The sequence below is a fragment of the Sporolactobacillus nakayamae genome, assembly GCF_900113325.1.
Taxonomy (GTDB): domain Bacteria; phylum Bacillota; class Bacilli; order Bacillales; family Sporolactobacillaceae; genus Sporolactobacillus; species Sporolactobacillus nakayamae.
In genome coordinates this window covers 1-230,686 of sequence record NZ_FOOY01000003.1, presented here as the reverse complement: position 1 = coordinate 230,686, position 230,686 = coordinate 1, and the positions used below count along the sequence as shown (strand labels likewise).

General features: G+C 42.9%; 228 protein-coding genes, 2 rRNA genes, 1 other RNA gene and 3 riboswitches (1 of these 234 cut by a window edge). Of the genes, 62 read left to right on the top strand and 169 right to left on the bottom strand.

Going from position 1 to position 230,686, the window contains the following annotated elements; all coding sequences use genetic code 11:
- From BM003_RS01180 to parC, 7 genes are all read left to right on the top strand, one after another.
- Window positions 1–369, top strand: partial view of an SLOG family protein gene (locus BM003_RS01180; protein ID WP_093669237.1) — the 3' portion only. It extends 222 nt beyond the left edge of the window; 369 of the gene's 591 nt are visible here — the last part of the coding sequence; its start codon lies beyond the left edge, outside the window; its stop codon occupies window positions 367–369.
- Between the two features lie 147 nt (window positions 370–516).
- Complete coding sequence (gpsB, locus tag BM003_RS01175; RefSeq protein ID WP_093669235.1) at window positions 517–828, top strand: cell division regulator GpsB; 312 nt, start codon at window positions 517–519, stop codon at window positions 826–828.
- A gap of 72 nt (window positions 829–900) precedes the next feature.
- An RNA gene (gene rnpB / locus BM003_RS01170) (RNase P RNA component class B) lies at window positions 901–1,289 on the top strand.
- 474 nt (window positions 1,290–1,763) lie between these two features.
- The gene (locus tag BM003_RS01165; RefSeq protein WP_093669233.1) at window positions 1,764–2,900 is read left to right on the top strand and encodes a THUMP domain-containing class I SAM-dependent RNA methyltransferase; all 1,137 of its coding nucleotides are present in this window, start codon (window positions 1,764–1,766) and stop codon (window positions 2,898–2,900) included.
- 328 nt (window positions 2,901–3,228) lie between these two features.
- Entirely contained in the window at window positions 3,229–4,740 is a 1,512-nt protein-coding gene (locus BM003_RS01160; protein ID WP_093669684.1) for a carboxypeptidase M32, read from the top strand.
- Window positions 4,741–4,845: 105 nt separating this feature from the next.
- A complete protein-coding gene (gene parE / locus BM003_RS01155) occupies window positions 4,846–6,804 on the top strand; it encodes a DNA topoisomerase IV subunit B (protein WP_093669231.1) in 1,959 nt (652 codons plus the stop codon).
- A 2-nt stretch (window positions 6,805–6,806) separates the two neighbouring features.
- On the top strand, window positions 6,807–9,251 hold the full coding sequence (gene parC / locus BM003_RS01150; protein ID WP_093669229.1) for a DNA topoisomerase IV subunit A: 2,445 nt from the start codon (window positions 6,807–6,809) through the stop codon (window positions 9,249–9,251).
- Window positions 9,252–9,254: 3 nt separating this feature from the next.
- Here the strand turns inward: parC and BM003_RS01145 are convergent, their stop codons facing one another.
- Window positions 9,255–9,740, bottom strand: a complete 486-nt coding sequence (locus tag BM003_RS01145) for a hypothetical protein (protein WP_093669227.1) — start codon at window positions 9,738–9,740, stop codon at window positions 9,255–9,257.
- Between the two features lie 19 nt (window positions 9,741–9,759).
- Window positions 9,760–10,233: a hypothetical protein gene (locus BM003_RS01140; RefSeq protein WP_093669225.1), complete on the bottom strand. Its 474-nt coding sequence runs from the start codon at window positions 10,231–10,233 to the stop codon at window positions 9,760–9,762.
- Between the two features lie 255 nt (window positions 10,234–10,488).
- On the opposite strand from BM003_RS01140, the gene BM003_RS01135 reads away from it, so the two are divergent.
- The 3 genes from BM003_RS01135 (at window position 10,489) to BM003_RS01125 (ending at window position 13,680) form a co-directional block, all read left to right on the top strand.
- A complete protein-coding gene (locus BM003_RS01135; protein WP_093669223.1) occupies window positions 10,489–11,496 on the top strand; it encodes an NAD(P)/FAD-dependent oxidoreductase in 1,008 nt (335 codons plus the stop codon).
- Window positions 11,497–11,582: 86 nt separating this feature from the next.
- A complete protein-coding gene (locus BM003_RS01130; protein WP_093669221.1) occupies window positions 11,583–12,449 on the top strand; it encodes a GNAT family N-acetyltransferase in 867 nt (288 codons plus the stop codon).
- A gap of 10 nt (window positions 12,450–12,459) precedes the next feature.
- A complete protein-coding gene (locus BM003_RS01125; protein ID WP_245733975.1) occupies window positions 12,460–13,680 on the top strand; it encodes a class I SAM-dependent methyltransferase in 1,221 nt (406 codons plus the stop codon).
- A gap of 79 nt (window positions 13,681–13,759) precedes the next feature.
- Here the strand turns inward: BM003_RS01125 and BM003_RS01120 are convergent, their stop codons facing one another.
- Window positions 13,760–15,226, bottom strand: a complete 1,467-nt coding sequence (locus BM003_RS01120) for a sugar porter family MFS transporter (protein WP_093669219.1) — start codon at window positions 15,224–15,226, stop codon at window positions 13,760–13,762.
- A 264-nt stretch (window positions 15,227–15,490) separates the two neighbouring features.
- Between BM003_RS01120 and BM003_RS01115 the strand changes: the two genes are divergently transcribed.
- The 5 genes from BM003_RS01115 (at window position 15,491) to BM003_RS01095 (ending at window position 19,658) form a co-directional block, all read left to right on the top strand.
- Window positions 15,491–15,958 (top strand): MarR family winged helix-turn-helix transcriptional regulator, encoded by a 468-nt coding sequence (locus tag BM003_RS01115; protein WP_093669217.1) that lies wholly within the window; start codon window positions 15,491–15,493, stop codon window positions 15,956–15,958.
- A gap of 816 nt (window positions 15,959–16,774) precedes the next feature.
- Complete coding sequence (locus BM003_RS01110) at window positions 16,775–17,317, top strand: EXLDI protein (RefSeq protein WP_093669215.1); 543 nt, start codon at window positions 16,775–16,777, stop codon at window positions 17,315–17,317.
- Between the two features lie 47 nt (window positions 17,318–17,364).
- Window positions 17,365–18,321 carry a magnesium/cobalt transporter CorA gene (gene corA / locus BM003_RS01105; protein WP_093669213.1) on the top strand — a complete coding sequence of 319 codons (957 nt, stop codon included), beginning with the start codon at window positions 17,365–17,367 and terminating at the stop codon, window positions 18,319–18,321.
- 41 nt (window positions 18,322–18,362) lie between these two features.
- Window positions 18,363–18,938, top strand: coding sequence for a xanthine phosphoribosyltransferase (locus BM003_RS01100; protein WP_093669211.1), 576 nt, complete (start codon window positions 18,363–18,365; stop codon window positions 18,936–18,938).
- 24 nt (window positions 18,939–18,962) lie between these two features.
- Window positions 18,963–19,658, top strand: a complete 696-nt coding sequence (locus tag BM003_RS01095) for a YjjG family noncanonical pyrimidine nucleotidase (protein ID WP_093669209.1) — start codon at window positions 18,963–18,965, stop codon at window positions 19,656–19,658.
- Between the two features lie 99 nt (window positions 19,659–19,757).
- Here the strand turns inward: BM003_RS01095 and xerS are convergent, their stop codons facing one another.
- Entirely contained in the window at window positions 19,758–20,852 is a 1,095-nt protein-coding gene (gene xerS / locus BM003_RS01090; RefSeq protein WP_093669207.1) for a tyrosine recombinase XerS, read from the bottom strand.
- A 231-nt stretch (window positions 20,853–21,083) separates the two neighbouring features.
- Window positions 21,084–21,167, top strand: a riboswitch (ZMP/ZTP riboswitch).
- A gap of 56 nt (window positions 21,168–21,223) precedes the next feature.
- On the opposite strand from xerS, the gene BM003_RS01085 reads away from it, so the two are divergent.
- The 4 genes from BM003_RS01085 to BM003_RS01070 all read left to right on the top strand — a co-directional run bounded on the left by BM003_RS01085 (window position 21,224) and on the right by BM003_RS01070 (window position 26,365).
- A complete protein-coding gene (locus BM003_RS01085; RefSeq protein ID WP_093669205.1) occupies window positions 21,224–22,102 on the top strand; it encodes a bifunctional 5,10-methylenetetrahydrofolate dehydrogenase/5,10-methenyltetrahydrofolate cyclohydrolase in 879 nt (292 codons plus the stop codon).
- On the top strand, window positions 22,089–22,715 hold the full coding sequence (locus BM003_RS01080; RefSeq protein WP_177184568.1) for a cyclodeaminase/cyclohydrolase family protein: 627 nt from the start codon (window positions 22,089–22,091) through the stop codon (window positions 22,713–22,715). The genes BM003_RS01085 and BM003_RS01080 overlap by 14 nt, the downstream gene beginning before the upstream one ends.
- Before the next feature lie 592 nt (window positions 22,716–23,307).
- A complete protein-coding gene (locus BM003_RS01075) occupies window positions 23,308–23,694 on the top strand; it encodes an ArsR/SmtB family transcription factor (protein WP_093669201.1) in 387 nt (128 codons plus the stop codon).
- A 28-nt stretch (window positions 23,695–23,722) separates the two neighbouring features.
- Window positions 23,723–26,365, top strand: coding sequence for a heavy metal translocating P-type ATPase (locus tag BM003_RS01070; protein WP_093669199.1), 2,643 nt, complete (start codon window positions 23,723–23,725; stop codon window positions 26,363–26,365).
- A 181-nt stretch (window positions 26,366–26,546) separates the two neighbouring features.
- On the opposite strand, the gene BM003_RS01065 is transcribed toward BM003_RS01070, so the two are convergent.
- A complete protein-coding gene (locus BM003_RS01065) occupies window positions 26,547–27,827 on the bottom strand; it encodes an aspartate aminotransferase type Ic (RefSeq protein ID WP_093669197.1) in 1,281 nt (426 codons plus the stop codon).
- A gap of 261 nt (window positions 27,828–28,088) precedes the next feature.
- Between BM003_RS01065 and BM003_RS01060 the strand changes: the two genes are divergently transcribed.
- Window positions 28,089–28,850 (top strand): DUF975 family protein, encoded by a 762-nt coding sequence (locus BM003_RS01060; protein ID WP_093669195.1) that lies wholly within the window; start codon window positions 28,089–28,091, stop codon window positions 28,848–28,850.
- A 40-nt stretch (window positions 28,851–28,890) separates the two neighbouring features.
- On the opposite strand, the gene BM003_RS01055 is transcribed toward BM003_RS01060, so the two are convergent.
- Complete coding sequence (locus tag BM003_RS01055; RefSeq protein WP_093669193.1) at window positions 28,891–29,739, bottom strand: VOC family protein; 849 nt, start codon at window positions 29,737–29,739, stop codon at window positions 28,891–28,893.
- Between the two features lie 189 nt (window positions 29,740–29,928).
- Here BM003_RS01055 and pepF point away from each other — a divergent pair, with 189 nt between their 5' ends.
- Window positions 29,929–31,731: an oligoendopeptidase F gene (gene pepF / locus BM003_RS01050; RefSeq protein ID WP_093669191.1), complete on the top strand. Its 1,803-nt coding sequence runs from the start codon at window positions 29,929–29,931 to the stop codon at window positions 31,729–31,731.
- 65 nt (window positions 31,732–31,796) lie between these two features.
- On the opposite strand, the gene BM003_RS01045 is transcribed toward pepF, so the two are convergent.
- The gene (locus BM003_RS01045; RefSeq protein ID WP_177184567.1) at window positions 31,797–33,518 is read right to left on the bottom strand and encodes a methyl-accepting chemotaxis protein; all 1,722 of its coding nucleotides are present in this window, start codon (window positions 33,516–33,518) and stop codon (window positions 31,797–31,799) included.
- Window positions 33,519–33,740: 222 nt separating this feature from the next.
- Here BM003_RS01045 and spoIIP point away from each other — a divergent pair, with 222 nt between their 5' ends.
- Both spoIIP and mbcS read left to right on the top strand, forming a co-directional pair.
- On the top strand, window positions 33,741–34,832 hold the full coding sequence (gene spoIIP / locus BM003_RS01040; RefSeq protein WP_177184566.1) for a stage II sporulation protein P: 1,092 nt from the start codon (window positions 33,741–33,743) through the stop codon (window positions 34,830–34,832).
- A gap of 102 nt (window positions 34,833–34,934) precedes the next feature.
- Complete coding sequence (gene mbcS / locus BM003_RS01035; RefSeq protein ID WP_093669185.1) at window positions 34,935–36,524, top strand: acyl-CoA synthetase MbcS; 1,590 nt, start codon at window positions 34,935–34,937, stop codon at window positions 36,522–36,524.
- A 63-nt stretch (window positions 36,525–36,587) separates the two neighbouring features.
- Here mbcS and BM003_RS01030 read toward each other — a convergent pair whose 3' ends face one another.
- The 4 genes from BM003_RS01030 to BM003_RS01015 are packed head-to-tail and all read right to left on the bottom strand — an operon-like array spanning window position 36,588 to window position 40,229.
- The gene (locus BM003_RS01030; protein ID WP_093669183.1) at window positions 36,588–37,358 is read right to left on the bottom strand and encodes an SDR family NAD(P)-dependent oxidoreductase; all 771 of its coding nucleotides are present in this window, start codon (window positions 37,356–37,358) and stop codon (window positions 36,588–36,590) included.
- 49 nt (window positions 37,359–37,407) lie between these two features.
- Window positions 37,408–38,208, bottom strand: a complete 801-nt coding sequence (locus BM003_RS01025; protein WP_093669181.1) for an energy-coupling factor transporter transmembrane component T family protein — start codon at window positions 38,206–38,208, stop codon at window positions 37,408–37,410.
- A complete protein-coding gene (locus BM003_RS01020; RefSeq protein WP_093669179.1) occupies window positions 38,168–39,646 on the bottom strand; it encodes an ABC transporter ATP-binding protein in 1,479 nt (492 codons plus the stop codon). The genes BM003_RS01025 and BM003_RS01020 overlap by 41 nt, the downstream gene beginning before the upstream one ends.
- Window positions 39,633–40,229 (bottom strand): ECF transporter S component, encoded by a 597-nt coding sequence (locus BM003_RS01015; RefSeq protein ID WP_177184565.1) that lies wholly within the window; start codon window positions 40,227–40,229, stop codon window positions 39,633–39,635. Before BM003_RS01015 ends, BM003_RS01020 begins: the two co-directional genes overlap by 14 nt.
- Before the next feature lie 112 nt (window positions 40,230–40,341).
- Window positions 40,342–40,437, bottom strand: a riboswitch (TPP riboswitch).
- Window positions 40,438–40,610: 173 nt separating this feature from the next.
- On the opposite strand from BM003_RS01015, the gene BM003_RS01010 reads away from it, so the two are divergent.
- Window positions 40,611–41,147 carry a hypothetical protein gene (locus BM003_RS01010; RefSeq protein WP_093669175.1) on the top strand — a complete coding sequence of 179 codons (537 nt, stop codon included), beginning with the start codon at window positions 40,611–40,613 and terminating at the stop codon, window positions 41,145–41,147.
- Between the two features lie 92 nt (window positions 41,148–41,239).
- The gene (locus BM003_RS01005; protein ID WP_093669173.1) at window positions 41,240–41,443 is read left to right on the top strand and encodes a hypothetical protein; all 204 of its coding nucleotides are present in this window, start codon (window positions 41,240–41,242) and stop codon (window positions 41,441–41,443) included.
- On the opposite strand, the gene BM003_RS01000 is transcribed toward BM003_RS01005, so the two are convergent.
- Both BM003_RS01000 and BM003_RS00995 read right to left on the bottom strand, forming a co-directional pair.
- Window positions 41,440–41,826, bottom strand: a complete 387-nt coding sequence (locus tag BM003_RS01000) for a YppE family protein (protein WP_177184564.1) — start codon at window positions 41,824–41,826, stop codon at window positions 41,440–41,442. The genes BM003_RS01005 and BM003_RS01000 overlap by 4 nt on opposite strands.
- Window positions 41,827–41,929: 103 nt before the next feature.
- Window positions 41,930–42,265, bottom strand: a complete 336-nt coding sequence (locus BM003_RS00995; RefSeq protein WP_093669169.1) for a hypothetical protein — start codon at window positions 42,263–42,265, stop codon at window positions 41,930–41,932.
- A gap of 248 nt (window positions 42,266–42,513) precedes the next feature.
- Here BM003_RS00995 and recU point away from each other — a divergent pair, with 248 nt between their 5' ends.
- Together recU and BM003_RS00985 are read left to right on the top strand one after the other, a co-directional pair.
- Window positions 42,514–43,116: a Holliday junction resolvase RecU gene (recU, locus tag BM003_RS00990; protein ID WP_093669167.1), complete on the top strand. Its 603-nt coding sequence runs from the start codon at window positions 42,514–42,516 to the stop codon at window positions 43,114–43,116.
- Window positions 43,117–43,198: 82 nt separating this feature from the next.
- Window positions 43,199–45,553, top strand: a complete 2,355-nt coding sequence (locus tag BM003_RS00985) for a transglycosylase domain-containing protein (RefSeq protein WP_093669165.1) — start codon at window positions 43,199–43,201, stop codon at window positions 45,551–45,553.
- A gap of 58 nt (window positions 45,554–45,611) precedes the next feature.
- Here the strand turns inward: BM003_RS00985 and BM003_RS00980 are convergent, their stop codons facing one another.
- The 13 genes from BM003_RS00980 to BM003_RS00920 form a co-directional block, all read right to left on the bottom strand.
- Complete coding sequence (locus tag BM003_RS00980) at window positions 45,612–46,142, bottom strand: YpoC family protein (protein WP_143128419.1); 531 nt, start codon at window positions 46,140–46,142, stop codon at window positions 45,612–45,614.
- Window positions 46,117–46,854, bottom strand: a complete 738-nt coding sequence (gene nth, locus BM003_RS00975) for an endonuclease III (RefSeq protein WP_281242854.1) — start codon at window positions 46,852–46,854, stop codon at window positions 46,117–46,119. Before nth ends, BM003_RS00980 begins: the two co-directional genes overlap by 26 nt.
- Entirely contained in the window at window positions 46,808–47,506 is a 699-nt protein-coding gene (locus BM003_RS00970; protein ID WP_093669161.1) for a DnaD domain-containing protein, read from the bottom strand. The genes nth and BM003_RS00970 overlap by 47 nt, the downstream gene beginning before the upstream one ends.
- Window positions 47,507–47,637: 131 nt before the next feature.
- Window positions 47,638–48,930, bottom strand: a complete 1,293-nt coding sequence (gene asnS, locus BM003_RS00965; protein ID WP_093669159.1) for an asparagine--tRNA ligase — start codon at window positions 48,928–48,930, stop codon at window positions 47,638–47,640.
- 33 nt (window positions 48,931–48,963) lie between these two features.
- On the bottom strand, window positions 48,964–50,148 hold the full coding sequence (locus tag BM003_RS00960; RefSeq protein WP_093669157.1) for a pyridoxal phosphate-dependent aminotransferase: 1,185 nt from the start codon (window positions 50,146–50,148) through the stop codon (window positions 48,964–48,966).
- A 50-nt stretch (window positions 50,149–50,198) separates the two neighbouring features.
- On the bottom strand, window positions 50,199–50,687 hold the full coding sequence (locus BM003_RS00955) for a cell wall elongation regulator TseB-like domain-containing protein (protein ID WP_093669155.1): 489 nt from the start codon (window positions 50,685–50,687) through the stop codon (window positions 50,199–50,201).
- A gap of 270 nt (window positions 50,688–50,957) precedes the next feature.
- Window positions 50,958–51,341, bottom strand: a complete 384-nt coding sequence (gene panD / locus BM003_RS00950) for an aspartate 1-decarboxylase (RefSeq protein ID WP_093669153.1) — start codon at window positions 51,339–51,341, stop codon at window positions 50,958–50,960.
- Window positions 51,341–52,219: a pantoate--beta-alanine ligase gene (gene panC, locus BM003_RS00945; protein ID WP_093669678.1), complete on the bottom strand. Its 879-nt coding sequence runs from the start codon at window positions 52,217–52,219 to the stop codon at window positions 51,341–51,343. The genes panD and panC overlap by 1 nt, the downstream gene beginning before the upstream one ends.
- A gap of 268 nt (window positions 52,220–52,487) precedes the next feature.
- Entirely contained in the window at window positions 52,488–53,471 is a 984-nt protein-coding gene (locus BM003_RS00940) for a biotin--[acetyl-CoA-carboxylase] ligase (protein WP_093669676.1), read from the bottom strand.
- A complete protein-coding gene (locus BM003_RS00935; protein ID WP_425441029.1) occupies window positions 53,441–54,667 on the bottom strand; it encodes a CCA tRNA nucleotidyltransferase in 1,227 nt (408 codons plus the stop codon). The genes BM003_RS00940 and BM003_RS00935 overlap by 31 nt, the downstream gene beginning before the upstream one ends.
- 16 nt (window positions 54,668–54,683) lie before the next feature.
- Window positions 54,684–55,097 carry a methylglyoxal synthase gene (gene mgsA, locus BM003_RS00930; protein WP_093669149.1) on the bottom strand — a complete coding sequence of 138 codons (414 nt, stop codon included), beginning with the start codon at window positions 55,095–55,097 and terminating at the stop codon, window positions 54,684–54,686.
- A gap of 33 nt (window positions 55,098–55,130) precedes the next feature.
- Window positions 55,131–55,940 carry a 4-hydroxy-tetrahydrodipicolinate reductase gene (dapB, locus tag BM003_RS00925; RefSeq protein ID WP_093669147.1) on the bottom strand — a complete coding sequence of 270 codons (810 nt, stop codon included), beginning with the start codon at window positions 55,938–55,940 and terminating at the stop codon, window positions 55,131–55,133.
- Window positions 55,937–56,287 carry a nucleotide pyrophosphohydrolase gene (locus tag BM003_RS00920; RefSeq protein ID WP_093669145.1) on the bottom strand — a complete coding sequence of 117 codons (351 nt, stop codon included), beginning with the start codon at window positions 56,285–56,287 and terminating at the stop codon, window positions 55,937–55,939. The genes dapB and BM003_RS00920 overlap by 4 nt, the downstream gene beginning before the upstream one ends.
- 218 nt (window positions 56,288–56,505) lie before the next feature.
- Here BM003_RS00920 and BM003_RS00915 point away from each other — a divergent pair, with 218 nt between their 5' ends.
- A complete protein-coding gene (locus BM003_RS00915; protein WP_093669143.1) occupies window positions 56,506–57,486 on the top strand; it encodes a YitT family protein in 981 nt (326 codons plus the stop codon).
- A gap of 104 nt (window positions 57,487–57,590) precedes the next feature.
- Window positions 57,591–58,520, top strand: a complete 930-nt coding sequence (gene rarD, locus BM003_RS00910) for an EamA family transporter RarD (RefSeq protein WP_093669141.1) — start codon at window positions 57,591–57,593, stop codon at window positions 58,518–58,520.
- 96 nt (window positions 58,521–58,616) lie between these two features.
- Here the strand turns inward: rarD and BM003_RS00905 are convergent, their stop codons facing one another.
- The 3 genes from BM003_RS00905 to BM003_RS00890 form a co-directional block, all read right to left on the bottom strand.
- Entirely contained in the window at window positions 58,617–59,042 is a 426-nt protein-coding gene (locus BM003_RS00905; RefSeq protein WP_093669139.1) for a hypothetical protein, read from the bottom strand.
- A gap of 103 nt (window positions 59,043–59,145) precedes the next feature.
- On the bottom strand, window positions 59,146–60,693 hold the full coding sequence (locus BM003_RS00900) for an amidase family protein (RefSeq protein ID WP_093669137.1): 1,548 nt from the start codon (window positions 60,691–60,693) through the stop codon (window positions 59,146–59,148).
- A 600-nt stretch (window positions 60,694–61,293) separates the two neighbouring features.
- Window positions 61,294–64,155 (bottom strand): cation-translocating P-type ATPase, encoded by a 2,862-nt coding sequence (locus BM003_RS00890; RefSeq protein WP_093669133.1) that lies wholly within the window; start codon window positions 64,153–64,155, stop codon window positions 61,294–61,296.
- 177 nt (window positions 64,156–64,332) lie between these two features.
- On the opposite strand from BM003_RS00890, the gene BM003_RS00885 reads away from it, so the two are divergent.
- Window positions 64,333–64,611: a GNAT family N-acetyltransferase gene (locus BM003_RS00885; protein ID WP_093669131.1), complete on the top strand. Its 279-nt coding sequence runs from the start codon at window positions 64,333–64,335 to the stop codon at window positions 64,609–64,611.
- A gap of 44 nt (window positions 64,612–64,655) precedes the next feature.
- On the opposite strand, the gene BM003_RS00880 is transcribed toward BM003_RS00885, so the two are convergent.
- From BM003_RS00880 to BM003_RS00870, 3 genes are all read right to left on the bottom strand, one after another.
- Window positions 64,656–65,171 (bottom strand): hypothetical protein, encoded by a 516-nt coding sequence (locus BM003_RS00880; RefSeq protein ID WP_093669129.1) that lies wholly within the window; start codon window positions 65,169–65,171, stop codon window positions 64,656–64,658.
- A 113-nt stretch (window positions 65,172–65,284) separates the two neighbouring features.
- Window positions 65,285–66,268, bottom strand: coding sequence for a YeiH family protein (locus BM003_RS00875; protein ID WP_093669127.1), 984 nt, complete (start codon window positions 66,266–66,268; stop codon window positions 65,285–65,287).
- Window positions 66,269–66,474: 206 nt separating this feature from the next.
- Window positions 66,475–66,771 carry a hypothetical protein gene (locus BM003_RS00870; protein ID WP_093669125.1) on the bottom strand — a complete coding sequence of 99 codons (297 nt, stop codon included), beginning with the start codon at window positions 66,769–66,771 and terminating at the stop codon, window positions 66,475–66,477.
- 307 nt (window positions 66,772–67,078) lie between these two features.
- Between BM003_RS00870 and BM003_RS00865 the strand changes: the two genes are divergently transcribed.
- On the top strand, window positions 67,079–67,969 hold the full coding sequence (locus tag BM003_RS00865; RefSeq protein WP_093669123.1) for an SDR family oxidoreductase: 891 nt from the start codon (window positions 67,079–67,081) through the stop codon (window positions 67,967–67,969).
- Window positions 67,970–68,043: 74 nt separating this feature from the next.
- On the opposite strand, the gene BM003_RS00860 is transcribed toward BM003_RS00865, so the two are convergent.
- The 3 genes from BM003_RS00860 to BM003_RS00850 form a co-directional block, all read right to left on the bottom strand.
- On the bottom strand, window positions 68,044–68,634 hold the full coding sequence (locus tag BM003_RS00860; RefSeq protein ID WP_093669121.1) for a GNAT family N-acetyltransferase: 591 nt from the start codon (window positions 68,632–68,634) through the stop codon (window positions 68,044–68,046).
- A 79-nt stretch (window positions 68,635–68,713) separates the two neighbouring features.
- On the bottom strand, window positions 68,714–68,905 hold the full coding sequence (locus tag BM003_RS00855) for a YwbE family protein (protein WP_093669119.1): 192 nt from the start codon (window positions 68,903–68,905) through the stop codon (window positions 68,714–68,716).
- A 182-nt stretch (window positions 68,906–69,087) separates the two neighbouring features.
- Window positions 69,088–70,191 (bottom strand): DmpA family aminopeptidase, encoded by a 1,104-nt coding sequence (locus tag BM003_RS00850; RefSeq protein ID WP_093669117.1) that lies wholly within the window; start codon window positions 70,189–70,191, stop codon window positions 69,088–69,090.
- 282 nt (window positions 70,192–70,473) lie between these two features.
- Between BM003_RS00850 and BM003_RS00845 the strand changes: the two genes are divergently transcribed.
- Window positions 70,474–70,947: a glutathione peroxidase gene (locus tag BM003_RS00845; protein ID WP_093669115.1), complete on the top strand. Its 474-nt coding sequence runs from the start codon at window positions 70,474–70,476 to the stop codon at window positions 70,945–70,947.
- 110 nt (window positions 70,948–71,057) lie between these two features.
- Here the strand turns inward: BM003_RS00845 and htpG are convergent, their stop codons facing one another.
- The 4 genes from htpG to BM003_RS00825 all read right to left on the bottom strand — a co-directional run bounded on the left by htpG (window position 71,058) and on the right by BM003_RS00825 (window position 74,520).
- Entirely contained in the window at window positions 71,058–72,941 is a 1,884-nt protein-coding gene (gene htpG, locus BM003_RS00840) for a molecular chaperone HtpG (RefSeq protein ID WP_093669113.1), read from the bottom strand.
- A gap of 179 nt (window positions 72,942–73,120) precedes the next feature.
- Window positions 73,121–73,498, bottom strand: coding sequence for an IS66 family insertion sequence element accessory protein TnpA (tnpA, locus tag BM003_RS00835; protein WP_093669111.1), 378 nt, complete (start codon window positions 73,496–73,498; stop codon window positions 73,121–73,123).
- A 78-nt stretch (window positions 73,499–73,576) separates the two neighbouring features.
- Window positions 73,577–74,197, bottom strand: coding sequence for a VanZ family protein (locus BM003_RS00830; protein ID WP_177184563.1), 621 nt, complete (start codon window positions 74,195–74,197; stop codon window positions 73,577–73,579).
- A complete protein-coding gene (locus tag BM003_RS00825; RefSeq protein WP_093669107.1) occupies window positions 74,158–74,520 on the bottom strand; it encodes a PadR family transcriptional regulator in 363 nt (120 codons plus the stop codon). The genes BM003_RS00830 and BM003_RS00825 overlap by 40 nt, the downstream gene beginning before the upstream one ends.
- Before the next feature lie 149 nt (window positions 74,521–74,669).
- On the opposite strand from BM003_RS00825, the gene BM003_RS00820 reads away from it, so the two are divergent.
- Complete coding sequence (locus BM003_RS00820; protein WP_093669105.1) at window positions 74,670–75,320, top strand: histidine phosphatase family protein; 651 nt, start codon at window positions 74,670–74,672, stop codon at window positions 75,318–75,320.
- A 39-nt stretch (window positions 75,321–75,359) separates the two neighbouring features.
- Here the strand turns inward: BM003_RS00820 and BM003_RS00815 are convergent, their stop codons facing one another.
- From BM003_RS00815 to BM003_RS00805, 3 genes are all read right to left on the bottom strand, one after another.
- A complete protein-coding gene (locus tag BM003_RS00815) occupies window positions 75,360–75,890 on the bottom strand; it encodes a GNAT family N-acetyltransferase (protein ID WP_093669103.1) in 531 nt (176 codons plus the stop codon).
- A 91-nt stretch (window positions 75,891–75,981) separates the two neighbouring features.
- On the bottom strand, window positions 75,982–77,148 hold the full coding sequence (locus tag BM003_RS00810; protein WP_093669101.1) for an aminotransferase: 1,167 nt from the start codon (window positions 77,146–77,148) through the stop codon (window positions 75,982–75,984).
- Complete coding sequence (locus tag BM003_RS00805; protein WP_093669099.1) at window positions 77,148–77,648, bottom strand: Lrp/AsnC family transcriptional regulator; 501 nt, start codon at window positions 77,646–77,648, stop codon at window positions 77,148–77,150. Before BM003_RS00805 ends, BM003_RS00810 begins: the two co-directional genes overlap by 1 nt.
- Window positions 77,649–77,896: 248 nt before the next feature.
- Between BM003_RS00805 and gpmA (BM003_RS00800) the strand changes: the two genes are divergently transcribed.
- The 3 genes from gpmA (BM003_RS00800) to BM003_RS00790 all read left to right on the top strand — a co-directional run bounded on the left by gpmA (BM003_RS00800) (window position 77,897) and on the right by BM003_RS00790 (window position 80,445).
- Window positions 77,897–78,598: a 2,3-diphosphoglycerate-dependent phosphoglycerate mutase gene (gene gpmA / locus BM003_RS00800; protein WP_093669097.1), complete on the top strand. Its 702-nt coding sequence runs from the start codon at window positions 77,897–77,899 to the stop codon at window positions 78,596–78,598.
- A 39-nt stretch (window positions 78,599–78,637) separates the two neighbouring features.
- Window positions 78,638–79,993 carry an MATE family efflux transporter gene (locus tag BM003_RS00795; protein WP_093669095.1) on the top strand — a complete coding sequence of 452 codons (1,356 nt, stop codon included), beginning with the start codon at window positions 78,638–78,640 and terminating at the stop codon, window positions 79,991–79,993.
- Window positions 79,994–80,151: 158 nt separating this feature from the next.
- On the top strand, window positions 80,152–80,445 hold the full coding sequence (locus BM003_RS00790; RefSeq protein ID WP_093669093.1) for a hypothetical protein: 294 nt from the start codon (window positions 80,152–80,154) through the stop codon (window positions 80,443–80,445).
- Between the two features lie 35 nt (window positions 80,446–80,480).
- On the opposite strand, the gene BM003_RS00785 is transcribed toward BM003_RS00790, so the two are convergent.
- The 7 genes from BM003_RS00785 to BM003_RS00755 all read right to left on the bottom strand — a co-directional run bounded on the left by BM003_RS00785 (window position 80,481) and on the right by BM003_RS00755 (window position 89,827).
- On the bottom strand, window positions 80,481–81,752 hold the full coding sequence (locus BM003_RS00785) for a hypothetical protein (RefSeq protein WP_093669091.1): 1,272 nt from the start codon (window positions 81,750–81,752) through the stop codon (window positions 80,481–80,483).
- A gap of 390 nt (window positions 81,753–82,142) precedes the next feature.
- Window positions 82,143–82,868, bottom strand: coding sequence for an ABC transporter ATP-binding protein (locus BM003_RS00780; RefSeq protein ID WP_093669089.1), 726 nt, complete (start codon window positions 82,866–82,868; stop codon window positions 82,143–82,145).
- Window positions 82,861–83,637 (bottom strand): ABC transporter ATP-binding protein, encoded by a 777-nt coding sequence (locus BM003_RS00775; protein ID WP_093669087.1) that lies wholly within the window; start codon window positions 83,635–83,637, stop codon window positions 82,861–82,863. Before BM003_RS00775 ends, BM003_RS00780 begins: the two co-directional genes overlap by 8 nt.
- Complete coding sequence (locus tag BM003_RS00770; protein ID WP_093669674.1) at window positions 83,634–84,896, bottom strand: branched-chain amino acid ABC transporter permease; 1,263 nt, start codon at window positions 84,894–84,896, stop codon at window positions 83,634–83,636. The genes BM003_RS00775 and BM003_RS00770 overlap by 4 nt, the downstream gene beginning before the upstream one ends.
- A gap of 33 nt (window positions 84,897–84,929) precedes the next feature.
- Window positions 84,930–85,922: a branched-chain amino acid ABC transporter permease gene (locus BM003_RS00765; protein WP_093669085.1), complete on the bottom strand. Its 993-nt coding sequence runs from the start codon at window positions 85,920–85,922 to the stop codon at window positions 84,930–84,932.
- Between the two features lie 196 nt (window positions 85,923–86,118).
- On the bottom strand, window positions 86,119–87,300 hold the full coding sequence (locus BM003_RS00760; RefSeq protein WP_093669083.1) for a branched-chain amino acid ABC transporter substrate-binding protein: 1,182 nt from the start codon (window positions 87,298–87,300) through the stop codon (window positions 86,119–86,121).
- A gap of 352 nt (window positions 87,301–87,652) precedes the next feature.
- Window positions 87,653–89,827: a methyl-accepting chemotaxis protein gene (locus BM003_RS00755; RefSeq protein ID WP_245733970.1), complete on the bottom strand. Its 2,175-nt coding sequence runs from the start codon at window positions 89,825–89,827 to the stop codon at window positions 87,653–87,655.
- Between the two features lie 282 nt (window positions 89,828–90,109).
- On the opposite strand from BM003_RS00755, the gene metA reads away from it, so the two are divergent.
- A complete protein-coding gene (metA, locus tag BM003_RS00750) occupies window positions 90,110–91,018 on the top strand; it encodes a homoserine O-acetyltransferase MetA (protein ID WP_093669081.1) in 909 nt (302 codons plus the stop codon).
- Between the two features lie 66 nt (window positions 91,019–91,084).
- Here metA and plsX read toward each other — a convergent pair whose 3' ends face one another.
- The 6 genes from plsX to BM003_RS00720 form a co-directional block, all read right to left on the bottom strand.
- Window positions 91,085–92,098 carry a phosphate acyltransferase PlsX gene (plsX, locus tag BM003_RS00745; RefSeq protein ID WP_093669670.1) on the bottom strand — a complete coding sequence of 338 codons (1,014 nt, stop codon included), beginning with the start codon at window positions 92,096–92,098 and terminating at the stop codon, window positions 91,085–91,087.
- Window positions 92,099–92,253: 155 nt separating this feature from the next.
- The gene (locus BM003_RS00740) at window positions 92,254–93,021 is read right to left on the bottom strand and encodes a hypothetical protein (protein ID WP_093669079.1); all 768 of its coding nucleotides are present in this window, start codon (window positions 93,019–93,021) and stop codon (window positions 92,254–92,256) included.
- Window positions 93,018–93,440: a permease prefix domain 1-containing protein gene (locus tag BM003_RS00735; RefSeq protein ID WP_093669077.1), complete on the bottom strand. Its 423-nt coding sequence runs from the start codon at window positions 93,438–93,440 to the stop codon at window positions 93,018–93,020. The genes BM003_RS00740 and BM003_RS00735 overlap by 4 nt, the downstream gene beginning before the upstream one ends.
- Window positions 93,437–93,784, bottom strand: coding sequence for a PadR family transcriptional regulator (locus BM003_RS00730; RefSeq protein WP_245733969.1), 348 nt, complete (start codon window positions 93,782–93,784; stop codon window positions 93,437–93,439). Before BM003_RS00730 ends, BM003_RS00735 begins: the two co-directional genes overlap by 4 nt.
- Window positions 93,785–93,894: 110 nt before the next feature.
- Window positions 93,895–95,139 carry an ABC transporter permease gene (locus tag BM003_RS00725; RefSeq protein WP_093669075.1) on the bottom strand — a complete coding sequence of 415 codons (1,245 nt, stop codon included), beginning with the start codon at window positions 95,137–95,139 and terminating at the stop codon, window positions 93,895–93,897.
- Entirely contained in the window at window positions 95,132–96,031 is a 900-nt protein-coding gene (locus BM003_RS00720; RefSeq protein WP_093669073.1) for an ABC transporter ATP-binding protein, read from the bottom strand. The genes BM003_RS00725 and BM003_RS00720 overlap by 8 nt, the downstream gene beginning before the upstream one ends.
- A 154-nt stretch (window positions 96,032–96,185) precedes the next feature.
- Here BM003_RS00720 and BM003_RS00715 point away from each other — a divergent pair, with 154 nt between their 5' ends.
- Window positions 96,186–96,596 (top strand): DUF2871 domain-containing protein, encoded by a 411-nt coding sequence (locus BM003_RS00715; protein WP_093669071.1) that lies wholly within the window; start codon window positions 96,186–96,188, stop codon window positions 96,594–96,596.
- A 55-nt stretch (window positions 96,597–96,651) separates the two neighbouring features.
- Here BM003_RS00715 and BM003_RS00710 read toward each other — a convergent pair whose 3' ends face one another.
- From BM003_RS00710 to BM003_RS00675, 8 genes are all read right to left on the bottom strand, one after another.
- On the bottom strand, window positions 96,652–97,572 hold the full coding sequence (locus BM003_RS00710) for a branched-chain amino acid transaminase (protein ID WP_093669069.1): 921 nt from the start codon (window positions 97,570–97,572) through the stop codon (window positions 96,652–96,654).
- A 258-nt stretch (window positions 97,573–97,830) separates the two neighbouring features.
- Window positions 97,831–99,684 carry a glycoside hydrolase family 13 protein gene (locus tag BM003_RS00705; RefSeq protein WP_093669067.1) on the bottom strand — a complete coding sequence of 618 codons (1,854 nt, stop codon included), beginning with the start codon at window positions 99,682–99,684 and terminating at the stop codon, window positions 97,831–97,833.
- Window positions 99,685–99,717: 33 nt separating this feature from the next.
- On the bottom strand, window positions 99,718–102,129 hold the full coding sequence (locus BM003_RS00700; protein WP_093669065.1) for a glycogen/starch/alpha-glucan phosphorylase: 2,412 nt from the start codon (window positions 102,127–102,129) through the stop codon (window positions 99,718–99,720).
- 251 nt (window positions 102,130–102,380) lie between these two features.
- Window positions 102,381–103,604 (bottom strand): glucose-1-phosphate adenylyltransferase subunit GlgD, encoded by a 1,224-nt coding sequence (gene glgD / locus BM003_RS00695; RefSeq protein ID WP_093669063.1) that lies wholly within the window; start codon window positions 103,602–103,604, stop codon window positions 102,381–102,383.
- The gene (locus BM003_RS00690; protein ID WP_093669061.1) at window positions 103,591–104,736 is read right to left on the bottom strand and encodes a glucose-1-phosphate adenylyltransferase; all 1,146 of its coding nucleotides are present in this window, start codon (window positions 104,734–104,736) and stop codon (window positions 103,591–103,593) included. The genes glgD and BM003_RS00690 overlap by 14 nt, the downstream gene beginning before the upstream one ends.
- 360 nt (window positions 104,737–105,096) lie before the next feature.
- Entirely contained in the window at window positions 105,097–106,524 is a 1,428-nt protein-coding gene (gene glgA / locus BM003_RS00685) for a glycogen synthase GlgA (protein ID WP_093669059.1), read from the bottom strand.
- 41 nt (window positions 106,525–106,565) lie between these two features.
- A complete protein-coding gene (gene glgB / locus BM003_RS00680; protein ID WP_093669057.1) occupies window positions 106,566–108,512 on the bottom strand; it encodes a 1,4-alpha-glucan branching protein GlgB in 1,947 nt (648 codons plus the stop codon).
- A gap of 284 nt (window positions 108,513–108,796) precedes the next feature.
- Complete coding sequence (locus BM003_RS00675; protein WP_093669055.1) at window positions 108,797–109,714, bottom strand: 5'-3' exonuclease; 918 nt, start codon at window positions 109,712–109,714, stop codon at window positions 108,797–108,799.
- A 149-nt stretch (window positions 109,715–109,863) separates the two neighbouring features.
- Here BM003_RS00675 and BM003_RS00670 point away from each other — a divergent pair, with 149 nt between their 5' ends.
- Window positions 109,864–110,733, top strand: coding sequence for an alpha/beta hydrolase (locus BM003_RS00670; protein WP_093669053.1), 870 nt, complete (start codon window positions 109,864–109,866; stop codon window positions 110,731–110,733).
- A gap of 497 nt (window positions 110,734–111,230) precedes the next feature.
- On the opposite strand, the gene BM003_RS00665 is transcribed toward BM003_RS00670, so the two are convergent.
- The 23 genes from BM003_RS00665 to der form a co-directional block, all read right to left on the bottom strand.
- Complete coding sequence (locus tag BM003_RS00665; protein WP_093669051.1) at window positions 111,231–111,719, bottom strand: QueT transporter family protein; 489 nt, start codon at window positions 111,717–111,719, stop codon at window positions 111,231–111,233.
- Window positions 111,720–111,728: 9 nt separating this feature from the next.
- Window positions 111,729–111,777, bottom strand: a riboswitch (PreQ1 riboswitch).
- Between the two features lie 205 nt (window positions 111,778–111,982).
- Window positions 111,983–112,663 (bottom strand): zinc metallopeptidase, encoded by a 681-nt coding sequence (locus BM003_RS00660; RefSeq protein ID WP_093669667.1) that lies wholly within the window; start codon window positions 112,661–112,663, stop codon window positions 111,983–111,985.
- Window positions 112,664–112,851: 188 nt separating this feature from the next.
- A complete protein-coding gene (locus BM003_RS00655; protein ID WP_093669049.1) occupies window positions 112,852–113,637 on the bottom strand; it encodes a sporulation protein YpjB in 786 nt (261 codons plus the stop codon).
- A gap of 90 nt (window positions 113,638–113,727) precedes the next feature.
- Entirely contained in the window at window positions 113,728–114,285 is a 558-nt protein-coding gene (locus tag BM003_RS00650) for a YpiB family protein (protein ID WP_177184562.1), read from the bottom strand.
- A gap of 69 nt (window positions 114,286–114,354) precedes the next feature.
- Complete coding sequence (locus BM003_RS00645) at window positions 114,355–115,605, bottom strand: tetratricopeptide repeat protein (RefSeq protein ID WP_093669045.1); 1,251 nt, start codon at window positions 115,603–115,605, stop codon at window positions 114,355–114,357.
- Between the two features lie 189 nt (window positions 115,606–115,794).
- Complete coding sequence (gene trpA / locus BM003_RS00640) at window positions 115,795–116,610, bottom strand: tryptophan synthase subunit alpha (RefSeq protein ID WP_093669043.1); 816 nt, start codon at window positions 116,608–116,610, stop codon at window positions 115,795–115,797.
- Complete coding sequence (gene trpB, locus BM003_RS00635; protein WP_177184561.1) at window positions 116,591–117,838, bottom strand: tryptophan synthase subunit beta; 1,248 nt, start codon at window positions 117,836–117,838, stop codon at window positions 116,591–116,593. The genes trpA and trpB overlap by 20 nt, the downstream gene beginning before the upstream one ends.
- Window positions 117,828–118,478: a phosphoribosylanthranilate isomerase gene (locus tag BM003_RS00630; RefSeq protein ID WP_093669041.1), complete on the bottom strand. Its 651-nt coding sequence runs from the start codon at window positions 118,476–118,478 to the stop codon at window positions 117,828–117,830. Before BM003_RS00630 ends, trpB begins: the two co-directional genes overlap by 11 nt.
- Entirely contained in the window at window positions 118,462–119,259 is a 798-nt protein-coding gene (gene trpC, locus BM003_RS00625) for an indole-3-glycerol phosphate synthase TrpC (protein ID WP_093669039.1), read from the bottom strand. The genes BM003_RS00630 and trpC overlap by 17 nt, the downstream gene beginning before the upstream one ends.
- Window positions 119,252–120,277 carry an anthranilate phosphoribosyltransferase gene (trpD, locus tag BM003_RS00620; RefSeq protein ID WP_093669037.1) on the bottom strand — a complete coding sequence of 342 codons (1,026 nt, stop codon included), beginning with the start codon at window positions 120,275–120,277 and terminating at the stop codon, window positions 119,252–119,254. The genes trpC and trpD overlap by 8 nt, the downstream gene beginning before the upstream one ends.
- 309 nt (window positions 120,278–120,586) lie before the next feature.
- A complete protein-coding gene (locus tag BM003_RS00615) occupies window positions 120,587–121,378 on the bottom strand; it encodes a CheR family methyltransferase (protein ID WP_093669035.1) in 792 nt (263 codons plus the stop codon).
- Window positions 121,379–121,410: 32 nt separating this feature from the next.
- Window positions 121,411–121,833: a nucleoside-diphosphate kinase gene (ndk, locus tag BM003_RS00610; protein ID WP_093669033.1), complete on the bottom strand. Its 423-nt coding sequence runs from the start codon at window positions 121,831–121,833 to the stop codon at window positions 121,411–121,413.
- 41 nt (window positions 121,834–121,874) lie between these two features.
- Complete coding sequence (locus BM003_RS00605; protein ID WP_093669031.1) at window positions 121,875–122,843, bottom strand: polyprenyl synthetase family protein; 969 nt, start codon at window positions 122,841–122,843, stop codon at window positions 121,875–121,877.
- A gap of 31 nt (window positions 122,844–122,874) precedes the next feature.
- A complete protein-coding gene (locus tag BM003_RS00600) occupies window positions 122,875–123,615 on the bottom strand; it encodes a demethylmenaquinone methyltransferase (protein WP_093669663.1) in 741 nt (246 codons plus the stop codon).
- A 5-nt stretch (window positions 123,616–123,620) separates the two neighbouring features.
- On the bottom strand, window positions 123,621–124,400 hold the full coding sequence (locus BM003_RS00595; protein WP_177184560.1) for a heptaprenyl diphosphate synthase component 1: 780 nt from the start codon (window positions 124,398–124,400) through the stop codon (window positions 123,621–123,623).
- Between the two features lie 61 nt (window positions 124,401–124,461).
- Window positions 124,462–124,692: a trp RNA-binding attenuation protein MtrB gene (gene mtrB / locus BM003_RS00590; protein WP_093669027.1), complete on the bottom strand. Its 231-nt coding sequence runs from the start codon at window positions 124,690–124,692 to the stop codon at window positions 124,462–124,464.
- A 27-nt stretch (window positions 124,693–124,719) separates the two neighbouring features.
- Window positions 124,720–125,283, bottom strand: a complete 564-nt coding sequence (gene folE, locus BM003_RS00585; RefSeq protein ID WP_093669025.1) for a GTP cyclohydrolase I FolE — start codon at window positions 125,281–125,283, stop codon at window positions 124,720–124,722.
- A gap of 264 nt (window positions 125,284–125,547) precedes the next feature.
- On the bottom strand, window positions 125,548–125,820 hold the full coding sequence (locus BM003_RS00580; RefSeq protein ID WP_093669023.1) for an HU family DNA-binding protein: 273 nt from the start codon (window positions 125,818–125,820) through the stop codon (window positions 125,548–125,550).
- Window positions 125,821–126,130: 310 nt separating this feature from the next.
- Window positions 126,131–127,618: a stage IV sporulation protein A gene (spoIVA, locus tag BM003_RS00575; RefSeq protein ID WP_093669661.1), complete on the bottom strand. Its 1,488-nt coding sequence runs from the start codon at window positions 127,616–127,618 to the stop codon at window positions 126,131–126,133.
- Window positions 127,619–127,955: 337 nt separating this feature from the next.
- The gene (locus tag BM003_RS00565) at window positions 127,956–128,219 is read right to left on the bottom strand and encodes a stage VI sporulation protein F (protein WP_093669019.1); all 264 of its coding nucleotides are present in this window, start codon (window positions 128,217–128,219) and stop codon (window positions 127,956–127,958) included.
- A gap of 68 nt (window positions 128,220–128,287) precedes the next feature.
- Window positions 128,288–129,334, bottom strand: a complete 1,047-nt coding sequence (locus BM003_RS00560; RefSeq protein WP_093669017.1) for an NAD(P)H-dependent glycerol-3-phosphate dehydrogenase — start codon at window positions 129,332–129,334, stop codon at window positions 128,288–128,290.
- Window positions 129,335–129,381: 47 nt separating this feature from the next.
- Window positions 129,382–129,984 (bottom strand): glycerol-3-phosphate 1-O-acyltransferase PlsY, encoded by a 603-nt coding sequence (gene plsY, locus BM003_RS00555; RefSeq protein WP_093669015.1) that lies wholly within the window; start codon window positions 129,982–129,984, stop codon window positions 129,382–129,384.
- A 16-nt stretch (window positions 129,985–130,000) separates the two neighbouring features.
- Window positions 130,001–131,317, bottom strand: coding sequence for a ribosome biogenesis GTPase Der (gene der, locus BM003_RS00550; protein ID WP_093669013.1), 1,317 nt, complete (start codon window positions 131,315–131,317; stop codon window positions 130,001–130,003).
- A 123-nt stretch (window positions 131,318–131,440) separates the two neighbouring features.
- Between der and BM003_RS00545 the strand changes: the two genes are divergently transcribed.
- The gene (locus tag BM003_RS00545) at window positions 131,441–131,620 is read left to right on the top strand and encodes a hypothetical protein (protein WP_093669011.1); all 180 of its coding nucleotides are present in this window, start codon (window positions 131,441–131,443) and stop codon (window positions 131,618–131,620) included.
- Here the strand turns inward: BM003_RS00545 and rpsA are convergent.
- From rpsA to BM003_RS00500, 9 genes are all read right to left on the bottom strand, one after another.
- Window positions 131,603–132,757 (bottom strand): 30S ribosomal protein S1, encoded by a 1,155-nt coding sequence (rpsA, locus tag BM003_RS00540; RefSeq protein WP_093669009.1) that lies wholly within the window; start codon window positions 132,755–132,757, stop codon window positions 131,603–131,605. The two genes, BM003_RS00545 and rpsA, sit on opposite strands and share 18 nt — an antisense overlap.
- Before the next feature lie 73 nt (window positions 132,758–132,830).
- Window positions 132,831–133,427, bottom strand: a complete 597-nt coding sequence (locus BM003_RS00535; protein WP_093669007.1) for a lysophospholipid acyltransferase family protein — start codon at window positions 133,425–133,427, stop codon at window positions 132,831–132,833.
- Window positions 133,424–134,101 carry a (d)CMP kinase gene (cmk, locus tag BM003_RS00530; protein ID WP_093669005.1) on the bottom strand — a complete coding sequence of 226 codons (678 nt, stop codon included), beginning with the start codon at window positions 134,099–134,101 and terminating at the stop codon, window positions 133,424–133,426. The genes BM003_RS00535 and cmk overlap by 4 nt, the downstream gene beginning before the upstream one ends.
- A gap of 55 nt (window positions 134,102–134,156) precedes the next feature.
- Window positions 134,157–134,840, bottom strand: coding sequence for a flagellar brake protein (locus BM003_RS00525; RefSeq protein WP_093669003.1), 684 nt, complete (start codon window positions 134,838–134,840; stop codon window positions 134,157–134,159).
- 150 nt (window positions 134,841–134,990) lie between these two features.
- Window positions 134,991–136,313 carry a germination protein YpeB gene (gene ypeB / locus BM003_RS00520; RefSeq protein WP_093669001.1) on the bottom strand — a complete coding sequence of 441 codons (1,323 nt, stop codon included), beginning with the start codon at window positions 136,311–136,313 and terminating at the stop codon, window positions 134,991–134,993.
- Between the two features lie 11 nt (window positions 136,314–136,324).
- Window positions 136,325–137,170 carry a spore cortex-lytic enzyme gene (gene sleB / locus BM003_RS00515; RefSeq protein ID WP_093668999.1) on the bottom strand — a complete coding sequence of 282 codons (846 nt, stop codon included), beginning with the start codon at window positions 137,168–137,170 and terminating at the stop codon, window positions 136,325–136,327.
- Between the two features lie 183 nt (window positions 137,171–137,353).
- On the bottom strand, window positions 137,354–138,559 hold the full coding sequence (locus BM003_RS00510; RefSeq protein ID WP_093669659.1) for a Glu/Leu/Phe/Val family dehydrogenase: 1,206 nt from the start codon (window positions 138,557–138,559) through the stop codon (window positions 137,354–137,356).
- Window positions 138,560–138,783: 224 nt separating this feature from the next.
- Window positions 138,784–139,404, bottom strand: a complete 621-nt coding sequence (locus tag BM003_RS00505) for a genetic competence negative regulator (RefSeq protein WP_093669657.1) — start codon at window positions 139,402–139,404, stop codon at window positions 138,784–138,786.
- A 219-nt stretch (window positions 139,405–139,623) separates the two neighbouring features.
- Window positions 139,624–140,394, bottom strand: a complete 771-nt coding sequence (locus BM003_RS00500) for a metallophosphoesterase (RefSeq protein WP_093668997.1) — start codon at window positions 140,392–140,394, stop codon at window positions 139,624–139,626.
- 180 nt (window positions 140,395–140,574) lie between these two features.
- Between BM003_RS00500 and BM003_RS00495 the strand changes: the two genes are divergently transcribed.
- The 3 genes from BM003_RS00495 to BM003_RS00485 are packed head-to-tail and all read left to right on the top strand — an operon-like array spanning window position 140,575 to window position 141,668.
- Window positions 140,575–140,811, top strand: a complete 237-nt coding sequence (locus tag BM003_RS00495; protein ID WP_093668995.1) for a spore coat associated protein CotJA — start codon at window positions 140,575–140,577, stop codon at window positions 140,809–140,811.
- Entirely contained in the window at window positions 140,804–141,073 is a 270-nt protein-coding gene (locus BM003_RS00490) for a spore coat protein CotJB (protein WP_093668993.1), read from the top strand. Before BM003_RS00495 ends, BM003_RS00490 begins: the two co-directional genes overlap by 8 nt.
- A gap of 28 nt (window positions 141,074–141,101) precedes the next feature.
- Window positions 141,102–141,668, top strand: coding sequence for a manganese catalase family protein (locus BM003_RS00485; RefSeq protein WP_093668991.1), 567 nt, complete (start codon window positions 141,102–141,104; stop codon window positions 141,666–141,668).
- A 105-nt stretch (window positions 141,669–141,773) separates the two neighbouring features.
- Here the strand turns inward: BM003_RS00485 and BM003_RS00480 are convergent, their stop codons facing one another.
- From BM003_RS00480 to BM003_RS00470, 3 genes are all read right to left on the bottom strand, one after another.
- Window positions 141,774–142,232, bottom strand: coding sequence for a DUF2663 family protein (locus tag BM003_RS00480; protein ID WP_093668989.1), 459 nt, complete (start codon window positions 142,230–142,232; stop codon window positions 141,774–141,776).
- A 145-nt stretch (window positions 142,233–142,377) separates the two neighbouring features.
- Window positions 142,378–143,949 (bottom strand): RecQ family ATP-dependent DNA helicase, encoded by a 1,572-nt coding sequence (locus BM003_RS00475; RefSeq protein ID WP_093669655.1) that lies wholly within the window; start codon window positions 143,947–143,949, stop codon window positions 142,378–142,380.
- A complete protein-coding gene (locus BM003_RS00470) occupies window positions 143,927–145,021 on the bottom strand; it encodes a YpbB family protein (protein ID WP_093668987.1) in 1,095 nt (364 codons plus the stop codon). The genes BM003_RS00475 and BM003_RS00470 overlap by 23 nt, the downstream gene beginning before the upstream one ends.
- A gap of 186 nt (window positions 145,022–145,207) precedes the next feature.
- Between BM003_RS00470 and BM003_RS00465 the strand changes: the two genes are divergently transcribed.
- Complete coding sequence (locus tag BM003_RS00465; RefSeq protein WP_093668986.1) at window positions 145,208–145,465, top strand: ferredoxin; 258 nt, start codon at window positions 145,208–145,210, stop codon at window positions 145,463–145,465.
- Window positions 145,466–145,533: 68 nt separating this feature from the next.
- On the opposite strand, the gene BM003_RS00460 is transcribed toward BM003_RS00465, so the two are convergent.
- The 20 genes from BM003_RS00460 to BM003_RS00365 all read right to left on the bottom strand — a co-directional run bounded on the left by BM003_RS00460 (window position 145,534) and on the right by BM003_RS00365 (window position 162,732).
- The gene (locus BM003_RS00460; protein WP_093668984.1) at window positions 145,534–147,330 is read right to left on the bottom strand and encodes an ATP-binding protein; all 1,797 of its coding nucleotides are present in this window, start codon (window positions 147,328–147,330) and stop codon (window positions 145,534–145,536) included.
- Window positions 147,327–148,049, bottom strand: a complete 723-nt coding sequence (locus BM003_RS00455) for a response regulator transcription factor (RefSeq protein ID WP_093668982.1) — start codon at window positions 148,047–148,049, stop codon at window positions 147,327–147,329. The genes BM003_RS00460 and BM003_RS00455 overlap by 4 nt, the downstream gene beginning before the upstream one ends.
- 238 nt (window positions 148,050–148,287) lie before the next feature.
- Window positions 148,288–149,010 carry a pseudouridine synthase gene (locus tag BM003_RS00450; protein WP_093668980.1) on the bottom strand — a complete coding sequence of 241 codons (723 nt, stop codon included), beginning with the start codon at window positions 149,008–149,010 and terminating at the stop codon, window positions 148,288–148,290.
- 134 nt (window positions 149,011–149,144) lie between these two features.
- Complete coding sequence (locus BM003_RS00445; protein ID WP_093668978.1) at window positions 149,145–149,675, bottom strand: spore maturation protein; 531 nt, start codon at window positions 149,673–149,675, stop codon at window positions 149,145–149,147.
- Window positions 149,675–150,268 carry a nucleoside recognition domain-containing protein gene (locus BM003_RS00440; protein ID WP_093668976.1) on the bottom strand — a complete coding sequence of 198 codons (594 nt, stop codon included), beginning with the start codon at window positions 150,266–150,268 and terminating at the stop codon, window positions 149,675–149,677. The genes BM003_RS00445 and BM003_RS00440 overlap by 1 nt, the downstream gene beginning before the upstream one ends.
- Window positions 150,265–151,395 (bottom strand): D-alanyl-D-alanine carboxypeptidase family protein, encoded by a 1,131-nt coding sequence (locus BM003_RS00435; protein ID WP_093669653.1) that lies wholly within the window; start codon window positions 151,393–151,395, stop codon window positions 150,265–150,267. The genes BM003_RS00440 and BM003_RS00435 overlap by 4 nt, the downstream gene beginning before the upstream one ends.
- 349 nt (window positions 151,396–151,744) lie before the next feature.
- Window positions 151,745–152,068: a hypothetical protein gene (locus tag BM003_RS00430; protein WP_093668974.1), complete on the bottom strand. Its 324-nt coding sequence runs from the start codon at window positions 152,066–152,068 to the stop codon at window positions 151,745–151,747.
- Between the two features lie 67 nt (window positions 152,069–152,135).
- Entirely contained in the window at window positions 152,136–152,738 is a 603-nt protein-coding gene (scpB, locus tag BM003_RS00425; RefSeq protein WP_177184559.1) for an SMC-Scp complex subunit ScpB, read from the bottom strand.
- Window positions 152,701–153,489, bottom strand: coding sequence for a segregation/condensation protein A (locus tag BM003_RS00420; protein ID WP_093668972.1), 789 nt, complete (start codon window positions 153,487–153,489; stop codon window positions 152,701–152,703). Before BM003_RS00420 ends, scpB begins: the two co-directional genes overlap by 38 nt.
- Before the next feature lie 162 nt (window positions 153,490–153,651).
- Window positions 153,652–154,029: a GNAT family N-acetyltransferase gene (locus tag BM003_RS00415; protein ID WP_093668970.1), complete on the bottom strand. Its 378-nt coding sequence runs from the start codon at window positions 154,027–154,029 to the stop codon at window positions 153,652–153,654.
- A gap of 140 nt (window positions 154,030–154,169) precedes the next feature.
- Window positions 154,170–155,582 (bottom strand): diaminopimelate decarboxylase, encoded by a 1,413-nt coding sequence (gene lysA, locus BM003_RS00410; protein ID WP_093668968.1) that lies wholly within the window; start codon window positions 155,580–155,582, stop codon window positions 154,170–154,172.
- 133 nt (window positions 155,583–155,715) lie between these two features.
- On the bottom strand, window positions 155,716–157,206 hold the full coding sequence (locus BM003_RS00405; RefSeq protein ID WP_093668966.1) for a spore germination protein: 1,491 nt from the start codon (window positions 157,204–157,206) through the stop codon (window positions 155,716–155,718).
- Window positions 157,207–157,236: 30 nt separating this feature from the next.
- A complete protein-coding gene (spoVAE, locus tag BM003_RS00400; protein ID WP_093668964.1) occupies window positions 157,237–157,587 on the bottom strand; it encodes a stage V sporulation protein AE in 351 nt (116 codons plus the stop codon).
- Window positions 157,584–158,603 carry a stage V sporulation protein AD gene (spoVAD, locus tag BM003_RS00395; RefSeq protein WP_093668962.1) on the bottom strand — a complete coding sequence of 340 codons (1,020 nt, stop codon included), beginning with the start codon at window positions 158,601–158,603 and terminating at the stop codon, window positions 157,584–157,586. Before spoVAD ends, spoVAE begins: the two co-directional genes overlap by 4 nt.
- A gap of 14 nt (window positions 158,604–158,617) precedes the next feature.
- Window positions 158,618–159,067 (bottom strand): stage V sporulation protein AC, encoded by a 450-nt coding sequence (gene spoVAC / locus BM003_RS00390; RefSeq protein WP_093668960.1) that lies wholly within the window; start codon window positions 159,065–159,067, stop codon window positions 158,618–158,620.
- The gene (locus BM003_RS00385; RefSeq protein ID WP_093668958.1) at window positions 159,060–159,425 is read right to left on the bottom strand and encodes a hypothetical protein; all 366 of its coding nucleotides are present in this window, start codon (window positions 159,423–159,425) and stop codon (window positions 159,060–159,062) included. Before BM003_RS00385 ends, spoVAC begins: the two co-directional genes overlap by 8 nt.
- Window positions 159,426–159,804: 379 nt before the next feature.
- Window positions 159,805–160,563 (bottom strand): RNA polymerase sporulation sigma factor SigF, encoded by a 759-nt coding sequence (sigF, locus tag BM003_RS00380; RefSeq protein ID WP_093668956.1) that lies wholly within the window; start codon window positions 160,561–160,563, stop codon window positions 159,805–159,807.
- Between the two features lie 12 nt (window positions 160,564–160,575).
- On the bottom strand, window positions 160,576–161,016 hold the full coding sequence (gene spoIIAB, locus BM003_RS00375; RefSeq protein WP_093668954.1) for an anti-sigma F factor: 441 nt from the start codon (window positions 161,014–161,016) through the stop codon (window positions 160,576–160,578).
- Entirely contained in the window at window positions 161,017–161,367 is a 351-nt protein-coding gene (gene spoIIAA, locus BM003_RS00370) for an anti-sigma F factor antagonist (protein WP_093668952.1), read from the bottom strand.
- 192 nt (window positions 161,368–161,559) lie between these two features.
- A complete protein-coding gene (locus tag BM003_RS00365; RefSeq protein ID WP_093668950.1) occupies window positions 161,560–162,732 on the bottom strand; it encodes a D-alanyl-D-alanine carboxypeptidase family protein in 1,173 nt (390 codons plus the stop codon).
- 219 nt (window positions 162,733–162,951) lie between these two features.
- Here BM003_RS00365 and BM003_RS00360 point away from each other — a divergent pair, with 219 nt between their 5' ends.
- From BM003_RS00360 to BM003_RS00345, 4 genes are read left to right on the top strand one after another with little or no spacing between them, the layout of a single operon-like run.
- Window positions 162,952–163,965 (top strand): ArsR/SmtB family transcription factor, encoded by a 1,014-nt coding sequence (locus BM003_RS00360; protein WP_177184558.1) that lies wholly within the window; start codon window positions 162,952–162,954, stop codon window positions 163,963–163,965.
- A gap of 14 nt (window positions 163,966–163,979) precedes the next feature.
- Window positions 163,980–164,789 carry an ABC transporter permease gene (locus BM003_RS00355; protein WP_093668946.1) on the top strand — a complete coding sequence of 270 codons (810 nt, stop codon included), beginning with the start codon at window positions 163,980–163,982 and terminating at the stop codon, window positions 164,787–164,789.
- Between the two features lie 13 nt (window positions 164,790–164,802).
- A complete protein-coding gene (locus BM003_RS00350) occupies window positions 164,803–165,783 on the top strand; it encodes an ABC transporter ATP-binding protein (protein ID WP_093668944.1) in 981 nt (326 codons plus the stop codon).
- Window positions 165,783–166,598, top strand: a complete 816-nt coding sequence (locus tag BM003_RS00345) for an ABC transporter permease (RefSeq protein WP_093668942.1) — start codon at window positions 165,783–165,785, stop codon at window positions 166,596–166,598. Before BM003_RS00350 ends, BM003_RS00345 begins: the two co-directional genes overlap by 1 nt.
- 115 nt (window positions 166,599–166,713) lie before the next feature.
- Here BM003_RS00345 and BM003_RS00340 read toward each other — a convergent pair whose 3' ends face one another.
- The 6 genes from BM003_RS00340 to BM003_RS00315 all read right to left on the bottom strand — a co-directional run bounded on the left by BM003_RS00340 (window position 166,714) and on the right by BM003_RS00315 (window position 170,916).
- On the bottom strand, window positions 166,714–167,529 hold the full coding sequence (locus BM003_RS00340) for a purine-nucleoside phosphorylase (protein WP_093668940.1): 816 nt from the start codon (window positions 167,527–167,529) through the stop codon (window positions 166,714–166,716).
- Window positions 167,530–167,560: 31 nt separating this feature from the next.
- Window positions 167,561–168,463, bottom strand: a complete 903-nt coding sequence (locus tag BM003_RS00335) for a tyrosine-type recombinase/integrase (protein WP_093668938.1) — start codon at window positions 168,461–168,463, stop codon at window positions 167,561–167,563.
- A gap of 4 nt (window positions 168,464–168,467) precedes the next feature.
- Window positions 168,468–168,719: a DUF4227 family protein gene (locus tag BM003_RS00330; protein WP_093668936.1), complete on the bottom strand. Its 252-nt coding sequence runs from the start codon at window positions 168,717–168,719 to the stop codon at window positions 168,468–168,470.
- 184 nt (window positions 168,720–168,903) lie between these two features.
- The gene (gene fur / locus BM003_RS00325) at window positions 168,904–169,404 is read right to left on the bottom strand and encodes a ferric iron uptake transcriptional regulator (protein WP_093668934.1); all 501 of its coding nucleotides are present in this window, start codon (window positions 169,402–169,404) and stop codon (window positions 168,904–168,906) included.
- 230 nt (window positions 169,405–169,634) lie between these two features.
- Entirely contained in the window at window positions 169,635–170,267 is a 633-nt protein-coding gene (spoIIM, locus tag BM003_RS00320; RefSeq protein WP_093668932.1) for a stage II sporulation protein M, read from the bottom strand.
- 100 nt (window positions 170,268–170,367) lie between these two features.
- Window positions 170,368–170,916, bottom strand: coding sequence for an NUDIX hydrolase (locus BM003_RS00315; RefSeq protein WP_093668930.1), 549 nt, complete (start codon window positions 170,914–170,916; stop codon window positions 170,368–170,370).
- Window positions 170,917–171,162: 246 nt separating this feature from the next.
- On the opposite strand from BM003_RS00315, the gene BM003_RS00310 reads away from it, so the two are divergent.
- A complete protein-coding gene (locus BM003_RS00310; RefSeq protein WP_093668928.1) occupies window positions 171,163–172,425 on the top strand; it encodes an MFS transporter in 1,263 nt (420 codons plus the stop codon).
- A gap of 2 nt (window positions 172,426–172,427) precedes the next feature.
- Here the strand turns inward: BM003_RS00310 and BM003_RS00305 are convergent, their stop codons facing one another.
- The 3 genes from BM003_RS00305 to BM003_RS00295 form a co-directional block, all read right to left on the bottom strand.
- Window positions 172,428–173,039: a DNA-3-methyladenine glycosylase I gene (locus tag BM003_RS00305; protein ID WP_245733964.1), complete on the bottom strand. Its 612-nt coding sequence runs from the start codon at window positions 173,037–173,039 to the stop codon at window positions 172,428–172,430.
- Between the two features lie 19 nt (window positions 173,040–173,058).
- Window positions 173,059–173,601 carry a cysteine hydrolase family protein gene (locus BM003_RS00300; protein WP_093668924.1) on the bottom strand — a complete coding sequence of 181 codons (543 nt, stop codon included), beginning with the start codon at window positions 173,599–173,601 and terminating at the stop codon, window positions 173,059–173,061.
- 242 nt (window positions 173,602–173,843) lie between these two features.
- Window positions 173,844–174,785 carry a cation diffusion facilitator family transporter gene (locus BM003_RS00295; RefSeq protein ID WP_093668922.1) on the bottom strand — a complete coding sequence of 314 codons (942 nt, stop codon included), beginning with the start codon at window positions 174,783–174,785 and terminating at the stop codon, window positions 173,844–173,846.
- Window positions 174,786–174,970: 185 nt separating this feature from the next.
- Between BM003_RS00295 and gloA2 the strand changes: the two genes are divergently transcribed.
- Both gloA2 and deoD read left to right on the top strand, forming a co-directional pair.
- Window positions 174,971–175,363, top strand: a complete 393-nt coding sequence (gene gloA2 / locus BM003_RS00290) for an SMU1112c/YaeR family gloxylase I-like metalloprotein (RefSeq protein WP_093669649.1) — start codon at window positions 174,971–174,973, stop codon at window positions 175,361–175,363.
- A 71-nt stretch (window positions 175,364–175,434) separates the two neighbouring features.
- Window positions 175,435–176,145 carry a purine-nucleoside phosphorylase gene (gene deoD, locus BM003_RS00285; protein WP_093668920.1) on the top strand — a complete coding sequence of 237 codons (711 nt, stop codon included), beginning with the start codon at window positions 175,435–175,437 and terminating at the stop codon, window positions 176,143–176,145.
- A gap of 118 nt (window positions 176,146–176,263) precedes the next feature.
- Here deoD and BM003_RS00280 read toward each other — a convergent pair whose 3' ends face one another.
- The 6 genes from BM003_RS00280 to BM003_RS00255 all read right to left on the bottom strand — a co-directional run bounded on the left by BM003_RS00280 (window position 176,264) and on the right by BM003_RS00255 (window position 182,316).
- The gene (locus BM003_RS00280) at window positions 176,264–176,725 is read right to left on the bottom strand and encodes an NUDIX hydrolase (protein WP_093668918.1); all 462 of its coding nucleotides are present in this window, start codon (window positions 176,723–176,725) and stop codon (window positions 176,264–176,266) included.
- Window positions 176,726–176,750: 25 nt separating this feature from the next.
- On the bottom strand, window positions 176,751–177,827 hold the full coding sequence (locus BM003_RS00275) for an AI-2E family transporter (protein ID WP_093668916.1): 1,077 nt from the start codon (window positions 177,825–177,827) through the stop codon (window positions 176,751–176,753).
- Between the two features lie 182 nt (window positions 177,828–178,009).
- The gene (locus BM003_RS00270) at window positions 178,010–179,260 is read right to left on the bottom strand and encodes a dihydrolipoamide acetyltransferase family protein (protein ID WP_093668914.1); all 1,251 of its coding nucleotides are present in this window, start codon (window positions 179,258–179,260) and stop codon (window positions 178,010–178,012) included.
- Between the two features lie 88 nt (window positions 179,261–179,348).
- Window positions 179,349–180,383, bottom strand: coding sequence for an alpha-ketoacid dehydrogenase subunit beta (locus tag BM003_RS00265; RefSeq protein WP_093668912.1), 1,035 nt, complete (start codon window positions 180,381–180,383; stop codon window positions 179,349–179,351).
- Window positions 180,384–180,413: 30 nt separating this feature from the next.
- Window positions 180,414–181,409, bottom strand: coding sequence for a thiamine pyrophosphate-dependent dehydrogenase E1 component subunit alpha (locus BM003_RS00260; protein ID WP_093668910.1), 996 nt, complete (start codon window positions 181,407–181,409; stop codon window positions 180,414–180,416).
- A gap of 121 nt (window positions 181,410–181,530) precedes the next feature.
- Window positions 181,531–182,316 (bottom strand): SDR family NAD(P)-dependent oxidoreductase, encoded by a 786-nt coding sequence (locus BM003_RS00255; RefSeq protein WP_093668908.1) that lies wholly within the window; start codon window positions 182,314–182,316, stop codon window positions 181,531–181,533.
- A gap of 311 nt (window positions 182,317–182,627) precedes the next feature.
- On the opposite strand from BM003_RS00255, the gene BM003_RS00250 reads away from it, so the two are divergent.
- Window positions 182,628–183,863: an ammonium transporter gene (locus BM003_RS00250; protein ID WP_093668906.1), complete on the top strand. Its 1,236-nt coding sequence runs from the start codon at window positions 182,628–182,630 to the stop codon at window positions 183,861–183,863.
- Window positions 183,864–184,585: 722 nt separating this feature from the next.
- On the opposite strand, the gene rnz is transcribed toward BM003_RS00250, so the two are convergent.
- Genes rnz through BM003_RS00235 form a run of 3 tightly spaced genes read right to left on the bottom strand, consistent with a single transcriptional unit; the run spans window position 184,586 to window position 187,942 of the window.
- Window positions 184,586–185,521 carry a ribonuclease Z gene (rnz, locus tag BM003_RS00245; RefSeq protein WP_093668904.1) on the bottom strand — a complete coding sequence of 312 codons (936 nt, stop codon included), beginning with the start codon at window positions 185,519–185,521 and terminating at the stop codon, window positions 184,586–184,588.
- Window positions 185,522–185,548: 27 nt separating this feature from the next.
- Window positions 185,549–186,781 (bottom strand): DNA polymerase IV, encoded by a 1,233-nt coding sequence (locus BM003_RS00240; RefSeq protein ID WP_093668902.1) that lies wholly within the window; start codon window positions 186,779–186,781, stop codon window positions 185,549–185,551.
- Between the two features lie 39 nt (window positions 186,782–186,820).
- Window positions 186,821–187,942 carry a M20/M25/M40 family metallo-hydrolase gene (locus BM003_RS00235; RefSeq protein WP_093668900.1) on the bottom strand — a complete coding sequence of 374 codons (1,122 nt, stop codon included), beginning with the start codon at window positions 187,940–187,942 and terminating at the stop codon, window positions 186,821–186,823.
- Between the two features lie 179 nt (window positions 187,943–188,121).
- Between BM003_RS00235 and prli42 the strand changes: the two genes are divergently transcribed.
- Window positions 188,122–188,229 carry a stressosome-associated protein Prli42 gene (prli42, locus tag BM003_RS17475; RefSeq protein WP_177184557.1) on the top strand — a complete coding sequence of 36 codons (108 nt, stop codon included), beginning with the start codon at window positions 188,122–188,124 and terminating at the stop codon, window positions 188,227–188,229.
- On the opposite strand, the gene BM003_RS00230 is transcribed toward prli42, so the two are convergent.
- From BM003_RS00230 to BM003_RS00220, 3 genes are all read right to left on the bottom strand, one after another.
- Entirely contained in the window at window positions 188,222–189,301 is a 1,080-nt protein-coding gene (locus BM003_RS00230) for a HAMP domain-containing sensor histidine kinase (protein WP_093669647.1), read from the bottom strand. The two genes, prli42 and BM003_RS00230, sit on opposite strands and share 8 nt — an antisense overlap.
- 14 nt (window positions 189,302–189,315) lie before the next feature.
- Window positions 189,316–189,987 (bottom strand): response regulator transcription factor, encoded by a 672-nt coding sequence (locus BM003_RS00225; protein WP_093668898.1) that lies wholly within the window; start codon window positions 189,985–189,987, stop codon window positions 189,316–189,318.
- Between the two features lie 332 nt (window positions 189,988–190,319).
- The gene (locus BM003_RS00220) at window positions 190,320–191,255 is read right to left on the bottom strand and encodes a DMT family transporter (RefSeq protein ID WP_093668896.1); all 936 of its coding nucleotides are present in this window, start codon (window positions 191,253–191,255) and stop codon (window positions 190,320–190,322) included.
- A gap of 121 nt (window positions 191,256–191,376) precedes the next feature.
- On the opposite strand from BM003_RS00220, the gene BM003_RS00215 reads away from it, so the two are divergent.
- Together BM003_RS00215 and BM003_RS00210 are read left to right on the top strand one after the other, a co-directional pair.
- Window positions 191,377–192,246, top strand: a complete 870-nt coding sequence (locus tag BM003_RS00215) for a LysR family transcriptional regulator (RefSeq protein ID WP_093668894.1) — start codon at window positions 191,377–191,379, stop codon at window positions 192,244–192,246.
- A 184-nt stretch (window positions 192,247–192,430) separates the two neighbouring features.
- Entirely contained in the window at window positions 192,431–192,706 is a 276-nt protein-coding gene (locus BM003_RS00210) for a chorismate mutase (RefSeq protein ID WP_093668892.1), read from the top strand.
- 59 nt (window positions 192,707–192,765) lie between these two features.
- Here BM003_RS00210 and BM003_RS00205 read toward each other — a convergent pair whose 3' ends face one another.
- From BM003_RS00205 to BM003_RS00165, 8 genes are all read right to left on the bottom strand, one after another.
- Window positions 192,766–194,055, bottom strand: a complete 1,290-nt coding sequence (locus BM003_RS00205; RefSeq protein WP_093668890.1) for a dihydrolipoamide acetyltransferase family protein — start codon at window positions 194,053–194,055, stop codon at window positions 192,766–192,768.
- 18 nt (window positions 194,056–194,073) lie between these two features.
- Entirely contained in the window at window positions 194,074–195,057 is a 984-nt protein-coding gene (locus tag BM003_RS00200) for an alpha-ketoacid dehydrogenase subunit beta (protein WP_093668888.1), read from the bottom strand.
- 12 nt (window positions 195,058–195,069) lie between these two features.
- Window positions 195,070–196,095, bottom strand: a complete 1,026-nt coding sequence (locus BM003_RS00195) for a thiamine pyrophosphate-dependent dehydrogenase E1 component subunit alpha (protein WP_093668886.1) — start codon at window positions 196,093–196,095, stop codon at window positions 195,070–195,072.
- Window positions 196,092–197,510 carry a dihydrolipoyl dehydrogenase gene (lpdA, locus tag BM003_RS00190; protein WP_093668884.1) on the bottom strand — a complete coding sequence of 473 codons (1,419 nt, stop codon included), beginning with the start codon at window positions 197,508–197,510 and terminating at the stop codon, window positions 196,092–196,094. The genes BM003_RS00195 and lpdA overlap by 4 nt, the downstream gene beginning before the upstream one ends.
- Before the next feature lie 778 nt (window positions 197,511–198,288).
- On the bottom strand, window positions 198,289–198,933 hold the full coding sequence (locus tag BM003_RS00180) for an ABC-2 transporter permease (RefSeq protein ID WP_093668880.1): 645 nt from the start codon (window positions 198,931–198,933) through the stop codon (window positions 198,289–198,291).
- Between the two features lie 30 nt (window positions 198,934–198,963).
- Window positions 198,964–199,587 carry an ABC-2 transporter permease gene (locus BM003_RS00175; protein ID WP_093668878.1) on the bottom strand — a complete coding sequence of 208 codons (624 nt, stop codon included), beginning with the start codon at window positions 199,585–199,587 and terminating at the stop codon, window positions 198,964–198,966.
- 27 nt (window positions 199,588–199,614) lie between these two features.
- Window positions 199,615–200,490, bottom strand: coding sequence for an ABC transporter ATP-binding protein (locus tag BM003_RS00170; protein WP_093668876.1), 876 nt, complete (start codon window positions 200,488–200,490; stop codon window positions 199,615–199,617).
- A gap of 2 nt (window positions 200,491–200,492) precedes the next feature.
- A complete protein-coding gene (locus BM003_RS00165) occupies window positions 200,493–200,870 on the bottom strand; it encodes a GntR family transcriptional regulator (protein WP_093668874.1) in 378 nt (125 codons plus the stop codon).
- Window positions 200,871–201,026: 156 nt separating this feature from the next.
- On the opposite strand from BM003_RS00165, the gene BM003_RS00160 reads away from it, so the two are divergent.
- A complete protein-coding gene (locus BM003_RS00160; protein ID WP_093669645.1) occupies window positions 201,027–202,151 on the top strand; it encodes a mechanosensitive ion channel family protein in 1,125 nt (374 codons plus the stop codon).
- 54 nt (window positions 202,152–202,205) lie between these two features.
- Here the strand turns inward: BM003_RS00160 and BM003_RS00155 are convergent, their stop codons facing one another.
- Window positions 202,206–202,649: a hypothetical protein gene (locus BM003_RS00155; protein WP_093668872.1), complete on the bottom strand. Its 444-nt coding sequence runs from the start codon at window positions 202,647–202,649 to the stop codon at window positions 202,206–202,208.
- A 172-nt stretch (window positions 202,650–202,821) separates the two neighbouring features.
- Window positions 202,822–203,133, bottom strand: coding sequence for a hypothetical protein (locus tag BM003_RS00150; RefSeq protein ID WP_093668870.1), 312 nt, complete (start codon window positions 203,131–203,133; stop codon window positions 202,822–202,824).
- A gap of 519 nt (window positions 203,134–203,652) precedes the next feature.
- Here BM003_RS00150 and BM003_RS00145 point away from each other — a divergent pair.
- Window positions 203,653–204,414 carry an alpha/beta hydrolase gene (locus tag BM003_RS00145; protein WP_177184556.1) on the top strand — a complete coding sequence of 254 codons (762 nt, stop codon included), beginning with the start codon at window positions 203,653–203,655 and terminating at the stop codon, window positions 204,412–204,414.
- A 328-nt stretch (window positions 204,415–204,742) separates the two neighbouring features.
- On the opposite strand, the gene BM003_RS00135 is transcribed toward BM003_RS00145, so the two are convergent.
- The 3 genes from BM003_RS00135 to BM003_RS00125 form a co-directional block, all read right to left on the bottom strand.
- Complete coding sequence (locus BM003_RS00135) at window positions 204,743–206,536, bottom strand: ABC transporter ATP-binding protein (protein ID WP_425441028.1); 1,794 nt, start codon at window positions 206,534–206,536, stop codon at window positions 204,743–204,745.
- On the bottom strand, window positions 206,533–208,290 hold the full coding sequence (locus BM003_RS00130) for an ABC transporter transmembrane domain-containing protein (protein ID WP_093668864.1): 1,758 nt from the start codon (window positions 208,288–208,290) through the stop codon (window positions 206,533–206,535). The genes BM003_RS00135 and BM003_RS00130 overlap by 4 nt, the downstream gene beginning before the upstream one ends.
- 379 nt (window positions 208,291–208,669) lie before the next feature.
- Complete coding sequence (locus tag BM003_RS00125; protein WP_093668862.1) at window positions 208,670–209,104, bottom strand: Hsp20/alpha crystallin family protein; 435 nt, start codon at window positions 209,102–209,104, stop codon at window positions 208,670–208,672.
- A 311-nt stretch (window positions 209,105–209,415) separates the two neighbouring features.
- On the opposite strand from BM003_RS00125, the gene BM003_RS00120 reads away from it, so the two are divergent.
- Window positions 209,416–211,518 carry a DNA topoisomerase III gene (locus BM003_RS00120; protein WP_093668860.1) on the top strand — a complete coding sequence of 701 codons (2,103 nt, stop codon included), beginning with the start codon at window positions 209,416–209,418 and terminating at the stop codon, window positions 211,516–211,518.
- A gap of 52 nt (window positions 211,519–211,570) precedes the next feature.
- On the opposite strand, the gene BM003_RS00115 is transcribed toward BM003_RS00120, so the two are convergent.
- From BM003_RS00115 to BM003_RS00105, 3 genes are all read right to left on the bottom strand, one after another.
- Window positions 211,571–212,272 (bottom strand): SGNH/GDSL hydrolase family protein, encoded by a 702-nt coding sequence (locus tag BM003_RS00115; RefSeq protein WP_245733951.1) that lies wholly within the window; start codon window positions 212,270–212,272, stop codon window positions 211,571–211,573.
- Between the two features lie 110 nt (window positions 212,273–212,382).
- Window positions 212,383–212,871, bottom strand: coding sequence for a threonine/serine exporter family protein (locus BM003_RS00110; RefSeq protein WP_093668858.1), 489 nt, complete (start codon window positions 212,869–212,871; stop codon window positions 212,383–212,385).
- Between the two features lie 10 nt (window positions 212,872–212,881).
- Window positions 212,882–213,667: a threonine/serine exporter family protein gene (locus BM003_RS00105; RefSeq protein ID WP_093669639.1), complete on the bottom strand. Its 786-nt coding sequence runs from the start codon at window positions 213,665–213,667 to the stop codon at window positions 212,882–212,884.
- A gap of 322 nt (window positions 213,668–213,989) precedes the next feature.
- On the opposite strand from BM003_RS00105, the gene gpmA (BM003_RS00100) reads away from it, so the two are divergent.
- Window positions 213,990–214,733, top strand: a complete 744-nt coding sequence (gpmA, locus tag BM003_RS00100; RefSeq protein ID WP_093668856.1) for a 2,3-diphosphoglycerate-dependent phosphoglycerate mutase — start codon at window positions 213,990–213,992, stop codon at window positions 214,731–214,733.
- A 917-nt stretch (window positions 214,734–215,650) separates the two neighbouring features.
- On the opposite strand, the gene BM003_RS00095 is transcribed toward gpmA (BM003_RS00100), so the two are convergent.
- The 5 genes from BM003_RS00095 to BM003_RS00075 form a co-directional block, all read right to left on the bottom strand.
- Window positions 215,651–216,019: a cation transporter gene (locus tag BM003_RS00095; protein ID WP_093668854.1), complete on the bottom strand. Its 369-nt coding sequence runs from the start codon at window positions 216,017–216,019 to the stop codon at window positions 215,651–215,653.
- Between the two features lie 22 nt (window positions 216,020–216,041).
- Window positions 216,042–216,266 carry a hypothetical protein gene (locus BM003_RS00090; RefSeq protein ID WP_093668852.1) on the bottom strand — a complete coding sequence of 75 codons (225 nt, stop codon included), beginning with the start codon at window positions 216,264–216,266 and terminating at the stop codon, window positions 216,042–216,044.
- A gap of 46 nt (window positions 216,267–216,312) precedes the next feature.
- Window positions 216,313–218,448 carry a ferrous iron transport protein B gene (feoB, locus tag BM003_RS00085; protein WP_218143186.1) on the bottom strand — a complete coding sequence of 712 codons (2,136 nt, stop codon included), beginning with the start codon at window positions 218,446–218,448 and terminating at the stop codon, window positions 216,313–216,315.
- A 67-nt stretch (window positions 218,449–218,515) separates the two neighbouring features.
- Window positions 218,516–218,737, bottom strand: a complete 222-nt coding sequence (locus BM003_RS00080; RefSeq protein ID WP_093668848.1) for a FeoA family protein — start codon at window positions 218,735–218,737, stop codon at window positions 218,516–218,518.
- A 21-nt stretch (window positions 218,738–218,758) separates the two neighbouring features.
- Window positions 218,759–219,046: a FeoA family protein gene (locus tag BM003_RS00075; RefSeq protein WP_218143170.1), complete on the bottom strand. Its 288-nt coding sequence runs from the start codon at window positions 219,044–219,046 to the stop codon at window positions 218,759–218,761.
- A 431-nt stretch (window positions 219,047–219,477) separates the two neighbouring features.
- Here BM003_RS00075 and BM003_RS00070 point away from each other — a divergent pair, with 431 nt between their 5' ends.
- The gene (locus tag BM003_RS00070; protein WP_177184555.1) at window positions 219,478–220,533 is read left to right on the top strand and encodes an ATP-binding protein; all 1,056 of its coding nucleotides are present in this window, start codon (window positions 219,478–219,480) and stop codon (window positions 220,531–220,533) included.
- A gap of 70 nt (window positions 220,534–220,603) precedes the next feature.
- On the opposite strand, the gene BM003_RS00065 is transcribed toward BM003_RS00070, so the two are convergent.
- From BM003_RS00065 to BM003_RS00050, 4 genes are all read right to left on the bottom strand, one after another.
- Window positions 220,604–220,894, bottom strand: coding sequence for a YxcD family protein (locus BM003_RS00065; protein WP_093668844.1), 291 nt, complete (start codon window positions 220,892–220,894; stop codon window positions 220,604–220,606).
- Window positions 220,882–221,319, bottom strand: coding sequence for a hypothetical protein (locus BM003_RS00060; RefSeq protein WP_177184554.1), 438 nt, complete (start codon window positions 221,317–221,319; stop codon window positions 220,882–220,884). The genes BM003_RS00065 and BM003_RS00060 overlap by 13 nt, the downstream gene beginning before the upstream one ends.
- A gap of 93 nt (window positions 221,320–221,412) precedes the next feature.
- On the bottom strand, window positions 221,413–222,591 hold the full coding sequence (locus tag BM003_RS00055; protein ID WP_093668840.1) for a MalY/PatB family protein: 1,179 nt from the start codon (window positions 222,589–222,591) through the stop codon (window positions 221,413–221,415).
- Window positions 222,592–222,613: 22 nt separating this feature from the next.
- Window positions 222,614–222,976, bottom strand: coding sequence for a MerR family transcriptional regulator (locus BM003_RS00050; protein ID WP_177184553.1), 363 nt, complete (start codon window positions 222,974–222,976; stop codon window positions 222,614–222,616).
- A gap of 868 nt (window positions 222,977–223,844) precedes the next feature.
- On the opposite strand from BM003_RS00050, the gene proB reads away from it, so the two are divergent.
- On the top strand, window positions 223,845–224,996 hold the full coding sequence (proB, locus tag BM003_RS00045) for a glutamate 5-kinase (protein WP_093668836.1): 1,152 nt from the start codon (window positions 223,845–223,847) through the stop codon (window positions 224,994–224,996).
- Window positions 224,996–226,252 carry a glutamate-5-semialdehyde dehydrogenase gene (locus BM003_RS00040; RefSeq protein ID WP_093668834.1) on the top strand — a complete coding sequence of 419 codons (1,257 nt, stop codon included), beginning with the start codon at window positions 224,996–224,998 and terminating at the stop codon, window positions 226,250–226,252. Before proB ends, BM003_RS00040 begins: the two co-directional genes overlap by 1 nt.
- A 907-nt stretch (window positions 226,253–227,159) precedes the next feature.
- Here the strand turns inward: BM003_RS00040 and BM003_RS00035 are convergent.
- From BM003_RS00035 to BM003_RS00015, 5 genes are all read right to left on the bottom strand, one after another.
- Window positions 227,160–227,858, bottom strand: a complete 699-nt coding sequence (locus tag BM003_RS00035; protein WP_093668832.1) for a LutC/YkgG family protein — start codon at window positions 227,856–227,858, stop codon at window positions 227,160–227,162.
- A complete protein-coding gene (locus BM003_RS00030; RefSeq protein WP_093668830.1) occupies window positions 227,855–229,315 on the bottom strand; it encodes a LutB/LldF family L-lactate oxidation iron-sulfur protein in 1,461 nt (486 codons plus the stop codon). The genes BM003_RS00035 and BM003_RS00030 overlap by 4 nt, the downstream gene beginning before the upstream one ends.
- Window positions 229,281–230,051: a (Fe-S)-binding protein gene (locus BM003_RS00025; RefSeq protein ID WP_093668827.1), complete on the bottom strand. Its 771-nt coding sequence runs from the start codon at window positions 230,049–230,051 to the stop codon at window positions 229,281–229,283. The genes BM003_RS00030 and BM003_RS00025 overlap by 35 nt, the downstream gene beginning before the upstream one ends.
- Before the next feature lie 312 nt (window positions 230,052–230,363).
- Window positions 230,364–230,480 (bottom strand): 5S ribosomal RNA (gene rrf / locus BM003_RS00020).
- Between the two features lie 69 nt (window positions 230,481–230,549).
- Window positions 230,550–230,686: ribosomal RNA gene (locus tag BM003_RS00015) — 23S ribosomal RNA — on the bottom strand; the annotation flags it as partial.

Genomic DNA, 230,686 nt, shown 5'->3' with positions numbered 1-230,686 from the left:
ATAAACGTCAAGCTTGCGGTACTCATGCCTTTTCTTAATCAAGAGGAGCATTATAAGGATTGGCAGAAGGAACTTTACGTACACGTTATTGAACAGGCTGATTACACGGGTGTTATCAGTAATCGTCCCTACGAAAATCCATCACAGCTTCGTCAAAAGAATGACTTTCTTGTCGCGAAAACAGATGCCATGCTGATCGTTTATGATGAGGAGTCTCCGGGTTCACCCAATTTTTACTTAGGAGCGGCAAAACGGAAGGCTCATGAATCCGCTTACCCCATCCAAACAATCGACCGTTATGACATGGAGCTTGCCTCTGAAGAGCTCCAGCAGCAAAATCCCGAGTACTGGACGGGTGGAGATGATTGACCTCACCTCAGGGAACGGTTGGTTCGTTTTTCAACGGACTTTATTACCTGTCGGATTGAGTGAAAAAAATCGTCATGAATGAACCATTGACACAATAGACTAAATTTGAAAAAATAAGATGAGATCATTAGTTTGGAGTGGGTCGACTTGACAGAACAGAAAACGATTAGATTAACTAAAAATGATATTCTTCATAAAGAGTTTAAATCCGGGTTTCATGGTTACCAACAAGATGAGGTTGATCAATTTCTGGATCTAGTGATCAGCGACTATGATGTTTTTCATGCGGAGATAGTGCGCCTGCGCGAAGAAAACAAACGGTTAAAAAGCCAATTGTTGGATGAAGATGGGCAACGATCCGTGCAGCCTGTTGAAAATCAAGGCTTAACCAATTACGATATTCTAAAACGTCTATCTAATCTTGAGAAACATGTATTCGGCAGCAAATTAGGTGAATAAGATCAATTAATTAAAAATATGGGTTGCTTCTTTTATTAAAGTGCTCTATAATATGTAGCTGTGACATTGTTTGTGTTCGGGTGATCGCTGTATTCCTTGTGAATATAGAGGAAAGTCCATGCTCGCACGGTCTGTGATGACCGTAGTGTTCGTGCCTGGCGAAGTCATAAGCCAGGGTAGCTTGGAGTAATCTGGGCTAACGGCGGGATAGAGGCCTGTGTTCCTACGGGAATATGGCTTGCCATCCTGTAAAGTGCCATAGTGACGATGTCTTTTGGAAACAAAAGAAGTGGAACGCGGTAAACCCCTCGAGCGGGAAACTCAAACTTGGTAGAGGAACCCTTTGGAAGGAACCAAACGGAAAAAGGGACAGATGATTCTGTAGATAGATGATTGCCGCTTTCGTACGAGGAGCATGCAGCTCCGCTTGAGTGCGAAAGTACAGAACATGGCTTACAGAACATAAATAATGCATATTATTAATGAAGAAAAAGCCCTGTATGGGCTTTTTTTGTTACACTGATAAGAAAGTATAAGATCTTGAGCATGCTGAGCCAGAAAATATATCTAGACACGAAAGCGCGAGACGCCTGCGGAACCAGCGAGCCAGGGGAGACCCCGCAGATAAGAGCATGTATGAGGAGGCTCCCGGATCGCCCGTGGCAAGCGAGCAGCTGAAGTGTCGTTCAAGTTCAAGGTTGATGGATCAAAGCCGCGTGCAGAATGACAGCCAAGGATCGGGCTGTGCCAGGTTTTTCTAACACGGATAAGAAAGTAAAGTATAGAAAAAATTTAAAGGAAACGAGTGTAAGTTCAACTAGGCCTCTGTCTGCGCCAGAGGCTTGCCAATCGGCAAGTTTTCTAATAAAAAATTGTTAGCTTCCGCTAATCTTAGTGTATATAAAAGCAGGGAATACCAAGAAGGGAACAAATAGATGACAGATAAATGGACGCTGATCGCGACGACAGCGATGGGCCTTGAAGCGATTGCTGCAAGGGAACTGAAAAATTTAGGCTATGATGACTTGAAAGTGGAAAACGGTAGGATTTTGTTTTCAGGGGGGGCGAGGGATATCTGCCGCTGTAATCTTTGGCTGCGGACAGCGGATCGCTTAAGACTCCAAATCGGCTGCTTTAAGGCCACTACCTTCGATGAACTTTTTGAACAAACGAAGGCCTTGCCATGGGCGGATTTTCTGCCGGAGAACGCCTTGTTCCCTGTGACAGGTAAATCACATAAATCATTACTGCACAGTGTTCCAGATTGCCAAGCTATTGTAAAAAAAGCGATTGTTGAGTCGTTAAAGACGCATTATCACCAAGAATGGTTTCAGGAAGACGGACCGATGTTTAAGATTCAGGTCGCTATTGAAAAGGACTGGGCCACTCTGTCCATCGATACATCGGGCGAAGGCTTGCATAAACGCGGGTACAGGCGGCTTCATAATTTGGCGCCGCTCAAAGAGACCTTGGCGAGTGCGATGATTTTATTAAGCCGCTGGACTCCTGATCGTCCCTTTGTCGATCCATTCTGCGGATCCGGAACCCTGCCCATTGAAGCCGCAATGATCGGACAAAATATTGCTCCTGGGTTTAACAGGGGATTTGTCTCCGAATCATGGCCGGTGATTGGTAAAGAAAATTGGGCGAATGCACGCGATGAGGCGGAAAATAAGGCAAACTATGATCAACCGTTAATGATTCTGGGCAGCGATATAGATCATAAAATGGTTGAATTATCCGAACATAATGCACTCGAGGCTGGATTTGGCGGCCTGATTACATTCAAACAGATGCAGGTTGCTGATTTTACAACAAAAGATGAAAACGGATGTATGATTGGAAATCCACCGTATGGGGAACGTATGGGTGACGAGCAGCAAATCCAAGCAATTTGTAAGGATTTAGGCAACTTGTACAAAACATACAAATCGTGGTCTTTGTACTTCATTTCATCCTTTGAACAATTTGAGACCTATTTTGGACGACCGGCAAGTAAGAAAAGAAAGTTGTATAATGGTCGGATTCGCACTGATTATTTCCAGTACTTTGGAAAGAAACACATTGATTAGTTCTAGAAAACTTGGCTTCGCCAAGCCTTTTTTATGCGAAGCCGCCGTAGCGAAGGCCATGGGCAGCCTAGTGTCCGGTGATCCGCAGGAGGACGCACTGCCGCAGGATGTGGTGGCTTCGAAGTTTGCCGGGCCATTTATACTATAATCCTTAAAACTATATATTTTCTTATTGTATAAAATAACGACACTTCGATTTTAGAAGGCAAAAAAGATGCTTTTTAAGTTAACGTTCTTCACAAAGAAAGAAGGACATTATGATTGATAAAGAGAAAGAAGAATGAGACAAGGACATCCGGCATTTACTATCGTAGAAGGAGCGTTTTCAATGGCTATTTCTGATATCGTGGATTCATATAATCATTATGTAAAGAAAATCATGGATTTTAACGAATCGATCGCACTTGCAGAGTGGGATATGAGGACTGGCGCACCTAAAAAAGGGATCAAGCAACGTTCGGAGGTTGTCGGCACACTCTCTGATGAGGTTTTTAAGCGTTCGACATCCAAAGAAATGAAAGGATACATAGACGCGCTTACCGATACTTCAGTGCAAGACCAACTAAGCCTTATTACGAAAAAAATGATTGAGATATCTAAAAAAATGTATGATCAATACGTGACTATTCCTCCCGAAGAGAATAAAGCGTATGTTATTCTTCAATCAGAAGCGCAAAGTGTATGGCAGGAAGCAAAGGCAAAGAGCGACTTTGAACTGCTTAGGCCATACCTTGAGAAAATAGTGGCATTCAAACGCAATTTTATTGACTATTGGGGCGTCAAAACAAATAAATATGACGCTTTACTTGATCAGTACGAACCAGGATTAACCGCTGAAACCATTGACCATGTCTTTGGAAAACTTCGCAAGGGGTTAATTCCTCTTGTTGAATCGGTCACATCTTCACATGCTCAGCCGGATCGGTCATTTCTTTCAATCCCATTTCCAGTGGAGAAACAAAAAGAACTTTGTCTCAATCTGCTTAAGGAAATCGGCTATGATTTTGAAGCGGGACGCCTTGATGAAACCGAACACCCATTTGAAATTACACTTAATCCAGGCGATGTGCGTGTAACAACTAATTATCAGGAACTAGATTTTATCTCCACTGTTTTGGGGACAATTCACGAAGGCGGTCATGCTCTCTACGAACAGCATATTTCACGGGAGCTTGTTGGTACACCGCTCTGTGAAGGCACATCCATGGGCATCCATGAATCACAATCGCTATTTTTCGAGAACTTCATCGGGCGAAGCAAATCGTTTTGGACGTGTCATTACGATAAATTAAAGCATTATGCTAACGGTCAGTTTGACGATGTAGCACTCGATGATTTTTATCGAGCAATCAATGTTTCTCATCCATCTTTCATCCGAACCTTAGCCGACGAATTAACCTATCCGCTCCATATTATGGTACGCTATGATATTGAGAAGGCACTATTCAATGGTGATCTGCAGGTAAAAGATCTGCCGGGCGTCTGGAATGAAAAAATGAATGAGTATCTCGGCATTACCCCGGCAAATGATCGCGAAGGCGTGCTTCAGGATATTCATTGGCCGGGCGGAGACTTTGGCTATTTTCCATCTTATGCGCTCGGGTATGTTTACGCGGCTCAATTCAGGCAGACAATGACAAAGGATATTCCAGATTTTGATGAGCATGTACGCTCTGGCAATCTAAAAATTGTCACAAATTGGCTCAGTAAACATATACACCAGTTCGGAAGTTTGAAAAAACCACTTGAACTACTTAAAGATACGACTGGAGAAGGACCGAATCCTGATTATCTGCTGAACTATTTGTCTGAAAAATATAGTGACATTTATCGGTTGTAATTTGTAAAATTCAAAGAAACAGCAAAGAAAAGGCCTGACCTTAACTGTTGGATCGGGATAAATCCCGTTTGTTCTATGAACGGGATGAAGAAAGGGGTTCTTTATTTGGCAAGACAAGTATCGTCTTATGATGATGACACCATACAAATACTCGAAGGATTGGAAGCCGTACGCAAACGTCCGGGCATGTATATTGGTTCAACGGATTCAAGAGGACTTCATCATCTCGTCTATGAAATCGTTGATAATGCTGTTGACGAAGCACTGGCCGGATATGGCAATGAAATTCTTGTACGCATTCATAAAGACGGCAGCATCAGCGTTCGCGACTTCGGACGCGGGATGCCTACAGGAATGCACCGTACCGGAAAACCGACCGTTGAAGTAATCTTCACTGTCCTTCATGCAGGCGGTAAGTTCGGTCAGAGCGGCGGCTACAAAACGAGCGGCGGACTGCACGGCGTTGGTTCTTCTGTTGTGAATGCACTTTCCGAATGGCTTGAAGTGACTATTTTTCGTGATGGGAAGGTATTCCAACAGCGCTTTGAAAACGGAGGACATCCGGCCACAACCTTAGAACAGATCGGTACAACACGTGGAAAAGGATCCTTGATTCATTTTAAACCGGATCCGACCATTTTCAGTACAACGACTTATCAATTTGACATTCTCAGTGAACGACTTCGCGAATCTGCATTTCTGCAAAAAGGAATGAAAATTGTGCTGACAGATGAACGAAGTGATCGTGAAGAAGTCTTTCATTATGAGGAAGGAATTAAAGAATTCGTCGCTTATCTGAATGAGGACAAAGATGTTCTGCATCCGGTTGTGGCTTTTGAAGGCACGGCGAACGAGATGGAAGTAGATGTTGCTTTTCAATTTAACGATGCCTACTCAGAAAGTCTGATTTCTTTCGTGAATAATGTGCGCACCAAGGACGGAGGCACTCATGAATCAGGCTTTAGGACCGCTTTGACTCGTGTGTTTAATGATTACGCGCGCAAATCAGGAATTCTGAAGGAAAAAGAGAAGAATTTAGACGGCAGCGATATACGTGAAGGATTCATGGGTATTGTTTCCATTCGAGTGCCGGAGCATTTACTTCAGTTCGAAGGTCAAACCAAGGAAAAATTGGGGACCAATGAAGCACGTTCCGCAGTGGACACGGTTGTATCCGAACAACTGGCCTATTTTCTTGAGGAAAATCCACAAACAAGCGAAATGTTGATTCGAAAAGCAATGCGTGCACGCCAAGCTCGTCTCGCAGCACGCAAAGCAAGAGAAGATGCCAGAAACGGTAAAAAATCAAAGCGAAAAGAATCAGTACTCAGCGGTAAATTGACCCCTGCATCTTCAAAAAATGCGGATCGAAACGAGCTGTATTTGGTCGAGGGTGATTCGGCGGGCGGTTCGGCAAAACAAGGTCGTGACCGTAAGTTTCAAGCGGTTTTGCCACTCCGAGGCAAGGTCATTAACACGCAGAAAGCTCGTCTCGAAGAAATTATGAAAAATGAAGAAATCAATACCATTATTTATGCGATCGGTGCCGGTGTTGGCGCGGATTTTTCCATTAAAGACAGCAATTACGATAAAATCATCATTATGACCGATGCTGATAACGACGGTGCACATATTCAAGTACTATTACTTACGTTCTTCTATCGTTACATGCGACCACTTATTGACGCTGGAAAAGTGTACATCGCTCTTCCTCCACTCTATAAAGTAAGCAAAGGCGTCGGCAAAAAGGAAACGCTTGAATACGCATGGGACGATAACGGACTTAAAGAAGCGATTCAGAAGATTGGTAGGGGCTATACCATTCAGCGTTACAAAGGCTTAGGCGAAATGAACGCTGATCAGCTGTGGGAGACAACAATGAACCCAGAATCGAGAACCTTGATTCAAGTACGTATTGAGGATCAAGCCTATGCTGAGCGCAGGGTGACCACACTTATGGGTGACAAAGTGGAACCAAGGCGTAAATGGATTGAATCGCATGTAGCTTTCGGCCTTGATGAAGACGAAAGCGAAGGATTGACCGCTGTGAAAGGTGTGAAATAACTGTGGCAAATAGAGAAAAATTACTGAATCGGACGCTCGAAGAAGTTATGGGCGACCGATTCGGCATTTATAGCAAATACATTATTCAAGAGCGTGCGCTTCCTGATGTTCGTGATGGTTTGAAACCGGTACAGCGCCGTATTCTATATGCAATGCTCCGCGATGGCAATACAAATGATAAACCATTTCGCAAGTCAGCAAAAACAGTCGGTAATGTAATTGGTAATTACCATCCGCATGGGGACTCATCCGTTTATGAAGCAATGGTTCGTATGAGTCAAGATTGGAAAGTACGCATGCCGCTGATTGAAATGCACGGAAACAACGGCAGCCTTGATGGAGATCCACCTGCAGCAATGCGTTACACAGAAGCGAGACTTTCTAAAATATCCGCCGAACTGCTTCGCGATATTGACGCTAAGACAGTTGATTATGTGCTTAATTTTGATGATACAACTGAAGAACCAACAGTTTTTCCATCAAAGTTTCCGAATTTGCTCGTAAATGGGTCAACCGGAATATCTGCTGGTTACGCAACTGAAATTCCGCCGCATTGCCTATCTGAAATTATTGACGCAACGATCATGCTGATGGAGAATCCTGATGCAACGGTCGACGACTTGATGACATTCGTCAAAGGGCCGGATTTCCCAACGGGCGGGATCCTGCAAGGTCTAGATGGCATTAAGAAGGCGTACAGGACAGGAAAGGGTAAAATCGTTCTTCGCGCGCGTACAAAAATTGATACCCTTCGCACCGGACGAAAACAAATCATCATTATGGAATTACCTTATGAAGTTAATAAGGCAATGCTAGTGAAAAAGATGGATGAGCTTCGACTTGACCACAAGGTTGAAGGAGTGGCGGAGGTTAGAGATGAAACAGATCGAAGCGGTATGCGTGTTGTTATCGAACTGAAAAAAGACGCTGATCCAAATGGCATTCTTAACTATTACTTTAAAAATACCGATCTGCAAATTTCTTATAACTTCAATATGGTCGCAATTGATCACAAAGCACCGCGTCAACTCGGACTCAAAGAAATTCTTGAAGCATACATCAAGCACCAAAAAGAGGTAATCACCAGGCGCTCTCAGTTCGAGTTACAGAAAAGCATTGATCGTCAGCACATCGTACGCGGTCTGATTAAGGCAATCTCTATTCTTGATGAAGTTATTCGTGTCATTCGCAGTTCAAAGGACAAAAAGAACGCAAAGCAGAACCTGTCAGACTCATTTGGATTTACCGAAGCACAGGCAGAAGCTATTGTGAATTTACAATTGTATCGCTTAACTAACACGGACATCGTGACACTTCAAGAAGAGGAACATCAACTTGATCAGCTGATCGCCAAACTGCAGGGCATCCTCAATTCCGGTAAAAAATTAATTGCTGTAATCAAAAAAGAACTGGTTGAAGTACGAAAAAAGTATGCAGATGCAAGAAGGACAACGATCGAAGCGGAAATTGAAGAAATTAAAATTGATCTTGAGGTCATGGTTGCTTCCGAAGAAGTCATGGTGTCTCTGACAAAACATGGCTATATAAAGCGATCCAGTTTGCGTTCTTATTCTGCGAGCGGTGATGATGCTGTGGCGATGAAAGATACGGATCACGCGTTCTTCCAACAACAGATGAATACAACAGACACCTTGCTCGTGTTTACAGATAAAGGTCGGTATGTTTACCTTCCTGTCCATGAGATCCTAGATCGACGTTGGAAGGAGCTTGGACAACACATTGCGAGCTTAGTTCCAATTGACTCTGATGAAGGAATTATATCCGCAGTTCCAGTCAAAGACTTTGATCACACGAATTTGTATATGACATTTTTCACCAAGCTTGGTATGGTAAAACGAACGAAATTGAGTGAATATAAAGCACAAAGACGTTCAAAACCGTTGACCGCCTTGAAGTTGAAAAAAGATGATTCCTGCCTTGCCGCTATGGCGACAAATGGTTCTTATGATCTAGTACTGGCAACACATATGGGTTATGGATTACGATTTTCTGAGGAAGAAGCGGGCGAGGTCGGTATGAGAGCAGCCGGTGTTAAAGCAGTGCAATTAAAGGATGGCGATACTTTAGCCGGTGCTGTCGCATACGACCACACTTCCAAACGTCATTTGCTGATTGTGACTGATCGAGGAGCTGTTAAAAAAATGGCTGTGGACGGTCAGATTGACAGGACCGGGCGACCAAGACGCGGCGTTCAAATAGTGCGCGAACTAAAGGCGCGACCACATCATATTGCTGGATTTACACTGGTTGATCCAAATGACCGGATATCAATCAGCACTGATAAGGGCAAGATCGTAGTCGTACAAGCTTCAGACATTCGTGCATCCGATCGCTACAATAACGGTTCGTTTGTTTTAGATCAAGACGATGACGGCACCGTAACGGACATTTGGATCGATGTAAAACAAGAAAATGAACGTGCATGACACTCATCTTTTTTGAATGAAGAATTGATAATAGATCATTGTCACGGTAAGAACAATGATGTAAATCGGCAACGAGAAAAAAAGCTGATAACCATTTTTATAATGATAAACACCAACACGCCAAGCTAAAGCTTCGGCAACTACAGCGATCAGCGACCACATCGAGATATAGAAAAAATAAGTTGTTCGATTTTTTTTAATGATCGCGTATAAATAAACGAAAAAATACCCGAAGGGACTGAACATGACACAAGAAAGCAGATCCCAGAAATCAGTGTATGGCGTATCATTGATATTATAATAGTTGAACGGATTAATGCACACGGTGTTGTCAAAAAAAGTACTGATATAATTGCCGATCAGAAGCATCGTGATGGTCTGCTGCTTGGAAAAATACTTTGGTAAAAGAAACATAACCAAATAGGCCAGCGCCCCGATAATGAGAATGAAAATTTCATTTGAATCAAATACTGTGCCTTTAGGTATCATGTTAAACTCCTTTTATCGTTTACTTATCAGGTAATTGCTGCTTTTCGCCCAGATTTCGAAAAGCTTTGGATAATGCAAACATAAACGCGAAGTAACAAATAAAGTAAATACTTAGCTTAACAGAACTGATTGTCGAGACGATCGTGTGCTTTTCATCGAGCCGGCAGAACAGCAGAAACGTGCAGAGACTAACCAGAAATATGAGCAGTCGTTTCCAGAAACTTTTATAGTGAACTAAATTAATGGAGATTAACGTGAGCAGAGGGAAAATAATGTTTCGATTGATTAGAAAAGCGACGGTTCCTTCAATACTGTAATTAAAACCAGGATCACCAAAATACATGCGCTTTGCCGGAATCAAAAGTGATAGCATAATGGTTATTGAACTGGAGAGAAAGAGAAAGAGATTTTCTTCACGTGACAGTTGCTTGGGTATCATAATGAATAAATTTATGACAATCCAACTCAGGCATAAGGTTGTTGCAAGAATCATTCATTAACCTCTCCTTTGATCCAGAGATTGTTAAAAACAAGAAGCCATGCAAGTTAATTGATTTACTAAGGATACTAACTGTTATCTTGAACGTTTTGAGTGAATTTCATTCTTTATCCTTCCAACTAAATAAACTGTTTATTTTATTACTCATGTGACGCTAACGAGCTTTCTAATAGCAATGAGAATAAAAATCATTTAGAATAATACATGACTTAAAAAGAACCGGTTTTGAAGGTATTTGGAGGGATTGTTTTGATGAAAGATCAGGAACTCTTTGATATAACGATTATTGGTGGCGGTCCGACGGGGCTTTTTGCCGCTTTTTATGCTGGAATGCGGCAAATGAAGGTGAAAATTATTGAAAGTCTTCCTCAACTTGGGGGGCAGCTCAGCACACTCTATCCGGAAAAGGAGATCTTCGATGTAGCGGGATTTTCAAGAATTAAAGCTAAGGATTTAGTCAAGAATCTAATCGAACAAGCCCAGCAATTTCATCCGAGAATTGTTCTAGATGAGAAGATTGAAACAATGAACAGATTGGAGAATGGCGTAATTGAGCTTGGCAGTGCTTCCGGTGAACTTCACCGTACGAAAACCGTTGTGATTACAGCGGGTGTCGGCGCATTTTCCCCGAGACCTCTTAAGGTGGAACAGGATGTTACTGCGGTCACTAACATTCATTATTACGTTCAAGATGTGACTGTTTTTAAGAATAAACGGGTTGTAATTCTTGGCGGAGGCGACTCGGCAGTCGATTGGGCGAACACATTAGGACCGATCGCTAAAGAGGTTACGATCGTTCATCGCCGTGAGCAGTTCCGCGCCCATGAGACAAGTGTTGAGGAAATGAAAAAAGCTTCGGTTCAAGTGAAAACACCATTTGTTGCAAAAGCTGTCACAAGCAAACAAAACAAAATTGATCAATTAATTATCCAAATGGTTAAAGGTGACGATGAGGAAGCGTTACCGCTTGACGATCTGATTGTGAATTATGGTTTTGTTTCTGCGCTTGGTCCGATTAAAGATTGGGGCCTTGATCTTGAAAAGAATTCAATTCTGGTGAACAGTAAAATGGAAACCAACATCCCCGGTGTCTATGCTGCCGGTGATATCGCCGCATATCCTGGCAAAGTGAAGCTGATCGCAACCGGACTAGGAGAGGCACCCACTGCGGTGAATAATGCCAAGCACTATATTGATCCAGATTCAAGAGCGCAACCAATGCATAGCTCTAGTGCCGGCGAACTATTTATAAAATAAGGCGATGCGTCTCAGAAGCCTGAACTTTTTCAGGCTTCTTTGCGTGTCTGGAAAGTATAAACCCCATAAATGACTGGAGCTAACCGATGATTATCAAATCTGTATCTCGACTAGAAACAGAAATGAAAAAGCAAATAAATAAATTGGAACACATTTGTTCAAAAGCAGACGGCGTCAAGTACCTGACTGATTTAGATGATTCGCTTAATGCGCATAAAGAAATGAATCATACCTTTCTGTGCTACGAGGACCAGAACCTTATTGCTTTTTTACATCTATTCGCCCCAATGAGTTCAGAAGCTGAACTATCGGCACTAACACTTCCGGATTATCGCAAAAAGGGTTATTTTACCGCACTGCTGCTTCGGGCCACAGAGGAGTTGAACGCTTTTCAAGTGTCTGACTTGCTTTTTGTATTACAAGCATCATTTCCGGATAAGACTATTGCCGAACATCTCGGTGCGACTTATGAATTTTCAGAGCATCTGATGTCACTTAATCGATCTACATATAAAAGACAACCAATAGATTCGAAAATAGTAATAAAACAACAAAAAATGGAACACATGGAACAATTGATTGATATTAGTGTAAACTGTTTCCATGACAGCAGGGAAGACGCGCGAAATTTAATTGAAATGGCCCTGCTTTCAGCGAATCGGCGAGGGTTTATGGCTGTGCTTGATGATCAGATTATTGGAATTTGTTATGTACGCTTTGACGAAACCGAAGCTTTTCTATTTGGATTTGGTGTGAAGGCTGAATATCAAGGAAGAGGGATTGGCGGAGCGTTTCTTAAATTGATCTTGAATGAGCTGTTCTCCGGCGTAATCTCGGTAGTGAAATTAGAGGTCGAATCGAGGAATGCATCCGCGTTTCATGTTTACAAAAAAACGGGATTTACTGCAGATGAGACGATTGACTATTATCGTGTGCATGTAAAAGATCTTTGAGGAGCTTACTATGAATAAAGCACAACACAATCAAGAACTTTGGAGAGCCACAGTTCTTGATGCTTGGCACATGTTAGAGAAAGAGGAAATTTCCGCAACATTAGAGGGTACTGCTGCGTTAAACTTGCAGGGCTGTGCAATACAAAATGACGAATCCATTCAGTTTTCCATCCAGTGGGACGCCGTAGAGAAGCTTCACCGGAAGTTGACTAGATATAATGCGGGAAAACTAGAAAAAGACACGAGAATATGCTCTTTTTCATTTCAATTAAATGACTATTATGTCAAAATTATTGGGTATTTGGGTACAGTGGTTCGTACCGACCCGGATCGAATGCTGATCTTCATTGGAACGGATCAAATAGCGGTCAAATCATTCAGTTATTTTTTACATACTTTGGAAAAAAATGATACAATTCGAATGACGGTCAAGGATCACTTGCGGCAATTGCAGAAATCGGACACGAGTCAGAATGGCCAGGCATGGAATAATGAGGCATACCAAGCTTGGGTTAATCGGTTTGGCACACCTGAACAGGCTGCTAATAAAATCAAACGAGATCCTATTGGCAGGATCGGAGCGCTCGCAAACTATTTAACTGATGTTCGGGGAACAAACGTGATCAATCTTCTTGGTTCGCATGCGGGAAAAGCCCTTGCACTCGCATTAATGGGCGCAAGGGTAACGGTCGTTGACATATCTGCCGAAAATGCCGCTTATGCCGAGAAGGTTGCCCATGCGCTCCATATACCATTAAACTATATTGTTTCGGATGTTTTGCAGTTACCCATTGATCAACACCATACAAAGTATGATACAGTATTCATGGAGTTAGGTATCCTGCATTATTTTGTTGATCTTGAACCACTTGCCAAACTCATTTTCCAAATACTTAAACCAGGTGGAACGTTTGTCATTCAAGAATTCCATCCAATCTCAACGAAACTGGTCACAACCCGTGGCAAACGACAGATTGTTTTTGGAAATTACTTCGACCAGACACTTCGAACACGTGATGTCGCCTACTCGAAGCATCTTGATACTGGTAAAGGTGCTGCAAGTAACTCCACACACACTGTTTACTTAAGAGAATGGACACTTGGTGAAATCGTAACGGTATTCGCGCAGGCCGGACTAATGGTGCAACGACTGGATGAAACGCCAAACATGAAAGTTAATGACATCGGATTGCCTAAACTATTTACCCTTGTTTGTTCAAAACCTGAATAAGTCCTATTGCACATTCTTACTTGAACAAAAAAAGAGCAACCTTAGTTGCTCTTGAATCATTTAGTGATATTAGCTCGATTCAGTCACCTTCACTAATCTTAACCGTTTTCTGTTTACTGTGCTCCTTATTACGAAAATAGAGTTCAAGCTCTTCAAGTGATTTCCCTTTTGTTTCAGGCAAAAGGAATTTGACAAAAATGAGTCCAGCTATACCGAAAACAAAAAAGACAAAGAAGGTTCTGGAAAGTCCGATCCAGTCGAGCATTACAGGAAACAAGAGACTAATTAGGAAATTGGTGATCCACAAACAGAACACGGTAACACCCATGCCAAACCCGCGTAAACGCTGTGGGAAAATTTCGGAAAGCATCAGCCAGGTAACCGGTGCAATCGCGCCTTGCTGAAAGGCAAGAAACATAACAGTCATACTGAGGACCAAAAAAGGTAAAACTGGCGATCCTTGCAAGGTCTGTGAAAAAATACTGATCAAGAGTAATGCACTTGAAGTTCCTATCAGTCCAACCATTAGTAAAGGACGATGGTTGACCTTGCCGAGCAGCCAAATGCCAAAGATGACGGCGATGACTGAAATGAGACCGTTAGCAATGTTTCCGACCAGAGCGACATCCATCTGAAAACCGGCATTCTGCAAAATATGGGTACCATAATACATGATTGAATTAACACCAGTGGCTTGCTGAAGAACAGCAATTCCAATACCAAGGAAGACAATTCTCCTGACCCATGGTGTACCAAGATCACGAAATGAGGCTTTGTTAATTTTCTGTTCGGTGTGAATAGATTTCTTAATTGAAACAAGTTCTAGTTTAGCATGATTTATATGACGGATCTTTTGAAGAACTTTCAAAGCGCTTTTCAATTTACCTTTAGAAGCATAACATCTTGGGCTTTCGGGTACGAAGAACATGCCAATCCAAAGTACGATTGCAGGTAACGTGGCCATCACAAGCATATAACGCCATATATGTGTTGATCCACCGGAAAGATTAGCAATGAGTGCATTTGACGTGTAGGCGAGCAGTTGGCCGGTTACGATCATTAATTCGTTTTGTGTTACCATCCGCCCCCGAAGTTCAACGGGCGAAACCTCTGCTAGAAAGGTGGGTACAGTTACCGACGCTCCGCCGACAGCAAGACCAAGTAAGAAACGGAAAAAGATCATCAATTCTGCGTTCGGTGCAAATGTACAGCCCAACGTTGTTATGAGGAAAACAAATGCAAGATATAGGATTACTTTTTTTCTTCCTTTATGATCAGAAAGCCGGCCGCTGAACACGGCACCAAACGCTGCCCCCAAGAGCAAGGAGCTTGCAACTAAACCTTCAGTGAACGCATTCAGATTTAGTTGATCCGGTCTTGCCATGTAAGGGAGTGCGCCATTGATTACTCCAGTATCATAACCAAAGAGCAACCCGCCAAAAGTGGAAACAATGGTGATTAATTTTAAGTATTTTTTCGGATTGTTCTTCTGAGGGGGGACATCGGGTCTGGCAACATTCTGAACGGATTCGAACTGTTTGTTCATACTAATAGTGAATCTCCTCCTTATACAGCGAAAAGAAACAACAAATCAAGCACTAAACCATAAGGAATAAAGCGTTTGCGCATAACCGTGAGTATACGTAAAAGAATCATGGTGAAAACGGGGATAAACTAAGGTTATAGATATATAGATAAGAGCCGATCCCCATCGGTTAAAGACTAAACCAACACGGTCAAACCTGATGTTCTTTCGGCTTGCCGTTAGTTTAACATTAAACTGATGTAATGTCAAAAAAGGTGAAACTAATTGAAAATAAACACAACGGAATATTCATCAGAAAAGCCTGCAAAAACAGGGCTTCAACTTTGGTCTCAACTGTCAAGAACGTATCATCGTCAATTAAAATACTACAGTCATTTCTTAAAAAACTGGGACTTAACTATTTCCCAATATGAAGTATTCGTGAAAATTGGTGAACATGGAAGGATGTCTCAAAAAGAACTGGCAGAAAAAATGTTCTTTACGAAAGGAAATATTACTCAACTAATTATTAAAATGGAAAAAGAAGGTTATATTTGTCGCGAACAAGAGTGGAAAACAAAGTACATATTATTGACGGATAAAGGAAAAGAAATGTATAAACGTGTTGTTCCGGAGCAGAAACAGTTTTTCTTGCAACAGTTTAAGGTTCTGACAAAAAAAGAACAGAAGCACCTTATCAAATTATTAAAAAAATTAAATGACGCTGAGATTAACTCTGATTGTAATGAATGAGATCACCATGGGGAACATAAAACTTAAGTAAACATTTGTTTAATCGATGCGTTCGTTATTTTGATAGAGATACATAACAAGATCAGTACCTTCTAAACGGATGACGAGATTAATCAGGATCTATTTTATTTGCAAATACTTCCTTTTGGTTGTTATCCAATGATTGTGCACAATACATTCATCGGTTAACTAATCATTAGGTGTTGTTAGTATACTGCACTTTATTTTCTAGAAGCGGGAGTTAATAAGTCCAGCGCCATTTTTGCTGTATCCGCTTTTAGCCTTATTTCTTCGTGTCCATACGTTTCCGCACCTTGACGATAAACGAAAAGATTAACTTAATTTGACCGGCCAATTACATAAATCAGGGAAGCCATGTTCTAATTGATGGCAGAGTTCGTTCATCATTCATTGTGCTTTGATCGCGCATCTCTTTTCAGATGATTTCAGTCTTGAATGGGGACTTTAAGTTTTGTTCTATATATTTGCATTCCTCAAGAAGTCGAGAGAGGATGTGGCAACACGCCGAATGGAACCTGAATCATTTGCTTCATCACTCAAAACTGCTGCGCGTATTTGGAAGATCACGACATATCGGTTCTTCTCTATAAGCTGATGATGCGAATAGAGTGCACAGCGAACGTCTCGCTTACTAAAAAGTCAGATTCCAGCTTTTTGAAAGGCCCATATATTATACGTATAGTTATGTGCGTTATATATGTATAATAAGTGTACATATCACTTTCATTCTACGTATAAAGCGAGTATATTTATATGTATAAAGTAAATAGACCATTAAAAGTAAAGGAGATCATCATGCCGAATAAGACCATTTATGTTCCCGATGCTGATTTGGAGGTATTTGATCAGGCTCAAGATGTTTCCGGAAAGAATCTGTCCGCTACAATCGTACAGGCGCTTCGTTTTTTTACAAAGATCGGTGAGGGAAAGGGCTTTGAGCATATTGAGGTTTCTGAGGGTGAAGATGGTTTTTATAAAAGGAAGCGATTTATCGGCCGGGAACTCGCTTCCGCCAGTGTACATGATGAAAACCATTCACTTTTGACGACCTATATCGTTTATGAAACAACACATGGCCGCTACGCCGTTTTGATTCGAGAGCAAAAGAAAATTCCTCTTGAACAGTCAATCGAGAATGAACTGAAAAAAAGAATTATGGAAAAAATCTCAGGCGAAAACATGAGCAGTATTCCTTTTCCAAAAGAAATTGAGGATTTGGCTCCGGATAAGCGTAAATTGGAAGTCTACAATTCCATTGACGCACTCACTGGTCATATACCGGCTGACTTGTATCGAGCTCTTCACGAAATTAAAGATGGAGAATTTCTCGATATTTAATTTGTTCATTCGAAACGTTTGCTTTGTTAAAAGGAGCTTTGAAGTCAATGATACGTATCCTCGTACAAGATAAAGAAGAGCATCCGGTAACTGATCTGTCCTTTACAGATTTAGAGGCGATGAACGCTCCCTATTATTGGGTTGATTTAAGCGCTCCCGGTGAGGAAGAAATGAAACGGCTGAAACAATTCAATCCGTTATTCTACCGTCAAATCAAAGATAGTCAGCATCGTTCCAATCGACCGCAGCTTAAACTATTTAACGACTGCTATTTTGTGTCAATGCAAGTGATTAGTCCGGATACGCTTAAGAAACATGAACTAATTTTGTACGTGGGAAAACAATCGATTATCACATTTCATAAAAATAATTTAAAAGGAGTAAATGATATCTGGCATGAATGTCGTTCCGATGAACAGTTCACCAAGGACAATATTCCAGATGATTTACTTCGCAGACTCATGAGTCGTTTCATTGATCAATACATTATGGCAGCAAACGATCTTGAGGATAAAATCGATGATCTTGATTTGAACGCGAAGAGAGAGCCAATGCATAGATTGAATCGACGCGTTTTCCAACTACGCAGTGAGTTGCTCAGTTTTCGTCGTGTGATTACACCGCTCATGGACATCATAAATCGAATGATCAGCTCGTCGTATATTCAAACCAGCGAGGAACATGAGCTCTTTTTACGTAATGTGAACGAAAATTTAAGCCGATTAACACATATGATTGAATCAAATTTGGAAATTACGTCTGACATCCGCGACAGCTATCTGTCGCTGACTACATACCGAACGAACAGTATAATGCAAACGTTGACGGTAATTACAACTATTTTTATGCCTCTGACCTTTATTGTTGGTATTTATGGCATGAACTTTGCAAATATGCCAGAACTCAACTGGAAATATGGCTATTTTATTGTGCTCGGATTGATGTTTTTGATTGCTCTGATTATGTACTATTTTTTTCGAAAAAAGGGTTGGTTTGACAAATGAAACGCACATGCTAAATGAATTAAGGGGAGAGCTTAAAATCAATGGATGAATTAAAAAAACGTATTCAAGAGGAAGGAACGGTGATCCAATCAGATATTTTGAAGGTCGACCGTTTTTTGAATCACCAGATTGACCCTGTTTTAATGAAGCAAGTGGGTAAAAAACTCGCTGAAGCTTTTGCTGATGCCGGTATCACTAAGGTTCTGACTATTGAGTCTTCAGGGATTGCACCGGCGTTAATGACCGGTCTAGAATTAAGTGTACCCGTTTTATTCGCGCGCAAGAAAAAACCACTGACACTTAACGAAGGGGCATTAACAACTAAAATCTACTCCTATACAAAGAAAATACATAATTCGGTCTATATTGAAGAAGGTATGATTCAAGAAAAGGACCGTATCTTAATCATTGACGATTTTCTTGCAAATGGCGAGGCTTCGCTTGGTTTGACACGCTTGATTGAAATGGCAGGTGCCGTTGTCGCCGGAATTGGTATTGTCATTGAAAAATCTTTTCAAGATGGACGCTCAAAGCTTGATGAGGCAGGGTATTCCGTATACTCTTTAGCGCGTATTGCTTCATTAGAAAACAATCAGATAACATTTATAGATGAATAAAGAGACAGGTTTGAGAGGGGAACAATGAGTCACTATACAACTTTGTTTTTTGATGTCGATGACACTTTGCTTGATTTTGGTGCGGCCGAAGACTTAGCGCTGCATCTTCTCTTTGAGAGTCAAGAGATACCCCTGACTCCAGAAATAGAAAGCTATTATAAAAAAATGAATAAAAGCATGTGGAAAGATTTTGAAAATGGAAAAATTGAACGCGATAATTTGGTGAATACCCGCTTCACCAAATTATTCAGTGCTTTTGGAAAAACAGTTGATGGAATCGCAATGGAACGAAATTATCGTCAATTCCTGCGCGAGGGACATCAGCTTGTCAACGGTGCACAACAACTAATTGAAAACTTGAAAAACAAGTTCGACTTGTACATCGTGACAAACGGAGTCGCAGAAACTCAGTATAAGCGTTTACAGGATGCGGGCCTGTCTCATTGTTTCAAACAAATATTTGTTTCAGAAGATACCGGCTACCATAAACCGGATCATCAATTTTTTGATTACGTGTTTGAGAGAATCACGAACTTTTCGGCAGATGAAGGACTCATAATTGGTGATTCGCTCATCTCTGATATTCATGGCGGCAGTCAGGCGGGATTGGATACCTGCTGGTTCAACGCCAAGAACCTGACAAATGAGCTGAATGAACAGCCTACCTATGAAATTCATAAGTTGGAGCAGCTCTACCCAATTGTCCATGTTACGAAATAACAATAATAATGCAAAAGCCTTGTTGACGGTAAAGTGTAACAAGGCTTTTTATAACAAAATATATATTATGTTAACTAGAATGACAGCTCGCTTTACTCACTACTGATCCTGTGATTCATCAAAGTGATCATCCATATGATCCACCGCACGTTTCAGCTCATCGTTCGACAGATGCGTATAGATCATCGTTGTCTGAATGGCTGAGTGGCCAAGCTGCCGACGCAGCTTGGGAATGTCATTGTTCTCTGCCTGATAGCGCGTCGCAAACGAATGGCGTAATTTATGAACGGAGAGTGAGGGCTTTCCAAATGCGATCGCGTATTTTTTCACTAGATTTTCTATCGCGCGAGCGCTCAGTCGGCGGTTCGTTCCTTTAGGTCCCATCGAAGCAGCAACAAAAAGAGCCTGATTCGTAGTGGGCAAATCATACTTTTTCTTACGAATGGCGAGATAGTCCTCAAGATCAAGCCCAGCCTGCTCACTAAAAAAAACATATTGTTCTTTATTTCCTTTTCGAATCACCCGCACCATACGTTTTTGAAAATCAACATCATGAAGATCGAGTCCGACGACTTCTGATAGACGGAGACCGGAACCAAGAATCAACGAGACAATGGCAGTGTCTCGTTCAGCATTGCGCGTATGAAAATTAAGTAATTTTTGATTATCCTTTATTACGTCTCGATAATTATGTGCAACAAATTGGCGGAAGGCTTCATATTCATCATTCCAGAGAATCTTTCCTGCCATTTTCTGAGCAACTGTTTCCTGGTCTTCTTTGATTTTATTAAAAGCGATCTTCGCCATCACATTCCGGACGAGATAAGGCTTAAGATCGTTTGTTTCCGCAACATTTTGCAAATAATTAAACAGTGATTTCAAAGATGAAAGCTTGCGATTAATCGTGAATTTATCATTTTGCAGACGGAATTGTAAATAGGAAAGAAAATTTTCAATCGACTGTGGTGTTAATTTCTCAAGACAGTCCAATGGGATGTCCACACGCGCATCCTGAGATAAGCCTTCCGCAACTAGCCAATCAAAAAAAATCAGATAGTCATGGCAGTAATTCAGTAACGAACGCGGAGACATGATACGCATTTTTTTGTCTACATATTCACGTACATACCAGGGCAGTTGTGCTGTTTTTTCGTCGATTCGATCATAAAGATGCATCGCTCGTTCATCAGCCATAAGGAAGGCTCCAATCTATTGGGATTATATGGTAATTTAAGTGTAACACAAAAGAACAAGCAAAACAATATTTTACGAAGTAATCAAGATAAATTTGAATACTTGTAGACGTTCATAATAAATATATTTATTTTTGTCTATGACATTTATCATTTATCTTTGAAATATATTTTATTTTCAACACTATTCGTGTTATATTGTTAGAGATGAGTTGTCCGTTACTGAATTTAACAGATCATGTGTGACTGGCGTAGCATGGGAGAACCATGAGGGAGCATATGAGTATTTGATTAGCCGTACGCCTGGGCAAAGTATTTGGAAACTATTTGTTATCCAGATGCTTTTTTTATTTGCTTATGGAGGCATAACCAATGGGAAAACTGTTACAAACAAAAGCTCTAGCAAAACAGATCTCTGAAAACCTGGTCATGGAAGTAAAAGGTATGAAAGAAAAGGGGATTGATCCGACAATTGCCGTAATCATCATTCAAGGAGACCCTGCATCTGAATGCTACGCCAAAGTAAAACAAAACATCGCTCGGAAACTGGGCGTTCGCTATTTGCTCACATCGGTACATCCACAAGTTACTGAGACTGAGCTGCTTGCAAAAATTAAATGGTTGAATCGTTGTCCATCCATTCATGGAATTATTCTTGAATTACCGCTTCCGAAACATCTTGATACGAAAAAGTTAGCTGCGGCCATCGCTCCTGAGAAGGATGTTGACGGTCTGTCTCCGGCAAATAAACTGGCGTGCTTTACTGGTGAAGAAGGACTGTATCCAGCTACACCTCAATCATGTATTCGTATTCTTAATTACTTTGGTTATCCATTAAAAGGGAAAAATGTTGTATTGATTGGTTGTGGTGAAACAGTTGGTAAACCGCTTGTTCAGCTCTTGCTGCGCGCAAATGCAACACTGACCGTCTGTCACGTGTATACAAATAATTTACAGGAGCAGATTGAGAAGGCTGACATATTAATTTCTGCTGTGGGAAAAGCTAACTTAGTTACAACAAACATGGTTCACCGAGACCTGGTTGTCGTTGACGCAGGTATTAATGAGATACAAGGCGGTATTGTTGGCGACGTCCAACCTGAAGTTTCAGAGATTGTCCAAGCGGCTACTCCGGTACCAGGCGGAGTAGGGAAAGTAACGACAATGATTTTATTTGAGAATCTATTAAAAGCCGTGCGCCTTCAAGCAAATGAAAACAAAAGAGAGGTGCAACTCAGTGAAAGTCTTTGATCAGCAAATCGGCCAGTTCATTGAAGCGGCAAGTTCTTCTGCACCGACACCCGGTGGAGGCAGTATTGCTGCATTAGGTGCTGCTTTAGGCGCATCTATGGGCGCTATGGTTGCAAATCTGTCAACAGGGCCAAAATTTACACAGGTACAAACAAAGATGAATGAAATTGCTGCAAATCTTCAGAAACAAATTCATGATTTTGAATGCTTTGCTCAACAAGATATGGATTCGTTTAGCCGTTTTATGGCAGCACTGAAATTGCCAAAACAAACTGCTGAAGAGCGCACTGAACGTACGGCACAGTTGCAGAGCGCGGCAATTCAGGCTGCAGAAGTTCCGCTTCATTTAATGAGAAGCTGCCATGATGCGATGAGTATTTTAGAAGATGCTTCTAATCAATTCAATAAGAATGTGATCTCAGATCTCGGTGTTGCAGTAATTTCATTGGATGCGGCAATTCAATCTGCTTGGTTGACTGTGAATATAAATTTATCGACCATTAAAGATAAAACAATTACAAAGAGTTATCAGGAACAAGGGACAAAATTAATAAGTGATGCGCAAAAGATCAAACAGCATGTCATGGAAACAGTGATGTCAAAAATAGGTTAATAAAGACGCTCTTCAAAACACATCGCTACATTACTTCGTCAAAATTATATTTTACGTAGTAATGTGAAGGCGTATTACACATCTCTTTTTTATATAAATTCATAGCATGAAGCAAAAATTTTCTACTTGCATATCATTGCCTTTTCTTGAATCCAAAATAATACAACGGTTACTCTTCAAGTGATTTACTGACATATTGTCATTCATGTAGTTTCGTAATACAATCAAATACTTTGAACTACATTTATTTATGGATTCATCTAAGTATAAGTTCGTTAAGACAAATTAAAATTAACACGTCCAGATTCCCGCTTTGAAACATGCAATCCTATGTCATTCCCCCATGTCACCATATTTTATCTTAACCAAAACACCCCATTTTTTTGGAATAAATCAACGCGTCCTCTCCTCTGCTTTTTCATCGCTGCCGATTTGGCTGCTTTTTTTTTCGGGATTTTTAAACAATCTAATTCAACGCATGAACCCACTCACCTATGCTTTCTGCATCCACAAACAGTCAAACAATCATTTGAATATTTGTTTATCATTTTGTATGCTATAGTCAAACGATCATTTGATTGGAGAACTTAAAATGAATAAACCACAGGATGTTTGTGAGGTTACTTGTATTCATAAAGACAGAGTGATGCGTGTCAGAAAAGATCTGGAAAAGAATAACCCCAATGAGATTGCGGATCTGTTTAAAATTTTAGCTGATCAAACCAGAATAACGATTGTCCACGCATTGGCTCTTGAGAAAGAACTGTGTGTTTGTGATGTATGTGCTATTGTTGGCTGTTCTAAAGCAACCGCATCCCACCATTTGCGTTTACTAAAGAAAATCGGATTTGCCCAATCACGTAAAGATGGGAAATTCGTTTATTATTCCCTTGTTGATGATTATGTCCGTCAGCTTGTACACCTAGCATTCAGGCATCAAGCATCAAAAGAAATTCCTAATAGCGAGGCTATGGCATAAAAAATAGAAAAGAGATGTCTGATTTAAAATGAAACTGATACAATTAACCCCTATTCGTGATTTCAATAAGCAATGTAACTGCTCAACATGTGAGCATCAAGAAGTGCGGGAATGTGTTGAAGCAAAATGCAACTGCTGTAAATGCTATGAGACGAGTGGAAATCTTGCGATAAAACCGGATAACTGTCATTGCTGTACAGACAGCCATGATGACTGCTGTCATGATGAAGAAAATGATAGTCACTGTGATGATGATTGTTGCAAAAATGAAAACTACAAGGATTGCTGCGATGGCAAGGATGAGCCCATTCTAAAAGAGGCTCCCCCTCTTGATCGAAACCTTTCTTCAGCAGTTTATCAAATAAGTGGAATGGATTGCCCGGCTTGTGCACGAACGATTGAAAAAAGCGTGTCACAGATTCCCGGAATAACAGGCGTTCAAGTGCACTACAGCACAGGAAAAATGCGTGTTGCTTATTCAGATGCAAGCAGGCTTTCCCCTATTCCGAAACAGTTAAGCAGACTTGGCTATCGTGTGAAGCCTGAAGATAGTTTGAATTCTCAAACTAAGACAAATGTCAGGGATATTTATAGAATCGAAGGAATGGATTGCGGCACTTGTGCAAAATCCATTGAGAAACATTTGAATCGGTTCCCTGAGGTACAGAGCCTCGAAGTGAATTTTTCATCGGGTAAAATGTCGATCAGCCATACCCTCTCTGCTGAACGCATTCAGCAGGAAGTTAAGAAAATGGGTTATCAGGCGTTACCAGATATACACGACGAACAAGAAAACGACCAGCATGTCCACTCTCATAAATCACGCTTAGAAATCCTGATTTCCGGTCTTTGTATTGCTGCCGGATTTGTCCTGTCTTTTACTCAGATAACATTTGTTCTGCCGACTGCTTTATATGGTATCGCTCTTATCATCAGTGGTCGTCAGCCCTTGCGAAACGCTTATTACGCTTTGAGAAGCCGGTCGCTTGATATGAACGTTCTCATGTCTGCGGCAGCCATCGGTGCTGTATTCATTAATCAATGGTTGGAATCTGCTACGGTCGTCTGGTTGTTTGCTTTAGGAGCTGTTTTAGAAAATCGTTCGATCGAAAAGACGAGACGGTCTATTGGAGATCTGATGAAAGTTGCCCCCACGGAAGCATGGATTAAATCAGGCGATTCACTAATTAAGAAATTAGTGAGTGCAGTCACTGTTGGTGAAACCATGGTCGTGAAACCTGGAGAATGTATTCCACTAGATGGTGAGGTTATTAAGGGCGAATCAAGTGTCAACCAGGCACCCATTACCGGAGAAGCGATTCCTGTGGACAAGAGTCAGGGAGATGCCGTTTTTGCTGGAACAATGAACGAAAACGGAACACTTGAATGCCAGATTACTAAATTGTCGACAAATACTGCCATTGCCCGGATCATTCAAATGGTCGAAGAAGCTCAGGAAAAGCAAGCACCGACTCAAACATTTGTTGATCGATTTGCCCGTATTTATACACCTATTGTATTTATTCTAGCTGTTGCAGTCATGCTTATTCCTCCAATGATCGGAATTGGAACTTGGGGATCATGGTTTTATAAAGGGTTAGAACTGCTCGTGGTCGCATGCCCTTGCGCTCTCGTCATTTCAACCCCTGTAGCCATTGTTTCTGCAATTGGCAACGCAGCGAAACAGGGCGTACTGATCAAAGGCGGCGCGTTTCTGGAAAAAGCCGGTCAAATCCAAGCGATTGCGTTTGACAAAACCGGAACCATTACCGAAGGCAAGCCAAAGGTTGCTAGCATTATTGCCTTTACTAGCGATCAAAACCATCTGATGTCTTTGATTAAGACACTTGAAGACTACTCAACGCATCCAATTGCTCGTTGTCTGTCAGCTTATGCAAATGAAAAAAATAGCCTCGCTCTGGCCGGAGAAAATTATCAAAATATCCCCGGAAAAGGTGTTCAAGCAGATATATCAGGAACGATTTATTATGCTGGCAGTCTGAAACTGTTCCGTGAAAAAGGAGTCGGCACTATAGAGGAATATGCTCAGGCTCATAAATTATTGGAATCTGGTCAGACTCTGGTCATGATTGGAACAGATGAAAAATTGATTGGCGTCATTGGCGTTTCGGACACCATTAGAAAAACAACGCGCTCAGCTCTAAATAAATTGCAAAAAATAGGCATTCATGATTTGGTGATGCTTACCGGTGATAACCAGAAAACGGCTGAGCAAGTGGCAAAAGAAGCAGCTATCACACGTTATTTATCTGACCTGCTTCCAGAAGATAAAGTCACATCAATTAAGAAGCTACAAGCTTCCGGACTTAAAACGGCAATGGTTGGTGATGGGATTAATGATGCCCCGGCTCTTGCCAGTGCCGACCTCGGTATCGCTATGGGCGGCGCAGGAACGGATACAGCAATGGAAACAGCGGATCTTGTACTTATGGCTGATAATCTGGAGAAATTGCCATTTGCCATTTCCTTAAGTCAAAAGTCACTAAAAATAATTAAACAAAATATTAGTTTTGCATTAATTGTTAAAGCAGCTGCGTTGTTCTTGATCTTTCCGGGCTGGCTGACACTTTGGCTCGCTGTATTCAGCGATACAGGTGCTGCTTTACTTGTTATATTAAACAGCCTACGCTTATTTCATCAAAGAAATTAAATTAAAAGCTATTTTTACAGATTGAATTTCCATGAATGAGAATTATAAGAAAGAAAGCTCTTCATTTAATGCTTTATTGCTGTCACGCTAAGTTGAAAAAAGTGCGCTTAAACCTCATTTGGTTTAGCGCACTTATAATTTATAAATAAATGGTCGTGAACATAATTCACCCTAGGATTTATTAATCGTTCAAAAGCTTCTTTATACTCACCATTTGAACAGACAAGCATAATACGTCAATTGCCACTTTCAATTCTGCTAACGACGGGTATGTTGGGGCAATTCGAATGTTTCGATCTTTTGGATCTTTACCATATGGAAAAGTCGCCCCTGCTTTTGTTAATTTAACGCCGACTTCCGCCGCGCGCTTAACCACTTCGGCTGCACAACCATCTGGTGTATTTAAACTGATAAAATAGCCGCCATTTGGCTTGCTCCATGAAGCAATATGCTTATCCCCTAGTTGTGAGTCAAGTTCACGCAAGACAAGATCAAATTTGGGTTTAATTAATTCTGCATGCTTCTTCATATGTTCATTGATATGATCTAAATTTTTCAAAAAACGCACATGCCGTAATTGGTTAATCTTATCCGGTCCGATTGTTTGCGCAGAAAGTTGTTCCAGGATAAATTGACTATTCTCCTCGCTTGCTGCCATCGCCGCTACTCCAGACCCTGGGAATGTTATTTTTGATGTCGATGCAAAGATAAAAACCCGGTTCGGATGTCCTGCATCTTTGCATGCTTGCAGTATATTCTTTAGATGCGGGTGTTCATTCGTTAAATGATGTACAGTGTAAGCGTCATCCCAGAAAATTTTAAAATCTTCTGCTTTCGTTTTCATTGTCGCAAAGCGGTTTACGACTTCGTCACTGTATGTAATCCCTTCAGGATTGCTATATTTTGGGACACACCAGATTCCTTTTATCGCATCATCTTTGCTGACCAGTTCTTCAATTTTATTCATATCCGGTCCGTCATCAAGCATGTCAATGGTGATCATTTCAATATTAAGCGATTCACAAATCGCAAAGTGCCGATCATAACCAGGACTTGGACACAAGAACTTTACTTTAGGCAACTTCCCCCATGGGCGATCGCTGTCTAGAACACCCTTCAGCAAGGCTCTTGAAATCGTGTCATACATCATCGTTAAACTGGAATTACCGCCAACAATAACTTCTGCAGGTCGCACGTGAAGGATTTCAGCAAACAAGTCTTTTGCTTCTCGTATGCCGTCCACTCCCCCATAGTTGCGAATGTCATTGTTATCAACTGTTTTCAGTGTGTTCGTGTTTAAAATGCTGAAAAGATCTGATGAAAGATCAAGCTGATCCGGACTTGGTTTTCCACGAGACATATCTAGCGAAAGATTCTTGCTCTTAAATTCAGCATACTTTTCTTCTAATTTCGAATAACGTTCAACCAATTCACTCTTGTCTAAAGTATGTATATCACCCAACTAAAGATCCTCCTCTTTGCAGAAAAAAAGTAATGAATCGTTAATGATTGCAGTTCTACTTTTTTAATGATCAAAAGTTTTTTCCCCATTGCTCATTATATGAAAAAAAGCCGATGACTTCTATATGATAGGAATAATTGATTCATTTTTTTTCAGAAACGCTTTGTGTTACAATACGTTCAAGATCAAATTAATAAACCATTAGAATTTTGATTATGTTAGCCTTGATCGTATCTTAATTGTAAGGAGGGATTCCATTAAATGTGGATTTCTAGAATTAAGGAAGACGCGCGAACGTCTCTCCAAGGGCACTCTGTCTCGAGTGGGCTTTTCGTATTCGTTTTCTTTTTAATCTCTGCTCTGCCACCGACTGTGATTGATATTTTACTATCCGGAGGGTTCGAGAATTGGATAAACCAAATGGATTCTTCACCACTTTCTGATATTTTTCAATTAATTTATTTTATCATCACGATTCCGATGCAGTTTGGTTTCTATTGGTACTTCTTGGATCTAATTCGCGATCAAACGCCAAAAATTAAAATTCTTTTTTGGGGTTATGAACACGGAAAAATGATCGTTAAGCTTGTTTGGACGTATGTACTTATGGCCATTCTCTTGTGTCTTTGGATCTTATTATTTATCATCCCCGGCATCATCAAGTCCTTTTCCTATTCCCAAACTTATTTCATTTTAAAGGATCATCCGGACTATTCGGCAAGTAAAGCGATTAAGGAAAGCAAACGGTTAATGAAAGGCCATAAATGGAAACTGTTTGTTCTTGGATTGAGTTTCATTGGTTGGTGGCTCTTGTCAATTGTCCCAACCCTTGGCGGAATTATTGCTGCAGGATTGATTGGCTTTGTGATTAATGATTTAATCGGCGGCTTATTTCTCGCAATCGGTATTATTGGAAGCATTTGGATGTACCTTTGGCTCGTCCCTTACTTCTACACTTCATTAGCCACTTTTTACGAACGGCTTATTTTGACTCAACAACCTGAATTAAATGAACAAAATTAACAAAACCGCCTATATTGGGCGGTTTTGCAGTTTTCATTTATTAAATTCCCAGTTCAAACTTAATTCCTGATGGATCTTTAGCAAACATGCGCTCGTTTGTTTGTTCAATGGATACACCTGATTTTAGCAAACGATCAATCGCTTCTTGGCGCATTTGAGTATCTGGAAAGACGAGACGATAGTAATTTAACCCGACATGTGTGCCTTTCTGCACCGGAACTCCTCTGCTGTTCCAAACATTCAACCCAAGATGATGGTGATAGCCGCCGGTTGATATGAAATCGGCATAGGGTTCATAAGCGGCAACCAAGTTAAACCCGAGTCCTTCCACATAGAATTTCTCGGTTTCTTTCAGATTTGCAACTTGGAGATGGAGATGCCCCATTTTTGTTTCTTTAGGTAATCCGCCCCATGGTTCCCCATTTAATTCATCAAGCAAGTGTTCATCTATCGCTTCTGTCAGCATAAGCACCTTGCCATTTTCCCATTTCCACTCATCCGCCGGGCGATCACGATAGATTTCAATTCCGTTTCCATCCGGATCTTCCAAATATAAAGCTTCGCTGACTGCATGATCTGCGCCGCCGACAAGCGGATAGCCTTCTTTCATTAGACGAGCTGTAACCGCGGCCAGATCCTTCCGTGACGGCACGAGCATTGCGAAATGATAAAGTCCCGCGCTTCGTCTGATCGGCGGCAGCACAACCACAGGTTGCTCAAGCGTAAGCAAAGGATCAATTCCGTTTGCAGAAAATGTGATTGCCTGTTTACTCTCTTGCAGAATGCTGAGTCCGAGAATTCCTGAGTAAAAATCCTTTGAACGTCTCAGATTTCTCACAAATAAATAAACGTGATTCACGTACATATTTGGTGCTTCGTGAAACTGCATTGTAACCCCTCCTGCTTAAATTTCGCTTATCTGTCGAAACCATTAATTACAATATGTTAGTTAGTATATAATGATAAGAACTGAATGTCTAAACTTCTTTCTCGCTGTTCTGTTGTACTTAAGCTGTTGCGTTAGGATACAACGCTCTGTGGTAAACTAATATTAATAATAACGAATCGAGGAATAGGCATGGATCAACGACTGAAACGAAATCAAGTTCTGACTGAAAAAACATGGAATCTGACCGATCTTTTTCCAACGCGAGACGCGTTCGTAACGGAACTAAAGGCACTACTCGAAAAGGCAAGTGAATTGGCAAGTACTAAAGGTAAACTAGCTGCAAACGGCCCGTCCCTCTTGCGCGCTTTAGAAGATTATTTTGATTTTTCAGCCCGACTATGGCGACTTTCCACTTATGTTAGCCTGAAGCAATCCGCAGACAGCAGCAACCCAGAAAACCAGGCAGACTCCGCCCGTGTAGATGCCGCAAGCGCGCAAATTGATACGACACTTTCCTTTTTTGAGGATGAATTAATGAATCTGGATGAGAAACAGTTGAGCATCCTTGAGCTGAATGCTTCGGGTCTTCAAGAATATCGTCCCTATTTCCGTAAGCTTTTCGCTTTAAAACCTTATCGGCTTCATCCGGAAGCTGAGAAAACGATCAAGGCGTTATCAGAGGTCTTGGAAGCTCCTTACACGATTTATACGCGCAGTAAGCTTGCCGATATGCAGTTTTTGCCGGTTAGGGACAGCAGTGGAAAAACCGTACCGATGTCTTTCACGATTTATGAAAATAGTTATGCATCAACAAGAGACACAACACTTAGAAGAAACGCCTATGATTCGTTTACCAAAACACTGGATGCTTACAAAAATACGTTTGCTTCTGTCTATGCGGCAGAAGTGGCAAAAACTGTTGCTGTAGCCAATCTGCGTGGATACAAGACAGCAACAGAATATCTGCTTCAGCGCCAACTTGTCAGTGAAGAAATGTACAACAATCAGCTTGATATTATTTACAAAGAACTCGCGCCTCATATGCAGCGTTACGCTGAACTGAAGCGGCAAGCGCTTGGTCTCGATAAAATGACGTACGCGGATTTGCTCGCTCCGATTGATACTTCAAATCCACAAACAACTTTTGAAGACAGTAAGCAGGCAATTCTTGAGGCACTTAAAATTATGGGACCGGAATATCATACGATTATTGAAGAAGGATTAAACAACCGCTGGGTTGATTATGGTGATAACGTAGGTAAATCCACAGGAGGATTCTGCTCCTCCCCATATGGTACTCATTCGTACATTCTGATGACATGGACCGGAGATATCCGCAATATTTTAACGCTTGCTCATGAATTTGGTCATGCGGGTCATTTCATGCTCGCGCAAAAATATCAGAAATTAGCCAATTATCGTCCGTCGCTATTCTTCATCGAAGCACCGTCAACAATGAATGAGCTGATTCTTGCTCAATACTTAAAAAGAAATGCTACTTCAGAAGAAATGAAAAAATCGGTTACCGAACGTTTACTCAGCACCTATTACCATAATTTTGTTACTCATCTGCTGGAAGGTGTCTATCAGCGTAAAGTTTTTCGCCGCGCTGAAGCTGGCGAAGCATTGACCGCCTCAACACTAACTGAATTATTTAATGAAACACTTCAAGGTTTCTGGAGCGATTCCGTTCAGCTTGACGCACGCGATGGTTTAACATGGATGCGTCAACCGCACTATTATTCCGGATTGTACTCCTACACCTATTCCGCGGGGCTGACTGTGGCAACGGCTGTCGCCAAACAAATCGAGCAAGAAGGAGAACCGGCTGTTGATCGTTGGCTGTCGGTCCTTAAAGAAGGCGGCAGAATCACACCTCAAGAACTGATTGAAAAAGCAAAGGTCGACATTCTAAATCCAGAAACCATTCGCAATGCTGTTGCTTATGTCGGATCCCTTGTTACTGACCTTCAGGCTGCATCGGTTAACTAATAAGACACAGTCATGAAATTAAAAGGAGTTCCCGCCATCATGGGAACTCCTTTTATTTGGATTAATCATAGTTTAAACCGTTGAATCAATTGTTCAAAACGTTCTGAGGTTTCTGCGAGTGCACGCGCTTCATCTACAAAACCATCCATTGTTTTCTCAACATGGCTCATCGATTGATTGACGTGCGATACACTTGCTGATGATTCCTGAGAGACTGCAGCTACCGCAGCAATAGATTCCTTCATCTGCAAACCGATTGCACTGACTTCATGCAGACGTAGTGACAATTCATTCATGTTTTCTCGAATTTCTTGTGCCTCATGATTGATTGAGATTAGAGCATCACCAGTATGCGTGATTTGCTTGACTCCCGACTGTACCTGTTCACGATTTAACAGAAGTGCTTTGTCAACCGTTTCTGATCCAAGATTAACACCAGTTAACATAGCCGTCATCTCTTTCGCAGACTCCGAAGTTTGTATGGACAGCTTCCGAATCGACTCGGCGATAATGCTAAATCCTTTTCCGGCGTCCCCTACCCGTGCTGATTCAATCGTCGCGTTTAACGCAAGCAAATTGGTCTGGCTGGCAATATGATCAACCATTTCCACCAACCTTGATAGATCATTTAATTGAAGCTTGAAACGCCCCATTTTGTTACGCGAGTCAAGAACGCTTGATTCGATTTGGCGCATATTCTCTTGTGATCGCGCAATCAGCACTTTTCCTTTTTCAGTCAATTCCGATGCGTTAAGCGCTTTTTGGAGCACCGTGGACAGCATTTTGATTTCCAACTCCAGCCGGTTCATGAACTCTTCAGTAAATTTTGCGATGTGACTGGCATTGCGCGCCTGATTTTCAAATCCTTCGGCAAGCTGATTTGTGGTGTTGGTCATCTCCTTACTTTCATGTGAAACGGATCGGGTCGAACAAATTAGGGCTTGTCCGCTGTTTTTTGTCATTTCAGCCGCCTGCACCATGGTTTGAATCATTTCAAGCAGATTGCGTTTCATTTTTTCAATTGAATCGGCGATCATTCCAAGTTCATCCATGTTATGTATGATTTGTCCGTGATTTCTTAAATCACCGCAAGCGATTTTTTCTGTCGAATCAATGACTCGCTTAAAAGATGCTTTGATTTGTTTACTGATCCGCCACGTTATCCAAGCACTAATTAAAATAGAGAGAATGACACTTATTGCTAGAAACAGCATGGATCCTTTTACTTGTTTCTGAACATTTTGCATCGCTTGCTGCTCTTCATTAATCACGGATGTGCGCAACCGATTCACGAGCTCCAGAGTTCTCACTTGAATTTGATTCTGCTCCTTGTGAATTTGCATCAGCTTCTCTTTATCGTTCATCAGAACCGCCGGCACGAACTCACTCTGAAAAAGGTTGAACGTGCGTGCGTCCTCACTCATAATCTGCGAAAACCACTTTTTTTGTTCTTCTGTTTTCATGTATGGTTTCAACTTTTTCTCTGCGCTAGTCAATTTTAATTGATCCTGAGAATACAGCTTCACCGCACGATCACCAGGTTCCAACAAATAATCAACAACGCGTGAATCTTTTGAGCGAAAGAGCGAACCGATTTCGGTGATTTGCGCTGCTCGTTCCCCTGCCATCCGCGCGTCTTCCGCTCTTTGCATCGTGTGATAAAGCAGCACGGTCGATGTGACCGCAGAAATGAGCATAATCAGTAAAACAATCCACAATCCAACTGAAAATTTCATACTGATTGTCAGATGACGCCAAGATGCTTTCCTTCTAAAGATGTTCTTCAATCGTACCCCTCCGATTGTCATAGGCTCGTATCCCTACTTAGTATTTATGGAAATGCGCGTCGGAAAAAGGCGTTTTTTGTAAAGAATATGTAAAAACTCATTTACATAGACATTCTCATTGAAGAAAAGTTATGAACTAGAAAAAACATGTCTATCCTTTCCCCTCTCAATCATAGATTAATAGAGCAGCATGAATTTCTCAGAGGATTGGGAGGGACAAGCTTGAAAAGAATCAATCCAACACTAAACACACAATCTTCCATAAACCATTCACTTTTATTCCAGTACCTCTTTGTCCTGATCCTGATCTATGGTATGGCCATTCTTGTCACGGTCAGCCAAATCAAGATCGGTTTCATTCAAGACGCGATGCAAAAAGCGGATTGGCCGGCAAAAATTTTGTTAAGTGAGACCTTTGGAAATGAAAATGTGGTGTATAACCATGCGATTAAGGAAAAGGATCGTCCGAAAACCGTCTATCATCTCCTATTTGAGTTGATGACTGACCTTCGCTTTGATGATAACCGCAGCCTGTTCGGATCAGAGCTACCTGGCTTTACTATTTATAACACACGCATTTTCGTCGCCGGAAAAGGCTTAAATTACACTAATCTGCCAAAAGACAATCCGCCATCACCGTCCATTAATATTGATACTCCAAAGCCGCAGAAACCGGAGCAAAGTGACACAAACAAGTCAAATGAAAAACTAAAAAAGACCGTGCTTATCTATCATACGCATCCGTGGGAATCGTACAAACCGATAAACAACGGGAAGGATTCCACATATACAGAACCGCAAAAGAGTGTGGTTAAAGATGGAGAAATCATTGGAAAAACATTAAATGAAAATGGTGTTGGCTATATCCAAAAAGTAAAACAAGGTTGGGGCTACAATGAGGCTTATCAGAAGTCAAGGATTGTAGTACAGAATGCTCTGAAACAAACGCCGAGCTTGACCTATCTAATAGATATCCATCGTGATTCTTCAGGAAGAAGCATCACAACGATGAAGATCGGCGGCACTTCCTATGCCCGTATCAGCATTATCATTGGCGAAGCAAATCCCAACTACTCAGCCAATCTTTATCTGGCCAAAAAGGTGAAAACAGAATTGGATAAGAAGTATCCGGATCTGGTTCGCGGCATTGTCGGCAAGACAAAACTAACAGGCAACGGGGTCTACAATCAAGACCTCTCTAAGAATGCAATTCTTATTGAAATTGGCGGGGTAGATAATAATTTGCAAGAAATCACGCGTAGTTCACAAGCATTCGGCGAAGCTCTCGCGCAAGTAATCAATCAAAATAAATGAAAAAAGTTGTAATATTTAGCACCAGGTATTAATATTAAGATATAAACACTGATCTTGAGTTTTCTCGCTCAAGAAAAAATCTAGGGAGATGAGCGGAAGCTTATGGAACTGACAGATCTCATTGCACCACAGAAATATAATTTAACAAGTGAAATTGACCGTTTTGATTCCGATCGAATTGCGTTGCGATGGGAAAGTGAAGATGGCGAAAAACGAACCGTTACCTATCATGAATTAATTCAAAAAGGAAAACGTTTTGCCAATGCGTTGAATCAATTAGGCATCAAAAAAGGCGATAAAGTCATGACGATTGTCCCTAGAATCGTTGATGCTTATGTTATCTATTTAGGTGCGCTTAGGGCAGGAATTGCGGTGATCCCCGGATCCGAAATGCTTCGTTCCGGTGACATCAGCTTCCGTATCAATCAGGGCGCGGCAAAAGCGATCATCACATTCAAGGATTATACCGATCAAGTTGACCACATTCAGGAAGCGATGCCTTCGCTGCGACATAAGATTTCTGTCGCCGGTGATACTGATGGATGGCTCTCCATGGATCAGCTCATGGAGAATGCCTCTGATTCATATACCACTGTGGATTCAGACAAAGATGACATGGCCTTCTTAACTTATACTTCAGGAACTTCAGGCACGCCAAAAGGAGTTGTGCATACGCACGCTTGGGCATATGCGCATCTCAGAATTGCTCCGAAACGCTGGCTGAACATTAAAGAGGGCGATACGGTTTGGGCAACTGCAGGTCCAGGCTGGCAAAAATGGATCTGGAGTCCGTTCCTTTCAGTACTTGGCAAAGGAGTTACCGGTCTCGTTTATTGTGGCCGTTTCCATCCGGAAAAACAGCTGCAGCTTCTCCAAGATTATAAAGTTAACGTCCTCTGCTGCACGCCAACTGAATATCGACTCATGTCAAAGGTCGATCATTTAGCTGACTATGATTTGTCAAACCTTCATACCGCGTGTTCCGCTGGTGAAGCGCTGAACCGAGGCGTTATTGATATTTTCAAAAACACTTTTGACATTCAGCTTAAAGACGGCTACGGTCAGACAGAAAGCACCTTACTCATCGGTACACTAGTTGGAAAGGATGTGCGGATCGGTTCTATGGGGCAGCCCATCCTTGACGAATTCATCACAATCATTGATGAAGACGGGAACCAGGTGCCGGAAGGCGTTGTGGGTAATATCGCTGTGCGCCGAGACTTCCCCGCCCTCTTCAAGACTTATTACCAGCAGCCGGATCGTTACCAAGCGGCCGTTATCGGCAACTATTTTCTAACTGGCGACCGGGCATCGAGAGACAAGGACAACTATTTCTGGTTTCAAGGCAGGCGCGACGATGTAATCATCAGTTCTGGCTACACGATCGGACCTGCTGAAGTTGAAGACGCGCTTCTGAAGCATGATGCAGTTAAGGATTGTGCGGTTGTCGCAAGTCCGGACACGATCCGTGGTAATATTGTAAAAGCCTTCGTAGTATTAAAAGACACCTATACTGAGGATGAAGCACTGATCCCTCAGCTGCAAAAATTCGTCAAAAAACAAACGGCCCCTTATAAATACCCAAGAGCGATTGAATTCGTTTCCGAACTTCCAAAGACAGTGTCTGGCAAGATCATGCGCTCGGCACTTCGTGATCTGGAAGTGCGGCGCGCAAAAGAAAAACAAGAATAATCGAGGCAATACAAATAAAAAACACCCAACGGGATAAACTGTACCCTTTGGGTGTTTTTATGTTTATTTTTTCTTGTTGGATCCGGTGATGATACGGACGGCTTTGGCACCCCATCTTCTCGGTAATAGTTTGGCCGCGATTGCGCCTGCATAATTAAGTTGACCGGTGACGACCACTCGCTTCCCTTTCATCATTGCCCGGTAACCAATCCTTGCAACGGTCTGGACATCCATGGTGCGACTGAACATTTTGATATTCTCAGCATGAGCGACTGAACCAAAATTGGTATGTGTCGGTCCGGGACAGAGTGCAGTCACGGTTACACCGCTTTTATCTAATTCTTCAGCAAGCGCTTCTGATAATGAAAGTACATACGCTTTGCTGGCAAAATAGACGGCCATGAACGGACCGGGTTGATAAGCGGCAGTACTTGCCACATTCATGATTTTCCCCATTTTGCTGCGCAGATCAGGCAAAAAATAATAGGTGAGTTCTGTCAGAGCAGCGCAATTTAACTGAATCATTTCACTTTGACGCTCAATAGGCAACGAATCAAAGGCACCTACAAGTCCGAAACCGGCATTATTAATGAGTAAATCGATCGTTAAACCATTTCTTTTAACCTCATCGAAAACCTCTTTTGCCGCATGAAACTGACTCAAATCTTTCTTAATAATCGTGACCGATCGATCCGTCAGCTCTGATTTTATTGCCCGCATCTTCTCGTCGTCTCGAGAAACGAGTATTAAGTCATAATGATCCGCCGCCAGCAATTTGGCAAGTGCGTTACCGATCCCGCTTGTCGCACCGGTTACGAGTGCTGTCTTTGTCATTGGTTCTCCTCCCTGCACATTTCTATCCTCTATGATGCACTCGGCATGTTCAATGATCAAGCACATTCGTAAACGGAGTAAGCGGAAAGTAGGCTGCAAAAACAAATCCAAGCGTGACCGTTAGTAACATAATGACGATGAAATAGAGATCAATTCTGCTCCATCCGATCTCATAATAATATGTGCGTCTTTCTGTCATTGAGAACCGTTTGGCTTCCATGGCGATCGCGGTTCGCTGTGCACGACGGATCGATTGAGCGAGCATAGTCAGCGAATAGCGGTTCATCCGCTCATATAGCGGTTTTATTCCCTTTTGCCTCGTCATGCCGCGGACCCGCATCGCTTGACGAATATGCAAAAATTCTTCAGCCATGATCGGAATCATTCGGAAAGCCGCAAGACAGCCGTAAGCATAACGCACAGGGACTTTCAATTGCTGCATCAATGAATAGAAAAAAGGAACAGGCAGTGTTGTCGTCGCAAAAATCATGCCGATCAAACTAAAGGTGAAGGTTCGCAGTCCAAGCAGCAATCCTCGCGCCAAACTTTCTTGTGTGATCAAAATCAGCGACTGATGATAGATGATATGGCTGCCCTTGCCGAACATAATCATTGCCGATGCGCTAAAGAGCGATACAATCAAGGTCAAAAATACAAACCAAAATGACCACTTTCCGGCAAGTCCGCTCACTAAATAGTAAAGGATCAGAAAGAAGAACGACGCCCAGATCATCGTATTCAAGTTTTGGACAAACAGATAAACAATAAAAAGTGAAGAAATTAATAGGAATTTCAAACTGGGATTGATCTTAAAAAACAACTTGTTCGTGCTCGCCCAAACGTTGTCCACGATTCCTCTCCTCCCCGCCTTCACTACTCACACAATCGTTAACAAGTCTGCCATTTTCGACGGTCAACACACGTGTTGCAAAATGATGAACGATTTCCATTTCATGGGTAACCATGATGATGGTCGTCCCTGCCAGTCTGAGCTGTTGAAAGATATCTAAAAGTGCAAACGTATTTTTAGCGTCCTGTCCAAATGTCGGTTCATCGAGAATGAGCACATCCGGATGATTAATCATAGCAGAAGCAACACTTAATCGGCGCTTTTGACCGGTAGACAGCTGAAAAGGATGCTGGTTTCTTTGCGCTTTAAGCGCGTAGCGTTCCAAGTGCTCATCCACTCTGCGCGCAATTTCTTCTTCATTCATTTTATTAACTCGAAGACTAAACGCGAGCTCATCCTCAACCGAATCGGTGACAAACTGGTATTCAGGATTCTGAAAAACAAATTGGACATGATTTTCGGGATGATCAAATGACCAACGGAGCTGCCCATTAGTGCGCAGCAGTCCCATGATTCCTTCGATCATTGTGCTTTTTCCTGCACCGTTCTCACCAACAATTGCAATCCACTCTCCGCGATTAAGGCACAAATGATCAGCAGAGAACTTCACCTGTTTCTGACGGAGCACCGCGAAGTTTTTCAACTCAAGGATGGATTCAGCATGCTCAGAATTTATCTGGTTTCCTATTTGATTTTTCTCGTAGTCAGACCAGATACCAGGATGCCAAATGCCAAATTCATCAAGTTTATCTCGATAACGCGCCAACGTTTCCTGCTTTGGACCGTCAGCGAAAATCTCGCCATGTTGGTTGAACAGGACCACACGATCCACAAAATCAAGCACATGGTTGATTTTATGCTCAACAATGATTAACGTCCGATCCTTGCCAATTTGGCGGACCGTTTTCCAGAGCTGTTCGGTTCCATTCGGATCGAGCAGTGCAGTTGGTTCATCGAGAAAAAGAACTTCAGGTTCAAGTGCAAGAATGCTGGCAATCGCAAGACGCTGTTTCATTCCCCCGGAGAGAGTGCGTATGAGCTGGTGATTGTTTTCTAATTTGAGATCGACCATATCCAGATAGCGCTGAATTAACTCCGACATCTGCGCGCGCTCAATACACCGATTTTCGAGCACAAAAGCAATTTCTTCATCAACGTACGGCATGCAGAACTGTGTATCCGGGTCCTGGAAGATGAACCCCCAGTTATTGGGAACCTCCTGTCGATCGGAACGCATAGGCAGTTCGATGCTGTGCGGTATAAGTCCTGAAAGCACTTGTAAAACAGTTGATTTGCCGCATCCGGATGGACCAAGCAGCAGGACTTTTTCTCCTCTTTGATAATCAAAGGAAAGATCTTTAAATAGCATTGCATTCTTTTTCGGAAAAGCGAGACGCAGATTCGTGACGCCCCATCCCTCCCGACTAGTTGAGGACATCGTAATCTTCCTTCGTTACCGGGCGAAGCGACTGTGTCACGCCTGTCTTCTCCAAGCCTTTAACTAGTGCGTACGGAAATAAACCGGAAAGAAGAATTGATCCAATGACGCGGAACACAAGATACAACGTTAAGTTCCAACCCGCAAGAAGAGGAAGATATGCATAGCCTGCGTCCAAAATAATTGATGCGATCAATGCGGCGAAGGCAGATAGTGAGGTGACCCCAAGCGAAAACTTCTTATAGCGCCAAGCGGCAAAAACAGCTTCTGAAAACGCGCCTTGAAGCAAACCATAATAGAGATTGATGACACCGCCACTGCCTGCGAATAACATTTCTGCCAGTGCCGCCGCAGTTTCTGCAAGAAAAGCAACGCCGGGTTTACGAATGAGCAGTGCGGCGAACGGCGCGGCAATAAACCAAATACCATACAGAAGCGCGTCCAAGTGCAGCCCGAACGGTTTCACTAAATCATAAACCGGTCCCATCAGACGGAACACCAAACCAAAGACAAGTGCAATCACGATTGTAACAAGAATGTCTGTTAAGTTAAGCTTTAAATTCGTACTTTTTTCCTTACTCATGATCAATTCCCCCTCTTTAATCATTCTATAGTTGAATCTTCCATCCAATCGACCTGAAAAAAGGTTTGAAAACACAAAAAACCGCTTTCATTAGCTTAGAAAGCGGTAGTCATTTCAACAAGAACCACTTTCCTACGCTGGTATTACCCAGATCAGGTCCAAGGGTCGGGACAAATCCCTCTCAGCAATTGCACCCCTAGTGGACGAACAATTCATTATTCATTTGACAAACTAAACATACTACAACGTCGTCAATCGATCAAGAATTAACACTTTTCTTCTCTAAGCTGTTGTGCTGACGCGCGGCTAATTATTGGTGCAAATGAATAGAAAGCAAGCTGTAAAGTCAAGATAACTAAAAAGAATCGGGGGGACAGATTAATGATCATTCATTTAACACCATTCATCCTATGCGCTCTTATGTTCTTCCATCCGGTGGTTTCACATGCAGCCAATATTACTCAAATCATAAAAGCCGATCGTCCTGAAACCAGCGAGCTCATGGAACACCAATCAGATCTTATTGTCTCTGTACATCTTGATCAACACATACGAAAATGGGATACCGGGCAGCGTTTGCCCTCAGGAGAACATTTTATCAATGCGGAGCAAATACTCCACATCCACAATCAGCTAAAGGGACAAGCGCCATCACCTGCCTTATTGTTAACGACTGGTGTGGAGCCCCTTCCTGATCCGGAGAGTCCATTGAATACACAATATACCGGCCCGCTTGCCGATGGCGACTACGTTTTATTTCTTAAACACTTCCAAGATCCTAATCATTTCATTTTAAGCGGCGGCTTCTGCGCTGTTTACCCAGTGGTTTTCGGTAAACTGATCGCCTTGGATGACGGATTTAAAGAATTTGGAGGCAAGACGATACCCGAATTACAACAATTGCTCCATTCCGAATAACGCATGACATGTCTTCTCTCACTTTTAGTGACATATTTTAATGGGACAGGCCATATAGTCTATCAAAAGCTAATAATCAGGAGGGAACGACAATGGAAAAAACAAACACAACACCACTCTCGAAGAAACAAGATCCAATTAATGAACGTATTCGCCAGATATCACAGAAAATCGAACACCTCTCCGCCGAAGAGTGCTTTGAATGGATCACGAAGGTCATGTATCGGGCTATTCTTTTTCTTGGTATCCCCTATTTCCTATTTGTTCTCATTTCGTTCATTCGTATGGCGAGTTAACGCTTCACGTGATCCCGTTCCAGCTGATCCAATATATTTTCAAGAACATAATCGATTGACTTTATTGTCTCGTAGAAACGCCGTTTTCGCGTATCTTTCTGAAACGCAGTGACGCAAATAATCGACAGATTGTCGCAAGTATCCTTTATCTGAATGGGAAAGACATACTTCGGTTTGCTACGCCTTACCCATGCTTCAGCAAGTGGACGCCAGATATCAATCAATTCCTGCACTTTATCGGCAAACGGTTTGACTTCATTATAGAAATCCACTTGAAAGTCTTTTTCTTGAGTTCGCTTAGAAAACTGTTGGAACGCATTTTGGTTTAATTCTCTTAAATGCAAGGTTAATTCGCGCAGCTTGTTGTCTGCTTGTTGATGCACGTTCATTCACTCCAATAAATCTGTTTCTATTAGTTTACCATGAACCGGACATTTAGCTTTAGATACTGCTCATGGTTCACATTGAGTGAAGTCGATCGAATGATTAACCAATCAATTGCGTTGACTGCTGCTGCCACGGTAGCTTTTGACCCGTGGCCACGGTTGACGTCTTGCGCTGTTCGCTGAAAAAAACTGCCTCCAATTGTTTTGAATAATAAACATCTGTGCCTCTAGCGGCTTTTGCCAACAATTGGTCTACCTGTTGAATTTTCCGATTGGATTTCGCAAGTCTTTTTTTGCAGAAAGAGAGATGATAGTCAATGATTTCTTCATTTTTGCGCATGATCTTATTTTCAAGTTGCTCTAACTGCATATTCAGATAATCAATTCTAAAGGATAACTCCCCGACAGACATTCCATTTACCTTATCTGAATTCATAACTGTTCCTTCTTTCTTTTTTAATCATATTAATAGCTTTCCATGGATAAGAATGATCCCCTGCATGGTCGACAAAACTCGTAGTAATCTCGCAAAACTAGTGGAATAGTGCGTTAATACTTATTACACTTTTGCATAAGATAAGAAAATTAACCTCTTTAATGCGGACTTTGGTATACTGTTCTAAGAGATTGATTGTCATGTAACCAACGAAACCTTAAAGTACCGGAAAGGAGCGTTCTCTGCTCATGACCGTCTTTTATCCGAATGGACAACCCTACAAGAAGGAAAACACGACATTTGAGAAAAAGACAGGTTCCGAAATCGTCTACGGTCATCGCGGCATGACTTTGGAAGAAGATCTGAATGTAACGAACCGCTACTATATCGAAACGGATCGAGCAGTGATCTATAAGAAACCAACACCGATCCAGATTGTTCACGTGGACTATCCGAAACGAAGTGCGGCGAAAATTACTGAAGCCTATTTTCGCAAAGCCTCTACCACAGACTACAATGGTATCTATAGGGGAAAATACATAGATTTCGAAGCGAAGGAAACCACACACGAGAACTATATCCCCCTGAAGAATTTTCACGCCCATCAAGTTGAGCATATGAAACGTATCAAGCGACATGGCGGAATTGGATTCATCATCGTTAAATTTTCGCAGAGTTCGGATACCTATTTGCTCGAATCCGATTTTCTTGCATCGTTCTGGGATGCTTCTTTAAGTGGGGGTCGAAAATCAATTCCCAAACGTTTTTTTCACGAACACGGGCACTTAATTCCTCAGAGCTACCTGCCTCGAATTGACTACCTTCGCATCGTGAATCAGGTGTTTTTTTGAGTTGGTCATAATCAATGGGAACAATCGAATACTATGAAACGTAAACCATGGGACAGGTTTTTTCGGAAAGGTAGGATCAGTCATGGTTGAATACCATACACGAATGGAAAGACGGCGCGCAGCCGAACAGGAAAAGCAAAAAAAAGAAAAAAATAAACCAACGAACAAAAAAAAGAAATCCGGAGGAAAAAAACATTGGGTAAAACGGATCTTCATTATCATCCTACTTACTCTCTTATTCCTTATTCTAGCGGGAACGATCTTTGTACTTGCAGTGATTAAGGATGCGCCTAAATTAGACGAAGACGCGCTGCACAATGGGATATCATCATTCGTCTATGATCAGAACAACAAAAAAGCGACGACCGTAGACTCAGGGGAACATCGGGTATATACAAGTATTGACTCCATTCCCCTCAGCGTTCAGGATGCCTACATTTCAACTGAAGATGTTCGCTTTTATAAACATATCGGCGTTGATCCGATCCGAATTATGGGCGCTGGAGTCGCTCAATTTACCAAGGGTTATAAATCTGAAGGTGCCAGTACAATTACGCAACAGGTTGTCCGCAACGCGATGTTGACGCAAAACAAGACGTTTACACGTAAGATTCAAGAAATGTATCTGGCGATTCAATTAGAGAAGAAGTATACAAAAAAACAGATACTTGAGATGTACTTGAACCAAATTTATTTAGGTGAAGGCCCAACCTATGGTGTTGCGGCCGCTTCTGAACGCTATTTCGGTAAAAACATTAAAAATGTTAATCTTGAGCAAGCGGCGATGCTCGCGGCAATGACGCGTAATCCGGGATACTATGATCCGATCCGCCATCCTGTGCAAGCAAAAGCAAGACGTGATTTAGTTTTAGATTTGATGGTGCAAAACAAAGCAATTTCCACGGCCGAAGCAGCAAAAGCAAAGGCCGTCACCATGAAGCAAATGACTAAGGGCCATCGAAATATACCTATAAGTAATCGAAAATATGGCGCCTTTCTCGATTATGTGCATCAAGAACTTGTTGTGAATAAAAAAGTGATCACGGAGAAGGAATTTAGTTCCGGAGGTCTTAAGATCTATACGACGCTTGATCCCGAAATTCAGCAGCAAACCCAGGATACGCTAAACAATGATAAACTTTATCCGAACGTCCAGCAAAATTTCCAGGCAGCCGTATCAGTGATCGATACACAAACCGGAGCGATTCGCGCGCTTGGGGGCGGACGTAATTACAAATATACGTACACAAACTGGTCTTACGGTTCAAAAAGAAATATTGGATCAACGGCAAAACCAATTGTGGATTATGGACCGGCAATTGAGTATTTGAAGTGGCCGACTGACTATGAGGTCAACGATTCTAAGGATATTAAATACAGCTGGGGAAAAGAAATTAATGACTGGGATGGCAAGACGCTTGGAAAAATGACCATCCGCAAAGCACTCTATTTGTCCCGAAATATTCCCGCGCTGCAAACCTTTCAAGAAGTTAGTGATGCGCTCGGCGGAACAAAAAAAATCCGTACATTCGCTGAAAAGCTTGGATTTACCGATAGCGTATTGAACAAATTAGGCGAGGCCTATGCGATCGGCGGCGCTGGTTTTAGCACCAATCCGCTGCAAATGAGCGGAACATACGCAGCATACGGCAACAACGGCATTTATAATCAGCCCTACGCTGTTCGAAAGATTGTAAAGCCGGATGGTGAAGTGATTCAGTTGGATCATACACGGCGAGTTGCAATGCATGATTATACAGCGTATATGATCACGGATATGCTTAAAGATGTCATGACGAGAGGAACCGGTGTCAGCGCGAATATACCAGGAGCATACCTTGCCGGAAAAACCGGTACAACAAATGTCCCTTCTGACTACGCACATCAGTACAAAATTTCAAAATCGGGTCAGGACCATGGTGCTTTGGATTCCTGGTTTGTCGGTTATAATACGAGGCTGACCGCTGCTGTCTGGACGGGCTATAATGCTTCAGATAAAAGCAAAATTGGAAATAAGAACTACGGATCTTATTTAGGACCAAACGAACAAAATTATTCCAAAGCAATATTCAGAAACATCATGGCTCGATACATGATTGGTGCTTCAGATTTCAAACAGCCGAATTCAGTGACCAATCTTAGTAATGGCGAGTTGGCTGTGAAGAATTCGACGATTACCAATCACTATAAAACTGAGAGCAAACCTGATGACGCCAGCAGTGCTGATTCGTCGAGCAGCAGTGCAGAGAGCAGCAGCTCATTACCGCCTGAAAGCAGTTCAAGTATGCCACCTGAAAGCAGCAGTAGTGATATGAGTTCAGCACCGCCTGCCTCTTCATCAGAACCACCCGTCTCATCTTCTCCACCGGTTTCGTCTACGCCGCCCGCATCCTCGGATCCCGCAACGACAACGAATGCCGAAACATCTGCACCTTAATAAAGAAGAAGAGTTCACCGAAAAAAATCGGTGAACTCTTCTTCTTTTTACTTATGAATTAATAACCGTTCGCGCGCCGTCTAAGATACGCAGAACGTTTCTTTGTAAATTCTTGTTCCAATTCATCAAGTTGAATGAAGGATTGATAACGATCTGGATGAAGCAGCAAAAATCGGAGCCGCTCCTCGATATTTAAAGGTACACTAGGAATTGTTTGCATCTTTTGAATCACTGTTTCGTGCTCCAGAGAATCCACAGGTGCCCCTGTTGTCCAATATAATTGGTCAATGAATGCAGACACGGATAAAATCATTGGCTTTCTCGCCTTTTTCTGTTCCCGAAGGTGAAACCGTTCGCGAAGAGATTCTTTTTGCTCCACCCAATAGTTATGAAAATAATTCTCGCTTTTTTGCCAAGGCCATCGTTCAAGTAGATGCGGATCATGATGATACATTAGATCGTACAGAAACGGTGTGTTAAAGCTGATTTGTTCAGGGACTGATACATGCTCAACCATACGTTGATCCTTATAGAAAGGGGCGACACGGAAGGAGTTGGGTATGTTAAGATTCAGATATAACGTTTCCAAATTCTCTTCCACCTCTTTTCATGCGTTTCTTCCCTTCTCGGCAAAGATCTAGTAATGGACATTCGGGACAATTGGGATTCTGAGCTTTACAATGATACCTGCCAAAAAAAATGAGCCGATGATGCGTTTGTGACCATTCTTCTCGCGGCAATCGGCGCATGAGTGTCTTTTCAACTTCGAGGACACTATCTTTCCAGCGGCAAATGCCCAACCGTTTCGTCACCCGTTCAACATGTGTATCGACGGCAAGTGCAGGTTCACCGAATGCTACCGATACAATGACATTCGCTGTTTTGCGTCCTATGCCCGGTAATTTGATTAGTTCATCCCGAGTGTTTGGTAAAACGCCGCCATAATTCTCAATTAACATTTGGCACATCTGCCTGATATGCTTCGCTTTATTCCGATAGAGTCCAATAGAACGTATGTCTTGCTGAAGCTCTTCAATCGATACAGCCAGATAATCTTCAGGTTCATGATATTTATGAAACAATGCCGGTGTCACTCGGTTAACCAGAGCGTCGGTACATTGCGCGGAGAGCATGACCGCGATTGCGAGTTCAAATGAATTTCGATGATTCAGCTCACAGTGCGCATCAGGAAACATAGAGGCAATTGTTTTCATGATAAAGTCAAACTGATTTTGATTCAGTGAAGTTTCCTCCTTACCCGCGTTTTCCAAGCCAATTGTAGGAGGGCATCTTGGGAACATCGTTTACTTCGCGAGCCGCACTTGATGAGCGTTGCTGATGTCCTCTGATTTTCTCGCCATGCGCCTTCGCTTGATCAAGTGTTTTAATTCCGTTTTTCTTCCAATCAAATAAAATGCGGTCAATATATCGGAAGTTCAGCTTTCCGGATACAACCGCTTCACGCAATGCTCCTTTTATAAGCATTGGAGAATGTCGGTCTTGATCCATCCACATCGCAAGCGTCTCACATTCAATCGGTGAAAGCGGTCGTCCAAATTCTGTCTCGAATAGTGTATAAACTGTATCTTCATTATGTTTGGATGGAGCGTCTATGATCTTACCATATGCGCAGCGAAGCAGTTTCTCCCATAAGGGCTGCAGTGAATATGCTTCTGAATAAATTTGCTCATCGTTTTTCTGAACAATGGACAAGAAGCCGCGCTGGATTAAATGACGCAAAAGATCTGCACAAGCGGTTTCGTCAAAAGTCATTCGACTCGCCAAATCGTCAAAGGTGGGAAAATTATCCCCCTTATTTAGAAATGAATGCAACTGAATCAGCAGCATACATTCCTGCTCATTAAGGCCAATATCATGAAAATGTTCGATAAGCAGGGAAGGCACAGTGACACTGCCTTTTTCGACTAGTTGCAGCATGAATTTCATATCCATAATTGACACCTCATCGTTCATTATAGCATGGATCGTTATTTATTAATGAAATGTGAAGTCAAACTGAATAAAGACCCGGGAATAAACCAATCCCGAGTCTCTAGATCATCCAAAGGTACCTGAACAATGCATCAAGGATAAATACGATTCAGCAGTCTTGGGAACGGAATGGTTTCCCGAATATGGTCCAATCCGCAAATCCAGGCAACTGCACGTTCAAGGCCCAACCCAAAACCGGAATGCGGCACGGTACCATACTGGCGCAGTTCAAGATACCATTTATAGGATGGATCGGTCAAATGGAACGCTTCATAGCGTTCTTTCATTAATTCCAAATCATCAATACGTTGACTTCCGCCAATGATTTCTCCATAGCCTTCAGGTGCAAGAAGATCAGCACAGAGCACTACTTCTCCGCGTTCCGGATTCGGCTTCATGTAAAAGGCTTTAACCTTTGTCGGATACTCGGTAACAAATACTGGTACATCGAAATGTTCGGCGATAGCCGTTTCATGAGGAGACCCAAAGTCATCGCCCCATTCAATATCATCAAAACCTTTACCTTTCAAGAACGTAATCGCGTCATCATAGGAAATACGCGGAAACGGTGCCTTTATCTTTTCAAGCTTTGTCGTGTCTCGTCCAATCGCTTTCAATTCTGGTTTGCAATTATTCAGTACTTCTTGAACGAGATAAGAAACATAGTTCTCCTGAACCTTCAAGCTCTCTTCATGATCACAAAAAGCCATTTCCGGCTCGATCATCCAAAATTCAATCAAGTGGCGCCTTGTTTTTGATTTTTCCGCACGAAATGCAGGTCCAAATGAAAATACCTTTCCAAAAGCCATAGCCGCGGCTTCCATATATAACTGACCGCTTTGCGATAGATAGGCATCATGATCGAAATACTTCGTATGGAATAAATCCGTTGTGCCTTCCGCAGAACTTCCGGTTAGAATGGGTGGATCTACCTTAATAAATTCATGGTCATGGAAGAAGTCATAGGTTGCTTTAATGACCTCGTTTCGGATGCGTAAAATCGCGTGCTGCCTGCTGGAACGCAGCCATAGATGGCGATGATCCATAAGAAATTCGACCCCGTGTTCCTTAGGCGTGATGGGATAATCCTGGGCGATTTGAATGATTTCAATTGATGTGACCGTGAGTTCAAAGCCGCTCGGCGCACGTTTGTCTTCGCGTACAGTACCTGTTACATAGAGCGAACTCTCCTGAGTAAGTTCTTTGGCTTTGGCCCAGTTTTCTTCACTAACTTCGTTTTTAAGAACGACCCCCTGAATATAGCCTGTACCATCACGAAGTTCAAGAAATTGAATCTTGCCGCTTGAACGCTTGTTCGCGAGCCATACGCCTATGGTGACTTCTCCGCCAACATGATTTTTTACTTTGGAAATCGTTGCTTTCATTTTCTCTCGTGCCCCCCGATTAACAAAACGAAATTAATTTATGTGTTTTTGAATAAAATGTTCGATACGATCTAATGCATTCTCAAGATTCTCCAATGATGTCGCATAGGATAAACGAATGAAATCCGGCATTCCAAATCCTGCCCCAGGAACTACGGCGACTTTTTCTTCATCGAGAAGCGCTGTCACCCAATCCGAAACATGAGCAAACCCACAACTTTCGCTCATTTTCCGTATATTTGGGAATAGATAAAAAGCCCCTTGAGGTTTCACGCATGTAATACCCGGCAATTCGGAGAGACGTGGGAAAATCGTATTCAGACGTTTCTCAAACGCTTGACGCATCGTTTCAATGCTTTCCTGTGGTCCATTATACGCAGCGATTGTCGCATACTGCGATACGGATGCCGGATTGGATGTACTGTGGCTGGCAACATTAGTCATCGCTTTGATTAACACTTGGTCACCAGCCGCATAACCAATTCTCCAGCCCGTCATTGAATGCGATTTTGATACGCCGTTAATAATCACAGTATGCGCTTGAACCTCTTCAGAAATCTGCGCAATGGAATAAAACACATTTCCATTATAAACCAGTTTTTCATAGATTTCGTCTGAGACAATCAGGATATCATGCGCAATACAAAATGCGGCAATCGATTCTAGTTCTTCTTTTGAATAAATCATACCGGTCGGATTGCTTGGCGAACTTAAGATGAGTGCTTTCGTCCTTGAAGTGACCACTTGTTCAAGATCCTCAACACGAATCTTGAAATGCTTTTCCTCTGTAGTAGTAATTGTAACCGGAACCCCACCGGCCAGTTTCACTTGTTCAGGATAGCTGACCCAATAAGGTGCCGGAATGATCACTTCATCACCAGGGTTCAGCAATGCTTGAAATAATAAATAAAGGACATGTTTTGCACCATTTCCAACAATGATTTGGGATTTGTCGTAGTTAAATCCTTGATCACGCTTTAATTTACCAATAATAGCCTCTTTCAATTCCGGGAGACCGGCTGTCGGCGTATATTTTGTGTGACCGGCGTTCGCTGCTTCCATAGCCGCGTCAATAATAAATTTAGGTGTGTTAAAGTCAGGTTGACCGGCACCTAAGCCGATCACGTCATAGCCTTGTGCCTTCAATTCCCCGGCTTTCGCGGTAATTGCTAATGTACTTGATGGGGTAATGCTTTCCACTCGCTTTGCAAGTTGCATCGTCATTGTTCCTCCCTGAACCTGCGCGTTTAATTACGCATCCTAATCATTTACAAATTCAAAATTCGCTGCGCTTCCTTACCGCTTTCAAAATAAAAAGACACATAATTATAGTTATTTTTAGAATTTAAGAACGTAATTTCCCAAACTGGATTTCCTTTAATTGCACCAAGACGTACTGAGATAATCCTTTTCACATCAAGCCGAGCATCCGCCAATTTTTGTATTGCCTGCCCCTGCGTTATTCCTTCACTTGCCAAACGTTCAAGGAACGGAGCTTTCTTTGGTTGATCCGGCACCCAAATGTAGACCTTCTTACCCTTTTGCTTCGCCTGAATCACTTGATAAGCGTCAGTTCCCCGAAATGGAGTAACCGATTTGACCTGATTAAATGAGTACCATTGCTTCGCCTTTTTGACAGCCGTGACCGACTCCTGTTCCTGATAGCCGGTATTACTTGTATAGAGCTTCAAAGCGCCGATTGCAACCATTAGTGCTAAGGCAACCAATACGGTAATAATCGTTGTTTTTGTTCTCAAAACATCACCTGAATCAATTTATGTATCCGGATGGCAGCAAATTGCTCCTGCAATCACTGTCGGTAAATAATGGCGGGAATGGACTTAAGCCTTCCCGCTCAAACTATAGTTACCCAATCAAGGGAAATAACCTGCCGACCCCACTACTATTCATCTATGCATTGCGGAAAAACCCGTATTCACGGGTTTTTCGACTGTTCTCACAGCAAATTAATCGTATCTATTCTTTAAACGAATTGCAAGGGTAATTTTGTCGTTCCCGTCTCAATTTTATAAAGTCTGCATGGGACTTTCGCCGTTCAGCATCTTTTCAATACAATTATTCTGATCAAGTACAGCTACTGTCGGCTTGAGTTCACTATATTCACAAGTGTTCATTAGCGCGTAAGCCATAATAATTAATACATCACCTTTTTGCGCCAGTCGTGCAGCCGCGCCATTTAAACAAATGACACCAGAATGCGCCTGACCGGGAATCACATAGGTTTCAAGACGCGCGCCATTATTATTATTCACCACTTGAACTTTTTCATAAGGGAGCAAGTCAATGGCCTTCAATACTGCTTCATCAATCGTTATGCTGCCGACGTAATTCAAATTTGCGTCTGTGACTGTTGCTCGGTGAATTTTGCATCTCAAAAAAGGACGCATCATTAGACGGAGGCCTCACTTTCGCCATTGTCACAATCAAGCGTTATGTTATCGATCAAGCGTGCATTTAAATAGCGTACGGCGCAGGCGATGATGACACGGCCACTCATCATTTCTTTGGTACGCGTCAATTCCGGATAATTCAGGACATCGATATAGTCAACGCTGCCAAGTGTTAAATGTTTTTCATAATAACCGCGTACGGCGCGAATAATTCGATCAAAATCTTTTTCACCGTTCAGAATTAATTCACTTCCGAACTTAAGTCCTCTATACACTTCCGATGCTTCTCGCCGTTCCTCAGACAATAGACGTACGTTGCGCGAACTCTTGGCAAGCCCGTCTTCCTCACGAACGATCGGGCAGGAAATTAACTCAATCGGAAAATGAAAGGATTCAATGAGACTGCTGACGATCGCTACTTGCTGAGCATCCTTCATGCCGAAGTAAACACGATCTGGTTGCGTAATCGTAAAAAGTTTCGTCAATACAGTGGCTACACCGTCAAAGTGACCCGGTCGACTCTTTCCGCACAGTACATCGGTTTTTTCATTAACCTTTACCGTCACTTGCTCTCCATTTGGATAAATCACACTTGGTTCAGGAAGAAAAAGTGCGTCTACACCACATGATTCGGCAAGTTGCGTATCGCGCAACCGGTCCTTCGGGTAATTCACATAGTCGTCTTTTTCTCCAAATTGCGTTGGATTGACAAAACAGCTGGCAATGACACAATCCGAGGTTGCTGCCGCCTTTCTAAAAAGAGATCCATGACCTTCGTGAAGATAACCCATTGTCGGAACAAATCCGACAGTCTTTCCTAAATGCTTCTGCTCCCGCACGAATTGTCTAACTTCGGCAGGTGTTGAAAGCAGTGACATCGTTTGCGTGTGTGCCACACTCATTTGTTTTCCTCCTCTTGTCCTGAGAAGGTTTGGGTACGGAAGCCGCAAGAAAGCAATTTGCTTTTGGCGTAGCCCGCCCCTCCGTCCATGTCCGTAATCGGATCATGGCAGACGAACACGATAGTTACTCGGTTAGCTTGATCTAAGTACCGCTTTCAATGAAATGCAGCCTCGAACTAGATCCGCTTATCCGGCATTCTCATTATAACAAAAAGCTGTTTGTTTTTCGCTAGTAGACCATTAGTCAATCCCACTCAATGTCCGCTGAATAAATATGTGTGATCGTTCCGTCCTTTTTTTCCAGAAGCAGCACGCCATCGTCATTTATACCTCGTGCAAAGCCCTCTAAAATCCGGCCGCCCGGTTGTCTGACTTTAATTTGCTTTCCAAGGTTCAAGGCACGTGCCTCCCAAAGCGGTCTTATGCTTTTGAAGCCGTCGCTCAGATATATATCATAGAGACTCTCAAAGGAAACGAAGAACTGTTGAACAAATGGTGCCAGATCATACCGTTTGCCAGTAATTGACCTAAGCGATCCGGCAACATTCTTTAGTGAATCAGGAAATGCGGCTGGTTCTGTATTTACATTGAATCCGGTACCAATAACGACCGCCTTAACATAGGTCGCTTCAGCCTGGAGCTCGGTTAAGATCCCCACAAGCTTTTTTCCATCATACAGTATATCATTTGGCCACTTGATGCCGCATGACAGGCCGGTTTCTCGCTCAATGACATCAGCCGCCGCTACTGCAGTGAGCAGCGTTAATTGCGGTGTCTTCTCCATCGGAAGCTCCGGCCTGAGAATCATACTCATAGCGATAGTCACACCGCGCTGTGATTGCCATGTATGACCAAGCCGGCCGCGACCGCTTGTCTGTTCATTGGTCACTACTACGGTTCCATCTTCAGCACCTTCATCAGCGAGTCTTAAAGCTTCTTTTTGTGTTGATCCAATCGATTCAAAAAAATGGATTGTGTGACCAAGCCGTTTTGTCTGCAGACCTGCGGCAATTGCGGATGCATTTAAGCCTGCCGGAGCCTTCGTCAGCTTATATCCCTTCCTTTGCACCGACTCAATCTGGAAGCCTTCTTCGATGAGTGATTTAATATGCTTCCACACCGCCGTGCGCGAACAGCCAATCAGCCCGGATATTTTTTGACCTGATAAAAACTGATCTCGATGTTCATATAACAGGGTTAAGATTGCTTCTTTTGAGTGATTTGCCATTTTTTGAACCATGACCGAATCACCTCCAACTTATTTTCAATGCGACCGTTCACAATGTCTCGCTCAAGATCTTGGATCACTTCGGCAAGCCATGGACCGGGCTTAAACTCCGACCAGCTCATGAATTGATTGCCCGTTACAGTGAGCTCGGAACGAGAGTGGATTGGGCAAGCGTTCCAAAGAAATTCTACTTGACGCTCACAGGATGCAAGATCATTTTCGTGAAGTGTTCCTAAAGCAGCAAGCACTCGATCCGCCGCTTTGGCGTCATTCGTACCCGCAAAATAGACAGCTTCCCTGGTCCATTCGTTCTTTGAACGCTGCTTTAACAAAGCGGTTAGACGCAAAACAGACTGGCGGACGTTCTTCGACCATTTCCATGCTTTAGCAAAAGCATGCACGTCATCAATGCCCACACTAATCAAAAATGCTGTCCAACGTTCTTCATCGCTTTGAAGAATCCAATAGCGAGGTGTGTTCGCGTTCGTCACCGGACCTGCATGCTCCAGCATCGGCAGTTTATGGATACAGCCGGTTTTAAATAACAGTATGAGCGCATTGGCGACACCTTTGCCCGCAAGCAAACGTGTCATCTCCTGATTAATCCGTTCCACTGAAATATTCTTCAACAATTCAGCTTTTTGATGAAAGGCTTCACACTCTGTTTGTCCGAGTGTGAAGCAAAGCTCAGATGCAAATCTCATCCCGCGCATCATACGCAACGGATCCTCAGAAATACGTTCCTCGGCCTTACCGACCGTGCGAATCCTTTGTTTTTTAATGTCGCTTTGTCCGCCGAAAAGATCGATAATGATACCGGCGCGATCCATAGCTAACGCGTTGATCGTAAAGTCACGTCGCATCAGATCTTGTTCAAGCGAGGGAACAAACGCGACATGATTAGGATGTCGAAAATCATCGTAGCCGGTTTCCGAACGGAAGGTTGTTACCTCGTAAGTACTGCCATGTGACAATACCGCGACCGTTCCATGCTCAATGCCGATGGGAATGGTTCGCTTAAATAAAGACACAACGTCAGCAGGATGTGCCGACGTTGCTACATCAATGTCATGAATTGGGCGACCAAGTAAATAGTCACGTACGGCGCCGCCAACGACGTAGGCTTCAAATCCATGACTAATCAATTGGTCGAGAATAAAAGCCGAATTCTTAAAAGGAAAACCCAAAGAGGACACCTCACTTTTTTACCAATCACTTGCTGTCCTTACGCTGATGGATAAGTTCACGCCAATGTATTTCACCGCGTTTTAAGGCATGCATAAGAAGTTCTGCTGAAGCGAGATTGGTGGCAAGTGGAATTCGATAAACATCGCTCAATCGGAGCAGCGCGTTGACGTCCGGTTCATGCGGCTGGGCGGTCAGCGGATCACGAAGGAAAATGACCATATCCATTTCATTAGACGCGATCATCGCTCCAATTTGCTGGTCGCCACCAAGAGGACCTGATTGAAAACGGTGCACAGACAATCCGGTTGCTTCCATCACCTTTAAACCGGTCGTTCCCGTTGCATACAATTCATGTTTCTTAAGGACAGCTGCATAGGCAGTAGCAAACTCCACCATTTCAGGTTTCTTCTTATCATGCGCAATCAATGCAATTTTCAAGATTCTAGTCACCTCTTAGCAGCGCAAGGCCGATTAGTCGAGAATATTTTCCAATCCATAGACAAGCGTGTCTAAATCCATAACCGTTTTTGTCGCGTAATACACTCCGGTCATAAAGGATGCGCGATCCATTGAATCATGACGAAGAGTCAACAATTCTCCCTTGCCGCCAAAAAGTACTTCCTGATGGGCAATGAGACCCGGGAGACGGACACTGTGGATGCGCATGCCATCAAAATCAGCACCACGAGCTCCTGGAAGCGTTTCCTTCTCATCCGGTGCGCCCTGCTTTTTCGATTCGCGTGTCTTCATCATCAATTCTGCCGTCTTTATGGCTGTTCCTGATGGTGCATCTTTTTTCTTGTCATGATGCAATTCAATAATCTCAGCATCCGGAAAATATTTAGCTGCCATTTGGCTGAACTTCATCACAAGCACCGCGCCGATTGCGAAGTTCGGCGCAATGATTCCGCCAAGTTTCTTATCGTTCATCTGACTGCGATAGCTTTTGACTTCTTCATTGGTAAAGCCTGAGGTACCGATCACTGGCCGCACGCCATAGTCAATCGCTTTTTGCAGATTTTGTTTGCCTGCCTCAGGATTAGTAAAGTCAATAAGTACATCGACTTCCTCATTTGAGAAGCAAGCGTCGCTATCAGCGTATACTCGTCCGCTTAAGCCGGCCACTCCAAGTAAATCTTCGATGCGTTCTCCATCGTGGTTGTGGTCGATCGCGGCCACGAGGTCAAGACCTTCAGCCTTAGCGATCATGCGAATCGTTTCCGAACCCATTCGTCCTCTCGGTCCCGCAACTACGACACGAATTGTCTTTTTATCCGTCATTGTTGAATCTTCCCTTCGTCTTTTGTCTTTTTGGTCCACCGGTCTCTGTCCCGGGTCTGAAATTTATCCAGCACAATGGTTAACGCTTGTCCCAGATTAATATGTAAGCTGTTCGCCATGCAAATGACGACAAAAAGAAGGTCACCAAGTTCTTCTTCAACCGTCTTTACTGCTTCCGTCGGCTTCTTTTTTTTCTCGCCATAATAATGGTTGATCTCTCTTGCCAGTTCACCTAATTCCTCAGTAAGACGGGCAGTCAGTGCGAGCGGTGAGAAATAGCCTTCTTTAAATTGACCGATGTATTCATCCACGTTTTTCTGAAACTCATCAAGTGTTTTGACTTCCATGCACAATCACCTCTACCTCTCTTTTCCTATTTTAACGGAAAAGAGGCAAGATGCCAAAATCCTAGTCAGCCAATTGCAGTTGGATTATACCATTGTTTTCCTTCAATGAAAACGGTCAGCACGTGAAATAATAATCTTTTGCTCACTGGTATATTGAAGGTTCTTCATGTAAAACGTATGATATAGATTGCGACTTGAAATGAAAGGTTGTGTTCTCAATGAAAATTAACTTACAGAAAAGAAATATTCTTTTTATCCTGCTTGGTGCAGCAATCTACGCTTTTGGACTTGTGAATTTTAATATGAAAAACATGTTGGCTGAAGGCGGCGTCACCGGAATCACTCTTATTTTCTATAATTTGTTCTCAATTGATCCCGCGGTGAGCAACATTGTCCTTAACATTCCGTTGTTTTTTGCCGGCTGGCGCTTTTTCCGCAGGAATGAATTCATTTATACCTTGCTGGGAACGTTCTCGCTCTCATTCTTTCTTTATATTTTTCAGCATTGGATCACCTTCGACTTCTCATTGACCCATGATCTGTTCCTAGCGGCTTTATTTGCCGGAGTGTTTATCGGCGGAGGTTTAGGCATCATCTTTCGATACGGAGGAACGACCGGCGGTTCCGATATTGTCGCTCGGATCACCCACAAGAAGTATGGGTGGGCGATGAGCAAGACGATGCTCGTTATTGATGCAGCAGTCATTATTTTGTCACTTTGCTATTTAGATTATCGGCAGATGATGTATACACTGGTAGGTATTTTTGTCGGAGCAAAAATGATTGATATTATTCAAAAAGGTGCCTATTCGGCCAAAGCGATCATGATCTTTTCTAAGAAAAGCGAGCTTCTGGCAGATCAGATTATTAAACTACTTGATCGAAGCGTGACCCTCATGTACGGAAAAGGGGGTTACACAGGGCGGAAACTGGATGTCGTTTACTGCGTCGTCAGCCGAAACGAAGTGTTTCGACTAAAAAGTTTAATTAAAGAGCTTGATCCGGACGCTTTTGTAACGGTTAATGATGTTCACGAAGTGTTTGGCGAAGGCTTTGCAAATAACGATGTTGAGACAACTTCCAAGACAAAACGCCTCTTTCAAGAAACGGTGGAACAGCCAACATCCGATGACTCTATGAATGTTGAAAAAGACCAAGCGGATTCTACTAGTCAAGAAAGCAAAAAGCCGATACAATGAATAAATAGATTTCGTGGACTTTTAAACGGGCTATGGGCTGATCATCCATCAAGGAGAGGAAGTGAGCGTTCGGCATTAGCTTCGGCTTTCTGCTTAACACCGCTATGAATCATCGAGAAACCAAACTAGGTGCTATTTACACGTTATCGGCATATTTTATGTGGGGACTTTTTCCTTTGTATTGGATTCCCATTCACCAAATACCGGCATTAGAGATTTTGGCGCATCGCATTTTCTGGTCATTGACCTTCATGATCGGACTTCTGTGGGTAACCAAATCTTTAGGCAGCTTCATCCGGGAATTGAAGCTGCTGCTGGCGAAACCCAGACTACTGCTCTTCGTATTTGCAGCAGCTGTGCTGATTACTTTAAATTGGCTTGTCTACATATGGGCGGTTAACCACGGGCATGTCATTGAATCAAGTATGGGCTATTATATCAACCCTTTAATCAGTATCCTTTTGGGCATCCTCTTTTTGAAAGAGAGACTGACAAGTTGGCAGCTCATCGCATTCATACTGGCTGCTTCAGGGGTGCTCATTCAGACGATAAACTTTGGGCACGTCCCTTGGATTGCCCTTTCACTGGCACTTACTTTTGGATTTTACGGGCTTGCAAAGAAACTGATTCACATTACACCTTCCTTGGAACTGACCTTTGAAACACTTTTTGTTGTGCCTGTTGCTCTTCTTTATCTGATTTTCGTGCAGCAATCGGGATCAGCCAGTTTCGGCACAGGATCATGGACAACCACCTTGCTTCTCATCGGTACAGGTGTGGTTACAGCTGTTCCGCTTTTGTTCTTCGCGGAAGGCGCGCGGAGGATTTCGCTAACCATGGTTGGCTTCTTCCAGTACATTAATCCTACCATGCAATTGATCATTGGCATTGTGATTTATAGAGAGCCGTTCCACCCTATTCAACTCGTTTCATTTTCATTTATCTGGCTTGGTTTGCTCGTCTTTACCTTGTCGGCAACACTATTCGACCGAAGGCAACCGATGCTTTTAAAAACGGCAAACGTAAAAAAGTAAACAGAAACAGGCGAAGACGTAATTGCGATTGCCATGGATTTATGGTATCAAAAAGGCATGACTGCTTGATGAAGCGGTTATGCCTTTTTCTGCTCGTTATTTATAAAGACTGTAGTAATATTGCAGCCAGCTCGCATGACGGAGTTCATCAAGCGCTATCCGATAGAAGCAACTCTTCATGTGGGAAATCTGAGTTAAATCCGCCGACCTTTGGTTATATTCAGCGGCATTCAATTTGCTCTCAATACAATAACGGAGACCTTCAAGATATGTGCTCGGGCGCATGTCAGTTCCATCAGATTCAATTGACAGTCTGTTACCAGACAATGTTTCATATAAGTCCAGCAAATCTTTTTCAAGACTTACTGAATCATTCCGCAACTCACCGATCTTCTGTCGTCCCCTTAGCGTCTTAGTCTCATCAATCAATGAACTTAAACAGGCGCCCACAAGCCGTTCTTGATTAATGGCTGTCCTCATCCGCTCAAGTATTCGGGCTTTTTGTTCATTTCCATTCGTCATATGCACAACCTCCTTACTCACTCCATCTATGTTTATTCGTGAATAGAAAAAAAGTGCCCAATAAAAATCGAGCACCTGTGCACATCTATTTATTGCCTGAAAATTACAATGAGGGTTTCACGCGATATAAGGTAGCCTGCTCAAATGAATAAGCAAGTTCAATTAAGCGCGGCTCAGTAAACGCCATACCAACAAATGTGATGCCAACCGGCTCTCCCTCAGCGGTATAGCCTGCAGGGACGGTTATTGACGGATAGCCCGCCTTGGCAGCAATATCCGAACCTTGATAGTCAGCGAAAATAAGCGCGTCCAGTTTTCGCGTCTTGATCACAGCATCAATGCCCTCCTTACGCGAGAGCCGCAGATCTTCCGCACGATCTGCCAAGTATTGACGTCCCCCTAAGTCACCGCTTAATTGATCTGCCTCTTCGAACACGGTTTGTCCATATTTGAGTGCTTTATCTGCATGTTCTTTGTTAAAAGCAATCAACTCACTGAGACTATGAACCGGAACCTCATCCGGAAGTTTTTCTAGATATTGATTCATATCATAGTTAAACTCTTGAATCATAACCGATGATTTACGATCCTCCAGCGTGTCTGTAGAAGGAATAATCGCAGGATCGACAATCACCGCACCCTTCTCACGCATCAGGTCAAGCGCTTGATTAATGACCGTCGCTTTTTCATCACTAACTGAGTCTAAGTAGCGACGGTCAATACCAAGACGCGCATTCTTTAATTCCCCGCGATTCAAAAAATCCGTATAATCCTTGGCAATATCCCCTTGACTCCAAATCGTTTCTTCATCATCCTCGTCCATCCCAATGACCGCGTTCAATAGCTTTACCGCATCCTGAACAGTTCGTGCGATGGGTCCCGCTGTATCTTGGCTATGAGAAATCGGTACCAAACCGCTTCGGCTCACGACACCAATCGTAGGCTTAATACCGACTAGTGAATTAAAGGCGGCAGGACAAATGATTGAACCGGATGTCTCAGTTCCAATACCGACTGCGGCTAGATTAGCGGCAATCGCTGACGCAGTGCCGCTGCTTGAACCGCCTACGTCAAATGCAGGTCCGTAAGGATTTAGGACTTGTCCGCCTAGTGAACTGTAGCCGTTTGGCATGCCTTCAGTAATGAAGTTCGCAAATTCCGTCAAGTTCGTTTTTCCGAGAATAATCGCTCCGGCCTTTTTTAACTGCCTCACAACAAATGCATCTTTCTTTGCGCGGTGGTTCTCAAGGGCGACCGCCCCCGCCGTCGTATGCATTTTCCCAGCAGTATTCACGTTGTCTTTCACAACTACGGGGATTCCGAATAGCGGTCCGACATCCGGAGTCACCGTTCTTTTCACATCACAAGCTTCAGCTTCATGCAAAGCGTCCGGGTTTAGTTCAATTACCGAATTAAGCATCGGTCCGCTCTTGTCGAACCGATCGATGCGCTCCAGATACATTTGGACCAGATCCTTCGACGTCACTTGGCCTAGCTTTAGTGCTTTCTGCATGTCGGTCAAAGTCGCTTCTTCAATTTCAAAGGGTTTACGCTTTGCCGCCTCCTTGCGAATGTACATTCCCGCTGTCACTGCGGCCGCAGCTGCACCGGTAAGAGCTGCCGCAAACGCAAACTTTTTCTTTTTAGACATTTGGCTCTCACTCCATAGATCAAAATCACAACAATGATGAAAATTCAGCCTATAAATTAGTTTTATCTTACCGTTTGAAACAAAAACATGCAAATTACTGTGTAGCCGTGTGCATGAAAACCTAAAAAAAACTTAGGTTTAACCCTAAGTTCTTTGATTAAGACGATCTATTATCTATAATCAGGCTAAGCGATTAATGCTTAGCGGCGAGCACACCCGCAGTCATGATCATGATCATCATCATCAAAATCGAATTTTGGTCCAAAAGATTTAATCGCAACGATGTCATCAAGACAGATGTCAGTCGTAGAAACTTTGTGTTTACTACATTCAAATAATGTCAGCACATTTTTGGAAACGCCGGCAAGACGATTTTTCAACGGTTTGCCCGAAATCGTCATTTAACCATAACGCAAATAATTCAAGAAAAGCAGGAAACACCCGAAGTACAGGATGAATTATTAATTTCTTAAAAACCTAAAACTTTTGACTGTCCAGTATCTTACATAAATAGCTTATGAGTAACCGTTCTAATGGTCATGGACAAAACATCTGGTACGTTTATACATTTTTATGAATGGGGTTGATTCCACATAATGATTAAGCAGTTCTTTGCTTCTCTATTGTATGATGGGCAGACGAATGTACTTTTCGAACGACCCATTTTCGTGATTCTTCCACCACGATTAAGAAGATCGGACAAATCAATAGTAGATAGAGATGATTTAAACTCGGAGCGGCAGTTCCAAATACCAACTGCATAAATGGCAGATACGCGATTAATAAAAAGAGCGCTACTTCAAACAAAATCCCCCAGAAAATCAAATGATTCGATTTTCGAAGCAGCGTAAACATTGATTGACTGGGCGAACGACATTCGAGCAGATTGCCGATTTGACTGAATATAACCGCGCCAAAAGCCATTGTTACAGCATATTGATAAACATAGGATACTTGAGCATCTGTCGAACCAGCGGTCAAAGAAGCGGTTAATCCCTGGATATCCGCAAATGAATAGCCGAACTGGTTCCAAGAATGAAAGAACATGAAAAACAACATAAACGCCTCAGCGAAACCGAGAAATAGATATGAACGGAGCAGCACTGATTTGTTTAAAATATTGTCATTCGGTTTACGCGGCGATGCGTGTAACACATCTTGATCCGGAAGCTCTTTGCCCAGTGAGATGGCTGGGATCAAATCGGTTCCTAGATCTATTGCCAGCACAAGTAAAACATTAAGCGCAAGCGGAACATGAAAAATCGCCATGATAAGAAAAGGGAGTACTTCCGGTACATTGGACGCCAAGATATACGTAATAAATTTACGAATGTTCTCATAAATCGCGCGTCCTTCTTTTATCGCTTCAACAATCGTAGCAAAATTATCATCCAGTAGAACGACATCCGAAGACTCAATTGCGGCATCTGAACCATTTTCCCCCATCGAAATACCAATGTCCGCTTTCCGCAAGGCGAGTACATCGTTAAGTCCATCCCCAGTAGAGGCGACAACATGTCCGAGACTTTGGTAGGTATCGACAATTTTTAATTTGTCCTTTGGCGTCGTCCGAGCGAAAATCACCGGCAGATTCGTGTCGATTTTCTTCGCTAGTTCCTTTTGGCTCATTTTTTCTAACTCATTTCCAGTAATTGCTACATATCCATCTTTTACGATTCCAATCTGACGAGCGATTGCGGCGGCGGTCAGCGCATAATCACCCGTTACGATCGTCACCTTTATCCCTGCTTTATAGCAATCGGCAATCGCATCGCTCACGCCTATTTTCGGTGGATCGTGCATAATGACAAGACCGAGCAAAATCCAATCATTCGAAATCGACTCCATATCCAATTGTTCTTCAGTGCGGTCCGCGTACGCGACGGCGAGCACGCGAAAGCCATTATTCGCCATTTCATCATTCACTCCACGTATTTGCGTTCGATCCATATTCGACAAACCGCATACCTTACCTTCCTTTATAGAGAAACCGCAATGCGCCAGCACACGCAGGGGATCTCCCTTCGTGAATTGAAAGATATGCCCTTTTTCAAACAAATGATCCACTTCATTTTGTGCGTAGACGGTCATCATCTTGAGATTAGAAGTAAATGGCACGATTTTAATCCGTTTAAATGATTCAATAGCGTTCATCACTGGAAAGCCGGATTTCTCAGAAGCAATTAAAATAGCTGCCTCGGTTGGGCTGCCGATTACGTTCCATGTTGACGGATGGCGCACGTCCGTGTTTAAAGTGGTTTCCGAGCAAATCGATGCAGCAGTAAAAAGACGCTCAAGCGTTGTTTTAGTTTCTTCCGTACCGCCGCTCACCGTCCCCTCTTTTCCATATCCGTACCCGCTAACCTCATAAAGTGCTCCAGGCACCCATATTTTCTTAGCGAAAATTTTATTCTGCGTCAGTGTTCCCGTTTTGTCAGTACAAATGACCGTTGTACTGCTCAAGGTTTCCACCGCCGATTGTTTGCGCACAAGCGCCTGCTTCTTTGCCATACGTTCGACACTGAGGGCAAGCGAAAGACTTACCGTCGGCATTAACCCTTCAGGAATATTGGCAACGATAATACCGATTGCGAACACAAGCGCGGCATTAACGGAAAATCCGCTGACAAGAACAGAAGTCAGAAAAGCAAGCACACCTATTGCTATCGCTATCAACGACAACGCTCGAGTAATTTTGTGAATCTGGACATCAAGTGTGCTCTTACGACGGGTAATGTTTGCTGTTGTCATAGAAATGCTGCCGATCTGAGTCTGATTGCCAGTCGCATATACAACTGCTGTTGCTCGCCCGTCGGTAACCGTTGTCCCCGCAAATAGAAGGTTATGGCTGCATGCGAACGACTTTCCCTCTAGCAAATCCGGAGCAGCTTCACGGTCAACAGGAAGCGATTCTCCAGTCAGCATCGAATTGTCGACAAATAAGCCTTCAGCATTGATCAAACGAACATCGGCAGGTACACGGTCGCCGGCAGCAATCGTCACGATATCTCCGGGAACCAATTGATCTGCGGGAAGAACAGTTAGCACATGATCACGATAAACTTTTACCTGATTCGGCATCATTCGAGACAGTGCTTGAAGCGCCGTATCAGCCTTCTTCTCCTGTAAAAAAGAAAACACCGCGTTGATCAAAATAATTGCCCAGATAACATAGGCGAGCATCGGTGTTCCAGATAAAATGGCAAGCGCACTTGCAATCCAAAGCATGATTGCAAGTAAATTAATAAGTTGACGTATGAATCGCCGCGCTGGATGGAACGACTGCTTACTTTTAATCGAATTCTCACCATATTGTTTCAAAAGATCCGCAGCTTTTTCACTTGATAAACCGCTTTCATTTGTGTTTAAATAGATTAAGGATTCTTTTGGGGTCAGCGCAGACATTCTCTGATAATCCCTATTCAATGCTTCCGTACTTTGAACACTAGTATAAAGACGCATTGGTAACGCCTCCTTTTATTAGGGGAAAAACTGCAATCCCACATCTTTATTTTAGCATATTATCAAGTGTAAATGATGCAATGAATCAGTCTAAATACATTGATTTAAAGCGATTTTAACTTGTCCAAACGGTTTTTTTAGGTCTAAATACGAATCAGAACAGAGGGGATATAAACTATGGAGTTAAAAAAGGGTATCAATCGCTTTTATATGCTCGATGAACAAAAAGAGGTTGGTGAAATTATGTACACTGAGGATCGACCGTCCGTACTCAGTATTAACCACACATTTGTCGACCCGAACTATCGTGGCCAGCACATCGCGCAGCAACTCATTCAAGCCGTTGTCGATCTCGCCATTGCGGAACAAAAAAAGATTTTACCCGTTTGCTCGTATGCAAAAGTTTTGTTTGAGCGTCATAAAGAATATCAAAAAATTGAATATAAGCCGTTATAAGTAAAAAAAACAGATCCGCGCATTTTTCTCCGCGAATCTGTTTTTTAATAACCGAACAATCTAGAAACTACCCCTTTTTTACGACGTTTAGACTCAGACGCCTCTCTTAACCGCATCATCAGCTGCTTGTCACGAAGTTCAATCCTCCGCTCAAACTCAGAACTGAAATTTTCAACGACTCGGTCAGCCGCTTGTTCAGCTGCGGACGCTGCAACTTCTTCAATAACAGATCGAAACTGATCCGGAAGTAAGGTCACTTCGCCTTTACTGAGAAGCATATCCTGATCCACATTTGCGGGAAGATGTGTTAAATCTGTCTTCTCACAAATCCCTTGTGCCGCCTCATCAATTGTCAGCCCTTCCTTCACCTTCTTGAGCACCTGTCTGATCGATACCAAATCCTCAGGAAAGTAAATTCTTTGGTTGCTTTTATTCCGCGTCAGCTTATATCCATGTTTCTCCAGAGCCATTGTCAAGTGTCTGAGCTTATTCTTCGTAATCTCCAGATTTTCGGCCGCCAGTTTTGTAAAATAGCCAATCGAGTCTTCGTCCGCACGCATAAATGTCCCCCCGAATCCTTCTAAGTATAAGCTACTTATACAGTTACACACTCGGGTTGTTTATTCCTACATAAATTTAGATTTCGTATCAAATACTTATCGACGTCTTCCACTCATAGAATCCAATATTGGACAAAAATCGAGACAACAGCAAGTACAAACCAACATATCAACCCAAGTAAGATCGGCCGCATTCCGTTTTTCAGCAATTTAACCAAGTTTGTATTTAATCCAATACAAACCATTGCCATAACGATCATGTACTTGCCAATCGTGACAAGCACGCGAAGCAATTCCTGTGGAACTGGAATAAACGTACTGATTACCGAAGCGACGGCAAACCAAATAACGAACCAAGGAAAGATTTTAGAGAAGTGGTACGTTCCTGTTTTTCCCTTTCCTTTACGTGAAAAAATAAACGCCAGCGCCAGCGTCACCGGTATAATCATTAACGTTCTGGTCAATTTAACAATAACAGCAAGATTTCCCGCGTCATGGCTGAATGTGTATCCGGCCGCGACAACTGATGAAGTATCATTAATCGCGGTTCCTGCCCACAATCCGAATTGATGATCATTCATTCCGATTAAATGACCGAGAAATGGAAATAGAAAAGCCGCAATCACGTTGAACAAGAAGATTGTTGAAATCGAATGCGCAACCTCCTCATCCTTCGCATTAATAACCGGGGCGGTCGCTGCTATCGCTGAGCCGCCGCAAATTGCTGTCCCGACGCCAATCAAGGTTGTCGTTCTGCTCTCTGTTTTTAATAATTTTCCAGCAAAGTAGGCGGTCAAAAAAGCCGCAGTCAATGTGAAAAGCATTAGAAGCAATGTTTGTCCGCCTACACGAATAATGTTAAATAGATTGAGCCCGAAGCCCATCAGAATTATGGAATATTGCAGGACTTTCTTTCCTGTAAACGTTACACCCGCACTTAGCGATGCAGGTTTTTTCCAAAATGAAAGAATAAGTCCGACCAAGATGCCAAGGACTGGACTGCCGATTATCGGCAGATAGAGCCCCACCAGCCATGCTGGAAAAGCTAAAATCGCGGCAAGTGCGATTCCTGGAATTTTTGTTGTAAATGAATTCAAAAGTTCTCCTCCTCTTGGTGCGTTTAAACGATGTTGTTTTATGTAACTGAGTAAAAGCGAATAATTTAGTTTACATAATATTTATTCCGTGATTATATGTACCTAATCGTCCATTGATTAATTATACAACCATCACGCGAATCCTAAGAATCGTTTTATGTCGATTCTGTTACGAAAAATTGCTAAGCTTTTCCTCTCATGAAAAATCAACTCACTATCGGAGCGATAATAATGAGCAGAACGGCGATCACAAGCAGTGTTAAAGTCAGCTTTACAGAAAGTTTTTGCAGCTGTTTCCCACGAAAGAAACCATGAAACTGAAACTTGTTCCGATACAACACGAAAATGAACAGCAATGTTGCGATAAAAATAAACAGAAAACCTAATCCGCCCACTGACATATGAATGAGATGATAGATGAACGTCATTCCCGAAGCGATCAGTACTCCTAAGAAAACAACGATTAACACCACACGGAACAGTTCCAACGGACCTCTAATCACGCATCTCACCTGCTTTCAATGAATTCAGTATTCGTAACACTATGATTTGACTGGGCATTTTGCAACCCACAAGTCGCAAGAAGCACGAGCCAAACTCGGCTTGTTTCATCTTATTAAAAATGATGTAATCCTATTCCTCATCGGATCGTTCCTTTAGAAGAAGACATTCTTGGTTCTAAAAGTGATCCCAAAGAGGACAATGGATCGCAAAGTTGTCAGTAATAATTTAGTCACGCTTGCGCATGCTATGTATGAAATTTCAAAGGTTTATTGGATAAGAAGAGACAACCTTAAAGGAGGATCATTTATGGTTCAGACAGTCGTCGAAGATCCAACAAAAGAATATACATCCGGTACCTATCCGAAGCAGGAGCAACCAGCACCAGGGCTGCAGTCGCGCATGACACCGGTACCTGACTGCGGTGAAAAAAGTTATAAAGGTTCCGGTAAACTTCAAGGCAGAAAGGCACTGATCACTGGCGGGGACTCGGGAATAGCCCGCGCAGCAGCAATCGCGTACGCCCGAGAAGGTGCTGACGTCGCCATCAATTACTTACCCTATGAACAACCGGACGCCGAAGAAGTTAAAAAGTTGATTGAAGAAGCGGGACAGAAAGCACTGCTTATTCCCGGTGATTTGACCGACGAGGGATTCTGCAAGAAAATGATTGATCAAGCCTTTCAAGAGCTTGGCGGTTTAGACATACTCGCCCTTGTTGCCGGCACACAACAAGCCTACAAGAGTATATCAGAGATCACAACGGATGTTTTGCGTAAATCCTTTGAAACCAACGTCTTTTCCCTTTATTGGACGGTCAAGGCCGCATTGCCCCACTTACCAAAAGGCGCGTCCATCATCACCACAAGTTCCGTGCAAGCCTATAACCCAAGTCCAGAGCTTTTGAGCTACTCACCAACAAAAAGCGCAATTACCGCATTTACAAAAGGGCTCGCCAAACAGCTGATTTCAAAAGGGATTCGCGTCAATTCGGTTGCGCCAGGGCCTATTTGGACACCTCTCCAGGTGTGTGGTGGTCAAATTCAGAGTGATATTCCAAAGTTCGGTCAATCCTCCCTATATAAACGTGCCGGACAGCCGGCAGAATTAGCTGGTGTCTATGTCCTGCTCGCTTCTGATGAATCCAGCTATGTCACCGGACAGATCTATGGAGTGACCGGCGGGTTGCCGATCGCATAAGTCGTAAACCATGGGCAATACAGCAAACAGTTTTCCATTGTGGAAAACTGCTTTTTTACCTCGTTAGACTAGACTTACTCGTTGACTTGATATCTCATCATCCGCTTCCATTTTGAGCGTCTGACAGTCTCTACGAAGCCTGCATTTTTGAAAACAGACGGGATTCCTTTCCATAGAAAAGCGCCAGGTACATTTTTATCGTACGGAACTTCCGGGTAAGCTTCGATTATAGTTGCGCCATGCTGCTTGCAATAGTGAATCGCAGCCTGGATCAGTTCTGAAGACAAACCTTGTCTGCGATACGATTTAGCAATGAATAAGCAGCTGATCGACCATACCGGCTGATCATCGATCGGTTTAAATACACGAGAACGTTCCAATCGCACATATTCTTTCCGCGGTGCAACGGCACACCATCCCACCGGTTGTCCTCCATCATACAACAGCATACCGATCGGGGCACCGCTTTCTACTAGACGGCGCATCGCTTGCTTGTTCTGTTCGCCTTTGTTTGCATCGAATTCTGCCTTTTTCATTCGCCAGCTCATGCACCAACAGCCGCCACATGCCCCTCGTTCGCCAAATAATTTTACGAAGTCATTCCAATGATCACGATCAAGTGAATACGCTTCAAGTCCTTTAGTTTTGTTTTCGTAAACAAGCATAGGCTGACCTCCGATGAGATACTACATAACAAGACTATGTATCCGTCAATATAACCGGGCAACAAGCTGCTAAACTCAATTATTTAATTTCTTGCACCCGTCCAACTATTCCGCTTTCCAGCATGACCTTAATACCGCGATGATGAACTGCCGAATTTGTCAAAATTCGTTTTACAATACCTTCAGTTAATTTGCCCGTCCTCTGATCCTGCTTCTGCACAACCATCACCGTCGCTCCAATATGAATATCCGCCCGTTTTGTACCGTCCATTTTAATCATCCTCCATTTCTTTTTTCATTACTTTATCTTGCTTACATTTACTTCAAAACATCCAACAATCGTTTCGCAACCCACCCGCCATTGAAACGTTCCATTGCGTACTTCAATAGTGAAGCACAACATACGCGTCAGGAACACTTTTTTCAACGAACGTTCACCGATTTTTCAATGATTTATCTAAAATTTAGAAAACCTAAACGTTGAAGCAGCTCAGCCACTTCAGGATCCGGTTTTGATTTTTGCATATCCTGAATCCTATCGAATAAACTTTTTCGAACGTCACCATGGCGATCACTAATTGTTTCCGCATGTACCAAAGAGCTTAGCACTGACTCCTCAACAACGGAAACCGTTGCTCGAAACAGCTGATCCATCTTGTTTTCACTGATGCAAGTGCAAGTGCCGAGACTTTTTTCAGAATAGTGAGCGATGCGATTGGCAGTGGAAAAAGCCAATGCGATCTCCCCGCTGCCATTTCCTACAAACGCCCCTGTTCGCGTGATCCCAACACCGGCACGTTTACAGATCCGTGTAAGCTGGCGATGATCCAGCGGAAGATCAGTCGCCAAGACGACAATGATACTCCCCTTTTCAATCTCTTTTACAGTAGTATCAAATGCGTCAAGTTTGGCACCGATGCGGCAGCCGAAAATTTCCAAATCACGTAGAAAACCGAAGTTGGAGAGAACAAGCGCACCAAGTGTGAACGTTTTGCCGTCCACAACAATTTGCCTCGACGCGGAGCCGATTCCCCCCTTTAAATCATAACAACACATGCCGGTTCCGGCACCCACTGCTCCCTCTGCAAAATCAGTCCCGGCAGCGTCGATCGCCTCATGAACATGTTCTTCTTTGACAGCCATTGCGCGAATATCGCTAATTGTTCCGTCATTGCATTCCATTACAACCGGATTGACCGTGCATGTTGTATCACCGATGTCCTTGTTTTGGTTCAGCATATACCTCACGAGTGCGTTCATCGCCGTTCCGACACTAAAGGTATTCGTAAGTACGATCGGCGTCTCAAGCGACCCAAGCTCGTTTACTTGAATTAATCCTGTACTCTTTCCAAATCCATTAATCACATGAGCCGCAGCCGGAAGTTTATTCAAAAAAAGGTTATCCTGCTGAGGCATGACAGCCGTCACACCAGTTTTGATTTTATCCAAGATAATCGTTGTATGGCCGACCGTGACACCTGGAACATCAGTGATTAAGTTAAGCGTTCCCTTTTTAGCCTCGCTAATTTCATCATAAAGTGGTTTGCTTAGTCCCATGGTCTGCAATCTCCTTGTTAAGTCGGTAGGCATAGCCGCGTAACCAGTAGTGCACGGAACGCCGACCCTATTCATTGATTTTTCGGATTCTAATGCATCAACGATGGGTAATAATCGTATCGCACCTGAATTTTCCTGTCTTACTCGAGTCAGATACTGCCTAGTACTTCTATTAAAAAGTCTATCACAATAGTTTATACTCTGACGCAATTTCTTTGCAGATTGTGCAAGCACGGCCTAGACTATAGATAACCCTGACAAACTTAGAAAGAAGGATAACTAATGACCATCTATGATTATTCATTCTCGAAGCTCACAGGAAATGAGACAGTGCCTTTGTCTGATTTTCGAAACCAAGTGCTTCTCATCGTCAACACTGCAAGTAAATGCGGCTTCACTCCTCAATATGATGGTTTGGAAAAGCTGTATGAATCCTATAAGGATCAAGGATTTACAGTACTTGGCTTCCCTAGTGACAGTTTTTTAAGTCAAGAATTTGCCGATAGTGAAAAAACCGCCGAATTCTGCAAGCTGAATTACGGCGTTACTTTTCCTCTGTTTCAAAAGTCAAAGATGAAAGGTAAGGAAATCAATCCACTCTTCCGTTACTTATTGGATGAATCAGGCGAGAAAAAAATCACTTGGAACTTTAACAAATTCCTAGTTGATCGTGATGGCAAAATTGTGCACTATTATGGTTCACGGACAAAGCCGGAAGCGATTGAAAGCGAAATTCAAACACTGCTGAAAAAGTAAACCTCCCCTGTATGGTTGCATCATCAATCAAAAAGTTGCCCCTGAATCAAATAAAATAAAAACTGCTTATCTCCATTTATTCGGAGATAAGCAGTTTTTACTATACTGGATCAGCCCATTAATTCGCAAATACTATTTGAGAAGGCAACCGGATCTTGCACCGGCAGACCCTCAATCAGAAGTGCCTGATTGTAGAGCAAGTTGGTGTAGAGATCAACCTTTGGCTGATCATTTAGATCGAACGCCGCCTTAAGCGATTTGAATACGTTATGGTTCGTGTTGATTTCAAGAATCTTGTCTGCCTTGACATTTTCGTTATTCGGCATTTGGTTCAGCACTTTTTCCATTTCAATCGATACTTCGCCTTCGGTCGCAAAGCATACTGGGTAGGATTTCAGACGTTTCGAAGCACGAACACCTTTGACTTTGTCGGTAAGAACGTCCTTCATTTTATCGAACAAGCCTTTGTTCGCCTTTTCTTCGGCTTCGTCTTGTTTTTTGTCCTTATCGTCCTCAATGCCGAGATCACTGCTGGAAACAGACTTGAAATCCTTTTCCTTATATTTAATCAGCATCTTAATAGCGAATTCGTCGATGTCCTCAGTAAAGTAGAGCATTTCATAACCTTTATCGGCAACGAGTTCGGTTTGCGGCAGTTTGTCAATCTTTTCATTCGACTCACCCACCGCGTAATAAATGTATTTCTGTTCTTCTGGCATGCGTGAAACATATTCGTCCAGCGTAACCATTTTCTTTTCTTTCGATGAATAAAACATTAAGAGATTCTGAAGATCGTCCTTATGCTGACCGTAATCAGAGTAGACGCCATATTTCAGTTGACGTCCAAAAGCTTTATAGAACGTTTCATATTTCTCGCGATCTTCCTTAAGTAATTTTTCAAGTTCTTTTCTGATCTTGTGATCAATGTTCTTGGCGATCAGTTTGAGCTGCTTGTCCTGTTGGAGAATTTCACGCGAAATGTTCAGTGACAGATCCTCGGAATCTACCATGCCTTTAACAAAGCTGAAATAATCTGGGAGCAGATCCGCACATTTCTCCATAATCATGACGCCGTTCGAATACAGTTCCAGACCTTTTTCGTATTCCTTGGAATAGTAATCGAACGGAATGCTTTCCGGAATGTACAGGATCGCGTGGTAGCGGACCATTCCGTCGGCCTGAATATTGATATAGCGAAGCGGCTTGTCAAATCCGTAATGCTTCTCCATATAGAAGTTTTCGTAATCTTCATCTTTCAGCTCCGATTTGTTTTTGCGCCAAATAGGAACCATGCTGTTAATCGTTTGAACTTCTTTTACTTCTTCAAATTCTTTCTCGTTGTCTTTCTTTGGGCGGCTTTCCGTCACTTCCATTTTAATTGGGTAGCGAATGAAATCAGAATACTTTTTGATGATCTGACGCAAGCGATATTCCTCGAGATACTCACTGTACTTCTCATCTTCGGTATCTTCTTTCAATTCCAGGATGATATCCGTACCTACTGAATTCTTTTCAACAGGGGTAATCGTGTATCCGTCTGCACCCTCAGATTCCCACTTGTATGCTTGGTCACTATCGAGTGCCTTGCTGATCACAGTGACCTTGTCGGCAACCATAAATGAAGAATAGAAACCAACACCAAATTGACCAATGATGTCATGGTTATCCTTGGATTCATTTTCCGTTTTAAATTTGAGAGAACCACTTTGTGCGATGGTTCCAAGATTAGCTTCAAGTTCTTCCTCCGTCATTCCGATTCCGGTATCGGAAATCGTCAACGTGCGCTTGTCCTTGTCCGGAGTAATTTCAATAGAGTAGTTGTCCTTCTCAAAATCAAGCTTGTCGTCAGTCAGCGCGCGATAGTAGATTTTATCCATCGCATCACTCGAGTTGGAGATGATTTCTCTTAGAAAAATTTCTTTCTGTGAATAAATTGAGTGGATCATCATATCCAACAATTTTTTGGATTCTGCCTTAAATTCTTTCGTAGCCATCAGTAATCCCCTTTCTCGTTCGACTCTATAATAATGGGTTGTTTGCACAATGATTAGCACTCATTTATCTGGAGTGCTAATACTATTTTTATAGCTCATACAGCATTATTTGTCAAATAAGAACGAGAAAAAAGAGACATGAAAAAGCTTCTCTCACTGAAGGCATCTGTATTTATTCATCAAGACAGCCATATACGACGTTTCAAATACTTTTCACTAACTCGTTTTAAAATATTAAAAATTGTATAACCAATCGTTGACCCGACAGCGTAGAGGATTACATCATCAAGATCCGGATCGAACCCGGCGTGGACCTCGATCCTTGAAACTCCAAGATGGACAAAAAGACTCTCTTGTTTCTGTGCACGATCAAAATCCATGGTCATCCATGAATGCGTTGAAGGTGTCGCTGGCATCAATCTTAGCTTACGTCGCCAATATCGAAATTGACTGAGTGAAATTCCTTGTGTCGAACACCATTCTTTGCCGTTCTGTTCACTTTTCTCAAAATCTTTCATGCGCTCTTGCCAAAGATTTTGTAACTCGATACGCGTCATAGATCATCCTCCAGATCATTTGATAGAGGCATTATCGCATGCTTGACTGATCAAGAGAAGGTGTCCATTATTTGACGCTTACATATCAAGAGTGCCACAATGCAAAATTAATTGCAAAATTTCTATAATAGATCCACAAATGAACGCAGTTTTGATCACTTGTAGTAAGCTTCTTTTTTTTCTAAATAGTATTGGAACAAAAAGACCAAGCGGAACAAATAGAATAATGTTATAAAGTAATAGATAGGTGATTAAAGATGGACTAAATTCATTGGTATGCAAGAAATAATAAGAAATGGTCCTCAGTGGAATAAAATTTGTATTAAAATACAAAAAATGAGAATCCAGTAAATTTTGGAAGCCACGGAATTCAAAAAGCGGGTCTACTATTCTCAGCAACAATAAGGCAGAAAGAGCCACAAGCCCGTACACACCAAACATAATTTTGACAGAGATTAGATAAGGCTTTTTAAACGGAGAAATTGAATGATTCAGTTCTTTTCTAAGCTCGTTCCCTTTTCCAAAGCACCGAATTGCCGTATCAACAGCTTCTTGCTCGGACAGTCCTTTTCCCATATACTCTTGTTTGAGTAATTGAAGATGCTGACTCAATTCTTCTTGGAGATCCTTCTTTTCCATTTCATCACAATCTAGACCACTTACAATCTCGCTGATGTAAACCGCAAATTTTTTATCCATGCCGTCCCCTCCGTACATACATTGATTAACCGATTGACTTGATGCCACTCTTTCAATTTAGCATTTAACGCTTTTTCCCCATTATCCGTTAATGTGTAATATTTGCGTCTTCCACCCTCATCGGAGTCACCCCAATAGGAACGAATCCATTCTTTTCGTTCAAGACGTTTTAACGCCGGATATAGAGTGCCTTCACTCATTTCATAAAGATCTTTGCTCGATGTTTTCAATTGCTTCACAATTTCGTAACCATATGTATCTTTTTTCCCAATTAATGAAAGGATGAGTATATCAATACTCCCTCTCATAATCTCTTTATCCATGAGATCACCTCTTTTGTTGATTATAAACTCTTTATACATCGCTATGCAAGGTATTGTAAAATATAATTTTGTTAACCGTTTACATAAATTACAGTGCATGATACGATGAAGGAAATTGACCGTATAAATAAAAGTAATCAGGTGAAAAAATGAAAACAATTTATATTGTTCGTCATGGTGAAACATTGCTGAATCTGCTCAATCGTTCTCAAGGATGGGCAGATTCACCACTAACCAAGAAGGGCGTTCAGCAGGCGATTGATTTAGGAGACAAGTTGAAGCATCAGTCACTCTCATTCGACGCTGCTTTTTCGAGTGATACCGGCAGAGCACGTCAAACTGCTCAAGTCATTCTTGATCACTCGTGCAATGGTGAAACACCAATTAAAGAACTTTTTGATTTAAGAGAAGCATCATTTGGACTTTTTGAAGGTGCCGATAACGATGTGATGTGGGAAGAAGGGGGAAAAGCAGTCGGCGAACCAGGCATGAGCCGCAAGTCATCGATTGATCTGAAAATCAAAGCGCTGACCGGTATCAAACAGTTGGATACAATCGATTATGCGGAAGATTATCAAGACTTGAAAACGCGCATTCTCGCATTAAAAGATGAGCTTCTTAAGTCGAACGCTTCGACAATTCTGATCGTCACTCACTCACTGTATATTTGCTGCATGCTTTATGCACTCATTGGTGAAGACTTAACTATTGGGAAAGTTCCTAATTGCAGCGTGACGAAACTGCAACTGGACGGGCAAAGTTTCAAACTTAATTATATTGGCAGAACAGAAGAACTTTAAAAAGAAAAACGCTCACCTGAGCGTTTTTCTTTTTTGCAACTATTTTTCCGGCAGTAATGCGTACGCAATCGTATCATGCGGAATCCCGTTTTGATAGATATAATTTTTTAGAAGTCCTTCTTTTTCAAATCCTAAATTTGTTAACAATCCATTCGATGCAGCATTTTCAGTAAAAACTACAGCACCAATACGTGTTAAGTGAAGGTCATTAAATCCATAGGATATAACTTTCGAAGCAGCTTCTTTGGCATATCTCTTACGCCAATATTGTGGATGGAGCTCATAGCCGATTTCAGCTCTCCTATGTTTTGATGACCATGCGTTAAAACCAATCGTTCCGAGAAGCCCTGGCTGCTCCTTCCGTTCAATACCCCATCGGATGCCGCGTTTTTCACTGTAATTATGCGAAAAAAAGGTGACAAACTGCTGTGCCTGTTCAATGCTTGTTAAGTTATCCTGACCATAATAACGTGTCACATCATCATTTGAAAAGCAATCAAAAATATCTCGAGCATCTTCATAAACGATCTCTCTTAATACCAATCGTTCGGTTTTTAATACTGGAAACATCCGTCCACTCCTTTTTTGAATGTACTCAGTGTATCTCTGTATGTAAGAAAGCCGCCCACATTTGCAATTGGAACGGCTTTCTTCTTCTATCTTATAGTTTCTCCACAAATCGGCGCATGCGCTTCATCGCTTCTTGCAGCTGGCTCATCGAAGTGGCATAGGAGCAACGCACATGCCCCTCGCCACTGTCACCGAACGCATTGCCAGGAACCACAACCACGCGTTCTTCTTGAAGTAAGCGAGTCGCGAAAGTCTCTGAGTTCATGCCGGTCGCTTCAATACTTGGGAACGTGTAGAACGCTCCTTCAGGTTTGTAGCATGGCAGCCCCATTTCATTCAATGATTGGACGATGTAATTGCGGCGCTGCCGATAACTTTTACGCATTTCCGCCATATCGGTACGGCCATGGCGAAGTCCCTCCAAACCTGCGTGCTGCGCCATGGTCGACGCGCACATGATCGCGTATTGATGAATTTTGAGCATACCCTGAGTAATTTCTCTTGGCGCGCAGACATAGCCTAGGCGCCAGCCGGTCATCGCCAGATCTTTTGAAAAACCGCTGACAAGAATAGTTTGATCCTTCATCCCGTCAATTGCGGCGAAACTTGTGTATAAATCATCGTAAACCAGTTCTGCATAGATCTCATCGGACAGAATCAACAAATCATGCCTTTTAGCGACATTCGCGATCTGTTCCATTTCCCGCTTGCTAAGCATTGATCCGGTTGGATTGTTCGGCGAACAAATCATAATCGCCTTGGTTCGATCTGTAACAGCGGCTTCAAGCTGTTCTGACTGAACCTTAAAATCATTTTCCTTTTTCGATTCAACAATAACCGGAACTCCGCCTGCTAAAGTGACGAGCGGAGCATAGGAGACAAAGCATGGTTCAACGACGAGCACTTCATCACCCGGGTCCAGAATAGCGCGCAACGCGATGTCGATGGCTTCACTTGCCCCTACGGTAACAGTAATTTCATGTTCCGGGTCATAGGACACGCAATAATAATCATCCACATATTTTGCAATCGCTTCGCGCAATTCAAGCATCCCGGCATTCGCTGTGTAGGAAGTATAGCCGTCTTCCAAAGAGAGAATGGCGGCTTCTCGTACGTTCCACGGTGTGACAAAATCGGGTTCTCCGACACCAAGTGAAATGACATCCTTCATTCCCGCTGTCGCATCGAAAAATTTCCGTATACCGGACGGTTTTAGCGTCCGAACATGATTTGCCAAATAGGAGGTTTTGATTGCCATCACGGTGACACCACAATTCGTTTATCTCGATCATCCGAATCATACACGGTTCCGTCATGCTTGAACTTCTTCAAGACAAAATGCGTCGTCGTAGAAATGACGCCATCGATCGTTGATAATTTTTGCGTGACAAAATGAGCCACTTCATTTACCGATTGTCCCTCGACCTGAACAGAAAGATCATAGGTCCCGGACATAAGATAAACGGATTTCACCTCTTTATGGCGGTAAATACGTTCGGCCACATCATTAAAACCCACATCGCGTTTCGGTGTTACTTTGACATCAATCATTGCCGTAACACCTTGATGCCCATCTATTTTCGTCCAATCAACAAGCGACACGTAGCGCACGATCACGTTCTCATCCTCAAGTTTCTTTACGATCTGACCCGTCTGATCCACACTTAAATTCATCATTTTCGCAAGTTCATCATTTGTGAGCCGTGCGTCTTTTTCAAGTATCTCGGTAATTTCAATCTCTGTTGCTGTAAGTTTCATTCTCATCATTCCTCTCTCTGAACATTCCTGCGTTGGTAACTTTACAGACATTATATAACGACACATCTTCTGTAACCACTATTTATGTAAAAAAGCTTTGAACGATTGATCGGCTTTAGATAAATATTCGCTGCCATATGACTTTTTCCGCCATGGTACAATTGGAAAAACATTTTCAATACAGTATACTATCAGGTAACAAGGATTTCATAGGTTCGCTAATGATTGCGTTATTCGGAGGTATCATAATGAGACTAGTTGTCGTGCGACATGGAGAAAGTGACTATAACAAATCCAATCTTTTTTCTGGTTGGGAAGATGTGGAACTGACGGCAAAGGGGATTGAGGAAGCAAAAAATGCCGGATTGAGACTTGCGGAGCAGCATATTACTTTTGATTACGCGTTCACGTCTGTGTTGAAACGCTCCATTAAATCTCTTAATTACATATTAGAAGCGATGGATCAGGAATGGCTTCCTGTTCACAAAACATGGCGACTTAATGAACGCAGTTACGGCGCACTGCAACGCTTGAACAAGGCTGAAACAGCGGAACAACGCGGCAAAGAGCTGGTAAGTCGTTGGCGGAAAAGCTACGATGCATTGCCGCCGATGCTCGACGAGTCCGATCCAAGACATCCGATTCATGATTTGCGATACAAACATATTGATCGAAGATTACTGCCCGGCGGAGAAAGTTTAAAAACAACGTTTGATCGTGTCCTTCCATGTTGGGCTGATCAGATTGCTCCGCTTCTTTTGGAAGAAAAAAACGTTTTGGTTGTCAGCCATCGTAACACATTGCGTGCGCTCGTTAAATTTCTTGAGAACATATCCGATGAGGACATTATACACGTTGATGTGCCAACTGGAGTGCCTGTAGTCTATGAATTTGATCGAAATCTTAACATTCTTTCAAAACAGGAACTCGCAGGACAAAAAATGACTTAAAGCATTATGTGATTTAAAATTAAGGTTGTGTTGCATGTTTTGGAAGTTTCATTGAAGAAAAAAAGCCGAGAAGTGCTCTCCCTAGCTATTCCCGCTATGGTCGAGAGCCTTCTGCAAACCGTCGTCGGCTTTGTCGATACATTATTCGTTGCTCGGCTCGGTTTAGTTGAAGTAACTGCAGTAGGTGTCGCCAATACACTGCTCGCAGTGTATATCGCCGTATTCATGGCCATTGGTATTGGTACTTCCTCGATTATCGCGAAACATATCGGCGCGGGAGATATCGAAAACGCTCGTGAAGCGGCGCGCCTGTCAACATGGATTACGCTAATAGCCGGGCTTCTATTTGGCGTGCTGACGTTATTTTTTGCGGAACAACTCCTTCATTTAATGGGGGCAAGCGATGATGTGCTCAGTCAAGGCGCATTGTATTTCCGTATTGTCGGCACACCTTCACTTGTCATTTCATTAATGCTCAACTTTGGAAACGTGTTGCGTGCTTCCGGCAATACCGTATCACCCATGATGATCAGTTTCTGGATGAATATCATCCATATCATTCTGGACTATGTATTAATTTTTGGCATCTTCCAGTTTACTGGATTTGGCGTGGGCGGTGCCGCTGCGGCAACTGTTCTAACAAGAATTTTCGGTGCCCTAATGCTCTATTTGGCAATTCGTCGTTCTTCAGTTCGCTTCTCTTTTTGCCGGCAGAAGCGCGTTCGCAATAAATCGATCACTTTGGAGATTATCCGTTTATCCATTCCTGCAACTGGTGAACGACTGATCATGCGGCTCGGCCAAGTTGTTTATCTTGGCTTAATTGTCCATATGGGGACAGAAATTTATGCGGCAAATGCTATTGCCGAAAACATTGAGACCTTTGCTTATCTACCCGGGTTGGGCTTAAGTGTTGCGGCAACAGTACTCGTCGGAAAAAAGCTTGGGGCAAATAAGTATAAAGAAGCTTATTCTTATGGATTGTTGGCGGCTATGATTTCAGTAGTGATTATGATTGTTACTGGAATCCTGCTCTTTTTCCTGACACCATTTTTTGCCGGATGGTTTACGGATCAGATAAGCACGGCGGCTATGATCACCTTAGCGATGCGTATTGACGCCTTCTTTATGCCCCCACTTGCGATCGGCTTAGTGCTCGCGGGGGCACTTCAAGGCGCAGGCGACACAAAGACACCAATGTACAGTACAGCGATTGGTATGTGGGGCATTCGTGTTCTCTTCATTTATTTACTTGGCGTGCAAGGCAACATGGGCATCGCCGGAATATGGATCGCTCAAGGAATTGATCTGACCGTCAAAGCAGCTTTTCTGTATTATTGTTTTCGAAAAATGTTCAAACACGAAAAATTCACGAACGTTTCTGAAGAAAAATAACTCGCTTGGCTTCTTTAAAAGCCCATCAGTGAGCACATAATCACATGTCTATTATCCTGTACAGTTTCTTTTTTATAAAAACTCGGTTCATTAGTCTCTTTTCCATAATCAGCATGCATTTATAATGGAGTCAAAACAATGAGCCGGGGTGGATTTCGATGCCGATTCCTCAGATTCGGACAGTGATTACAACAGGTCAATCGATGAAAAATACCTATAATCAACTTGCCGCCCTAAGGCAAGAAAAGAAGGCGTTGCAGTATCAGGCGGATCAAATTCATTTCCATACTGATTCAGGGTCGGGCACAGAGTCACTCACTCGCATTGAAACGAGTATCTCAGGTTTGAATCGGCAGATCAATCAGATCCAATCAGAGCAGTCACCTGCTTCAGTCGATCGAATGACAATCAGCGATACTGCCTATCAATTATACAATCAGATTCGAGCATAATAAAAATCGAGAGTCCTATGGGCTCTCGATTTTTATTATGCGTGAGGCAGTTTGCTGATTATTTGATTAACAAAGGCATCAAGAAAATGGTGGTCTTCTTTTGTGCCGTGAAAATTTGTGCAGAATGTCATTTTTTTTCTAAAGGTTGTTACCGCAATCTGAAAATAAGGCGCATATTTAATCGAGCCTGAAATAAACACATCACGAATAACAAGTCCCGCAAAGCTTAACTTCTGCTCATCAACGATGCCAATATTCGTCATTCCATTAACAGGGATACTGTAAATAGTTGGAAAAATTTCTTTTGCTCCTGCGAGTGTATGGTTTTGATACGCTTCTTCCAGGTCCCAATAAACTCGGAGCGGCTCGAGGCTCCCCTTTTCCACTTCCATTACTTGTCTGACGCTCATCAGTGCTTCATCATAACTTTCCCCAACATGACTCGGCACGGCACAAGTAATATTTGAAGTTAAGTTACAAAATCCGGGCTGGCTGCCAACCGGCAAATAAGCGCGTAAATTAACCGGACAATCAAGAACAATAGGATTTGAGTTCACTACTTCAGACAATGCACAGACATATGCCGCAAACAGTGCATCATTTACAGTCGCGCCCTTACTTTTCGCATAGTTTTTTATACAATCAAATTGAGATGCTTTCACTTCATGGGTAATGATGAACGGATTATTCTCGTCCCCAGCAAGTGGAAGATGATCTATCTTACTCTGTTTATAATTAGTCAGCTTCGCGTGTTTGATTTGCTCCAGTTGCTCTGCATTCATCGTGTCAAAGACTTGATGAATACTGCGCACGTGCGGATCGGTTATCAACGCTTCAGCAGTTGGTTTCCTCTCTGCAAGCCGCGTATAGCACGCGCTTAACAAATACAGATAGTCTTTAAATCCTCCGCCATCACAAATCATATGGTTCAGTATGATCGCTAACGAATCCTGATCATTATTCCGCACAATGGCGATCCGTAGTTGAGGACCTATTTTTTCGTTCAACTTAATGGTTAGATTTTTCTGAATAGAGTCTTCCACATCGTCTGTCTCCACGACAAGTACCATGTCTTGACCGTTCCATCCCGCTTCTTCCCAATATGCTTTATCACCATTTTCAACATAGCGGCATTCAAGCAACGGCAGCACAGGAAGCGTTTCTTGAATGGCTTGAGCAAGCATTTTCTCATCAATTAGACCATCAAAGCGAATGACCGCATGCAAATAGTGATCATTTTTCTTCTTTTCTCCAGAGACAAAGTGTTTAATATCTGCACTTTCAGCCGCATATATATTTTGTTGCATCGTTATTCATTGTCCTCCTCTACTACTTCAACTTTCTAAAGGCTCTTCGTTCTGCATAACCACTGCACGTAGGACAGACATAAATTAATTGACCATGATCATCCATGTATTTTCTCATTCCCGATGTATGTCGATGGCAAAGTACGCATTTCTTCCCATGAAACAGCTTGTTTAACCAATTCATGGTATGATGCGGCTCCTTCCTGTATAAATGTAGTTGACATAATTATATAGTGATCAATGCTTGCCAATCAAATATAAGGTATTGGGACGATCCGAACCATTTAAACTGTTTCCGTAAAATTTTTATTTTCGTACCAGTAGTAAAAAGTACCGGACTAACCAAAAGGTTAATCCGGTACTTTTCATTACTTTTTGATTTGCGTCAGTTTAAGCAAGATACGCTTCACGCACTTGTTCATTTTTCATTAAATCATCGCCCTTGCCATCAAGTACAATTTTGCCGGTTTGGATAACATAACCTCTATCAGCGATTTGGAGAGCTTGATACGCATTTTGTTCAACAAGCAAAATGGTCATGCCCTCTTTGTTCATTTCCTTGATGATATCAAAAATCTGCTCGACGATAATCGGAGCGAGACCCATTGAGGGTTCGTCAAGCATCAGCAGCTTTGGTTTCATCATCAGTGCGCGTCCAATTGCCAACATTTGCTGTTCGCCACCACTCATTGTTCCACCCTTTTGACTGAGCCGTTCCTTTAGTCGCGGAAAATAAGTGAATACACGCTCCATCCGTTCTGCAATTACATTCTTATCCTTAACTGAAAACGCGCCAATTTGAAGATTTTCACGCACAGAAAGTCTAGGGAAAATACGTCGTCCTTCAGGAACCTGTGCGATTCCGAGCAAAGCTGTCTGGTGAGCCTGATTATTTGTGATATCCATTCCATCAAAAATAATTGAACCTTTCTTTGGTCGAACTTGCCCACTAATTGATTTTAACGTTGTCGATTTTCCAGCACCATTACTTCCGATCAAAGTGACAATTTCCCCTTGATCAATGTGTAATTCAACACCTTCCAGCGCTTGAATTTGGCTATAGAAGCTCTCAATTTTATTAACTTCGAGAAAATGCTTCGAAGCAGTATCAGTCATTCGCAACCGCCCCCTTGCCGAGATATGCTTCAATAACTCTTTTGTTGGTCCTGATCTCGTCGGGTTTTCCGGAAGCAATCAGTTCACCATGATCCAAAACGTAAATATAGTCGGAAATTTTCATAACCAGCTTCATATCGTGTTCAATAAGGATAATTGTAACATCAAGCTTCGTACGCAAATCATGAATCAAACTTGTCAAACGATCAGTTTCCTTTGGATTCATTCCTGCTGCCGGTTCGTCAAGCAATAGGATCTTAGGTTTTGCAGCCATTGCGCGCCCGATCTCCAATCGGCGCTGAGCCCCATAAGCTAGATTCCCAGCATTCTCATTAACATAATCCTCAAGTCCTACATACTTCAGGATATCATAGGCTTCAACTTTTGCCGCCTCTTCAATTTTCCGAATATGCGGCAACTGTAGTAAAGTACCAATCCAGTGGGATTTCAGGTTTTGATGCATACCCACGAGCACATTTTCCAATACCGTCATTTCATTAAATAATCGGATATTCTGAAAGGTACGTGTAATTCCAAATTGAGAAACCTGATGTGGTTTTAAACCGACGAGTGATTTTCCATTAAGCAAAATATCGCCGGAAGTAGGTTTATAAACAGCAGTCACCATGTTGAAGAATGTTGTCTTACCCGCGCCATTTGGTCCAATAACTGCAGTAATTGAATTTTTTTCGACATTCATTGTAATATCTGAGGTTGCCGTCAAACCTCCGAAGTTTTTTGTGAGATTCTTTACTTCCAAAATATTCACGAGTCGGCACCTCCTGATGTGGCTTTTTCACGAGCCAATGCAGCTTCAGCAGATTCTTTCTTCAGCACTTCAACATTTACTTTACGATTTTTATGCGGAATTAGCCCTTGTGTTCGATACAAGGCAAAGATGATCAGCAACAATCCAAAGATGAGAAGCTGCATTTTTTCAGGTGATATTGCAGGCGGGATTGAAATACCATAGTCCGCGCTAATTGATGATAACCAGTTAGAAATGTTGGTTAGTACTTGAGTTCTAAGAATGATAACAACTCCCGCGCCAAGAATGACTCCTGGGACACTGCCCATTCCACCAAGAATAACCATTACAAGCACCATCGTCGATTCTAGATAAGTAAAACTCGTGGCGTCTACGAACATTTGCTTTGCAGCGAAAACGACTCCCATCATTCCCGAGAAGGAGGCACCAATCGCGAAGGCAGCCAATTTTGTCTTGACCAACGGAATTCCCATCGCCTGAGCGGCAATTTCATTGTCTCGTACTGCTTTCCAAGATCTGCCTAATTTTGAATTCTCTAATTTACGCACGACATATATGACAACTAGAAAAATGCCGAAGACGATGTAGTAGAATTGGCTGGAGCTCCCAATACTAATTCCAAAAAAGTTAGGCGGGGTAATCGAAGCGATACCCATCGATCCATTCGTAATATTAATTGGGTGATCCATATTGTTTAGAAGGATTCGAATAATCTCGCCGAATCCCAATGTAACTATTGCCAGATAATCACCACGAACACGCAGTACAGGGACACCAAGCAGGATACCAAATAGTGCCGCAACGGCTGCACCAACAATGATAAAGATCCAAAAGGAACCTCCCGGAAGCGGATAATGACCAAAAGGCATGAATTTAGAGGCTTGTTCGCTGGCAAAGATTGCGTAAGAGTACGCGCCAACCGCGAAAAAGGCGATAAATCCAAGGTCGAGCAATCCGGCAAATCCGACAACGATGTTAAGTCCTAATGCCATTGCACAATAGATGCCGACTAGTGTTCCAACTTCCATGTAGGTTTGATATGAATCACTTTGACTTGCAATAAAAGGCATGATGATGGCGAGGATCACAATACCCGAAATCCACTTCGCCCTCAAATTAAAGTTTAGATGGTACAGTATCAGAATTGAGAAAAGCAGCATCAAGAACGCAATCGTCGAATCAGGAAGCAAGAAAAGTCCCGCTCCTGCCAGAACGACATACGCGATAAACAAGATGATTTGATTCTTTTTGCTTTGCATAAGTTTTCCAAAGAATGCACTCACACTTTCCACCTACACTTTCTCTACGACGGCTTTGCCAAATAAGCCTTCTGGTTTGAAGATAAGTACCAGAATCAGAATAATAAAAGCAAATACGTCTTTATATTCGGCACCCATAGCGCCGTTAGTAATTATAGAAAGGTTGGCAGCTGCAAACATTTCAAGAAGACCAAGCATAACGCCTCCGAACATTGCACCGCGGATGTTACCAATTCCACCAAGGACGGCAGCAGTAAACGCCTTGATACCCAAGATAAATCCAATATAAGGGTTAATTGTGCCGTATTGGATCATGAAAAGAACGCCAGTTGCTCCGCCTAGTGCAGAACCTATAAAAAAGGTTACAGAGATGACACGGTTAACATTAATTGTCATGAGAGAGGCAGTGTCGCGGTCTTGAGCAACCGCACGCATCGCCATTCCCCACTTTGTCTTATTTACAAAAAGATCTAAGGAGATAAGCATGATGATAGTTACAACGAGCACCAACAAAAAGGATGCTTGGAATGTGGCGTTGTTAAAGAACGGCAACACATGATGAATATCAATATTGAATTTATGGTTAAACATCGAAGGAGCCGTAATAATATAGTTCCCTGTTTTGAGTTCCGCGATAAACCGAACAGCGTCCTCGAGCACAAAAGAAATACCAATTGATGTGATCAGTGCGATTAATTTAGGCGCGTTCTTTCGTCGCAACGGTCTATATGCGACACGTTCAATGCCAACGCCCAGCATACCGGTCACTGTCCCTGCTAAGATGATTACAATTAAGAAAACAATCAGAGCAGGTAATGAAGATAAAAGCCCGAACCCCATCAATAGAAATAGAATAGTCGCTCCAATATAGGCACCAGTCATGAACACGTCGCCGTGTGCGAAGTTAATCAATTCGAGAATGCCATAAACCATTGTATAACCGATCGCTACGACTGCATAAACAACGCCAAGCGTCAGGCCATCAATGAGTACTTGGGGCAAGTTTTGAATAATATGTGCGAGCATTATCTCACCACTTTCCCAAACTAGTTGTTTAAATTAGATGTATTTTTAATGGTAAAAGAGACATTCTCAGTCCTATATTATGTGAAATTTCCTTTTAATAAATCCTAAAAGGGTATAGCCTAATGCTCCATACCCTTTTAGTCCACATCAGATATTTATTGACCATCCACTACTTAAAATAGTAGCAATTTACTTATTACTGGCTGATTTCAGCTTTTTGAACCGGTGGATATTTCGCTTGATCGAAGTTATAAATGTAAACTTTAGCGAATTTGTTGTCACCTTTATCATCAAAGCTTACTTTCGTTGTCACTCCATCGTAGTCTTTGACTGCGCGGATTGCTTTAGTTACTTGTTCGCGAGTTGGTTTCTTGCCGTCATTGTCATCGATTGCTTTCATAAGCCCTTTAAGAATGACACCCGCAGCATCATAGCCATATGCTGAGTATGATTCAACATTTTTACCGAATTTTTCTTTGTATTTCTTAGCAAATTCCTGACCTTTTTCTGTTTTCGTAACATCTCCGGCAACAGATGTCAGGTATACACCTTTAACTGCATCGCCGGCAATTTGTACGGTGGAAGAAGAGTCAAGACCGTCGCCGCCCATGATTGGACCGTCAAATCCTTTTTGACGTGCTTGTTTAATGATAAGTCCACCTTCTGCATAAACACCACCAAAGTAGATCAGATCAGGTTTCTTTGTCATGGCTTGGCTGAGCACGCCATTGAAGTCAGTTTCACCAACTGTGATGCCTTCATAGCCGACAATATCTGCACCAAGCTTTTTAGCTTGATTTCTGAATTGGTCCGCAAGACCGGAACCATAAGCTGTTTTATCCTGGATAACGAAAATCTTCTTAGCTTTCAGTGTTTTAATTGCGTAGTTTGCACCGGCAGGACCTTGGAAATCGTCACGTGCGCAGATACGATTAACGGTTTTCAATTTACGATCCGTAACAACAGTAGCTGTTGTTGCCGGAGAAACCATCGGTAAGCTATTTTTTTCATATACTTCGGAAGAAGGAATTGCAACACCTGAGTTCAAGTGACCGACAAGGGCTAGTACATTTTTGTCGGCTGCGAGAATCTGAGCGTTCGCCACACCTTTTTTGGGATCTCCTTGATCATCAAGGTCTTTCAACTTAATAGTAAATCCCTTTTTTTCAAATGCCGCTTTTTGATCGCTAATCGCCAATTCAGCTCCAAGACGGATCGCATCTCCAAGAGTTGCGCTACCACCGGATAGCGGGGATTGACTTCCGATTTCGATAACAGTCTTACCACTGGAACCACCTGATTTTGAAGAGCACCCGCCAATAACCCCTAATAATAAACAAATAACTGCCAATAGTGGAATAATTTTCTTTAATTTCATTTTAACCCTCCTTTTTATAAAAGCGAAACAACTTTAAAAACTCAGATAATTTTATGTAGAACTCACCCCCGCAATATAGTTCTATCTTTTCTCTGTTTTTAATGCGGCTCTTTAAAGATCATAGTAATTTATTATGAGCATATAGTCATTATCTATGTAAGAATATCTTACATCATTTTTACTATTTAGACAATTCGAAAATGTAATAAAAACTGATAGCATAGCCTTTTGCAGCGTTTTCAGAAACTTGTATTTCCTTGTTAATTAATTTCTGAAAAAGCACTATTATTTTGATAAATATAAATAAAAGCACCAATCATCTACTGATTGATGCGAGAGTCTATTACAGAAATTACACAATTTTGAATGAAGAAACCATAGTTTGCACTTGATTAGATACATAGTCAAGATTATCAGTGATCTGTTTGAGACGTACAATTTCTTCGGATACAGAACGAAGCGTATCAATCGACGCCTCGCTGCTTGAGGCGTCTTGAGCGGTTCTCATGTCTATCTCATCGGCGGAATGGTTAATTGATTGCACAATGTCATCTAGATCTCCGCTTTCCTTTGTTGTAATATCGAGTAATTGATCTGTTTTTTTCGAGATATCGCCAACGTTTTTGGTAATAAAATTAAAAGTGCTGACTGTCGATTTAATTTGTGTTGTCGATTGATTTACCATATCACTCGTATTCTTGATATCAGACAAGGTTCGATTTGTCTCTTCCTGTATATTCCGAACAAGTTCGCCAACTGATTGCGTTGCTTGTTCTGTTTGCTCAGCGAGCTTCGACACTTCCTTGGCCACAACCGCGAAACCTCTGCCAGCCTCTCCGGCGCGTGCAGCTTCAATAGCCGCATTAAGCGCGAGCAGCTGAGTCTGTTCACTAATATCATTGATCACGGTAACTGCTTTGGTAATGGCCTCAGATTGTATATGTAGTTGATTGATTCGTTTCATTGTTCCGTCCATTTCGCGTTCAAGACCACTAGCCAGTTCAAGCGCAACAGAGGACGCCGTATTCGCTCGAAGCATTCGGTCTTTGGTATCATCGGTATTCGCGCTCACTTCATGAATTAACGAGCCCATCTCTTGGATGGACGCAGAAAGGCCATTAAAATGATCGCGAGCATTTTGAAAAACGCCATTCTGCTCTTTTGCTGTTAGCACTAATTCATCCACAGTTTGTCCGGCAAGATCCATGCCGCCAGCTATTTTTTTTGTCATCTTCGACACAGTCGCTGATACACTTTTAGATGAGTTGGCAGACACACCGACACGCTTGATCATTGCCATTTGACTGTTTATAAATTTGTTGAACCATCGTGATAGTTCACCGATCTCATCATTTGAATTTTTTTTAAGGCGCTTAGATAAATCTCCCTCACCTTCTGCAATTTCTTGGAGTATCCCAACCGTTTTTCTGATCGGCGAAGTCACCATATTTTTTGCAGCGAAAAAAACGGATGAGGAGAGTATCAACCATGTCGCCACGGTACACCCTATGCCGAAATTAAGCGAATGATGAAAAGCAATACCGTTTGCTACAGACGCGATCAGGGCCGCAACCGAAAAATAAACAGTTATACGTAGATTCAAACTCTTAAAATTATAGATCTCCGATATGTCTCCCTCACACATCATCCCCCATACTTCATCTGAATGTGGCGGACGAATCAACGTTCCCTTTCCGCCAACCATGATATGCCGGTAGTCCGGGTATCCCGGCCAAGTATCTAAATTGCTGCCATTATCAATCGTTTTTTGTATGCCGGGATGCAATTTTTCAGTTTTCGGATCGATAAACCGAACCTCAAACTCTGTATGTTTTTCAATTTGAACCCTACCCCATTTTGCGGTGCGTACGCCATCCTTAAGATTATCGCCGAGCGTAAACGTATCGTCTTCAAATCGACTTCGTGAAATCGCCGTACCTGGTAAAATATTCCGGTTGGATCGTACCATGAACAAATAGTTGTCACCTGAGTCCTTATACACATGCGTGTCTTCATCCTGAATAACATTGCTCATCGTATCATTCAGAACCCTTCCCATAAAGACTCTTGGAATCCCTTTCCCATTCACAGTTGGCAAAGAAAACATTAAAGTTACTTCATCTGAAAAATGAAATCTGCTTAAATCAAGATTCAATGTACGTTCATCTATGTATGGTCCGTACATTAATTTTTTATTTTGCAAAGCATACTCGTAATTGGGCAGATCCGCCATTGAAATACTAAGATGCTTCTCACATGTTGTGACTAGAACGTCTCCATGTTCATCGAGCAACATGAACTCAATAAAAGAATCACTATGTTTCAACTGATCCTTCATCGCAGCTGTTATGTCTGTTCCTCGTTCATCATAACTATTGACAATCTGATTTGCATTTTCCAACTCAGCCCATCGATCACTGAACCAGTCAGTGAGCGCCTTCTTTCGTCCTTTCGATATTCCCTCAAATATTTTTTTTGATTTTTTTTCAATATCTCTGTTTAACGCGTGCATGATTCCTGCTGCCAAAATAATCAAACCTCCCACAATGTTTTAAAAATGTCGCTCTATCTGTATTTATGATACTATTAGTGAATTAAAAGGCTGTTTCAAAACAATTGCGAATGTTTCACGCGTATTATCTATATTCAGAACCGATTACCTGCCTCTTTTGTTTAATTTTACCTATATTTTTATTCTCGACATTCTTTTACAAATTCTTTAATGCTCATTTTCATTAAGAAACTAGTCGATTGATTAAAAACAGTTTATAATAAAAATGCCAAGTAAACCATGAGGAGAACTGATGTAATGCCAATAAAAATACCGCAGCTGCTTCCGGCGCGCGAAATTCTTGAAAATGAAAATATTTTTGTTATGGACGAAAATCGTGCAATTACCCAAGACATTCGTCCATTAAATATATTAATATTAAATCTGATGCCTGAAAAAGAGATGGAAGAAACACAATTGCTCCGCCATCTGAGTAACACCCCGTTGCAGGTAAATGTGTCGTTCATGAAAACCGCAACCCATCAATCCAAGAATACGAGTCATCTTCATCTCGATCAATTCTACACCGTTTTTGACGAAGTAAAACATAAAAAATTTGACGGCCTGATTATTACAGGCGCACCTGTAGAACGGTTGCCTTTTTCTGAGGTAGATTACTGGGAAGAGTTGACAGAAATCATGCATTGGGCTGACAGTCATGTTACGTCCACTTTGCATATTTGCTGGGGAGCTCAGGCCGCATTGTATTATCACTTTGGTATTGATAAGATTCTCTATCCCGAAAAACTATCAGGGGTGTTCGCACACACACTCTATTCACCCAAAGAAAAATTACTTCGCGGTTTCGATGACGTTTTTTTTGCGCCGCATTCCCGCTATACAGATGTCGATCGCAAAGCTTTGGCTCTGCATCCGGAGATCCATGTACTCTCCGGATCAGAAGAAGCAGGTCCGTTTATCCTGATGGCGAATCATGGGAAACAAATAATGATTACCGGACATCTCGAATACGACACAGGAACGCTTGCTACCGAATACCAACGTGATTTAAAGAAAGGAATTAATCCAAGCTTGCCAAAACACTATTTCCCTAGTGATAATCCTGAGAGACAGCCTTTGAACATTTGGCGTTCTCACGCGCATCTGCTCTTCTCCAACTGGCTTAACTACTATGTTTATCAAGAAACTCCGTATCAATGGGATTAATCATCTCTTTTGTGAATTAATTCAAAAATAAAAAACTCGGCAGGCGCCGAGTTTTTTTAACATCTATCAGACCTTACTGTTCATCCAGTCATACTGCTTATCATGGAACGTGTGTTCAATGGTTCCAACCACATCTTCTTTAATCAGCAACTGTGCTTGTTTAATCGCCGTATACACGGCTTCACTCTTAGCCGCGCCATGCACTTTAATAATTGGTGCCGCAAGGCCAAAGAGAAGTGCGCCGCCATATGCTGATGTGTCCATATGCTGCTTCACAGATTTTAATTTCCCGTACATGAGACCGGTCAGTACTTTTGTATATAGAGAGCTGCCTAGCGTTTCCTTGAGCAGCTTCATTAATGACATAGCCGTACCCTCAATACTCTTGAGCACCATGTTGCCCGAAAATCCGTCTGCCACAATCACATCGGCCGGACCTTCAAGCAGCTCACGTGATTCCACGTTGCCGACAAAGTTGATTGGCGCATTACTCAACAGCTTATAGGCCTCTTTCACCAGTTCATTTCCCTTTCCCGCTTCCTCACCGATATTCAGAAGGCCAATTCTTGGGTTGGGACGATGCATCACTTTCTCCGCATAAATTGCGCCCATGATCGCGTATTGCAACATATTCTCCGGCTTTGTTTCCGCATTTGCCCCGACATCAAGAAACAAAAATCCTTTATTCTGATGAATAGTAGGTAACGTTGGGGCAAGCGCAGGCCGATCAATTCCTTTAATACGCCCGACACCGAATAATCCGGATGCCATCAGTGCCCCGGTATTTCCGGCAGAGATAGCGGCAGAACAACGTTTTTCACGAACCTCCTGAACTGCCAAAACCATTGATGCCTGTTTTTTCCTTCGAACGGCTTGAACCGGCGCATCTGTACCTTCGATCTTCTCTGTTGTGTGCAGAATATCGATTCGATTCTGTTCACCAACCAAATTCACTAACTTATCCTTATCACCAACAAGAGTGATCTGAAGATCCGGAAATTCTTTCAGCGCCTTCAATGTTCCTTCCACCATTGCATCAGGAGCGTGATCTCCACCCATAGCATCAATAGCTAACCTCATCATTTATTCTCTCCTTTATTAAAAAACATTCCGTCCTGTACTTTCTAATGTTTATCGTTCCGTACATCATTATAATTGATTCTCGACTCACTGTATCACTTAATACGTCTTCTGTCCAAACTATGTTTCAAAAAATGTGCTTATGTTTCGAAATGTTATGCCTCCACTGGACGTTTGACAAAATAATAAACAGATAATGGCCACCAAACAATAGCGAATGCCGGATACACAGCCCACAATTGGTCCGGTGAGAGCATATAATTGATGATCGAAAAGTATGTAATGGTGAGCATTGCACCAACAACTGCGAATCGAAAAGGTTTTTTCGCCAAATAGACACTCACCGGCCACCAAATAGTGACAAAAATCGGATGAATCGCCCAGAGAAGATTCGGTGTCGTGATCATATTCAGCATGGCAAAAAAAATGATTGTCCATCCTGCCCCTAGCACGCCGAGCATTAGCGGACGACTCGCAAGACTTATACTAAGCGGCCACCAGACAAAGGCGAAGATTGGGAAAATGCACCAAAGAAAACGTGGTTCAAAATAAATATTGAGCATAACATAATACATAATTACCGAAATACTGACGTAATACGAAAATGAGCGTCTCAGAGCAGCCATGCCTGCGCAGACAATAGCGGGCCAAGCAATTGCGAGTGGCAAGAGATAGACAACCCAGAAATAGTGCGGTGTTTCTAGCCAATTTTGTACGACGCAAAATGCGACAAACAAACTAGAGGTAACAATTGATCCTTTTTTCTTATCATTGATAATCACCCATACAAGCGGGCAAAGTAATAAGGCGACAGGATAAATAGCCCAAAAACTCGAGACACCTGTAAACAGATTGACCGTTAGAAGAAAGATGCCCGTCATGATGCTGCCCAATGCAATAAATTCGCGCAGTGATCGATTCATCCTTTCCCCTCCAATTTTTTTCGGTGCAAATGATAGAACATAGAAAGCGGCCACCACGCAACAGCGAATGCCGGATAAATAAACCAGATTATATGTGGTGTGTAATAATAATTGATAAATAGGACTAATGCAATAATTAGACCGCTTCCCCACAAAGAATAGCCAAGATTTAGTCGCGCGAGTTCTGGTTTGTGGTTGTTTGGAAAATCTGGTAGATCCATTTCCTGCTTGATTTCGTCGATGTCGCCAAATTCGACAATGACTTTATTAATCGCATCTTCCTCCGATTTGCCTTCTTCGACTAAATCAGCCACCTTTTCTTCTAAATCGCGGATAATTTCTTCCTTTACTTTCTCTGTCTGATCACCTCTAGGAAGCTCTTCAAAAAGTTTATTAATATAAGCTGTCAGACGCTTCATTCACCAATCTCCTCCATAAATAGATCCATAATGTATTTAACTTCTCGCCATTCTTTGACCATCTCATGAAAGTACGCTTTTCCTAGTGGCGTAATTCTATAATATTTTCGTTTCCCCCCATGAGACCGTTCCCCATAATACGATTCGATTAACTGCTTTTTCTCCAATCGTTGAAAAACGGCGTAAAGTGTTGCCTCTTTAATTTCAAATTTTCCGTCACTCTTTTGACTGATTTTCTTTGAAAGTTCATACCCGTATGAATCTGCCTCCTTAAGAAGCCGAAGAATAATCGAGTCCAGATGCCCTCTTAAAATGTCGCTGCGAATAGTACCACCCCATATCAATAGATCATTACTCTATCTGTTATAGTAATACTACCATCGATTACTCTATGTGTCAAAGTAATTTTTCAAGAAAAAAAAAGGATTGGAAAGAATTTTTCCAATCCTTGATCTTATTTGGAGAGTAGAATTGCTTGTTTGATTTTCTTGATAAAAGAACCATTTGCATACGTGAGCACCGAACCGCGATAGAACCGCAAACTAAATAGGAAAAGTCCGACTATAGTTCCACCGAGAATCAGCAGTGAGAGTAAAGCCTGCCATAAACTCATATCTGTTGCTCCGATTCGCATGGGCATAATCATCGAGGCGGTGAATGGAATATAGGAAAAAATTTTAATCAGCAAGGTATCCGGATTGCTCATACCGCTGATGGCGATAAAGAATCCGACCATAAGCATCATGGTGACAGGCATCACCGCCTGACCGACATCCTGTACTTTATTAACGAGTGATCCAAGTACAGCGCCCATCAACGTGTAAAGCACACAGGCAAAGAAGAAAAAGAAAATAGCATATGCCGTATAGCCTGCAGTGAGCGATGAAAAGAGATCGTTCAGCAGATCCCAGTATTTTCCTGACTGAAAGCTGCGGGCCATGATCAGTGCCGCGGCAATCAAAACAGCAAATTGGGTCATCGCCAAGGCAAGCACGCCACTGACCCGCGACAGCAAATGCATCACCGGTGATGTACTGGAAATAATGATTTCCATAATCCGCGAATCCTTTTCTGCGGCTACTTCAGACGAAATGATGGAGAGATAAGAAAGGACGAATAAATAGATAATGAAAGCGACAGCGTACGATACAATTGTCGCGGTTGTCTTCTCCTCACTCGTCTTCCCTTTCTCTGCTGCCTGGGATATGACTTTTTGACTCAATTGTACGTTCTGATTCATGATGCGCTGCGCCTGATCAGCGGTGAGCTTGAGTTGCTGGATGGTAAACAGCTGGCTTGCGGATTGTACTTGCTGTTCAAGCATCTGCTGATTGTTAAGCTCAAGCGGTTTCTTCGTTTGCAGCTCTGCATTCAATTGATCACCATTTTTTAAAGACAGCAGGAGCAAAGCATCTGTTTTCCCCTTCAGAACTTGATTCTCTTCTTCCTTAAGAGAATGATTGGACGTTTTAAAGCTGATTTTTTTGTTGCTGTTAAAATATGATGCAGCGTTTTCTTTTGTTTGATCAACAATGACAATGCTAAGCGGTTTATCCGCAGTTGCAAACCACCCGCTTATTGTCGGCCAGAGAAAAAAACACGCGACACCGATCAGCATGATGAGTGTTGTAATATAAAAGGATTTTGCTTTTAATTTACTCGTATAAGATTGTGAAAATAAGAGCATAAATTTAGACATTCTCGCCCGCCACCTTCCGTTTAAAGAGTTCTTCAAGCGACAAATAGTCCAAGCTGAAGCGTTCGATAAATCCGTCTTGCGTCAACGTTTTAAAAATCGGACGTGCATCATCTTCGTGTGACAAAATCAGCCGATACATGTCCTTTTCTTCCGATACAGAGATCACACCAGGAAGTCCGGACAAATCAGATGTCATAAATGGACCGCGAACGGTAAGATTGACTTTTCCATACTGCTTTTTCAGATCAATAATCGCTCCTGAAAACAGTGATTTTCCTCGCTTTAAAAGACAGATATGATCACACAGCTCCTCAACATGATCCATCCGATGACTGGAAAAAATGATTACTGTCCCCTGATTTTTCAGTGCGATAATCGCATTCTTAAGCAAACCTGCATTGACCGGATCAAGTCCGCTGAACGGTTCGTCCAAGATCAGCAGGCGGGGCTTGTGGATCAAGCTGGCAATCAATTGCACTTTCTGTTGATTCCCCTTTGAAAGTGTCTCTGTAAGTACTTTTCGTTTATCCGTCAATTCAAATCGCTCAAGCCATTCATTGATCTCTAATATCAACGTTCGCTTTGATTTGCCGCGCAGCTGCCCAAAAAACAATAATTGATCTCCCACAGTCATTTTAGGATACAAGCCTCTTTCTTCTGGCAGATAACCGATCCAATCCCGATTAAGCGTATGAACCGATTCACCTTCCCATTTAATTGCACCGGAAGTTGGAGCAATTAAATTGAGGATCATCCGAAAGGTTGTTGTCTTCCCTGCACCATTTTGACCGATCAGTCCAAAGATTTCGCCTTGTTTAGCCGTAAAATTCAGATTGTCGACCGCAACAAATTCTTGAAAACGTTTGCTCAAATGTTCGATGGTTAATGTCATTGTTTCCCTCGCTTTACGATTAAAAGTTCGTTTTCCCTTCTTATCCCCAATTAATAGTGTAACAAGAGCCTCTATCTCGATGCAAATCACTCACCATATTAAGCAAACAAGCTATAATAAAAGAGAACGTACATATTCACGGAGGATTTTTATTATGAAAAAATTATATGTGGCTGCACTTATTTACATGATCGCAGGCCTTGGCTCCGGTATCTATTATCGTGAGTTAACCAAAGCGATGAATTTTCATGGCGAGTCCATGCTGTCAATTCTGCATACGCATTTACTAATTCTCGGCATGTTCTTTTTCCTTATCTTGATCGTTATGGAGAAAGTCTTCGTCCTTACCGCGAGCAAGCGATTTTCGTTATTTTTTTGGACCTACAATGTCGGAGTTGTTTGGACGATCACGATTATGGTCATTCATGGAACACGGGACGTGCTCGGCGTCTCATCCGGACCCGCAATCGCCGGAATGGCGGGAATGGGGCATATTGTCCTAACCATCGGCTTTGTTCTTTTTTTCATCATTCTCAAGGATGTACTCTTTGAAAAAGCAAAATAAAAAAGAGAGAATTTTCCTCTCTTTTTTATTTTGCTTTTATATGGCATTTTTTAAATTATTTATCGTATACCGGTGTGCATGATTCTGCGTATTTTGGATTCTTTCCTACAGTCAACCCAAAGAACAATTCCTTAATCTGTTTGCACACTTCGCCTTCGTGACCGGTTCCAATTGTGCGGTGGTCAACATCGACGATAGGGGTGACTTCCATCGCGGTTCCGCTGAAGAATACTTCGTCTGCAACATAAAGTTCAGATCTCGAGATACTGCGTTCCTGAACTTCAAGTCCCAATTCTTCTTTCGCAAGTTTCATGACGAGATCGCGTGTGATGCCTTCAAGAATATTGTCTGCCGGTGGCGGTGTAACCAATTTGCCCTTACGGAATATGAAGATATTCTCCCCTGAACCTTCACAGACATGATCCCCGTCAGTTAAAAAGATCGCTTCATCGAATCCGGCACGCTTTGTTTCAAGGGCAGCCAGTGCAGAGTTAAGATAGGCTGCCGTTGCTTTTGTACGTGGCGGAAGTTGGTTGTTCGAAATTCTTTTCCATGAAGTGATACCAACACTCAATTCTGATTTTCCTGCGTATTTGTTTAACGGTTGTGTGTAGATAACAACCTTAGCATCTTTGCCGTCCAGCGTCGGTCCGATATCCAGTGCATCGTTATAAACGATAGGACGAAGATATGTAGTTGTCCTACAGTTGTTTGCTTTAAGAAGTGCGATTGTTCCTTCGATCAGTTCATCTACTGAAAAATCAAAATCCAGGTTAACTGTCTTAGCAGATTCCTTCAGCCGTTCATAGTGTTCCTTAAGTTTGAAACCGTACAGCTGTTGTTTTTCATCATCCCAATAAGCGCGAATGCCTTCAAATACACCAAGGCCATAATTAAATGCCTTGCTTCGGACGCTGATTTTCACATCGTCCTCTTTCACGATTTTCCCTTGATAATATACATAAGACTCTGACAATGTAAACTCCTCCTTGCGTTTCTGATAGTAACAGAACATTCAGTCGGTTTTCTCTTGGACTCTCTTATATTGCCCGAAAAGACCTACAAAATCTTCTGCCTTTTTTTGTGTACGTATATAATAACATAAATAAACAGTGATATTTTCGAAAAAAGAAATATTTTAAGAAAAACTTGCCAATTCGCAAGTTTTTTGAATGATTTTCATTTTTTTAACAGCAGTTTGCTTCTATTAACCCTTACTAAGTGTTTGATCAATTCATTCATTTGATTTTAGAATCTGAAACGCTTGTGCATTGAGCTGCTTCGTAGCAGGGAGAACACTTTGCAGACAACCACGAATGAGATTGCCGCACGTCTCATCAATAAATTGGTTTATATCCAAATCAACCGAATCCATAGTAGGATTCATGAGAAATACAGTATAGTTTTCTGTCGAACGCAGACGCAAGCAGCCAAACAGAGCACCTATGGAAAATGGATAGAAATCTCCCGTCTGCAGATTCTCATCCGTTCTACGCGCCTGGATCGCTTCATGGAATATCGTCACTATTTTTCGGTTTTCCCTGCCCCAGGGATAAAAACGACGATTATCCGGATCTTTACCTCCCGTGAGACCGGCCTCATCACCGTAATACACACATGGAACTCCCGGTAAAACCATCAGCAGCCAAATGGCCAACTGCAGCTTCTTTTCATCGTTGTCAAGCACTGTCAAAATACGCTCTGTGTCATGTGTGCCTATGTTGTTCATATTGGCAAATAAAGTGTCGCTCGGATAATTGGATTTCAACGTCAAACCCGCACGAACAGCTTGTCGCGCGTTTATTTTCCCGTTAATCAACTCGATGATTAGCGTGCGAAACGGGTAGTTCATCACGCCATGAAGCATACCGCCCTCAAGATAATGCCTCCTTTTGCCATAAGCAATTTTATTTGACGCATCTTCCCACACCTCGCCAATAAGTACCTTGTGATCATCTTTTTCTTCATGCCGATTGATCGATTTTCGAATTCCGGCAATAAAATCATCACTTAATTCATCGGCAACATCCAACCGCCAACCGCCGATTCCAGATGCCGACCAGGTATCCACGACACTGTCTTCAGCATCGTAAATAAATTTCCGATAGCTTTCCTTCTCTTTATTAACAGTTGGCAGATCCGAGATATTCCACCAACAGTCATAATGATCTTGATCGCCATGAAAGGTGAACCAATCTCGGTATGGAGATGATTGATCCTTGTATGCACCGGTATTTCCATACGTTCCAAAACGGTTGAAGTAGATGCTGTCAGCCCCGACATGATTAAACACTCCGTCAAGTATGATGTGAATGCCGTATCGACGTGCCTTGTTGATTAGCTTGTCAAATGTCTTCCGATCACCAAACATCGGATCGATACGTCTATAGTTTGCTGTATCGTATTTGTGATTACTGCTCGCTTCAAAGATCGGACTTAGATAAAGTATCGTGACACCAAGCAGCTTTAAATCATGCAATTTGTTAATTATCCCGCTCAAATTACCCCCATAGAAATCCCAACGAACGATATCTCCGTTTTTATCGCGAATATAATAGGGAAGATCCTCTTCGGTTGCGTAGATGAATGTGTTTTTCTTCGGATTCAGCACGCGATGATTGCGTTCACCATTGGAAAATCGATCGATGAAAATATGATAGATTACTCCGTTGACATACCAGTCGGGTGCAGGATCCAATTTGTTGAAGCACGTAATTTGATACTGTTCAATCTGAGAAAGATCTGAAACTAATCGTCCTTCTCCGCCATAATTATCTTCCGACTTTCCATAATAAATTATTCTTTCATGCAAATCTTCCTGATAAATAATTCTGAAGTGATAGAAATAGAGACGTGTGGGACTTTCAGTTGTTAGTTTCACGTAGTACATATCCTCTTTTTCTGAGGATGGCGCCATTTGACGCACCTGCGCCTGTTCTCCGTCCCTTTGAATCATTAAATCCACTTCAATGACATCAATGTTGGCCACCTTAATTGAAAAATAAATGCTGCTGCCCGTCTTTACCGCTCCAAACGGACGTCTGAATGCCTCAGACCATGAATTAAAAGATACCTTTGGAACTCCCATGAAGCAACTCCCTCTTTCTCAAACCAAAAAGCCTCATTTCAGATGAGCGTTTGACGACACATCCCAAATCTGGTTCGCATATTGCTGCACTGTATAATCGGATGAAAAAATTCCCGCACCAGCGATATTGATCAATGCCATACGCTGCCATTTCAACATGTCACGATAGAGAGAATCAATTCGTTCCTGAGCAGCGACGTAGGCGTCAAAATCACGAAGCACAAAATACTCATCGCCGTATTGGACCAATGAATCAAATATTGAGTGCCCTTCAGCCACAACTCCGGGAATGGTTCCATCAATCAATGCATCCAAGACCCTGTGCAGAACCGGATTATTCTCATAGTAGCTACGTGAGTGGTAGGACCCATCATGATAATATTGATACACTTCCTCTTCTCGCAAACCAAAAATCACAATGTTTTCGGAACCGACGTGCTCCTTAATTTCAACATTCGCGCCGTCAAGCGTGGCAAGAGTGATTGCGCCATTAAGCATTAGTTTCATATTACTTGTTCCTGACGCTTCTTTCGAAGCAAGTGAAATTTGTTCACTGACATCTGCCGCAGGTATGATTTTCTCTGCCAATGACACCCCATAATTCTCGACAAAGACAATCTTTAACTTATTCTCTATAGACGAGTCATTGTTAATCAGCTCAGCTACTGTATTGATTAGCTTTATTATTTGCTTGGCATAAGTATAGCTTGGCGCTGCCTTGGCACCGAAGATAAACACCCGTGGCTGAATGTCCGCCGCAGGATTATCTTTTAGTTTGAAATACAAACTGAGAATGTGCAGTAAGTTCATCAGTTGTCTTTTATACGCGTGAAGTCGTTTGATTTGAACATCAAAAATGGCGTCAGGATTTATAGCCAACCCCATTGTCTCTTGAACATAGTCGGCGAAACGTTCTTTATTCAAATGCTTGATACGTGCGAGTTCAAGCAATGTTTCATTATCATCGCGAAAAGCTTTTAACATTTTTAATTCAGTCGGCATTGTTTCCCATTCATTGCCAATTTTGCGATTGATAAGATCGCGGAGCGGTTCATTGGCAAGCATCAACCAACGGCGTTGCGTTATCCCATTAGTTTTGTTATTGAACTTCGACGGATAAACAAGGAAGAAGTCGTGTAACACTTTCTCCTTAAGAATGGTCGTATGAAGTTGGGCAACGCCATTAATACTGTGGCTGCCGATGATTGCCAAATGCGCCATTTTCACATGCCCACCTTCAATAATCTGCGTTCGATCAATAATGGCAGGTTCAAACAATGTGCCCATTTTCATGGTGTACCGACGATCGATTTCGCAGATGACCTGGTATATACGCGGAAGTAACGAGCTGATCATGTCGATTGGCCATTTTTCAAGTGCCTCAGACATAATGGTATGATTCGTGTAACTCATCACATTGACGGTAACATTCCAAGCATGTTCCCAGTCCATATGCTCCTCATCCAGTAAAATGCGCATTAACTCTGGAACACAGAGTGCTGGATGCGTGTCGTTTATATGAATCGCCACTTTTTCGGCTAGATGATTCATATGCAGATGCATCTTTTTGAAATGACGAATAATACTCTGAATCCCTGCGGAAACAAAAAAGTACTCCTGTTTTAAACGTAGCAATCTGCCTTCATACGTAGAATCATCAGGATACAGAACTTCAGATATGCTCTCGATTTGATTTCTTTGATGAATATAGGCCCAGTAGTCGGAAATGTCATCTTGTGGAGGTAATTCAGCAGACCACAGGCGTAATGTGTTGACAACATTATTTTTGTAGCCAATTACTGCGCTGTCATAGGGTACGGCCAACACCTCCTGAGCCCCCTCATAATGAGGGGTTAAAAATCCTTTGTCTGTTTGCTGCAGCCAAACCTTTCCATAGAAGCGCACCGTAACTGCGGCATGCATTTTTCGTGTTTCCCACACATTTCCGTTCTGCAGCCAATTTTCAGGAAGCTCCACCTGATATCCGTTGACAAATTTCTGTTTAAATAAACCATATTTGAAGCGGATTCCGTTGCCATGTGCCGGTATTTCGCTTGTTGCCATTGAATCAATAAAGCAGGCTGCCAAACGACCCAGCCCACCGTTGCCAAGTCCTGGATCCGGTTCAATCTGCACAAGTTCTTCAAGATCAATTCCAAGATCTTGTAAGGCGCTCCGCACAGTATCCAAAATGCCTAGATTCAATAAATTACTTTTCAGCATTCGTCCAAGGAGAAATTCCATCGAAAAATAATAGACCTGTTTTTCCTTCTTCTCACTGTAGTGCTGATTTGTTCGGCTCCAGTTCTTTGACGAGTACGAACGGATCAAATTCCCTAATGTAAAAAATTGTTCCGTTAACTCTGATTCGGTAATATCCATTGAATAGACTTCTGTCAGCATTTTCTTAAAGTCATCCTTGAACTTACGCTTCGATAGATCCATAACATTATCATCCTTAGCACATCATTATTATTAAAAAAATGTAAATTGATAATCAAAAACAGCCGCGAATGCCTCTGACCTTGCAACTCTTTTATCATAATGTTCTTAGTTGCATTGAAAAGGCTGTTTATTCTGTCCGGCTGTTTCTGAAGTTACTATTCTTGATGACGTAAAGTGCGGCTTTCTTCACGGGCTATGAACCTATCATTGCCAAAAAAGGCAAGATTTAAAAGCCGCATTCAAGCAAATTTTTATGAAAACAATGGATTGAAGTTCTCTCTGTCAGTTCCCTGATCTTTTGTATCTGTAACTATAGACGGGATACCTTCGGAAATTCGACTGATTACCGAATTCTTCTCAATAACAATCGGTTTATTTTTTGTTCCAATTAATTTCGTGTTTGGTTCGATACGCACTTGTTTATCCAGAATGACATAGTGAAGTTCCGCTCCGCTGCCGATAGAACTCCCTTGCATGATCACAGAGCTGTTCACAACTGCATTCTTTTCAATCGTTACATTGCGAAAGATAACGGAGTGTGCAACCTCTCCATGGATCATGCAACCATTAGCAACCAATGAATCTTGAACATCCGATGAGCGGGAATAAAAGGTTGGCGCTTCGTTTTTCACCTTGGTATTAATGCTCTGGTTTCCTTTCAGCAGCGCCATCAGATTTGAATCCTGAAGCATATCCATATTTGCTTGATAGTACGCTTGAACTGAAGTGACATTCTTTAAGTATCCGGTATATTCGAAACCATTAGATGGTAAATTGATGACCGCTTGATGAAGTACATCGTTTAAGTTACAATGTTCATTCTCTGCGACAACATTACGGATTAACTTCGTCAGTAATTCGGTTTTTAAGATATAAATATCCATATTGATAAAAAGCTTGCCTGTTCCTTCATGCATTCCGCATGATTTAAGTCCACGTACCCGGCCGTCCTCATCTATGGTCAGACATGATGCCCTATGATCGTTATTATCATGAGCCTCTACCGATCTATAAACTACGGTTATCTCTGCCCCTTGTTCGATATGATGACGCAAAATCGCTTTTACATCGATATTACATAGCATTTGTGTACCCATGATCACAGTGTATTCGGATTCGGATTTCTCAAAGAATTCGATATTGTTGAAGTAATTGATAATGTCTCCTTCTCGATTTACGCCAACCTTGTTTCCGTCTGAATTCGGTTGAGCGAAGAAAAATAATCCACCATGTATACTGTCCAAACCCCATTCTTTACCACTTCGAACATGATCATAAATTGAGCGCAAATTATCGTCTGTAAAGACGCCGATTGTTTCTACTCCGGCTGTGGTTAAATTAGTTAATGGGAAATCAATTAACCGATACCTGCTGCAAAAGGGAAGGCTGGCAATTGGCCGATGTCGCGTCAACGGATAAGCAACCAATCTTGATTCCGTCAAATTAAGTATCCCGCAAATTTTATTTCTCTTCATCATTCAACCCTCCCACAATTTCGTTATAACCAATAACTTCAATTGACTGATCACCGACAACTTGAGCATTATCAGCGAACACCGCATGTTCGCCAACAATAGCATGGCTAATCGTTACATTCTTCCCAATCACGGAATTTGCCATGATGATGGAATCCTTGACGACACTATTTGCTCCGATTTTCACATTTTGTGAGATTATAGAGTGATTAATTTCACCTGAAATATAGCAGCCGTCAACGACTAACGATTCCTTTACTTTCGCCCCTGCTGCCATGTAGTGTGGTGGTGCGACAGGATTTTTGGAATAAATTCGCCAGCTTTTGTCACGAATATTTAATTCATGATCAGGATTGATGAAAGCCATATTCGCTTCCCAAAGGCTTTCAATCGTGCCGACATCCTTCCAGTATCCAGTGAACGAATAGGCAAATACATTTTCTCCGTTGGCTAGAAAAGTAGGAATCACATTTTTCCCGAAATCATCCATATTCTGACCGGTAGCGTGGCTTTCCATCAGATAGCGACGAAGAATTTCCCAAGTAAAGATATAAATGCCCATTGATGCCAAATTACTTTTCGGAACTTTAGGTTTCTCCTCAAAATCAATGATTCGATCCGTATTGTCCGTATTCATAATGCCAAATCGGGAAGCTTCATCGAGTGGAACATGAATCACGGCAACTGTAGCCGACGCCTTTTTCCGTTTATGAAAATGCAGCATATGCTCATAATCCATTTTGTATATATGATCCCCGGAAAGAATTAATAAGTACGTCGGATTATGGCTGTCAATGTAACTGATATTTTGATAAATTGCATGGGCCGTTCCCTCAAACCATTTCTCTCCGTCGAGGCTTGAATGCGGCTGTAGAATAGTGACGCCACCATCCTTATGGTCAAGCCCCCAAGACGATCCGTTTCCTATATGACTGTTTAATTCAAGGGGTTGATACTGAGTCACCACACCAATTGTCCGTATCCCCGAATTGGAACAATTGCTTAATGAAAAATCTATAATACGATACTTCCCCCCAAAAGGAACGGCGGGTTTTGCGATCGTCCTTGTGAGTTTTCCAAGACGAGATCCTTGGCCGCCTGCCAAAATCATTGCAATCATTTCGTTTTTCATAATAATGGAAAAAGAATGGCAATCCCACCTTCTTCCGCACACCTCCCTCGTGTCAGTCAAAAGTCTTTAATCTATCTTATGAATGATGAAGCGAAAACATCTTCAAAATATCTCGCTTCACATAAATAAGCTGACATTCTAAGCAATCCGCCTAATGTAACCGCTTCCACTCGTTATTTAAACAATGACCACAGACTAAAAGCATTTTTTAAAAATTTTTCAAATGTTAGTTCATGCTTCGTTTCGCCTGTAGCCAATGGAAAATATACTTCCCAATAACTATTATATAACAAAATTCAGGAAATACGGAACATTTCATTGAAAAAGTTCTGAATTTATTATAATAATCTTTCATATTAGTTACTCGACTAGTGTTTCATACAAATCAATGTATTCCTTTGCTGATTGTGCCCATCCGTAGTCTAATTGCATCGCGCGATTTGCTATTTCTGTAAATTTAGAACGATCGTGATTGTATAGTCGAACCGCACGCTCAATCGTATAGAGCATGTCATGCGCATTGTAATTGGTAAAACTGAATCCATTTCCCTCATCGGTGAACTCATTGTATGACTGTACTGTATCCTTAAGTCCGCCTGTTTCTCTGACTATGGGTAAGCTTCCATAGCGCATGGCAAGCAATTGTCCAATACCACAAGGTTCGAAATTCGACGGCATTAAAAACAGATCCGAACCTGCATAGATTTTTCGTGCCAACCCATCGTCAAAGAATATATTCGCAGAAACTGATCCGGAGTACTGACCGGCTAACCAACGAAACGCGTCTTCGTCACTTCGTTCTCCGGTTCCGAGCAGTACAAATTGAACCCCAAGATGCATCATTTCATGAAAAACCCGAAGCACCAAATCAATCCCTTTTTGACCGGTTAATCGCGTAATCATTGCAATCATAGGGATATCCGCATCAACGGGAAGACGGAGATGTTCTTGAAGCGCGATTTTATTTTTCTTTTTCCCAATCGGGTCACTGTATTTAGCGAATACTTGTGAATCGGTTTGCGGATTGTATAGCTCATTATCAATACCATTTACGATTCCGTGCAGTTTGCCACTATTCCAACGTAGAAATCCATCGAGTTTTTCGCCATAATAGGGCATTTGAATCTCGCGTGCATAGGTACGGCTGACCGTCGTCAACTGATCCGAATAAGCGAGACCTGCTTTCATGTAACTCACATTGTCATAGAATTCAAGACCATTTTCGTGAAAATAGGAATAATCGAGTTCGAGCAAGTCACCAAGCACTGATTTAGAAAACACCCCCTGATATCTCAAATTGTGAATCGTAAATACCGTTCGAATGTCCTTATAAAAAGCCTGTTTTCTAAAGTGCGCATCAAGAAGCACAGCGATTAATCCCGTTTGCCAGTCATGACAGTGTATTAAATCCGGATGGTCATCCAGATGCGGGAGAGCTGCTAGAACCGCCTTAGAAAAAAAAGCGAAGCGTTCTCCATCGTCATTATAGCCATATGACCCTGCACGCTTGAAGTAATATTCGTTATCCAAGAAATAATAATTGATCCCAGATTGTTCAAGTTTATAAATTCCGCAATATTGATTTCTCCAACCAACCGAAACGAAGATATATTTCATGTACGTCAAACGTGTTTGAAAATCCGGATTCAGATCCTGGTATTTCGGAAGGACAACGCTTACGTTCACGCCTTCTTTCTGCAAAGCCTTAGGCAATGCACCAACTACATCACCCAATCCACCTGTTTTTATAAATGGAACACATTCAGATGCGGCAAAAAGCACATTCATCTCTCTCTCTCCTTTTTCAGTGGCTCAGGGGAACGGTTTCGTTATACCTGATCATAAGCCTTCATTGTTTTTCTTTTTTTTGTTTCTTTCATTAGAATACTAATTCCCAACGGCGGAATCGTCGTTTCCACGCAATATGGATGATTGTGAAAAGGCTCGTCAATAGATTCAACCGACTTACGATTGCATTGCCCCGTTCCTCCAAATGTCTCTGCGTCACTATTGAACATTTCCAAATAAGGCCCGCTTGCCGGAACCCCAAGTTTGAAATGATGATAGACATTTGGCGTGAAGTTGCACACGATCACGCAGTAGTCGCCTTTTCGCTTCCCTTTTCTTATGAAACTGATGATACTTTGATTTGAATTATCTGCATCAATCCATTCAAATCCTTCCTCCTCATGGTCGAGCCGCCATAAACAAGATGTCTCTTGATAGAAATGATTAAAGGCGACAGCGTAATCATGAAATGCGTGATGCATTGGAAAATCAAGCAGCTTCCAGTCGAGTTGTTCTAAATCCTTCCATTCATCAAACTGAGCGAATTCACTACCCATAAATAAAAGTTTCTTGCCTGGGTGCGTCATAAAAAAGCCATACAATACGCGCAGACTCGCAAATCGCTGCCACTCATCCCCCGGCATTTTATTCAATAACGAGCGCTTGCCATAAACGAGTTCATCATGCGAGAAAGACAAAATGAAATTCTCCGAGTACGCGTAAAGCATTGAAAAAGTAATCAAGTTGTGATGGTAACGCCGTTCAGATGGTTCCAGCGACATATAACGCAAAATATCATGTACCCAGCCCATGTTCCATTTATAATTAAACCCCAATCCACCGGCATCAGTCGGTTTCGAAACCATCGGAAAATCGGTGGCTTCCTCAGCGATCATCAATGCTGATGGAAATTCAATGAACACCGCCTCATTTAATTTCTTGATAAAGTCAATAGCTTCAAGATTTTCATAGCCGCCATATTTATTCTTCAAATCAAAAGGAAGATCATTGTTATGATTCAAATAGATCATCGATGAGACGGCATCAATTCGAAACCCTTCAACATGATAGACGTCCATCCAGTAACGGGCGTTTGAAATGAGAAAACTAACAACTTCATTTTTGCTGAAGTCAAAATTGTATGTGCCCCATTGTGGACGGTCCGCCAATTTCGGATCACACGGTTCATAAAGCGGCGTGCCGTCAAATTTGCCAAGTCCATGCGTGTCACGGCAGAAATGAGCTGGCGTCCAGTCCAATATGACACCGATTCCACGTTTATGGCACGTGTCGACGAAATACATAAAATCCTGCGGACTGCCGAAACGGCTTGTTGGCGCGAAATAACCCGTGATCTGATAGCCCCAGGAGCGGTCATATGGATGCTCCATAATTGGCATGAGTTCAATGTGAGTAAACCCGTTTTCAAAAGCATAATCAACAAGCTCATCAGCAAGTTCACGATAAGTCAGAAGTTTCCCGTCTTCCTTTTTTTTCCACGAACCTAAATGGCATTCGTAAATTACCATCGGCCGATGATATTCATCCTTCTTATCTCTCTGTCTCATCCATTTACTGTCATGCCATTTATACCCATCAATCCTGCAAGTCAAGGACGCTGTGTTCGGCCTTGTTTCGGCATAAAAAGCGTACGGATCTGATTTCAAGACGACTGAACCAGAGGCCGTCTCAATCGCGAATTTATACCGTTCTTCAACACCGATTCCTTCAATAAAGCTTGTCCAAACACCGGATTGTTTCACTGGTTTCATCTTATGTTTGCCCGCATCCCAGTCGTTAAAATCACCAACGACAGAGACAGAGCGCGCGTTCGGTGCCCATACAGTGAATCGAAATCCGTCTTCGTTATCGACATGTTCATAATGCGCGCCAAACACCTTGTACCCTTCAAAGAGAGTACCTTCGTGAAATAAATACAGATCAACATCATTTGGGGACAGTTGCCGCTCATTTTCAACAGTTAACATTGATCCACACGTCCTTTATTATTATTATTATGGATTGAAGGATATGCTCCAGTCCGTTCGCACTTGTTTCCTCGATTCAGCAAATATCGTTGCGATCATTGCTGCTCTTTTATCCGTTTATACATAATGATTCAACGGGAAACGTTAAATTCCTTCTCCAAAACATGTCTATTTATGTCAAAATAGAGAAAATACAAAATTATTTTTTTAGAAAAAAATAAAAGGCGGGCTTTTGTCCCGTCTTTGTCACTCATGCACAACTATGAATACGAACTCACTGGTGATTAAATAGAATCCCCTGCAACATGTATCTCGTTCTTATTCCACCTTTGCTGAACAATCTCATAGTTTACCAGTCGCATTCCCAAATGGTTGACCTTTTCTGCAAAAGAGTCTGTGATGCCTGTATAGGATGCATCTTTAAAATCTAATGCAACAGGCGCATCACAATTGATTTCAGCCAATTGACGTGAAAGATGAAGCATGCTCAAATCTGTGCTGATTTTCTTTCGCTGTCCATTCGGTAATAGATCGATATGTTCAAGGATGGCGTCAATGGAACCAAATTGATTGATTAACTTGATTGCCGTCTTTTCGCCAATGCCGCGAACACCGGGATAACCATCACTTGAGTCACCCATTAGCGCTTTTACTTCGATAAATTGCTGCGGAGTCACTCCATAATGGTCACAAAATAGTTGTTCATTAAAGCTGCGGTAATTTCCGTAGCCTTTCTGAAGGAGATCGACGCTAATATGACTGTCAAGCAGCTGCAGCAGATCTCTATCACCAGTCACAATAGAGACTTTAATTTCATCCTGTGCCTTCTTAGCCAACGTTCCGATACAATCATCAGCTTCATAACCGTCCACGCCTATGTTCGGAACACCAAAAGCGTCAATCATTTCTTTTGCAAGATCAAATTGCGGCACCATTTCCACTGGTGGCGCTGCGCGATTCGCTTTATAGCCATCGAATAATTGATGACGAAATGTTTTCGAACCCATATCCCAACAAACAGCGATATGTGTTGGCTTCCGTTTTTGAATAGCAAGCAAAAGATGACGGAGAAATCCCTGTACTCCGTTAGTTGGTGTACCTTGATCGTTAAACATAAACTGTCCGGTTGGTGCTGTCGCGTAAAATGCTCTAAATAGCAGTGCCATCCCGTCCACGAGTAATAATTGCGGTTGCTGTGACAAAAAAACGCCTCTCTTCAAATAATCTAGATTCATTATACCATGAACCTATTTCACGGATGGAAGAAAGAATTAGTTTTAAAAAGCTTCCATTTGCACTAAGCTAGTAAAAGCCCCCTTTTTATATGAATCGATCATTGGAGTGATTTATCATGAGAGTCAAACGCATCTTTTTGCTTACACTGATTGTGACACTTGCCATGCTCGTATTTAATCTTTCTTATGACAAGGACATTGATCATAGAGTGCGCAGTGCCAGCGCGGCACCCAAAACATCCGCGGAACAAACAAGTAAACCGAGTGCGCAGCATATACCCACAGTTTTTATTCATGGTTGGAAAGGATCGGAACGTTCATTCCGCACCATGTTCGAGCGGCTGCACGCGAATTATGACGGACCAGCGCGGGCAATGGTGGTAACGGTTGATCCCAATGGTGTAGTTAAGCTAACCGGAGAGATAACCGATCAGAAAATACCACTCATTCAGGTGTTATTCGTCAGAAACCATGAATCAATGGAGCAACAAGCCGCTTGGCTAATTAATGTTTTCCGGATACTGAAACGCGACTACGGCATCAGTCGAGTGAACGTCGTCTCTCATTCGATGGGAGGAAAAGCTTTTACCTGTTATTTGGAGAAAATTAAGATCCCTGCTGAATACCCTACAATAAAGAAATATGTAGCGATAGCAGCCCCGTTTGACTGGATCAACGGTCCGCAGAACGACAATGACTACACCATTTCCAAATTGAAACAAGAAAGCTATTTGTACCAGCACCGCCAACGTTTGCCTAAGAATATGGATGTACTTGCACTCGCTGGGGAAATACGTGAACCTCACGAAGGTGATGGGGTTGTCTCCTTGCAAAGTGCCTATTTTGGAAAATATTTTTTCAGTCCAGCTCATTATACGGAAAAGATTGTGTATGGTCCTAGCGCTCAGCACAGCATGCTCCATGAAAATCCTCAAGTGGATCGAATCATTGCCAGTTATCTATGGCAGATTAAACCAAAAAAGTAAGAAGCATCCATGCAGATGCTTCTTACTTTTTAACACTGGTAAGAAAGAATATAAAAATTTTAAAGGAAACAGTGTAAGCGGTCCGAAAAAACGCCGCGTCCTGCGGCTCACCGGACACTAGGCCGTCCATGGCCGTCGCAACTAAGTCTTCGCCTTCGCCAGAGGCTTGACGAAGCCAAGTTTTCTAATAAATCATTTTGGTCCTTAATTCGGTATCGCGTCCGGAATAAAATAAGCGGAGATTTTCCGCTTATATGCATCCTGGTGCTTGTTTCACAGGTACATAAGGGTAATTTTTCCGTTTATTTCTCAGATTGGGCACTTACCTGATCGCCCAACCGAATCTTACGACCTTATCGTCGTACCGGCAAGGCAAAACGCTATACTTAGGGCATTTATATTTTCATTCAAGCGGTGTCCCGCGCCCCCCTCAAGCGGGTCATGGATGTTTCTTTACCTGTTAAAAAGGCTTGGCGAAACCAAGCTTTTTAATGAATTCAAACCAATTTTCCAAAAGGAACGCGCCGACTGATCGCATACATGATCGGAGCGCCTACAAGCATGACCGCACATTCGCCAATAGCAACGATCAGCCACGTCCACAGGAATGGTGTGTGGAACACAATTGCCAGCTCCCACGCGATAAAACACATAGATACTGTAAAGATGCCGGTATTAATCAGCATCCGCGTCCATATCGACTTTACATATTTAGAAGCAAAGATTGTGATCAAAAGTGCCAAGACAGACTGCCCGGTACCAAAAATAAGATCATATGGGAGGAGCGGAGAAAAAAATAAGTTGCCGATGAACACCCCGCAGATGATCCCCCAAAAATATTTTTTATTAAACACAATGAGATGGTTTAACATTTCCGCAATTCTGAACTGAACAGTTGAAAAACTGATCGGCTGCAGAAAGAAAGTAAGCACAATATACAGCGCTGCTATAATTGCATTGATCGCTAGCATTTTAATCGTCTTCATTTAATAGACGCCTCCTTAGTTTTTTGATAAACGTGGGATGGTTTCGAACCACGTGAGCTGCCGCTCAAACTATTTCATTGTAATATAAAACAAGCATTTGTCAATTGATTGTGGATAATGCCTTTCGGAATCTGGAAGATGTTGCTTGCACATTTGCTGCCTGCCCTCGAACGATTTAGATGTTTGCGACTTTTATGCGAATAAAAGAAGCCGATCTCTATGATGCTAGAGATCGGCTCCCCGTTATTCATATACTAGTTTTGTTATTCTTCACGATTGGACATTGTAATCATTAATATAAATCGAATCAATTCCATCACGGAAACTAAAGCTGCGGCAACATAAGTCATAGCAGCTGCTGAAAGGACTTTTTTCGCCTGCTTTTCTTCGCTTTCCTGAACAATGCCCAGTGAAACGATTTGTTTCAAAGCCCGACCGGAAGCATCAAACTCAACGGGCAGCGTTACTAACTGGAAGAGTACAGCCGCAGCGAAAAAAATGACGCCAAGCGAGGCAAGCTGCATCATGCCTAAAAACACACCGGCAAGAATGAGAATGTAGGAAAGATTCGATCCAAGATTTGCAACCGGTACAAGTGCGCTCCGAACCCGCATGAACGTGTAGTCCCTCGCATCCTGAATTGCGTGCCCCACCTCATGCGCAGACACCGCAGTTCCTGCGATCGAAGCCCCATGGTATATGTCTGTGGACAAATTCACCGATTTATCACGGGGATCATAATGATCGGTTAAGGAACCCGCCACCTCTTTAACCGTCACGTCATAAAGACCGTTCGCATCCAAAATTTTTCTTGCAGTCTGAGCACCTGTCATCCCCGTTGAGTTACCAACTTCGGAGTACTTTGAATACGTCGAACGGACACGCATTTGTGCCCATACAGGGATCAGCATTAAAATGCCCAGATAAATCAGGTATTGAATCATGCTCATTCCTCCAAAACTGATCATTTGAATTTGTTCATCGCGATTGAAAAACACCATCAGATGCTTAATCCGCTTGATTCAAGCAGTTCCCGCACAGTCGTAATCGAAGCGTTCTTCCTTGAACAAATGTCATTATAGTCAATTTTAGTCAAACTTTCCGAGTTTGTCAAAAATTCGCCACTCATTCATTACCTGACGCGTTCTCCCATCATCCGTTCCCCAACAAAACGTCGCCATGATGCATAGACAAGCACACATACGACAATTCCGCTAATAATTGCCACAAGTACCATCATGCTTTCTTCTCGAGTGTTCGTCGATTGACGGAACACCTGATTTAATGCGTACTGAATGGCATTTAATTGGCGAATCCTTGCATTCGCTTTTACATCTTTTAAACGACTATCAGAAAAAGCGCTGATGCGTTTATTCACTAAATTTACCGTGTCTGACTGTCCATCAATAACTAGCGCAGGATAAATAACCGCATATTCATCAAGAAAATCATTGAGCAAGTATTGAAAACGCTCATTATCTTTATTTTGTAACGCCGTTTTCATTTTAGAAACGGGCGTAAGCACCTCTGAGTGCAGATCTTTCCACATAGGTTGTCCCTCTGTTGCCAGAGCGTCGAAACTTAATCGTAGAGACACGGCAGCATTTGTAATTTCACGTTGATTATCTCCTGAATTGATCAAAAGTCTCAGCTTAATCATCGCGGTACCGATCACATGCTGGTCTTTTTCTGAATACGCTTGCGTCGATGTGTTCCATTTTTTACTCAGTTCATTTAACAGACTGGCGGCTGCGGCATCTTGGTTCGCATCGGCATATTGAAAAACGCGGTCAGACAGGTCTACCAAGACCTCCATATGATCTTTCATCACTTCCTGGCTTTCTTCAGCGTGACCATGCTCGGGAAACCCTAAGAAAAGAATGAAGCAAATAAATATGGCAAACAGCTTCGCTTTCATCGCTTGTCCTCCCTTTAACTCCTTGATGAAACTATATGAGTGGAAGGACAAGAGTAGACCGCTTCGCTATAAGCCATTGATCATCTGTTCTCATTCTGTTTTTTTTGATTGATTTCTCCGTACTTCATTTAATTGCTTCGACAGCAAATAAAATTGTTCCTTATCGCCATTGTCTAGTGCATTGTTAATCCCCTTACTCAATTGATCAACAATGAATATCCGTTCCGCTTCTCCCGCTGCTCGTTCCGCCATTCTTCCATATCTTTCATGGACATCTACGGAACTGTTTGGGTTCTCCTCTAGAACTGAAAAATAGATTGGGGAACGGCGTACAGCCTCAATGTTCAATTCAAGATAGACATCCTCCTGCTGATTCATACGCAAATCATGGAACGCTTTCTCGGGATCATTCGTTTCTACGGTCGCTTTAACGTAACGAAAAATATGTCCTTCTTGTTCAGGCGAAGTGATTGTTATCAAACGGTTCACCCCTACCACATCGTCAACAATATGGATCATACCTAATAGCTGGTCATTGCTCATCAGATAATGAAGCAGCCAAATTATTTCCCGGTTAGCCAGCAGATGACGATCTAAAATCCAACGAAGAAATATTTTCTTCTGCACATTTGACACCATCTGTTCCATTCTGCTGTCCCCTCCTCGCAAACATTCGCATTCATCACTTTTCTTAATAATTACATTCGCCATTCATTCTCATTCATCCTGCTTTATTCGTTCAACAAATGCGACAAGATCTTGATTTTCCGGACTTAATTGTGCTGCCTGTTCCAATACACTCAGTCCTTCCTTCATCCTTCCGGTTTCTCTCAGAAATTCACCATACTCTTGGAGAAAATCGGGATTGACTGAAAATGCTTGGTAACAAGCCTGATATAGATTCGCCGCCTTTGTCAATTCATCTGTTTGATTATATGCAGTGGCAAGAAACCAAATTAACATCGGATCATCGCTTTTAAGAGGGGCAAGCAGATCAATTACCGCATCATAATCTTCCGCCTGCGCCTTAAGTTCAACCAGATGAGTCAATGCCTCCATATTTTCAGGATTTTGGTTGAGACACTTCGTGAAGTACTCAGCCGCTTTCTCATTTTGATGCATTTTTGCTGCGAGTACTCCCGCAGTCTCAAATAGCCGTTCATTATATTCATCTTGCTCAATGCCCGCCAGCACAGCTTCCATTGCTTTTTCATACTCGCCTTCATGCTCGTAAGCTTCTGCGAGTACATTGTAAAGAGTACTATAGCCAGGATCCATTGTTTTTAACTTCTCCAACGCTTTAATAGCTTTACGTGGCTCGTGGATACGCATTGCCGTTACCGCATAGCCATATAGTCCGTCAAGGGTTTCTTCTTGTTTCAAACCCAGCTCATATTCTTTTATGGATGCTTCGAAGCTGCCGCTTAGGCTGAGCGCCTCTGCTAGCTTCAAGTGAACATTCTGAGCAGCAAATTCAGGATTGTCTTTTACCTGCATTAGGCAATCAACAGCCTTGCCCGCCTGACCGACAGACAGATACAGCTCACCGAGTGCGAGAATCAGAATAGGCTGATGCGGTGCAAGTTTGAGCGCGCCAAGAAGCTTATGCTCGGCTACTTCGTCCAGTCCTTCTATCTGATACAAATCAGCCATCATCACCTGTGCGCTCAAATAATTTTCATCCAAGGGATGAATCCGTTGCAAATACCGGATCGCATTTGATTCCTCATTTTTGTCAATCAGTAACTCGGATAGTTGCAGAATAAGCTCACTATCATCCGGATACTGTTTGATCAATCGTTCATACACTTTTTGAGCATTATCTAAAAACCCGAACTGCTGGTAAACAGACGCTGCGCCAAACTGTGTTTGATCGTCACCGTCCATAAGCAACTCGTGAAGCTGTCTAAGACCCTCTTCTGTCTGTCCGCTTCCTATTAAGGCGCTCGCTGTTTCTAAAGTGTGCATTTTGTGTTAATCCTCCTCCAAAAATCCGTACGTATATCCACTCTAGCCATCATAATCAACTTAGGCGTCAACTTCAAGGAGGAACAGCCACGGGAGAGCAATTGAATAAAGGATACAAAATTTACGCAAGACAAAAGCCTCTTTCTGAAGAAAACAGAAGAGGCATTATCAAATCGCATTTATTTGTGATTAGCTGATAGGTGCAAGCAGACATTGACATAGTTTTTGCCGTATCTCATTGATGGCCGCGGGACGTTGAAGCGGATCAGACAGTTGATTCGACCTCTGTCCAATTTCGGAGACGATGGCGCTTCCGACAATAAAACCATCCGCGTAATCTTCCAATTGATCAACCTGTTCGGAAGATGAAATGCCGAAACCAACAGCTATTGGTAGATCGCTTACTTGTCGCACACGCTTGAGAAATGAGAAAACATCTGGGTGGAACGTCTTGCGCACACCGGTGACGCCGAGTGATGAGACACAATAGATGAATCCTTGCGCGTCCCTACAAATCAGTCTAAGTCTGCGCTCAGAGGTCGTCGGCGCGACAAGTGAAATCAAGCTGATGTCACGCTTGCGGCACGACTCGGCAAGCGCCCGACTTTCCTCATAAGGCAGGTCGGGAATAAGCAAACCGTCAATTTCGTCAGCCTCCGCCTTTTTAAAGAAAGCTTCCAATCCGAATTGTGACAGAACATTAGCATAGGTGAAAATAATGACCGGAATGTTCAAACCTTTTTGGCGCATGGTTTTTACGAGACTCATCGCTTCTGAAAGGGTCTCGCCATGGCTTAGTGCTCTCTTGGATGCGCTTTGAATCACCGGACCATCAGCCAATGGGTCAGAATATGGGATGCCCAGTTCAAGTGCATTCGCCCCGATGGATTGCAGCATCAGTGCCAGTTCAATCGTCACCTCATTATCCGGATCACCGGCAGTGATAAAGGGAATAAACATCATACCTCTATCCCTGTTCACATACTCATTCATCCTCGTCGTCATTTACTTTTCCTCCGTTTCGCTCATCCATAATGCGCAGTATGGTGTTTACATCCTTATCGCCTCGGCCGGATAGACAGACAAGCACGTTTTGCTCCGGGCTCATGGTCTTCGCTTTTTTCATTGCAAGTGCAAGCCCATGCGCACTTTCCAAAGCAGGCAGTATGCCTTCCAGCCTTGATAATGTGATCAGTGCGTCAACCGCCTCGTTGTCGGTAATCGCCTCATACGTCGCGCGTCCGGATTCAGATAGAAATGCATGCTCCGGACCAATCCCAGGATAGTCCAGTCCAGCTGAAATGGAATAAGGTTCGGTTATCTGTCCGTTTCGATCCTGAAGCAGGAACGTTTTCATACCGTGCACAATACCGACACTTCCCTTGGTTAACGTCGCGGCATGATCATTGGTAGCAACGCCCTTGCCGCCTGCCTCGGCACCAAATAAGCGAACCGGATCCTTAAGAAAAGCAGTAAACAGACCCATTGCATTACTTCCGCCTCCGACACAGGCGAATGCGGCATCGGGTAACTTTCCTACCTTCTGCAACATCTGTTCTCGTGCTTCGTCACCAATAATTCGCTGGAAATCACGAACGATCATCGGGTAAGGATGCGGTCCAACCACCGAACCGTCGATATAAGCTGTATCCTCACTATTTGCCGCCCAATAGCGCAGCACCTCGTTGACTGCATCTTTTAATGTACCATTTCCTGAATGGACCGGTACGACTTCAGCACCCAGCAGCTTCATTCGGAATACATTCAGCGCCTGACGCTCCACATCAACCGCACCCATGAACACTTTACACGGCATTCCGAAATATGCGGCAACGGTCGCCGAAGCAACGCCGTGTTGGCCCGCACCAGTTTCCGCAATGATCTGCCTTTTGCCCATTCTGCGTGCCAGTAAAGCCTGACCTACCGCGTTGTTAATTTTATGCGCTCCCGTGTGATTCAGGTCCTCACGCTTCAAATAAATTCGAGCTCCGCCTAACTGATTGCTGAGCCGTTCACAAAAAGTCACCGGTGTCGGTCTGCCTGAATAGTCCTGAAGAATGCGGTGATATTCTTGTAAAAAGGAAGGATCACTAATCGCTTCTTTAAACCCTTTTTCCAGTTCCAAAACTGCATGCATCAAAGTCTCAGGAACATACTGTCCGCCAAATTCTCCATAACGGCCACTTTCATCTGTTCTAAATTTATCTTCCAGTTGAGGCTGCCTAATCACCATTCACCCACACCTTTTCTTCTATTTTTTGAATACATTCCCTGTCCTTGTGAAGCGCACGTTCGATACCGGAAGCTATATCAATACCAATTGGATGAAGACTGAGCAACCGAGAAATATTTCCAGGCGTTACGCCACCTGCAATGAAACATGGAACATTTTGACGCTCAGCCTCATGCGTATAGTCTGAGATATTTGTCCAGTCAAAAGAAATTCCTGTACCGCCGAAGTGTCCGCTTACTTTAGTATCAATAACAAATCCATCCGCCAGTCCATCGTACTGATTCATCTGACTCAGTGTCTTGTTATCATGATGAAGTGCCTTCCAGACTGGCACTCCGAGTGATTCTTTTATCTCCTTAAGTTGTTTGGGGGATTCGTTGCCATGGAGCTGAACAAGATCAAATGGCACCATTTCATGTACGGTTTCTATGAATCTAAGTGAATCATTGGCGAACACGCCGACCAATTTTTTTTCGCTAATTGGACCAAGTTGTTTAAGCCAACATGAGACTTCCTTTGCTGAAACCGTTCTCCTGCTCTTTTTTGTGAAAATAAATCCAATAAAGTCTGCTCGACTGTTAACAGTTAATTGCAAGTCTTCAAATGAATGATTGCCACAAAATTTAAGTAAAGGACGCATTGCTTTTCACGACCTCACCAAATAAATCGCAAATTTTCTGTTCAGGTGAGCCGGAACAAATCAACGCCTCGCCTACAAGCGCGGCAGTTGCGCCTTGATCCCGAAGAAAGCAAACATCCTGCGCTTTGTGCACGCCGGATTCGCTCACTAACACCACCTCATTTGGTACAACTTTCGCGACTGTTTCTGTAACAGAAAGACTCGTTTCAAAAGTTTTTAAGTTCCGATTGTTAATCCCGATGATTTCCGGTGTGAACATCCGAAGAATGCGTTCCAGCTCTTCAACGCAATGCACCTCGACTAGAGACTCAAGTCCACGGTCTTGCGCTGCTAAATAAAATTCATGTAATTTTAACGGATCAAGTGCGGCGGCGATGAGCAGAATTGCATCCGCGCCGCAACGATCAGCTTCTTCGATCTGTCGCTCGTCAATGATGAAATCTTTGCGCAAGATTGGCAGTTGAACGCTGCCCCTAACTTCTCTCAAATGCTCTGTCGAACCGTGAAAATAGGTGCGATCGGTAAGCACGCTAATCGCGTCAGCCCCCGCTCGCGCATATGCTTTGGCAACTCGCGCAGGAATAATTCGGGGAGCGAAAATACCTTTAGATGGTGATGCTTGTTTCACCTCAGCAATTAAACCTAATTCATGATTTGCGTTTCGCAATGCCTTCTTCAATGAATAATGTTCCTGCTGTTCACAAACTCTGTCAGGCATTGTGAACACAGCCAACTCTTCTAACTTTGTCTGAAGAATGCGGTCAAGAAAGGATTTAGGCATGGGCGGCTACCTTTGTCTCTCTGCGCATCAAGTTAAGCTGATCAAGTGCGGCTCCGGATCTTATCGCCTCACGTGCCTCATGGACACCTTCCGCAATAGAGTTCGTTCTGCCGGCCACATACAACCCGGCGCCTGCATTTAGCAGAACAGCGCCAGCCGCCGTTTGATTTTCCTGACCGCCTGATAGTACAGATTCAATTAATAAGGCACTTTCGTGCGGATTTTTGACCTGAATCTCCTTCAGACTGCCAGTCGTAAGACCGACCGCTTCAGGTGTCAGCGAGAACGTTTGAATTGTACCGTTTTCTATCAGAAAAGCGTCCGTACGTCCGGCTATTGTCAGTTCATCCATGCCATCCTCACCGGTTACGACAAGTGTCCGTTCTGTGCCAAGCGTAACAATTGCCTGTGCATAATGTTCGGCAAGTGGTCGACTGTACACTCCGAGAAGCTGACGCTCGGCTCCGGCAGGGTTGGTCAATGGGCCAAGTTGATTAAATATCGTTCGAAATCCGAGCGCTTTACGCGGCTCGATGGCATATTTCATGGAAGCGTGATAAAGTGGTGCAAATAGGAAACACATATGGGTTTGATCAAGCAGCCGACTGGCAGAATCGGGAGTTGATTGGATATTAATGCCTAATGCCTCCAACGCGTCTGCCGCACCACTGGTTGACGATACCGAACGATTACCATGTTTCGCCACGTGAATACCGAGTGAGGAAAGAACAAGCGCCGCGGCTGTTGAAATATTAAAGGTTGCTGTTTTGTCTCCACCGGTACCAACTATATCAAGTACGGGGTGATGATAGTGAAGCGCTTTGGCATGCGCGCGCATGCTGCGCACGGATCCCGCCAATTCTTCAATCGTCTCACCTCTCATACTTAGAAGGGTTAAATAGCTTGCGATTTGGCTTGACGTCGCCTTCCCCTCCATGATTACATCCATCATTAATCCGGCTTCTGATTCAGAAAGCTTCTTACCTTCAACTAAATCCGTTAATGTTTCTTTAAACATGAGCTCCACTCCTCTTTTTGAGGAATGAGCGGGTGTGAGTGCTAAGAGAGGGAATTGTTGATTTATAGAAAATAAATCAATAATCAACAATAAAACCCACAGGAAGTCCTGTGGGTGTAGTGGCCATCAGTGTGGAAAACCCTCAGCTCTTCTCAACTTTGCTCATTCTCTTCTCTCATCTTGAAAACTCTGACCGATCGCGCCCTTTGGCGCAATCCGATCTCAAAACAATTCTTTGCCTCATAATGTATACTCATCATAGTCAACTCTATAGTTCTTGTCAACCATAGTTATCCCGTCGGAAATAATCTAGCGCTCGTCTTCCATTTTTTCATAGAAAAAGGTCTCAGTTGATCGCAAATGAAATGTAGAAGCGTTAAAAATTTGTTCTGTACTCCCGACAAACAGAACACCGTTTACTCTCAATGCGTCGCTTAATTTCATATATATCGTCTTCTTTCCTTCTTCCGTGAAATAGATCAGCACATTGCGGCAGACAATCAAATCAAATTTTCCCGGAATCGGATCAAGCAGCAAATCATGCTGCTTAAAGTGTATCGTCTGTTTCAGATTCGGATTCACATGGTAAAGAAACCCTTTCTTTGAAAAATGCCGCCGTTCGTCCGGAGTCAACATCTGAATCGCTTTCTCCAGGTAGGCACCTTCACTCGCCTTCTCCAAAACGTTGCGATCAATATCAGTTGCGACAATGGAAAAATTCATATTGGGCAAGTATTTACTCAATAAAATCGCTAATGAATAGGGCTCTTCCCCGGTCGAACATGCCGCACTCCAAATCTTTAACTGCCTGCCGGATGAAGCAATTTCTTGAATTTTGCCTTCAAGAATAGTCCACCTAGGACGGTTTCGAAAGAATTCGGTCACATTGATGGTCATTCTACTTAAAATTTCATCAAGCAGCACTTTATCCTCTTTTAACCGATGAGCATAGTCAACAAATGTAGGAATTTCTCTCCTCATGCGAAGCGAATTGAGGCGGCGCTTCATCTGCTCCTCTTTATACAAAGACAAATTGATACCCGTGAGTTGGAAAAACAACCGTTTAAATTGTTCATAGTCCTGTTCGATTGTTCCGCTCATTAACTAGTTCTCCTCATCTATTTGTCCATTACTTATTTATTGCTTACAAATTCTTCTTCTTCAAAGAAAAGGCGAATTTCTCGCTCCGCATTCTCTGCTGAGTCCGACCCATGAATAACATTTCGATTCATACGTGTCGCGTAATCTCCTCGAATGGTTCCGGGAGTCGCTTTTTCGGGATCGGTTGAACCCATCATAAATCGTGAGAGTTTAATAATGTCGTTGCCTTCCCAAACCATAGCAAATACGGGGCCTGAGGTCATAAAAGTTGTTAAGTCGTTGTAATAAGGGCGTCCCTCATGTTCAAAATAATGTTTCTTGACCAGCTCATCGGAAATGATCATGAGTTTGCCGGCAATCATCTTAAACCCCTTCGCTTCAAAACGCGCAATGATACTTCCAATCAATCCTCGCCTAACAGCATCCGGCTTAACCATCAAGAATGTTCGCTCCATCTTCATCGGCCTCCCTATAGTCATTTAGACATCTTACTCGATTAGTAGTTTCTCGTACCAATATAATCCGCAATTTCTTTTAATGAGCGCGCCGTGCTAAGTTGCGGCAATTGATCTAGGATTTCTCTGCTCTTGCGCAAATAGTTGTCACTGAGCCGCTCTGAATCCTGAATCGCGCCTGAATCACGAATCTCCTGAATAACGGTATCCCATTGTCCCTGATCGGTACTGCTGCTCTCTAATACATTACGAATGGCATTACGCATTCCATATTTATTTAGAGCAAAAAATGTAGGCAGTGTAATATTTCCATTTCTCAAATCGCCCCCGGCAGGTTTGCCCAGCTGTTTATTCGTACCAACGAAGTCAAGAATATCATCGGTAATTTGATAGCTCATACCCAAATAATAGCCAAAATAATAGAGCTTTATTCCCACCTTTGAGGGACAGCCAGCAGCAAGAGCCCCTATCTGACAACTAAGCGCCATGAGCAAAGCTGTTTTGCGCTTAATTCTTCTCAAATAAACACGCAGGTTCTGTTTCCAATTATACAACTCTTTGATCTGATCAATTTCGCCTAGACTCAAGTCACGAATGACTCGTGATATACTTCGATGAATTTCATGATTCTCAAGGTCTGAGATAAGTTCGATCGCCTTAGCAAAGATAAAATCGCCGCTGTACATGGCAACTCTATTGTCCCACTGCGCTTTAACCGTTGGCTTCCCTCGCCGCAGATTCGAATCATCAACCACATCATCATGAACAAGCGAAGCCATATGAATCAATTCCAGCATCACCGCTGAATCAATCACAGCTTTGCGCGAGGGATCACCATATTGAGCACAAAGTAGAGTCAACAATGGTCGAATTCTCTTGCCTCCTGCTTTGAGCAGGTCAAGAGACGCCTCATTAAGAATGGGGTGCGGTGCCCAAAGCACTGATTCCAGCTGCTTTTCAACTATTTTTAAATTCTTCTTTTGTTCCATGTAGATTCTTGACAGGGTCATCTCTTTCACCTTTCGTTAACACGAACACGCGTTATTTCCGATCAACCGTCGCAGATTTATCATCTAGCGGTTTCGTTCCACGATGTATGGCAGCGATTCCTCCCATTAATGAACGGACCAAGATGTTTTCAAAGTGAGCGTCCAAAAAGAGTTGAGTCAGTTTCTTTTGATCGGGAAACTTTGCTGCAGATTCATTCAGCCAGGCGTATTCTTTGTAGCTGCCGGCGAATAACTTTCCCAGAAGCGGCATGATAAGGCGAAAATAGATGAAGTATAGCTGTCGGTATACAGGTATTTTAGTCTGTGATGTTTCAAGACAGACAAGCGTTCCGCCTGGTCGCAGAACACGATTTATTTCTTTTAAGACAGTTAAATAATCTGGAACATTTCTTAATCCAAATCCAATCGTCGCACGATCAAATGATTCATCTTCATAGGGAAGCTCCATTGCATCTCCATTTACAAGCGTGACGTTCTCGAGCTGACTCGCTTCTAGTTTCGCCTGAGCAATCTTCAGCATGTTATCACTAAAGTCAAGACCGACGACCCTTCCTTGGGGACCAACAGCTTCTGCAAGCGATAATGTCCAATCTCCGGTTCCGCAACATACGTCAATTACTTTGTCTCCTTGTTTCGCCGAAACGATTTGATCCGCTTGTCGCCGCCAAGATTTGTGACGATTGAAACTAATCAATGAATTCATCGCGTCATATTTCTTGTAGATCTTTTGAAAGACGTGATGCACTCTTTCGTGTTTCTCTTCCTGGTCCATCATAATTAATAAGTCCTTTCTTCAAACCCTTCAGCTAGCGTTATTAAGCGCGCGTGCAAATAGTTCACAACTTGTGGAAACATCCCTGAATGCTTTGCCGATTGATCCAGTGCCATTGACAGACACGCGACCTTATGCTTAATTTCTTGATCTAATTTATCCGAAACATTTTCCACACCATCAACGAGCTTTTGTGAAAAGTAACTCAGTTGCCCCAACTCCGCTTGACTTTTCTTTTCAAAGATTAACCTTTTTATCAGGAAAAAGTCATTTAGTAATGGAACCGCATGTATTAATCCCAATTGGCAGGCAATTTTTTCCACTAGAGCGCTCTCAATTTTCTTCACGGATTCAATGATCTCGGCCCATCCCAGATGAGATGTCGAATAAAAGAACGAGCATTTACGCACATTGAAACTCTGAATAGCTTGTGCCACCCATTTTACGACTTCTAATTTCGATTGACGCGCGAGCGAATAATAGTACAGGGCACTGTAGAAATCACCGGACAGTACCGTCAACTGTCTTTTCTTAATCAAATCTTTATCTACTTGTTTCTCTATCGTCATCGACTCATGCGTGTCCAATCCGATTTCTGCAACCATCACGCTCTTTGCGCAAGCAGCCGCACTTTCTTTTGTTTCTTGATGGCGAAACAATAAATAGTAAATAGCGAGTTTGTCCCGATCAATCGTCGGTTCAGGCAAAATGGTCTGGACATATGTGTGGTTCAATTCGCTCCGAAGCTGATGATACACCAACTCCAATTCTTCATTTAACGCCAATACCGTCGGCCTCCTATGCAAATAATGAAAATAAAACGTCGGTAGGAGATGAAGCGATGCGTCATTCGGATGTAATTGTGCCGTGCTTTGTCTGAATAGTTGCCTTTCCGTGAACTTTAATCGCTGAGGTATGCTCTGTGAATTGCGCGATCATCACTTCACCTTTATCTAATTTTTCCGTATGAAAAAAACGTGTTTCAGCTCCTCGAGTTAGACCGATGACATTCACTCCGTCTTCTTCGGCTTTAATGACAAAATAATCACCTAATACTTCTTCGCTTTTAAGTTCCATGAACCATTCCTCGCTTTCCAATCTAAATTAATGATTTATTAACGACATCGCTTCTGCTCGTGCTGTTGAATCTTTTTGGAAAACGCCGCGCACCGCCGAAGTGATGGTTCTCGATCCCGGTTTTTTAACGCCGCGCATTGTCATGCACATGTGTTCAGCCTCGACAACAACGATGACGCCGTATGGCTTTAGAGTTTCCACAATGCTGTCTGCCACTTCCGTAGTCAACCGCTCTTGAAGCTGCGGTCTTTTCGCAACCACTTCAACTGCCCGAGCTAATTTACTGAGTCCGGTTACACGACCGCCTCTTGGTATGTATCCCACATGAGCTTTCCCGAAAAAAGGGACTAAATGATGCTCACACATAGAATAAAATGGAATGTCCTTAACAAGAACAAGTTCTTCGTGTGCTTCGTTAAAAATTTTCGACAAGTATTCTTTCGGATCCTGCTGCATTCCTTGAAAAATTTCTTCATACATACGTGCCACACGTTGCGGTGTCTCCAAAAGCCCTTCCCGATCAGGATCTTCTCCGATCGCTTCAAGTATCATTCGAACCGCTTTTTCTATCTTTTCATGATCCACATTCACTTAATGCAGCCTCCCAATTTATCCTACCCGCATAAACAAATCGTAGTCGCGCCGCACTTTGCTGTACCTGTTGCCATGGAAACGGCGCATTATTCCTGAGTCCTATGTAAACGTTAGTTGCCCTAGTAAAAAATTCTAGCATAGGCAACCATAAAAATAAAGGAAAGTCATTAATACCGCCATAAATTAATCCTTTTCTGAATCAAAAGGAGCCATCCAAGACGGATGACTCCTTCGAACGTACGTCCTATGTATCAATTCAGATCATTGGACGGCTTCTTTCAATGCTTTACCCGGTTTGAACGCCGGTACCTTGCTTGCACTAATTTCGATTTCTTCCCCCGTTTGAGGATTGCGGCCTTTGCGAGCAGAGCGTTCACGAACTTCAAAATTGCCAAATCCGATCAATTGAACCTTGCTCCCGCCTTTCAAAGCATCGGCAATCGTTGACAGGACAGAATCAACAGCTTTTGTAGCATCTTTTTTAGAAAGTTCAGCAGATTCTGCAACCGCAGTAATCAATTCAGTCTTATTCAACACTTTCACCTCCTTAAAAAGGAATAACTCCCTTTTTGTGCTGGATGAAACATCAACAACGCTTATCATATACGATGTGATGGAAGAATTCAACAGCTTTTATAAAAATATTGCCATATCTGCGGCTTTTTAATCGTTTTCCGGCAAATTAACTTCCAATATTTTTCAATTTATTCATGATACACTATCAATCCATCAAATGGCATTAAAAGTCTTGTGGATACCTAAGCAGTTCCGCATTCAAATTCTATGGAGAAAGAAAAAAGACCCCCTGAGGGATCTAAAGCTTCGTTCAACAAATGACGAACAATTACAGAATGATCGCGATTAAACCGCCTGAGCCCTCATTAATGATCCGCTCCAAGGTTTCTTTTAATTTGTAGCGCGCGTTCTCAGGCATTAATGCCAGCTTCGCTGAGATACCTTCCCGTACAATTGAGTTCAGAGAACGTCCGAATATATCAGAGTTCCAGATTGATAGCGGATCATCCTCGAAGTCCTGCATGAGATAACGAACCAGTTCTTCGCTCTGCTTCTCCGTGCCGATGATCGGTGCAAATTCAGACTGTACATCTACTTTGATCATATGGATCGACGGAGCAACCGCTTTGAGTCTCACACCGAAGCGTGAACCTTGTTTAATGATTTCGGGCTCATCAAGACTCATGTCACTGATTGAAGGTGCTGCGATGCCGTAACCGGTTTGCTTCACCATTTGAAGCGCGTCGGCAACCTGATCATATTCACGCTTGGCATGAGCGAACTCCTGCATCAGTTGAAGCAGATGGTCCTTGCCGCGAATCTCGACTCCGACAACTTCTTTAAGCACTTGATCATAGAGGTTATCCGGAGCGAACAAGTCTATTTCGGCCGTTCCTTTGCCCATTTCAATACCTGAGAGCTGAGCGTTCTCAATGAAATCATATTGACCAAAAGAACCGACAACACGGTCGACATCACGGAGCCGTTTAATATCTTTTACTGTTTCTTTAACGGCGTCCTCGTAACTTTTACGCAGCCAGTGCTCATCTTTCAGAACCATGACCCAACTAGGTAGATTCACATTCACCTCAAGAACCGGGAATTCAAACAATGCTTCGCGTAAAATGTTGTTGATGTCGTGTTCAGTCATGTTCTCGACGCTTTGAGCAAGGACGGGAATGTCGTATTTTTCGGACAGCTCTTTACGTAGCGCCTCAGTATCCGGATGATACGGATGCGTTGAGTTGATGATTAAAATGAACGGCTTTCCAACCTCTTTCAGCTCATCAACAATCCGCTCCTCCGCCTCCACGTAATCGTCGCGGCCAATTTCGCCGATCGAACCGTCTGTCGTAACAACCACACCTAGAGTGGAGTGTTCCTGAATAACTTTACGTGTTCCGATTTCTGCCGCTTCCTGAAACGGAATCGGTTCATCATACCAAGGTGTATGCACCATGCGCGGACCGTTTTCATCTTCAAATCCTTTTGCGCTTTTCACTGCATAACCAACACAATCAACGACCCGAATGTTGACATCAAGTCCTTCTTCCACAGTCACTTTCACTGCGTGATTTGGAATAAATTTGGGTTCGGTCGTCATAATCTGTTTGCCCGCTGCACTCTGAGGCAGTTCATCTTTCGCGCGTACACGATCAGCCTCATCTTCAATATTCGGCAGTACAACAAGTTCCATGAATTTCTTAATAAATGTCGACTTTCCGGTTCGGACGGCTCCGACTACACCTAAGTAAATATCCCCGCCTGTTCGTTCAGCAATGTCCTTGAAAATGTCCACTCGTTCAAGTTTTTCCAAAGTTGGCACCCTCCCGCTCCTCCTTCTGCAATAAACTACCTTGGTCGTTCTAAACATATGACTTTGTCCATTGATTATTCCAATAAAAAATGGAACCGTCCGAAGTAATGTATTCAAGTTGAACCAGCAGCTTTATAGATCTGCCGCCTATCCATACTAAACTATTGTCCAATTCATTTTTTATGCCTATAGTAGATAAAAAAAATGGGGAGAAAACTGTAACGTTTTCTCCCCACACGACTAAATCCCTCCACGCCTTTAACGCTCTTGCAAAATGATTGACGCACCTATACATTATGCTATTGCTTCTTCGTTTGCCGCTGACGACGGCCCAATACTAATTTTTTGGGCCGAAAATTTTTGACAGAGACGAGAAGCTGCTCGGCATATTCCCCGAGGTAATGGCCTTTACAATTGCCTCTTCCTTTTCCTTTGAAACAGGTACACCGGCCGTGCCACCAATGCGAGCAATAAGCTCTTTAACAACTTTGGGATCGCTAAAATCAGCGTTTGATACTGAGTTGGCAATCTCAAGGATATCCTCTTTCTTCACGTTCGTCTTCTTTTCAATGTTATCAAAAAAAGGATTAGTGTAATCCAATGAACGTCCTCCTTTGCCCTGCCTTCCTTACATGGTATGCGGGAAAAGGAGCATTGTGCCAGCTATCCTTATTTTTCACGCGCGATTTGTTCAGCAAGACTATGGGTCAAAGGCGCAATTTCATCCTTTTTATCACGATCCATTAGTTCATCAACGGCCGTTTTCGGATGTTTTCCATCAAACAGCACCTGATAAATGGCAGTCGTGATCGGCATTTCAATCTTCATTTTTTGAGCTAAAGCGTATGCAGCCTCCGCAGTACGGACGCCCTCCACAACCATGCCCATCTGTTGTAATACAGCATCAAGCTTCTTGCCTTTTCCAAGCATATTGCCCGCTCTCCAGTTCCTACTGTGGACGCTCGTACACGTGACGATCAAGTCGCCCATTCCAGTTAATCCGATAAATGTCAACGGATGAGCGCCCATTTTCGTTCCTAGCCGCGAAATTTCAGCGAGTCCGCGTGTGATTAAAGCGGCTTTTGCATTATCGCCATAACCCAGTCCGTCCAACATACCTGCGCCAAGTGCGATAATATTTTTAAGCGCTCCGCCAATTTCAACACCAACCGTGTCCTCGTTCGTGTACACACGGAAATAGTGATTGAAAAAGAGATCCTGTGCCTTTCTCGCAGCTTCGAGATCTGATGAGGCAACCGCAACTGTTGTCGGATGTCTGAGCGATACTTCTTCTGCGTGGCTGGGGCCAGAAAGAACAACGACCGCCGTTCGAAGGGATGCAGGAATCTCCTCCTCAATGACTTCAGACATCCGTTTGAATGAGCCCGGCTCAATTCCCTTAACTCCATGTATGAACAACATCGGCTGCTTAAGCTGGTCTTTTATTTGTTCCAAAACACTTCGCATTGCTTTTGCCGGCACAACAAGCAGTATGGCGGACGCCTGATCAAGTGCTTCACTCAATTCATTAGTACCTTGTATATGACTTGGCAAAGTGACATCAGGGAGATACTTTTGATTGGTATGTTGATTCAGAATTTCTTCTGCCTGCTCTTTCCTATGACTCCAGAGTGAAACCGCATACCCGTTATCCGCCAAAACCATCGAAAGCGCTGTACCCCAGCTTCCCGCACCCAAAACCGCTATTTTCTTCATCGCTCTGCCTCCTTGATTTAAAGTTATCGGTAAACCTCAGATAATCCTTAAGCCTGAGCCTTCTTATGACCGAGCTTGTTTTCATTGCCGTGAATCAGACGAACAATATTTGCCCGATGCTGATAGAATGCCAGAAGCGAGATCAGAAAAGCCGCAACCAGTACTCCTGATGAATAATCACTAAAAATCCATCCGAGAACAGGAGTGGCAATTAGAAAAAACAGGGATCCCAAAGAGACAAATCGTGTGGCAGCGATGATTAAAATGGTCAGAATGCCGGCGATCAATGCATACAACGGCATAATCATAAAGAAAACACCAATGGTTGTGGCTACCCCTTTGCCGCCTTTAAATCCAAAATACACAGGAAAGTCGTGTCCAATAATTGATGCGAATCCAGACAGAGCAACTGCCCAATCAGGTAACCCCAATGCTCTGGCAATCACTACACAAACGATTCCCTTTAATACATCAAGAAGCAGTACGCCTATCGCAGGTCCAGTTCCAAGAACACGCATCGTGTTTGTTGCTCCGGCGTTTCCACTCCCGGTTTTTCGAATATCAATTTTTTTTATTTTTTTAGTAATTAAATAGCTAAAGCTGATTGATCCAATAAGGTATGAAACAATGATTGAAAGCGCGATCATCATGATTCAAACATCCCCTTTACTTTTCATTCTTCTTGCGTGACAAAATTTTAATCGGTGTACCAACGAAGCCAAAGGTTTCACGCAAACGATTATCAATGTGCCTCACATAGGAAAAATGCAGAAGCTCCGGATCATTAACAAACAAAACAAATACCGGTGGCCGAACGGACACTTGAGTTGCATAATAAATTTTAAGCCTTTTTCCTTTATCTGAAGGAGGCGGTGTCATCGCCACTGTATCCATAATACAATCATTGAGCAGACTTGTCTGCACACGTAAACTGTGGTTTTCAGCCACTTGTTGAATAACGGGGAGAATCTGGTCGACTCGACTTCCCGTTAACGCAGAAAGAAAAACAATTGGCGCGTAATCAATAAATTGAAACTGCTCACGAATTTTCTTTTTGAACTTGTCCATGGTCTTGCCGTCCTTTTCAACAGCATCCCATTTGTTGACAACAATGACGATTGCTCGACCGGCATCATGGGCATACCCAGCGATTTTCTTATCCTGTTCAATGATGCCTTCTTCACCATTGATTAAAACAAGAACGACATCGGATTCTTCAATCGAACGCTGTGCGCGCAGTACGCTGTATTTCTCCGTTTTTTCATAAACACGTCCGCGCCTGCGTATACCTGCAGTATCAACGATCACATAATTCTGTCCGTCCCTTGTAAAAGGCGAATCAATGGCATCACGCGTAGTGCCGGCTATGTCACTAACAATCACGCGTTCCTTGCCGAGAATTTTATTTACGAGTGATGATTTTCCAACGTTTGGACGACCGATTAAGGCAAATCGTATCGCGCCGTCATCTTCCGGATTCATTTCTGCAGATGGGAACTTCGCAACGACAGCATCTAACAAGTCACCGATACCTTGTCCGTGCGCGCAGGAAATCGCGTACGGGTCACCAAGACCAACTGAATAGAATTCGTACATCTGTTGCCTTTGCTCGAAATTATCCAGTTTATTGACAGCTAGGACAACCGGTTTCTTTGATCGTCTCAAGAGCTGAGCGACGATTTCATCCGCATCTGTTAATCCTGTTTTGCCGTCGACAAGAAATAAAATCACATCAGATTCGTCAACAGCAATTTCGGCCTGGGCACGCATCTGCGCCAAGAGCGGTTCATCACCAAGTTCAATACCTCCCGTGTCAATAACATGAAACTCATGTGTCAGCCATGACCCGTTTCCATATAATCGGTCGCGAGTTACTCCCGGTTTATCCTCGACAATGGCCATACGACCTCCAACAATACGGTTAAAAAGTGTCGATTTACCGACATTCGGGCGGCCAACAATAGCGATCGTGGGTTTAGACATAATGGTCCTCCTTTAAATACTCATTTCAATGAAGCTTATTCAAATTGTTTTCGCTTCATCTTCTGGATCTGTGCTGAATGTCCGCATAAAGAAAACCTTTCCTTTATAAGGAGAGGTTTAAAAATGGTAACATTAATAACCCTTTATCTCTCATTCATTGCCTACGAATCACAAAAAGATACGGAATCCATGATTGATATTGGTCAAATCCCTGAAAAAGCGGAAAAGGAAGGAAACAGGCTCGTGCTCCCAACATTTTCCGCTTCATCACGCTCAATCATTGAATTATTTATATTTTTTTAACTGGTCGCCAATCATATCGCCTAGTGAAAATCCTGTCGTCGCTTCCTCAATTTCAGGAGTTTCAGCAGATTGTTCCACATGGTTCTCCGCTTTCGGTTCCTCAAGTGCTTTAATGCTCAGTGAGATGCGTTGTTCGTTGAAATTCACGTCCAGAACTTTAACATTGATCTTTTGACCTTCTGAAAGTACCTCTTCAGGAGTTCCGATGTGGTCATGTGAAATTTCGGAGATGTGAACCAGTCCTTCTACGCCTTGAAGCAGTTCGACAAACGCACCGAATGGAACAAGTCTCTTAACTGTTCCTTCAAGAACATCTCCCGCACTGATTTTCGACTTTGCTGTTTCCCACGGACCTGGCTGTGTCGCCTTGATAGATAGAGAAATCCGTTCATTTTCCGGATCAACGGACAGGACCTTAACCTTGACCTTATCCCCTTCGGAAACAACTTCAGAAGGCGTTTCAACATGATAGTGGGCAAGTTGTGAAATATGAACAAGACCATCCACGCCGCCGATATCAACGAACGCACCAAAATCAGTCAGTCTTTGTACCGTTCCTTCAAGAACGGAACCTTCTTTAATTCCTTCGAGTGTTTCAAGCTTGTGCTTATCGGCTTCTTCATCAAGAACCGCTCGATGCGAAAGAATGACTTTTCTTTTTTCGCGATCAAGCTCGACAATTTTCACATCAAGAGGATTGCCTTTGTAGTCGCTGAAATCCTCCACAAAATGCCTTTCCACGAGTGATGCAGGAATAAATCCGCGCACGCCGAGATCGACAACCAAACCGCCTTTAACAACGTCAGCAATCTCAACAGAGAAAGTCGTCTTCTCATTGAATTTTGTCTCAAGATCTCCCCAAGCTCTATCCGCGTCAACCTCTCTCTTGGACAGAACGAGTTCATCATCTTCAAGTTTCGTCACTTTCACGCTGACCTCATCACCTTCGTGAAGCAAATCGGAAACTTTTTCAACATGAAGACTTGAAAGTTCACTGATAGGCAGTATGCCATCTACTTTATATCCAACATCAACTAAAGCATGTTTTTCTTCTACTTTTGTTACTTTTCCGTTAACTACATCTCCAACATTAAGCGCATCGAAAGACGTTAATTCATGATTTACTTCTTCAGCCATTCTCCGGGACCTCCTTTAATTAACCAGACGAGAAAATATCCTACTCATAACTTCTTACAAATAGACGCTTTTGTCAAGCAGTTGGACCTGTGTACGCGTCAAGCAATGCCTGAATATGTTGCATGATTGCCGAGCTGGCGTCAGCTGACTTTAATTTTTGATTTTTCATTACCGTTGTATCAATAGGTTTACCAAAAACGATCTTCATTTTGCTTCTGAATTTATAGTGACCAATTATGGCACATGGAACGACTACCGCATCTGTTTTCATAGCGAAGAAGCCGGCTCCTGAAAGGCCGCGTTTCATTGGCGTGTGCTCTAAATTCCGATGTCCTTCCGGGAAGAGCAGCAACGCGTGTCCTGCGCGAATCAGCTTAAGAGCCAATCGAATCGCCCCGCGGTCTCCTTCCCCGCGACGTATCGGAAACGCGTTCAAATGGGGCAGCAATTGTCCTAAAACAGGAACCTTAAATAGTTCTGATTTAGCAATAAAGCTTAATGGCCGGGCAATTTGTGTACCAATGAACGGCGGGTCGAAATTGGACAGATGATTGCTGCAGATCAGCACACCGCCATGCTCCGGAACATTTTCAAGCCCTATGACTTGAATTTTAAAGTTAAGATGATAGTACACGTTCACGAGTCGTTTTCCTATAGAGTAAAGATTCAAGAGTGCTGTTTCTCCTTTACGAAATGCAGAATTTGCTCAACAACTTCATCAATGGTTAGTGAAGTGGTGTCGAGGGCAATCGCGTCGTCTGCTTTAACAAGCGGGGAAACTTCTCGTTCCATATCCTTTTTGTCTCTAAGCGCAATGGCTTCTCTCAATGATTCCATAGATGGATGCCTGCCTTTGAGTTCCTCTTCACGATACCTTCGAACCGCGCGTTCATCAACTGAAGCGATCAAAAATATTTTCACTTGAGCATCGGGAAGAACATGTGTCCCGATATCTCGTCCATCCATAACTACGCTGCACGATTCAGCAAGCTTGCGCTGACGATTAACCATTTCCGTTCGAACATCTTCAAAAGAGGAAACCAATGAGACATGTTCAGAAACATCAGGATAGCGAATGCGTTCAGTCACATCCTCACCGTCCACATAAACTTTTTGTCCGCTTCCTTCTTGAACTAATTTAATTTCTGTTTGGTTAAGCAATTTTTTCAATTGACGCGCATCATTTAAATCCTTTTTTTGCTTGAGCGCCTTATATGTGAGTGAACGATACATCGCCCCCGTATCAATATAAACAAACCCCAGTGTTTTAGCGGTAATCTTCGCGACTGTACTTTTCCCTGCCGCGGCAGGTCCGTCGATTGCCACTTGAAATAAGTTCTCCATATTCCGTGCCTACTCCCATCTGTCTTATCTGATTCTTTGACTGTTTCAATGCTGATTAGCTATGTTTGCGTGATTCCATTTCGAGCAGTTTCTTTCTCGATTCCAACTGCTTCTCAAAGCAGAAACGTATAATCGGCTGTCGATCTCTCTCGGTTTGCGTGATAAATGCGATCGTTGCCCTCATTCCGTTTGTATGTTTATCCGTAAATACGCGTATGACCTTCCCTTTTAATTTAACATATTGGTATGTTGCGGACGCCATCGGAAGGGAAATCCATACTTCAATCAAGTCTTCCTCGCCAATCTCTGACTTCTCCGGCAAGAGAATCAGTGCCCCGCCCCCACCTATATCACTTGTCAGCGTGGCGAACGGACGGAATGCTTGTGTTAGAGAATGAACGGCAATATCCACATTTGTTTCCACTCGGACATAATTCCTGCGCTGAATTTCTTCCATTTTGTCTTCACCTTCGAAACTCATGAGCATCACAGGGACTTGTCCAGAAATTCGGCAAACGAAAGTTGTTAGAAAACGGAACACTTGATTATCAACAACATAGATCGCCGTGAACGAAGTACCATTAAGCAAAACAGGGGACTTTCCTGTCTTCTCTTCGATTGGATAATCAATTAATAAAGCATTTTCTCTGATCTCGGCAATCTTGCATCGATAACGAATGATTTGTTTCTGATTGTTTAATTCTTCTAAAATCAGCGTTTCGCCAACTTTCAGTTTCATGATCGTCTCCCCCGCATTTTAATCTCTTCAATCATGAATTTCAATCTTGCCAACTTATGCCAAAAGACGCATACCTAGCAACATTATACCTTAGAAGGTTTGATTCAGCCAAGTCTTTACCGATTGACTCATATGTTTCTTTTAGAGTCACTATTCTCTCAATAACTCGATTTTTTCCTGATCCCCATTGTTGGCGTTTAGCATGATTCGATAAGTGTCGTTAGCTCTTGTCGCAAAAAATTCATAGCACAGCACGTTTTTCAACAGTGGATTCTGAAATACGACAAGGCTTGATTCCTGTATTTTCAGGTTCGGATTCAGTTGCTTTCGCGCTTCGCTCTCTGAAATTTTCGGTTTGACCGGCACATCATCGTATTTATTAAATAAATAATCTGTCTGGTCAAAAGCAAGGATTTCTCCATTATCAAGCGCTACTTTAATTCGCATTGATGCCGGATATACACGAACACCACTCTTTCGAAGGACATAGGTCAACACAGCAACATGATTGTATTTGTTTCGCTTGGTTAACACCATATCCTTCAATTGATGTTCTTTTAGAAATGTTTCTGACTTTCTTGACGCCTCGTAGAGATTCAGTTGTTCATTTTTGACCGAGCGCTCAAATAGATACCAAATCACGTGCCCGCCTCTTCTTGTGACTGATGCGTTCAGCGATCTGTCTTTATCTCTCAAAACAATCTCAAAGGCGGGTACATTGGATCCCTTTCCTGTTTCACTTACCTTACGTACTTCCGCATGCGGAAGATTCGTCCACTTTTTCAGATTAGTGACCGCTTGATCGCGTGTCACGAGTGAACCTTTCATCGGATTTATATGTTTCTTTTCAAGAACCACGTTTCTAGGATTCTCCGGACTGAAACTGTTAGTATAATCGGTTGCCTGACCATCAACACGTTTCATACCATCAATTACTTGATTGTCCTGATTCTGCTTCTTGCCATTGAGCGCCCATTCTACATCCATCCAACGTAGATGATGGGACATTACCTTTGACTGTACATCCCTTAGCTCGTCGCGGATGGACATTGACTCTGAATAGAGTTTCTGCAGATTCTTATATTCTTTTGTGCTTAGAGGGCGATCGTTTGTGGTCTTGACCCCAGTGTTATACGTAAACTCACCAACATGTGCAAGAAACTCATTTGTTCTGTTAAAGGGCAGCCGTGTAAGTGGAAGTTCATTGGCTGCCGCATGCGCCAAAGCACTCAGTCTCCACGATTCCACAAGTTGCGGACGCATCGTCTCACGCGACTGCATCGCAAGTGACATGCCAAGCGATTCTTCCAAAGAATCGACATAATAGGTCAACTCATGATAGGCTTGCTGATAGTGATTTTCTGCCTGAATAACGACCGCCTTTTTCATCTGATGCTCCTGATAACCCCACACACCTATTCCAATCAGCAGAACCGCAACAGATACAAAAGCTATCCAATACCGGCGTTTCATATGCATCCCTCCTATTTACAAAAAATGTGTTTGCCGATTTTGCCAATTTGCGGTCTTGTCCATATCCACGCCGAAGTAGCTGTATCTGGATTAAAATAGTAAAGTGCCCCGTTTGAAGGATCCCAACCATTGATCGCATCCATGACCGCTTTTTTTGCCGTATCATTTGGTGTCAACCAAATTTGCCCATCGGCAACTGCTGTGAACGCCCCCGGTTGAAAGATCACATCGGAGATATTATTTGGGAATCGCGGATCGGCTACACGATTGATAATTACTGCTGAGACAGCGACTTGGCCGATATAAGGTTCTCCTCGAGACTCCCCATAAACCGCATTTGCCATAAGATTCAGGTCAGATTTTGAATAACCCTGCGGCAAATTATCCATCGTGTAATTTCCTTGATTCTGTTGCGGCGGTTTGCTGCTTCCCGAATTATTTGATGTGTTGCCGCTCGGAGTTTGCGCTTTTTTCTTTACTTGTTGATCAAGTGGGATGCCCCCGTAATAGGTAAACGTATTTCCCTCATTAATATTGCGATTGACAAAATCACGATTATATTGTGAGGCTTTTAGTAACTTCTGCTTCGTCTGGCTCCCTCCCATCCCATCTATCTTTAAACCGTACTGAGACTGAAAATTTCGAAGCGCCCAATAGGTTCCATAGCCAAAGGAACCATCAATTTTTCCCTTATAGAAACTAATATACTGAAGACGTGCCTGAAGTTCGACGACATCTTCTCCCGTATCGCCACGCATGATCACTCGATTTGAAAATGCGGCGGCTTCACCAGTCTGAAACAACAAGACAGATGCGAGAATTGCAACACATAGACCTCGAATCAGTCGTTTACTCAATGACTTAATCCTCCCTGGAGTGCGCCTGTGGCCACTCAAAAGTTCATATACTTTCCCTAAAACTCAGAAATCAGCTTTATGTTTCCAAGAAACAAATGTTTTATGCATTGAAAAAAGCGGTTATGAACGCATCATAACCGCCTCAATCACTTTTATTTTTTTGAATTTCAGTTCATTCTGAATTCAGAACCATCCACGTGTGCGAGCAGATTCAGCAATCGTGTAAACACCGGCGAAACAAGCTGCCGCTTTCATCGAAGTCTTGCGCTCTTCGGCAATATTATGGATACGGGAGAACGCGTCCGCTAGAATGTGTCGCACTCGTTTTTCTCCTTCTTCCTTACTCCAAATAAGTCCTTGCCTGTTTTGTGCCCATTCAATATAAGAAGCAGTCATATCCCCGGAGCTTGTCAGTATTTCCGGAATAAACAAGATACCATTTTGATTCATTCGATCCGCCGCCTGATCAGATACAGCACCATCGGCAGCTTCAATTACAAGCCCGCTTCTTATCTTCTGAACATTGCTCTCTGTAATCTGGTTTTCGACAGCGGCGAGCACCATGATATCACACGGCTTCTCCACGAGTTCTTGACTGGTCAGTGTATGTTTATATAGCTTGGTGATCGTTCCAAAGCTGTCTCTGCATTCAAACAATGTGCTCATTTCAAGTCCTGACGGATTGTACACTGCTCCATAGGCGTCTGAAAGTCCGGTAATGGTCACACCTGAATCGGATAATGATTTGGCAACATAGCTGCCTAGTGCTCCAAATCCCTGTATAATGGCAGTCGCATTCTTCAAATCAATTTTTTTCCTTTTTGCCGCTTCACGGGTAAACAAGACGATACCGCGTCCTGCTGAATTCTCGCGACTTTTCAAGCCGCCAAGCACAATGGGTTTCCCGGTAATGAAACCCGCGGACTGATCTGGACAAAGCTTACTGTATTCGTCCATCATCCATGCCATCACTTGTGAATTCGTAAACATATCAGGTGCAAGAATATCTTGATAAGGACCAATAACTGATCGAATAGCTTGTATGTAGCCTCTGCTTAGAAGTTCAAGTTCGCGGTATGAAAGTTCCCTAGGTTCGCAGATAACTCCGCCCTTCGCTCCTCCAAACGGAATATTAAGCAAACCATTTTTAAGACTATTCATCATTGACAATCCATACATCAGGGATTCGGACACTTCTGGATAAAACAGTACTCCGCCTTTTGTCGGACCAACTGAAAAGCTGTGCTGCACGCGGTAACCAGTAAAAATCCGCACCTGCCCGTTATCCATTTTCACAGGTATTCTTACGGCTAGTGTACGCTGGGGCTCCTTTAACAGCTCAAATACATCCTCTGAATAGCCGAGATCGGCAAGCGAGGTTTGAATCATAGCGCGAACCGAACTCAGGAAGCGATCGTTCTTCCCGGTATAGTCCTGACGGTAAACAGACACTCAAATCTTCCTTTCTTCTCATCCTCAAGTAAACTGCGCCATCAACTCAATCATTTTATTCTATAATTAATTCATTAAGACACAGATTAACGCATAAAGTTTAGTATACAAATCCTTCAGTGCTCTAAACGAACTAAGGGACAATGAAAAACCCCGCGTCATCAAGCATGCGGAGCTTTAATAAAATATCGGTATAGATCGGCAATTGCTGCGTCCTTCATTAGGCATTTACCATACTCTTCAAGTCTATATATTGTGATGGTCGAGGTATTCCCATACTCCGCGAGGATCGCAACGAGCGTTTCTAAATTACTATCATCACTTAAGTGATGTTCATCGAAATGTATATAATATTTGTTTTCAAATAAGAAGAGGCTTCCTGCGCGGATCCCCAAATCATGAAGTGTTTTAGATAGAGCAATCACATCATCTAATTGTTCGAACTGATAAAGAACGTCCTTACTTTCATCCAAAGTCACCTGCATTTGAATGAAATCGTCGTCATCCTCAAAATCATCTTCGGTATCATCACGATGTTCGTTTCTTCCCTTAGACACAATAACGACCATACCTTGTGCCGGGAGAGAAAATACTTCAACATCAATCGGACCGGATGCCTCGAAGCCGAGCTCATCATCTGCCTCAAGCATCATATCCCGAAATAGTTTTTCGACTCTTGGCAAGTCGTGCCACATATCTTCCTTTGTAATGCCTCGTTCTTTGAGATCGTCAAAGGTCAGGAATATTTTGATCCTGTCGCTATTTAAACGTTCCAGTCGCATCGCAAATGTCCTCCTTGCCGTCCAGCCTAATCTCTTCTTTGCACCACCGCAGACCTTTATTATAATTATATGATCTCGGCATATTTCGGTGTCTCCTGTTTGGAGCTTGGTCCATGACAGATACTTAAAAGACAAGCCGGGTTCGCTAACGCCGCAGCGAACAAGAGACTTGAGTGTAGTATACAACGCATAGCCGAAAATGTACATGCTTTTACATTTTCAAGGCTTTTCCCTCCTCAATGTAAGCATCAATGCGTCAGGCTTCGCGCCAAGACGCAGCGGTAGTTTGGTTGTACCATAGCCGCCGCTGATTATTAGTGTTCCATAAGGCATTTTTTTTACCCCTGCTTTTTCCTTCAATGTATAACCAAATACATTGATTTGCCCACCATGTGTATGTCCTGAAATGACGTAAGGAATAGTCAATTGTTGTGTTAACGCATACTTTATATCCGGATTGTGGCTAAATAAAAGTGTTGGCGCCCCCGTATCTCTTGCCGCAAGTGTCTTTTCAAGATCACAATGACCACGCAACAGATCATTGACACCCGAGAAGTTAAGTGACGCTCCATCCTCGTGCACAATATATGTCGTATTATCCAATATTGTGATTGATTCTCGGTCAAGCAGTTTTTTCACTTGATGATAGCCTGCATCCCAATCATGATTCCCCCATATGAAATAAACGGGTCCTTGTTCCTTCAGGAGCTGAACATTTTCCCGCACTCTTGAGAGCGAAACCCCTTTCTCAGTCAGATCTCCGCCGATTATAAGATAATCCGCCTTCGGATCAAAGGATTCCACCCACCGTCTAGAGATACGACGGCGATGAATATCAGAAATAAAAAATAGCCGCTTCCCTATGAACGGTTCCGGCAAGCCGTTAATGTTGAGATCGATTGAGATCAATCGATTCAGATGAGCTTCGATGAACATATGCACAATCAGTACAATTGCCATTATCGTTAAAACTATGATCGTATCAAGCACAGCGATTACCTACTTTCTATGACTTCCGAAACTTTAGGGGGAGGTTATATAAACTATTCGATCGACTATGTGGATATAAGGTATGAAAGCGTTAATAATTCAATCATTCGGTCTATGTACGAGCATGAGCCGCATATAAAAAATGATGAGCCTATTGATATTTGGAAAGGAGGTTATCTCTTGACTACATCAAGGAAATGGTACACACCATACGTCAGTCCATTCGATCCTTGCCCACCTCTTGGACCCATTTCTTACGAGACACCGATTCAGCTGTATCTTGGCTTTCAACCACAAGGAATGGAACAATTCTCGCCTTTTGACGCGCTTGCACACGGCACACTATGGCCGGGACTCTACACACCCTATACAAATCCATATCTCTCAAAAAGAAAGGAGCTTACGACAAATGGCTGAACCGACACAAGTACCTGAAAGTTACTACTCAGATCTGAAATCACTTCAAGCCATTGATTTTACTCTTGTCGAACTGACTCTATATCTTGATACGCATCCAAATGATCTGGATGCACTCAAACAATTCAATTCGACCGCAAAGAAAAGTGCCGAGCTGCGCGAAGGATTTGAAGCGAGGTACGGACCATTAAGACAATTCGGGCATAGTCTGTCCGCTTATCCATGGCAGTGGAAAGACACACCATGGCCATGGCAAGTATAACCAACTATGACTGAGGAGGCGGACAATTGTGTGGTATTACGAGAAAAAGTTGCAGTACCCCGTGCGCGTCGGAATTTGCAATCCAAAGATGGCAAAATTTCTGATTGAACAGTACGGCGGTGCCGATGGTGAGCTTGCAGCCGCCCTTCGCTATTTAAATCAGCGCTACACCATACCAGGTCGTGTTATGGGGCTGCTCAACGACATTGGAACAGAAGAATTTGCTCACTTGGAAATGATTGCCACAATGGTATACAAACTGACAAAAGACGCCACGCCGGAACAATTGAAAGAGGCAGGACTAGGTGAGCATTATGTAGATCACGGAAAATCCGTATACTATCACAACGCAGCAGGACAAAACTTCTCTATGGGTCTTCAATCCAAAGGCGATCCGATTGCCGATCTGTATGAAGACATTGCAGCTGAAGAAAAGGCAAGATCTACTTATCAATGGATCATCAACATCTCCGACGACCCGCAAATTAATGATTCATTAGGCTTTCTCCGCGAACGTGAAATCGTTCACTCGCAACGCTTCCGCGAAGCCGTTGAACTGCTAAAAGAAGAGCAGACAAAAAAAAGAGTGTTCTGATCAACAAACAGATACATGGACACCAAAGGCTGCTTCATTCATTCCCCATTGAAGCGGCCATCTTCATAGTTGTAAACGGCATCGGCACTAAAGTGACGATGCCGTTCACTTATAAAATAGATTGATGTCAAACTTCTTTTTAAGCAAGCTGAGAATATGAAAACGATCTGTGTCGCCGTTGGTATCGGGTTCATCATTCATCCAGAGTTCATCTGTGCGCTCAATGATTTCTTCACGCAGCTCATCATAATCATCTTCGGCATCCTCCCGTTCACCATGGCAATAGGTAAAGAGCAGGATAAGAGCGACACAAAGCGCGACATAGGCCAAGCTCAACGGTCGGCCAATCAATGCTTTCAGATCATGCATTGAACCAAGCATTCCCGGATGAGAAAAGAAAACATAACTAACAATGATTCCAACACAGATAATCAACGCAAGTCCGGCTGCAGTTTCTCTGCCGTTCCATTTGTCTTTCTCTTTCTTTCGTTTAATGAGCTCCGACAAAATAGTGAATGTGATTCCGGAAATTTGTCCCTTATCGCGATATTCTTGAAGCGACATGTTCCATCACCTCTCTCATCATCATAACTATGAGTATGAGCTGGGTAACGAAAATAGGACAGTCCTTTGATTTAAGACACAGTAATTCACTGATCCTTGCCTTTCTTCTTCGGCGGATAACAAGCATCATGTAAAAAAAGACCAATTAGACACGTTTATTCCTGATTGGAGCATCTGCCCGCTCGCCTTCTTTAAATATGATCTGCAGCCTTTTCTTCCAATCCAGAATCTGCCCGTGTCGCTCTGTATCGTTTTTATTTGTTGATTCGGTTTGCCGAAAATCACTGAACTCGATACCGCAACGATCACAGCAATTGTGCGGCTTTTGTGCAGGTTGATGTTCATGATAAACCTTTAAATAAAACGCTCGCCTGCAATTCGTGCTCGTTAAGTAATTCCTCATTACGGACAGATCCTGTAATTGAATCGCCTTTCGTTTATTGATAACTGCCTTACATTGATCAAAAATTGAAAGATACGTACAGTGGATGGGTTTATTTTGAACCTTTTCATAGATAAACCGCGCAGCTGACTCACTTACGCCGCGTTCTAGGAGGCTGCTTACAAACTGTTCTTTGTTCCCGATTGTTAACAGTCCCTGATCCAATTCACTCAGGCTGCGATGAAGTATCTCGTCATCCGGGAAATTCCCATCTATAAATCCTTCAGGATACTGCTCATCCTGTTTCGCATAATAGACCACGGCAAGACCCGGCTTACCGTCTCTCGACGCGCGTCCAATCTCCTGAAGATACGCGTTCATCGTTGCAGGAAAATGAAAATGGACGATCAATCGTATATCCGGCTTGTTAATTCCCATACCGAACGCGTTGGTACAGCATAACAAATCTAATTGAGAATCCAAAAACTGATTTTGTATTTTTCTTCGGTCGACAGGGTCCATCCCGCCATGATAATAAGCGACGCGCAGCCCTAGTTTACGGCGAACATAATCCGCAAGTCGTTCGGTCCAATCACGACTTGCGCAATAAATAATTCCCGGTAATCGCGTGTTTTCAAGCAAGTGACACAAATGGTCAACTTTTTCATCATTCGTCGCGACCCTCTGGACAACAAGTGCGATATTGGCACGGTCGACACTCATCAGGGTCTGGCTGACATGATGCAATTCAAGCGAACGCACAATGTCCTCTCTCACGCGTTCATCCGCTGTTGCCGTTACCGCCAGACATGGGGGGTGACCGAACTGCGTCCTGATTTCAGCCAGATGCAGATAATCCGGACGAAAATCATGACCCCATTGGGACACGCAATGGGCTTCATCGATAACGAACAATGAAATCGTGATTTTCGCTAATGCCGCGCGTATCGTGCTCCCCCGCAACATCTCTGGAGAAATAAAAAGAAATCGAAGTTCGCTTAAATGGGCGAGAACGCGAGAACGTTCATGTGGATGAATCAAGCCATTTAAAGCCCGTACATTCGTTTCACCGATCGATCGCAATGCGTTAACCTGATCCTCCATCAAAGACAAGAGGGGTGAGACAATGAGAACGGTCCCATTAAGCAAATAGCCGGGAATTTGATAACAGAGTGATTTTCCGCCTCCCGTCGGCAACATGGCAAATACATCCTTACCCTCTAACACGTCGAGAATAATTTCCTGCTGACCGCAACGAAATTGATCATGACCGAATTTCTCTTTTAAAACGGTTTGCGCTCGATGGATCCACTCATCTCTTCGATGTTTCTTCATTCTCACCAATGAGCAGACTTCCTTTCTGAACAGTGTTTTTTGCAAGAGCAAGACGAATCTGCAAATAAGAGATTTCGTCATGAAGCTGGTTCTTAATCGATTTAAGCTGCCTTGTATTTAACTGATTCGCGGTCTCTACTATTTGTTGTTCTAATTCATGTGAAAGGAAGTCAGATGAATTAAAATTTCGCTCCTTCAATGTGATTTCTACCAAATGATCCTCAATTGTGCTCACTGATAAATTACGCCTTTTCGCTACTTGTTGCAGTGACAACCCTTCCTTTAATAGATGGAATGTTTCTCCGGCAGTTAGTGAGAGCGTACTAGCTGTTTGTTTCATTAATCCGGCAATGAACGGATAGGTCGCTTTATGCTCCGCAACCTCTTTCATGATACGTCTTAAGGCTGATTTAAAAAGAATCCGGCATTCATAAGGGTCTTTGCCGGTTGAATCCGCGATCTGACTGGTGGTAAGACCTGTCATTCTAAATCCTGTAAGTTGAGCTGCGAAAAGATCAGCTTCCGTCAAAGGGATAGGCAGGAGTAGTTGGTGAAGTTCATGATGTAATTGGCTTGCCAGTTGATCTCGATTAAGTGAAGCTTTCATAATCCGTTTGCGGACACTTTCTGTTACAGATGGTTGTCGTGTAATCGGCAAAAAAGCACTTTGATGATATTGCAGTGCCGATATTGTCTGAACCGAAAGCTGTAGTTTTAGCCAAAAATTCCCCTCGTCATTTACTTGATCCGTATTGCAAAGTCCGTCAGGAATCAATTTATTTAGGTCAAACCTGGTGAGCTGGCGCTCGCCTTCCGTTGAAAGGATAAAGTGCATTTGCTCAGAGCCTGCAGACTGAATCCATCCGCAAACGTTTAACCGCTCAACTAACGTTTGAAATGAGTGACGGTCCAGATCATCGCAAGAATGAAAGAACGGCTTCACATGAAAAAGATAGCTGTCCTGCACACTTTGCGACGATTTTTTCCCTTTCAATAAGTGATAGATTCCGGAAATAGTGCGGTCGCCTCGAAATTGATGAATTAAGTATAGAACAAGCGCGTCACAGTACACTGGGGCATCCTCCTTAATCGCTCTATGATGCTCCTTATTTTCTCTATTCTACCCTTTTTCAAGAAAGGTTTCGACAATTGTTCATTGAATTGCCGACTGAGAGCTATTGAAAAGAGCGATCAGCTTATTTAAAATAAAAGAGATCAATGGACCACGCAATTTTCTAGGAACGGAAAGGAAATGATTATGGCTGATAAATTTACGATTGTAAATAAAGACACCTGTATTGCTTGTGGCGCCTGCGCCGCGACTGCACCGGATTTATACGATTATGATGACGAAGGAATTGCATTTTCTCTACTTGATGACAACAAAGGGAACGTTGCGGTTCCTGATGAATTGCTTGAGGATCTGGCAGACGCCTATGATGGATGCCCTACTGAGTCTATTTGTATTTCAGAGACACCTTTTAATGGACGAACGGATAACGCTGTCGGTATTTAAAAGAGCGCACACAGAAAAAGAGGAATGGAGTATCGTCGCTCCAATCCTCTTTTTCTATGTGCGCATAATTAGCGCTCAGTGCCCCGTCCTTGCTTCAAGGTGAATTGAAAAGTGGTACCTTCACCTTTTATACTGTTGACGCTGATTTCGCCGCCGTGTGCCTCCACAATGTGCTTGGCAATAGCAAGTCCCAAACCAGTGCCGGCTTTCCCCCTCGTCCTTGCTTTATCCGCCTTATAAAAGCGTTCAAAAACGAAGGGAATATCCTCCCTGACAATGCCGACTCCGGAATCTCGAACAAATACGTGAAGCTGCCCTTGCTCAAAGCGCGCTTCGACCGTCACAACGCCGCCCTTATGCATGTGACGAATCGCATTGTCAATGAGGTTCGTCATCACTTGTTCCACGCGATCCGGATCCATGACAAAAAGTTTACCGTCGATCTCGTGAAGCACTGCTTCTATACGGATACCTGCATCACTGGCAACCTTGCTGAATTTTGTGACAATGTGTTTGAAGAACGCGTCAAGGGCGACTTCTCGTCGATCTAATTGAAAGTGCCCTGTCTCTAGCTTTGCCAAATCAAGTAGTTCATTGACAAGACGCCCCATACGTTTCGATTCATCCAAAATGATTTGCGCCATATCCTTTTTTTCCTGAGCACTTTCTGCTATATCATCAATAATCGCTTCACTATAGCCTTGCATCATGGAAATCGGCGTCCTCAATTCGTGGCTGACATTCGCCACAAAGCTTTTAATCATTTGATCGTTGTGCCTTTCCTCAGTCATGTCGCGAAGCACCGCCACAGCTCCGCGAATCTTATCATGATCAAAGAGCGGCTTCATAATGACCACCCAAATACGGCCTTGAACGCTTATCTCGCATGTCTTCTGAGCACCGTCAGCCGATACTTTATGGAAAAGGTCCTCTAAAAGATCCGGTGTTTTCTGCCCGCTCGCATCTGCATTATGTTCATAGTTCCATGAGTAAACAAAATGGTCTGCAGGCGGGTTGCTCGCCGCTATTTGCGCATCTGTACTCATCAGCAGCACACCATCAGCCATATTTTGTAGGATTCCGGCAAGTTGTTCCTTCTCCTGATTAAGCGCGTTCATATTCGTCTTCAGCTTCTGCCTCATATTATTGAAAGCAACGGCAAGATCCCCGACTTCATCACGAGTAATAACCGGAACAGTAATATCAAAGTTGCCAAGCGCAACTTGCAGTGCCGCTTTTCTCATTTTCCTTAGTGGTGATCCGATTCTTGTCGACAGGAAAAAAGCGAAAAAGGTTGTCAGTAAAATTGAAAATCCGGCACAAATATAGATCAGTTTTTTTGACTGATCTAAGGCATTTTGAGCAATCTGGATGGGTTGAATGATGTACACCGCTCCATGAGTGTTTGAAGAATCATGAATCGGGACACCGACAATCATCAGCCGCTGGATTTTCTTTTTTTGGTGAGCAGTTATGCGGAACGTACCGATTTTTTTCACCGTGTTTTCGCCAGTCAACGCATGTTTTAATGTCGCGTCATTCTCAAAAAAATCACGCTGCAAACCGGGCGCTGAACTCCCCTCAGGACCGCTCCACACCTTGCCATTTACAATCATCACATAACCTGCATCATATACGTCCGCTATATCGGCCACTGATTTTAGTGTATCATCAACAGTTCGCCCGGCATGATGCTCAAGCAAAGCCGCCGCTTTAACACCGATCTTTTCCATCTGATGCTCTGCTTGCTGGATGTTGCTATTTTCAAAGAATTGAAGCAAAAAAAGTGTTAGGAACATAAGCACAATGGTGACAATTAAAATTATAGTTGCCCATAATTTTCCAATGATGCTTCGCCAAATCATGTCGCTGAATCAACCTCAATTTTATAACCGACGCCCCATACGGTGATGATCATTTCCGCAGCTTCCTCTGAAACTTTGTTTAATTTTTCACGCAAACGTTTCACATGGGTATCCACCGTCCGAAGATCCCCGAAAAATTCGTAATTCCAGACATCTTTCAATAGCTGTTCTCTTGAGAAAACCTTATCCGGATTTTGAGCAAGATAATACAGCAATTCATATTCCTTAGGTGTCAGGCTGACTTCGCGTTTATCTACCTTTACGCGATGGGCGTCATGATCAATCATCAAGTGTGGAAACACAATAACATTTTTTGTCGTTGTTTCCGTCTCCAAGAATTTTGTCTTTGACGAGCGGCGCAGAAGCGCTTTTACGCGAAGCACAACCTCGCGAGGACTAAATGGTTTGACAATATAGTCGTCCGTCCCGACTTCAAACCCTTGCACGCGGTTTGCTTCTTCACCCTTAGCGGTCAGCATAATGACCGGTGTTGCTTTGGATTCGCGTAATTGTTCACAAACTTCCTCACCGCTGATCCCCGGCAGCATCAAATCAAGCAGGACCAAATCGTAATCTTTGTCCAACGCCATTTTTAATGCGGTTTCTCCGTCTCCTGCTTCATCAATCACATACTTCTCACGTTCAAGATACATTCTGAGGAGTTTACGGATTCTGTCTTCGTCATCGACAATCAGAATTGCCGCTTTTTTCTCTTTCATTCAGATCCTCCCTTTTCCGACCAGTACACTTTATTCTCTCTTTTTATAAACGCATTGCTGTCTGAAGACGTACCCGCAGCTTCAAACAACCCCCATTTAAATCCGTCACGCTTGCCGCACTCGTCGATTATGATTCAACTGTTTCGTAAGGCGTATGACAGAAAAATCGACTATTAGTAATATATGTGTCAATCCTATGTCTTATTTTAAACAATTTCTTGAAAAAAAACAGTACTAATTATGAATGGCGCGTTTCATGCATTAATGTTTTCACTTCATGGGGTTTTAATTCACGGCTGTCCCCGGGATGTAACCCGTTTAAACTCAAGAATCCATATCGTTCTCGTTTCAGTTTACGCACATGAAGATGCAAAGCGGAGAACATACGCCGCACTTGACGATTTCTTCCCTCATGGATCGTGAGCTGCACGGATGCTGTTCCTTTCTCCTTATCCGAAATGAGCAATTGAACACGTGCTTTGGCCGTCATGCCGTCTTCTAGGCGAACACCAGTAGCAAGCTGACGCAATTGATCACTTGTCGGAATCGGATTGACATTAACTATGTATGTCTTATCAAATTCAAAACTCGGGTGCATCAGCTTGTTTGCAAGTTCTCCGTCATTGGTCAATAGCAGAGCACCTGATGTGTCATAATCCAAACGGCCGACAGGGAAAATACGTTCCGGAACGTGCTTGAAGAAATCGACAACGGTTGTTCTGCTCCGATCATCCTTCACGCTCGATATGACTCCAGTCGGTTTGTAAAAGAGATAGTACACCAGTCTTTCCTTATCAAGCGGAACACCGTCGACGGTTACTTTATCATTCACCGATACCTTCGTGCCGAGCTCCTTAACAGTTGCACCATTCACTTGCACTCTGCCGTCTAAAATTAATTGTTCTGCTTTTCGCCGTGATGCAATACCGGCGCGAGCTATGACTTTCTGTAATCGTTCCATTCTTCCACCTCAGAAATATCATAACGCGACTAATCTGTTTTCTCAAGTTTCATTATTTATTCACTTTACCGACACAATTATGATGCAAACAAAAAAGCTGCCGATTCACAGCACCTTTTTTTCCGCAGTTAAAATTATCCGAACATCAAAGTTACGATCCATACAGCACAAATCACACCGACGAGATCAGCTAATAAGCCGACTTTCAGCGCATCGCCGATTCGATGAATACCGACCGCACCAAAATAAACAGTCACAACATAAAATGTGGTATCCGTACTCCCTTGCATCACGGACGCAAGCTTCCCAATAAATGAGTCCGCTCCATATGTTTTAATGAGGTCGGTCATTAAGCCTAGTGCGCCGGTTCCTGATAAAGGACGCATCAGTGCAAGGGGTAATACTTGAGGCGGCATACCGACTGCTGAAAGCAAAGGACTAATTAGATGAATCAGTGCATCCATTGCTCCAGATGCACGAAAAACACTGATTGCAACCAGCATACCCAAGAGAAACGGCATAACCGAAATGGCGAGTGAGAAGCCTTCTTTACCTCCTTCAACAAATGCATCGTAGGACGCTACCTTTTTGAATGTCCCATAGAGCAGAATAATCGCGATCAGGCAGGGAACGATCCAGGTTGAAAAAGTTGTGATCAGCGCCATTACTTTCGCTCCCTTCGTTTCCTGCGATGATAAAAGTAGCGGTCAATAATAAGCGCAGCGACCGTCGTGCAGCATGTTGCAAGCAATGTTGGGCCGACAATATCCGTCGGTGAAAGCGCGTGTGAATTCATGCGTATGGCAATAACCGTTGTAGGGACCAGCGTTAAGCCGGACGTGTTTAAGGCAAGCAGCGTAATCATGGATCGGCTTGGTGTCGATTTTCCTCCATTCAGCTTTTTCAATTCTTCCATTGCCTTGATTCCCATAGGGGTAGCGGCATTGCCGAGTCCGAACATATTTGCAATTGTGTTGGACATGATATACCCCATTGCAGGATGTTCAGGCGGAACCTCAGGAAAAATACGTTTCATAATTGGTTTGAACAATGTACTTAATTTTTCCAGCAACCCGGACTTTTCGGCAATTTTCATCAAACCGAGCCAGAATATCAAAACACTAATCAACCCAAAGCATATTTGTACAGCATTTCCCGCTGAATTAAAGATCGCCTTGTTGACATCATCCATTGTTCCATTGAATGCGGCGTAGCCCATCCCAATCAAAAAAAGTGCGACCCAGATGATATTAATCATAGCCCTTCTCCGGTGACAATAGCGTGTAAGAATCCGTTAAAACGTGCCCAAAATCCCTTCTTCTCCTTTTGCTCCACTTTATAGTAAACAGGTAACGACGCTAATTTTTGTTTTCCTATCATTAAATCAAGACGTCCGGCAGGGGAATCTGGCTTCCAATTTTTTTGTTTCTTTGGCTTCACAAGCACCAATTGCTTTTTAACCTGCTTTTGCTCGCCCTTAGCCAAAGGCAGAACGCTAGAACGTTTGACGTAGATATGATCTTGATAAAACGCATGGACATGAGCCTTCAATTTGCCCTTTCTAACCACCTGAATCGGTTTATAGTTAGCAAAGGCCCATTCGAACATCCCTTGATGATCTTTCCAGTCATCACCGTCATTCAAGGTCACCGCGATCAAATTCAGATCATCTTTTGAAGCAGTTGAAATTAAGGTTCTCCTTGCTTTTTTGGTAAAACCTGTTTTTCCACCGGTAGCATATTTGTAGAGTCGCAACATTTTATTTTTATTTTTCCACGCACGGGCAACTTCTTTATTTGTGGCAGGCACACGGTGGAGCTTCGTCCCAACTACCTTACGAAACTGAGCATTTCCCATTGCATAGCGCAATAGCAGTGCCATATCATAAGCAGTGGAGTAATGATCGGGATTTTCAAGACCGTTTGGGTTGGTAAAATGAGAATTCGTCATACCAAGTACACGTGCCTTCTCATTCATCATCAGTACAAAACCGGATTCACTCCCACCGACCGCTTCAGCAATCGCGCGCGACGCGTCATTTCCTGATCGAAGCATGAGCCCGTACACCATATCCTTGAGCTTCATCCTTTCACCGGCTTTCAGATAAATGGACGATCCTTCCGTACGCAGCGCCTCTTCACTCACGGTAAACGTTTTATTCATATTACCTGACTCGATGGCAAGAATAGCCGTCATTACTTTTGTAATGCTTGCAATCGGCAATTTTTCCTGGCTGTTATGTTGAAACAAAACACGACCGGACGACTGATCCATGAGTACAGCGGATTGCGCGGATACTCCTGGCCCGGCTGCGTGTGAGATCCGTGGATAAATAGAAAAAACAAGTATGAAAAATAGAAGCAAAAATAAAGCTCTCTTTAGCATGATCCCCACAATTTCCATCCCCTGTCCTGATCAAAATCAGACGTTTTTGGCAAGGGGCAAAATGAACCGGGAAAATCAGGCAAAGAGAGCCTGGACAAGAACACCTTCATAAATAACCCGCATACTCCCGGACAGTTTGGACACCCTTAATAAGAAGTTATGCTGGGACAAGCGGATTATGATTTTTTTCGCCTAAAAGAGTCTGTTCAAAAAGGAGGACAAAGAGAGCCGAGAAACAAGCTGACACAGAACTTCCGCAGGATGCGGTGACTCCTGCGTTTTGCACAGGACGTGCATGCTGTTAGCAGAAGATCCTCATTGCCTTTTTCCCAGACTTTTTGAACACCCTCTAAAAGTAAAAGTTCGTGAGTTGAAAAAGAATAAACCATAAGATAAAAAAGACTGATGAAATTACAGTCCAAGTGATTCTGAACTGCTGCGACCACACAGAAGAAATGCTAAGCAGAAAAAGAGGGAGACACGCAAATAACGCGATAAATACAAGTGTAAATAGAAAATTAAAAACAGCCTCAAAAAATGTTCCGTGAATCATGATCACCGCGACCAGTGCAGGAATACCAATAAGCAGCGGCGTACATAAACCAAGAGCGATGACTTGTCTACGATTTTCTTGCACATAGTGATCCCAATAGCCTTTTAATTGCGCAAACATTGGTGACACCCTCCCGAAAAAGCCATCTGGTGTAAACACAATCTGCTTGATCTCGGCCTTCTTTTAGTTACAGATTCTTAATCGTTTCTTTATAGTGATCATAAAATAAATCATAAGCATCAAGCTGTTCGTTCTGATGCTTCACCATCTCGGCCAGAGGAGGAAGTTCACTCAGGTCATGAAGACCAAAATAGTCGAGAAATATAGGAGTCACGCCATAAAGAATCGCTCGGCCACTGCCCTCCGCCCGGCCAACTTCCTTAATAAGTCCTTTGACAACTAGTGTTTGCAACGCGCGTTCAGACTTAACCCCACGTATTTCTTCAATATCAATGCGTGAAACCGGTTGTTTATATGCGATAATTGCGATCGTTTCCAGTGCGGCCTGGGACAGCGGCGCAGTCTTTGGAATAACTGCAAATTTTTCCGCGTAATCAGCCATAAATGGCTTTGTTGTCAAGCGATAGCCATTCGGTTGATCCGCAATCATCAGGCCGCTTGCCTCATTTTCTTGATAATCTTTTTTCATTTGCTCAACGTGATTGATAATTTCCTGTGCTGTGCATTCAGGAAGTACTTTATTAATTTGTTCGACAAGCAGCCCTTCTTCTCCTGTCAGATAGAGAAGTCCTTCAATAATCGAATGGATTTTCAGTGGCGTCAAAGTCATCTGCTCCTTCTCCAAGATTGATCAGTATATCATCGAAATTCTCACTCTGTCGGCATGAGACAGCATTCATTTTCATCAGCTCAAGCAGGGCAAGGAAGGTGACAATGAGATGGGACCGATCAGGATAGTCAAAAATAGATTGGAAAGACAACGGATGTTCGGCGACCTTTAATTTCTCCATGACCAGGTTCATTTGCTGCCCGATCGGCAGCACCTGCCGATCTATTTTCGTGTTCAAAGGTTCTTCCAGCTTTTTTTTCAACATCAAACGCCGGAATGCGCGCAACATATCATGCACTGTAGCTCTGCCAGCCAGTGGAATCGTAGTCAGATCATTGTTCTCATAGGGTGTAAGATCTGAAGGCAATTTGGCAAACAACTGCATGCGTTCATTTTCATTTTCCTTCAAAACTTCAGCCGCTTCTTTAAACTGGCGGTAGTCCAGCAGTTGCCGCATTAGTGCCTCGCGCGCCATCTCCGGGTCCTCGTAAGGCTCATCCACGTCAACACTTGGGAGCTCTGGTTTCGGCAAAAGCATCCTGCTTTTCATCGCAATCAGTGTTGCAGCCATAAGTAAATACTCACTGGCAATATTTAACTCTAGTTTCTGCATTTGATGGATAAAGTCTAGATACTGATTCGTAATCTCCGCGACCGGGATGTCATATATATCGATTTCAAATTTTTTAATCAGATGCAGAAGCAAATCGAGAGGGCCTTCAAAAGCATCAATTTTCACCTTATATTCCAAACTTATCCCCCTGATTCCAAACTTAATGCACTAATTGTAGCATAGAACGTGTATTCCGTGAATGTGCATTCACAGAATATGTGGCCACTCGCCCTGTGCAGGAGGAGCTTCCTTCGTATTGATATGTGCAGAGCCAAACGAGCCAAAAAAAAAGAAACCATTTTATGAATTGGTTTCCTTTTTATCCCCCTCTTCAAAACACTTATCAAAGTATGACTCAATAGCCTGGGATGGAGTCAATGTCGTTTGTTCTCCAATTAGTTTACCCAGTGCCAGGATCATCTTCTTGCCAACCCCCTCCGCACGGTAGGAAGGATTGACACTAATATGTTCAATAACCGCCTCATGATCAGAAGTTATCTGCACGCCGATCACACCCAGTATATCTTCATCATCTTTCCATAAAAAAAGCTGCCAGCTCTCATCGTCCTCATATCTTTTAATCGTTTGTAAAAGCAGCTTTATCTCTTTCTCAGACGGAATAAAAGATAGCAGGCCCATAGCTATCTTTTCATAACTCTTTTTATAGCGAATCAGCATTTTGAACCCCTCATAACTATGAGATAATGAAATCTGCACGTCAATCACGTGAACATATTTCACCATTTATATTATAACCAAAAGAATGAAGCTGTGCATCTATTCGGAGATCATCAATAAAAAAAGCTGCAAAACATGCCTTAATTCTTTGCGTTCTCATACTGTGAACTGTTCCGCGAAAGATTGTTAAGCGCCATATCCTGACGAATTAAGTCCTCATAGGTTTCTCTTCGAACAACAAGCGACGCTTCGCCGTTTTCAACAAAAACAACCGCCGGATTCGTGATTCGATTATAATGGCTCGCCATTGAATAGCCATAAGCACCTGTCGAAAAAACAGCAACGAGGTCGCCGGCGCTACAGGATTCAGGCAGATCCGCTTCTTTAATCAGGACATCTCCGGACTCGCAGCATTTGCCCGCCAGAGCGACTTGGCTGTCCGCGGGTTCTAATGCTTTGTTTGCGCAAATCGCCTTGTATTGTGCTTGGTAGAGCGAGGGCCTGATATTATCCGACATGCCTCCGTCAACAGACAAATAATTTCTGATGCCGGGAATTTTTTTTGACGAGCCGACTGTGTAGAGCGTGGTGCCCGCCTCTCCGACAACAGACCGACCCGGTTCAATCCATACTTCCGGCATTGTTAGATTGTACCGAGTGCACTCTTCTTCAGTTGTGTCCACAATGGTATCAATATACCGCTCAATCGGAAGCGGGTTGTCACCCTCCGTATAATGAATACCAAATCCACCGCCAACATTAAGTACGTCAAGTTGAAAAGCAAAATCACGCGCCCATGTGTCTACATGTTTCATCATGATACGTATAGCACCCGCAAATCCGTCCGTTTCAAAGATCTGTGATCCGATATGTGAGTGGATGCCTTTTAGATTAAGGTGAGGTGAGCGAAGTGATCGTTTAACCGCCTCGTCAGCCATACCATTATCTAAGTTGAACCCAAACTTAGAATCATCCTGACCGGTCATTATAAATTCATGTGTATGAGCCTCGACTCCAGGCGTGACGCGAAGCAGAATCGCGATCTCCTGATTACGCTCCGCGCACATTTTTTCTAGCAATTTCAATTCATAAAAATTGTCAACGATAACAGCTCCGATTTTTGCATCTAGTGCCATCGCAAGCTCAGACTCCGATTTATTGTTGCCATGAAAATGAATGCGTTCAGGATTCATACCTGCTTTCAATGCGGTATAAAGCTCCCCCCCGGATACAACATCCAGCGACAGCCCTTGTTGATCAATAAGCTGTATCATAGCCACAGTGGAAAATGCTTTGCTCGCATAAGCAATCTGCCATTTTAAACCCTCATGTTGATTAAACGCCTGTTTAAATTCACTAATTTTTTGCTTTATCAAAGCTGTGTCATAGATATAAAGCGGTGTGCCAAATTCCTTTGCCAAATCCTTGGTATCCATACCGCCGATACATAAATGGCCTTGTTCATTTATTGTCTGCGTTCCGAACAAAAGAAAACCTCTCCCATCGTAAAGAATGCCGGCACAGCCAAGCCTTTGGCTCCGGCCAAGTCTCATTGTCTCTTCTACTAGACTTCGCAAATAGTCTAATTTGTATAAAACAGACAGCTGCGTCTGTTCTCTCTCTATGTAAGCAGCACGAACAAAAATTTAGTGCTAGTGTACCATGATTATCCTATGAAGACAAGAATCACTTTGACTTGTCTTTTGCGGGCTGACGGTACTTATCAATCGGCCGCACAATGCTGGGACGTACCACTGAAGTAGGCAGCGCGCGCCGGATCAAGATATTATACAGTCCTGTCGGATTGAAGGGAATGAATGGCCATAGATAAGGCGTGTTAAGATTGCGGACATGCGATAGATAAATAATAAATAATGTCGTCGCAATCATAAAACCTGGAACATGGAACAGACCTGCCGACAAGATCAAAATAATTCGTACCATTTTATTAGCCAACTGAAGTTCATAGCTAGGTGTCGCAAATCCTCCGATCGCGGCAACCGAAGTATATAGAATTACTTCCGTGACAAAAATACCAGCTTCAATGGCAATTTGCCCGACGAGAACTGCTGCTATGAGACCAAGTGCAGTCGATAATGACGTAGGTGTGTGAATTGCCGCTAATCGCAGTGTCTCAATGCCCACTTCAGCGATCAGAAATTGGATAAGCAATGGGATATTGAAATCACTTTTGTTAGGTCCGATGAAATCGAGAAAATTCGGCAGCAAATGATCCTCTACAAGCAGCAGCCACAAGGGAACGAGAAAGACCGATGCAAGAATAGCCATGAAACGAAACCATCGAAGCAACGCTCCCGAAGCGGTTACTTGTCGATATTCTTCTGCATGCTGTACATGATGAAAAAGTGTCGTTGGCAAAATCATGACACTCGGCGAGGTGTCTGTAATGATTACCACGTGACCCTCAAGCAGATGTGTGGCGGCGACATCCGGACGTCCAGTGTACCGAACAAGCGGAAACGGGTTCCAACCTTGCTTCAAGATAAACTCCTCGATCGCATTATCGGCCATGGGTATCCCATCTACATTAATTGCATTTAATTCCTTTCTAATTGTTTTGATCAAACCCGGATTAGCAACATCTTTTAAATAGCAGAGACAGACATCGGTTTTCGAACGCACACCGATTTGTGAGATCTCGCAACGGAATCGTGGGTCGCGAATACGTCTTCTGATCAAACCTGAATTTTCGATGATGTTTTCAGTAAAACCATCTTTAGAGCCACGAACAACTTTCTCAACATCAGGTTCCTGCGGCTGCCTGCCCGGATAGTGGCGGAGGTCGATGCAAAGCCCTGTCGATTCGCCATCAATGAAAATAACAATACGACCAGTGAGCATCTTGTCAACCGCGTCATTGATCATTGTGACTTCTTCTACCTGCTGATGAACAAGATGTTGTTTAATTTCTTTAAACACGTCGACATTTTTCAAATTTTCATTAGAAAAGCGCATGAATTCACGCATCATGACTACAAGAATGCTGGAGTCCACCAAGCTATTGGTATAGTATATTCGGCATTCACGACCAAGAATCCTGATTTCGCGTAAACCGACATCAAAATTGTGCGGCCCAAAATCAAGGATTTGCTGCATTTGATCCACGTTCTCAGCAATGTCCGCACTAATTTGTTTTTTTTCTGTTTGATTCTCCATACCTACGACTCCTCCATAACGGATCCAAACTTATCCCTTTGGCTTAAAGAACAATGCAACAAGGAAACCAAATAAAATGGCAGAGGTTATTCCTGCTGATGTCAGTTTGAATATGCCCATTGCAATGCCTAAATAGCCATGCTGATGTCCTTCTGTCATGGCACCGTGAAGCAATGAATGTCCAAAACTGGTAATCGGCACAGTTGCTCCCGCTCCAGCAAACTCAATCAAATGGTCGTAGACTCCAAATACATCCAAAGCAGCGCCAACGACAACAAAAGTTGCAACGACATGCGCGGGCGTTAATTTGAAGACATCCATCATGAGCTGCCCAACGACACAGATTGCGCCTCCAACAAGAAAAGCATAGACAAAAGTCATGGTTGTACCTCCTTTGCTGATTCCAAAAGAACGGCATGCGCAATACATGGGATTGTTTCCTTTTCTTTCGGTGTCGAACTGTTAAGCAGGGCGCCTGTAGCAACAACAAGCACGCGTTTTAACGAACCTTCGGAAAGTCTGTTGTACAAATACCCGTAAGTAACAACAGCGGAGCAAGCGCACCCGCTTCCCCCCGCGCTAACTGGTTGATCCGACGTATAGACCATCGTGCCGCAATCTTGATGAACATTTGTAATATCCAAGCCTTTTTCAAGAAGGATTTCATCAAGAATCGGAGATCCGACGCTTGAAAGATCCCCGGTAACAATCAGGTCATAGTCTTCCGGCTTGCGTCCGGTATCCTGGAAATGCGTCCAAATTGTATCTGCCGCTGCCGGAGCCATTGCCGTTCCCAAATTGCTGGCATCGTCAATTCCCCAGTCGATGACGCGTCCGATTGTAGCTTCCTTAACCAACACTTTTCCAGGTTCCCTTGTGACGATCGTCGCGCCGGCGCCGGTAACAGTGAATGTTTGTGTCAACTTTGTCGGTCCACCGTATTCTGTCGGGTAGCGGAATTGCCGTTCGGCGGTCGCATTGTGGCTGCTTACCGCGCACAGCACATTATCGGCAAAACCGCTGTCTACTAGCTGCGCGCCTGTCGCTAAAGTTTCCATCGATGTGGAACATGCGCCAAACATTCCAAGAAAAGGAATCCGGTTCTCCCGTGCGATAAAATTGGACGTCACACTTTGATCCATCAAATCACCGGCCAGAAAAAGATCAATATCTCCTTCTACTTTTCCCGCCTTCGCCAAGCAGGCAGAGATGGACCGGCGCATAAGCGCACGCTCCGCTTTTGACCATGTTTGTTCGCCGCAATCCAGATGTTCAAATTTTTTGTCAAAACTTTCTACCAACGGACCTTTGGCTTCGAGCGGGCCGACCGCAGTACCCGTTGCAGCCAAATAGATCGGATGATCGAATCTCCAGGTCTGTTTTCTTACTTTACTCACGTGATCACGCCTCCTTAGAATACTTGTTCAATGAACAGCCGGAGTATCCCCAATACGGCAGCTGATACAACACCGAAAACAATGACTTCTCCGGCAAGCTGGAATAGGTTTGTCGCAATACCAAGAACAATGCCTTCACTCTTGTGCTCTAGCGCACTGCTTGTGATTGAATTCGCAAAACCTGTCACCGGAACAATGGTGCCTGCTCCAGCGAATTGAGCGATTTTATCGTAGACCCCGAAGCCGGTCATCAATGCCGAGATAAGAATAAGTGTCGCCACCGTCGGATTCCCCGCCGTTTGCTTGGAGAAGTGGAAGAAATACATATAGAAGGTCTGGATTCCTTGACCAATGAGACAAATAAGTCCCCCAACCAAAAAAGCCTTAAGACAATTCATAAAATAAGGGATTTTGGGTAGATATGCGTTCACATTTTCTTTGTAGTTTTTGGGATCATTAAGCATGAAAATAAACTCCCTTCCGATCTATGCTGAAGGTTAGTATCTGCCAACTGCTGTAAATTATGCCCGAACGCTCAAAATTAGAAAAACCGGGCAAGGCACGGTCCTTAATCTCCAGCCATGTGTTATTGGTTCGTGTCTTTTCGGTACTGAATCGGCGCTTCGGTTGCTCGCTTGCCGCGGGCAGTCCAGGAGCCTCCTCAGACAGGCTGTAATCTGCGGGGTCTCCTTTGGCCTGCGCTCCCGCAGGCGCCCTCGCACCTCCGCTCTGATTCTCAGCTAAGACACTGATGACTTTCGCTAAATGCGGTTTTGAATCATCAAGCTTGTCTTGAACAAACAGTTCTATTTCATAAATCATTTTGATCCTTAATTAAGTAACGCGGCCGGAGTAAAATAAGCGGAGATTTTCCGGCTATATGCATCATGGCGCTTGTTTCAAAGGTAAATAAGGGGAACTTTTCCGGTTAAGCACAGGAAAAGCCTCTATTTTCACGTTTTTCAATGCGATAAGCGGAATTTCTCCGTCTATTTAAGCAATTTTTTCATTCACTTTCTATTTAAGCGGAATTTCTCCGTTTATTTCTTCGATTGGGCGCTTAACTGATCGCCCATCCGAATCTTAATGACCTTATCGTCGTACCAGCATGGCAATGACTTAGTTGCACTTATGCTAGATTCCGTTATCATTGTGCAAAGAATTAAATGAAATGAGCGTGTAAAAAAAAGCCAGACAGCTCTTATTCGGCAATCTGGCTTTTGATTTCTTCTAGTATTTTCTTTTCAAGACGTGACACTTGAACCTGTGAGATACCCAGTCGCTGTGCCACCTCTGTCTGAGTCTGGTCTTTAAAATAGCGCAAGTACACAATCAGTTTTTCACGGTCGTTCAATTGCTCAACCGCCTCACGAACAACCATCTGATCAAACCATTTTCCACTTTCACCATCTGAAATCTGATCAAGAATTGTGATCGGATCCCCATCATTTTCAAAAACGGTTTCGTGAATCGAAGAAGGCGCCCGAATCGCTTCTTGAGAGAGTACAATATCTTCTGGAGAAAGCTCCAAAGCATCAGCTAATTCGCCGACAGTCGGATTTCTGCCTAATCGCTTAGACAATTCATCTTTCTTCTTGCGAACCTTAATTCCTGTTTCCTTTAATGAACGACTGACTTTGACTGCGCCATCATCCCGAATAAAACGCTGAATTTCACCGATGATCATCGGAACGGCGTAAGTGGAGAAGCGAACATCATAGGAAAGATCAAATTTATCAATGGATTTTAACAAGCCGATACAGCCGATCTGGAAAAGATCGTCCGGCTCATAACCTCGATTTATAAAACGCTGAACAACTGACCAAACAAGCCTCATATTCTTCTGAACAAGGCGGTCGCGCGCCTCATGATCACCCGTCTGGCTCTGTTTAATCAGCTGCTTTACTTCAGCATCACCAAGCAGCGGTTCTTTAGACGCCATTTTGCGATCAAGCTCCATTTGCATGTCTCCCTACTTGCATATCGCTCGGTTGCGGGCGATTTCCTTGGTCATGATGATCGTCGTTCCCTTTCCTTCCTTTGTCTCAATCGTTACATGATCCATAAAATTCTCCATGATCGTGAACCCCATGCCGGAGCGCTCAAGCTCAGGCTTAGTTGTAAAGAGCGGCTGTTTCGCTTGTTCCACATCTTTAATACCCACGCCGTCGTCATGGATCGTCACAGTAACGATAGCGTCATCGAGAGAGGTGTTAATGGTTACTTTTCCGATACCGCTATTTTCATAACCGTGAATGATACAGTTAGTTACCGCTTCAGAAACAACTGTTTTAATTTCTGTCAATTCGTCGAGTGTCGGGTCCAATTGAGCGACAAATGCCGCAACCGTCACTCGTGCAAACGATTCATTTTCACTGATTGCAGAGAAGGTTAATGACATTTCATTTCTCATTCAGGCCACCCCCAGAGTGTGAAGTGCATAGTCTTCATCAGTTTCCAGACGAATAATTTTAAACATACCGCTCAGTTCAAACAAGCGACGAACGGCCGGAGAAATAGAACATATAACCATTTCCCCTCCAAGTCCGGAAATTCTCTTGTAGCGACCCAAAATAACACCCAAACCTGAACTATCCATAAATGTGAGTTTCCCCATATTCAGCAAAATATGTTGAACCATTTCCTCATCCATGACATTGTTGACCTTTTCACGTAATTCATCTGCCGTATGATGATCAAGTTCACCCTCAAGCCGGATACACAGCACGCCATACTTAACTTCCAAATCAACTTTTAAACTCAATGCTGCTTCCTCCCTCCCTGAACGGAAATTGTTTTTTATCCAAGTTCACCGAATCCGTAACTATTCGGTAAATCTTTGAGTTCCGATAACTCATGATACTAGTTTCTCTTTTTCTCTCTATGACTCCTGCCTGATGACATAACTAGTGCCGTTTCGTCAAAACAAGGTCACAACTGCCAAGAATTGCGGACGTTAGTGCGTCAGAATGGTTCCTGCGCTTCTCTTAAACAATTGCCACCATGACGCGCGCTTCACGTTGTCTTTGACTACCAGAGGAGTTTGTGAAATAACCTTCCCCTTCTTCTTCACAATAAATTGTCCGACAACGGTCCCTGATTTTATTGGTGCCTGCAATGGACCGTTCATTTTGATCGATTTTTTCAAGCCTTTCGAGCTCTCTCCTTTTTTCAACAAAAGAACTGCCGGATGCTTCGTCACAATCGGAACTTGAGCCACGTCACCTTTTTTTACTTTCGCCATGGCTACCGTTTTATTTTTACTTAGTAAAGGTTTGGTTGTATACGCGGCAAAGGCATTATCCATTAAGCCGGCGACTTCTTTGTTGCGCTCCTTTGGTGTCGGCGCGCCCATAACAACGGCCACAACACGCATACCGTTTCTTTTTGCGGTTGCCGTCAGACAATACTTTGCCTCGTTGGTGAATCCTGTCTTTAACCCATCAGCGCCTGGATATGTTTTTATCAGTTTATTTGTGTTTACAAGCCAAAATTTCTTATCTGTATTTTCTCGTAGATAGTCTTCATATTTTGATGTGTAGTGCAGCACTTGTGGATGATTCAGCAGCGCACGTGCCATAACGGCCATATCATTAGCAGTTGTGTAATGATTGGCCACAGGAAGTCCGGTTGGATTAACAAAATGAGTGTGCCGCATTCCCAACTTCTTCGCTTCTTTATTCATATTCGCCACAAATGCCTTTTCTGAACCTGCTATGTGCTCAGCCATCGCAATTGAGGCATCATTTGCGGACGAAATACAAATTGCTTTCAGCATCTCATCCACTGTCATTGTTTCTCCTGGTTCAAGAAAGACTTGAGAGCCGCCCATTGAAGCTGCGTGCTCGCTCACATTCACTTTATCTTTCAAGGAAATCTGATGATTCTGCAACGCCTTAAAGATTAGGAGAAGTGTCATCACCTTCGTCATACTCGCGGGCGGAAGCTCTTTATTCTCGTTCTTTTTAAATAGAATCTTCCCCGTATCCTGCTCGATAACAATTGCTGATTTCAGTTTACCAGTCTCCGCACCCGCGTTTTCCTTTGATTCGGCAAATGCCGAAGCCGTCGGAACAAAAGCCGCGAAAAGGAGCGCGGCACAAGCTATCCACATAGAAAATGCCTTCATGAAAAAACCTCCTCACTATGATCCTTATCATTCTGTCCACGAGCGATTCTTTTATACAGAAGCAAAAGAGAAAAGATAAAGGATAGACAGATCATTGTTTCGGAAATTTTCAATTAGTCATTGACAGGTTGATAGGCTATCTCTATAATTCTTAATAATTTTGCAAAATTAGTTATTTGATTCGTTAAATAGCGAATCAATTATAAAGGGAGCATGGCCATGTGCACTCTTGAACAATGGATGATAAAACATGTTGAGGCTGTTTATTCACCCTACCGTGAATTGATGACCAGCTTGCATGTTTTAACAAAACCGGAACACCATCTTGATCGTCTTGAATGGGCGAATCGTACCCGGCAATCACTTTCATCCGAAATGCTTAATACGTTATCTTTCTTTGGAAAAGTGACGGATGAATGGATGTTTATTATGGATTGCGAACGTTCATTTGGATTCAAAAATCGCTATGTAGAAGATTCGATTGAACAATGGAATCATATTGATTGTGAGGCGTTTGCTTCATTTCTTTTAGGCACGCGTCGCAACCTTGATCGTATCCAGTTAAACCCTGATGAGCGTGAAATTCTTCGTCGTCCGAAAAGATATCAAAAGATGTTCTACCACTTTCTTCACGACTATCACACGACGGTTTTCGCGCGCGAGCTCTATCATATTGAGCCTTGGATGATTCGCTCGGTGAACCAGTTTAATGAAGAGGTGCAAAAAGATCCGATCGGAGCACTTCGCTCGGTTCATCCGCGCTTTATTGTCGGCGATCAATCGGTTCAATTTCTCAAAGCGAGGACATACACGCGTAGTTATGAGGATTTGAGATCAATAACTATTATTCCATCAACATTTATCGCACCACATCTATTAATAGACATCGATACGCCCGATCTTTTTGTAGCAAAGCAGCTGCTTGTTCCCTCTCACGATCTACAAGAGGGTGTCCCTAAGGACCTGACCGATAAGCTTAAGGCGCTCTCCGACCCGACTCGAATGCGGATGGCACGATTAATGCTTTATAATCCTTACTGCACGCAGCAGTTGTCCGACCATCTAGGCCTTGCGAAGGCAACGATTTCCAAGCATCTTCGGATTCTTGAGGATGCTGGTTTGATCGAAAGCAGACGCAGCAGTCATTATGTTTTTTACAAAACAAAAGCGCGAGAATTGGAAATGATTCGCGTCGATATGGATCAATTTTTTGATCGTCCCAAACTCAGATAAGGAGGAATGATACCATGTGGATCGCTTTCTCAGCGACTTTTAAGCGTCAACTGATCACCATGCGCCGCGCATATCCATGGTCATTTTTCATTGGACATATTTTAGACGGTGTCTATATCACGATTTTTGCCTATCTCTCTTATCATTTCATTTTTCAAGGCCAATTGAATACACAGTTTGTCAGTTACACGGGCACCTCCGACTACCTTTCCTATGTCATTATGGGCGGCGTTTTTAATTCCTTCGCCGTGTCTCTTCTGATGATCGTCAGCCGCATGCTGATTAATGAAATGAGAGAAGGTACATTAGAAGCCTTGCTGCTCACTCCCTCTTCACGGCTTGGATACTTTCTCGGTGCTGCCATCCAGGGCCTGATGCGTTCGGGGATCGAGTGGCTAGCTATCATCTGTGTTGGCCTGTTTTTTGGATTAAATCTGGTCGCCGCACATTTGGCATTGCTCCTTCCAATTATGATCGTTCTTTGTTTCGCTCTTTTCGCGCAAGCGCTCGTACTCGGAGGCTTTATGCTCGCTTTTCGTGATACATACATCACGCAGAATACATTATTTGTGATCATGACACTTGTGAGCGGCGTTAGTTTCCCACCGCAATTTTTGCCTGATTGGATTCAAGGACTGAGCTTAATCATGCCCCTCTATTATGGACTCGAACTCATGCGCTCAGTAATGACTCATGCCGCGCCATCTTCAGACATTCTTTATCATCTGCTTAGTCTTTCTACGCTTGGCATACTTTACTTTGCAATCGGCTTACTCTTTATGAAACGCATGGAAAAATCGGTATTGGAAAAACATTTTGGATAAGGGGGGAACGATCATGCTTGAAGCAAAACACTTGCATAAAAGTTATACACTAAAAGAAAAAAACGGCTGGCTGAGTCGAAGAAAACAGCAAATTAAAGCGGTCAACGATCTTAGTTTAACGATTGAAAAAGGTGAAATTATCGGCCTGCTTGGCGTAAATGGAGCGGGGAAAACAACCACAATAAAAATGCTTTCCACCTTGCTCGCGCCAACGTCCGGTACCATTTCAATCGACGGAATCAATGCAGTGAAACAACCAGAGCTGATTAAGCGACGCGTCAATATGATCGCCGGTGGTGAACGCATGCTCTATTGGCGCTTAAGCGCCCGTGAAAATCTGATGTATTTCGGCCGACTGTATGGTCTAAACGGGAATACTCTGAAGCAAAGATGCCGCGCGCTCATCGATAAGGTTGGTTTGACTGAGTTCGCCGACCGCCCTGTTGAACGTTACTCCAAAGGAATGAAGCAGCGTCTTCAAATTGCTCGCGGATTAATCAACGACCCGGATTATCTATTTCTTGATGAACCGACGCTTGGCTTGGACGCGCCGGTCGCCCGTCAATTGAGAGTTCTTGTCAAAAGCCTCGCCAAAGAGAAAAACAAGGGAATTCTCCTGACGAGCCACTATCTTGAGGAAGTTGAAGAGCTATGCGATCATGTCTCGATCATTGAAAAAGGGCATCTGCTTTTACAAGGCACGCCGCGCAGAATCATCCAGACGATTGTCAAAGACCGTTCGCTGATTGTCGTTATGAAGACGCTCGATAAAGAGAACTGGCACTGGCTCAAGCAAGAAACAGATAAGCTTGGCATCCATGCACAGAAAAAGGAAACGAATGAAGGCACGCGCGTGGATATGAAAGCGACCTTTGATATGACTTCTTCCTTTCTTGCACTCGCTCAAAAAAGAAATCTGCAACTCATTCGGTTCGACGCCAAAAAACCAAATTTAGAAGACGCGATCATTCGGCTTACGGAGGTTCATGACTAATGATGAAGATGCTGACGATCTGCCAAGCAGAAATGCGAAAGAGTCATCGCCATAATTTTAATAATCGTCTTATATATTTTTCAATGTTTCTATGGCCGATTATTCAGTTCATCAATGCCTACTACGCATTCAAACCGTTTAATCTCGGACAGAACAGTCCGCTTTCTCGATTTGTTCCTGTAAATAAGCTCGGACTCTTTTTAATCACCGGCTGCATCGCCTACATCTTTTTCTGGAGTCTCGTTCAATCCGCATGGATGATGGGCTATGAACGCCAGCAAGGAACTTTGGAACTGATCCTGCTTACTCCCGCCTCTCGAACTTTGATTATGTTCAGCCGCGCTGCTGCAAATTTAATTGAAGCTGTTTGGATGTTTTCTATTTTTGCCATACTCACCATATTTTTTATGGGCGGACTCCACATTGCTCACTGGTGGCTGCTTCCATTTGCCGTCATGGTGCTTCTCCTGTCAGCTGTTGTATGGGGTGGATTTTTGAATACAATCTTTCTCTTCTCACGCGACGCCGGCTTTCTCTATACTCTTTTTGAAGCTCCGATGGAATTCTTCTCAGGAGTGCGTATGCCGATCATGGCTTTTCCAATATGGGCAAAAGTAATCGCTTTTGTTTTCCCACTAACCTTTGTTTTGACTATCCTTCGAGCCATTGTAATGGATGGCAAAACATTGGGAAGCATATGTATCCCTTTAATCGAATTAGCCATCATATTGATTGCCCTGACTGCTGCCTCGTTCATTCTCGTTCGTTACGCGGAAAAACACGCGAAGGAAACCGGCAATCTGACATTCTTTTGATCTTGTGTCAAATCACTTATAATTAGAAACACAAAAAATTGATGCAAGACATTTTCTCTTAAGCGAGAAAGAACCGTGAATTTTCTCCACGGCTCTTTCTCGCTTAAATTTAATTTCACATCGAACGAATAATTGATTTAATTAAGGCTGTGAAGTCCGCTTTAACACGATCTGCGGTTTCAATAACCTCTTTGTGTGACAGCGGCTGATCGAGAATCCCACAAGCCATGTTCGTGATACATGAGATGCCGAGTACATCCAATTGAAGATGGCTCGCCGCAGTCACCTCAGGAACGGTTGACATACCAACCGCGTCAGCACCCATGACGCGCATCATTCGAATCTCGGCTGGTGTTTCATATTGCGGGCCGTGAGTCGCCAAATAAACGCCTTTACGAATATGGATATTGAGTTCTGCAGCAGCTTCTTCCGCCTTCAGAATCAATTCCGAACTGTATGCATGCGACATATCGGGAAAACGCGGTCCCAGTTCATCATCGTTCGGTCCGATCAACGGACTGTCACCGAGCATGTTGATATGATCAGTGATTAGCATCAGATCGCCAGGATCAAAATCCGTATTGATGCCCCCGCATGCGTTGGTAACAATCAGCTTTTCAATGCCCATCGCCTTCATAACGTAAACAGGAAAGGCAACTTGCGCAAGAGAATAGCCCTCATAATGATGATACCTTCCTTGCATCGCAACAACAGTTTTTCCCTCAAGTTCTCCGATGACAAATTGCCCTTTATGACCTTTAACTGTCGATTCCGGGAAATGAGGCAGAGATCGATATGGAATCTGTTCCGCATTGGAAATTTCGTCAGCCAGATCACCAAGTCCGGACCCAAGAATCAGTCCGATTATTGGTTTTTGGCGTGTGGTTTTTCTCAACTTTTCCATTACTTCTTCTATTGGCTTCATGTTCATCTCTCCTGTGTGGTGACACATACCATTCATACTATTTTGATCGTACATGTGGATGATAGGTAGTGTAAAGTTTCTTGAAGGGCAAACGATTTGGTCGTGGATAACGCATCGATGCGGAATGATGCGTGCGTCCCATCAATTCATCGACAAATTCGAATGATGCACCGTTTTGCAACAAATGAGCGGTTAATGACTGTCGAAGCGTTTCCGGTGAAATAGGAACAGAAATCCCCGCTTCTTCAGCGTACTGCTTAAGGATTTTCCAAATGCCTTGTCTGGTCAATCGTTTATTCAGCCGATTTAAGAAAAGCGGCTGTCCGTTTTTTTTCAGTGCCGACTCATGATCAAGTTCTGTTATGTACGATTGGAGCGCTTGAATCGCTTCCGGATCAAGAGGCAGTATCCGCTCGTCACCTTTTTTCCCAACGCAGCGGATAAATTCCAAACCGAGATTCACTTGGTCTCGATTTAACCGGATACATTCAGATACGCGTATTCCCGTCGCATATAGTACCTCCATGATAGCCCGATCACGTTTTCCTGTTCTGGTCCGAGTGTCCGGCGCTGCCAGGAGCTGCTCCACTTGATTCACAGTCAACATTGAGGGAAGCGGTTTCTGTTTTATCTTGGGTATATCCATAGCATAAGCAGGATCGTTCACCATTTGGTGACTGCGCATCAGATAGCGATGCAAGCCACGCATAGCGGCAGCCTTCCTTGCAAGCGTTGCCGGCGCGCAGCCCTGATCTTTTAGATGATAAAGATAGTTCATCACGACTACTTCTGTGACATCACCCCACTTCTCGCAGCTCGCACTTTCCATTAAAAAAGCAAGATACTGAGATAAATCACTTCGGTATGCCTCAATGGTATTTTCCGACAAACCGCGCTCCCGAATAAGTAAGTCCAAAAAGTCATTTAACTGTTTCCTCAATCGCTCATTCTCCGTCTCTCAAGAATTCTATAAAGCGCGAATAATCACGTCTGTTGTCCAGTTGATCGCCATCCATCCGTTTGGCGTCCTGTTCATGAATGACTTTTACTGCGCCTGATCCCGGTTCATCGTAGCGGTGCACCTTTTCCTGAAAGTGATCCACCCAGGTCATTCCAGCATAAAAAGCCGCAGTGAGTACAGCAAAAGCGATTAATAGTTTGAAAAAATCCACACTCATTCGAAAAATACCGTTCATCCGCTCATCCCTGCCTGTCCAAAATTAATTCGTTAGTTAATCATATGAGGACAGTTCGAGAATATTGCGGTATAACGACTCTTTTTACTTTTGGATGTCTTCAGTGGTCACCGGCTGCAGACAGTTCACATGGAAAAAATGAAAAAACAGTCTGATGCACTCAGGCTGTCGCGGTCAAAAACTATTACACTTTCTCTGTTTCCTGTTCATATTCTTTTTCTTTTTTCAGGCGGTTTTCTTCTTCATGTTTTTCCAGGCAGCGATGGCAAATACCGTGAAAAGTCAGGCGGTGATCTTTCACTTTAAAATGCCATTTACGCTCCACAACCTTCTCCACTTCTCCGAGCAGATCCTCCTGTATTTCATCCACAGAGCCGCACTCAATGCAGACCAAATGATGGTGAAAATGACTCGCCCCTTCACGACGCAAATCATATCGCGATACACCATCACCAAAATTAATTTTGTCTACAATTTTCAATTCAGCTAACAATTCAAGTGTTCGATATACAGTAGCAAGCCCAATTTCAGGCGCTTTCTCTTTGACAAGGAGGTACACATCTTCAGCACTCAAATGATCTCGTTCATTTTCCAACAAGACCCTTACTGTGGCTTCTCGCTGCGGTGTCAGCTTATATTTTTGCGCATGAAGTTGTTTCTTAATACGATTAATTCTGCCTTCCATACAAGCCCCCCCTTTGCAAGAACAATCTCAAAGATAAAATAACGCTGGAATGTTCGGTAGCCAATCATGGCCTGTATTCCTCAACATAATCGTGAAAAAATGCGACTATTATCAATAAGATCATTGGTTTTACAGGAAAATTATAATCCTTATTGATAACAGTGTCAATTAAATATAATTACTTTCAAATTATAATTATTTTATTTTAAAAGGAATTGATTTTCCACTTATCAAGAAATAAAAAGGCGTATCAATGCAGGCGATATATAAGCTTCGTATCCGGACGCAGCTGCGGCAATCAATGTCGCACTTGCTAATACAATCCCATAATTGATAAATTGCGGCAACATCGGCTGCTTTCTCGTTTTCATTAGGAGCTGCCTTATCATTTTCAATGAAAACGCAACCGACAGAACGGTAAGAAACAAATAATTTGGAATACTGAGCAGATTCTGAGGAAAGATGCTGACGAGTACAGCCATTAATCCCTTCGTTCCCATTTGGCTAACAAGAAAACCAACAGTAAAGCCGAGAAACATGCCTTTGACAAAGATCAGCAGAAAGATAAGCGGAAGACCAATGACTGAGAGTCCAAGCACCCAAATCAAAACGAGAAACTGCATATCATGAAAAAGGCTCTCTTTGAAAAGCGCTCGCGGATCGGCAATTTGACTTTTGGCTAGTTCACCGAAAAACTGTTGTAAATAATGGAGCAAATCACTTTTTGATTCATAGGAAAGACAATTCACAACAATCGCTCCAAAGACTATGCCCATGAGCAGCAAACCCGTAACAAAAGTATAAAGTGATAAATAATCGCTAATATGCTTCGCAAGCGTTTTTTTTAATCGTTCCGCAATCATTCGGTCGACCTCCCGACATGTTCGATCATCTGAAATCTATAATCTCATTCTATGATTCATTCAGATAACTATGACCAAATCGAGAGTTTTCACGAATCTTTCAGTTTGCAGCTCGCATTGCCTTAAGCTGCATATATTGCACAGCATAGACTGACTTCGCATCAAAAATGCGGTGATCTTCTATCATTTGTATTGCTTCTTCAAGATCCACTGCGCAAACTTCTAGAAATTCGTCCTGATCGAGGTGCTGTCTGCCTTCAATGAGAGAATCAGTAAAGTAGACATGAAGCAATTCATCGGAAAATCCCGGTGACGAATAGAATGAAGCTATTTTTTCCATCTTTTTGCATTGACAGCCCGTTTCTTCCTCAAGCTCTCTTAATGCAGAATGATCCGGATTTTCATTAGGTTCCAACTTACCCGCGGGTATCTCGTAAATAATTCCATCCAGCGGATAACGATACTGTCTGACAAGTAGCAGCTTACCTTCTTTATTAACGGCAATCACAGCGACAGCACCCGGGTGTTTGACTACTTCACGAGAGGATTCTTCACCATTTGGTAGCAGTACTTGATCGACAAATAGATGAACAATTCTGCCTTTAAAAATTTCTTTTGAACTTATCTTTTTTTCGGTTAATCCATCCATAAACACACATCCTCTATTGAGTTGGTTTTGTTACGAATAGCATCATTCATCATGCTGCAATTTGTTCTGTTTTCATTCTATCACAGCAGGCATTGTGAGCCATTCTTTTTTCCTTTTCATACTGAGCAAGGAACACCCCCGCTTCTCTGTAGTTTATACTGTGACAGATCGTGACTAATACACGATTTTGATTTATAGTGTGTAACGTGTGCTGCAAATTACTAAGTGTTTATATGAGGTGAAAAGATGACTGATCAAACTTCCAACATAATGTCCAAACGAAACGTGCCGCAATTCTTTAAACCTCTCTATCATTCTCGTGCATTCCGTGCATTATGGATTGGTAACACGCTTTCCGTTTTCGGTTCATCAATTACAGGTATTATCATTCCGCTGCTTGTTTATTCTTTGACTCAGTCAACTGTCGCTATGGGTTTTGTCATGACGGCTTATATGCTGCCAAACGTTCTCATTCTTCCTTTTGCCGGAATCATCGTCGATAAAGTGAATCGAGCGAAATTGATGCGCATGACAGATATCGTTCGCTGCGCGATGGCATTCATCATCATGAGCTTGGGAATGAGCGGACAACTAACCATACATCTGCTGTCAGGTATCGCTATTGTGCTTGGAATTATGGATGGGCTATTTCAACCCGCATTTTCGGCTATGCGCGCTACCGTATTCACTCAAGATATCCGAACGTCCGCAAATGCACTTAACCAGTTAAGCATTCAGGGGATGCGGTTGCTCGGACCAGCACTCGGAGGCATGATTGTCACCGTTTGGTCAGCACCGATTGGCTTTGGAATTGATGGTCTTACATACCTCGTCTCTTTTATTTGTCTTCTATTTCTAACCAAAGAGGGTGAAATAAAAAAAGCAGTCACAGATTCAAAAAAATCTTCCTTTATACGCGACTGCTTTGGCGGAATTGAGATAATCAAGCAGAATACATGGCTTTGGGTCACCATATTAGCCTTTTGCTTCATTAATATTTGCACAACGGGCATCACCGTCATTATCATTCCATGGCTGATGAACGTGCATCATCATTTTCCTTCATATGTTTACGGTCTAGTCATGTCAGGTCAGGCAGTCGGTGCTGCTCTGGCTGCATTCATTTTCGGCATGCGCCAAACTTGGCGGCATCGCGGCCTGATCGCCTATTTAGGTATCGCGATCGGTGGCGCAGCGTTTATGATTATGCCGTTCGTTCCTAATCCCTCGATTCTCACGTTGCTCATGACAATCGAAGGCTTGGGAAGCATGTCCTTCGGCTTGGTATGGGAAACAAGCCTCCAGGACCTTGTCGCTCCGGAAGCGTTCGGTCGCGTTGCGAGCATTGATATGCTCGGCTCATTCGCACTCATCCCCGTTGGCTATATGTTCACCGGATGGTTCGCCAGTGCGATCGGAGGCGTATCAGCGATGCTTGTCCTCAGCTGCCTGACACTCTTGTTAATCGCGATCGTACTTTGTATTCCCGCTATCCGAAAATTTGATTGAGCTTAGTTTTCCATACAAGCCAAGTGATTTCCATTGGTGATTTCCCGAAAGCAAAAGCAGCCGGTCTCGTGATCATTGACCATTCCTGTTGCTTGCATAAAGGCATAGCAAATCGTCCCACCAACAAATTTAAAGCCTCGCTTTTTCAGGGCTTTACTCATAAGCAGCGATTCCTCGCTAGAGGCGGGAACCGCTGCGCTTTCTTTATAATAATGAACGATCGGTTTTCCGCCTACGAATGACCAAAGAAACTGACTGAACGACTGTTCTTTTTCAAGTTCCAAAAACATCCGCGCGTTTGTGATGATTGCATTAATCTTTAGCCTATTTCGTATAATCGCTGAATTTCCCATTAATTGCTCCACTTTCTCAGCAGAATAATCGGCAACCGTCCGAGGATCAAAACTGCTAAAAGCCTTGCGATACGCCTCGCGTCGTTTCAAAATGGTGATCCAGCTCAAACCGGCTTGCATCCCCTCTAAACAAAGCATTTCAAATAATTTCTGCGAGTCATATTGAGGGCGTCCCCACTCGTGATCATGGTAATCCAGATAAACGGAATCCGTGGTGTTCCAAGAACAGCGTGTGTACCCGTCATCATGTAATTTGGTCAACGTGACCACCCCTTTCCAGTTAATCGATAATTTCAGTTTTAAAAATAGCATTCATATGCCTCAGAAACAATTCATGCTGCTCTGTAAAAGTTGCCATTCCCCTTCGATGCGCAATCGTTTTATAGCCTCTCGAATAGGCGCCATACGCAGTCAGAAAATCACAGATATCCGTACAAACTCCGGTGAGGTGAACCGTGTCGATGTGACGTTCCTTCAACATACCATCCAAATCAGTTCTAATAAAAGCATCATACTCCGGCTTCGGAACGAAAATCACATTTGACTCCTGAGCATGTGCGGTGTACCATTCGTCAAGAAGTCCATAGAGCTTGGCACCCCATGTCCCTTTTATATTGTGCGGCGGCCACAGTTTAAAATGCGCATCATTCGGCTCATGAGCATCCATACAAAAGAACACCGGCTTTCCTTCTTCAAAAAAATGATCTGCGAGATCTTTAATAAATGGCACAATCTGTTGCGCAGGTTTGCCTGCTGTTAATCCGCCGCGATCATCAACAAAATCATTGCTCATATCAATCACAAGAAGCGCTTCAGACACCATAAGACACCCTCCCTAGTTTTCAATACCTATACTTTAACATGCTTTAAGTAACGGCAGCAGTGAAAAACACTTTCTTGCGCCTTGGAATCATTCATCTTCGACCGGACGATCAATCTCCCGAACAAATTAGTGTTTTTTTGAAGACCATTGAGCCTTGGCTTATAATAAGATTCACACCACAAAAGCGAGAGTAAAGATTCAGTCCACCTTCACTCCCGCTTCTCTTATAAAACTATGGTATTTCAGCCATGCCGCTGATGCGTACAATCCGAATGACAGTTTGTGAAATTGATACTTTCGATTTGAACGGTTGAATGTTCCAGGTGATATTCGGATAAGAGCTGCTCCACTCTTTTCAGCATCTCATCATGATTGATGCCGTCAGCAACTGTCAGATGGCAACTCAGCGAAAGAAAACCGGATGTGATCGTCCACACATGTAAGTCATGAATCCCTTGAACATCGTCCAATGCCATAATTCGATCGTGTATCTCGTTAAGGTCTAGATCATCAGGCTTAGCCTCCATCAATACATTAACCGAGTCACGCGTAACACCCCAACCGCTTTTCAAGATAAGGAGCGAGACAATCATACTGGCGATCGGATCGGCAATCCCCCACCCAAAAAACATAATGAGTGCTGAGGCGACAATTGCTCCGACTGACCCAAGCAAATCGCCGATCACATGCAAGAACGCGCTTCGAACATTCAAATTCTCATCTTTTTCTCCTTGCATTAAAATCCGTGCCACTACAATATTGACGATTAGTCCAATCACTGCGATGACCATCATCTCTCCACTGGCGACTGTGGCCGGATGAGCCATTCGAGAAATCGCTTCGACGATAATCCAAACAGAAATAATTAAAAGCAGCACTCCGTTAAACAGAGCCGCCAAAATCTCGAATCTTTTATAACCGAATGTTTTACGCCCGTTAGCCGATACTTTGCTTCCAATCACAATCGCGGCAAAGCTTAATCCCAATGAAATCGCGTCACTGAGCATATGACCGGCATCCGAGAGCAATGCTAAACTGTTGCTCAAGTAGCCGCCAATCGCCTCGACGATCATGAAACCTGTAATAATTATAAAGCTGATAAACAGCGCTTTTTGGTTTGTTGAATGATGAGTGTGCGTGTGGCCATGCGTCAATTCATGATGATGGTCCTTATGTTCCTTCATGCCGCTCTCGCCTCTTTCTAGTCGAAATATCCAACGATTGAACATATGTTCAATCGTTCATATGTATAGTATCAGACTTTTATGGATAACTGTCAATATCATTATGGTCTCTTTTAGAGAATCGCAACTCACGAATTTTGTTTGGTATACTATTAGATATAAGCGATTAAGAAAGGCGTGAGATGATGAATTTTGAAGAGCTCCATCATTGTGCAATTATTAGTTCCGATTACGCACGATCAAAACATTTTTATGTAGATTTACTTGGTCTTTCTATTATTAATGAAATCTACCGAAAAGAACGCAATTCTTATAAATTGGATCTGGCTGTTGGGAACGGATCAAGTGGACAAATCGAACTTTTCTCGTTTCCTACTCCGCCCGCTCGTCCAACACAACCGGAAGCCTGTGGACTCAGGCATCTTGCTTTCTCAGTGAAAAATCTCGATGCTTCCGTGCAAGAACTCAATAAAAAAGGCGTTGTTACCGAACCCATCCGTACCGATCCGATAACAGGCAGCCGATTCACCTTTTTCAGAGATCCGGATGATTTACCGCTTGAACTCTATGAGAACTAATTCATTGCCTTTAAAACATGTTCGCATGGTAAAATAAGAAGAATTCGCAACTATTCGAAGGAGGACGTACAGTGAGTATTCATATTGAGGCAAAACCCGGTGAAATTGCAGATCGTATTCTGCTGCCCGGCGATCCCTTACGCGCGAAATATATTGCTGAAACTTACTTAACCGAAGTCTCTCAGTATAACAATGTCCGTGGCATGCTCGGATTTTCCGGAACATACAACGGAAAAAGACTATCGGTCCAAGGAACGGGAATGGGGATTCCATCAATCTCCATTTATGTAAATGAACTTATTCGTGACTACGGAGTAAAAAAACTGATCCGAGTCGGCACTTGTGGCGGCATTCAAACCGGCATCCATGTTCGAGACGTGATACTGGCGATGTCCGCTACCACAGACTCATCGGTAAACCATAGCACATTTCCAAACATTGATTTTGCACCAACCGCAAATTTTGATCTGCTTCAAAAAGCGTACAACATTGGCATTCAGTCCGGACTATCTTTGCGCGCCGGCAACATTCTTTCAGCCGATGTTTTCTATCGCGACAGCATGGATATTGTAAAAAAATTAGGCGAGTACGGTGTTCTTGCTGTAGAGATGGAGACCTCTGCGCTGTACACATTAGCTGCAAAATACGGCGCTCAGGCGCTTACCATTCTCACTGTCAGCGATCATATCTTCTCGGACGAACCCGATACGAGCGCTGAAGAAAGACAAACAACATTTAATGATATGATCCATATTGCGCTTGAAACCGCAGTTAGTGAATGATCGATCTCTGTCGGGACTTCGGTGAATACGAAAGCCTAGTTACATTCGTTTCCTTAAAATTTTTTACTTTTTTACAGTACGAAAAAACCATGATCCGCTCAGTCGAAACATGGTTTTTTTATTTCTTATTTTGGCAGTTAAAATAATCGTCAATAATTTTGCGCTGATTTTTCAAAATCAGCTTGGGAAGTTCATGCTGTTTGCGGAATTCAAAAGTCTCAGATTCTTCAGGATCAATCTTCCATTTTCCTTCAAAAGTATCGGTCACATAAGCAATGGTCACCGGATAATACTGATCACCATTATCCGCAACAGAAGGCGTTTTCGTACCTGAATATACTTGAAATAACTGAAGACCGCTCACTGTTAATCCGGTTTCTTCTCGAACCTCTCGAATCGCTGTTTGCTCTGCCGACTCGCCGAGCTCCATCAAACCACCCGGAAGTCCCCAGCTCCCGATAGGAAATTTCCGTTTTTGAAGCAGCACAGCGCCATTACCATCATGAATAATCGCAACAGCACCAACAAGCATGACCGGATCATGTCCAAGCTTGCGGCGTAAATCTTGTACATACCCCATTTAGATAACTCCCCCTTAATCTCCCTTATTGCTTGCGCAATTGAATCAGTTTGTAGACACGTGTGACAACGACCTTGCATACTGCATACATCGGAATCGCAAACAACATACCAATTATACCTGCAAGATTACCGGCTACGAGCAACAGACAAATTATGGTCAGTGGATGAATATCTAGTTTTCTCCCCATCACAAGCGGAGAAACCACATTTCCTTCAATTTGCTGAACGACAGTAACGCCGACAATAACATAGACAGCCAAGATTGGTGATTGAATAAACGCGACAATGACAGCCGGAATCGTCGCAATAAAGGATCCGATAAACGGAATCACATTAGTAAACAGTATCACAAGTGCTAAAACAAGTGAGTAATTTAAGCCAATAATCAAGTACCAGATATAGATAAAAATGAAATCAAAGAGCAGAACAATCATTTGACCCTGAATATAACCGCTTAATGTCTGATCCATGTCTTTAAGAATTTCACGCGCTTTTTCTTGATGGACAACCGGAATGAGCTTTGTCATGCCGTGCGAAATCCGATCGCTGTCCTTCAATAAATAGAAAAGTATAAAAGGGACAGTAGCGATAATCAGAACTGTGCCGGTAATTGATTGAATAATTGATAGTACGTTATTTCCAATTGATGTCGCCATTGTTGAAAGTGACTTGGAAAATCGATTTGCGAAATCCAGGTATGGAATCTCATCTAAATGCATTTTGGAGAAAATTTCACTTTGCTGAAAGTTAATCAACTGCTCACTCAGTTGCTGCACAAGACCCGGCATGCTGTTAATCAACGATAGAAACTGACTGTATAAAAGCGGACCAACATTAAACGCCAATAAAGTGATAAGTCCTACGCATACTAAATATATGATAAGGATGGCAACAATTTTAGGAATTTTAAGTCGCATTAAGCCTCTTACGAGTGGGCGAAGCAGGTAGTAGAGCAAGCCGGAAATGACGAGCGGAGCGGCAAGTGATGTAAACAGCACACCAACCGGCCTTAGAACAAACGTTAACTTAGAACCTACCATTAATATTACTAGAATAAGAAGCACCCAAACCGCGAAACGGAAATATTTAGATTTTGGCATGACATTTCCCCTATCTTCAAACAACAACTAAAAATGTATTTACCCTCACATTGTACCCCATTTTCCAGCCATTAATCCAATATAATCCAAATGAAAAATTGAATTATATATATCTTTCATTGGGTAAAAAACAAACAGCACTGCCTCAATAGAGGGTGCTGTTTGCAAATTCATTCATACCATCATAGAACTAATTTGAATGGCGTTTCAAGATTTGCCTTCACTGTTGCTAAGAAAGCCGCTGCAGGAGCGCCATCAATCGCCCTGTGGTCAAAGGTTAGGCTAAGCGGCATCATACTGCGTTTCTTCAGCTCGTCGCCAAAATAAACCGGCTGCTGACTAATGGTGCCCACACCTAGAATACCTACTTCAGGAGGATTGATGACCGGTGTAAAGAATCCAACACCAGAGGTCCCAAGTGAAGTAATCGTAAAGGTTGAACCGCTTAGCTTCAGCTGATTTAATTCATTGCCACGCGCTGCTTTGCTTGCTTTGCGAATTTCACGTGAAATTGCACTCAACGATTTTTTATCTGCATGTTCGACGACTGGAACAACAAGACCCTCATCCAGCGCAACCGCTACACCAAGATGGACCTCATCAAAGGTGGTGATCGTATCGCCTTCATAAAGACTATTCATCGACTTGTGTTCTAGGAGGGCGTTGATTACTGCCTTCGCAATAAAATCAGTAATGGTTAAGCGCACCTCATCATTAATTTGATAAGCTTCACGAGCTTTCTTTTGGAACGCGATTAATTCAGTTACATCAACAGTTGTCTGCAAGGTGAGCTGCGCAGTTTGTTGAAGACTAGTAAACATACGTTCCGAAATAACTTTTCGCATTCCAGTGACTTTCTTCGTTTTTCCTGACGATGGAGCGGCAGTTGGTGCTGATACTGCTTCTTGAGCAGGCTTCGCGTCAGCAACTGGTTCTTGCGCTTTTTGCACGTGTGCTTGCGCTTCAGCTACATCTGCTTTCGTGATTCTGCCCATTGGTCCCGTACCGGTTACCGTCGCCAAATCGACATTTGCGATTTTCGCTAAGCGGCGTGCTGCCGGGGAAACCCGCAATCTCGGCTCATCGGTTGATACCGGCTCAAGAGAAGGTTCAGGTTGAGGCGCCGCGGCAACGGGCACTTCCTTTTTCGCTTCTGCCTCAGGTACAGCGGCACTTTCCGTACTCACTTCTTCTCCAGGAGCACCGATATAACCGAGTGCGTGACCGATCGGAACAACGTCATCAACGTCTGCTTCAATATCGATCAAGACCCCCTCCTCAGGTGCTTCAAGTTCTTTCTCAATCTTATCTGAACTGATGGAGACGACCGATTCGCCTTTTTTAACCGGATCTCCCTTCTGTTTCAGCCACTCGACTACTGTTCCTTCTTCCATGCCCATGCCCATTTTCGGCATAATGATTTCTACCGCCATTTTGTTCTCGCTCCTTTCAAATAAAATCAACAAGGATGCTCGTTTTCGCTATACAGCATCGCAGTTATTCAATGAATCCCGGTGCCTATTACACTGCTGAGAATACTTTATTGCCAACCATAACACTAAATGCGTCGATAATTTTCTGCGGGGTCGGCATATACAATTTTTCAAGCGGCGGAGAAAACGGCACTGGAGCATGAGGAGCAGTCACGCGCTTGATCGGAGCGTCCAGATAATCAAAGGCTTTATCACCAACAATTGCTGCAATATCTGTGGCAGCGCTGCAACGCGGATAAGCTTCATCTACAATGATCAGACGACCGGTTTTTTTCACTGAATTGATAATTGTGTCTTCATCGAGCGGCGACAACGTTCTCGGGTCAATAACTTCAGCCTCAAAACCTTTTTTCGCTAATTGATCGGCTGCTTTCAACGCCGTATACACCTGTTTGCCAAGTCCGACAATCGTTAAATCCTTACCCGCACGTTTGATCTCAGCCTTGCCGAACGGAATCGTGTAAAAGCCTTCGCCGACTTCACCCTTCATTCCATAAAGTGTCTTGTCTTCAAAAACAATAACCGGATCATCATCAAATATCGCGCTTAACAATAGCCCTTTCATATCATATGGATTGCTTGGAATAACCACTTTAATTCCTGGTATGTGTGTGAAAAGTGCGTACAAACTCTGCGAATGCTGAGCTGCCGCATTAAATCCCGCCCCATCAATCGTTCGAATTGTTAACGGAACTTTTGCTTTTCCACCGAACATATAATGAAATTTTGCTGCCTGATTCATCACTTCATCCAAACAACTGCCGATAAAGTCGTTGAACATCAGTTCCGAAATCGGACGCAATCCGGTCGCTGCAGCAGAAACAGCCGCACCCATATAACCTGATTCAGCAATTGGTGTGTCAATCACTCGATCGCGTCCAAATTCTTCAACGATTCCCTTGGTTACGCCGAACACGCCGCCCCAAGCGCCTTCATCTTGCAAATGATCGACTTCGGCGCCGCCTGCAACGTCCTCTCCAATTAAGATAACATCATCATCTTTACGCATCGCTAAACGAATTGCATCATTAATCGCTTCTGAATAACTCATTTTAACTGCCATTGCGAGCACCTCCAGATTTATCCAATCGGTTTAATAAGAAACATATACGTCAGTGGTGACTTCTTTAGCATCTGGGAATGGGCTTTCTTCACTGAATCGGATTGCTTCATCTATTGATGCCTTTACTGCATCGTCAATTTTTTTGATATCTTGACCGGTCAGGATTTTTTGCTTTTTAAGATAGTCTTGGAATCTGACAATGGCATCGTCTTCAGTGATTGCCTTTTTCTGTGCTTCTTTATCTTTATAGGATTGTGTGTCACCTTCAAAATGTCCGAAATCACGATAGGTCATGCATTCTAGAATCGTAGGACCCTCGCCCTTTCGCGCACGAGCCACAGCTTTTGCTGCTGCTTCATATACTGCAGGAAGATCTTTTCCATCCACCGTTTCGCCAGCGATTTTATATACTTTAGCAAAATCTGCTATTTGATCTGCTGCTGCTGCATAGTCGAAGGTTGACGCTTCTCCGAATCCATTATTCTCACAAACAAAAACGACCGGCAATTTCCAAATAGCCGCCATGTTTACCGCCTCATGGAATGTGCCATGATTGCTCGCACCATCTCCGAAGAAGCATACGGCCACATTTTTTGTTTTCTTTACCTTTGCTGTTAGACCCGCGCCAATTGCTAGCGGCAATCCCGCACCAACAATACCGTTCGCGCCCAACATGCCTTTTGATACGTCGGCGATGTGCATCGATCCGCCTTTGCCTTTGCAAAGACCCGTTGCCCTGCCATAGATTTCCGCCATCATACCATTCAAATCACAGCCCTTAGCAATGCAGTGACCATGTCCCCGGTGTGTGCTTGTGATGCTGTCATCGTCAGTTAGATGCGCACAAACACCAACGGCTACAGCTTCCTCGCCAGCATACAAATGAACAAATCCAGGGATTTCACCCTTTGCAAAAATATCATGTACAGCAGTTTCAAATTGGCGAATTTCTTGCATTTTCGTGTAAATCCATTTTGCTTTCTCAACGGTCATGTCTTTAGCAGCTACTTGTGTTTCAGTTTGCATTCTGACTCCTCCCGTCATTTACCACTCACAAAGCATTGATGTAAGCGCTTTCCTACATATCAATAATACATTATTTGTATACGTTATGCAAAGAATATGTATGCGCATTTTTCTCTAAGATCTATTTCATTTTCAGGAACGAACCAAAGAGCTTTTCAAACACAGCTGGGATCAATTGATAAATTTTATTGCATATACCCATATACCACGGAATGTTTACTTCTCTCTTTTTCTTTTCGATCGCACGCATAATTTTTTCAGCTGTTGTTCGTGCGTCAAGCATGAAGCGACCGACATTCTCAACATAGTGACCTGACGGATCGGCAAAATTATGAAATGGCGTGCGGATCGGCCCAGGATTTACAACGGTAACACGAATCCCCTTACCTTCGAGTTCCATCCTCAATCCATTTGAAAATCCGATTACAGCATGCTTCGTAGCTCCATATATCACCGATTTTGGAGTCGTAATGATTCCAGCGATCGAAGAAATATTGACGATATGTCCACCATGTTTTTCCCGGATCATCATCGGAATTACCGCTTGAGTACAATAGATAAGACCGCGTACATTCACATCCAGCATTTGATCGATGATTTGATTATCCATATCAATAAATGGCTGAAATTTTCCGATTCCAGCACAATTAATTAAAATGTCGATCCTCCGAAAGCGCTGGCTGAGTCTCTGGAAAAGGGAACGAACAGCTTCTGCCTCACTTATATCTATTGAATAATAAAATGATATTCCGCCTTCGATTTCGATTTGTCTTTGTATTTCGGCGAGCTTCTCAGCGTTACGCGCCAACATAATAACGTTTGCTCCTTTTGACGCAAACAAACGAGCGAGCTCACTTCCAAGCCCGCTCGAAGCTCCAGTAATAACAATTGTTTTGTGTTGAAACATAGACTGTATACCTCCAATGGCAAATCCTCACACAGGACTACCCACTTATTATAATAAAAAACAAATTTAATGGAAATTAATCTCATCAGTATTGTTACATGACATTGAACTTACCTTCAGTTAAATTTCGAAATGCCATTTTAAATCACTTTTGGAAGATATATGCCGTTTAAATAAGCTAAACATTAAAATAATTGTCGAAATTGAAAAGGCTTACATAAATAAATGAATATTTTTAATATTTTGTTGTAACTTTTACTGACATGATATGTTATAATTACTTCATTCAAAAAAAGGGGGCATCAGATTACATGAAAGAATTATCTGTAAGCGTTGATTCATTGTGGGTATTGATTTCAGCTATTTTAGTTCTTCTTATGCAAGCAGGTTTTGCTTTTCTTGAAGCAGGTTCACTGCAGAGCAAGAATGCAGGACATATTACAGGCAAGCAGATTATTACTCTCGCTGTTTCATCAATTGTTTTCTGGGCAGTTGGTTACGGAGTAGCATTCGGAGAAGGCAACGCATTCATTGGAACTTCGGACTTTTTTCTAAACGGTGTTCCAAGCGGTGCTGATTCGATTTTCGTTCTTTTCCAAACTGCTTTTGCCGCTGTATCATTGGCAATCGCGTGGGGCGGTTTTGCTGAACGTGCAAAGCTCGCTGTTTACTTTATTTTCGGTACAGTGTTTGTCGCTATTATTTATCCGGTTGTCGGCCACTGGGTATGGGGCGGCGGCTGGCTGTCCACTCTTGGCATGCAGGATTTCGCCGGATCGACAGTCGTTCACCTTCAAGGTGCAACTGCCGCATTGGTTGGTACATTGCTTCTCGGACCTAGAATCGGCAAATTCATAGACGGAAAAGCGAAAACAATTCCGGCTCACAGCATTCCATTTGTTTATCTTGGTACTTTTATTCTTTGGATTGGCTGGTTCGGATTCAACGCCGGCAGTACAGTCAGTGTAGGCAACGGAGAATTCTTCGGCTACGTAGCACTGACTACAAACCTCGCAGCAGCTGCCGGTGCTCTTGGCGCTTTGTTCACCGCGATGGCTCTCAGAAAAACAGCAGACATCGGCGCAATGTGTAACGGTGTTCTTGCAGCATTGGTTGCCATCACAGCATCCTGCGCATTCGTTGAACCTTGGGCAGCTATTGTTATCGGTGCGATTGCCGGCGCGTTCACATACTGGACTTCGATCGCTCTTGAAGCAAAAGGCCTTGACGATCCGATCTATGCATTCTCTGTTCATGGTATTTCCGGTGTCATCGGAACACTTTCAACAGGATTCTTTGCAGCACCTGCCTTGGTTAAAACTGCTGGTGTCGGTAAAGCAGGTCTCTTCTATGGTGGCGGCTTCCATCAGCTTGGCGTTCAGGCACTCGGTGTCATTACAGCATTCGCATTCGTTGCAGTTGCTTCATTCATTGTTCTTTCAATTATCAAAGCGACTATTGGACTTCGTATTTCTGCTGAAGCAGAAAAAGCCGGTCTTGATGTCAGCGAACACGGTGCGTACGGCTACGGTGAAACTGAAAAGTAATGAATCACCACTATTACTTAATGAATTAACAACGTACATGTGAAAAAGGTTCCCGAGTTTCGGGAACCTTTTTTTGCACTATAAATACCCCTTAGAATTCGAAGCGAAAATAAGAAAAACCAGGCACAGCCCAGTCCTTACTTCCGCAGGATGCGGTGACTTTCCGCGTTGCATACAGGACATATGCGTCATTAGCGAAAGATCCTTACATACGAAAGCTCCTTTACTCCTAATACCGTTTTGAATCATTAACCTTGTCTTGAACAGACATTTCTATTTCAGAAATCATTTTGATCCTTAACTAAGTAACGCGGACGGAATAAAATAAGCGGAGATTTTCCGGTTATATGCATCCTGGCGCTTGTTTCACAGGTACATAAGGGTAATTTTTCCGCTTATGCACAGAAAAGCCCTCCATTTTCACGTTTTTCGATTCGATAAGCGGAATTTCTCCGTCTATTTAAGCAATTTTTTCATTCATTTTCTAAATAAGCGGAATTTTTCCGTTTATTCCTAAGATTGGGCGCTAACCTGATCACCCAATCGAATCTTATGATCTTATCGTCGTACCAGCAAGGAAAAACGATATACTTTTGTACGTTAAAAAATAGGGCATATTATTTTCATTCAAGCAAGCGGTGTCCCGTGCCCCTCAAGCGGGTCATGAATGTTTCTTTTCATATGAAAAAGGTGCAACCAAAGCTGCACCTTTGCCTGCACTATCATTTTCTTGGTTGGTGCTTTAACTCAAACGTCCACAAGTCATGAGCTACATAGGTCTGCTTAAACACTTCTTTCGCTTCTTCAAGCAAGGCTAACTGCTCTCTTTTTTGATAGCGAGAACTTAAGTGTGATAAAATCAGCACCTTTGCCCCAGCTTTTTGCGCAATCTCTGCAGCCTGAAGCGAGGTTGAATGATGATACTCATGGGCAAGACGTGCAGAATCACCACGGAATGTCGCCTCATGTACAAGAACATCAGAATCTCTTGCAAGCTGAAGCGCTGCACCGCATGGTCGTGTATCACCTAGAATGCTGATATGACGACCCTTTCGCTTTGTTCCGATGAAAGGCGCAGTCTTCAAAATACTCCCGTCCTGAAGTACTACCTGCTCTTGTTCTTTTATTTCTTTATAAATTGGACCTGGGCGTACCCCTATGCTGACCAACTTATCAACTAATAGTTCACCAGGCTGATCTTTTTCGCTAATCCGATACCCATAACTTTTTATTCCATGATCCAACTCACCTGCTGTTACAACGAAGTGTTCATTTTCATATACTTCACCCTCAGAATCGATTTCATGAAAAGTTATCGGATAATAAAGGTGAGTGCCGGATAAACGAAGAGAAGTTTCCACATACTCTTTTAGGCCTTTTGGTCCAACTAATGTTAAAGGAGAATCAGCCCCTTGAAATGAACGACTGCCAAGAATTCCCGGCAAACCAAAGATGTGATCTCCATGCAAGTGTGTGACGAAAATAACAGAAAGTTTCGTCAGCTTTACCGAAGTATAAAGAATTTGCCGCTGGGTACCTTCCCCGCAGTCAAAAAGCCAGAGCTCTCCATCATATTCCGGAAAGCTCAATGACAAAGAAGTCACATTTCTTTCCTTTGCCGGCATCCCCGCTCCCGTTCCTAAAAACGTAAATTTCATTTCAACCATCCTTCTACAGCTTAAACGTCAATTATATTTATTAAGTGGTACTTCCAATTTGGAAGTTGTATCCGTTCGTTTCTTATCAAGCAGTCGCGTCGCTGGTAATAAGGTATTCTCACCAAACTGATCATTAATTTTATCGATGAGGTCAACAATCCGCTCCGTTTGTGCATCCTCCTGGTATGAAAACAGATCAAGTTGTTTCGTTGAATCAACAACAGATTGAAATGACGCAAGAGTGATCCCAAGAAGACGAACATCTTTACCGTTCCAATTCGCTTGAAATACCGAAAAAGCGAGGCACTCTATTTCATCCAAGTTACGTAGAGGCTGAACCGTAGTTTTATGCCTCGTAATCGTCTTCCAATCATGAAAACGAATCGTCACAATGATTTCATAGCTCGCCACATGCTCTTTTTTTATTTGCAACGCAAGTTTCTTCGAGAGCTGATGTAACGTCTCACGGATCACACCAACCGCATGCGTGTCTCGGGATAAAGTAACTGAATGGCCAATGCTTTTATAGCGATCCCAAGCGTCAGGATCAACCGAGCGATTATCGCGTCCATTCGCCATATCGTAAAGGCGTCTGCCGTTCACTCCATAATTTTGCTCAATTTGTTGGGGATTTTGCTTCGCTAAATCCCCAATTGTTTCTATACCGGCTGCTCGAAATTTCTTTTCTGTTTTTGGACCGACGCCATGCATTTTTCCAATTGACATCGGCCATAAAATCGCAGCTAACTCACGTTTCCGAATAACAAACATACCCATTGGTTTTTTCATGTTTGACGCCATTTTCGCTAGAAATTTGTTTGGCGCGATGCCAATGCTGCAAGGCAAGCGCAATTGACTAGCGATTCGATTTTGAATCTGAGTTGCAAGCTCCATGGGATGAACACGCTGAATCAACGCGCTGACATCGAGGTAACCTTCATCAATCGACGCTTTTTCAACGAACGGCGTGTACTCCTTGAGCATATCAAACAATTGCTCCGAGGTTTGATGGTACAAAGAAAAATCAGGATGCCGTACAATAAGATCCGAACATAGCGTTCTCGCCTCACGAACCGTCATCGTTGTCCGAATTCCCAACTTTCTCGCTTCGTAGCTGCTTGTCACGATAATGCCATGGCGTTCCTCAGTTTTCCCAGCGATTGCTAGCGGTTTGCCCGTCAATTCAGGATGATTGGCGATTTCAACTGAGGCGTAAAAGCTATTCATATCAATATGAAAAATGATTCTCGCACTCGCCATCGTCATTCTCCGCCTTTAACCTATTTATTCTCTCTCAGATTAATCTTTTTCAATCGCTTGATCAATTAATGCAAGGACCAATTCGCTCGTTTTGACCAGTTCTTTAATCGCTATTCTCTCCTTAACAGTGTGAATGTTCTCATAGCCAACGCCTAAATTAACAGTAGGAATTCCTTTGCCGCAAATGACATTGGCATCACTCCCGCCGCCGCTTTGTAGCAGACGCGGCGTTCTGCCAACAGATTCAATCGACTTTGAAGCAAGCTGTACAACAGCATCTTCGCTTCCAAAACGATAGCCCGGATACATAAAGTCCACATGAATATCCACGTTTCCACCCATTGCTGCAGCCGTATCTTCAAATGCATCAGTCATTTTCTTAATTTGCTTGTCCATCTTACTTTTAACAAGCGAACGCGTTTCCGCAAGCACTTTAACATGGTCACAAACAATATTTGTCGCTTGTCCGCCTTCAAAGCGACCAATATTAGCCGTCGTGTCCTTATCAATTCGTCCGAGTGGCATTTTGGCAATGGCTTTGGCGGCTAATGTGATTGCAGATACACCTTTTTCCGGTTCAATTCCAGCATGGGATGTTTTCCCAATTAAGTCCACGGATAATTTTGATTGAAAAGGTGCGGCGACAACTATATCCCCAACAGGTCCGTCACTGTCCAATGCAAATCCATAATCAGCATGAACCAAAGACATGTCCAGCGCCTTTGCGCCTAGCAACCCGGACTCTTCACCAATTGTAATAATGACCTGCACGTCAGCATGTTCCCGATGTTCATCCTTAATCACTTGAATTGCTTCCAGAACCGCTGAAATACCTGCCTTATCATCTGATCCAAGAATAGTTGTTCCATCGGAAGCAATGTAATCGTCCGTGATCACCGGCTTCACAGCTTTTCCGGGAAATACTGTATCCATATGCGTACCAAGAAAAACTGGCGTTCCTTTTACTGTTCCTGCCAAGGTACAGATGAGATTATTTGCGCCATGCCCCGTTGACTCCTTGGCACGATCTTCTTTCACATCCAGGCCGAGAGCTAGTAATTTATTTTTGAGCACTTCAAAAATTTGGCCCTCACTTCCCGTCTCTGAATCAATCTTAACTAATTCGCAAAAACTGTTAACCAAGCGTTCTTTATTAATCATTCCATTCACTCATTTCATTTGCATTTTTAATGATGTAACTCCGCTCATTTTCGTTCTATCGATTTCGACATAACTATAATAGCATACCAATCGTACTAAATAGATGAAGACGATTGAAAAAGCCCCACATTTTCCTCTATAATAAACAGTAATCCATAATGAAAGGAATTATCAGCTCGATGCCTAAGAAACTATTTAAAGTAATTGTTTACTTAATGATTGGTGCACTTGTTCTCTCAACAGTTTCTGTCTTTATCATTTCGATTATTAACGAAACGCTCAACTAAGTTGATTCGATTGTACCTCGTTCTCCTTATCAAGAATGATTGTGAAGGTTGTTCCCTTTCCGCAGTCGCTGCTCACATGAATTTCTCCGTGATGCACATCAATAATTTTCTTTACAATGGAGAGCCCTAAACCATTACCTCCTTGCTGACTGCTTCTTGAACGGTCTGCTTTATAAAAACGTTCAAAGAGATGAACGAAATCCTCTTGTTTTATTCCCACTCCTGTATCAGACAGTCGGAATATAATCCGATCTTTTTGATTCTTTAATTCAACATGAATTTCTCCATCGTTCGGAGTGAATTTGATGCTGTTATGAATCAAATTCATCCACACCTGATTCATTAACTCACGATCAGCATGGATAATGACCGGTTCAAGTTCAATGTTCATAGTTAAATTTTTCTTATTCCACTGCGGTTCAAGAGCGAGCAAACATGATCTGATTTGCCGATCCGGTCGGTAATCGACCATATGCATGGGATGTCTTTCGTTCTCCAGCGTTGTCAATTTCAATAGATTGTCGCTTAGCTTTGAAAGACGATCGGTCTCCGTTTGAATAATTCTTAAATAGTGTGCGCCTTTTTCTTTTGATAATTGATCATTCTCCAGAGCTCGCGCAAATCCTTTAATCGACGTCAGTGGTGATTGAATCTCATGCGAAACATTCGAAATAAATTCTTGACGGACACGTTCCAATTGTCCGAGTTCCTTTGCCATATAATGCACACTGTCAGCCAGCTGCACAAAAGGATTATGCCGGTTCCCCCCTCTTTCTAAAACCGGAACATCCAACTTAATCTCAAAATTGCCTTTCGCCATCTGCTGAATCGCCTGAATGATTGTCTGAAGATAGTTCAACCGTTTAGGTTTCGTATACTTGCCGATCTTCGCCATGACAAAGCCAAAGAGGATGATGCCAAGAAGTGCACTTGCGACATGAAGCAGTAGTGGTGGTAAACTCGATCCGTAATAGTGAAACATAGAACCAATCACCACATAAAAGAACACCCAGAAACTGTTAAGTAGAAGCAGCATCAGAATGAACAAACCATGTACCTTAATTTTTTTCATGGGCCATTTTCTCATTATGACTCTTCCAATCGGTATCCGATACCTCGGACTGTTTTGATTTCAAACCTGCATATGTCTGCGTCGAATCGCTCACGAAGCCGTTTAACGTGAACATCAACAGTCCGTTCATCACCTTCGTAATCATAGCCCCAAATATTTTCAATTAAATCATCTCGAGTAAACGTTCGCCCCGGCGTGCCTGCAAGCATGAATAACAATTCAAACTCCTTCATCGGAATCATTATGGACTCCTTTCCATTAGAAATAGTATACGATTTTCGATCCAAATTCAGGTTACCAACATGTATGGTTTGGGAAATGGAAACTTGATAGCGTTTCAATAGTGCTTTGACACGCATGACTAGCTCAATCGGTTCAAAAGGTTTTACGAGATAGTCATCTGCCCCAAGTTCAAATCCCTTAACTTTTTGCATCGTTTCGCCCTTAGCAGTTAACATCAGAATCGGCGTTTGAGAGGATTGGCGAACCTCTTGACAAAATGTCCATCCGTCCATCTCCGGCATCATAATATCAAGAATAATGAGACCAACAGATTCTTGTTCTAATTTTTTTAAAGCTTGCACACCATTAGCCGCTTCGAGACAAGGCAGATTCTCATTTTCAAGAAAAACAGTGACCAATTCACGAATATGCGGGTCATCATCGACAACGAGAATTTTATTCAACGTATCTAACTCCCTTTTACTATGTCATTTATATCCTTTTATTGTGTCGTTTAACTATGAACAGAAAATGAACCAAGTACCTATTAAAAAATCTTCCTTACAGCATAACGCACCACAAGGTTTACTATTCATTTCATCCACTATTTTTAGTTTTTTAGTAAGTTAATTTAATTATAGCACATGTGTTCGTACACATTGAATTTTACATACGCAAGAATGTTAAGAAAAATTGGCGTTTCCTATTGCTCTTTGTCGAAGAGCAATAGGAAACGCCAATACCGTTATACCCTTATAAATGTGAGGTCTTCATCATAAAATAAGTTCTACAAAATTCAAATTTTTTTTGGTAATTTATGAATTGATTTTATTTTTTTTTGAAAAAAATGGGCCAAACGAAGCTTCTGTGCTGACTGATTTAACACATGAACGTTCATTTCCATGACCGCAATGCTTAATAGTACGAGTCCCGCTCCAACATAGCCCCTAGCCGATAACGTTTCACCGGTGAACGAATAAGCAAAGAGAGCTGCAAAGACCGGCTCTAATGTAAAAATAAGTCCTGCATGATTAGATGTCGTGAATCTTTGTGCAATGGTCTGCATCATATACCCTGCCGCACTGCACAGGATGCCTAAACCCAGAACGGATATCCAGGCTGCAGACGTTCCGGGCAAATGGGGCTTTTCGAACAGGAAGGAAATGATCAGTGCCAATATACCTGTGAACCCCATCTGCCAGATACTGAAAGCAATTGTACGAACATGTTTAATCATCCGGCCAGCGAGTACAATATAGCCGGCGTTGAACATTGCCCCTAAAATACAAAGCAGATCGCCTACTCCCAATTTTATTGAAGCAGTCCCTGTCAAAAGAAATATGCCAATTAGCGATATTATCGCGCCTGCCGTCACCCGATGTTCCGGCATTCTTCGCATGATCAACGCATGAAACAACGGAACAAAAATAACAGTAAGGCTGACGAGAAATCCAGCCTTGGATGCTGACGTTGAGAACATGCCGAACATGATACAAACAAAGACGCCAAGCAACATGATACTTTGAACCAAGCTGTAAATCAGTGTCCTCCTGTCCACCGTTCGAAACCATTTAAAAAATATGAGTGCAGTGATAGCAAAAGCAACTAAAAATCGGAGTGCAATCAAATTAAAAACGTTTAGGGCATCCAATCCTACTTTCATAAACAGATAAGAAGAACCCCAGAAAGCCGTGACAAGGACAAGCATAAGATCAGCTCTTTGTTGATTCAATTGTTACACCTCACTAACTTTTATCATTTTCTAGAATTAGTATAAGCGTTGTGTTACCATTAATAAAATGAATGTTTATAATATAATTTATGAAATAATTTCATTCTATATTGAGGGTAAAATGAGCTTAATAAAATACCAAATACTATCAAAAGTTATCGCATTAAATAGTTTTACAAAAGCTGCAAATTATCTTGGATTAACTCAGTCTGCAGTCAGTCATGCAATCACTAGTTTGGAAAATGAATTTGGCTTCAAACTGATTAGCAGGGATCGATCAGGAATCACGTTGACCCGTGAAGGTGATCTTCTTCTTCCCTCAATCAACAAGGTGCTGCAGATGGATGAGAATGTGCATCAAGAAGCCTCTTCCATCCTGGGTGTCCAAAAAGGAATCGTCTCAGTCGGCGTTTTCACAAGTGTGTCCAGACATCTATTGCCCAAAATAATTCAGACGATGGATGACCGTTACCCTTTGGTGAAGATTCGGCTGTTTGAAGGAAATTATGAAGAGATTGAACAAGCAATGATACGCGGTGAACTCGATTGCGGCTTTGTAAATAAAACGAAGATGAATTCATTCCAAGTGACACCATTAAAAAAAGACCGTATGCTCTGCATTGTCTCGCCAAAAAGTTCACTATACAATCAAAAAACGATTTCCTTCAATCAGATTGAAGATGAGCCCTTTATAATGCCTGCATTTGGCGGTTATCATGAAGTCAAACGTCTTTTGGCAGAACATCACTGTGCACCGAACATCCGATTTGAGCTTATGGAGGAAAATGCAATTCTTGCAATGGTTGCTCATCATCTTGGCATCAGTATTTTGCCCGAACTTGTCCTGCCAGATAATATTGCGCCGTTACAAGCGATTTCTTTCTCAACGGACAGTTTCCGAACCATTGGACTTGCAACGCGAATACCCGCCTCTCCAGCCGCTAAATGTTTCGCTGATATTACCCGAGGCGTGATTGCGAGAGATGATTGATTAAGAAGCGCGGCAACGGCCGCATTTTTTTGCAATGGAAGGAAAAACAAGTGTAAGTAATCCGGCACAGTAAGAGAACTTTCGCTGACTACGCCATCGACGTGACCGCAGGCATTCGAGCCCGGAATTGGTCTTTGCGCCACTTGATTCAAAAGTTTAATAATAAAAGATTGGAGCATTGATAATGAGCGATTTGCGTACGTATCGGCAGGAAATTGATGCCATTGATGAGCAATTGAGCTGCCTATTAAATCGTCGAATGAATATCTCGCGCTCAGTAGCTCTTTTTAAAGAGAAGCATGGGTGTGCTGTTCTTGATTGTTCGCGCGAAAAAGAGATCATTCAAAAAGCTCGTGATCGAAGCGCTCGAGATGAATTGAAGACTTATCAGGAAGCTTTTTTCAAACATCTAATGAAGCTCAGCCGTGATTATCAGCAGAGATTGGTAGAAACGAAATAAACGCATGCCCCCCATTCACGCGAATAGGGGGCATGCGTTCTAATACTGACCTCGTTCAATTAATAGATCGGCGTATTTTCAGGATTAATATTCTCAAGTAATTCTTTAACACGTGCAAGAAAGCGTCCCGTGATCAATCCATCAAGCACGCGATGATCGATCGAAATACATAGATTGACCATATCCCGAATTGCGATCATGTTGTTAACGACAACTGGGCGTTTAACAATTGATTCGATCGAGAGGATCGCTGCCTGAGGATAATTGATAATCGGTTGTGATTGAATAGAACCAAATGACCCTGTATTATTCACCGTGAATGTGCCGCCTTGCATGTCTTCAGGAGAAAGACGATTTTCGCGAACATTGACAGCAAGCTCATCCACCGCGAATGCGAGACCTTTAATACTTTTCTCATCCGCATTCTTGATCACAGGCACATACAAAGCTTCATCGGCCGCGACAGCAAGCGAAATATTGACTGCTTTCTTTTCAATAATTTTGTCGCCTGCCCATGTGCTGTTGATTCTTGGAAACTCCTTAAGTGCGGCAACAATCGCCTTCATGAAAAATGGCAGATAGGTGAGTTTATGCCCTTCCTTTTTCAAGAAAGCACCTTTGATTTGATTTCTGTAGTTCACCAGATTTGTAACATCAACTTCGATCATCGTCCAAGCGTGTGGGATTTCATGCTTACTGCGCAGCATGTTCGATGCGATCGCCCGCCGGACACCGGTTAGTGCAACGACATGATCACCAGCCTCGTTTTCATACGTTCTCGATGCATGGGCCACTGCTGGTTCTACCGCTTCTTTTGCTACGGCTTCTGAGAAACACCCGACGCTAGACTGCTGTGCAACACTTGCATCTGCCACAGAGTTTACTGAAGAAGACTGGAGAAAATTCTCCACATCCTTGCGTGAAATCCGTCCGCCCCTGCCTGTTCCCTTAATCTGATTCAGATCAAGCTCGTTCTCCTGCGCAAGACGCAATACGGCAGGTGAATAACGCTTCTTCATTGATGTATCCTGATTCTGCTGCATGTTTTCAGAAACAGTACCCGCAGATGAAGTATTTTTCACCAGCTTATCAACCGTTGTCTCTGCCCCTTCAACTTCTATGGAGCATATGGGTTCGCCAACCGGTAACGTATCTCCTTCGCCAACGAACAGTTCGGTGATTTTCCCTGAAAAACTTGATGGAATTTCCGCGTTTACTTTATCTGTTGTTACTTCGGCAATCGGATCATATTTATTTACCGTGTCTCCTACAGAAACCAGCCATTGACTGATCGTTCCCTCGGTCACACTTTCTCCTAATTGCGGCATCGCCATTTGTTCGACACTCATTTTGCTGCCCCCGTCCTTTTAAAATTCAGCTAAATCACGGATTTCGTGTTCTACTTGTTCCGGCTTGACCATAAACGCATGTTCCAGTGGACCGGCATAAGGCATTGCCGGCGCATCAGGAGCAGCAAGCCGTCTTATCGGCGCGTCCAAATCAAACAAACAGTTTTCAGCAATGATTGCCGCCACTTCACTGATCACACTGCCTTCTTTTGTATCTTCGGTAAGAAGCAATACTTTTCCTGTTTTCTTCGCCGCTTCACTAATTGCCTCTTTATCCAATGGATAAACGGTGCGCAAATCAAGAATATGCGTTGAAATGCCTTCACTTGCGAGTTTTTCAGCCGCTTGAAGCGCTTCGTGCACCATTAAGCCGTAAGTAATGACTGTGACATCCGTCCCCTCACGTTTGACATCCGCCTTGCCAATTGGAATAACATATTCGTTTTCAGGAACTTCGCCTTTAATTAAACGGTACGCCCGTTTATGCTCAAAGAAGATGACCGGATCATTATCGCGAATTGATGCTTTGAGCAATCCCTTCACATCATACGGCGTTGACGGAATCACGATCTTTAGACCGGGAACATTCGCAAAAATTGCTTCCATCGATTGTGAGTGATACAGTCCACCGTGTACACCGCCTCCGAATGGTGCGCGGATCGTCATTGGAACCGACCAATCATTATTGGAGCGATAGCGTGTTTTAGCTGCCTCAGATATGATTTGATTGGCTGCCGGCAACATAAAATCAGAGAACTGCATTTCTGCAACAGGGCGCATGCCGTACATTGCCGCGCCAATTCCAACACCGGCAATTGCTGATTCAGCAAGCGGCGTATCGATAATGCGATTCTCACCATATTTCTCAAACAATCCTTTAGTTGCTTGGAATACGCCTCCTCGCTTGCCGACATCTTCACCCATTACAAAAACAGTATCATCGCGACTCATTTCTTCATCTAGAGCCTGAGTAATGGCTTCAATATATGAAATTACAGGCATTTGTTCTCCCCCTCAGTTCTTTTCTTCATAGACATAGCGAAGAACAGACTCAGGATCAGCGAACGGCGCGTTTTCCGCATAGTCGGTCGCTTCATCAATTTCTTTACGGATCTGTTCTTCCATCTCATTTTCTCTCTCTTTGGTAAGGACACCAATCGATCGCAAATAGTCCGCAAATGTAATCACACCATCATACTTCTTTGCCTCGTCGACCTCTTCCTTTGTCCGATAAGTCATGTCATTGTCATCACTCGTATGCGGCATCAAGCGATAGCAGTTCGCTTCAAGCAAGGTCGGTCCTTCTCCTCGATGTGCGCGATCGGCCGCCTTTTTGACAGCCGCATAGGCGGCAAGCGGATCATTGCCGTCAAATGATTCCCCGTACATACCATAACCAATCGCCCGGTCTGAAACATGCGCGCATGCCAATTGATGCTTAAGAGGTACCGAAATGGCGTAGTGGTTGTTTTCACACATAAAAATAACCGGAAGTTTGTGAACCGCTGCAAAATTAGCTGCCTCATGAAAATCGCCTTGGTTTGATGAACCTTCACCAAAATCAACAAAGCTGACAATATCGTCTCCTTTAATTTTGGCAGCGAGTGCAATTCCGACCGCGTGCGGGTTTTGAGTTGTCACCGGAGATGAATGACTGAGCATCCGCAATTTACGGTACCCAAAATGTCCTGGCATTTGTCGACCGGCAGAACTCGGATCTTCTGCTTTGGCAAAGTTATTCAGCATCATTTCTTTGATTGTCATTCCCCAAGCAAAGACAAAACCAAAATCGCGATAATACGGCGCAACATAATCCTTCTCGCGATTCAAACCAAATGCCGCACCAACCTGAGCCGCCTCTTGTCCTTGGCAAGACACGACAAAAGGAATCTTTCCGGCTCGATTAAGCAGCCAAAGCCTTTCGTCCACTCTTCTCGCCTTCAGCATATTTTCATACATCGACAAAACAACTTCATCAGACAGTTCCAATTCTTGGTGACGATTTTTAACTAATGTCTCTTCCTTGTTTTCCTTAATCATATATGAATCGCCCTCCCGTCTACCGCAAGTGCGGCTTCTCCAATAATCTCGGATAATGTCGGATGCGGATGAATCGCTTCAGATAATTCCCATGGTGTCGCATCAAGTAATTTTGCGACTGCTGCCTCACCAATCAAGTCCGTCGCATGAGGACCATAAATATGAATACCTAAAAGATCATTTGTCGTTTTATCGGCTACAACTTTCGCAAAGCCTTCAGAATCACCATAAACAAGCGCTTTTCCGATTGCTCCGAAGGGCACTTTTCCAACCTTGACCACATGTTCTTTTTTTGCTTGTGCTTCTGTTAATCCGATCGAGGCAATTTCCGGATGCGTATAGATGCAGCGCGGCACGAGTTCTGAATGAAGCGGTTCAACTGGAAGACCTGCCAAATGTTCTACCGCTTTAATACCTTCATGTGATGCGACGTGTGCGAGCTGCAATCCCCCAATCACATCACCGATCGCGTATATATGTGATTCTTTTGTCTGACCGAAAGCATTTGTCTTAATATACCCACGATCCGTTTCAATTGATGTGTTTGACAGACCAATATCCTCTGTATTCGGGAGTCTCCCTACAGAGACAAGCATTTTTTCAGCTGAAAATGTTTGCAATTGATCACCAATTTTCGCACTTATGGTGACTCCCTCATTCTTCTCAAGCGTTTCCGGAAGCACCTGAGCAGACGTGACAATCTTGATACCACGTTTCTTGAGACTTCGAGCGAGTGTGATCGAGAGCGTTTTGTCTTCAGTCGGAATGATTCGGTCGCTGTACTCGACGATTGTCACTGCTGCACCGAAATCTGCGAGCATTGATGCCCACTCGACACCGATCACACCACCCCCGACAATCACGATCGATTTTGGACACTCATTTAGATTCAGAGCTTCATCTGAAGTCAGTACATGTATCCCATCAATGACTAGGCCATTTAAAGAACGTGGCCTTGATCCGGTTGCCAAAATCACATTTTTTGATGTTAGAATTTCATTTTCTCTTCCATCTGCAAATTCAACTGAAATTGTTCCGGGAAGCGGTGAAAAAATCGATGGTCCGAGCATCCGCCCCAATCCGTTATAGACATCGATCTTTCCCTTTTTCATCAATTGTTGAATGCCATGGTGCAGCTTTTCTACAATCGTTTGCTTTCGTTCTTGAATTTTCTCGAAACGGAGTGCCACTTCGGAAACATCAATACCAAATGCACTGCTTTTCTTGATTTGATCATATACTTCTGCGCTTCTAAGCAACGTTTTTGTTGGAATACAACCCTTGTGCAGGCAAGTGCCGCCGAGTGCATCTTTCTCAACGATGGCGGTTTTTAGTCCAAGCTGGCTAGCGCGAATCGCCGCAACATAGCCGCCTGTTCCACCACCTAATAGGACCAGGTCATAATTTTTGGTCATAAAAAAAGTCACTCCTTATTCTTACATGACTTATCTACGTTCTTATAAACAGAAAAGTTTCACTCATCATGAGTATAAAAATAGTGGCAAAAACGGATGCATGTACTTTATTTTTCCTAAAGTTATTTTACTCTTGTTTAAAGAAAGGCACAAATAATAAGGTATTAAGGAATTAAAAAGTTGCCAAGTAATCCTCCTGATTGAAATTTGTCAATTTCCACTGTTTGACGCAGCAACAGCGCTCGTGGACGCGGCAATAATTTGAAGTGCCTTTGTATGATCCATGCCGACAAGTATAGCTGCCGCAATACAGATCTGCTGCTGACAAGCAAATCCTGCTTTAACGAGATAACCGTAAATGACCCGGACGAAATCGGTTCAGCGTTCTTTTGAATGGGCATGGCATTAGTACAGTATCACCCGAAGCCGTATACGTCGCCGCTAGAATAAACCGAGTATTTGCAGAGATCACCTTTAATTGTTTCGTCAGTAAAGCCGTGTTTTTTTCAAGAAGGTTTAAATTCTCCCATGTGCATGTCTTCGTGTTTTTATCGTATCATATCTTTGCACAAGGAGCACTATGACACTTTTTTAGAGATCGTCTCTATTTCCGATGTAATCTTATCCCCTTAAACAGAAAGAAAAGGGCACAAAAAAAGAAAAGAAAAGCAAACGGATTTTTATCCAGTAGTTGCCATAACCCGACCGCTAAAAAAATACTAAAACAAACATAATGGTAGCTCTTGCTCTGACTCGGCTTCACAATGATAACATCCTTTCAATAATCTTTCCTATTAACGATGAAAAACGAGAATAAGAAAGAAACAGCAACGACAAGCAGCGTACCTATGCCAAGGGCAAGCATTGGATGAGCAGTTAAGAACTGAATCCTCTCCAAATCAACATCTGACCGAATAAGAAATCCGATACTGCTTGGTATCGCAAAAAAGACGGCAATTCCAATTAGTGAAGCAATTCGATATCCGAACTGATACATAAACGGGTAAAAAAATGAGGCAAGCAACAAGGCAGCACATAACGACACAAATGCAATGGGCGCGCTCAATAAATTAACCGTCCCGATCTCTTGAAACATCCCCGCCACCCATATAAATACCACGCTTAGGACATAAGCAATCCCCCACCAAACCGTGATCATAAAAAATTTTGCGGCTATGATGTTCGAGCGCGAGGCCGGCATACTGAGTAGCAGCCGATGTTCGGTATCCGCTCCCTCATTTGTATTGAAATTGGAGAGCATTGTCATGAAGTAAGCAATAAATCCAATCGCGAGACAATAGATATAACCGCCAAGCTGCGGCACGTCCTTCCCCATGGTAAGAAAATAAAAAATTAGAAATAAAGGTGCGATGAAAGCAGTCTTCCTCTGGGTCAGAATATCTTTTCTTAATAATTGATACATTCCTTCAACACTCCCTTTATGTAAAAGTAATTAAAGATCCTTTTCCTCAAACAATCGCACTGATCGGTAGTAAGAAAGCACCAAAACGACGGCAGATATGAGCACACTGATCAAAAGCAACAGGCCTGACAATTGCTGATCATTGAGATTTATCCATGGTAATAGGGCAACGCAGATCGGCCAAATGAACTGAGCCGCTGTTTGTACGATTTTTATCCCCCAACGGTAATAAGCAAAATAATAAAAGGATAGAAGGATACAGATTGTGCACAATCCGATCAGAAATGCCGACAAGTAAAGGAACACACTGCCAATTACCGTGCTTCCTGAAAGACAAATAAAGAGAAAACGAAGTCCGAAAAGCATTACAAATACTGCTGTAAACCATACTGAGATCATTATGTACTTCGCTGTAACCATTGTGCGTCTGCTTAGCGGCAGACTGAGTAAAAGCACATTTTGCTCATCGCTGATCTGCTTTCCGAAATTCGTGTTAACTGCAAACACCCAGGCCACCAAGGCTGAAAAAATACTGAGTTTAAAAAAGGCATCTTCAAAATAGGACTGCGAACTTACGATGATCAAAACAGCCAGCATAATCAGATAGGTCCGTTTTCCTTGGATCATCACGTCTTTTTTCATTAAGGATCGCATTGCACATTCTCCCTCTCCATACCGAGATCAGTATGCAGTCTCTCTCTTCTTTGACTTCACAAGGTAATACATAATTTCCTCCAAATTCGGTCGTTCGATATGAAAGGCGGTCTTTTTCGCCAACTTTTCTGTTACATCCGCGGGCATAAATGCTTCAAAACCAAGCGACGTTTCTTTGTAAGCAATGGTGTCCGCCTGTTTGATTGTTGTGCTCAAACTTTTCGGCCCTTTAACAATTCGGAACAATTCAGAGAGCTCTTCCCTTTCCTTGCTGAACAGAATTTTTCCGTCGAGTAAAAAGGTAATATAGTCCGCAATTTTTTCCAAATCGGTTGTTATATGCGTTGAGAAGAAAATGGCTTTGTTTTCATCCTGAATTACATCAAACAGAACGTCGAGCAGTTCTCTTCTGAAAACAGGATCAAGCCCAGAAGTCGGCTCATCCATGATGATCAACTCCGCATGATGAGAAAGCGCGACAGCAAGCGCGAATTTCATTTTTGTTCCTTTCGACAGTGTCTTCATTTTTTTATTCAGCGGCACTTGGAACTCGTTAATGTAACGGTAAAAGATTGTATCATCCCATTGTTCGTAAAAGGGAGCGATAATCTGTTTGTTTTTTTCGGCGGTCAATTCCTGAAAAAAGACATCTTGATCATAGACGAAGCCGATTTTCTGTTTCAGTGCCTTGTTGTCACCTGTGAATTTCTGTCCGAATAACAGCACCTCGCCGCTGTCGGGATGCACTAAATCCATCAGACAGCGGATCGTTGTACTTTTGCCCGCACCGTTTGGTCCGATGAAGCCCATTATAAAACCCTTTTTTAATGAAAAGCTGATATCTTTCAGAGCAAAGTCTTTAAATGCTTTAGTTACATGCCGCAGTTCCAAAATCGTTTCCATGGTCAGTTCTCCCTCGTGTATACCTTTTTCACCAAATGAATCATCTGTTCAAGTGTCATGTCGTACTGCTTGCTTTCCTCGATGATCTCCGTCAACTTTGCTTGGATCTCTTTAATGCGCTGTTTTTTGAACTGGGACTGATCACGCGCTGAGACAAAGGAACCTTTACCGGGAACAGTGTCAATAAACCCTTCATTCTCAAGATCCTCGTACGCTCTTTTCGTCGTAATCACACTGATTTTCAATTCTTTAGCCAATCCACGGATAGATGGCAGTTTCTTTCCCTGCTGCAGTGCACCACTGAGAATCTGCGTGGCGATCTGCATTTTTATCTGCTGATAGATCGGCTGATCCGCTGTATTAAGTAGAATAATATCCATTGAGCAGCATCCAATCGTTTATACTGTATATATTCATTATATACAGCCAGGCGTTCTTTGCAATATTTTTTTACTATGTATTCCTGAATTTGAATGAACGGAGATGACAAATTCCATGCTATTATAGAAGTAAAAATGATTTCCGGAGTGAATAAAGTGGAACAACTGAACTGGATATTAAAAATTACATGGCTGGACGGGCTCATTTCAATAGGAATTTTTCTTATCTTCTTCTTGGCCCGCGAACTTTTTTCTAAATATTTTCTTAAGCTCGTCACGCGGCTTTCAAAATTGAGCAAGACTCCGGTTGACGATGCACTGATCGGTGCATTCCGCAGACCGGTCGCTTTTATCCTTCTTTTTGCGGGGATCTATTTAACACTTATGTACCTGCCGATGCCGCATCAATGGAAATCCATTGCCACACTGCTTTTTAAGTCATCGGCAATTTTCTCGATTGGCTGGGGTTTTTACATTTTTTCCGATGCGATCGGAATCTTCTTCCATCACATGGGAGATCGATATGATCTTCAGTTCAATACAATCGTCATTCCATTTCTTGCGAAAATGATGAAGTTCATTGTCGCTGTCTTCACAATTGTCATGATTCTTGATCAATGGAATTATCATGTGACCGGATTAATTACCGGCCTCGGTATCGGCGGTCTTGCAATAGCAATGGCAGCTAAGGACACATTAAGCAATTTGTTCGGCGGATTTGTGATCATCACCGATGCCCCGTTCACAATCGGAGATTTGATTCAGACGGGTTCAATCGAAGGATTTGTTGAAGATATTAATTTCAGATCAACCCGAATTCGAACGATGGATCAAGCAATTGTCACGGTCCCAAACTCAACACTCGCCAACGCGCCGATCACTAATTTATCCAAAATGGACAAGCGGCGCATCTCATTCAACTTGCCGCTTGATCTTGAAACGACAAACGAACAGATCAAACGCTGCCTTGGACAAATCAGACAAATGCTGACAAGTGACCCTGAGGTATACGAAGAGCGAAAACTGATTTATCTCGATAAAATCACGTCAAGCAGCATGAATCTGCTTGTTGATTTTTATATCAAGTCAATTGCTGTAGAGGAATGGCTTAAAGAAAAAGAAAAATATACGTATGCGGTATTAGAAATTCTGCAAAATGAAGGAGTGGAGCTGGCAACAACGCGTTCTCTAATGGTCGTTCCTACTCAGGAACACGTGATCGATATCGGGGATGAAAAAAAACAAGTTGCACCTGAAGAACGGTCACGCTCAAGAGACTAATCGGTGCGTATTGAAGACTGTCATCATTTGATGGCAGTCTTTTTATAAAACACCTTATTCCGACATCTGATTTTTATTTATAAAAGGCGGTTTGTGCGTTATCACGTCTGATTTTCCAGCCATCACAACCATGCCGACAAGCACGAGGAGAATGCCCACCGGAAGACCTGTACCGAAAAGGATCAAGCAATTCAAGCTTCCTGCAACTAGAAAGCATAAACCTGAAAGAGTCTTCTTCCCCTTCTTTATATAAAGGTAAAGTGCGAACGACGAAAGCAGGGCACACAATAATCCAGCAATAAATGCGTGACTCCCGAATGATAGCAAGCTATTCAAAGCTCCTATTGATGTCATCCGATCGTTTTCGATTCGCAAGTACCCATTAACGCCGCTGTCCATTCGAGCAGCAAGATATGAAAATCCGCCAAATAAGGATTGAATCATCGCTGCAATGATCCCCAAAGCACTTATCACACATGTTAAGACACGCTGAAACATGGCTATCGCTCCTCGCAGTCAGATCTGTAATGAATAACCTGCTTTCATACTATGCTTGACCCATTATCGTGATGCATTGCTTTAAATTTAATTCACAAAAAAACAGGGCGATCCCTTTCATCGTCCCGTTCTGAATCATTCTCATTCAGTTCATAAATCATATCCAGACTGCTTAACTATGTCGATAGAGTCCTGGATTTTCACGTGCGTTCTCTTGTGCATTCTGAATACTCGCCATGATTTTCTGATGCAACGTTTCAGCGTCTTCACCTTCCAGTACAAGCAGAATCTCTTTCGCCTTCACGGACGAAAGATACGTAACGGTTTGCGGAAGATTCTTAATAGGATAAGTCGATCCATTATTTGAAAAGTAAGCTTTGCAGCGACACGTTCTCAGTGTCTCAAACAGCCTGATCACACGTCTTAAAGTTAAACCACCGGAAAAAGTTAAAGGGACTTTTATTGATACAATCTGTTTTGCCATGGTTGGAAATCACCTCTTGCACAATTTCGTTTGCCCCCTGCATACTTATATTATATGCCATCCTTCCGCTCTTTCAAAATTAAAAACGTATGTTTTTGACCCATAGTTCGATCCGCTTCTCAAAAAATATTATTATAAGAGGGTGTTCAAAAAGTCCGGGAAAAAGGCAATGAGGATCTTCTGCTAACAGCATGCGCGTCCTGTGCAAAACGCAGAAGTCACCGCATCCTGCGGAAGTTCTGTGTCAGCTTGTTTCTCCGCTCCTCACGTATCAGCAGGGGAACTTCAACTAACAACGTGCACGTCCTGCACAACGTTGAAGTCATCACATCCTGTGAAAGTACGCGCGGGTAGCTCGAAACTGCGCTTCCTTGATCTTCGACGCTCAGGACGAGCTAGTGTCAGGCATGCCACAGGACGTGGCGATTTGCCTGACCTCGGCTCTTTTTGTCCTCCTTTTTGAACAGACTTTATAATGGTGAGTAACGAATCGTTAACTATTAACCTGGGGGTATGGAAATGGCACGCATGAATACTCGATTTTACTCAACAACGCTCGATCTGATGACGACAGTCAACGTCATTATTCCAAACGAGTGCTCCACCGATCGTCCGCCTGCGACGCTCTATCTGCTTCACGGGCTCGCCGGCGATTCGGAGAGCTGGCTTCAGAATACATCTCTGGAACGGTATGCAAGTCAGATGAATCTGATCATCATCATGCCAAACGGCGATCGCAGTTTTTATACGGATATGGCTGACGGCAACCGCTACTGGAGCTATCTGACCAAGGAGCTGCCTGCAAAAATGCGCAGCTGGTTCCCTGTCAGTGCGGCACCGGAGCGCTGCTTTGTCGGCGGATTATCAATGGGCGGCTATGGCGCGCTCAAATGGGGCTTGAATTTCCCTGAAAAATTTGCCGGGATCCTCTCGATGTCCGCTGCAGTCGACATCAAAGCAATGTGGGAACGCACTCCCGAACACGCGCATGAATTTCAGATGGTTTTCGGTCATCCTTCCAAATTTGATCATTCAATCAACGATCTGTTTGATCGCGTCAATCATGTATCTATTGACGACGGTCGCAAGCCGGAAATTCTCCAGTTCTGCGGCACATCGGACTTCCTTCATGCTGATAATCTCCGCTTTAAAGCAGCGCTGGACCAATCGTCAATTCCCCACACCTATCACGAAAAAACAGGTGCGAGCCACGAATGGGCCTATTGGGACGAATCAATTCAAGTCGCGCTTAAGTGGATTGAGAAAAAATTAGAGAACTGACTGTGAGCCAAGGGTTCAGCAGAACCTCGACTTTTTTTATTTAACTCTTTATCAATTTATGCTTTTGTTGATTCTTTGCTCAATTGAATCCTTAGAAAATTAGAAAAACCGGGCAAAGAACGTCCAGTCCTTGGCTGTCACTTTGAAAACGGCGTTGATCCATCAACCTTGAGCTTGAGCGACACTTCAGCTGCTCGCTTGCCGCGGGCAGTCCGGAAGCCTCCTCGAACAGACGATTATCCGCGGGGTCTCCCCTGGCTGCAAAATAAGCGGAATCAAAAAGGAGCCCGGCATTCAAGGCTCCTCTAAATAACTCACACGTGAAACACTATTGTGCGGAAGATACCTCTCCCGCTCCTTTTCCGTGCTGCAATTGATACATATTAAAATAGAGTCCGCCTTTTTGAAGCAGTTCTTGATGCGTTCCCCGTTCGACAATCTCTCCACGGTGAAGCACAAGAATTTGATCCGCATCCTGAATCGTAGATAATCGGTGCGCAATAGCAATTGTCGTTCGACCTTTTCTCATCTTCGAAAGTGCCGTTTGGATTGCTTCTTCTGTTTCCGTATCAACGCTCGCAGTAGCTTCATCTAGAACGAGTATTTTTGGATTTTGCGCTATGGTTCGTGCAAAAGATAAAAGCTGTCTCTGTCCGCTTGAGAAGGTCGCGCCACGTTCTCCGACGGGTTCATGATAGTGATTTGGCAGTTTTTCGATGAAGTGGTCTGCCTGAACGAATTGTGCAGCCTCTCTTACTTCCTGATCGGTAAGGTGTTCATGGCTCAGACGAATATTATCCGTCACATCACCGACAAACATAAATGAATCTTGAAGAACGAGACCAACTCGTTTGCGCAGTTCATCATCTGAAAATGAGGTGAGGGGCTCTCCATCGATAAATATTTCGCCATGTTCGATTGAATAAAATCGCATCAGTAAATTAATAATTGAACTCTTTCCACTTCCCGTATGACCTACAAGCGCAACGGTTTCACCAGGATTCGCTGTAAATGAAATATGCTTCAGTACATCCGTCTTTCCATCATAAGAAAACGTCACATCACGAAATTCAATACGGCCATCCTTCACCTCAGAATTGGATTCCCCCTGTTTGACAGGTGCCATACGATCATCGTCAAGTAAACCAAACACGCGCTCGGCTGAAACCATGGCTTGTTGAAAAATCGTCAATTGCTGCATAATTTGGTTAATCGGATCAAAGAATCGATCGAGATAATTGATAAATGCATACAGGACCCCGATTTTGACCACATTGTCAAAGGATTGGATGCCAAAGAAACTCAAGATCATCATTAAACCAATGAGATAAACGGAGTAAACGGCTGATCGAAGCATTAAACTGTTTAGCCGCACACTTTTAAGCAATGCTTTTTTGTGGTCGCTATTTATTTTCCCAAATTCTTGCCTCAGTCTTTTCTCTTGCCTCATTGCTTGAATCATTGACATTCCTTGCAGAGATTCGCTCAATTTCGCATTCAGCTGACTGAGTTTCACGCGAGTTACCCGGTAAACTTTAGAGCTGAGGGCGCGATACACCCACATCAGGATAAAAAGGAAAGGCATAAGAATAAAACAAATCAGCGCCAATCGAGCATCAAGGAAAAACATGCCGGCAAAGATACCGATCATCATAATTGCACTATTTACAATCGTTGAGAGCACAGTAACATATAAATCCTTGATTGTTTCAGTATCATTGGTAATTCTGGATACAAGGCTCCCGCCTGGTGTCTGATCAAAGAAACGCAGGCCAAGATGCTGAACTTTAGAAAAGACTTCGACACGCATGATTTGGATAATATTCAAGGCAATCTTCTGAAATGAAATGACTTGATAGTAATTAAAAAGCGCTGATATTGCATATAAACCGATAAATGTCACTGCCAAAAGAACGAGCGGCTGCACAGGGAATACACGTGGCGTCAGATAATCATCAATGAATATCTTCATGATAATCGGTCCAAGTACATCTGCTCCGGTAGCGATCAGCAGCACGATAAAAGCGATGGCGACTTTCTTTTTAAAATAGTTCAAGTAGGAAAGCAGACGTTTCATTACTCGACCGCCTGAAAGCTGCGTTGGGTTTTGCTCCTCATTCACGCCTTACCGCCTCCTTCCGAAACAAGAGATTCAAGTTGCTGATGCGCGTACATTTCAGCGTACCAGCCTTCTTTTTCAATAAGTTCCTGATGCATTCCGCGCTCAACAATCCTGCCTTCGTCAAGCACGACAATTTGGTCCGCGTGTTCTACCGCACTCAAACGGTGTGCAGAGATCAAAGTTGTTTTATTCTTACGTTCATGCTTCAACGCATGGAGAATGGACGCTTCCGTCCGCGCGTCAACCGCAGACAATGAATCATCAAAAATAAGTATTTCAGAATCGGCGAGCAGCGCTCGAGCAATGGAAATCCTCTGCTTTTGCCCGCCGGACAATGTAACGCCTCGCTCGCCGACTACTGTTTCGTACCCCTCTTTGAAATGAAGGATATCTTCATGAATACTTGCCAGTCTTGCAACACGCTCTATCTCTTCTCTCGTTGCCTCAGGCTTTGCGAACGCAATATTCTCAGCGATCGTCGCTGAAAATAAGATATGATCCTGCGGCACATAGCCAATCGCACTGCGCAATGCGTCAAGGGTGACGGAACGAATCTCTTTTCCACCGATACTTATCTGTCCGTCTTTTATATCGAATTCTCGAAGCAGCAGGCGCAACATTGTGGTTTTCCCTGCTCCGGTTTTTCCGACAATACCCAAGGTCTGTCCCTGATTGATATTAATACGAATATCGGATAATGCATTCGATTCACTTTCGGGATAGCGGAAATTGCGGATGGCATAGTCAATCGCACCGCTTGGCACCTCGCTTGACGCACCGTCCACATCTGTTATTTCCGGTTTAATCGCGAACAGACGACGAATTCGATCATAGGAAGCACTGCCTCTTTCAACTATGTTGAACAGAAAGCCGAAAGCCAGCATCGGCCAAATAAGCTGACCAAGATACAAGGTGAAACTGGTTAGTCCACCAATCGTCATTGACCCTTGAACAACGTAAATTGACCCGAATATGAGTGCTAGAAAATAACAAAATGCAACAATGAAGGTGATGGTCGGATCAAATAATGAATCGACTTTTGCAACCGCAATGTTTTTATCCACGACATCTCGAGACGCCTTGCGAAACATATTGATTTGCGCTTCTTCCTCACCAAACGCTTTAATTACCCGTACACCTGACACATTCTCCTGAACCTTATCATTGAGATCGGAAAATGCAGCCTGAGCTTTTCCAAAACGTTTATGGAGAAGGTTCCCATAATGCATGGTCAGGACAACCATGATCGGCATTGGAAGCAACGTAATAAGCGTTAATTTCCAGCTGATAAACGCAGACATGGTCACAATGACCATTCCGCCAAGGGTTAATGAATCGAACAGCGTGAGAATCCCTTCACCTGCTGCTCCTTGAACCGCATTAATATCATTCGTTGCATGTGCCATCAAGTCGCCAATACGCCTTTTTTGAAAAAAGTTAGGGGAGAACTTCGTAAAATGCCTATATAAGTCATTCCTCAACTGATTTGCGAGAATAATCGATGAACCGAATATTAACTGTCTCCAGATGTAGCCTGTAAAATAATAAATGATACCGATAATGATGAGAAAGAGTATCCATTTTCCTAAAATCATCGGAGTTAAATTTCTTGTTCGAATATCATCAACTATAATACCGACCACATAAGGAGGAATCATTGATAAAAAACTTGAAAGCATTAAAAAGATGATGCCAAAAAAATACTTTAATCGTTCTTGTTTAAAAAACCACCATAGATCTGCAAAAATGCGCACTTGGACAACCTCCTCATCAAACACATTCTCTTTACAGCACAGAAAAAGCCACAGGGAAGAGAGAATACCTCTTCTCCTGTGGCTTATGAAGACATAAAACCGCGGAAAATTAAACGGTCAGATCGTCAAATATGCCGAGGAAAAGAGATGAGCGTCACGGAACCCACAACAGAATGACCAAAGAACTTACGCACTCCATGTGTCATAGTCTGAATTTTATTCATGACGCTCACCTCTTTCCCATTTGAAATCAATGTAGCCATTATATAATTATTTCCAAATGAAGTAAACCCTGAGCTCATGTATTATTTTAATTTTAAATAGATTTATTTAGCAACGAGACAAACCGAGCAAAAAGCGCCCGGTTTGTCTCGTTGCGTTAATCTATGGTAATTTCCTTGCGATCACGATTCATTTTTTCTTTCTTTGGCAACATTACTTCTAGCACACCGTCCTTGAATGTTGCCTTAATTTCATCTTCTTTCACGCCATCAATCATGAATCGTCTCGTATACGATCCTGACGCACGCTCTTTGCGAATGAAGCTGCCGTTCTCTGCTTTCACACTGGTTTCTTGACCACGAGTTGCATCAACACTCAGCACACCGCGATCGTAGTCGAGATGAATACTGTCTTTGTCAAATCCCGGAAGATCCAATTTCACATCATATGCGTTTTCTCTTTCCTGAACATCTGCCGCTAGCGCTTGCAGGTTTCCATTTTGAAAGAAATTGTGTCCCCATTCATCAAACCAGGAAGGCAGGAAATCGAAGAATCCGTCACGATCTTTTTTTGTTGGATACAGATTAGCCATAATAAATTCCTCCTCATAAATTTAAGGTTGTCTAAAAGCCTTGTCCCACTAAGTGACTGATCATCTTGCATAAAAATGACTGATGCGATTACACCACTTACCGCTCCCTTAGACACGTTTGATTTTTATTTTCGGGGTTGATCTTATGTTCTTCCAACCCTTACATGCTTATTATAGCCAATTGGTCAGTAATGGTCAAACCATTTGATCTTTACTGACCTTTTCACTTCTTAACTGAAATCATTCTGATATTCCGCTATAATGAAAAGTATTGATTGAATGATTGTTATTAGCGGAAAGGAATTCTGTAAATGTCAAAATCACTCGTGTTAGCCGAAAAACCAAGTGTCGCCCGCGAAATCGCCCGTGTGCTCGGTTGCCGCAACACTACTCGAAATTTTATAGAAGGTGATCGCTACATCGTTACCTGGGCACTTGGTCACCTAATTGAATTAAAAATGCCCGAAGAATACGATAGTAACTACAAAACATGGCGCTTAGAGGATCTCCCGATTATCCCTAAAAAAATGGAGATTAAGCCTATTAAGCAAACGAGAGCGCAATTTCAAGCGATACAGAAGCTTTCCAAACGAACGGATCTCAGCGAATTAATTATTGCGACCGACGCCGGGCGTGAAGGCGAGCTCGTTGCGCGCTGGATCATCGAAAAAATTAATTGGCATAAGCCTATTAAGCGCCTCTGGATCTCTTCACAAACAGATAAAGCGATTCGCGCGGGCTTTAGCCAATTGAAACCAGCGAAAGATTACGACAAGCTATTCCAATCAGCCGTTTGCAGGTCCGAGGCAGACTGGTTAATCGGTCTCAATATTTCTCGCGCATTAACAACTAAATTTAACGATTCTCTTTCCGCCGGACGCGTTCAGACCCCAACACTCGCTATGATCATGGATCGAGAAGAAACCATTCAGGCATTTAAACCTCAGCCCTATTGGAACCTGCATATTGATCTTGGAGGGGTTTCCGCTTTCTGGCAGCATGGAGACCGAACGCGAATTTCCACATCAGGGGAAGCCGCAGCATTGAAAGAGAAAGTCAGTGGAAAAGGCGCTGTTGTTCGCAGCCTTACAATAAAAGAAAAACGAGAAAAGCAGCCGCTTCCTTACGATTTGACTGAACTGCAGCGCGACGCGAATCGAAAGTTTGGCTTCTCAGCCAAGAAGACGCTGAATGTGCTTCAAAATCTTTATGAACGCTACAAAATTGTGACTTACCCGCGTACAGATTCTCGCTACCTTACTCAGGACATCGCAGCAACGATGCCTGAGCGTCTGCACGCGATTGCTTCTGCGTATGGAGAAGAAACGCGGCCGATCATGCACAAGCAAAACGGTAGAGTAATGGCAACTTTTGTATATAACGACTCAAAAGTCGGTGACCATCACGCGCTGATTCCAACAGAAGAACCAGTTTTTATAAACGACCTTGCTGAAGATGAACGCCGGCTGTACGACCTGATTGTCCGACGATTCTTGGCTCTCTTTTATCCCGAGTATAAATACCAAAGTCTGCGTGCTGAGTTAACAGTGAACGGAGAAACTTTTGTTCTGAAAGAAGCGAAACAAACAGATCTTGGTTTTAAAAAACTAACATCACAACAAGAGCAACAGTTAAACAACACGAACGTATCATTGAAAAAAGGACAAGAATTGCCTGTACGCCAAGTTCAATTGGACGAAAAGATGACCGAACCGCCTGCACGGTATTCGGAAGCCGACCTATTGACAAAAATGGAACATTTCGGGTTAGGGACCCCTGCGACCCGCGCAGATATCATTGAAAAAATAATAACGGCAGAATCGGTTGAACGTGTAAACGGACGATTACGGCCAACTGGAAAAGGCAAACAGCTTATTGAATTGGTAAATAAAGACCTAAAGTCACCGGAACTTACTGCTGAATGGGAACATCAACTGGAGGAGATTGCACAGGGTCATGGAAATCCGAAGCAATTCATGGCAAACATACGCGAGCGTACTTTGCAGCTCGTGCGCGAAGTCAAAAACAGCGAACAAACCTATAAAATTCAGAATTTAACCGGATCTAAATGTCCGGAATGCGGTTCGCTTATGAAAGAAGTGCGCGATCGCGATGGTGCTCGTATTCTTGTCTGTGTTAACCGAACATGCGGCTTTCGAAAGCGCAAAGATCCGAAATTATCAAATAAACGATGTCCGCATTGCCATAAAAAAATGGAAATGCATAAAGGAAAAACGGGTTTATACTTCCAATGCCGTACCTGTGGTATCATTGAAAAAGCAGATCAAACGAAAAAGAAGGCAGACAAAAGAGAAACGCGCAAATTGCTCAATAAACTGAACAATGGCAATGAACCTCTGGGAAACAGCCTTGCTGACGCTCTGAAAGCTGCTATGAAAGAGAAAAATGAGTAAGAAGAAAAGCCGAAAGGCTTTTTTTCTTACTCATTTTATTCATCATCGTTCTTTATACAGCGTGCAGTTTCCGAACAGATTTCCTAAGATCAGGAACACAGGCAGACACAATTTCTGCAAGCGCCTTATACCCCTTCGCAGTCGGATGCAAACCGTCTTCATTGATCAGTTCGCTAAATGCACCTTTTTGTTTAAAAGCTGAACGAACATCAATGAGTTTCACCCCTGTCCGCTCGCATAACTCTTTTAAGGAACGATTGTACATGCCGTGCCAGTGTTCAATTCCCCCGCACATACTGATCCAGTGACCAATTGAATGACTATAGTGTTTCATCAATGACTGATAGTACCTGGCAGGATCAAGAGGCAGCAGATTTAGGATCACAGGCATCGCACCTGTTTCTGAGATACGCTGGATGAGCAAAGAAATATTGGATAAATAACGATCCAATGGAACAGTCGGCACATGCTCCGAGTCCGGGAGTTTGGCCACTTGATCCCATTGAAAGTTACAATCATTCCCACCAATGTTGATCAGTACTACATCCGGCTTCTCACCGAGCACATCATGATCAAGCCTTTTTACGAGAAGATCTGAGTTGTCGTTAAATACACCTTTGTTGATGACCTCATCTTCTTCGCCTAGGATCTTCTGCAAAAGCGCCGGGTAGTTTTCCCGAATAATTTTAAAACGACCACGTACAAAAGTAATGCCACGCGTCACGCTGTCACCAAAGCAGATCATTTTCATCATTGCTCACCTCTCATAATTATCAAACAAAACTATTCATTGTTCGATCAGATCACCTTGCCTACATACTAACAAATTGATGGCGAATTTTACAGTTTATTTCGAGAAATGATTCACTTTCTTGATACAAATAATCGAGTGGTTACTTTTTTTGGCGTATGATGCTTCACTTTTTCAAAAATTTGATAAATAACTTCTGCGAATATCAACCCCATCGCAATCGCACCCGATAGAACAAACACTTTCTCTGCAAAGTAAATAGCGATGTCATAATTATTATCGACTGCTCTGCTCATCACCGAGTAGGTTAATCCACCAGGTACAAGCGGAATGATCCCGGACACACTATACAGGATCACCGGATTTTTGCATACCCTCGCAAAGATTTGGCTCATTATGGCAATCACAAGCGATGCCGCGAATGTTGCAACAAAATCATTACCACTATACTGAAAAAGGAAAAAATAAATCAGCCAAGCAACCATTCCAATCAATCCGCCGTGGAGCAATGGTTTAAATGGAATATTGAATATAATTCCAAACCCGCAGGTGGCCAGGTAACTAGTAATCGATTGTATCGCGATAATCAAGATTAGACTCATTATGATCACCTCAACCAAGTACAATTGCGGCTGTTACACCGATACCGATAGCAAAGGCTGTAAGACCCGCTTCCGCACTTTTTGACAGTCCGGCTACCAAGTCTCCCGCCATGATGTCCCGCACGGCATTTGTAATCGGAACACCGGGAACAAGCGGCATGACCGCACCGATAATAATTTTATTCATCTCTAGGCCAAATCCCAGCTTTACGCTGGCTAAAGCAATCATTCCAATGATAATAGACGACATAAATTCCGAAAAAAATTTAACTTTTGCCAACTTATGGAAATAAATCATACCTGCTTGACCTGCCCCGCCAGCAATAAATGCGGGGAATAAATCTTGCCACTTCCCTAAAAACATCAACAAAAAACAGCTGCTAGCAACAGCTGCAGCAAGAATCTGCATGCTGTCTGAATAGGCGACCGTAGAGTTGTCGATACGAACCAATTCACGCTGCAGCTCATTAATGGCAACCTCACCTTGTGCAACACGTCTTGATAGTGTGTTCACTTGAGTCACTTTACGCAGATTAGTTCCTCGATGGCTAATCCTCACAAGCTTTGTGACATCGTGATTCTCAATTGAGAAAATGATACCCGTCGGCGTCACAAAGCTTTGCGCATCATGGACCGCAAAACTATTCGCAATTCGGTTCATCGTGTCCTCTACCCGATAGGTTTCAGCTCCATTTTGTAATAGAATCTTTCCCGTCAACACACAAACTGCCGCAACTTCATGTACAAACCCTTCATTGTGATCCTTCCTCCGATAAGTCCTTAAGAAACCATTCATTTTTTTCACGACTTCTCTCTCTTTTTTGAGTAAGCTCATTATAATATGAGCCTACATTGATAACAAGACTTTCACATTGTTTTAAAAGATGAAAATGTCAAACAAACAAAACCATGCTATAATTAATTGATATGAAAATCACTGTTTCGTCATTCTATGCCGCTTGACGCAAGTGATTTGAGTAAAAATGCTTCATCACGTCGATACTTTTAATGCATGCACATCAATAGAAAATGTGACTGTCTCATGCATTCTCATTGGCATGTGCAGACATTGCAACTATCGAATTGTTTTTCAAAACTGAGGGGAGTGTTTCATACTAATGATCAAACTCGTATTGATCAGGCACGGTCAAAGTGCTTGGAACCTTGAAAACCGGTTTACTGGTTGGACAGATGTAGATTTAACAGAACAAGGCGAAGCAGAAGCAACTGAAGCTGGAGAAATTCTCAAGAAAAACGGTTACACGTTTGACCAAGCTTATACTTCTGTGCTCACAAGAGCGAACCACACCCTGTGGAATGTGCTTCACGCCCTGAACCTGACTTGGATTCCTGTAGAACACTCTTGGCGTCTGAATGAACGTCATTACGGTGCTCTTCAAGGTTTGAACAAAGCAAAGACAGCTGAAAAATATGGTGCTGAACAGGTACATATCTGGAGACGTTCCGCGGACATCAAGCCGCCGGCACTTGAAAAAGATGACGAACGTTTTGTTTCTCAACTGAACGACCCAAGATACGCAAACCTTCCTGAAGCTGAACAACCGCTGACTGAAGACCTTCTGGACACAGTTGATCGCGTGCTCGTTTACTGGAACAAGGAAATCGCACCACAAATCAAAGACGGCAAAAAAGTGATTATTGCTGCCCATGGCAACTCATTGCGCGCGCTTGTTAAGCATCTTGACAATGTTGACGCAGGTACAATTGTCGGCTTGAACATTCCTACAGGCACACCGCTTGTTTATGAACTGGACGACAATCTTAAACCTCTAAATCGCTACTACCTCACTGCAGATGGTCCAAGCGACAAAGAAGTACTTCCTTCAGCTGAAACAAAATAAGCTTGCCTGCAAAAAACCACTCCGTATGGAGTGGTTTTTTGTTTCTTCAATTTAGTAATTAGAAAAACCGATCAAAGAGCGCCCGATCCTTATACTTCCGCAGGATGCGGTGACTTTCGCGTTGCTTGCAGGACGTACTTTCACAGGATGTGATGACTTTTGCGTTGCTTGCAGGACGTATGCGTACTTAGCGAAAGTTCCTTACATACGAAAGCTCCTTTGCTCCAGATACCGTTTTGAATCATCAACCTTGTCTTGAACAGACATTTCATTTTGATCCTTAATTAAGTAACGAGTAAAATAAGCGGAGATTTTCCGGTTATATGCATCCTGGCGCTTGGTTCACAGGTAAATAAGGGTAATTTTTCCGCTTATGCACAGAAAAACCCTCCATTTTCACGTTTTTCGATTCGATAAGCGGAATTTCTCCGTCTATTTAAGCAATTTTTTCGTTCATTTTCTAATTAAGCGGAATTTTTCCGCCTATTTTTCAGATTTGGCGCTAACCTGATCGCCCAACCGAATCTTATGACCTTATCGTCGTACCGGCGACGGCAAAGACTTAGTTGCACGTACACTCGATTCCTTGAATCTTTAATTTTTTTATACTTTCTTATCAGTGTAAAAAAATCCCCTGAGATTCAGGGGATCAATCATGGATTTAAAAAACAAAAACGCTTCATATTTAGCCGTGATGGGCAATCCGACTAATACACGTTCTAGCAAATCCAATAAAATAACTGGGTAACCATGCAAGGTGCAAAGTATTATGATGGGCATTTAACAACTCATAACAATGATATTGTAAACCCTTTCTTTATAAATGTAAAGGCTGTCATTGCACAAATTCACCCTATGAAATCTACTTTGTTACTAATGATCATTGGTTCGCTATAAGTCATGACCGCGTTCAACCACTACTCGTTCCTCGTGATCGCCATCACGGTATAACCTGCTCCCGAAACTGCGCGGCGCAGCACCCGTTCCGGCAACTGCTGACGCATCCTCACAGTAGCTTCTTTTTTGTCCAAGCTCACCTTCGCAAAAACGCCATCTAAAGAGTTTAATGCGTTTTCAATATGGGTAACGCAATTTTGACAGGTCATTCCGTCAATTCTCATATGTTCCACATGTGGGTAATGAGCGCTATTTCGGTCACGTACGTTAATTTTTTTTACAGGTTTTTCATTAACACCGCAACAACCTGAACGCATTTTTCTTCTTGTACTGCGTAAAGCAAGGAAGGCAAATACAATTAGAATAACACAAATGATAAATGTTGCCATTGTACCAGGCCCTTTCTGCAAATCACTTTCGAATCATCATGCGAAGCTCTGAAACTGATGGTTTTTGATTCGCCACATCTGCCACTGAGCATGGCTGACGAAGTTTTTGATTTCTTAAGCCTTCCACCGGACAAGCTCCACTTAGTCCGCAGTCCGTGCAAGCACTTTTGTTTCTTTTCACATACCGAATCGCCAGCACATAGAGTGTACTAACAAGCAGAAGAATAAGAATCGTTGGCAGATTCATATACGAACCTCCTATAAAAAATCAATTAGATCAATATGATTTAAATTTAGGCTCTTGCACCCGTGCGGTGCAAAGTAATTGTACGTTCTCTCGGTGCCGGTCGCAAAAGCAGATATAAAACTACTGCAACAATAATCACTGCGATTATCGGACCCAATCCGAAGCCTTTACCAAGGACGAATACACTCCCGATTTGATAGACGACAAACGCGATGCTGTAGCCGAGCAGTGTTTGATAACCGAGAGCAATCATTGTCCATCTAAAGCCGCCCATTTCTCTGCTCGTTGCACCAATCGCTGCGAAGCAAGGAGGATTAAATAAGTTAAACAGCATGAAAGAAAGTGCACCTACACTGGTAAACATCGATCCAACGCCGGCAATCAGTGCCTGAGTGTTTCCTTCGTCGGAAACGCCATTTAATACGGCCAAGGTACCTATCGCGTTCTCTTTGGCTACAAGCGCGCTGATCGTTGCCACCGCCCCTTTCCATGTTCCGAAGCCAAGCGGCGCGAAGAACCAGCTGATCAGCTGTCCAAGTGTAGCGAGCATACTTTGATCGATGTCATCAACCATGCGCATAGTCCATCCAAACGAAGAGAGGAACCAGATCGCGCCGCATGCAATAAAGATAACTGTTCCCGCCTTAATTATAAAGTGCTTGCCTCGTTCCCACATATGAATGAGGACACCTTTCAATGACGGCAGATGATAGGCCGGAAGTTCCATAACAAACGGAGCCGGATCTCCGGCGAACAACTTTGTCTTTTTCAAGATAATCCCTGAAACAGCAATCATTGCAATACCTAGAAAATACATTGCCGGAGCAATCCAAGTTGATCCAGGAAAGAACGTCGTCACGATCATCGTAATAATGGTTAGTTTTGCACCACATGGAATAAACGTCGTAAGCATAATGGTCATTTTGCGATCTTTTTCATTTTCAATCGTTCGCGTCGCCATAATTCCCGGAACGCCGCATCCTGAACTAATCAGTATCGGAATGAATGATTTGCCGGACAAACCAAACCGTCTGAATATCCGGTCCATGATAAAAGCGACCCGAGCCATGTAGCCGGAATCTTCCAATATAGACAGAAAGAAAAAGAGAATCAGCATCTGCGGAACAAAACCAAGCACAGTGCCAACGCCGCCAATAATGCCGTCAACAATCAAACTGTTAAGCCAATCCGCGGTTCCAATCGTATTCAGCAAATGCGACGCCCCTTCTGTAATCCAGCCTCCAAATAAAGTGTCGTTCGTCCAATCTGTTACGACGGTTCCCAAAGTTGTAACGGATATATAGTATACGAGCCAAATGATCCCCGCAAAAATAGGCAGCGAGAGAAATCTATTGGTAACGATACGATCGATTTTATCGGAAACGGTCAATTCCCGCCCTTTTTTATGTACTGTACCTTCAATGACACGTGTAATGAAATCATACCGTTCATTTGTAATAATTGATTCACTGTCTTCTTCAAAGTGCTTTTCAGTTCGGCTGATCATTTTCTCGAGTTGCATTTGCGTGTCTGCAGGAAGCTGCGCTTCGGCAAGTACCTTATCATCTCTTTCAAAGAATTTAACCGCGCTCCAACGTAAACGTTGAGGTTCGGAGTAATCTTTTATTAGATCTGAGATCATTGCAAGAGGCTCTTCTAGTTCTTTACTGAACTCGTGTTTTGGCACACTTAAAGATTTTGCGGCTGCAAGTTCTACCGCTTTTTCAGCTGCTTCCTTCGTGCCGATTCCCTTAACCGATGCTGTTTCGATCACATCACAACCTAATTTAGCACCAAGCTTCTTAACATTAATCCGGTCGCCGGATTTTCTAACAATATCAATCATATTTAATGCGATTATGACCGGAATTCCAAGCTCGATAACCTGAGTTGTCAAGTAAAGATTACGCTCAAGGTTCGTACCATCAACTAAATTAATAATTGCGTCCGGTCGTTCATTAATCAAATAATTACGGCTGACTACCTCTTCAAGAGTATAAGGAGAAAGTGAGTAAATGCCGGGGAGATCGGTAATCACCACATCTTTATGGCCTTTAAGCTTGCCTTCTTTCTTCTCCACGGTTACCCCCGGCCAGTTGCCAACATATTGACTGCTGCCGGTCAAGTCATTAAACATGGTTGTCTTGCCGCAGTTCGGGTTACCGACTAAAGCAATTTTCATTGTCACTACCTTTACGCCTCCTGGAATTTATCGATCAATTTTCCGTAATGCCCTGAACATGTTTTCCTCAATTAAGTTCAATACGCTCTGCCTCAACTTTACGAATGGACAGTTCATAACCGCGAACTTTAATTTCAATCGGATCGCCGAACGGCGCAATTTTACGAACGAATAACTGCGTTCCTTTGGTAATGCCCATATCCATAATGCGGCGCCTCAACGCTCCCTCTCCATGAATTCGCGCCACGGATACTGTCTCTCCGGGCTGTACCTCTCTAAGTGTTTTCATCATTCCTACCTCCAAATAATTTCAGACTGTCATCACACGTCTTGCCATGACCTTGCTAACCGCCAATCGTGTTCCTTTTATTGAGACAATCACATTGCCGTCCATTTCAGTAATTATTTTCACTTCTGCATTCTCCACAAAACCGAGATTGCACAGAAGGCGCCGTGTTTCATCTTTTCCACAAACACATTTCACGCGCACACATTCACCTTTTCTAGCCATACTGAGTGGAATTGCATGCGTACATTTTGCCGCCACGGGATGATGACAATCCATTTCAGCTAATACCGCCTCATTTACGTTTCTCATCAGAATACCTCCCTCCGCAGAAATAACGATTCATCTGTTTTCCATTCCTTTTATTAACAATATTGCTTTACAAATGAATCATGCCCGTATTTAACTCTTCATTTTCACGGAATAAATTGATATTGATTCTCATTGTCATCAATAATATGAGGCAAATAGATCACCTTCATGCTGCTTATAAACTATATCACACTTTGATAATGATAATTGTTTTCAATTAAATTTTAATTTATCTATTTTCATTTAACAATGCACAATTGTGTCTTTATCATGACATTCATCGCCTGTTCTGACACAAGATCAATTATTTCGACCTTTTGTTGATCATTTTTACAAAATTTAACGAAAAACAAGAAATAAATGGATAAAGTGCGACATATATATTTACAAATATGTTCATAAAATCTATCATCATCTTAGGAGGCATTGGTATGTCCGGAAACAGCAACTCTACTGAATTTAATTTTAAAAAAATCATCGACCAAGTTATCGATGCGATTCTTATCCTTGACGGAGAGCAAATCGTTTATTCAAATCGCGCAGCTGATCATCTACTGTCTTTTGATGAACATACAACGTTGTGTGGTTTATCAATTGGGATGTTTATTACTCCATTAGACATGCCTTCGATGCGTGATGCTTTAGATAAGATCTCTCTCGCACAATTGGATTCAGAATCGATTCGACTCTCGGTTCATTCGAGTAAGAATATGCATTTCCCCGCGGAAATAACGCTCCATCCATTTATTGAACAGCATCATCCGCTCGTTCAACTCACGATTCGTGACATCAGTGCAAGAAAGGCTGCAGAAGAAAGCATGATTCAATCCGAAAAGCTGTCAGTAATTGGCGAACTTTCCGCAGGAATTATTCACGAAATTCGAAATCCGCTTACATCAATAAAAGGATTCTTACAGTTAATGCAGTCGAGTGAGCAGATAAATATGGATTATATCGACATTGTTATGCGAGAAATTGAGCAAATTGAAAATATTACAGGTGAACTCCTCTATTTTACAAAACCAAAGTGTGAGCATTTTGCACCTGTGGATCTCGGCATTATCGTTCAAGAAACGGTACGTTTATTCGAAACGCAGGCACTTCAGCACAACATTAAACTGAAGCTTGATACAGAGGCGTCAACACATTTCATAAATGGTGAAAAAACACAGTTAAAACAAGTCTTCGTCAATCTTGTGAAGAATGCTTTTGAAGCAAGCCCGGATGGAAGCACGATCACCATCTCCCTCTCAACTACTGATCAAGGTGAAGACGTGTTTATTCAAGATACCGGTTCGGGAATGCCAAAGCATGTTTTTAACAACTTAGGAAAATCCTTTACCACGACTAAAGTGACCGGAACCGGACTGGGACTGATGGTCACCTATACTATTGTAAAAAATCACAAGGGTTCTGTCAGTGTATCTAGTGAGGAGAATAAAGGTACAACGTTCCATCTATCCTTCCCTAAGGCTGTAAAAGAGTAAGTACCATTTTCTATAAGCAAAAACTCCCTGACCAAAACGGTTGGGGAGTTTTTTGCAAAGCGAAATGATACTAAGCCTGATAATGAGCAGTAATGCCCGCATCTTCATTTAATTCAAAGCGAAGCGAACCATATGGATCCTTATTCATTTCCGTCTCCAGCCAATAACGAAGCGCTTCAATGATGTTTGCTTCAACCAGGATCTGCTTGCGGTCACCAATATACGCCTCTGCGGAGTATCCATAATCATCATCATAAAACAACTCAATCTGAACTTTCTGTGGATCTAAGTCTTTTTTATTTGCCAAATGAAGACAGAGCGCATTGACAATGTCTTGCTCGGAAATGGTCATCGTTTCCATGGATTAGAATCCTCTGGTTTATTTCGTTTTCTAAAACTTGTAAAGATGTAACGCAGCAGTGAGATAACAACCAGAATCGCGATTAAATTAATGAGGAACCCGGCCATCATGCCAAAGCCGCCGAAATGTGAGAGCAGACTGCCGAATAGAAATCCTGATAATCCTCCGAAGATCATACCGCGCATAAAGCCTCCGCCGGTAAAATTCTTTGCCGAAGTGGCTGTCCGGTTACTGGTACTGTTACTCTTACTGCGATTATTTTTAAAGAACGAGGTCGTGCCGCTTCCCCGGTTCGATTGAAAACTCTTAACGCCGGATCTATAGCCTTTCGCACTCACTTGCTGTTTACTATCGTGAAACACAAAGTCGCCTGCGGGTGTAAAAATGAGAGTTAAAGCAAGGACAGCGGCCATTATCTTCTTCATTAAATTCATCAATCCCCCTATATTTTTCCTATAAACTTATTACGTGATTAACGCGAAAAAAGTTTCAAACTCAATGGGAAACATGCCAACCCACTATTCATGAAATGCTGCATAAAGCTGACGCATCGCATCTTGAAGTAGACTGCGCGGACACGCAAGGTTAATTCGAAAAAAGCCCGCCCCTTCTGCGCCAAAAGTATATCCTTGATTTAACGCCAGTCCCGCTTCATTAGTCAAGAACCTTTGCAGCTTCATTTTGTCCCAACCAAGTTCCGTACAGTCAATCCAGCCCAAGTATGTGCCCTCGAGTGGAGTCATGCGGAGTTTGGGAAGGTTGTGTTCCAAAAATTCAGAGACATAATCAGCGTTTTTCTTAATGTAAACGAGGCATTGATCAAGCCAATTCGCGCCATATCGATAGGCGGCTTCAGCAGCCGCAATACCCAGAGTGTTAGGCTCGCCTAAACTGAACCGGCGCACCTCTTTTAAATAGTTTCTTCTAAGACTCTGATTGGGAATGATAACATTTGAAATTTGCAGTCCAGCGAGATTAAATGTCTTGCTGGGCGCTGTACAAATAATTGAATGAGCGGCAGCTTCCTCAGAAACTGTTGCATAAGGCGCATGATGGCAGTCGTTAAAAACAAGATCACTATGAATCTCATCCGATACAATAAGAACATTATAGTTGACCGCAAGAGTGGACAACGCTTTCAACTCTTTTATTGACCAGACACGTCCAACCGGATTATGCGGTGAACAAAGTAACATCAGTGTCACTTTTGGATCGGAAAGTTTTGCCTCTAAATCGGCAAAATCTATACTGTAGATACCATGATCATAAGTCAGAGGATTAGTGACTAACTCTCTGTGATGATTCAAGACGGCCTTTGCGAAAGGAGGATAGACAGGAGGTTGAATGAGTACTTTGTCACCAGCCTTGGTAAATCCATTCACAATCAGATTCAAGGCGGTAACTACACCGGGACTGTGGCAAATCCATTCTTTTTCAATCATCCATTGATGCCGCTCCGCCATCCACTTCTGAACTGCTGACAAATAGCGATCCGAACGCGACGTGTAGCCATATATTCCATGACGAACCCGTTCGGACAACGCTTGTGTTACCTCATCGGGCACTCGAAAATCCATATCTGCTACCCATAGCGGTGTCAGATGATCTCCTCCAAAGATATGGTCTGCCTCATCCCATTTTATTGATGCTGTTTCCTTTCGATCAATGATCCGATCAAAATTATAGGTTGGTTCCAATCATGATGCACCTCCTTTCCAATTACTCTTTGTTTAAAGATTGAAGCTCAACGATTAATGTACGTAGATGCATACGCTGATCTCGTATCCTTTTCTCTTCTTTTCTTAAAAGATCTTCTTGTTTGTTTAACGCATTGGTTACATCATGAATTAACGATTGAGAACCGCATCCATTCATCCTTTTCACCTTAAAAAGTCCTTGAATGACTCTGAGTGATAGCCCAAGACTTTGCATTTCTTTAATCACTTGAAAATCGTTGATGTTTTTCTGGTTATAGTCCTTATAAGCGGTGGATGTATCCGGCTTTATTAAAGCTAATTCTTCATAATACCGGATTGTATCTTTAGTCGTTTGACATCTTTTAACGAATTCCCCGATCTTCACAGGCCCACCTCTGTTTCTTCTTGACATGGGGTTCACCCCATCGTTTTTAATGAATGAAACAAATCATTCGAAGGAGGTGCCCCAATTAATGGTATCTGGACTTCTTTTACTCGTTTACTCACTCGCCTGTCTCACTACAGGTTTTATTTATTTGACTCAGAACAAAAACCATCCGGTAATTTATTTTTTTATACTCACGCACTGTGTTAGCCTCGTCCTATCCGTTTCAATGTTTATGTACTCTGTGACGCGTGAGCTTTCAATTCCCATTCTTCTGCTCTGTCTCATAAGCAGAGTGTCCAATGGATATTTTCTATTTCATCGCATCCACATCAGACACCATGCTCTGACGTTCTTACTATTTTTATTCATCGTGATCATGCAGTCAAAATGATCATGCTTGATAAGCGCATGTGAGTTAAAAGCCGTACCTTCGTAACAATCAGAGGTTCACTAAGCTGCAATGTGAAAGCCATAGCGAAAACCCCCATAATTTTCTTTCGATTTAATTGTAGCATCTTTGTATTAAGGAGAAAAAACATATGCCTAACAGTCCGTTTACTTGACTTCTTTATAATTGCTGAATATAATAATAGCAACTATAATCGGCGTTGACAGGGACTAGTAAACAGTGAAAAAGCGTCAGAGAACGGCATCCATCGGCTGCGAGATGCCCCGCATCATTCACGTTGAACCTGCCCTTGAGCAGTTTGGCTAAAACCGAACCGTTTCTCTTCACGATACGAAGATCCGAGTGGGTACGGTGACTATCCGTACTAACAAAGGTGGTACCGCGGGCAAAGCCTCTCCCCGTCCTTTTAATTTAGGACGGAGAGAGGCTTTTTTGACGAAAGGAATTCGATGAATTATGGAAGCAAAACGAGTGGTAGTTAAAATAGGCAGCAGTTCCTTAACGGACTCCCATGGTCAGCTTGATCATGCGAAGCTTCAGGATCATGTTGCGGCCATTGCACGATTAAAATCGAAAGGACATGAAGTGGTCATTGTTTCATCCGGAGCTGTCGCTGCTGGTTATTGTGGATTAGGTTATCCTGCCCGCCCAGTAACCATTGCGGGAAAACAGGCGGCGGCGGCTGTCGGCCAAGTCATGCTGCTGAATAGTTATGCCGAAAGTTTCCGCAAATATGGAATGACAATCGGGCAGCTCCTGCTTGCCAGACAGGATTTTGAACGGCGTGAACAAACGAGCCATGCCTATTCGGCGCTCTCCGAACTGATCAAACGTTCCGTTATACCGATCATTAATGAAAACGATTCTGTTTCGCTTGCTGAATTGACTTTTGGTGATAATGATATGCTGTCCGCACTCGTAAGCGGACTCATTCATGCAGATTTCCTTGCCATCTTGACGGATGTCAACGGGCTTTATGATAAGAATCCAAATGAATACCCTGATGCCGTACGCTATCACTTTCTTGACCATCTTCCCGATCATTTGCTTGATGAGACCAGTAATGCGGCAGGTTCCAAAGTCGGCACCGGCGGCATGAAGTCCAAACTACGCGCGGCGCGTACCGCACTCTCTCTGGGGGTGCGTACCTTCATCGGTTCAGGAAAAGGCCCGGATAAGTTGGTCGCAATTGTGAGTGGAACGGGAGATGGAACTTATATCGGTTCGGAAACGCTGAAGCCATCACTCAAAGTTTCCAAACAGTGGATCGCCCTTCACTCACCTGTATCAGGTAAAATAGAAATTGATGACGGTGCCGTACGCGCGTTGATGAGCAAGGGAAAAAGCTTATTGCCTGCTGGTATCAAGCAGATCTGTGGGCATTTTCTTGCTGGCGAAGTCATCCAAATTGTCGATCATAACAACCGAGTGCTCGGAAAAGGTCAAGTTAACTATTCTTCTGAACAGCTTAATGAAATTAAACAAATGCGCAGCAATCGGGCCATGAATCTCATTAACGGCGGGCATCCAGAAGTCGTTCATCGTGATAATTGGGTACCCTGGACAGTTACACTTCACACCTCTGCTAGCGAAAGGAGCCACCACTAATGACTAGTGTTAATGAATTAATCCATAAAGCACACTTGGCGCGCCAAGCATCTCAAACGCTGGCAGCAAGATCAACTTTTGAAAAAAATGATGCGTTACGCGTAATTGCCGCGCATCTGCGCACACAAGCTGCCACTATCATTTCGGCAAATCTTATAGACATGGAACATGCGCGACAAAAAGGAGTGAATGATTCACTTCTTGATCGTCTCATGTTAAATGAAGAGCGGATTAATGCGATGGCAAACGCTCTCGAGCATCTTGCTGATCTGCCGGATCCGATTGGCGATGAACTTGAAAACTGGACTCGACCAAACGGACTTCATATCAAAAAAATTCGTGTACCGATCGGAGTCATCGGGATGGTCTATGAAGCGCGTCCCAATGTCACGGTTGACGCCTCAGGTCTTTGCTTAAAGACGGGCAATGCTGTCTATCTACGGGGCAGTGGTTCAGCGTTGGAATCAAACAAGGCAATTGTGTCCGTCATACAAAGTGCACTTAGCACGACACCTCTTCCTGTAGAGAGCGTTCAATTATTAGAGGATATAAGCCATGAAACCGCAAACCAATTCTTTCGGTTGAACGGCTTGATCGATGTCCTCATCCCGCGCGGGAGCAGCCGACTAATTCAAACAGTCATTCAGCAAGCAAGCATTCCGGTTCTGGAAACCGGGGCAGGTAACTGTCACGTATTTATCGACGAAACTGCAAAACCGGAAATGGCCATTAATATTGTGCTCAACGCGAAAACGCAGCGTCCCTCCGTATGCAACACAATTGAGACGGTCATTGTCCACAAGAACTGGTTCGAAAAATTCGGCGCCCGTTTAATTGATGCATTACAGGCGGCGCAGGTCACCTGCCGAATTGACCCAAGAATAGTCGATCAATTTCCTGATCTAATCGTGGCGACTGAAGAAGATTGGGCAACTGAGTACCTCGACAAAATTATTGCTGTTAAAATCGTTGATGATTTGCAAGAAGCAATTCAACATATTAATAAATATGGAACGAAACATTCAGAATCAATTATTACTGAAAACGTGCAAAATGTAGCAAGCTTTTTCCAATTCGTCGATGCGTCAACTTTGTACCACAATGCCTCTACACGGTTTACAGATGGTGAAGAATTCGGTTTTGGTGCTGAAATAGGTATCAGTACCCAAAAGCTTCATGCACGTGGCCCGATGGGGCTGAGCGCATTAACCAGCATTAAATATCTTGTCGAAGGCAACGGACAAATTCGTCCTTAAGAGGATCCTAAAAAAGGCTGCCACTCAATTAAATCCGAGTGGCAGCCTTTTTTTATACAAATCCTCCTAGTGACCTGTGATTTTTTGGTATCTTGTACTTTACAAGATAAGAGAGTTTATTATTTTGCACGTTTTCAAACCAATAGACCAGTGTCTTGGCCGAGAATCAAAGTGGAGGTGCGAGACTGCGGGACCAGGTGCCAGCGAGACCTCGCAGATTCCTGCCTGTCTGAGGAGGCTCGCGGTGCGCCCGCGGCAAGCGAGTAACCGAGGCGACGATTCAGCACCGAAAAGACACAAAACCATCACACATGGCTGGAGATTAAGGACCGGGCGCTTTTTGCCCGGTTTTTCTAACAAGTAGTTTAGGTGTTGGCTTGTTCGTACGACGATAAGGTCATAAGATTTGGTTGGGCGATCAGGTAAGCGCCCAATCCGAGAAATAAACGGAAAAATTCCGCTTAATTAGAAAATGAATGAAAAAATTGCTTAAATAGGCGGAGAAATTCCGCTTATCGAATCGAAAAACGTGAAAATGGGGGGTTTTTCTGTGCTTAACCGGAAAAATTACCCTTATGTACCTTTGAAACAAGTATCAGGATGCATATAACCGGAAAATCTCCGCTTATTTTATTCAAGACAAGGTTGATGATTAAAACGGTATTTAGAGCAAAGGAACTTTCGCTAACAGTAGAGGAATTTTCGTATGTAAGGAACTTTCGCTAATTACGCATACGTCCTGTATGCAACGCGAAAGCCATCACATCCTGTGGGAGCAAGGACCGGGCGCTTTTTGCCCGGTTTTTCTTACAGCTTTCCGATAAAAAAACAGCTCCATTTTAGGAACTGTCTTTTGCAACCCTATTAACCTAATACATTCATTTAACTGGTTACTGGTTACCTCTTTTTACAAATCACTCACAATAAGATAAGCCACTTTAATTGGACCGTGAACACCGACAACAAGTCTCATTTCTATATCAGCACTGTTGCTTGGTCCAGATATAAAGTTAATGTACGAAGAAAGTTTTTCTCCATTCTTAACTTTATTTTCTACTAATTGCATAGCTTGTGTCAGACGTGGAACAATTCGGCTTTTCGGCACAATAACAATTGATATCTCTGGAAGAAGACTGACACTTCTCGCTTTGTCTTTATCGTTGAAGAGTCCCGCAGTCGCTGATTCTGCGAGCATGACATCACAAATAGATAAGCCGATGGCTGCTTCAGCTGCTTTGTCAATATTTTTATGTCCCTCAGAATAATCCCATGTATACACCTGATATTTTTCAAGAACATCTTTAAGGCCGAATTCATTGAATCGTGCATCTTTCGTCGCAACGATTTTTCCTGCACCGTATTCCGTGATCAACATATCCAGTTGCTCTGCTAATTTAGCCGATGTTGTCTCGAATGCCTTGGTATGGATTGGCTCACATGCGTTCTTCATCATCTCCACAAGTTGATCCTCGGAATAATCCTCATAGACATGTTCTTGAGGCGAGTGCGACCATTCCGGCTTTTCGGGGGCTTCGCCAGGCACTCGGTTCAATTTATCAGCTATTCTTTTAAGAAATGAATCACGATTTTCAATGGTTCCGTTCATAATGATTCACCTGTTCCTTTATCATGGGACGTCATCGGCTGATCCCGGTGTTTTTTAAACCAAGCTCTAAAATTTTCTCTGCTCGGTTCCGGCAGATCTCTGCCATGCGTCCACGGTTTCATCGGTCCCGGTCCTTTCGGTATTGAGCCATCATGAACAAGCGGCTTGAGCATAATAGGAGCCATTTTTACGCCGGCTTTGAAGATTGGTGAGGAAGACGCACCAATACCGAATCCTTTCATTGCCGCTTTCTCCATAATCGGTGGATGACCGCCGCCTTCCACATATTTTTGGCGATGACGAATCAACAATTTATGCAACGGTATTTTCACCGGACACGCTTCTGAGCACGCAGCACAAAGACTAGAAGCATATGGCAATTTACCGTACGCATCGTAGCCGCCTAAGATAGGAGACAGAACCGCGCCAATTGGACCTGGGTAGATCGAACCGTAAGCGTGACCGCCGATGTGACGATATACCGGACAGACATTGATACATGCTGCACAACGAATGCAGTGCAATGCGGATTGAAAATCAGTACCGAGTGCATTGGAACGCCCCGCATCTACTATAACCAAGTGATAGTCTTTAGGACTATCAACAGCCTCTTGATTTGCTTCGGGAGTAATGTCCGTTACATAAGTTGTCAAACGCTGGCCGACTGAGCTTCTGCAGAGCAGGGACACGACAACATCCAATTCTTTCCAAGTGGGAACGAGCCGCTCCATACCCATAACAGTAATTTGTGTTTCTGGGAAACTGGTAACCATGTTCGCATTACCTTCGTTTGTCACAAGACAAATGCTTCCGGTGTCAGCAACAGCAAAATTGCATCCGGTAATCCCAACATCAGCGTTCAGAAACTTGCTGCGCAGTGTTTTGCGCGCGAATCCTGCAAGTTCTTTTGGATCGTCGCTGCCTTCATAACCTAATTTTTTGAATGCGTCACGAATCTGTTGTCGATTCTTATGCACTGACGGTACGACGATATGTGAAGGCTGATCATGATCTACTTGGAGAATAAATTCCGCTAAATCCGTTTCAAGGACCTCGCAACCTTCTTCTTCGAGTGCCTCGTTTAAACTTATTTCCTCAGTAACCATTGATTTCGCTTTAACTACATGTTTTGCATTTTTTTCTTTACAGACCTTTTTAATATACTCGCGCGCTTCCTCGGCTGTTTCCGCAAAAAAAACATGTCCGCCACGGTTCGAGAAGTTATCACTGAGCTGTTTAAGATAATAGTCTAAATTATTCAGCGTATGTGCTCTAATTTCTTCTCCAGCGCTTCTCCACTCTTCCCAATCACCTAAGGCGTCATCTCCAACGGTAGCGCTAAGTTTTCGACCGCGCAGACCATCCTGCGCTGAGGAAACCGCGTTGACCATGAAGGAATCATGGATCGCTTCATCAACCCCCTTAAAGAACGGTTGATTTCCGACTTTCATCGGCATGGCGCTCATCTCCTTCAGTTTGATGACTGTTTAATACTTGTGCGATATGTAGTACTTTAATCGGTTTTCCTAACCGTTTCATACGACCACCGATATTCATCAGACAGCTCGCATCGGCACCAATCAGCACCTCCGCGTCTGTTTCTTCAACGTGGCGTATCTTCTCATCAACCATTTGTTCCGAAATAGGAAACATTTTAACAGAGAACGTGCCGCCAAAGCCACAGCAGTCATAATTGTTCGGCAGCGGAACCAGGTCAAGACCCTTTACATGCTTCAGCAATGTGTAATGCGATTCACGCTCGCCAAGAAGCCGAGTCATATGACATGAAGTGTGGAGTGTTGCCCGTGCATGATATTCAGCACCTACGTCAACCACACCAAGAACACGAACAATAAATTGCGTAAACTCATAAGTCTTGCTCGCAATCTTCTTTGCTTTTTCTTGCCATTCCGGTTCATCTGCAAAAAAGTTAGGATATTCATGGAACATCGTTGCGCAAGATCCAGAGGGGCAAACAATGTAATCAGAATGCTCAAACGCATTAATCATATGCTTTGCAGGACCTTTTGTATCTTTTGCATATCCGCTGTTATAAGCCGGCTGTCCGCAACAGATCTGTCCTTCAGGGACATCCACTTCACATCCTAGCCTTTCCAATATTTCTGTTACATCTTTTAATACATCGACGTAAAACAGTTCTCCCAAACATGTTGTAAAAAGAGAAACCTTCACTTAACTCAGCTTCTTTCCTTTTGCTTGTGACATAGTCATTCTTATACTACTCATCTACTTGCATGTTCATAGTTTCAAAGTGTCACAATGTATTCACTCTTCACTCACATTTTATACATATTTAAAAAAAGATCAACCCAATACGGCTCATTTACGATGATCAATTAGTTATAATGAATATGCCTTTTTTCTATCTATTCTTTTTTGTAACACGTTCAAAGTTTCATCACTTCATTCATTTCAAACGGATATCTTTTTTCTACAACAAAAAACATGCACCTCTCAAAAATGAGAAGTGCATGTTTTTCAATTGCCTGGCAGTGACCTACTCTCACAGGGGGACAGCCCCCAATTACCATCGGCACAGAAGAGCTTAACGACCGTGTTCGGGATGGGAACGGGTGTGACCTCTTCGCTATGACCGCCAGACGAACCGGCTCACATGAGCCTTCAAAACCGGTAACGAACGTATATGCATTGTCAATTCATCCAAAGTTCTGGGTTAAGCCCTCGACCGATTAGTATCTGTCCGCTTCACACGTCACCGTGCTTCCACTCCAGACCTATCAACCTCATCATCTCTAAGGGGTCTTACTGATTTAAAATCATGGGAAATCTCATCTTGAAGGGGGCTT

Bases quoted from the DNA above. Each gene is read 5' to 3' on its own strand.
- BM003_RS00300 (WP_093668924.1), bottom strand. From the start codon at position 173,601: ATGGTGTCTGAAGCGCTTCTTGTGATTGATATGAGCAATGATTTTGTT.
- gpmA (WP_093669097.1), top strand. From the start codon at position 77,897: ATGAGACTAGTTGTCGTGCGACATGGAGAAAGTGACTATAACAAATCC.
- BM003_RS00885 (WP_093669131.1), top strand. From the start codon at position 64,333: ATGGAGTTAAAAAAGGGTATCAATCGCTTTTATATGCTCGATGAACAA.
- htpG (WP_093669113.1), bottom strand. From the start codon at position 72,941: ATGGCTACGAAAGAATTTAAGGCAGAATCCAAAAAATTGTTGGATATG.
- BM003_RS00205 (WP_093668890.1), bottom strand. From the start codon at position 194,055: ATGAGTGTCGAACAAATGGCGATGCCGCAATTAGGAGAAAGTGTGACC.
- BM003_RS00105 (WP_093669639.1), bottom strand. From the start codon at position 213,667: ATGAATGGTTTCTTAAGGACTTATCGGAGGAAGGATCACAATGAAGGG.
- BM003_RS01005 (WP_093669173.1), top strand. From the start codon at position 41,240: ATGGAAAAAACAAACACAACACCACTCTCGAAGAAACAAGATCCAATT.
- rnz (WP_093668904.1), bottom strand. From the start codon at position 185,521: ATGAAATTTACGTTTTTAGGAACGGGAGCGGGGATGCCGGCAAAGGAA.
- BM003_RS00350 (WP_093668944.1), top strand. From the start codon at position 164,803: ATGCTTGAAGCAAAACACTTGCATAAAAGTTATACACTAAAAGAAAAA.
- trpD (WP_093669037.1), bottom strand. From the start codon at position 120,277: ATGTTTAAAGAAACATTAACGGATTTAGTTGAAGGTAAGAAGCTTTCT.
- BM003_RS00915 (WP_093669143.1), top strand. From the start codon at position 56,506: ATGAAAATTAACTTACAGAAAAGAAATATTCTTTTTATCCTGCTTGGT.
- BM003_RS00810 (WP_093669101.1), bottom strand. From the start codon at position 77,148: ATGGCAATCAAAACCTCCTATTTGGCAAATCATGTTCGGACGCTAAAA.
- BM003_RS00985 (WP_093669165.1), top strand. From the start codon at position 43,199: ATGGTTGAATACCATACACGAATGGAAAGACGGCGCGCAGCCGAACAG.
- metA (WP_093669081.1), top strand. From the start codon at position 90,110: ATGCCAATAAAAATACCGCAGCTGCTTCCGGCGCGCGAAATTCTTGAA.
- BM003_RS00845 (WP_093669115.1), top strand. From the start codon at position 70,474: ATGACCATCTATGATTATTCATTCTCGAAGCTCACAGGAAATGAGACA.
- panD (WP_093669153.1), bottom strand. From the start codon at position 51,341: ATGATGCGTCCTTTTTTGAGATGCAAAATTCACCGAGCAACAGTCACA.
- BM003_RS00690 (WP_093669061.1), bottom strand. From the start codon at position 104,736: ATGAAAAACGAAATGATTGCAATGATTTTGGCAGGCGGCCAAGGATCT.
- BM003_RS00720 (WP_093669073.1), bottom strand. From the start codon at position 96,031: ATGACATTAACCATCGAACATTTGAGCAAACGTTTTCAAGAATTTGTT.
- BM003_RS00200 (WP_093668888.1), bottom strand. From the start codon at position 195,057: ATGCCTGTAATTTCATATATTGAAGCCATTACTCAGGCTCTAGATGAA.
- BM003_RS01075 (WP_093669201.1), top strand. From the start codon at position 23,308: ATGAATAAACCACAGGATGTTTGTGAGGTTACTTGTATTCATAAAGAC.
- BM003_RS00035 (WP_093668832.1), bottom strand. From the start codon at position 227,858: ATGAACGGAACCATTGAAAATCGTGATTCATTTCTTAAAAGAATAGCT.
- mbcS (WP_093669185.1), top strand. From the start codon at position 34,935: ATGGAACTGACAGATCTCATTGCACCACAGAAATATAATTTAACAAGT.
- BM003_RS00505 (WP_093669657.1), bottom strand. From the start codon at position 139,404: ATGCGACTGGAACGTTTAAATAGCGACAGGATCAAAATATTCCTGACC.
- BM003_RS00090 (WP_093668852.1), bottom strand. From the start codon at position 216,266: ATGAATCTGCCAACGATTCTTATTCTTCTGCTTGTTAGTACACTCTAT.
- BM003_RS01015 (WP_177184565.1), bottom strand. From the start codon at position 40,229: ATGAGTAAGGAAAAAAGTACGAATTTAAAGCTTAACTTAACAGACATT.
- BM003_RS00665 (WP_093669051.1), bottom strand. From the start codon at position 111,719: ATGAAGACGATTAAAATGCTAGCGATCAATGCAATTATAGCAGCGCTG.
- BM003_RS00355 (WP_093668946.1), top strand. From the start codon at position 163,980: ATGTGGATCGCTTTCTCAGCGACTTTTAAGCGTCAACTGATCACCATG.
- tnpA (WP_093669111.1), bottom strand. From the start codon at position 73,498: ATGACGCGTATCGAGTTACAAAATCTTTGGCAAGAGCGCATGAAAGAT.
- der (WP_093669013.1), bottom strand. From the start codon at position 131,317: ATGTCTAAACCCACGATCGCTATTGTTGGCCGCCCGAATGTCGGTAAA.
- BM003_RS00145 (WP_177184556.1), top strand. From the start codon at position 203,653: ATGGCACGCATGAATACTCGATTTTACTCAACAACGCTCGATCTGATG.
- BM003_RS00040 (WP_093668834.1), top strand. From the start codon at position 224,996: ATGACTAGTGTTAATGAATTAATCCATAAAGCACACTTGGCGCGCCAA.
- BM003_RS00815 (WP_093669103.1), bottom strand. From the start codon at position 75,890: ATGTTTCCAGTATTAAAAACCGAACGATTGGTATTAAGAGAGATCGTT.
- proB (WP_093668836.1), top strand. From the start codon at position 223,845: ATGGAAGCAAAACGAGTGGTAGTTAAAATAGGCAGCAGTTCCTTAACG.
- gpmA (WP_093668856.1), top strand. From the start codon at position 213,990: ATGATCAAACTCGTATTGATCAGGCACGGTCAAAGTGCTTGGAACCTT.
- BM003_RS00630 (WP_093669041.1), bottom strand. From the start codon at position 118,478: ATGCGTCCTTTACTTAAATTTTGTGGCAATCATTCATTTGAAGACTTG.
- BM003_RS00865 (WP_093669123.1), top strand. From the start codon at position 67,079: ATGGTTCAGACAGTCGTCGAAGATCCAACAAAAGAATATACATCCGGT.
- scpB (WP_177184559.1), bottom strand. From the start codon at position 152,738: ATGACTTTGACGCCACTGAAAATCCATTCGATTATTGAAGGACTTCTC.
- BM003_RS01020 (WP_093669179.1), bottom strand. From the start codon at position 39,646: ATGTCCTCAACTAGTCGGGAGGGATGGGGCGTCACGAATCTGCGTCTC.
- BM003_RS00240 (WP_093668902.1), bottom strand. From the start codon at position 186,781: ATGGCGAGTGCGAGAATCATTTTTCATATTGATATGAATAGCTTTTAC.
- recU (WP_093669167.1), top strand. From the start codon at position 42,514: ATGACCGTCTTTTATCCGAATGGACAACCCTACAAGAAGGAAAACACG.
- ndk (WP_093669033.1), bottom strand. From the start codon at position 121,833: ATGGAGCGAACATTCTTGATGGTTAAGCCGGATGCTGTTAGGCGAGGA.
- BM003_RS00270 (WP_093668914.1), bottom strand. From the start codon at position 179,260: ATGGCGGTAGAAATCATTATGCCGAAAATGGGCATGGGCATGGAAGAA.
- corA (WP_093669213.1), top strand. From the start codon at position 17,365: ATGATACGTATCCTCGTACAAGATAAAGAAGAGCATCCGGTAACTGAT.
- BM003_RS00785 (WP_093669091.1), bottom strand. From the start codon at position 81,752: ATGCAACAAAATATATATGCGGCTGAAAGTGCAGATATTAAACACTTT.
- BM003_RS00820 (WP_093669105.1), top strand. From the start codon at position 74,670: ATGAAAACAATTTATATTGTTCGTCATGGTGAAACATTGCTGAATCTG.
- BM003_RS00435 (WP_093669653.1), bottom strand. From the start codon at position 151,395: ATGCTAAAGAGAGCTTTATTTTTGCTTCTATTTTTCATACTTGTTTTT.
- BM003_RS00770 (WP_093669674.1), bottom strand. From the start codon at position 84,896: ATGCAAAGCAAAAAGAATCAAATCATCTTGTTTATCGCGTATGTCGTT.
- BM003_RS00415 (WP_093668970.1), bottom strand. From the start codon at position 154,029: ATGCTGATTCGCTATAAAAAGAGTTATGAAAAGATAGCTATGGGCCTG.
- BM003_RS00280 (WP_093668918.1), bottom strand. From the start codon at position 176,725: ATGGGGTATGTACAAGATTTACGCCGCAAGCTTGGACATGATCCGGTC.
- BM003_RS00450 (WP_093668980.1), bottom strand. From the start codon at position 149,010: ATGGAACGATTACAGAAAGTCATAGCTCGCGCCGGTATTGCATCACGG.
- BM003_RS01120 (WP_093669219.1), bottom strand. From the start codon at position 15,226: ATGAACAAACAGTTCGAATCCGTTCAGAATGTTGCCAGACCCGATGTC.
- BM003_RS00560 (WP_093669017.1), bottom strand. From the start codon at position 129,334: ATGAAGAAAATAGCGGTTTTGGGTGCGGGAAGCTGGGGTACAGCGCTT.
- BM003_RS00345 (WP_093668942.1), top strand. From the start codon at position 165,783: ATGATGAAGATGCTGACGATCTGCCAAGCAGAAATGCGAAAGAGTCAT.
- BM003_RS00195 (WP_093668886.1), bottom strand. From the start codon at position 196,095: ATGATTAAGGAAAACAAGGAAGAGACATTAGTTAAAAATCGTCACCAA.
- BM003_RS00760 (WP_093669083.1), bottom strand. From the start codon at position 87,300: ATGAAATTAAAGAAAATTATTCCACTATTGGCAGTTATTTGTTTATTA.
- BM003_RS00705 (WP_093669067.1), bottom strand. From the start codon at position 99,684: ATGGGAGTTCCAAAGGTATCTTTTAATTCATGGTCTGAGGCATTCAGA.
- BM003_RS00445 (WP_093668978.1), bottom strand. From the start codon at position 149,675: ATGGCGCTGATCACAACTTTTTCAACCTGGATCGTTCCCTGCCTGATC.
- asnS (WP_093669159.1), bottom strand. From the start codon at position 48,930: ATGAAAGCAACGATTTCCAAAGTAAAAAATCATGTTGGCGGAGAAGTC.
- plsX (WP_093669670.1), bottom strand. From the start codon at position 92,098: ATGAGGTTAGCTATTGATGCTATGGGTGGAGATCACGCTCCTGATGCA.
- BM003_RS00360 (WP_177184558.1), top strand. From the start codon at position 162,952: ATGTGCACTCTTGAACAATGGATGATAAAACATGTTGAGGCTGTTTAT.
- BM003_RS01060 (WP_093669195.1), top strand. From the start codon at position 28,089: ATGTGGATTTCTAGAATTAAGGAAGACGCGCGAACGTCTCTCCAAGGG.
- cmk (WP_093669005.1), bottom strand. From the start codon at position 134,101: ATGGAGAACTTATTTCAAGTGGCAATCGACGGACCTGCCGCGGCAGGG.
- BM003_RS00060 (WP_177184554.1), bottom strand. From the start codon at position 221,319: ATGAAGAAGATAATGGCCGCTGTCCTTGCTTTAACTCTCATTTTTACA.
- BM003_RS00110 (WP_093668858.1), bottom strand. From the start codon at position 212,871: ATGAGTCTAATCTTGATTATCGCGATACAATCGATTACTAGTTACCTG.
- BM003_RS00120 (WP_093668860.1), top strand. From the start codon at position 209,416: ATGTCAAAATCACTCGTGTTAGCCGAAAAACCAAGTGTCGCCCGCGAA.
- BM003_RS00940 (WP_093669676.1), bottom strand. From the start codon at position 53,471: ATGGCAAATCACTCAAAAGAAGCAATCTTAACCCTGTTATATGAACAT.
- spoIIM (WP_093668932.1), bottom strand. From the start codon at position 170,267: ATGATTGCGGAACGATTAAAAAAAACGCTTGCGAAGCATATTAGCGAT.
- BM003_RS00440 (WP_093668976.1), bottom strand. From the start codon at position 150,268: ATGATTAATATCATCTGGGTCGCACTTTTTTTGATTGGGATGGGCTAC.
- BM003_RS01160 (WP_093669684.1), top strand. From the start codon at position 3,229: ATGGCTATTTCTGATATCGTGGATTCATATAATCATTATGTAAAGAAA.
- BM003_RS01070 (WP_093669199.1), top strand. From the start codon at position 23,723: ATGAAACTGATACAATTAACCCCTATTCGTGATTTCAATAAGCAATGT.
- nth (WP_281242854.1), bottom strand. From the start codon at position 46,854: ATGTTCCCAAGATGCCCTCCTACAATTGGCTTGGAAAACGCGGGTAAG.
- BM003_RS00295 (WP_093668922.1), bottom strand. From the start codon at position 174,785: ATGAAGGAACATAAGGACCATCATCATGAATTGACGCATGGCCACACG.
- trpB (WP_177184561.1), bottom strand. From the start codon at position 117,838: ATGGTGATTAGGCAGCCTCAACTGGAAGATAAATTTAGAACAGATGAA.
- BM003_RS00260 (WP_093668910.1), bottom strand. From the start codon at position 181,409: ATGCAAACTGAAACACAAGTAGCTGCTAAAGACATGACCGTTGAGAAA.
- BM003_RS00175 (WP_093668878.1), bottom strand. From the start codon at position 199,587: ATGCGATCCTTAATGAAAAAAGACGTGATGATCCAAGGAAAACGGACC.
- BM003_RS00645 (WP_093669045.1), bottom strand. From the start codon at position 115,605: ATGCACACTTTAGAAACAGCGAGCGCCTTAATAGGAAGCGGACAGACA.
- BM003_RS00780 (WP_093669089.1), bottom strand. From the start codon at position 82,868: ATGACTGATACTGCTTCGAAGCATTTTCTCGAAGTTAATAAAATTGAG.
- BM003_RS00715 (WP_093669071.1), top strand. From the start codon at position 96,186: ATGAAAAAATTATATGTGGCTGCACTTATTTACATGATCGCAGGCCTT.
- BM003_RS00970 (WP_093669161.1), bottom strand. From the start codon at position 47,506: ATGGATATGAAATTCATGCTGCAACTAGTCGAAAAAGGCAGTGTCACT.
- BM003_RS00600 (WP_093669663.1), bottom strand. From the start codon at position 123,615: ATGGACCAGGAAGAGAAACACGAAAGAGTGCATCACGTCTTTCAAAAG.
- BM003_RS01010 (WP_093669175.1), top strand. From the start codon at position 40,611: ATGATCATTCATTTAACACCATTCATCCTATGCGCTCTTATGTTCTTC.
- BM003_RS00115 (WP_245733951.1), bottom strand. From the start codon at position 212,272: ATGATGAAAATGATCTGCTTTGGTGACAGCGTGACGCGTGGCATTACT.
- spoVAC (WP_093668960.1), bottom strand. From the start codon at position 159,067: ATGCTTAATGATCCCAAAAACTACAAAGAAAATGTGAACGCATATCTA.
- BM003_RS00080 (WP_093668848.1), bottom strand. From the start codon at position 218,737: ATGAAAACACTTAGAGAGGTACAGCCCGGAGAGACAGTATCCGTGGCG.
- BM003_RS01085 (WP_093669205.1), top strand. From the start codon at position 21,224: ATGGGAAAACTGTTACAAACAAAAGCTCTAGCAAAACAGATCTCTGAA.
- glgB (WP_093669057.1), bottom strand. From the start codon at position 108,512: ATGTTAACTGTTGAAAATGAGCGGCAACTGTCCCCAAATGATGTTGAT.
- BM003_RS00430 (WP_093668974.1), bottom strand. From the start codon at position 152,068: ATGTTTGCGCAATTAAAAGGCTATTGGGATCACTATGTGCAAGAAAAT.
- BM003_RS00235 (WP_093668900.1), bottom strand. From the start codon at position 187,942: ATGATTAATAAAGAACGCTTGGTTAACAGTTTTTGCGAATTAGTTAAG.
- lysA (WP_093668968.1), bottom strand. From the start codon at position 155,582: ATGAGACTTGGCCGGAGCCAAAGGCTTGGCTGTGCCGGCATTCTTTAC.
- BM003_RS00460 (WP_093668984.1), bottom strand. From the start codon at position 147,330: ATGATTTGGCGAAGCATCATTGGAAAATTATGGGCAACTATAATTTTA.
- BM003_RS00165 (WP_093668874.1), bottom strand. From the start codon at position 200,870: ATGGATATTATTCTACTTAATACAGCGGATCAGCCGATCTATCAGCAG.
- BM003_RS00490 (WP_093668993.1), top strand. From the start codon at position 140,804: ATGGCTGAACCGACACAAGTACCTGAAAGTTACTACTCAGATCTGAAA.
- BM003_RS00660 (WP_093669667.1), bottom strand. From the start codon at position 112,663: ATGATTCAATACCTGATTTATCTGGGCATTTTAATGCTGATCCCTGTA.
- BM003_RS00960 (WP_093669157.1), bottom strand. From the start codon at position 50,148: ATGCAACTTGCAAAGCGAGTGGAAAGCATTACCCCATCAAGTACATTA.
- BM003_RS00830 (WP_177184563.1), bottom strand. From the start codon at position 74,197: ATGGATAAAAAATTTGCGGTTTACATCAGCGAGATTGTAAGTGGTCTA.
- BM003_RS00860 (WP_093669121.1), bottom strand. From the start codon at position 68,634: ATGCTTGTTTACGAAAACAAAACTAAAGGACTTGAAGCGTATTCACTT.
- BM003_RS00065 (WP_093668844.1), bottom strand. From the start codon at position 220,894: ATGGAAACGATGACCATTTCCGAGCAAGACATTGTCAATGCGCTCTGT.
- BM003_RS01110 (WP_093669215.1), top strand. From the start codon at position 16,775: ATGCCGAATAAGACCATTTATGTTCCCGATGCTGATTTGGAGGTATTT.
- BM003_RS00250 (WP_093668906.1), top strand. From the start codon at position 182,628: ATGAAAGAATTATCTGTAAGCGTTGATTCATTGTGGGTATTGATTTCA.
- BM003_RS01100 (WP_093669211.1), top strand. From the start codon at position 18,363: ATGGATGAATTAAAAAAACGTATTCAAGAGGAAGGAACGGTGATCCAA.
- BM003_RS00650 (WP_177184562.1), bottom strand. From the start codon at position 114,285: ATGGAACAGATGGTGTCAAATGTGCAGAAGAAAATATTTCTTCGTTGG.
- BM003_RS00790 (WP_093669093.1), top strand. From the start codon at position 80,152: ATGCCGATTCCTCAGATTCGGACAGTGATTACAACAGGTCAATCGATG.
- BM003_RS00525 (WP_093669003.1), bottom strand. From the start codon at position 134,840: ATGAAACTGAAAGTTGGCGAAACGCTGATTTTAGAAGAATTAAACAAT.
- BM003_RS00765 (WP_093669085.1), bottom strand. From the start codon at position 85,922: ATGCTCGCACATATTATTCAAAACTTGCCCCAAGTACTCATTGATGGC.
- BM003_RS00330 (WP_093668936.1), bottom strand. From the start codon at position 168,719: ATGAACGGTATTTTTCGAATGAGTGTGGATTTTTTCAAACTATTAATC.
- BM003_RS00850 (WP_093669117.1), bottom strand. From the start codon at position 70,191: ATGGGACTAAGCAAACCACTTTATGATGAAATTAGCGAGGCTAAAAAG.
- gloA2 (WP_093669649.1), top strand. From the start codon at position 174,971: ATGAATTTTGAAGAGCTCCATCATTGTGCAATTATTAGTTCCGATTAC.
- BM003_RS00475 (WP_093669655.1), bottom strand. From the start codon at position 143,949: ATGAAGAAACATCGAAGAGATGAGTGGATCCATCGAGCGCAAACCGTT.
- BM003_RS00465 (WP_093668986.1), top strand. From the start codon at position 145,208: ATGGCTGATAAATTTACGATTGTAAATAAAGACACCTGTATTGCTTGT.
- BM003_RS00510 (WP_093669659.1), bottom strand. From the start codon at position 138,559: ATGATTCAAACCTCGCTTGCCGATCTCGGCTATTCAGAGGATGTATTT.
- BM003_RS00735 (WP_093669077.1), bottom strand. From the start codon at position 93,440: ATGAAGCGTCTGACAGCTTATATTAATAAACTTTTTGAAGAGCTTCCT.
- BM003_RS00900 (WP_093669137.1), bottom strand. From the start codon at position 60,693: ATGTCTAAAAAGAAAAAGTTTGCGTTTGCGGCAGCTCTTACCGGTGCA.
- BM003_RS00230 (WP_093669647.1), bottom strand. From the start codon at position 189,301: ATGAAAAAAATTAAGGTACATGGTTTGTTCATTCTGATGCTGCTTCTA.
- BM003_RS00385 (WP_093668958.1), bottom strand. From the start codon at position 159,425: ATGATTTATGAAATAGAACTGTTTGTTCAAGACAAGCTTGATGATTCA.
- BM003_RS00825 (WP_093669107.1), bottom strand. From the start codon at position 74,520: ATGGATAAAGAGATTATGAGAGGGAGTATTGATATACTCATCCTTTCA.
- BM003_RS00615 (WP_093669035.1), bottom strand. From the start codon at position 121,378: ATGAGCGGAACAATCGAACAGGACTATGAACAATTTAAACGGTTGTTT.
- BM003_RS00700 (WP_093669065.1), bottom strand. From the start codon at position 102,129: ATGGATCTATCGAAGCGTAAGTTCAAGGATGACTTTAAGAAAATGCTG.
- BM003_RS00215 (WP_093668894.1), top strand. From the start codon at position 191,377: ATGAGCTTAATAAAATACCAAATACTATCAAAAGTTATCGCATTAAAT.
- BM003_RS00880 (WP_093669129.1), bottom strand. From the start codon at position 65,171: ATGCGTGCGGACGAAGACTCGATTGGCTATTTTACAAAACTGGCGGCC.
- ypeB (WP_093669001.1), bottom strand. From the start codon at position 136,313: ATGAAACGCCGGTATTGGATAGCTTTTGTATCTGTTGCGGTTCTGCTG.
- BM003_RS00180 (WP_093668880.1), bottom strand. From the start codon at position 198,933: ATGTATCAATTATTAAGAAAAGATATTCTGACCCAGAGGAAGACTGCT.
- BM003_RS01095 (WP_093669209.1), top strand. From the start codon at position 18,963: ATGAGTCACTATACAACTTTGTTTTTTGATGTCGATGACACTTTGCTT.
- pepF (WP_093669191.1), top strand. From the start codon at position 29,929: ATGGATCAACGACTGAAACGAAATCAAGTTCTGACTGAAAAAACATGG.
- mtrB (WP_093669027.1), bottom strand. From the start codon at position 124,692: ATGGAACTTAAAAGCGAAGAAGTATTAGGTGATTATTTTGTCATTAAA.
- BM003_RS00365 (WP_093668950.1), bottom strand. From the start codon at position 162,732: ATGAAGGCATTTTCTATGTGGATAGCTTGTGCCGCGCTCCTTTTCGCG.
- BM003_RS00170 (WP_093668876.1), bottom strand. From the start codon at position 200,490: ATGGAAACGATTTTGGAACTGCGGCATGTAACTAAAGCATTTAAAGAC.
- BM003_RS00255 (WP_093668908.1), bottom strand. From the start codon at position 182,316: ATGTTTCAACACAAAACAATTGTTATTACTGGAGCTTCGAGCGGGCTT.
- BM003_RS00265 (WP_093668912.1), bottom strand. From the start codon at position 180,383: ATGGCAGTTAAAATGAGTTATTCAGAAGCGATTAATGATGCAATTCGT.
- dapB (WP_093669147.1), bottom strand. From the start codon at position 55,940: ATGACGGATAAAAAGACAATTCGTGTCGTAGTTGCGGGACCGAGAGGA.
- rpsA (WP_093669009.1), bottom strand. From the start codon at position 132,757: ATGGCTGAAGAAGTAAATCATGAATTAACGTCTTTCGATGCGCTTAAT.
- trpC (WP_093669039.1), bottom strand. From the start codon at position 119,259: ATGCCTAAATCCTTTCTTGACCGCATTCTTCAGACAAAGTTAGAAGAG.
- lpdA (WP_093668884.1), bottom strand. From the start codon at position 197,510: ATGACCAAAAATTATGACCTGGTCCTATTAGGTGGTGGAACAGGCGGC.
- BM003_RS00275 (WP_093668916.1), bottom strand. From the start codon at position 177,827: ATGCCAAAATCTAAATATTTCCGTTTCGCGGTTTGGGTGCTTCTTATT.
- BM003_RS00605 (WP_093669031.1), bottom strand. From the start codon at position 122,843: ATGACCCTGTCAAGAATCTACATGGAACAAAAGAAGAATTTAAAAATA.
- BM003_RS00905 (WP_093669139.1), bottom strand. From the start codon at position 59,042: ATGACGAATGGAAATGAACAAAAAGCCCGAATACTTGAGCGGATGAGG.
- BM003_RS01165 (WP_093669233.1), top strand. From the start codon at position 1,764: ATGACAGATAAATGGACGCTGATCGCGACGACAGCGATGGGCCTTGAA.
- BM003_RS00455 (WP_093668982.1), bottom strand. From the start codon at position 148,049: ATGAAAGAGAAAAAAGCGGCAATTCTGATTGTCGATGACGAAGACAGA.
- BM003_RS00725 (WP_093669075.1), bottom strand. From the start codon at position 95,139: ATGTCTAAATTTATGCTCTTATTTTCACAATCTTATACGAGTAAATTA.
- BM003_RS01030 (WP_093669183.1), bottom strand. From the start codon at position 37,358: ATGACAAAGACAGCACTCGTAACCGGTGCGACAAGCGGGATCGGTAAC.
- BM003_RS00155 (WP_093668872.1), bottom strand. From the start codon at position 202,649: ATGTTTCAGCGTGTCTTAACATGTGTGATAAGTGCTTTGGGGATCATT.
- BM003_RS00670 (WP_093669053.1), top strand. From the start codon at position 109,864: ATGAGAGTCAAACGCATCTTTTTGCTTACACTGATTGTGACACTTGCC.
- BM003_RS00150 (WP_093668870.1), bottom strand. From the start codon at position 203,133: ATGGCAAAACAGATTGTATCAATAAAAGTCCCTTTAACTTTTTCCGGT.
- prli42 (WP_177184557.1), top strand. From the start codon at position 188,122: ATGCCTAAGAAACTATTTAAAGTAATTGTTTACTTAATGATTGGTGCA.
- BM003_RS00310 (WP_093668928.1), top strand. From the start codon at position 171,163: ATGACTGATCAAACTTCCAACATAATGTCCAAACGAAACGTGCCGCAA.
- BM003_RS00655 (WP_093669049.1), bottom strand. From the start codon at position 113,637: ATGAAAGCGAAGCTGTTTGCCATATTTATTTGCTTCATTCTTTTCTTA.
- feoB (WP_218143186.1), bottom strand. From the start codon at position 218,448: ATGAAAATTGCTTTAGTCGGTAACCCGAACTGCGGCAAGACAACCATG.
- BM003_RS00995 (WP_093669169.1), bottom strand. From the start codon at position 42,265: ATGAATTCAGATAAGGTAAATGGAATGTCTGTCGGGGAGTTATCCTTT.
- BM003_RS00315 (WP_093668930.1), bottom strand. From the start codon at position 170,916: ATGGATGGATTAACCGAAAAAAAGATAAGTTCAAAAGAAATTTTTAAA.
- BM003_RS00855 (WP_093669119.1), bottom strand. From the start codon at position 68,905: ATGGACGGTACAAAACGGGCGGATATTCATATTGGAGCGACGGTGATG.
- BM003_RS00405 (WP_093668966.1), bottom strand. From the start codon at position 157,206: ATGGAGAATCAAACAGAAAAAAAACAAATTAGTGCGGACATTGCTGAG.
- xerS (WP_093669207.1), bottom strand. From the start codon at position 20,852: ATGGCTGATGAACGAGCGATGCATCTTTATGATCGAATCGACGAAAAA.
- BM003_RS00210 (WP_093668892.1), top strand. From the start codon at position 192,431: ATGAGCGATTTGCGTACGTATCGGCAGGAAATTGATGCCATTGATGAG.
- BM003_RS01140 (WP_093669225.1), bottom strand. From the start codon at position 10,233: ATGATTCTTGCAACAACCTTATGCCTGAGTTGGATTGTCATAAATTTA.
- BM003_RS00030 (WP_093668830.1), bottom strand. From the start codon at position 229,315: ATGCCGATGAAAGTCGGAAATCAACCGTTCTTTAAGGGGGTTGATGAA.
- BM003_RS00125 (WP_093668862.1), bottom strand. From the start codon at position 209,104: ATGGCTAATCTGTATCCAACAAAAAAAGATCGTGACGGATTCTTCGAT.
- BM003_RS01125 (WP_245733975.1), top strand. From the start codon at position 12,460: ATGAATAAAGCACAACACAATCAAGAACTTTGGAGAGCCACAGTTCTT.
- BM003_RS00890 (WP_093669133.1), bottom strand. From the start codon at position 64,155: ATGCGTCTTTATACTAGTGTTCAAAGTACGGAAGCATTGAATAGGGAT.
- BM003_RS00340 (WP_093668940.1), bottom strand. From the start codon at position 167,529: ATGAACATGAAGCCAATAGAAGAAGTAATGGAAAAGTTGAGAAAAACC.
- trpA (WP_093669043.1), bottom strand. From the start codon at position 116,610: ATGACGACGAGGATGAATGAGTATGTGAACAGGGATAGAGGTATGATG.
- rarD (WP_093669141.1), top strand. From the start codon at position 57,591: ATGAATCATCGAGAAACCAAACTAGGTGCTATTTACACGTTATCGGCA.
- BM003_RS00545 (WP_093669011.1), top strand. From the start codon at position 131,441: ATGGTAACATTAATAACCCTTTATCTCTCATTCATTGCCTACGAATCA.
- BM003_RS01145 (WP_093669227.1), bottom strand. From the start codon at position 9,740: ATGATACCTAAAGGCACAGTATTTGATTCAAATGAAATTTTCATTCTC.
- glgD (WP_093669063.1), bottom strand. From the start codon at position 103,604: ATGAAGAGAAATAAAATTTGCGGGATACTTAATTTGACGGAATCAAGA.
- BM003_RS00805 (WP_093669099.1), bottom strand. From the start codon at position 77,648: ATGAAACTTACAGCAACAGAGATTGAAATTACCGAGATACTTGAAAAA.
- glgA (WP_093669059.1), bottom strand. From the start codon at position 106,524: ATGAATGTGCTTTTTGCCGCATCTGAATGTGTTCCATTTATAAAAACA.
- BM003_RS00075 (WP_218143170.1), bottom strand. From the start codon at position 219,046: ATGAGAAACGTAAATGAGGCGGTATTAGCTGAAATGGATTGTCATCAT.
- BM003_RS00480 (WP_093668989.1), bottom strand. From the start codon at position 142,232: ATGTCGCTTCAAGAATATCGCGATAAGGGACAAATTTCCGGAATCACA.
- plsY (WP_093669015.1), bottom strand. From the start codon at position 129,984: ATGATGATCGCGCTTTCAATCATTGTTTCATACCTTATTGGATCAATC.
- fur (WP_093668934.1), bottom strand. From the start codon at position 169,404: ATGGAAGGCAGAATTAATCGTATTAAGAAACAACTTCATGCGCAAAAA.
- BM003_RS00740 (WP_093669079.1), bottom strand. From the start codon at position 93,021: ATGAATCGATCACTGCGCGAATTTATTGCATTGGGCAGCATCATGACG.
- spoIIAB (WP_093668954.1), bottom strand. From the start codon at position 161,016: ATGAGAAATGAAATGTCATTAACCTTCTCTGCAATCAGTGAAAATGAA.
- panC (WP_093669678.1), bottom strand. From the start codon at position 52,219: ATGTCACTGCTTTCAACACCTGCCGAAGTTAGACAATTCGTGCGGGAG.
- spoVAE (WP_093668964.1), bottom strand. From the start codon at position 157,587: ATGACTTTTGTCTATGCTTTTCTTGTTGGAGGCGCAATCTGTGTCGTT.
- sigF (WP_093668956.1), bottom strand. From the start codon at position 160,563: ATGGAGCTTGATCGCAAAATGGCGTCTAAAGAACCGCTGCTTGGTGAT.
- BM003_RS00070 (WP_177184555.1), top strand. From the start codon at position 219,478: ATGTCCGGAAACAGCAACTCTACTGAATTTAATTTTAAAAAAATCATC.
- BM003_RS01055 (WP_093669193.1), bottom strand. From the start codon at position 29,739: ATGCAGTTTCACGAAGCACCAAATATGTACGTGAATCACGTTTATTTA.
- BM003_RS01130 (WP_093669221.1), top strand. From the start codon at position 11,583: ATGATTATCAAATCTGTATCTCGACTAGAAACAGAAATGAAAAAGCAA.
- BM003_RS00920 (WP_093669145.1), bottom strand. From the start codon at position 56,287: ATGGAAGTCAAAACACTTGATGAGTTTCAGAAAAACGTGGATGAATAC.
- BM003_RS00095 (WP_093668854.1), bottom strand. From the start codon at position 216,019: ATGGCAACATTTATCATTTGTGTTATTCTAATTGTATTTGCCTTCCTT.